This window comes from Candidatus Mycobacterium methanotrophicum (genome assembly GCF_023515995.1).
In the GTDB taxonomy this organism is placed as follows: Bacteria; Actinomycetota; Actinomycetes; order Mycobacteriales; family Mycobacteriaceae; genus Mycobacterium; species Mycobacterium methanotrophicum.
This window is the reverse complement of the sequence record NZ_CP097320.1, coordinates 1,927,737-2,158,422: the sequence shown is the minus strand read 5'-3', so window position 1 is coordinate 2,158,422 and position 230,686 is coordinate 1,927,737. Positions and strand designations below refer to the sequence as shown.

The 230,686-nt window shown below is 65.4% G+C and carries 171 protein-coding genes, 5 tRNA genes and 42 pseudogenes (2 of these 218 only partly in view); 79 read left to right on the top strand and 139 right to left on the bottom strand.

Annotation, left to right across the window (positions count from 1 at the left end; genetic code table 11):
* Positions 1-9,830 carry the 5' portion of a type I polyketide synthase gene (locus tag M5I08_RS11355; RefSeq protein ID WP_219068046.1) on the bottom strand. The gene continues 1,225 nt to the left of window position 1, outside the view, so the window shows 9,830 of its 11,055 coding nt (coding positions 1-9,830); the start codon lies at positions 9,828-9,830; its stop codon lies beyond the left edge, outside the window.
* Between the two features lie 299 nt (positions 9,831-10,129).
* Here M5I08_RS11355 and M5I08_RS11350 point away from each other — a divergent pair, with 299 nt between their 5' ends.
* The 7 genes and pseudogenes from M5I08_RS11350 (at position 10,130) to M5I08_RS11320 (ending at position 21,650) form a co-directional block, all read left to right on the top strand.
* Entirely contained in the window at positions 10,130-11,551 is a 1,422-nt protein-coding gene (locus M5I08_RS11350) for a condensation domain-containing protein (RefSeq protein ID WP_219068045.1), read from the top strand.
* 66 nt (positions 11,552-11,617) lie between these two features.
* On the top strand, positions 11,618-14,626 hold the full coding sequence (locus M5I08_RS11345; RefSeq protein WP_219068054.1) for an MMPL/RND family transporter: 3,009 nt from the start codon (positions 11,618-11,620) through the stop codon (positions 14,624-14,626).
* Positions 14,627-14,686: 60 nt separating this feature from the next.
* The gene (gene pe / locus M5I08_RS11340; RefSeq protein ID WP_219068044.1) at positions 14,687-15,814 is read left to right on the top strand and encodes an acyltransferase PE; all 1,128 of its coding nucleotides are present in this window, start codon (positions 14,687-14,689) and stop codon (positions 15,812-15,814) included.
* Positions 15,815-15,895: 81 nt separating this feature from the next.
* Positions 15,896-17,611, top strand: coding sequence for an AMP-binding protein (locus tag M5I08_RS11335; protein WP_249763345.1), 1,716 nt, complete (start codon positions 15,896-15,898; stop codon positions 17,609-17,611).
* Positions 17,612-17,650: 39 nt separating this feature from the next.
* A pseudogene (locus M5I08_RS11330) lies at positions 17,651-18,084 on the top strand (hypothetical protein).
* Between the two features lie 240 nt (positions 18,085-18,324).
* Positions 18,325-18,744 (top strand): MmpS family transport accessory protein, encoded by a 420-nt coding sequence (locus M5I08_RS11325; protein WP_370328638.1) that lies wholly within the window; start codon positions 18,325-18,327, stop codon positions 18,742-18,744.
* On the top strand, positions 18,741-21,650 hold the full coding sequence (locus M5I08_RS11320; RefSeq protein ID WP_219068042.1) for an MMPL/RND family transporter: 2,910 nt from the start codon (positions 18,741-18,743) through the stop codon (positions 21,648-21,650). The genes M5I08_RS11325 and M5I08_RS11320 overlap by 4 nt, the downstream gene beginning before the upstream one ends.
* 7 nt (positions 21,651-21,657) lie before the next feature.
* On the opposite strand, the gene M5I08_RS11315 is transcribed toward M5I08_RS11320, so the two are convergent.
* The 9 genes and pseudogenes from M5I08_RS11315 to M5I08_RS11275 form a co-directional block, all read right to left on the bottom strand.
* Positions 21,658-22,491 carry a DegV family protein gene (locus tag M5I08_RS11315; protein WP_219068041.1) on the bottom strand — a complete coding sequence of 278 codons (834 nt, stop codon included), beginning with the start codon at positions 22,489-22,491 and terminating at the stop codon, positions 21,658-21,660.
* On the bottom strand, positions 22,479-23,216 hold the full coding sequence (gene octT, locus M5I08_RS11310; RefSeq protein WP_219068040.1) for a diglucosylglycerate octanoyltransferase: 738 nt from the start codon (positions 23,214-23,216) through the stop codon (positions 22,479-22,481). The genes M5I08_RS11315 and octT overlap by 13 nt, the downstream gene beginning before the upstream one ends.
* On the bottom strand, positions 23,206-23,889 hold the full coding sequence (gene gpgP, locus M5I08_RS11305; RefSeq protein ID WP_219068039.1) for a glucosyl-3-phosphoglycerate phosphatase: 684 nt from the start codon (positions 23,887-23,889) through the stop codon (positions 23,206-23,208). Before gpgP ends, octT begins: the two co-directional genes overlap by 11 nt.
* A complete protein-coding gene (rsfS, locus tag M5I08_RS11300) occupies positions 23,886-24,257 on the bottom strand; it encodes a ribosome silencing factor (RefSeq protein WP_219068038.1) in 372 nt (123 codons plus the stop codon). Before rsfS ends, gpgP begins: the two co-directional genes overlap by 4 nt.
* Positions 24,254-24,850, bottom strand: a complete 597-nt coding sequence (gene nadD, locus M5I08_RS11295) for a nicotinate-nucleotide adenylyltransferase (RefSeq protein ID WP_249763344.1) — start codon at positions 24,848-24,850, stop codon at positions 24,254-24,256. Before nadD ends, rsfS begins: the two co-directional genes overlap by 4 nt.
* A gap of 173 nt (positions 24,851-25,023) precedes the next feature.
* A complete protein-coding gene (locus M5I08_RS11290) occupies positions 25,024-26,466 on the bottom strand; it encodes a vWA domain-containing protein (RefSeq protein WP_219068036.1) in 1,443 nt (480 codons plus the stop codon).
* Between the two features lie 8 nt (positions 26,467-26,474).
* Positions 26,475-27,350 (bottom strand): AAA family ATPase, encoded by an 876-nt coding sequence (locus M5I08_RS11285; RefSeq protein WP_219068035.1) that lies wholly within the window; start codon positions 27,348-27,350, stop codon positions 26,475-26,477.
* A 21-nt stretch (positions 27,351-27,371) separates the two neighbouring features.
* Entirely contained in the window at positions 27,372-28,610 is a 1,239-nt protein-coding gene (locus M5I08_RS11280; protein WP_219068034.1) for a glutamate-5-semialdehyde dehydrogenase, read from the bottom strand.
* Positions 28,611-28,816: 206 nt separating this feature from the next.
* Positions 28,817-29,638 (bottom strand): annotated as a pseudogene (locus M5I08_RS11275) (hypothetical protein); the annotation flags it as partial.
* Between the two features lie 139 nt (positions 29,639-29,777).
* On the opposite strand from M5I08_RS11275, the gene M5I08_RS11270 reads away from it, so the two are divergent.
* Complete coding sequence (locus M5I08_RS11270) at positions 29,778-30,635, top strand: ribokinase (protein ID WP_304502947.1); 858 nt, start codon at positions 29,778-29,780, stop codon at positions 30,633-30,635.
* 282 nt (positions 30,636-30,917) lie between these two features.
* Here M5I08_RS11270 and M5I08_RS11260 read toward each other — a convergent pair whose 3' ends face one another.
* Positions 30,918-32,102, bottom strand: coding sequence for an Rv2628 protein family (locus M5I08_RS11260; RefSeq protein ID WP_219068032.1), 1,185 nt, complete (start codon positions 32,100-32,102; stop codon positions 30,918-30,920).
* A gap of 466 nt (positions 32,103-32,568) precedes the next feature.
* Here M5I08_RS11260 and M5I08_RS11255 point away from each other — a divergent pair.
* Positions 32,569-32,793 (top strand): annotated as a pseudogene (locus M5I08_RS11255) (integrase core domain-containing protein); the annotation flags it as partial.
* Between the two features lie 141 nt (positions 32,794-32,934).
* On the opposite strand, the gene M5I08_RS11250 reads toward M5I08_RS11255, so the two are convergent.
* Both M5I08_RS11250 and M5I08_RS11245 read right to left on the bottom strand, forming a co-directional pair.
* Positions 32,935-34,977, bottom strand: coding sequence for an NAD(+) synthase (locus M5I08_RS11250; RefSeq protein ID WP_219068031.1), 2,043 nt, complete (start codon positions 34,975-34,977; stop codon positions 32,935-32,937).
* A gap of 373 nt (positions 34,978-35,350) precedes the next feature.
* Positions 35,351-35,650, bottom strand: a complete 300-nt coding sequence (locus tag M5I08_RS11245) for a PE family protein (RefSeq protein ID WP_219068030.1) — start codon at positions 35,648-35,650, stop codon at positions 35,351-35,353.
* 820 nt (positions 35,651-36,470) lie between these two features.
* Here M5I08_RS11245 and M5I08_RS11240 point away from each other — a divergent pair.
* The 3 genes from M5I08_RS11240 to M5I08_RS11230 are packed head-to-tail and all read left to right on the top strand — an operon-like array spanning position 36,471 to position 39,628.
* A complete protein-coding gene (locus tag M5I08_RS11240; RefSeq protein ID WP_219068052.1) occupies positions 36,471-37,787 on the top strand; it encodes a PPE family protein in 1,317 nt (438 codons plus the stop codon).
* Positions 37,788-37,811: 24 nt separating this feature from the next.
* Positions 37,812-39,206, top strand: coding sequence for a PPE family protein (locus M5I08_RS11235; RefSeq protein ID WP_219068029.1), 1,395 nt, complete (start codon positions 37,812-37,814; stop codon positions 39,204-39,206).
* Positions 39,207-39,256: 50 nt separating this feature from the next.
* Positions 39,257-39,628 (top strand): DUF732 domain-containing protein, encoded by a 372-nt coding sequence (locus M5I08_RS11230; protein WP_219068028.1) that lies wholly within the window; start codon positions 39,257-39,259, stop codon positions 39,626-39,628.
* Between the two features lie 136 nt (positions 39,629-39,764).
* Here M5I08_RS11230 and M5I08_RS11225 read toward each other — a convergent pair.
* A pseudogene (locus M5I08_RS11225) lies at positions 39,765-40,402 on the bottom strand (ISAs1 family transposase); the annotation flags it as partial.
* A gap of 512 nt (positions 40,403-40,914) precedes the next feature.
* Between M5I08_RS11225 and M5I08_RS11220 the strand changes: the two are divergent.
* Positions 40,915-41,455 (top strand): annotated as a pseudogene (locus M5I08_RS11220) (cysteine hydrolase family protein).
* Between the two features lie 336 nt (positions 41,456-41,791).
* Positions 41,792-42,487 (top strand): annotated as a pseudogene (locus M5I08_RS11215) (Sir2 family NAD-dependent protein deacetylase).
* A 23-nt stretch (positions 42,488-42,510) separates the two neighbouring features.
* Here the strand turns inward: M5I08_RS11215 and M5I08_RS11210 are convergent.
* A pseudogene (locus M5I08_RS11210) lies at positions 42,511-42,687 on the bottom strand (cytochrome P450); the annotation flags it as partial.
* Between M5I08_RS11210 and M5I08_RS11205 the strand changes: the two are divergent.
* A pseudogene (locus M5I08_RS11205) lies at positions 42,661-43,065 on the top strand (TetR/AcrR family transcriptional regulator); the annotation flags it as partial. The pseudogenes M5I08_RS11210 and M5I08_RS11205 sit on opposite strands and share 27 nt — an antisense overlap.
* A 19-nt stretch (positions 43,066-43,084) precedes the next feature.
* Here the strand turns inward: M5I08_RS11205 and proB are convergent.
* The 12 genes and pseudogenes from proB to M5I08_RS11145 all read right to left on the bottom strand — a co-directional run bounded on the left by proB (position 43,085) and on the right by M5I08_RS11145 (position 57,084).
* The gene (gene proB / locus M5I08_RS11200) at positions 43,085-44,188 is read right to left on the bottom strand and encodes a glutamate 5-kinase (RefSeq protein ID WP_219068025.1); all 1,104 of its coding nucleotides are present in this window, start codon (positions 44,186-44,188) and stop codon (positions 43,085-43,087) included.
* Positions 44,185-45,711 (bottom strand): GTPase ObgE, encoded by a 1,527-nt coding sequence (gene obgE / locus M5I08_RS11195; RefSeq protein ID WP_219068024.1) that lies wholly within the window; start codon positions 45,709-45,711, stop codon positions 44,185-44,187. Before obgE ends, proB begins: the two co-directional genes overlap by 4 nt.
* Before the next feature lie 121 nt (positions 45,712-45,832).
* Positions 45,833-46,093, bottom strand: coding sequence for a 50S ribosomal protein L27 (gene rpmA / locus M5I08_RS11190; protein WP_219068023.1), 261 nt, complete (start codon positions 46,091-46,093; stop codon positions 45,833-45,835).
* Positions 46,094-46,106: 13 nt separating this feature from the next.
* Positions 46,107-46,418: a 50S ribosomal protein L21 gene (rplU, locus tag M5I08_RS11185; protein WP_219068051.1), complete on the bottom strand. Its 312-nt coding sequence runs from the start codon at positions 46,416-46,418 to the stop codon at positions 46,107-46,109.
* A gap of 149 nt (positions 46,419-46,567) precedes the next feature.
* Entirely contained in the window at positions 46,568-49,450 is a 2,883-nt protein-coding gene (rne, locus tag M5I08_RS11180) for a ribonuclease E (protein WP_219068022.1), read from the bottom strand.
* Positions 49,451-49,762: 312 nt separating this feature from the next.
* Positions 49,763-50,173 (bottom strand): nucleoside-diphosphate kinase, encoded by a 411-nt coding sequence (gene ndk / locus M5I08_RS11175; RefSeq protein WP_219068021.1) that lies wholly within the window; start codon positions 50,171-50,173, stop codon positions 49,763-49,765.
* A 105-nt stretch (positions 50,174-50,278) separates the two neighbouring features.
* Positions 50,279-50,617 (bottom strand): DUF4233 domain-containing protein, encoded by a 339-nt coding sequence (locus M5I08_RS11170; protein WP_219068050.1) that lies wholly within the window; start codon positions 50,615-50,617, stop codon positions 50,279-50,281.
* A gap of 35 nt (positions 50,618-50,652) precedes the next feature.
* Positions 50,653-52,104 carry a bifunctional tetrahydrofolate synthase/dihydrofolate synthase gene (gene folC, locus M5I08_RS11165; protein ID WP_219068020.1) on the bottom strand — a complete coding sequence of 484 codons (1,452 nt, stop codon included), beginning with the start codon at positions 52,102-52,104 and terminating at the stop codon, positions 50,653-50,655.
* Positions 52,101-54,773 (bottom strand): valine--tRNA ligase, encoded by a 2,673-nt coding sequence (locus M5I08_RS11160; protein WP_219068019.1) that lies wholly within the window; start codon positions 54,771-54,773, stop codon positions 52,101-52,103. Before M5I08_RS11160 ends, folC begins: the two co-directional genes overlap by 4 nt.
* Positions 54,774-54,839: 66 nt before the next feature.
* A pseudogene (locus M5I08_RS11155) lies at positions 54,840-55,306 on the bottom strand (DUF937 domain-containing protein).
* A 78-nt stretch (positions 55,307-55,384) separates the two neighbouring features.
* Entirely contained in the window at positions 55,385-56,644 is a 1,260-nt protein-coding gene (locus M5I08_RS11150; RefSeq protein WP_219068018.1) for a saccharopine dehydrogenase family protein, read from the bottom strand.
* Entirely contained in the window at positions 56,641-57,084 is a 444-nt protein-coding gene (locus M5I08_RS11145; RefSeq protein ID WP_249763261.1) for an alpha/beta hydrolase family protein, read from the bottom strand. The genes M5I08_RS11150 and M5I08_RS11145 overlap by 4 nt, the downstream gene beginning before the upstream one ends.
* A gap of 1,077 nt (positions 57,085-58,161) precedes the next feature.
* Between M5I08_RS11145 and M5I08_RS11140 the strand changes: the two genes are divergently transcribed.
* Positions 58,162-58,962, top strand: coding sequence for a transposase family protein (locus M5I08_RS11140; RefSeq protein WP_249762759.1), 801 nt, complete (start codon positions 58,162-58,164; stop codon positions 58,960-58,962).
* A 126-nt stretch (positions 58,963-59,088) separates the two neighbouring features.
* On the opposite strand, the gene mobA is transcribed toward M5I08_RS11140, so the two are convergent.
* The 5 genes and pseudogenes from mobA to clpX all read right to left on the bottom strand — a co-directional run bounded on the left by mobA (position 59,089) and on the right by clpX (position 65,592).
* Positions 59,089-59,721 (bottom strand): molybdenum cofactor guanylyltransferase, encoded by a 633-nt coding sequence (mobA, locus tag M5I08_RS11135; RefSeq protein WP_249763260.1) that lies wholly within the window; start codon positions 59,719-59,721, stop codon positions 59,089-59,091.
* Between the two features lies 1 nt (position 59,722).
* A complete protein-coding gene (locus M5I08_RS11130; RefSeq protein WP_219066654.1) occupies positions 59,723-60,802 on the bottom strand; it encodes a 2-oxoacid:ferredoxin oxidoreductase subunit beta in 1,080 nt (359 codons plus the stop codon).
* Entirely contained in the window at positions 60,802-62,790 is a 1,989-nt protein-coding gene (locus M5I08_RS11125; protein ID WP_370328607.1) for a 2-oxoacid:acceptor oxidoreductase subunit alpha, read from the bottom strand. Before M5I08_RS11125 ends, M5I08_RS11130 begins: the two co-directional genes overlap by 1 nt.
* A gap of 312 nt (positions 62,791-63,102) precedes the next feature.
* Positions 63,103-64,288: pseudogene (locus M5I08_RS11120) on the bottom strand (MFS transporter); the annotation flags it as partial.
* 20 nt (positions 64,289-64,308) lie between these two features.
* A complete protein-coding gene (gene clpX / locus M5I08_RS11115; RefSeq protein WP_219066652.1) occupies positions 64,309-65,592 on the bottom strand; it encodes an ATP-dependent Clp protease ATP-binding subunit ClpX in 1,284 nt (427 codons plus the stop codon).
* Between the two features lie 266 nt (positions 65,593-65,858).
* On the opposite strand from clpX, the gene mmuM reads away from it, so the two are divergent.
* Positions 65,859-66,728 (top strand): homocysteine S-methyltransferase, encoded by an 870-nt coding sequence (mmuM, locus tag M5I08_RS11110; RefSeq protein ID WP_370328637.1) that lies wholly within the window; start codon positions 65,859-65,861, stop codon positions 66,726-66,728.
* On the opposite strand, the gene clpP2 is transcribed toward mmuM, so the two are convergent.
* The 4 genes from clpP2 to M5I08_RS11090 form a co-directional block, all read right to left on the bottom strand.
* Positions 66,729-67,364: an ATP-dependent CLP protease proteolytic subunit ClpP2 gene (clpP2, locus tag M5I08_RS11105; protein WP_219066650.1), complete on the bottom strand. Its 636-nt coding sequence runs from the start codon at positions 67,362-67,364 to the stop codon at positions 66,729-66,731. It abuts the gene before it with no gap.
* A complete protein-coding gene (locus tag M5I08_RS11100; protein WP_219066649.1) occupies positions 67,361-67,966 on the bottom strand; it encodes an ATP-dependent Clp protease proteolytic subunit in 606 nt (201 codons plus the stop codon). The genes clpP2 and M5I08_RS11100 overlap by 4 nt, the downstream gene beginning before the upstream one ends.
* Positions 67,967-68,061: 95 nt before the next feature.
* Positions 68,062-69,471 carry a trigger factor gene (gene tig / locus M5I08_RS11095; RefSeq protein WP_219066648.1) on the bottom strand — a complete coding sequence of 470 codons (1,410 nt, stop codon included), beginning with the start codon at positions 69,469-69,471 and terminating at the stop codon, positions 68,062-68,064.
* 77 nt (positions 69,472-69,548) lie between these two features.
* A tRNA-Pro gene (locus tag M5I08_RS11090) sits at positions 69,549-69,622 on the bottom strand.
* A gap of 130 nt (positions 69,623-69,752) precedes the next feature.
* Between M5I08_RS11090 and M5I08_RS11085 the strand changes: the two genes are divergently transcribed.
* Together M5I08_RS11085 and M5I08_RS11080 are read left to right on the top strand one after the other, a co-directional pair.
* A tRNA-Gly gene (locus M5I08_RS11085) sits at positions 69,753-69,823 on the top strand.
* A gap of 129 nt (positions 69,824-69,952) precedes the next feature.
* Positions 69,953-71,155 carry a serine hydrolase domain-containing protein gene (locus M5I08_RS11080; RefSeq protein WP_219066664.1) on the top strand — a complete coding sequence of 401 codons (1,203 nt, stop codon included), beginning with the start codon at positions 69,953-69,955 and terminating at the stop codon, positions 71,153-71,155.
* 5 nt (positions 71,156-71,160) lie between these two features.
* On the opposite strand, the gene M5I08_RS11075 is transcribed toward M5I08_RS11080, so the two are convergent.
* The 3 genes from M5I08_RS11075 to M5I08_RS11065 form a co-directional block, all read right to left on the bottom strand.
* The gene (locus M5I08_RS11075; protein WP_219066647.1) at positions 71,161-71,967 is read right to left on the bottom strand and encodes an Fpg/Nei family DNA glycosylase; all 807 of its coding nucleotides are present in this window, start codon (positions 71,965-71,967) and stop codon (positions 71,161-71,163) included.
* 8 nt (positions 71,968-71,975) lie between these two features.
* Positions 71,976-72,455, bottom strand: a complete 480-nt coding sequence (locus M5I08_RS11070) for a ribose-5-phosphate isomerase (RefSeq protein WP_219066646.1) — start codon at positions 72,453-72,455, stop codon at positions 71,976-71,978.
* A gap of 98 nt (positions 72,456-72,553) precedes the next feature.
* On the bottom strand, positions 72,554-73,165 hold the full coding sequence (locus M5I08_RS11065; RefSeq protein WP_219066645.1) for a mycothiol-dependent nitroreductase Rv2466c family protein: 612 nt from the start codon (positions 73,163-73,165) through the stop codon (positions 72,554-72,556).
* A gap of 87 nt (positions 73,166-73,252) precedes the next feature.
* Here M5I08_RS11065 and pepN point away from each other — a divergent pair, with 87 nt between their 5' ends.
* Positions 73,253-75,811 carry an aminopeptidase N gene (gene pepN / locus M5I08_RS11060; protein ID WP_219066644.1) on the top strand — a complete coding sequence of 853 codons (2,559 nt, stop codon included), beginning with the start codon at positions 73,253-73,255 and terminating at the stop codon, positions 75,809-75,811.
* 98 nt (positions 75,812-75,909) lie between these two features.
* On the opposite strand, the gene M5I08_RS11055 is transcribed toward pepN, so the two are convergent.
* The 3 genes from M5I08_RS11055 to M5I08_RS11045 are packed head-to-tail and all read right to left on the bottom strand — an operon-like array spanning position 75,910 to position 77,289.
* On the bottom strand, positions 75,910-76,377 hold the full coding sequence (locus M5I08_RS11055; RefSeq protein ID WP_219066643.1) for a DUF5130 domain-containing protein: 468 nt from the start codon (positions 76,375-76,377) through the stop codon (positions 75,910-75,912).
* Positions 76,364-76,594, bottom strand: a complete 231-nt coding sequence (gene ctaJ, locus M5I08_RS11050; RefSeq protein ID WP_219066663.1) for an aa3-type cytochrome oxidase subunit CtaJ — start codon at positions 76,592-76,594, stop codon at positions 76,364-76,366. The genes M5I08_RS11055 and ctaJ overlap by 14 nt, the downstream gene beginning before the upstream one ends.
* A 47-nt stretch (positions 76,595-76,641) precedes the next feature.
* Complete coding sequence (locus M5I08_RS11045) at positions 76,642-77,289, bottom strand: HNH endonuclease (RefSeq protein ID WP_219066642.1); 648 nt, start codon at positions 77,287-77,289, stop codon at positions 76,642-76,644.
* 134 nt (positions 77,290-77,423) lie between these two features.
* On the opposite strand from M5I08_RS11045, the gene M5I08_RS11040 reads away from it, so the two are divergent.
* Both M5I08_RS11040 and M5I08_RS11035 read left to right on the top strand, forming a co-directional pair.
* Positions 77,424-77,819 carry a globin gene (locus tag M5I08_RS11040; RefSeq protein ID WP_219066641.1) on the top strand — a complete coding sequence of 132 codons (396 nt, stop codon included), beginning with the start codon at positions 77,424-77,426 and terminating at the stop codon, positions 77,817-77,819.
* The gene (locus M5I08_RS11035; RefSeq protein WP_219066640.1) at positions 77,819-79,393 is read left to right on the top strand and encodes a glycoside hydrolase family 13 protein; all 1,575 of its coding nucleotides are present in this window, start codon (positions 77,819-77,821) and stop codon (positions 79,391-79,393) included. Before M5I08_RS11040 ends, M5I08_RS11035 begins: the two co-directional genes overlap by 1 nt.
* A 102-nt stretch (positions 79,394-79,495) precedes the next feature.
* On the opposite strand, the gene M5I08_RS11030 is transcribed toward M5I08_RS11035, so the two are convergent.
* The 10 genes and pseudogenes from M5I08_RS11030 to lipQ all read right to left on the bottom strand — a co-directional run bounded on the left by M5I08_RS11030 (position 79,496) and on the right by lipQ (position 97,407).
* Positions 79,496-80,167 (bottom strand): DUF8185 domain-containing protein, encoded by a 672-nt coding sequence (locus M5I08_RS11030; protein WP_219066639.1) that lies wholly within the window; start codon positions 80,165-80,167, stop codon positions 79,496-79,498.
* Positions 80,155-80,517, bottom strand: a complete 363-nt coding sequence (locus M5I08_RS11025) for an acyl-CoA thioesterase (RefSeq protein WP_219066662.1) — start codon at positions 80,515-80,517, stop codon at positions 80,155-80,157. The genes M5I08_RS11030 and M5I08_RS11025 overlap by 13 nt, the downstream gene beginning before the upstream one ends.
* A 98-nt stretch (positions 80,518-80,615) precedes the next feature.
* Positions 80,616-85,454, bottom strand: a complete 4,839-nt coding sequence (locus tag M5I08_RS11020; RefSeq protein WP_219066638.1) for an NAD-glutamate dehydrogenase — start codon at positions 85,452-85,454, stop codon at positions 80,616-80,618.
* Between the two features lie 49 nt (positions 85,455-85,503).
* Positions 85,504-87,180 carry an energy-dependent translational throttle protein EttA gene (gene ettA / locus M5I08_RS11015; protein ID WP_219066637.1) on the bottom strand — a complete coding sequence of 559 codons (1,677 nt, stop codon included), beginning with the start codon at positions 87,178-87,180 and terminating at the stop codon, positions 85,504-85,506.
* A 138-nt stretch (positions 87,181-87,318) separates the two neighbouring features.
* On the bottom strand, positions 87,319-87,798 hold the full coding sequence (ssb, locus tag M5I08_RS11010; protein ID WP_219066636.1) for a single-stranded DNA-binding protein: 480 nt from the start codon (positions 87,796-87,798) through the stop codon (positions 87,319-87,321).
* Between the two features lie 593 nt (positions 87,799-88,391).
* Complete coding sequence (locus tag M5I08_RS11005) at positions 88,392-90,386, bottom strand: bifunctional copper resistance protein CopD/cytochrome c oxidase assembly protein (RefSeq protein ID WP_219066635.1); 1,995 nt, start codon at positions 90,384-90,386, stop codon at positions 88,392-88,394.
* A gap of 30 nt (positions 90,387-90,416) precedes the next feature.
* Positions 90,417-92,765: a glycerol-3-phosphate 1-O-acyltransferase gene (locus tag M5I08_RS11000; protein WP_219066634.1), complete on the bottom strand. Its 2,349-nt coding sequence runs from the start codon at positions 92,763-92,765 to the stop codon at positions 90,417-90,419.
* Positions 92,762-94,399 carry an HAD-IB family hydrolase/lysophospholipid acyltransferase family protein gene (locus M5I08_RS10995; protein ID WP_219066633.1) on the bottom strand — a complete coding sequence of 546 codons (1,638 nt, stop codon included), beginning with the start codon at positions 94,397-94,399 and terminating at the stop codon, positions 92,762-92,764. The genes M5I08_RS11000 and M5I08_RS10995 overlap by 4 nt, the downstream gene beginning before the upstream one ends.
* Positions 94,400-94,446: 47 nt before the next feature.
* A complete protein-coding gene (locus M5I08_RS10990; protein ID WP_219066632.1) occupies positions 94,447-95,922 on the bottom strand; it encodes a wax ester/triacylglycerol synthase family O-acyltransferase in 1,476 nt (491 codons plus the stop codon).
* 226 nt (positions 95,923-96,148) lie between these two features.
* Positions 96,149-97,407, bottom strand: a pseudogene (lipQ, locus tag M5I08_RS10985) (esterase LipQ).
* A gap of 176 nt (positions 97,408-97,583) precedes the next feature.
* Here lipQ and M5I08_RS10980 point away from each other — a divergent pair.
* From M5I08_RS10980 to M5I08_RS10965, 4 genes and pseudogenes are all read left to right on the top strand, one after another.
* Positions 97,584-97,657 (top strand) — tRNA-Arg (locus M5I08_RS10980).
* A 131-nt stretch (positions 97,658-97,788) separates the two neighbouring features.
* Positions 97,789-98,088, top strand: a pseudogene (locus M5I08_RS10975) (type II toxin-antitoxin system TacA family antitoxin); the annotation flags it as partial.
* Between the two features lie 163 nt (positions 98,089-98,251).
* Positions 98,252-99,010 (top strand): enoyl-CoA hydratase, encoded by a 759-nt coding sequence (locus tag M5I08_RS10970; RefSeq protein ID WP_249763258.1) that lies wholly within the window; start codon positions 98,252-98,254, stop codon positions 99,008-99,010.
* A gap of 80 nt (positions 99,011-99,090) precedes the next feature.
* A complete protein-coding gene (locus M5I08_RS10965; protein ID WP_249763257.1) occupies positions 99,091-99,342 on the top strand; it encodes an aldo-keto reductase family protein in 252 nt (83 codons plus the stop codon).
* A gap of 241 nt (positions 99,343-99,583) precedes the next feature.
* Here the strand turns inward: M5I08_RS10965 and M5I08_RS10960 are convergent, their stop codons facing one another.
* The 8 genes from M5I08_RS10960 to M5I08_RS10925 all read right to left on the bottom strand — a co-directional run bounded on the left by M5I08_RS10960 (position 99,584) and on the right by M5I08_RS10925 (position 108,923).
* Positions 99,584-100,726: a dihydrolipoamide acetyltransferase family protein gene (locus tag M5I08_RS10960; RefSeq protein WP_219066630.1), complete on the bottom strand. Its 1,143-nt coding sequence runs from the start codon at positions 100,724-100,726 to the stop codon at positions 99,584-99,586.
* On the bottom strand, positions 100,723-101,754 hold the full coding sequence (gene bkdB, locus M5I08_RS10955; protein WP_219066629.1) for a 3-methyl-2-oxobutanoate dehydrogenase subunit beta: 1,032 nt from the start codon (positions 101,752-101,754) through the stop codon (positions 100,723-100,725). Before bkdB ends, M5I08_RS10960 begins: the two co-directional genes overlap by 4 nt.
* Positions 101,751-102,845, bottom strand: coding sequence for a pyruvate dehydrogenase (acetyl-transferring) E1 component subunit alpha (gene pdhA / locus M5I08_RS10950; protein ID WP_219066628.1), 1,095 nt, complete (start codon positions 102,843-102,845; stop codon positions 101,751-101,753). Before pdhA ends, bkdB begins: the two co-directional genes overlap by 4 nt.
* A 67-nt stretch (positions 102,846-102,912) precedes the next feature.
* Positions 102,913-103,731 carry an HpcH/HpaI aldolase/citrate lyase family protein gene (locus M5I08_RS10945; RefSeq protein ID WP_219066627.1) on the bottom strand — a complete coding sequence of 273 codons (819 nt, stop codon included), beginning with the start codon at positions 103,729-103,731 and terminating at the stop codon, positions 102,913-102,915.
* On the bottom strand, positions 103,731-104,225 hold the full coding sequence (locus tag M5I08_RS10940) for a MaoC family dehydratase (RefSeq protein WP_219066626.1): 495 nt from the start codon (positions 104,223-104,225) through the stop codon (positions 103,731-103,733). Before M5I08_RS10940 ends, M5I08_RS10945 begins: the two co-directional genes overlap by 1 nt.
* Positions 104,222-105,382: an acyl-CoA dehydrogenase family protein gene (locus tag M5I08_RS10935; protein ID WP_219066625.1), complete on the bottom strand. Its 1,161-nt coding sequence runs from the start codon at positions 105,380-105,382 to the stop codon at positions 104,222-104,224. Before M5I08_RS10935 ends, M5I08_RS10940 begins: the two co-directional genes overlap by 4 nt.
* Entirely contained in the window at positions 105,379-107,367 is a 1,989-nt protein-coding gene (locus M5I08_RS10930; RefSeq protein ID WP_219066661.1) for an acetyl-CoA carboxylase biotin carboxylase subunit, read from the bottom strand. The genes M5I08_RS10935 and M5I08_RS10930 overlap by 4 nt, the downstream gene beginning before the upstream one ends.
* A 5-nt stretch (positions 107,368-107,372) precedes the next feature.
* On the bottom strand, positions 107,373-108,923 hold the full coding sequence (locus tag M5I08_RS10925; RefSeq protein WP_219066624.1) for a carboxyl transferase domain-containing protein: 1,551 nt from the start codon (positions 108,921-108,923) through the stop codon (positions 107,373-107,375).
* A 97-nt stretch (positions 108,924-109,020) separates the two neighbouring features.
* Between M5I08_RS10925 and M5I08_RS10920 the strand changes: the two genes are divergently transcribed.
* Together M5I08_RS10920 and M5I08_RS10915 are read left to right on the top strand one after the other, a co-directional pair.
* Positions 109,021-109,641, top strand: coding sequence for an SACE_7040 family transcriptional regulator (locus tag M5I08_RS10920; RefSeq protein WP_219066623.1), 621 nt, complete (start codon positions 109,021-109,023; stop codon positions 109,639-109,641).
* A gap of 68 nt (positions 109,642-109,709) precedes the next feature.
* Positions 109,710-110,456 (top strand): MmpS family transport accessory protein, encoded by a 747-nt coding sequence (locus M5I08_RS10915; RefSeq protein ID WP_219066622.1) that lies wholly within the window; start codon positions 109,710-109,712, stop codon positions 110,454-110,456.
* 14 nt (positions 110,457-110,470) lie between these two features.
* Here the strand turns inward: M5I08_RS10915 and M5I08_RS10910 are convergent, their stop codons facing one another.
* Positions 110,471-111,799, bottom strand: coding sequence for an MFS transporter (locus tag M5I08_RS10910; protein WP_219066621.1), 1,329 nt, complete (start codon positions 111,797-111,799; stop codon positions 110,471-110,473).
* An 89-nt stretch (positions 111,800-111,888) separates the two neighbouring features.
* Here M5I08_RS10910 and cmrA point away from each other — a divergent pair, with 89 nt between their 5' ends.
* Positions 111,889-112,692 carry a mycolate reductase gene (gene cmrA, locus M5I08_RS10905; protein WP_219066620.1) on the top strand — a complete coding sequence of 268 codons (804 nt, stop codon included), beginning with the start codon at positions 111,889-111,891 and terminating at the stop codon, positions 112,690-112,692.
* Between the two features lies 1 nt (position 112,693).
* Here cmrA and M5I08_RS10900 read toward each other — a convergent pair.
* A pseudogene (locus tag M5I08_RS10900) lies at positions 112,694-113,155 on the bottom strand (helicase HerA-like domain-containing protein); the annotation flags it as partial.
* A gap of 35 nt (positions 113,156-113,190) precedes the next feature.
* Here M5I08_RS10900 and orn point away from each other — a divergent pair.
* Positions 113,191-113,838, top strand: a complete 648-nt coding sequence (gene orn, locus M5I08_RS10895; RefSeq protein WP_219066618.1) for an oligoribonuclease — start codon at positions 113,191-113,193, stop codon at positions 113,836-113,838.
* Positions 113,839-113,885: 47 nt separating this feature from the next.
* Positions 113,886-113,961: transfer RNA gene (locus tag M5I08_RS10890), tRNA-His, on the top strand.
* A gap of 8 nt (positions 113,962-113,969) precedes the next feature.
* Here the strand turns inward: M5I08_RS10890 and M5I08_RS10885 are convergent.
* A complete protein-coding gene (locus M5I08_RS10885; RefSeq protein ID WP_219066660.1) occupies positions 113,970-115,169 on the bottom strand; it encodes a L,D-transpeptidase in 1,200 nt (399 codons plus the stop codon).
* 186 nt (positions 115,170-115,355) lie between these two features.
* Here M5I08_RS10885 and M5I08_RS10880 point away from each other — a divergent pair.
* Positions 115,356-115,431: transfer RNA gene (locus M5I08_RS10880), tRNA-Lys, on the top strand.
* A gap of 24 nt (positions 115,432-115,455) precedes the next feature.
* On the opposite strand, the gene M5I08_RS10875 is transcribed toward M5I08_RS10880, so the two are convergent.
* The 3 genes from M5I08_RS10875 to M5I08_RS10865 form a co-directional block, all read right to left on the bottom strand.
* A complete protein-coding gene (locus M5I08_RS10875; RefSeq protein ID WP_249763342.1) occupies positions 115,456-116,607 on the bottom strand; it encodes a serine hydrolase domain-containing protein in 1,152 nt (383 codons plus the stop codon).
* A 38-nt stretch (positions 116,608-116,645) separates the two neighbouring features.
* Positions 116,646-118,124, bottom strand: coding sequence for a biotin carboxylase (locus tag M5I08_RS10870; protein ID WP_370328636.1), 1,479 nt, complete (start codon positions 118,122-118,124; stop codon positions 116,646-116,648).
* Positions 118,125-118,298: 174 nt separating this feature from the next.
* Positions 118,299-118,526 carry a DUF3618 domain-containing protein gene (locus M5I08_RS10865; protein ID WP_219066616.1) on the bottom strand — a complete coding sequence of 76 codons (228 nt, stop codon included), beginning with the start codon at positions 118,524-118,526 and terminating at the stop codon, positions 118,299-118,301.
* Between the two features lie 119 nt (positions 118,527-118,645).
* Between M5I08_RS10865 and bcp the strand changes: the two genes are divergently transcribed.
* Positions 118,646-119,119, top strand: a complete 474-nt coding sequence (gene bcp / locus M5I08_RS10860; protein WP_219066615.1) for a thioredoxin-dependent thiol peroxidase — start codon at positions 118,646-118,648, stop codon at positions 119,117-119,119.
* A 259-nt stretch (positions 119,120-119,378) separates the two neighbouring features.
* Here the strand turns inward: bcp and M5I08_RS10855 are convergent, their stop codons facing one another.
* Both M5I08_RS10855 and M5I08_RS10850 read right to left on the bottom strand, forming a co-directional pair.
* Complete coding sequence (locus M5I08_RS10855) at positions 119,379-119,597, bottom strand: hypothetical protein (protein ID WP_219066614.1); 219 nt, start codon at positions 119,595-119,597, stop codon at positions 119,379-119,381.
* Between the two features lie 272 nt (positions 119,598-119,869).
* Positions 119,870-120,202, bottom strand: a pseudogene (locus M5I08_RS10850) (DoxX family protein); the annotation flags it as partial.
* Positions 120,203-120,269: 67 nt separating this feature from the next.
* Between M5I08_RS10850 and M5I08_RS10845 the strand changes: the two are divergent.
* The gene (locus tag M5I08_RS10845) at positions 120,270-121,526 is read left to right on the top strand and encodes an APC family permease (protein ID WP_219066613.1); all 1,257 of its coding nucleotides are present in this window, start codon (positions 120,270-120,272) and stop codon (positions 121,524-121,526) included.
* A 23-nt stretch (positions 121,527-121,549) separates the two neighbouring features.
* On the opposite strand, the gene M5I08_RS10840 is transcribed toward M5I08_RS10845, so the two are convergent.
* Positions 121,550-121,852: an Rv3488 family transcriptional regulator gene (locus tag M5I08_RS10840; protein WP_219066657.1), complete on the bottom strand. Its 303-nt coding sequence runs from the start codon at positions 121,850-121,852 to the stop codon at positions 121,550-121,552.
* Positions 121,853-121,966: 114 nt separating this feature from the next.
* On the opposite strand from M5I08_RS10840, the gene M5I08_RS10835 reads away from it, so the two are divergent.
* Together M5I08_RS10835 and M5I08_RS26750 are read left to right on the top strand one after the other, a co-directional pair.
* A complete protein-coding gene (locus tag M5I08_RS10835; RefSeq protein ID WP_219066612.1) occupies positions 121,967-122,137 on the top strand; it encodes a hypothetical protein in 171 nt (56 codons plus the stop codon).
* Between the two features lie 217 nt (positions 122,138-122,354).
* Positions 122,355-123,464, top strand: a pseudogene (locus tag M5I08_RS26750) (multicopper oxidase domain-containing protein); the annotation flags it as partial.
* Between the two features lie 17 nt (positions 123,465-123,481).
* Here the strand turns inward: M5I08_RS26750 and M5I08_RS10815 are convergent.
* The 5 genes and pseudogenes from M5I08_RS10815 to M5I08_RS10795 all read right to left on the bottom strand — a co-directional run.
* Positions 123,482-124,807, bottom strand: a complete 1,326-nt coding sequence (locus M5I08_RS10815; protein ID WP_219066611.1) for a dipeptidase — start codon at positions 124,805-124,807, stop codon at positions 123,482-123,484.
* A 95-nt stretch (positions 124,808-124,902) separates the two neighbouring features.
* The gene (acpS, locus tag M5I08_RS10810; protein WP_219066610.1) at positions 124,903-125,295 is read right to left on the bottom strand and encodes a holo-ACP synthase AcpS; all 393 of its coding nucleotides are present in this window, start codon (positions 125,293-125,295) and stop codon (positions 124,903-124,905) included.
* 101 nt (positions 125,296-125,396) lie between these two features.
* Positions 125,397-134,666: a type I polyketide synthase gene (locus tag M5I08_RS10805; protein WP_219066609.1), complete on the bottom strand. Its 9,270-nt coding sequence runs from the start codon at positions 134,664-134,666 to the stop codon at positions 125,397-125,399.
* A gap of 642 nt (positions 134,667-135,308) precedes the next feature.
* A complete protein-coding gene (locus tag M5I08_RS10800) occupies positions 135,309-136,031 on the bottom strand; it encodes a DUF1906 domain-containing protein (protein ID WP_219066608.1) in 723 nt (240 codons plus the stop codon).
* Positions 136,032-136,129: 98 nt separating this feature from the next.
* A pseudogene (locus tag M5I08_RS10795) lies at positions 136,130-136,599 on the bottom strand (low temperature requirement protein A); the annotation flags it as partial.
* A gap of 137 nt (positions 136,600-136,736) precedes the next feature.
* Between M5I08_RS10795 and M5I08_RS10790 the strand changes: the two are divergent.
* Together M5I08_RS10790 and M5I08_RS10785 are read left to right on the top strand one after the other, a co-directional pair.
* The gene (locus M5I08_RS10790) at positions 136,737-138,338 is read left to right on the top strand and encodes a serine/threonine-protein kinase (protein ID WP_219066607.1); all 1,602 of its coding nucleotides are present in this window, start codon (positions 136,737-136,739) and stop codon (positions 138,336-138,338) included.
* Positions 138,339-138,426: 88 nt separating this feature from the next.
* Positions 138,427-139,313 (top strand): annotated as a pseudogene (locus M5I08_RS10785) (aromatic ring-hydroxylating oxygenase subunit alpha).
* On the opposite strand, the pseudogene M5I08_RS10780 reads toward M5I08_RS10785, so the two are convergent.
* A pseudogene (locus M5I08_RS10780) lies at positions 139,296-140,515 on the bottom strand (lipocalin-like domain-containing protein). The pseudogenes M5I08_RS10785 and M5I08_RS10780 sit on opposite strands and share 18 nt — an antisense overlap.
* 28 nt (positions 140,516-140,543) lie before the next feature.
* A complete protein-coding gene (locus M5I08_RS10775; RefSeq protein WP_219066606.1) occupies positions 140,544-140,741 on the bottom strand; it encodes an enoyl-CoA hydratase/isomerase family protein in 198 nt (65 codons plus the stop codon).
* A 117-nt stretch (positions 140,742-140,858) separates the two neighbouring features.
* Between M5I08_RS10775 and M5I08_RS10770 the strand changes: the two genes are divergently transcribed.
* On the top strand, positions 140,859-142,331 hold the full coding sequence (locus M5I08_RS10770) for an aldehyde dehydrogenase (RefSeq protein ID WP_219066605.1): 1,473 nt from the start codon (positions 140,859-140,861) through the stop codon (positions 142,329-142,331).
* Positions 142,332-142,421: 90 nt separating this feature from the next.
* On the opposite strand, the gene M5I08_RS10765 is transcribed toward M5I08_RS10770, so the two are convergent.
* The 6 genes and pseudogenes from M5I08_RS10765 to M5I08_RS10730 all read right to left on the bottom strand — a co-directional run bounded on the left by M5I08_RS10765 (position 142,422) and on the right by M5I08_RS10730 (position 147,615).
* Entirely contained in the window at positions 142,422-142,676 is a 255-nt protein-coding gene (locus M5I08_RS10765; protein ID WP_219066604.1) for a hypothetical protein, read from the bottom strand.
* Positions 142,677-142,732: 56 nt separating this feature from the next.
* Positions 142,733-143,097 (bottom strand): annotated as a pseudogene (locus M5I08_RS10760) (nuclear transport factor 2 family protein).
* Positions 143,098-143,113: 16 nt separating this feature from the next.
* Positions 143,114-144,706: pseudogene (locus M5I08_RS10755) on the bottom strand (AMP-binding protein).
* Between the two features lie 11 nt (positions 144,707-144,717).
* Positions 144,718-145,866, bottom strand: a pseudogene (locus M5I08_RS10750) (Rieske 2Fe-2S domain-containing protein).
* Positions 145,867-146,145: 279 nt separating this feature from the next.
* A pseudogene (locus M5I08_RS10735) lies at positions 146,146-146,413 on the bottom strand (CoA transferase); the annotation flags it as partial.
* Between the two features lie 242 nt (positions 146,414-146,655).
* Positions 146,656-147,615 carry an RNA-guided endonuclease InsQ/TnpB family protein gene (locus M5I08_RS10730; protein WP_249763251.1) on the bottom strand — a complete coding sequence of 320 codons (960 nt, stop codon included), beginning with the start codon at positions 147,613-147,615 and terminating at the stop codon, positions 146,656-146,658.
* A gap of 140 nt (positions 147,616-147,755) precedes the next feature.
* On the opposite strand from M5I08_RS10730, the gene M5I08_RS10725 reads away from it, so the two are divergent.
* Entirely contained in the window at positions 147,756-148,571 is an 816-nt protein-coding gene (locus tag M5I08_RS10725) for a FadR/GntR family transcriptional regulator (RefSeq protein ID WP_219066602.1), read from the top strand.
* The gene (locus M5I08_RS10720) at positions 148,568-149,293 is read left to right on the top strand and encodes an SDR family oxidoreductase (protein ID WP_219066601.1); all 726 of its coding nucleotides are present in this window, start codon (positions 148,568-148,570) and stop codon (positions 149,291-149,293) included. Before M5I08_RS10725 ends, M5I08_RS10720 begins: the two co-directional genes overlap by 4 nt.
* Before the next feature lie 9 nt (positions 149,294-149,302).
* On the opposite strand, the gene M5I08_RS26745 is transcribed toward M5I08_RS10720, so the two are convergent.
* The 4 genes and pseudogenes from M5I08_RS26745 to M5I08_RS10705 all read right to left on the bottom strand — a co-directional run.
* Entirely contained in the window at positions 149,303-149,539 is a 237-nt protein-coding gene (locus tag M5I08_RS26745) for a hypothetical protein (RefSeq protein ID WP_370328606.1), read from the bottom strand.
* A gap of 9 nt (positions 149,540-149,548) precedes the next feature.
* Positions 149,549-149,695: pseudogene (locus M5I08_RS26740) on the bottom strand (LLM class flavin-dependent oxidoreductase); the annotation flags it as partial.
* A 57-nt stretch (positions 149,696-149,752) separates the two neighbouring features.
* Positions 149,753-150,001 carry a transposase family protein gene (locus M5I08_RS10710; RefSeq protein ID WP_219066600.1) on the bottom strand — a complete coding sequence of 83 codons (249 nt, stop codon included), beginning with the start codon at positions 149,999-150,001 and terminating at the stop codon, positions 149,753-149,755.
* A gap of 5 nt (positions 150,002-150,006) precedes the next feature.
* Positions 150,007-150,401 (bottom strand): annotated as a pseudogene (locus M5I08_RS10705) (LLM class flavin-dependent oxidoreductase); the annotation flags it as partial.
* A gap of 394 nt (positions 150,402-150,795) precedes the next feature.
* On the opposite strand from M5I08_RS10705, the pseudogene M5I08_RS10700 reads away from it, so the two are divergent.
* Both M5I08_RS10700 and M5I08_RS10695 read left to right on the top strand, forming a co-directional pair.
* A pseudogene (locus tag M5I08_RS10700) lies at positions 150,796-151,886 on the top strand (hotdog fold thioesterase).
* 98 nt (positions 151,887-151,984) lie between these two features.
* A pseudogene (locus M5I08_RS10695) lies at positions 151,985-153,054 on the top strand (amidohydrolase family protein).
* Positions 153,055-153,126: 72 nt separating this feature from the next.
* Here the strand turns inward: M5I08_RS10695 and M5I08_RS10690 are convergent.
* The 3 genes from M5I08_RS10690 to M5I08_RS10680 all read right to left on the bottom strand — a co-directional run bounded on the left by M5I08_RS10690 (position 153,127) and on the right by M5I08_RS10680 (position 155,059).
* Positions 153,127-153,405, bottom strand: coding sequence for a thiocyanate hydrolase (locus M5I08_RS10690; protein ID WP_249763341.1), 279 nt, complete (start codon positions 153,403-153,405; stop codon positions 153,127-153,129).
* Positions 153,406-153,506: 101 nt separating this feature from the next.
* Complete coding sequence (scnC, locus tag M5I08_RS10685; RefSeq protein WP_219066598.1) at positions 153,507-154,211, bottom strand: thiocyanate hydrolase subunit gamma; 705 nt, start codon at positions 154,209-154,211, stop codon at positions 153,507-153,509.
* Positions 154,208-155,059, bottom strand: coding sequence for an SH3-like domain-containing protein (locus M5I08_RS10680; protein WP_219066597.1), 852 nt, complete (start codon positions 155,057-155,059; stop codon positions 154,208-154,210). The genes scnC and M5I08_RS10680 overlap by 4 nt, the downstream gene beginning before the upstream one ends.
* A gap of 157 nt (positions 155,060-155,216) precedes the next feature.
* Between M5I08_RS10680 and M5I08_RS10675 the strand changes: the two are divergent.
* Positions 155,217-155,619: pseudogene (locus M5I08_RS10675) on the top strand (enoyl-CoA hydratase/isomerase family protein); the annotation flags it as partial.
* 5 nt (positions 155,620-155,624) lie between these two features.
* On the opposite strand, the pseudogene M5I08_RS10670 reads toward M5I08_RS10675, so the two are convergent.
* The 4 genes and pseudogenes from M5I08_RS10670 to M5I08_RS26735 all read right to left on the bottom strand — a co-directional run.
* Positions 155,625-156,026: pseudogene (locus M5I08_RS10670) on the bottom strand (thiamine pyrophosphate-dependent enzyme); the annotation flags it as partial.
* Positions 156,023-156,313, bottom strand: a complete 291-nt coding sequence (locus M5I08_RS10665) for a hypothetical protein (protein ID WP_219066596.1) — start codon at positions 156,311-156,313, stop codon at positions 156,023-156,025. The gene M5I08_RS10665 and the pseudogene M5I08_RS10670, both read right to left, overlap by 4 nt.
* 76 nt (positions 156,314-156,389) lie before the next feature.
* Positions 156,390-157,227 (bottom strand): annotated as a pseudogene (locus M5I08_RS10660) (mycofactocin-coupled SDR family oxidoreductase).
* A 6-nt stretch (positions 157,228-157,233) separates the two neighbouring features.
* A pseudogene (locus M5I08_RS26735) lies at positions 157,234-157,377 on the bottom strand (CoA transferase); the annotation flags it as partial.
* 198 nt (positions 157,378-157,575) lie between these two features.
* On the opposite strand from M5I08_RS26735, the pseudogene M5I08_RS10655 reads away from it, so the two are divergent.
* Together M5I08_RS10655 and htpG are read left to right on the top strand one after the other, a co-directional pair.
* Positions 157,576-158,270 (top strand): annotated as a pseudogene (locus tag M5I08_RS10655) (CoA transferase); the annotation flags it as partial.
* A gap of 46 nt (positions 158,271-158,316) precedes the next feature.
* Positions 158,317-160,257: a molecular chaperone HtpG gene (htpG, locus tag M5I08_RS10650; protein ID WP_219066595.1), complete on the top strand. Its 1,941-nt coding sequence runs from the start codon at positions 158,317-158,319 to the stop codon at positions 160,255-160,257.
* Between the two features lie 5 nt (positions 160,258-160,262).
* On the opposite strand, the gene M5I08_RS10645 is transcribed toward htpG, so the two are convergent.
* The 5 genes and pseudogenes from M5I08_RS10645 to M5I08_RS10625 all read right to left on the bottom strand — a co-directional run bounded on the left by M5I08_RS10645 (position 160,263) and on the right by M5I08_RS10625 (position 163,277).
* Positions 160,263-161,528, bottom strand: a complete 1,266-nt coding sequence (locus M5I08_RS10645) for an acyl-CoA dehydrogenase family protein (RefSeq protein WP_249763250.1) — start codon at positions 161,526-161,528, stop codon at positions 160,263-160,265.
* A pseudogene (locus M5I08_RS10640) lies at positions 161,528-161,788 on the bottom strand (acyl-CoA dehydrogenase family protein); the annotation flags it as partial. The pseudogene M5I08_RS10640 and the gene M5I08_RS10645, both read right to left, overlap by 1 nt.
* Positions 161,789-162,276: 488 nt before the next feature.
* Positions 162,277-162,669 (bottom strand): ATP-dependent endonuclease, encoded by a 393-nt coding sequence (locus M5I08_RS10635; RefSeq protein WP_219066594.1) that lies wholly within the window; start codon positions 162,667-162,669, stop codon positions 162,277-162,279.
* Entirely contained in the window at positions 162,654-162,917 is a 264-nt protein-coding gene (locus M5I08_RS10630) for an AAA family ATPase (RefSeq protein WP_219066593.1), read from the bottom strand. Before M5I08_RS10630 ends, M5I08_RS10635 begins: the two co-directional genes overlap by 16 nt.
* Positions 162,918-162,923: 6 nt before the next feature.
* Complete coding sequence (locus tag M5I08_RS10625) at positions 162,924-163,277, bottom strand: hypothetical protein (protein ID WP_219066592.1); 354 nt, start codon at positions 163,275-163,277, stop codon at positions 162,924-162,926.
* Between the two features lie 92 nt (positions 163,278-163,369).
* Here M5I08_RS10625 and M5I08_RS10620 point away from each other — a divergent pair, with 92 nt between their 5' ends.
* Positions 163,370-164,917, top strand: a complete 1,548-nt coding sequence (locus tag M5I08_RS10620) for a transposase (RefSeq protein WP_249763249.1) — start codon at positions 163,370-163,372, stop codon at positions 164,915-164,917.
* 177 nt (positions 164,918-165,094) lie between these two features.
* On the opposite strand, the gene M5I08_RS10615 is transcribed toward M5I08_RS10620, so the two are convergent.
* Positions 165,095-165,436 (bottom strand): AAA family ATPase, encoded by a 342-nt coding sequence (locus M5I08_RS10615; RefSeq protein WP_219070912.1) that lies wholly within the window; start codon positions 165,434-165,436, stop codon positions 165,095-165,097.
* A gap of 373 nt (positions 165,437-165,809) precedes the next feature.
* The gene (locus M5I08_RS10610) at positions 165,810-165,962 is read right to left on the bottom strand and encodes a hypothetical protein (protein ID WP_219070913.1); all 153 of its coding nucleotides are present in this window, start codon (positions 165,960-165,962) and stop codon (positions 165,810-165,812) included.
* A gap of 301 nt (positions 165,963-166,263) precedes the next feature.
* Between M5I08_RS10610 and M5I08_RS26325 the strand changes: the two genes are divergently transcribed.
* Positions 166,264-166,563, top strand: coding sequence for a hypothetical protein (locus tag M5I08_RS26325; protein ID WP_219069505.1), 300 nt, complete (start codon positions 166,264-166,266; stop codon positions 166,561-166,563).
* A 195-nt stretch (positions 166,564-166,758) separates the two neighbouring features.
* On the opposite strand, the gene M5I08_RS10600 is transcribed toward M5I08_RS26325, so the two are convergent.
* The 4 genes from M5I08_RS10600 to M5I08_RS10585 form a co-directional block, all read right to left on the bottom strand.
* A complete protein-coding gene (locus tag M5I08_RS10600; protein WP_219069504.1) occupies positions 166,759-168,003 on the bottom strand; it encodes a fatty acid desaturase in 1,245 nt (414 codons plus the stop codon).
* Positions 168,004-168,126: 123 nt separating this feature from the next.
* Positions 168,127-168,372: an ATP-binding protein gene (locus M5I08_RS10595; protein WP_249763248.1), complete on the bottom strand. Its 246-nt coding sequence runs from the start codon at positions 168,370-168,372 to the stop codon at positions 168,127-168,129.
* 413 nt (positions 168,373-168,785) lie between these two features.
* The gene (locus M5I08_RS10590) at positions 168,786-169,040 is read right to left on the bottom strand and encodes a cytochrome P450 family protein (protein ID WP_219069500.1); all 255 of its coding nucleotides are present in this window, start codon (positions 169,038-169,040) and stop codon (positions 168,786-168,788) included.
* Positions 169,037-169,522, bottom strand: coding sequence for a cytochrome P450 family protein (locus tag M5I08_RS10585; protein ID WP_219069498.1), 486 nt, complete (start codon positions 169,520-169,522; stop codon positions 169,037-169,039). Before M5I08_RS10585 ends, M5I08_RS10590 begins: the two co-directional genes overlap by 4 nt.
* Positions 169,523-169,790: 268 nt before the next feature.
* On the opposite strand from M5I08_RS10585, the gene M5I08_RS10580 reads away from it, so the two are divergent.
* Positions 169,791-170,327, top strand: coding sequence for a hypothetical protein (locus M5I08_RS10580; RefSeq protein WP_219069496.1), 537 nt, complete (start codon positions 169,791-169,793; stop codon positions 170,325-170,327).
* Between the two features lie 543 nt (positions 170,328-170,870).
* Here M5I08_RS10580 and M5I08_RS10575 read toward each other — a convergent pair.
* Positions 170,871-172,475: a hypothetical protein gene (locus tag M5I08_RS10575; protein ID WP_249763247.1), complete on the bottom strand. Its 1,605-nt coding sequence runs from the start codon at positions 172,473-172,475 to the stop codon at positions 170,871-170,873.
* A 205-nt stretch (positions 172,476-172,680) separates the two neighbouring features.
* Between M5I08_RS10575 and M5I08_RS10570 the strand changes: the two genes are divergently transcribed.
* On the top strand, positions 172,681-173,037 hold the full coding sequence (locus M5I08_RS10570; protein WP_219069492.1) for a hypothetical protein: 357 nt from the start codon (positions 172,681-172,683) through the stop codon (positions 173,035-173,037).
* Positions 173,038-173,055: 18 nt separating this feature from the next.
* Here M5I08_RS10570 and M5I08_RS10565 read toward each other — a convergent pair whose 3' ends face one another.
* Complete coding sequence (locus M5I08_RS10565) at positions 173,056-173,265, bottom strand: hypothetical protein (RefSeq protein WP_219069490.1); 210 nt, start codon at positions 173,263-173,265, stop codon at positions 173,056-173,058.
* 219 nt (positions 173,266-173,484) lie between these two features.
* Here M5I08_RS10565 and M5I08_RS10560 point away from each other — a divergent pair, with 219 nt between their 5' ends.
* A complete protein-coding gene (locus M5I08_RS10560) occupies positions 173,485-174,648 on the top strand; it encodes a DNA methyltransferase family protein (protein ID WP_219069488.1) in 1,164 nt (387 codons plus the stop codon).
* 131 nt (positions 174,649-174,779) lie between these two features.
* On the opposite strand, the gene M5I08_RS10555 is transcribed toward M5I08_RS10560, so the two are convergent.
* Positions 174,780-175,319, bottom strand: coding sequence for a DUF222 domain-containing protein (locus M5I08_RS10555; protein WP_219069486.1), 540 nt, complete (start codon positions 175,317-175,319; stop codon positions 174,780-174,782).
* A gap of 97 nt (positions 175,320-175,416) precedes the next feature.
* Here M5I08_RS10555 and M5I08_RS10550 point away from each other — a divergent pair, with 97 nt between their 5' ends.
* A complete protein-coding gene (locus M5I08_RS10550) occupies positions 175,417-176,133 on the top strand; it encodes a 2OG-Fe(II) oxygenase (protein ID WP_219069484.1) in 717 nt (238 codons plus the stop codon).
* A gap of 18 nt (positions 176,134-176,151) precedes the next feature.
* Here M5I08_RS10550 and M5I08_RS10545 read toward each other — a convergent pair whose 3' ends face one another.
* The 4 genes from M5I08_RS10545 to cobC are packed head-to-tail and all read right to left on the bottom strand — an operon-like array spanning position 176,152 to position 180,129.
* Entirely contained in the window at positions 176,152-177,225 is a 1,074-nt protein-coding gene (locus M5I08_RS10545; protein ID WP_219069482.1) for a bifunctional RNase H/acid phosphatase, read from the bottom strand.
* The gene (locus tag M5I08_RS10540; RefSeq protein WP_219069480.1) at positions 177,222-177,956 is read right to left on the bottom strand and encodes a zinc ribbon domain-containing protein; all 735 of its coding nucleotides are present in this window, start codon (positions 177,954-177,956) and stop codon (positions 177,222-177,224) included. The genes M5I08_RS10545 and M5I08_RS10540 overlap by 4 nt, the downstream gene beginning before the upstream one ends.
* Positions 177,956-179,092, bottom strand: coding sequence for a Nif3-like dinuclear metal center hexameric protein (locus M5I08_RS10535; RefSeq protein ID WP_219069478.1), 1,137 nt, complete (start codon positions 179,090-179,092; stop codon positions 177,956-177,958). The genes M5I08_RS10540 and M5I08_RS10535 overlap by 1 nt, the downstream gene beginning before the upstream one ends.
* On the bottom strand, positions 179,089-180,129 hold the full coding sequence (gene cobC, locus M5I08_RS10530) for an Rv2231c family histidinol phosphate aminotransferase CobC (RefSeq protein WP_219069476.1): 1,041 nt from the start codon (positions 180,127-180,129) through the stop codon (positions 179,089-179,091). Before cobC ends, M5I08_RS10535 begins: the two co-directional genes overlap by 4 nt.
* An 84-nt stretch (positions 180,130-180,213) precedes the next feature.
* Here cobC and M5I08_RS10525 point away from each other — a divergent pair, with 84 nt between their 5' ends.
* The 3 genes from M5I08_RS10525 to M5I08_RS10515 are packed head-to-tail and all read left to right on the top strand — an operon-like array spanning position 180,214 to position 182,241.
* On the top strand, positions 180,214-180,942 hold the full coding sequence (locus M5I08_RS10525; RefSeq protein WP_219069474.1) for an HAD-IA family hydrolase: 729 nt from the start codon (positions 180,214-180,216) through the stop codon (positions 180,940-180,942).
* Complete coding sequence (locus M5I08_RS10520) at positions 180,935-181,429, top strand: low molecular weight protein-tyrosine-phosphatase (protein WP_219069472.1); 495 nt, start codon at positions 180,935-180,937, stop codon at positions 181,427-181,429. The genes M5I08_RS10525 and M5I08_RS10520 overlap by 8 nt, the downstream gene beginning before the upstream one ends.
* Complete coding sequence (locus M5I08_RS10515; RefSeq protein WP_219069470.1) at positions 181,429-182,241, top strand: SURF1 family cytochrome oxidase biogenesis protein; 813 nt, start codon at positions 181,429-181,431, stop codon at positions 182,239-182,241. Before M5I08_RS10520 ends, M5I08_RS10515 begins: the two co-directional genes overlap by 1 nt.
* On the opposite strand, the gene M5I08_RS10510 is transcribed toward M5I08_RS10515, so the two are convergent.
* Positions 182,213-183,133, bottom strand: a complete 921-nt coding sequence (locus tag M5I08_RS10510) for a cobalamin biosynthesis protein (protein WP_370328634.1) — start codon at positions 183,131-183,133, stop codon at positions 182,213-182,215. The two genes, M5I08_RS10515 and M5I08_RS10510, sit on opposite strands and share 29 nt — an antisense overlap.
* Positions 183,134-183,203: 70 nt before the next feature.
* Between M5I08_RS10510 and M5I08_RS27280 the strand changes: the two are divergent.
* The 4 genes and pseudogenes from M5I08_RS27280 to M5I08_RS10495 form a co-directional block, all read left to right on the top strand.
* A pseudogene (locus tag M5I08_RS27280) lies at positions 183,204-183,296 on the top strand (oxygenase MpaB family protein); the annotation flags it as partial.
* Between the two features lie 62 nt (positions 183,297-183,358).
* On the top strand, positions 183,359-183,490 hold the full coding sequence (locus tag M5I08_RS10505; protein WP_219069467.1) for a transposase: 132 nt from the start codon (positions 183,359-183,361) through the stop codon (positions 183,488-183,490).
* Positions 183,483-183,671, top strand: a complete 189-nt coding sequence (locus M5I08_RS10500) for a transposase (protein WP_219069465.1) — start codon at positions 183,483-183,485, stop codon at positions 183,669-183,671. Before M5I08_RS10505 ends, M5I08_RS10500 begins: the two co-directional genes overlap by 8 nt.
* The gene (locus M5I08_RS10495; protein ID WP_219069463.1) at positions 183,668-183,853 is read left to right on the top strand and encodes a helix-turn-helix domain-containing protein; all 186 of its coding nucleotides are present in this window, start codon (positions 183,668-183,670) and stop codon (positions 183,851-183,853) included. The genes M5I08_RS10500 and M5I08_RS10495 overlap by 4 nt, the downstream gene beginning before the upstream one ends.
* 104 nt (positions 183,854-183,957) lie before the next feature.
* On the opposite strand, the gene M5I08_RS10490 is transcribed toward M5I08_RS10495, so the two are convergent.
* The 6 genes and pseudogenes from M5I08_RS10490 to M5I08_RS10465 form a co-directional block, all read right to left on the bottom strand.
* A complete protein-coding gene (locus M5I08_RS10490; RefSeq protein WP_249763246.1) occupies positions 183,958-184,545 on the bottom strand; it encodes a tyrosine-type recombinase/integrase in 588 nt (195 codons plus the stop codon).
* A 77-nt stretch (positions 184,546-184,622) separates the two neighbouring features.
* Positions 184,623-184,993: pseudogene (locus tag M5I08_RS10485) on the bottom strand (transposase); the annotation flags it as partial.
* 30 nt (positions 184,994-185,023) lie between these two features.
* Positions 185,024-186,151 carry a site-specific integrase gene (locus M5I08_RS10480; protein WP_249763245.1) on the bottom strand — a complete coding sequence of 376 codons (1,128 nt, stop codon included), beginning with the start codon at positions 186,149-186,151 and terminating at the stop codon, positions 185,024-185,026.
* Between the two features lie 485 nt (positions 186,152-186,636).
* The gene (locus M5I08_RS10475) at positions 186,637-186,954 is read right to left on the bottom strand and encodes a helix-turn-helix domain-containing protein (protein WP_219069460.1); all 318 of its coding nucleotides are present in this window, start codon (positions 186,952-186,954) and stop codon (positions 186,637-186,639) included.
* 2 nt (positions 186,955-186,956) lie between these two features.
* Positions 186,957-188,009 (bottom strand): tyrosine-type recombinase/integrase, encoded by a 1,053-nt coding sequence (locus tag M5I08_RS10470; RefSeq protein ID WP_219069459.1) that lies wholly within the window; start codon positions 188,007-188,009, stop codon positions 186,957-186,959.
* A 133-nt stretch (positions 188,010-188,142) separates the two neighbouring features.
* Positions 188,143-188,814, bottom strand: a pseudogene (locus M5I08_RS10465) (IS256 family transposase); the annotation flags it as partial.
* A 287-nt stretch (positions 188,815-189,101) separates the two neighbouring features.
* On the opposite strand from M5I08_RS10465, the gene M5I08_RS26170 reads away from it, so the two are divergent.
* From M5I08_RS26170 to M5I08_RS10450, 4 genes are all read left to right on the top strand, one after another.
* A complete protein-coding gene (locus M5I08_RS26170; RefSeq protein ID WP_256469581.1) occupies positions 189,102-189,230 on the top strand; it encodes a hypothetical protein in 129 nt (42 codons plus the stop codon).
* Between the two features lie 228 nt (positions 189,231-189,458).
* Positions 189,459-190,145, top strand: a complete 687-nt coding sequence (locus M5I08_RS10460; RefSeq protein ID WP_249763244.1) for a type 1 glutamine amidotransferase — start codon at positions 189,459-189,461, stop codon at positions 190,143-190,145.
* 2 nt (positions 190,146-190,147) lie between these two features.
* Positions 190,148-190,447: a hypothetical protein gene (locus tag M5I08_RS10455; RefSeq protein WP_370328557.1), complete on the top strand. Its 300-nt coding sequence runs from the start codon at positions 190,148-190,150 to the stop codon at positions 190,445-190,447.
* A gap of 99 nt (positions 190,448-190,546) precedes the next feature.
* Positions 190,547-191,776 (top strand): phosphatidylserine decarboxylase family protein, encoded by a 1,230-nt coding sequence (locus M5I08_RS10450; protein WP_249763243.1) that lies wholly within the window; start codon positions 190,547-190,549, stop codon positions 191,774-191,776.
* 390 nt (positions 191,777-192,166) lie between these two features.
* Here the strand turns inward: M5I08_RS10450 and M5I08_RS10445 are convergent, their stop codons facing one another.
* The 4 genes and pseudogenes from M5I08_RS10445 to M5I08_RS10430 all read right to left on the bottom strand — a co-directional run bounded on the left by M5I08_RS10445 (position 192,167) and on the right by M5I08_RS10430 (position 195,226).
* A complete protein-coding gene (locus tag M5I08_RS10445; RefSeq protein ID WP_219070875.1) occupies positions 192,167-193,378 on the bottom strand; it encodes an ATP-grasp domain-containing protein in 1,212 nt (403 codons plus the stop codon).
* Between the two features lie 243 nt (positions 193,379-193,621).
* Positions 193,622-194,059 (bottom strand): annotated as a pseudogene (locus tag M5I08_RS10440) (phosphoketolase family protein); the annotation flags it as partial.
* 79 nt (positions 194,060-194,138) lie between these two features.
* Positions 194,139-194,375, bottom strand: coding sequence for a hypothetical protein (locus tag M5I08_RS10435; RefSeq protein WP_219070096.1), 237 nt, complete (start codon positions 194,373-194,375; stop codon positions 194,139-194,141).
* The gene (locus M5I08_RS10430; RefSeq protein ID WP_249763235.1) at positions 194,372-195,226 is read right to left on the bottom strand and encodes a slipin family protein; all 855 of its coding nucleotides are present in this window, start codon (positions 195,224-195,226) and stop codon (positions 194,372-194,374) included. Before M5I08_RS10430 ends, M5I08_RS10435 begins: the two co-directional genes overlap by 4 nt.
* Before the next feature lie 500 nt (positions 195,227-195,726).
* On the opposite strand from M5I08_RS10430, the gene M5I08_RS10425 reads away from it, so the two are divergent.
* Positions 195,727-196,275 carry a hypothetical protein gene (locus M5I08_RS10425; protein ID WP_219069651.1) on the top strand — a complete coding sequence of 183 codons (549 nt, stop codon included), beginning with the start codon at positions 195,727-195,729 and terminating at the stop codon, positions 196,273-196,275.
* Positions 196,276-196,745: 470 nt separating this feature from the next.
* On the opposite strand, the gene M5I08_RS10415 is transcribed toward M5I08_RS10425, so the two are convergent.
* The 4 genes from M5I08_RS10415 to M5I08_RS10400 all read right to left on the bottom strand — a co-directional run bounded on the left by M5I08_RS10415 (position 196,746) and on the right by M5I08_RS10400 (position 200,163).
* Positions 196,746-197,249: an STAS domain-containing protein gene (locus M5I08_RS10415; RefSeq protein WP_219069649.1), complete on the bottom strand. Its 504-nt coding sequence runs from the start codon at positions 197,247-197,249 to the stop codon at positions 196,746-196,748.
* Positions 197,250-197,357: 108 nt separating this feature from the next.
* The gene (locus M5I08_RS10410) at positions 197,358-198,155 is read right to left on the bottom strand and encodes an alpha/beta fold hydrolase (RefSeq protein WP_370328605.1); all 798 of its coding nucleotides are present in this window, start codon (positions 198,153-198,155) and stop codon (positions 197,358-197,360) included.
* A 392-nt stretch (positions 198,156-198,547) separates the two neighbouring features.
* On the bottom strand, positions 198,548-199,165 hold the full coding sequence (locus tag M5I08_RS10405) for a hypothetical protein (RefSeq protein ID WP_219069647.1): 618 nt from the start codon (positions 199,163-199,165) through the stop codon (positions 198,548-198,550).
* Positions 199,166-199,359: 194 nt separating this feature from the next.
* Complete coding sequence (locus M5I08_RS10400; RefSeq protein ID WP_219069645.1) at positions 199,360-200,163, bottom strand: GAF and ANTAR domain-containing protein; 804 nt, start codon at positions 200,161-200,163, stop codon at positions 199,360-199,362.
* 911 nt (positions 200,164-201,074) lie between these two features.
* Between M5I08_RS10400 and M5I08_RS10395 the strand changes: the two genes are divergently transcribed.
* Complete coding sequence (locus M5I08_RS10395; RefSeq protein ID WP_249763242.1) at positions 201,075-202,145, top strand: GAF domain-containing sensor histidine kinase; 1,071 nt, start codon at positions 201,075-201,077, stop codon at positions 202,143-202,145.
* Between the two features lie 205 nt (positions 202,146-202,350).
* Here M5I08_RS10395 and M5I08_RS10390 read toward each other — a convergent pair.
* Positions 202,351-202,512 (bottom strand): annotated as a pseudogene (locus tag M5I08_RS10390) (glyceraldehyde 3-phosphate dehydrogenase NAD-binding domain-containing protein); the annotation flags it as partial.
* A 539-nt stretch (positions 202,513-203,051) separates the two neighbouring features.
* Here M5I08_RS10390 and ppsA point away from each other — a divergent pair.
* From ppsA to M5I08_RS10365, 5 genes and pseudogenes are all read left to right on the top strand, one after another.
* Positions 203,052-205,448 (top strand): phosphoenolpyruvate synthase, encoded by a 2,397-nt coding sequence (gene ppsA, locus M5I08_RS10385; protein ID WP_219069642.1) that lies wholly within the window; start codon positions 203,052-203,054, stop codon positions 205,446-205,448.
* A 58-nt stretch (positions 205,449-205,506) separates the two neighbouring features.
* A pseudogene (gene otsB / locus M5I08_RS10380) lies at positions 205,507-209,194 on the top strand (trehalose-phosphatase).
* Positions 209,195-209,325: 131 nt separating this feature from the next.
* Complete coding sequence (locus M5I08_RS10375; protein WP_219069653.1) at positions 209,326-211,002, top strand: NAD(P)-binding protein; 1,677 nt, start codon at positions 209,326-209,328, stop codon at positions 211,000-211,002.
* Positions 210,999-214,583, top strand: coding sequence for a pyruvate:ferredoxin (flavodoxin) oxidoreductase (nifJ, locus tag M5I08_RS10370; RefSeq protein WP_219069640.1), 3,585 nt, complete (start codon positions 210,999-211,001; stop codon positions 214,581-214,583). Before M5I08_RS10375 ends, nifJ begins: the two co-directional genes overlap by 4 nt.
* Positions 214,583-215,593 carry a dihydroorotate dehydrogenase-like protein gene (locus M5I08_RS10365; protein ID WP_219069638.1) on the top strand — a complete coding sequence of 337 codons (1,011 nt, stop codon included), beginning with the start codon at positions 214,583-214,585 and terminating at the stop codon, positions 215,591-215,593. Before nifJ ends, M5I08_RS10365 begins: the two co-directional genes overlap by 1 nt.
* A gap of 138 nt (positions 215,594-215,731) precedes the next feature.
* On the opposite strand, the pseudogene M5I08_RS10360 reads toward M5I08_RS10365, so the two are convergent.
* A pseudogene (locus M5I08_RS10360) lies at positions 215,732-216,520 on the bottom strand (IS3 family transposase); the annotation flags it as partial.
* Entirely contained in the window at positions 216,517-216,783 is a 267-nt protein-coding gene (locus M5I08_RS10355; RefSeq protein ID WP_219069636.1) for a transposase, read from the bottom strand. The gene M5I08_RS10355 and the pseudogene M5I08_RS10360, both read right to left, overlap by 4 nt.
* Before the next feature lie 1,214 nt (positions 216,784-217,997).
* Between M5I08_RS10355 and M5I08_RS10350 the strand changes: the two genes are divergently transcribed.
* The 5 genes and pseudogenes from M5I08_RS10350 (at position 217,998) to M5I08_RS10330 (ending at position 222,190) form a co-directional block, all read left to right on the top strand.
* The gene (locus M5I08_RS10350) at positions 217,998-218,903 is read left to right on the top strand and encodes a reverse transcriptase domain-containing protein (RefSeq protein WP_249763241.1); all 906 of its coding nucleotides are present in this window, start codon (positions 217,998-218,000) and stop codon (positions 218,901-218,903) included.
* Positions 218,903-219,253 carry a group II intron maturase-specific domain-containing protein gene (locus M5I08_RS10345; protein WP_249763240.1) on the top strand — a complete coding sequence of 117 codons (351 nt, stop codon included), beginning with the start codon at positions 218,903-218,905 and terminating at the stop codon, positions 219,251-219,253. Before M5I08_RS10350 ends, M5I08_RS10345 begins: the two co-directional genes overlap by 1 nt.
* Positions 219,254-219,382: 129 nt before the next feature.
* Entirely contained in the window at positions 219,383-221,017 is a 1,635-nt protein-coding gene (locus tag M5I08_RS10340) for a Mu transposase domain-containing protein (protein WP_249763239.1), read from the top strand.
* Between the two features lie 6 nt (positions 221,018-221,023).
* Positions 221,024-221,843 (top strand): annotated as a pseudogene (locus tag M5I08_RS10335) (ATP-binding protein).
* Between the two features lie 35 nt (positions 221,844-221,878).
* Positions 221,879-222,190 carry a group II intron maturase-specific domain-containing protein gene (locus M5I08_RS10330; protein WP_219070071.1) on the top strand — a complete coding sequence of 104 codons (312 nt, stop codon included), beginning with the start codon at positions 221,879-221,881 and terminating at the stop codon, positions 222,188-222,190.
* A 117-nt stretch (positions 222,191-222,307) separates the two neighbouring features.
* Here the strand turns inward: M5I08_RS10330 and M5I08_RS26730 are convergent, their stop codons facing one another.
* The 7 genes from M5I08_RS26730 to M5I08_RS10300 form a co-directional block, all read right to left on the bottom strand.
* Positions 222,308-222,511: a polyphosphate kinase 2 family protein gene (locus M5I08_RS26730; RefSeq protein ID WP_370328633.1), complete on the bottom strand. Its 204-nt coding sequence runs from the start codon at positions 222,509-222,511 to the stop codon at positions 222,308-222,310.
* Positions 222,465-222,932: a polyphosphate kinase 2 family protein gene (locus M5I08_RS10325; RefSeq protein ID WP_219070074.1), complete on the bottom strand. Its 468-nt coding sequence runs from the start codon at positions 222,930-222,932 to the stop codon at positions 222,465-222,467. The genes M5I08_RS26730 and M5I08_RS10325 overlap by 47 nt, the downstream gene beginning before the upstream one ends.
* Before the next feature lie 180 nt (positions 222,933-223,112).
* Entirely contained in the window at positions 223,113-223,397 is a 285-nt protein-coding gene (locus M5I08_RS10320; protein WP_219070076.1) for a hypothetical protein, read from the bottom strand.
* 20 nt (positions 223,398-223,417) lie between these two features.
* Complete coding sequence (locus tag M5I08_RS10315) at positions 223,418-223,633, bottom strand: hypothetical protein (protein WP_219070078.1); 216 nt, start codon at positions 223,631-223,633, stop codon at positions 223,418-223,420.
* 6 nt (positions 223,634-223,639) lie between these two features.
* Positions 223,640-223,879: a hypothetical protein gene (locus M5I08_RS10310; RefSeq protein ID WP_219070080.1), complete on the bottom strand. Its 240-nt coding sequence runs from the start codon at positions 223,877-223,879 to the stop codon at positions 223,640-223,642.
* Complete coding sequence (locus M5I08_RS10305) at positions 223,873-224,289, bottom strand: amino acid permease (RefSeq protein WP_219070082.1); 417 nt, start codon at positions 224,287-224,289, stop codon at positions 223,873-223,875. The genes M5I08_RS10310 and M5I08_RS10305 overlap by 7 nt, the downstream gene beginning before the upstream one ends.
* Positions 224,290-224,533: 244 nt before the next feature.
* Positions 224,534-225,091, bottom strand: a complete 558-nt coding sequence (locus M5I08_RS10300) for a universal stress protein (RefSeq protein WP_249763238.1) — start codon at positions 225,089-225,091, stop codon at positions 224,534-224,536.
* A 342-nt stretch (positions 225,092-225,433) separates the two neighbouring features.
* Between M5I08_RS10300 and M5I08_RS10295 the strand changes: the two genes are divergently transcribed.
* The 3 genes from M5I08_RS10295 (at position 225,434) to M5I08_RS10285 (ending at position 228,651) form a co-directional block, all read left to right on the top strand.
* On the top strand, positions 225,434-225,835 hold the full coding sequence (locus M5I08_RS10295; protein WP_219070102.1) for a hypothetical protein: 402 nt from the start codon (positions 225,434-225,436) through the stop codon (positions 225,833-225,835).
* A complete protein-coding gene (locus tag M5I08_RS10290) occupies positions 225,832-228,180 on the top strand; it encodes a glycoside hydrolase family 65 protein (protein ID WP_219070086.1) in 2,349 nt (782 codons plus the stop codon). Before M5I08_RS10295 ends, M5I08_RS10290 begins: the two co-directional genes overlap by 4 nt.
* 111 nt (positions 228,181-228,291) lie before the next feature.
* Entirely contained in the window at positions 228,292-228,651 is a 360-nt protein-coding gene (locus M5I08_RS10285; protein WP_249763237.1) for an HPF/RaiA family ribosome-associated protein, read from the top strand.
* Positions 228,652-228,740: 89 nt separating this feature from the next.
* Here M5I08_RS10285 and M5I08_RS26725 read toward each other — a convergent pair.
* Both M5I08_RS26725 and M5I08_RS26720 read right to left on the bottom strand, forming a co-directional pair.
* Positions 228,741-228,833, bottom strand: a pseudogene (locus tag M5I08_RS26725) (polyphosphate kinase 2 family protein); the annotation flags it as partial.
* Positions 228,834-228,912: 79 nt separating this feature from the next.
* Positions 228,913-230,052: a hypothetical protein gene (locus M5I08_RS26720; RefSeq protein WP_307728264.1), complete on the bottom strand. Its 1,140-nt coding sequence runs from the start codon at positions 230,050-230,052 to the stop codon at positions 228,913-228,915.
* Positions 230,053-230,291: 239 nt separating this feature from the next.
* On the opposite strand from M5I08_RS26720, the gene M5I08_RS26715 reads away from it, so the two are divergent.
* A complete protein-coding gene (locus tag M5I08_RS26715; protein WP_307728265.1) occupies positions 230,292-230,453 on the top strand; it encodes a hypothetical protein in 162 nt (53 codons plus the stop codon).
* A gap of 77 nt (positions 230,454-230,530) precedes the next feature.
* Here M5I08_RS26715 and M5I08_RS26710 read toward each other — a convergent pair.
* Positions 230,531-230,686, bottom strand: a pseudogene (locus tag M5I08_RS26710) (hypothetical protein) (its annotated part continues 48 nt past the right edge of the window); the annotation flags it as partial.

Sequence of the window (230,686 nt, the reverse complement as noted above, 5' to 3'; positions counted from 1 at the left end):
GCCGTCTTCGCCTCGGTCAGGGGGTAGATCTCGGCGGGTAGTGGCGCCCACTCCCCTTGAGCCAACCCGTCCGACACCTCGCCCAGCAAGCCACGAATACGCTCGGGCTCATCGAAGGTAACCGTATCCAGCGCAACGATCTCGTAGGCGATATCGGGACGGGCCGCCGCCATCTGTTCGCGAGTCCAGATGTCTCGCTTGGCGATTTCGGCGAACCGGCCGTTTTGGGCCGTCGCCCGTACGGTCGCTTCGACAAACCCCTCATTGGTCAGGCTGTTGAGTACCACATCGACGCCGGCACCGTCAGTATCAACGAGGATTTGATCGGCGAAATCGGTACTGCGCGAGTCGTAGACGTATTTCACACCCAGCTTGCGCAGCGTCGCGCGTTTGTAGGTGCTTGCGGTGGCGAAGACGACCGCCCCGTGCTGCTGGGCCATCTGGATGGCGGCCAGTCCGACACCACCGCTGGCGGCGTGGATGAGCACACGGTCACCCGGCTTCAGCTGCGCCCAGTCGAATGCGAGTCGGGCCGTGAGTGCCGCAGCGGGAATGGTCGCCGCGGCTACCGCGCTCAGGCGGTCGGGAATCGGCGCCAGCAACTGGGCCGGCACGTTGAACCTGCTGGCGAACGCGCCCTGCATGAATCCGTAGACGCGCATGCCCACCTCGAGTCCGCTGACGCCGCCACCCACCTGGGTGACGGCGCCAGCGAAGTCGCCGCCGATCGGGCCCGGATCGCCGGGGTAGAGGCCCAGCACATTGAGCACATCCCGGAAGTTCAAACCAGCGGCTTCAACTCGGACCTGCACATAGCCGTCGTCCGGCGGCGGCACTTCCGCCTCGGTCAGGCGCAGGTTGTCGATCGCGCCGCGTTCCGTGGGCGCCAGCGCATAATCAGTTGCTCGCGGTAACGCGAGATGACCGCTGCGCGACCATTGCAGTAACCGGGACGCCAGGAACTTGCCTTGCCGTAACGCGAGTTCGGGTTCGTTGAGGGCTTGGCTCGGTGCGCCGAGAAGGTCTGCCAGCGAGTGCACGGCGTCCTCTGAGCCGTCGCAGTCGATGAGCCGGCATCGCAAACCCGGTTCCTCATTGACGACGGTGCGCCCGAGTCCCCACAACGCCGCCTGCACCGGGTCGACCGGCTCGCCGGATTCGGTCGCCACAGCTCGTTCGGTGATGATCCACAGTCCACCGGGAAGTTTGATCGCCGGATCGCCCTGCACGGTGTGCACGGCACTGAGCAAGTGGCCGACCTCGGTCTCCAGCCGTGCAGCGGACTCAGCGCTCGACTCTTCTACGCCCGGTCCGGTGCTACGCCAGACGACGCCGCAGAACGGCATACCGCGCCCGTGAGCCTGTGCCAGCAGCTGCCCCAATTGCTCCGGATCTGTTCTCCGGTCAAAGGAGATGCAGCCGGGCAGCTTGGCCGCCAGTTCGTCGAATCCGGCAATCAGCCAAGTGCCGATCGTGTTCGGCGGGTCGTCGCTCGATGCCGGCGGCGGCACCTCGTGCCAGCCGAGGGTATACAGCAGCCGGGTGGCATCGCCGCCGAGCCCGCGCAACAACGCTTCGCGGGGAGCGCGTTTGACTGTGAACTCACGAATCCCGCCGAGGCGGCGGCCATCCCGGTCCACGAAATCCAGGTCGAAGACTTGGGTTTCAACGTCCAGGCCGCTGGTGTGCCACTTGGCGCGGCAGTAGAACCGCCGAGGCATTTTCTCGCGCAGCTCTACTCGTCCGTAGCGCAACGGCAAGAACAGGTCGGAAACCCCTTGTTCGGCCGCAAGTAGGGCTGGGAATGCCGGAAAGGCAACTCCGGTGCACAGGTCGAGCAGCACCGGGTGAATCGGTTCGGTTCCGAGATGTTCGGTGAGTTCTGCGCCGACGATGACATCACCGATCGCCTCACCCTCGCCGACCCACAGCGATTTCAGGGAATTTGACCAGGCGGGCCCCCATGCCAGCTCCATGTCGGCGAAGGTCTCGAACAGTTGCTGCGGGCGCGTACGCTCCATTGACTCGATGACCGCGTCGATGGGCTCCGCTGATTCGGCTACCGGCTCGTCCTCGATACCGGTGACGACAGTGCCGTCGGCGTTAAACGCCCATTCGGTGTCACGGACGCCGTATGGGCGGCTGTGCACCCGAAAGCTCCAGCCGCCGCCGTCCTCAAGCGGATGCAACGTCAGCTGCACCTCGCGGGAAGTCTTCTCCGGCAAGATGATCGGCTCATAGAAAAAGACGTCTTGCACCCGGGCCGGTGGCCCGACGGCGGCCAAGGCCATCGCCGCGTACGTCGCCCCGGGCACCACAACGGTGCCGTAGATGACGTGATCGGAAAGCCACGGTTGCGATTTGACCGACAGCCTGCTGGTGTAGACAGAGTCCCCGGAGGCGAGATCTTTTGCACCGCCAACGATTCCGGATGCGCCCGCGCCCTGTCCGTCGAAGCCGGCGGTGCCGGAAGTCTTGGGCCAGAAGCGACGGCGTTGGAACGGATAAGTCGGCAGTTCGAGCCTGCGGCGAGGTTGGTGATGCAGCGCAGCGAAGTTGGGCCGATGACCGCTGACATAGGCCGCGGCCAGCGCTTCAGCGATCTGGCGCTGGTCGCCGACGCCCTTGCGCAGAGAAGCGATCGCGCGCGGCGCGGCCAAATGCTCCGGCCAGACTTGGACCGCAGCCCCGGTCAGAACCGGTTGCGGACCAATCTCCATCAAGACCGAGCATCCCAGTGCCGCCACAGTGCGCACGCTTTCGGCGAACTGCACCGGCTGGCGGGAATGCCGCCGCCAGTATGGAGCGTCCAGCGGGGTTTCCGCGGTGAGGACGGTGCCGGTGCGGTTGCAGACCAGCGGCAACGTCGGCATGGCGTACTGCAATTGCCTAGCGTATGACTCGAATTCGCCGAGCACCGGCTCCAGCAACTCCGAATGGAAGGCATGACTGGTTTCCAGCCAGCTGCAGCGGATCCCGTCGTTGCCACATTTGGTGGCTATCTGCTGCAGATCCTCACCCGGACCCGACAGCACCGAGTTGGGGCCGTTGTAGGCGGCGAGAGAAATCCGAGAAAATTCGCTGGCGATTTCCTCGACGTGCTTGGCGTCGGCGAACACCGCGACCATCCGGCCGCCCTCGGGCAGACTGCCGAACAGCCGGCCACGCTCGGCCATTAGCCGTGCACCGTCCTCGAGGCTGAACACCCCGGCCACACACGCTGCCGCGTACTGGCCCACGCTGTGCCCCAGCACCACATCGGGCTCCACGCCCCAGGACTGCCACAGCCGGGCCAGACCCATCTCGACGGCGAAAAGCGCCGGCTGGGCGAACGACGTGTGCTTCAGCGTCTCTCCGGCCTCACCGCCGGTCTCGCGGTCGGTGGCGAACAGCACCTCCAGCAGCGGGCGGGCCAGTATGCCCTTGACCGCGTCCGCGCAACGTGTCACTGTCTCTGCGAAAACCGGCTCAGCGTCGAACAATTCGCGGGCCATCCCCGGATGCTGGCTGCCCTGCCCGGTGAACAGCCACGCCGTCGTCGGCCGGTCAGTGCACTCGCCACGTATCATGCCGGGTCGCAGCTTGTTCTCGGCCAGCTCGGCCAGGCTGTCGCGGGCGCTTACAACCGAATCCACCACTAGCGCGGCTCGGTGCTCGAAATGCGAACGCCCCGCCCCGGCCGTGAGGCACACATCGGCGATGTCGACCGCTGGATGCTCGTCCAGCCAGGCTCCATAGCGCCGCGCCAACGCCGCCAGTGCCTCCGGTGACCGTGCAGACAGCGGCAGCACGTTGACCGATTCATCGATGTTGGCCGGTTCCGGTGCGGCTGCGACTGGGGATTGCGGCGGGGCCTCCTCGATCAGCACGTGCGCGTTCGTGCCGGTGAATCCGAAGGAACTCACGCCTGCGCGCCGCGGCCTACCGCTCGCCTGCCAAGGAGTCGGCTCGTCCACGACCCGCACCAGCAAGGAGTCCCACGGGATATGCGGCGAGGGTGTGTCAAAGTGCAGGCTCTGCGGCAGCATTCCGTGCTGCAAAGACAACACAACCTTGATCAGTCCGGCGGCCCCAGACGCCGACTCGAGGTGGCCGATGTTGGTCTTCACCGAACCCATCAGCAATGGCCGGTCCGCGTCGCGGGCGGCACCGTAAACAGCCCCGGCCGCCTGCACCTCGATTGGATCACCGAGCGGGGTGCCTGTTCCGTGCGCCTCGAGATAGTCGACGTCCCCGCCGGTCAGACCGGCACGAGCCAGCGCTGTTCCGATGAGCCGTTGCTGTGCACCACCATTGGGCACCGTCAAACCGCTGGAAGCGCCGTCTTGGTTGACCGCACTGCTCGGGATGACCGCGCAAACCCGGTCGCCGTCGCGCACCGCATCGCTTAACCGCTTGAGCACCAGAATCCCGCAGCCTTCGCCGCGCACATAGCCGTCGGCGGAGGCGTCGAAGGTCTTGCATCGCCCGACGGGGGAAAGCATTCTGGCGCGTGAGGCGGCGATGTTGGTTACCGGACTCAGCAAGACGTTCACCCCGCCGGCCAGCGCCAAATCGCAGTCGCCGGAGTGCAATGCCTGGCAGGCCTGATGCACGGCCACCAACGACGAGCTGCACGCGGTATCGAGCGCCACCGCCGGTCCTTCCAGCCCGAGCGCGAAGGCAACCCGACCCGAAATTGCATTGAGCGCGTTGCCGGTGATGAAGTGCGGCTCGATTTTGTCAACCGCCTCGGCGGATAGCAGATGCGCATACTCGTTGGCAGCCACGCCGACGAAAATGCCGGTTCGGCTGCCGCGCAACGTCGCCGGGGAATACCCAGCCCTTTCGAGGCCTTCCCACGCGGTTTCGAGCATCAGCCGCTGCTGCGGCTCGATCCACACAGCCTCGCGCGGGGAGATGCCGAAGAATTCGGGATCGAATCCGTCGATGCCGTCGAGGTATCCCCCGAAGCGGCTGTAGATCTTGCCCGCGGTCTCTGGATCCGGGTCGTAAAACTCGTCGATGTCGAATCGGTCCTCCGGGACTTCCCGGATCGCATTGACACCGCCGGACAGCACCTCCCAGAAAGCTTCCGGGTCGGGTGCGCCGGGGAAACGGCACGATACCGCGACGATCGCGATCGGCTCATCGGTGCGCGTCGTCACGGCCGAGGCCAGCGCAGGCCCTGACTTGGCGGGCGCCTGCTCGCTGAATCCGAGCACGTCGCCGAGCAGGTAATCCACCACATCGGACAGACGCGGGTAATCCATCGCCAGCGTCGCCGGTATTTCCCTACCCACTCCTTGCTCGATGCGGCGCCGCAACTCGACGGCCATCAGCGAATCCATGCCGAGATCAAAGAATCCCGCATCCTCGCGGATCTCCGCGGCGTCGACGCGCGTCACCTCGGCCACGGCGTCGCGCAAGTAATCCGCGAGAAGTTTCTTGCGGTGCTGCACCGGTGCGTTCGTGAGCCGCTCGACAAGCTGGGTCTTCCCAGACAGAGTTGGCGTCGGCGCCGTATCGGGCACCTCACGTTCCAGCTCCGCCAGGAACGCTCGCCGGCCCGCCTGCTGGTACAGCGGCAGAAAGCGGGCCCAGTCGATGCGGGCCACAGTCCCATTGGCTGCCCCCTGCGCGGACGAAGCCGCCATGAGATCGGCCATACCCGCCAGTGCGTCCGCAGGTGACAACGTCTTGATCCCGCGCTTACCCAGTTGGGCACGGGCCTGCTGGTCGGCCATGCCCACCGACCACGGACCGAAATTAACGCTGATCCCGCGGACACCGTGCTCACGCAGCCGCCAGGCCAGCCCGTCGAGAAAGGCGTTAGCCGCGCCGTAGGCAGTCTGACCGAATCCACCCCATACCGAGGCGATCGATGAGGTGCTCAGGAAGAAGTCCAGTTGCAGGTCAGCGGCCGCTTCGCTCAAATGCCAAGCGCCCCAGACCTTGCCGGCGAACACCCGATCTACTTCGGAATCGTCCTGGACGCTCAGCGGGGTGGTACCGATCTCACCTGCGGCATGGACGATGCCGGCCAACGGCGGCAATTCGGCCTGCATGGTGGCTAACAGGCGTGCGACGTCGTGCGCGTCGGCGACATCTGCTGCGACAACCCGGACTTCGCAGCCGTGCTGTTCGCAGAGCGCATCGATGCGCTGCTGCGCGGCATCGCTGGGTGAGCGTCGGCCGGTCAGCGCCAGATGCCGGGCGCCGTGGACGGCCAGGTATCCGGCGATTTCCAGTCCGATCGCACCTAGTCCACCGGTCACCAAATACGTTGCGTCGTCGCGCAGTGCCAGCGGTGTCGCGCCCGCCGGCCCAACCCGTCGAACCAGCCGGGCAACGTAAACCGCTTCATCGCGCAAGGCCAGTTGGTCTTCGGTGACCGAGTCGGGCGATGCCGCCAGCACCTGGTTGATGAACAGCGACCATTCGTCGGCGCTGGCGCCGGCCAGATCCGCCAGTCCACCCCACACTTGCGGAAACTCCAGCGAGGCGGCACGACCAAATCCCCATAGGCAACTCTGATCTGGTGACACGGTGTCGGTGTCGATGACTCGTTGTGCGCCGCGAGTCACCATCCAGATGGGCCTGCGCAATTCTGCGGCAACCGCCGCGCGGAAGATCCGCCGTGTTCCCCCAAGGACTCGGTGTTGCATCCGCAGCAGCGAGCGCATTGATGGTGCGCTGCCGGTGTCGAGGGCCGCGACATCGACGATTCGTAGCGTCGGATCCTCTGCTACCGCAGCGCGCAACCCAACCTCGAGTTGTTCCTCGTCCGCGTCGGACACCGGCAACCTGAGAATCCGATGCTGGTGCCCATGGGCGGTCAACGCGTCGACCAAGGGCTGGGTGACATTGCCGTCATCGCCGATGATCAGCCAGGTAGACCCCTGACCGGCTTGCGCAGATGGGACCGCGGCAGCATATTTCTCCCAACGGACCTCGTAGCGGCCGTCCGCGATCGACCGGGTTTGACGCTGCTGATTGTGTTGTGCGGCAAGCTTCGTCAGCACGTCGACAGTCTGCTGATTGCCGCTCGCACCGTCGAGCAGCGCGGCGAGTTCCTCGATCCGATCGTCCTCGAGAAGCCGGACGGCTTCAGTACGCGCAGCAATGTTCTGTTCTTGGTGGGGGCGCTCCCGATTGTCTCGGTACCAGTACTGGCGATGCTGGAACGGATACGTCGGCAGGTCGAGCTTTCGCGCCGACCCTTGTCGCAGCGCGCCGAAGTCGGGCAGATGGCCCAGGACGTACGCGTCGGCAAGGGCTTCGGTGATTTGGCGGTGGTCGACGGTATTTCGACGCAATGACGCGATCGCGCGCGGTGTAGTGGCCGGGTCAGGCCAGGCCCGCAACGCTGCAGCGGTGAGCACCGGTTGAGGGCCCACCTCCAGCAACACTTTGCAACCCAAATCGGCAAGTGTGCGCACGCTTTTGGCGAATTCCACCGGTTGGCGCGCGTGGCGGCGCCAATAGGCGCCATCGAGCGTCACGCTCCTGCCAAGCGCGGCGCCGGTGCGGTTACACACTAAAAGCCGTTGTGGCGAACTGAAATTGAACCGGTTCGCATATGACTCGAACTCGTCGAGGATCGGTTCCAGCAGCGCCGAGTGGAACGCGTGGCTGGTCTCCAGCCAGTCACACCGGACACCGTCAGCCATCAACCGGGCGACCGCCTTGTCCAGATCTTGCGCGGGCCCGGACAACACGGTGTTAACACCGTTGTAGGCGGCCACCGATAGGCTCGGGAACTCGTCGGTGAGGCTCTCGACCCGCTCGGCGGCGGTAAAGGCCGCGACCATCCGGCCACCGGCAGGCAAACTGCCGAAAAGGCGGCCGCGCTCCGCCATCAGCAGCGCGCCATCCTCGAGACTGAACACGCCCGCGACGCAGGCCGCCGAATACTGGCCGACGCTGTGCCCCAGCACCACGTCGGGTTCGAAGCCCCATGACTGCCAGAGGCTGGCCAGGCCCATCTCCACCGCGAACAAAGCGGGCTGCGCGTACGAGGTCTGCCGCAGCGTCTCTTCGCTGTTCGGCGCATCCGCATCGAAAATCACGTCCAGCAATGGTTTTTCGAGAACGTCGGCGACCACTGCGGCACAGCGGGTCAGTGTCTCGGCGAACACCGGCGCGGTGTCGAACAGCTCTTTTGCCATGCCGGGGTACTGGCTGCCCTGCCCGGTGAACAACCACGCCGTCTTCGGTTTGTCGTCGGATACCCCGCGCACCAGGCCAGGCGCCGGGCGGTCGTCGGCGAGCGCACCGAGCAACTCGCCGGCAATTTCCTTGGAATCGACTACCAACGCGGCACGGTGTTCGAAGTGTGCTCGGCCCACCCCGGCGGTAAAGCACACGTCCGCCAAGCTGGCCTCCGGGTGGGCGCTGAGCCAGGAGCGATATTGATCGGCAAGCTGAACCAATGCGGCGGGCGTGCGCGCCGATAGCGGAAGTACGCCGAATCGTCGATGCCCGGACTGGTCGATCCGACTCGGTGCGACCGCGACCTCACTGACCTGTTGCGGCGCTTCCTCGAGGACGACGTGCGCGTTGGTTCCGGCGAATCCGAATGAGCTGATTCCCGCGATACGCGGCCGGCCGTCGCGTTCCCACGGAGTGGCCTCTTGCACAACCTGCAGCGCAAGCCGGTCCCACGGAATGTGCGGCGACGGATTGCGAAAGTGCAGGTGCGGCGGCAGCAACTCGTGCTCGAGCGACAGGATCACCTTGATCACGCCCGCGATTCCCGCGGCAGCTTCCAGGTGGCCGATATTCGTCTTTGCCGAGCCGATCAACAGCGGCCGGCTCGCGTCGCGCCCCACGCCGAACACCGCACCTGCTGCCTGAGCCTCGATCGGGTCGCCCAGCGATGTCCCGGTGCCATGGGCCTCCAGGTATCCGACGTCGCCGGGTGCGACCCCGGCACGCTTCAGCGCCTCGACGATAACGCGTTGCTGGGCAACGCCATTGGGCACCGTCAAACCACCCGAAGCGCCGTCCTGATTGATCGCGCTGCCCCGGATCACGGCCCGGATCCGGTCACCGTCGCGCATCGCGTCCTCCAGCCGCTTGACGACGATGACGCCACAACCCTCACCCCGCACGTAGCCGTCTGCGGCCGCGTCGAAGGTCTTGCACCGGCCGTCGGGCGCGAGCATGTGCGCGCGGGAAAAAGTGATCATGGTCGCAGGAGTGAGCAGGACGTTGGCACCGCCGGCCAGCGCGAGGTCACATTCCCCCGAGCGGAGCGCTTGGCATGCCTGATGAATTGCCACCAACGACGAGCTGCACGCCGTGTCGACGGCCATCGAAGGGCCCTGCAGCCCCAACCGGTAGCTGATCCGGCCAGCTGCTGCGGCATTCGACGTCCCGATTGCCATATACGCTTCGATTTCGGGGAAAGTCAGCTCGGCCGACGCCATTCCCAGGTAATCGTGGGTGGCCAACCCGACGAACACACCGGTGTTGGTATTCGCCAAAGCCGTCGGCGCGGTGCCTGAATGCTCCACCGCCCGCCACGCCGTCTCCAGCAGCAGCCGATGCTGCGGGTCCAGCAGCCTGACCTCGCGTGTCGACATACCGAAAAACGGCGCGTCGAACCCCGTCACGTCATCGACAAAACCTGCGCGACGGGTCGCAATCTTCCCGGGCGTGTCGGGATCAGGGTCGAAGAATTCGTCGACATCCCATCGGTCTTGGGGCACGTCCGATACCGCGTCCCGGCCGTGCCGCAGCACCTGCCAGAACTCGTTTGCATCAGCGGCACCCGGGAAACGCGCCGCGTAGCCAACGATCGCGAAGGCCGCTGCCGGCCCCTGATGACCTGCGACGGATGCCATGCGGTTGTCCTTCCTGCTTGAGCCCTGCTCGGCCGTGAAGATGAGATCACTGCGGGCGGCACTGGGCCGCGCTACAGAATCACTCCCGCAGCCCGTATCGTAAATGCGGCGTCGCCACGGGGTACCCTACGCGAAATATGGCTGGCAGCTTGGTCTCACGCCGCGTGGCTTTATGTCAACTTACTGAGAGTGTCCCCGGCGCGTCCGGTGCTGAGCCCCGGCCGCAGCGGAGAAGGTTATCTTGGTCTCGCCGCCAGCGTGGCCGGACCGCGGCGGTTCGCATCGAGGAGGACGTAGTTTTGCGCATAGGGAAAATTACCGTCGGCTCACTCGAAGAGTGGACGCTGACGCCAGGATCAGTCACCTCCTGGCACCCGACGGCCGCGGCTGCCGAAAAGGTCCGGCAAGCGCCGGTCAGTTCGGTGCCGGTCAGCTACATGCAGGGCCAACACCTTCGTAACTACCATGAACGAAGCACCGCGGGGCTGACCTTTTCCCGGCAAATCATCGCCAGCTGCGACGTGGCCGGGCAATGCGATATTTCCGCCATGGACCGGGCCCTTAACGCATACTTGCGTCGGCACGACACCTTCCGCAGTTGGTTCGAGCACACCGGTGACGGACAGTTCGTACGGCATGCCCTAACCGATCCGGCTGATATTGAATTCGCGCCGATCGATCACGGCGACATGACGGTTGACGAAATACGCGCTCACGTCGTGGGCATACCGAATCCGTTGGAGTGGGGCTGCTTCGTTTTCGGAATAATCCAGTGCGAGAACCACTTTGCGTTCTTTGCTGCCATGGACCACGTCCACGGAGACGCGACACTGATTGGCACGACGATGCTGGAAGCCAACGGAATGTATTCGGCGTTGAGTGGCGGCGGTAAGCCCCTTACGCTGCCCGATGCCGGCAGCTTTGACGATTTCTGTTCCCGCGAGCGCGAATACACGTCAACTTTGACCGTCGATTCGCCTCAAGTACGCGCGTGGATCGACTTCGCCGAGAACAACGATGGTGGATTTCCTGAATTCCCACTGCCGCTGGGCAACCCGTCGGAGTCGACTAGCAGCGACATGGCCTCCGAACTGCTGATGGACACCGGACAGACGCAGCGATTCGAATCAGCCTGCATGGCGACCGGCGCGCGCTTCGTTGGCGGCTTGTTCGCCTGCCTCGCCTTGGTGGAGCATGAGTTTACGGGTGCGCTGACCTATTACGGGCTCACTCCCAGGGATTCTCGGGCGGCCTCGGACAATTTCATGACGCAGGGTTGGTTTACCGGCTTGATCCCGGTCACCGTGCCGATAGCTGCGACCTCTTTCAGCAATGCGGCATGGGCAGCCCAGGCTTCGTTCGATTCAGGTCTGGAGATGGCGAAGGTCCCTTATTACCGCGTGTTGGAGTTAGCGCCGTGGTTGAGCTGGCCACGGCCTAACTTCCCAGTGTCGAACTTCTTGCACGGCGGAGCTGCTCCGCTCAACGCCATTCTCGCGGCAGCTGACTTGGGCCTTGCGAACAATATCGGGATCTACCCTGACGGGCGATACTCCTATCAACTCACCATCTACGTCTTCCGGTACGGCGAGGGCACGGTGATGGCGATCATGCATCCCGACAACCCGGTCGCTCAGAAATCCGTCACCCGTTACATGGAGGCGATGAAGTCCGTCTGCGGACGAGTCGCCGGCAGCGGGCATTGGGGACGCGTCGCATAGCGTGGGGCAATTCGTTGGCTTGGGCATTTGCCGAAAATGCATGACTTCACCGGCGGTGAGCGCGATATGCAACGGCTAGCCAGTCTCGTGGTGCGGTGGCCCTGGGTAGTGATCGGGATCTGGGTCGCGATCGCCGTCGCGCTACCGCTGACTTTCCCATCCCTGGGCGACATGGCTCAGAAGCATCCGCTCACCATCCTGCCCGCTGATGCGCCGTCGAGCGTCGCCGCTCGAAAAATGACCAAAGCGTTTCACGAATCGGGCTCCGAAGATCTGCTGTTGGTCGTCCTGACCGACGACAAGGGGCTGCGCCCTGCCGACGAAGCCACGTACCGCAAACTGGTGGACGCGCTGCGCCGGGACACCCGAGACGTCGTGATGTTGCAGGATTTCGTCAGCATGCCGCCCCTGCGTTCGATTGTGACCAGTCAGGACCACAAGGCTTGGGTGCTGCCGGTCGGCGTTGCGGGCGAGTTGGGCACCCCGGGGTCTTATGCCGCTTACAACCGGATCGGCGACATCGTCAAACACGCCTTAGAACAAGCCCCAGAACAAGCCCGAGCACAGGCCCCGGCCGGAACATCCCTGACGGCAAACCTCACCGGACCTGCGGGCACCGTCGCCGACCTTACGGTCGCGGGACAACGGGATCGAATGCCGATAGAGCTGACGATCGCCGTTCTGGTTCTCATCGTTCTGCTGGTCGTTTACCGCAGCGTGGTCACCATGCTGCTGCCGTTGGCGACGATCGGGACATCCCTGGTGATCGCGCAGGCGGTGGTCGCTGGCTACTCCTATCTGACTGGCTCGGGCGTTTCGAACCAGTCCATCGTATTCCTGAGCGCGATAATGGCCGGCGCCGGAACGGATTACGCGGTCTTTCTGATCAGCCGTTATCACGACTATTTGCGGATCGACGCAGATTGTGATCAAGCGGTAAAGAAGGCATTGATCTCGACCGGGAAAGTGATCGCGGCATCCGCGGTCACCGTGGGAATCACTTTTCTGCTCATCAGCTTCGCCCGAATGGGCGTGTTCAAGACGGTCGGAGCCGCATCGGCGATCGGGATCGGCGTGGCATTCCTCGCCGCGGTGACGTTGCTGCCGGCGATTCTGGTGCTCGCCGGACCGCGCGGTTGGGTCAAGCCACGGCGCGAACTGACCGCTCGGTTCTGGCGAAGGTCCGGCATCCGCATTGTGCGCCGGCCGAAGGTCCACCTGGTTGCCAGTCTGCTGGTGTTGGTCATCCTGGCCAGCTGCGCCGGCTTGGTGCGCTACAACTACGACGATCGCAAAGCCTTAGCATCGTCTGCCCCGAGCTCCATCGGATACACCGCGCTGGATCGCCATTTCCCGGTGAATCAGTCCATCCCGGAATACATCCTCGTCCAATCACCGCATGACCTGCGCACACCGCAGGCCCTTGCAGACTTGGAACAAATGGCGGACCGGGTGAGCCAGCTGCCGAACATCGCTGCAATCAGCGGCATCACCCGCCCCACCGGAAACGTGCCGGAACAATTCAGAGCCACCTATCAGGCGGGCGCTATCGGCACCTTTCTGGCCGGCGGGTCTACCCTGATCAACGACCACACCAATGACCTCAACCGGCTGGCCGCAGGGGCCGACACGCTGGCCGGCAACCTCAGCGACGTACGCGGCCAAGTCAGCCAGCTCTCTGTCAGCATCCAGAACTTGATCGACTCCCTGTCATCGATGAAAAACCAGAACAGCGGCGACACCTTGGTCAAGGAGGTCGACACCGCAGCCAAGCTCGTCGACCACGTCAACTCCCTCAGCAACGCCATGGGTTGGAACTTCTCAGCCGGCAAGAACATGTTCGCCTGGATAGGCCCGGTGCTGACGGCGCTGCAGGGGAACCCGGTCTGCGATATCGATGAATCCTGCAGCGCCACCCGCGGGGAGTTCGAACGGCTGACCGGCGGGCGAGATCAGGAAGACCTCGATGCGATCAATGATCTTGCGGGGCAACTGCAGTCGTTCCCGGACAAACAGAGCCTGAATGCGTCGGTAGACCGAGTGCGTGGTTCGTTGACGACCCTCACCAGGGTGATGCAGTCCATGGGAATGGATCGGCCCGGTGGCCTGCAGGCCAACCTGAGCAGCCTGCAAGATGGCGCAGACCAATTCGCCGGTGGAAGCCGCCAAGTGGCTGACGCGGTGACACAACTCGTCGACCAAGTCAAACAGCTGGGCGCCGGCCTCGACGAGGCCGCGACGTTTCTGTTGTCGCTGAAACATGATGCAGCACAACCGGCGATGGCCGGGTTCAATATCCCGGCCCAGCTGCTTCATTTAGAGGAGTTCCAGAAGGCAGCCAAGGTATTCATTTCGCCCGACGGCCACTCGGTGCGGTACTTGGTGCAAACCAAACTAAATCCGTTCAGCACCCAAGCCATGGATCAGGTCAACGCGATCACCGCGACCGCTCGGGGCGCCCAACCCAATACAAAATTGGCCGACGCCACGATATCGATGGCGGGATACACCGTTGGCCTGAAGGACACGCGCGACTACTACCAACACGACATCCGGTTCATCGTCACGGTAACGCTGTTGGTTGTGCTACTGACCTTGATAGCGCTGCTGCGTGCGGTCGTCGCGCCGCTCTATCTCGTTGCATCGGTGATCGTTTCGTATTTGTCGGCACTTGGCGTCGGCGCGCTGGTATTTCAATTCATCCTCGGCCAGCAATTGCACTGGAGCGTGCCCCCGCTAGCGTTCGTGGTCTTGGTCGCGGTCGGAGCCGACTACAACATGCTGCTGGTCTCGCGAATGCGCGGAGAATCTCCACACAGCATGCGTTACGGCATTATTCGCACCCTAAGCTCGACAGGCGGCGTTATCACCGCGGCAGGTCTGATCTTCGCTGCCTCGATGTGCGGTCTGTTGTTCTCCAGCATCGGCACCGTGGCCCAAGGCGGTTTCGTGATCGGTGTGGGAATCTTGCTGGATACCTTCCTGGTACGCACCATCACAGTGCCCGCCATCGCCGCGCTGGTCGGGCGCGCGAACTGGTGGCCGTCACGACTCACCGCCCGACCCGCCGAGTAGTGACCGGCAAGGACGCGACATGTATGTGAAACTAGAGAAGCCGAGCGGTCAGAGGTAGGGATGAAGAAACTACTTGCAGGAGTTGCGGCGCTGGTAACTGTCGGTGCCACAGGCTATTTCGGGGTCCGCACAGCGTCGGCCGACGACACGCCGATCGGCGGTCCACCGACTCCCGGTGTGCCGAGCGACCAGACAGCGTTTGCCCTCGGGGGCGCTGACGTTCTGGGCATCCCCTACGACGAGTACATCCGCCAGGAAGGGGCCCAATGGTTCCCGGGCCAGAAGCGCGAAACCGTCCGTTATCCGGCAGGCCAAGTTCAGGGGCACGTGCTGGAGCGACTCTTCCCGGGCATCGGCAAGATCGATGAGCTGTTCCCCGGCCTGGGTGTCGACGGCCCCAGCGTCGGCGAGTCGGTCGACGTGGGAATAGACAACCTCGATGCGGCGATCAAAAGCGGTCGCCCCGGTACAGCGATCGGCTTGTCCGAGGGCGGGTTCGTCGTCGATGGCGCACAGGCGCGGCTGGCAAATGACCCGGCTGCTCCCCCACCGGACAGACTGAATTTCGCCACCTTCGGCGACCCGATCGGGCATCACGCCTTCGGTCAGAGTTTCCTGACTTCCATGTTCCCGGTCGGCAGCGTTGTTCCCGCACTCGACTACCGCATGCCACCCCCGTACGAGAGTCAGTACGACACCAATAGGTTCGTGGCTGCTTACGACTCCATCGCGGACTTCCCCGATCGGCCGGATAACCTGTTCGCTCTCGCCAACACGCTCATGGGCCTGTTCACCGGTCACACCGCGGTGGCGTTCACGAACCCGAGCATGGCGCCGCCTCAGAACATCAGAACCACGATCAACTCCAGGGGGGCGAAAGACACGACGATCATGGTCCCGCAGAAGCACCTTCCTCTTGTCATGCCGCTGAAATACATCGGGATTGACGAGGGCACGCTCAACAAGCTCGACGCAATCCTGATCCCCCGGGTGAATACGGGCTATTCGCGAAACGACGACCCTTCGACCGCCCCGGTTCAGGTGGACCCGGTGCACGGCTTCGACCCAGCGGAAGTCACTGCGCCGGCCAACCAGGCCACATTCGGCGGCGGCGCTGACCCGTTTTCGCAGATCCTTGCCGGTGCCATGTCCGTGTTGTCGCACGGCGCAGGCGAAGCCGACCACTGACCCCGATCGACCGACTCGACCAACTAGTACGGACGTAATGTGACGCCGACAACGCTGAACCCCCAGTCATCCGTTCTCTCGATGCTGCACGGCCGTGCCAGCCTGCGGCCCCATGACGTGGCGTTCACTTTCACCAATTACGAAGACGACTGGGCGGGTGTTCCCGAGACCCGCACGTGGTCGCAGTTATCCCGCCGAACACTCAATCTCGCAAGCGAACTCCGCCCTTATGGATCGGCCGGGGACAGGGCAGTAATACTGGCTCCCCAGGGCCTTGATTACGTTGCGGCATTCCTGGGCTCCATCCAGGCCGGGCTCATCGCAGTTCCGCTTCCGTTGCCGCACCGCGGCTCGAGTCATGAGCGCGTCAGTGCGATCCTCGCCGACACGTCGCCTTCGGTGATTCTCACCACCTACGCGGTCGCGGACGATATCGCCGAATACGTTGACCAATCAGGTATGGACACTGTTCCAAAGATCGTCGAGATCGATTCGATGAATCTGGACGTCGCCGGCGAAATCGGCTTTACCGCAGCTGATTTGCCCCGCATCGCGTATTTGCAGTACAGCTCGGGTTCGACCCGACTGCCGACCGGCGTTATGATCTCGCACCGCAACCTGCAGGTGAATCTCGAGCAGCTGATGCGCGGCTTCTTCGCGGACGCCGGCCTGGTAGCCCCATCGGATACCACGATGGTGTCGTGGTTGCCCTTCTACCACGACATGGGTTTGATGCTCGGAATCTGCGCGCCCATCCTGAACGGCCATCGCGTCGATCTGACCAGCCCGATTTCGTTCTTGGAAAGGCCGGCCAGATGGGTGCGATCGCTGGCCGAGAATCCTCATGCGTGGTCGGCCGCGCCCAACTTCGCCTTTGACTTGGCCGCCCGCAAAACAAGTGACAGTGACCTGGCCGGGCTGGATCTCGGCGGGGTGCTGGGCATCATCAGCGGTGCCGAACGTGTCGAGCCGGCCACCTTGCGACGTTTCGCTGATCGGTTTGCTCACTTCAATTTTCAGGACCGTATGATGCGTCCTTCATACGGTTTGGCGGAGGCAACCGTCTTCGTAGCGACCGGCCTCTGGAGTGATTCAGCGGGGGCCGTTCACTTCGATCTCGGAGAGCTGTCCGCGGGCCGCGCTCAGCGGTGCACGGCCGGTACCGGCACAGCGCTGGTCAAATACCAAGTGCCACAATCCCCTACGATCCGCATCGTCGACTGCGACACAAATCGCGAGTGCCCGCAGGGCCTGGTCGGCGAGGTCTGGATACATGGCGCCAATGTCGCCGACGGTTATTGGCACAAACCGCCCGAGGAGCAGCGCTGCTTCGGCGCAACGCTGGTGGATCCTTCGCCGGGCACGCCTGACGGACCCTGGTTAAGAACCGGCGACCTGGGTTTCATCTTCTCCGATGAGCTGTTCATCGTCGGCCGCGTCAAGGATTTGCTGATCATCCGTGGGCGTAATCACTATCCCGAGGACATCGAGGCGACGGTCCAAGAGATCACAGGTGGTCGGGTCGCGGCGATATCGATTCCGGTCGACAGTACCGAGGAGCTGGTCACCGTCATCGAGCTCAAGAAGCGCGGCGACGCCGACGAGGCGACGATGCGCTGGCTCGCCTGCGTCAAAAGCGAGGTCATCTCAGCGATATCCAATGCGCACGGTTTAAATGTCGGGGACCTCGTGCTGGTATTGCCCGGGTCAATCCCCACCACGACCAGCGGCAAGATCCGGCGCGCCGCCTGTGTCGAGCAGTACCGCCAGGATCAATTCACCCGGCTGGACGCCTGAAAAACTAGGCTCCACTCGCCACCGGCGAAGGAGCTCCCGATGAGCACGCGCAGCGCTGATCGTCCGTTTCGGGTGATCCAGTGGACGACCGGCAACATCGCGCGGCGTTCGCTGCACGCGATCATCGGCAGACCGGATATGGAACTGGTCGGTGTCTACGCCCACGGACAGGACAAAGTCGATGTCGACGCCGCCGAGCTGTCCGGCTGGCCAGAGCCGACCGGCGTCACGTGGTGCCGCCGAAACCGCTGGAGCACGGCCACGTCATCCAAGTGTTCGGCCTGCCCAATATGCGCACGGTGATTCATTGCCTGCCGCCGAAGGATTGGACCGAGCCAGGATTCATGGGTCTGGGCATGATCTACACCGCGATGCCGGTGACCAACGCGGTGCCGGCGGTCGTCGCGGCCAGGCCCGGGATCGTGACGCTGGCCGACCTGCCGCCGATCACCGGGCGCGCGGCCCTACCGTAATGACGCTGGACACATCGAGGGACCTAGCGGAACGCCATCGTGCCCTCCCGTCTAGCATAGTTAGCCGAGCGAAGGTTCCATCGGCGTCGGCAGTGATGACCAGCGGGCATGAGCTCATTCGACAGCGTTGGGACGCCAATGGCGGCGGACGGAATGGATCTGCGGCTTGGTCTCTTCCCGAGAAAACTGCGGATGGGCCGGCGGGAGGAGACCCGAGTGAGGACGATTTCGATTGGCGGTTTGCTCAGGCGCTGGTGGATACCGTTGCTTCTCGTGATCGTCCTCGCGATTTCCGGACTCGTGGTGACGCGGCTGCACAAAGTGTTCGCCTCGCAGGACCTCAACGCCAACGCGGGGGCCGGGATCAAGATCGTCCAGTTCAACCCCAAAGTCGTGAGGTACGAGATCGACGGCCCGTCCGGTAGCACCGCCAACATCAACTACTGGGACGCCGACGCCAACACGCACCAGGTCAACGGGGCGCCGCTGCCGTGGTCGTACACCATTTCCACCACGCTGCCCGCGGTGAGCGCCAACATCATGGCCCAAACCGACGCCGACCACATCGGCTGCCGCATCACCGTCGACGGCGTCCTTCGCGAACATCACAGCGTGAACGGCCACAACGCCCAGACCTTCTGCCTGGTGAAGTCCGCATGAGCGGCACCCGGGCAATGGCCGCCACCACGGAACCCAGGCCATCTCACCGACCGTTCATCCCGCACTTCGTCCGCATCTTCGCGATTCCCGTCATCTTGGGCTGGGTCGCGCTGACCGTCCTGGTCAACGTCGCCGTCCCGACCCTGGAAGTCGTCGGCGAAAACCATTCCGCCCCGATGGCGCCCATGGACGCACCATCGATGCAGGCGATGATGCGGATGGGGCACAACTTCCGCGAGTTCGACTCGAACAGCACGGTGATGGTCGTGCTGGAGAGCAAGCAGCCACTCGGCGCCGCCGCGCACCGCTACTACGACGACATCGTCGGGAAGCTGCGCCGCGACCCCGAACACGTCCAGCACATCCAGGACTTCTGGGGGGACAGATTCACCGCGGCGGGTGCGCAGAGCGCCGATGCCAAAGGCGCCTACGTCCAGGTGAACCTCGCCGGTGACCAGGGCACCACGCAGGCGAACGAATCCGTCGAAGCGGTTCGCAAGGTGGTCGACGACGAACCCGCGCCACCCGGGGTCAAGGCCTATGTCACCGGCCCGGCGGCGCTGTCCGACGACATGCACGTCATCGGCAACGACAGCCTGGCCAAAATCACGTTGTTCACCCTGAGCGCGATCGCGATCATGCTGCTGCTGGTGTACCGCTCGATCGTCACGACACTGATCCAGCTGTTCATGACCTTCGTCGCACTGGCCTGTGCGCGCGGAATCGTCGCGGTGCTCGGCTATAACAACGCGTTCGGGCTCACCACGTTCGCCGCGAACATCCTGACGATGCTGGCGATCGCCGCCGGGACGGACTACGGGATCTTCCTCATCGGGCGCTACCAGGAAGCGCGGGCGGCCGGCGAAGACCGGGAGACCGCCTACTACACGACATTTCGTAGCGTCGCCCCCGTTGTGCTGGGATCTGGCCTGACGATCGCCGGCGCGACGTACTGCCTGAGCTTCGCGCGGCTGCCCTGGTTTCACACCATGGGCGCACCGGTGGCCATCGGCATGATCGTCGTGGTCGCGGCCGGGGTGACCCTGGGTCCGGCGGTCGTTTTCGTCGGCAGCCGTTTCGGCCTGTTCGAAAAGAAAGGCCAGAGCCGCGGCCGGCTGTGGCGGCGGGTCGGCACCGCCGTCGTGCGTTGGCCGGCGCCGATTTTCGCGATCAGCGGCGCGGTCGTGCTGGTCGGCATGGTGGCGTTGCCCGGCTTCAAGCCGAGTTACAACGACCGCCACTACCTGCCTGGATCGGCGCCGTCCAACCTCGGGTATGCCGCGGCCGACCGGCACTTCTCCGAAGCCCGGATGAACCCGGACCTGTTGATGATCGAGTCGGACCACGACATGCGCAACACCGCCGACATGCTGGTGCTGGACAAGATCGCCAAGAACGAGATACGCACCGTGGGTATCGCGATGATCCAGGACATCACCCGGCCGTTGGGAATTCCCATCCAGCACAGCTCCATTCCATTCCAGAACAGCGTCCAGGGCCAGACGACCATGCAGAACATGGACTTTCTGAAAGAGAGAATGAATGACATTTTGAAGATGGCCGAAGAGCAGCAGATCACGATAAATTATTTGGAGCAGATGTATAACATCACGAAACAGATGGCAGACAATGCTCACGACATGGCCAATCTCACCGAAGAAATGACGACCATCACTGATGAACTGCGGGATCGCTTGGCGAATTTCGACGACTTCTGGCGACCCATCCGCAGCTATTTCTACTGGGATAAGCACTGCTTCGACATTCCGATGTGCTGGTCGCTCCGGTCCCTGTTTGACGCGTTGGATGACACCGACAAGCTTGCCGAAAACCTGCATCATCTATCAAAAGACACCAGGACTCTGGACATACTCACGCACCAATTGGCCGTGATCTTGCCGCCGCAGATAGCGAGCATGAAAACCACCCGTGCGCTGACGCTGACCATGCACAGCACCTTCCAGGCCATGCTCAACCAGATGGAGGCCATGGACAACACCGCCATCGTGATGGGCCAAAGCTTCGACACGTCACAGAACGACGACTTCTTCTATCTGCCGCCCGAGGCGTTCGACAATCCCGAATTCATTCGCGGCGTGAAGATGTTCTTCTCCCCCGACGGAAAGTCGGTGCGGTTCTTCATCACTCACCAGGGCGATCCGATGACGCCGGAAGGCATCGCCCGGGTGTCCGCGGAGCGAACCGCCGCCCAGGAGGCGCTTAAGCTGTCCTCGCTCTCAGACGCCAAGGTGTACCTCGGCGGAACCGCGGCGACCTTCCGCGATATGGCCGACGGCGCGAAGTACGACTTGATGATCGCCGTGGTGTCGGCGTTGACGCTGATCTTCATGATCATGCTGATCTTGACCCGCAGTGTGGTGGCGGCACTGGTGATCGTTGGAACCGCGAGCAGTTCGATCGCCGCGTCGTTCGGACTGTCGGTGCTGATCTGGCAAGACCTGTTCGGCGTTCACCTGCACTGGATCGTCGCCGCACTGTCGGTGATCATCCTGTTGGCCGTCGGCTCGGACTACAATCTGCTGCTGGTTTCGAGGTTCAAAGAAGAGATCCACGCCGGGCTCAAGACCGGATACATCCGGTCCATGGCCGGCACCGGCGCGGTGGTGACGTCGGCGGGCCTGGTGTTCGCCTTCACCATGGCGGCGATGTTGGGCAGCGACTTGACGGTGCTGGGCCAGTTCGGCTCGACGGTCTGCATCGGTCTGCTGCTCGACACCCTGGTGGTGCGCACGCTGTTCATGCCGTCGCTGGCCACCATGCTGGGCCGCTGGTTCTGGTGGCCCCTAGTTGTCCGCCCGCGCGGTCACCACGGCGCGCCGAAGCCGCCGCCGGCGCGTGCCGAGGACGACAACACCGCGCCACTGGCGGTGTCGAGGCGGCGCTGATAGCCCCCTACTCGGCCACCTCGACACACACCGCGAGCGCGCCGGCACCGACGTGCAACGCCAGCACCGGGCCAAGGTCGGTGACGATCGCCGGCTCACACGCCGGCAACCGCTCGGCCAGTACGCCGGCCAGGTCGGCGGCTCCGTCGAGGTTGGCGACATGATGCACCGCGATCGCCGCCGAATGCTCTCCGACGACCTCACACACCCGGTCGATCATCGTCGCGACCGCCTTGCTGGCGGTGCGGACCCGTTGCGCCAGAACAAGTTTGCCGTCATCGATGCGCAACAGCGGCTTGAGCGACAGCTCGGTGCCCAGCCAAGCACCGGCACCACCGATGCGCCCGCTGCGCCGCAGGTTGTCCAGCTGGTGTACGACGATGAACCCGTGATTGCGACCCACCGCCGCGGCCGCCGATTCTGCAACTGTGTCCAAATCGGCCCCGCCGGCCGCTGCCCGCGCGGCGGCTAACGCCACGAAACCGGTATTCATCGCGGTTGACTTCGAGTCGATCACCCGGATCATTGGACCGATCTCGGCTGCAGTGGTTTCGGCGGCGCCAAAAGTCCCCGACAGCGCGGCCGAAAGGTGCACTGCCACCATCCCGTCGCCCCCACTATCGATCAGCGCCTGCCGGTATACCTCGCTCAGTTCCGCCGTCGTGGCTGCCGCGGTGGTGGCCTGGCCGTAGTCGTGGATGTCGTCGGGAACATCGTCCACGCCGTCACGCAGATCAGTGTCGTCGAGCAGGATGTGCAGCGGCACTTGGCGAATCGACCATTGCCGGCGCAGATCTTCGGGAAGGCGCGCCGACGAGTCGGTGACCACTACGACTGGCATGTATCCACGCCGGCTTCGGCCAGCGCCTTGAGCATTAACTCCGCGACCGCCTGGTGGGCTTCGAAGTTCCAGTGGATGCCGTCGGGGTTGCCACGTCCACTGATAACATGCTCGGCAACTGCGGATTTCAGGTCGACGAGCGGAATATCGCGCTGGTCGGCCCATCGGGCGATGGCCCCGACCGTGCTGGCGCGGCCATGATGGGCCTTTCCATAGGTCTCGGCGATGTGCACCGACGGCAGCGACGCCACGATCGGGATGCCAGGCCGATTGAAATCGATTGCGCCGCGCGTCAGCTCGAGGTATTCCGCCGACAAGTGCGGTGGCAGCGCAGTTCTGGCGACCGGAGAAAGCCGCGGCTGCACCCAACCGTAGCCGTCGCGGACCCATCGCCGCAGCCACGGCGGCCGCACGTAGCGGATGAGTTCGCGCAACGCCGTCGGCAAGGGCGACGGCAGCGAATCCATCCCGCCCGTTGCGAAGATCACCGCCCCGGCGCGGGGCAGCGCCGCCCAGGCCCGTGGATCCTGGGTGGCTGCCCACCACACATCCCGACACGTCCAGCCGATGCGGCCGATCAGTTCTAGATCCCAATCAAGCTGCGCCGCAACAATGTTAGGCCAGATGCGCGGGTCGTTTGCGGGTAGGCCGCCGGTCGGTCCATAGTAGGCCAACGAATCGGCGAAGACCAATAGCGCCGGACGCGGCAGTTGGTCAGAGCACATCGCCGGCGACCCGTGTTGAAGCGTTCCACACGCCCAGGCGCCACCGAATCTCGTCGAAGGTCTCGGCGCTGGCGTTCGTATCGGCGGAACGCCCGCCCAGCTGCGTCCAACTGGCGTTGCCCATGCCACCCAGCGCGGGCCAGTCGGCAATGGGCAGCCGCAGCAGCGCCGCGGTCATGGCCGCGATCAATCCGCCGTGGGCGACCAGCACCACCGGCCGCGCCGGCCCCTCCTCGGAGCCCCATTCGGGCTCGACGGCGACCAGCTCGGCGATCAACGGCAGGCTGCGCGCCGCCACGTCGACCCTGCTCTCGCCGCCGTGCGGTGCCCAGGTGGCGTCCTCGCGCCAGGCCAGCCGGGCACCCGGTGCGATGGCGTCGATCTCCGCGTGCGTCATGCCCTGCCAGTCGCCCAGGTGCGTCTCGCGTAACCGGTCATCGATCTGAACCTGCAGGCCCGTACGCTCTCCCAGCACGACCGCGGTGTCCAAGGCGCGTCGCAGATCCGACGACACGATGCGCAGCGGCTGCGTTTTGGCCAGCGCCTCGGCCGCGGCCACCGCCTGTACTCGACCCAACTCACTCAGCTCGGTGTCCAGCTGGCCCTGCATCCTGTTGCCAAGATTGAATTCGGTTTGCCCGTGGCGCAGCATCACCAGGCGGCGCATCGTCATGACCGGCTCGCAGACAAGTCAACCGCCACCACCGGGCAGTCGCCCCAGAGCCGGTCCAGCGCATAGAAATCGCGTTCGTTTTGATGCTGGATGTGCACCACGATGTCGACGTAGTCCAGCAAGGTCCAGCGGCCTTCGCGGGCACCCTCGCGGCGTGCGGGCTTGTAGCCAGCTTTGCGCATCTTTTCCTCGACCTCGTCCACAATGGCGTTGACCTGCCGTTCGTTGGACGCCGAGGCGATGACGAAGCAGTCGGTGATGACGAGTTGACCGGAGACGTCGATGACGACGACATCCTCGGCAAGTTTCGACGCCGCCGCGGACGCAGCGACACCTGCCATCTCGATGGCCTCTTGGCTGGCTGTCACTGTTGATCCCCCGGTTTGCGGTAGAGCTCGCGCTTGGAGATGTACTGGACCACGCCGTCGGGCATCAAGTACCACAACGGCCGCGACTCTTGCGCACGCCGGCGACAGTCGGTAGACGAAATGGCCAGCGCCGGAATTTCGACCAGTGTCAACGCGTCGTCGGGCAGGCCGTCGAGGATGTCGGTGAGATGGTCGCGGCCCAGTTCGTAGCCGGGCCGACTAACCCCGACGAACCGGGCCATCGCAAACATCTGCTCCAAGTCCTGCCACGACAGGATCGACGCCAACGCGTCAGCGCCAGTGATGAAGTACAGCTCCGCGTCGGGATTGAGGGCGTGCAAATCCCGCAACGTGTCCTTGGTGTAGGTGAGCCCGCCGCGGTCGATGTCGACCCGGCTCACCGAAAAACGGGGGTTGGCCGCAGTGGCGATGACGGTCATCAGGTAGCGGTCTTCACCGGCGCTGACCTGGCGCCCCTTCAGCCGCGGCTGACCGGTGGGCACGAAGACCACTTCGTCAAGATCGAACAAGTAAGCGGCCTCGCTGGCGGCGACCAGGTGGCCGTTGTGGATGGGGTCGAACGTCCCACCCATCACTCCCAGCCGCCGCTTTCGCATGGCTTGCCAGCTTACTTGAGCTGAATCAAGCATCTTGGGCTGCACTCTGCCGAGGTCGAGGTCACCGCCGAACGTGCGCAGTTGTACGACGGCTACGGCGTGTCGGCGCGCAAACACGCACGTTCACGCCAGAAGGACGGCGCGCGACCTTACACCGGGAGCAGCTGGTCGACCACCGCTGCCAGCTGCTTGGCAGAGCGGCATTCGTGCATGGTGATCACCTCTTGGTAGCGCGCCACCGCCGAGTCGCCGCTGTTCCACAGGTGCATGGGCTCGGGGTTGAGCCAGTGTGCGTGTCGGCTGGCATTCACCATGTGCGCCAAGACCTTGGTGGCCGGGTCGCGGTAGTTTGTGCGGCCGTCACCGAGTACCAGCAGCGAGCTGCGTGGCGAGAGCACGTTGTGGAACTGCTCGGTGAACGAAATGAACGCATTGCCGTAATCACTGTGTCCGTCGCGGGTGTAGACATCGGCTTCGCGGGTGATCCGCTGGATCGCCACCGCCAGGTCGGCATCCGGACCGAACAGGTGGGTCACCTCGTCGGCGGTGTCGATGAAGGCGAACACCCGAACACGGGAAAACTGTTGACGCAGCGCATGCACTAACAACAGGGTGAAGTGGCTGAAACCGGCGACGGACCCCGACACGTCGCACAACACCACCAGTTCGGGACGCGCCGGGCGCGGTTTGCGCAGCACCAGGTCGATCGGCACACCTCCGGTGGACATCGACTTGCGCAACGTCTTGCGCAGGTCGATCGCCCCGGCCCGGGCACGACGCCGACGGACGGCCAACCGGGTGGCCAGGGTGCGCGCCAGTGGTTGCACCACCTTGCGCATCGCGCGCAGCTGCTCGCCCGAGGCTCGGAGGAATTCGACGTTCTCGGCCAGCTGCGGGATTCCATACATCTGGACGTGGTCGCGGCCAAGTTGCTCGGCGGCGCGCCGCTTGGTCTCGGCGTCGACCATCTTCCGCAGCTGCGTGACCCGCTGTGCGGCAAGAGCTTTGGCAACCTGCCCCTGGGCCGGAGTGGGTTCGTCGCCGTAGGGAACGAGCAGGCCGGCCAACAGCTTGCCTTCCAGCTCGTCGAGCGCCATCGCCGTGAGCGCCTGATACGACGAGAACGAGGGTCCGCGGCTGGAGTTGTATTTGCCGTAGGCGTCGACGATTTGCGCGATCATCGCGACCAACCGCTCGTCCATGTCGGCGAGGTCGGCATTGGCGGTGAGCAAATCCAGCAGCATCTGCCGCATCGCCTCGACGTCGTCGGGCGGCAGCTGCATCTCGGGTTCGGCCTCGGCTTCTTCAGTGACGACCGCACGTGCACCCAGCGCTGCGGGCCACCACAGGTCGAACATGGCGTCGTAGGTTTCGCGGTGCTCGGGCCTGCGCAACACCGCGCATGCGAGGCCCTCGCGCAGCACCTTCCGGTCGCTAAGCCCCAGGACTGCCATCACTTTGCCGGCGTCCACCGTCTCCGAGGGGCCAACCGAAATCCCTTGTCCGCGGAGCGCTTCGACGAAGCCCACTAGGTGACCCGGCAAGCCGTGTGGGGCCAGCGGGTGGCTGGGACGAACGCGGCGGGCGGCCATCAGTGTCCCTAATTCAGCCGAAGTTCGCCGGTGGCGCGCTGCTGATCGGATTGATGTTTGAGCACCACGCCCAGCGTGGCGGCGATGGTCGCGTCGTCGATGGTGTCCAGGCCAAGGGCGAGCACCGTGCGTCCCCAGTCGATGGTTTCGGCCACCGACGGCAGCTTTTTGAGCTGCATTCCACGTAGCACCGCGACAATGCGCACCAATTCGTCGGCGATGTGGCCGGGCAGTTCGGGCACGCGGGACAGCAGGATGCGGCGTTCCAAATCGGGGCTAGGGAAGTCGATGTGCAAAAACAGGCAACGCCGTTTGAGCGCCTCCGAGAGCTCGCGGGTCGCGTTGGAAGTCAGCACCACGAACGGCGCCCGCTCGGCGGTGATGGTGCCCAATTCGGGCACCTTCACAGCGAAGTCGGAGAGCACTTCCAGCAGCAGGCCCTCGATTTCGATGTCGGCTTTGTCGGTTTCGTCGATCAGCAACACGGTGGGCTCGGTGCGCCGGATCGCGGTCAGCAGGGGCCGCGACAGCAGGAATTCCTCGGTGAATACATCGGTCTTGGTCTGGTCCCAGTCTGCGGAACCGGACTGGATGCGCAGAATCTGCTTGGCGTGGTTCCACTCGTAGAGCGCGCGGGCCTCGTCGACGCCTTCGTAGCACTGCAGGCGGACCAGACCGCACCCGGTGGCCTGCGCGACGGCACGGGCCAGTTCGGTCTTGCCGACCCCGGCGGGTCCTTCCACCAGCAGCGGCTTGCCCAGCCGGTCGGCGAGGAAAACAGCGGTCGCGGTCGCGGTATCAGGCAGGTAGCCGGTTTCGGCCAGCCGTCGGCCGACATCTTCGATATCGGCGAATAGCGGAACGGGCCGCGCGGGCACACTCACTTCTGCGTACTCCTAAGCAATTCAGGCCGGCCGGGTCTGACCCTCTCCCCACACGATCCACTTGGTCGAGGTCAATTCCGGCAGTCCCATCGGGCCGCGGGCGTGCAGCTTTTGGGTGGAGATGCCGATCTCGGCGCCGAACCCAAACTGTTCGCCGTCGGTAAAGCTTGTCGACGCGTTGACCATCACCGCGGCCGCATCCACCGCTTCGGTAAACCGTTGGGCGGCAGCCATATTGGTGGTTACGATAGCTTCAGTGTGGCCGGTGCCGTATTCGTTGATGTGCGTAATCGCCTCGTCGACACCGTCGACGACCGCGACCGCGATCTCCATTGCCAAGTATTCGCGGCGCAAGTGGGCGTCGTCGGGGTCGAGATGCACCGTCACGCCGGCGTCTTGGAGTGCTGAGATCAGTCGCGGCAGGGCCTGTCCGGCGATCCCGGCGTCGACCAGCAGCGTCTCAGCGGCGTTGCAGACGCTGGGGCGACGGGTCTTGGAGTTGAGCAGGATCCGTTCAGCCACGTCGAGGTCGGCGGCATCGTGCACATAGACGTGGCAATTGCCGACACCGGTCTCGATGGTCGGCACTTGCGCGTCACGGACCACCGCGTCGATCAGGCCCGCTCCCCCGCGCGGGATCACCACGTCGACCAAGCCCCGCGCCTGGATCAGGTGGGTGACGGTAGAGCGGTCGGCGGCCGAGACCAGCTGGACGGCATCGGCGGGCAAATCTTCGCTGACCAGCGCCGAGCGCAGCACCGAGACCAGCGCCTCGTTGCAATGGGCTGCGGATGCGCTACCGCGCAGCAGCGCCGCGTTGCCGGACTTGAGCGTCAAACCGAACGCATCGACGGTGACATTGGGCCGGCCCTCATAAACCATCCCGACCACGCCCAGCGGCACCCGTTGCTGGCGCAGCGCAAGCCCATTGGGCAGGGTGTAGCCGCGCAGCACCTCGCCGACCGGATCGGGCAGTCCTGCGACCTGCCGCAGCCCGGCGGCGATTCCGTTGATGCGCTTCGGGTCCAGCGCCAATCGGTCGATCATCGCGGTCGGCGCCTCGGCAGCCCGCGCCGCCGCCAAATCTTCGGCGTTAGCCGCCAGGATCCGGTCGGTGTCGGCGACGATGGCCTCCGCGGTGGCACACAGTGCCTGGTCCTTGGCGACCGTCGGCAATGAGGCCAGCACGCGGGCGGCGACCCGTGCCCGGCGCGCGGCCTGATGTACCTGTAGGCGCAAGTCGGGAGCATGCACACTCATCGACCCAGGGTATCGAGCTTGCAACGGACCGGTTGACACGGCCCTATTCCACCCTCAAATGAACGCCCGGCAGCCAGGGATTCGCTCGGCTCGCAGGCCACCGGATTCGCTACAGCGCGGCTGAAACCTCTTTGAGCGTCGCTGTTCCGGCGTTGGCGGCAACGATGCGCGGCTGGCCTTTCATCCAATAGGTGTTGGCCAGCACCAGCGTAAGCCACCAGTTCCCGCTCTCCCAGGTATCCGGTATCGATCATGGTTCCGCTCTGGCCGCGCTCGGAAGCGCGGCCAGCTGCTGTCTCGACGGGCTGGACCAGTGTCGTGCCGTGCCACCTGATCGCTTGGTCGACGATGTCGGGCGGGATTCCTGCCGCTTCGGCCCCGCGCTGGTATTTTTTGGGGTCCTCCAGGAACAATCGCGAGTCAGAACGCATTAACTTGTCCGGACCGGCCAGGATATTGGTGCCCAGCGCGGGGCCCTTTTTCACGCTGTAGACCAGGTCGCCCCGAGTGTCGAGCAGCATGGCGTCCCGATATTCGAAGCGGGTTGCGATCTCTCGAAAGTAGTTGTCAAAGCGCGCATTCGCGGCCGACCATGCGCTGCCGTCACCGGCGTCGTCGGGCGGGGCTGAGGCGCCGAACGACGGAACGGTGTAGTGGAGTTGAAGATACGCATCCGCCAGTTGGTCGAAGCCGGCGGTGAACGCCTGCACGGCCTCGATGGCGGCTGACCCCCTGCTGTACACGATCAGAGAATTCGTCAGATCGGCGAACAACATCTCCAATGCACGCTTCTGTCCCTCACGCAGCTCGACCATCCGTTCGGAGACGGCAGGCAACAGGGCGCGACGACCGGATATGTACTCGATGACGCAGATCACCGCCAACGACGCGAGGCTGGAAACCAGCAGCATCACCATGATCTTGGACTGAATGCTGAACCGCGCCAGCGCCCGCTGGTGTCGGCTACCGTTGCCGGCCGAGACCGCTTGGTCTTGCCCTACCGGATCAGTTGAGCGCCGCGGCGTCAATCGGATTCCCTTCCGCTGTCTGGGAAAGGCCCAGATCTCGCAGCAGCGTAACGCGAAGAATCTGCTGAAACCGGATTTGCCGAAAACCGTTACCAACGCAAAGTTGTCAAACCGGGCGGAACTCCATACCGTCGGCGGAATGGCACGCGTATGCGTGGTGGGCAGCGTGAATATGGACGTCGGGTTCGAGGTCGACACATTGCCGCACCCGGGCGAGACGGTGCTGGCGGCATCGGTCCGATCGACACCCGGCGGCAAGGGCGCCAATCAGGCGGTGGCCGCTGCACGTGCCGGTGCGCGCGTGCAGTTCGTCGGAGCCGTCGGTGACGACCCGGCGGCGGCAGCGCTGCGCGAGCACCTGAGCGCGAACGGCGTGGGCACCGAGGGGCTCATCACCGTGCCCGGTCCCAGCGGCAGTGCCGTCGTCGTGGTCGACTCTGCCGGCGAGAACCTCATCGTCGTCGCGCCGGGCGCCAATGGCCGCCTGACGCTGGACTCCGCCGCCTCACGCGGGCTCATCGCCGACTGCGACGTGCTGCTGCTGCAGTTGGAGATCCCGGTTGCCGCGGCGATAGCCGCTGCCCGCCAGGCGCATTCGGCCGGCGCCACCGTGATCGTCAACGCCTCACCGTCTGGCGGCGATCCAGCCGAGTTGGCCAAGCTGGCCGAGGCGACGGATGTCGTGGTGGTCAACAAAGCCGAAGCGGCGCAATGGGTTTGGCCGGTCGCGCATCGGGTGATCACCCGCGGGAGCCGCGGTGCCGGTTATGCCGGCAACGATCAGGAGCTCACCATTACGCCGCCGGCCGTGCAGCCCGTCGACACTTCCGGCACCGGTGACGTGTTCGCCGGGGTGTTGGCTGCGAGTTGGGCCGACGGCTACGACCGCGCGTTGCGCCGGGCCTGCGCCGCCGGTGCACTGGCGACGCTGGTGCCCGGCGCCGGGGACTGCGCGCCGTATGCCGAGGCGATCGACGACGCGACTCTGCCGGACTGATCAAATACCAGAACCGGATGGATCGCGCCGCAAAGGAGAGACGCAATGCCGCCAACAGACAATGGCAGCCCACGCCCGCCCGAGGGTGACTGGCTGGGAACGCCTTTTCTGACGTTTCGGCGCGACGGGCCATTCGCGATCGTGACGCTGGGCCGCCCGGAAGCCCGTAACGCGATGACACCGGCGATAACGGGTTGTGCCGCCGAGGATATCGGCGCGGTACTGGTACGACCCGCGTTGATAGGCGTCCCAATCGTCCACCAGCGGACTGCCATTCCGTTGTTATTCGGGCGCGACGACTTCCACGGAGACCGCCAAGGAGTCGGCAGTGCGATAAGCGGCGGACCAATCGGCATTCGTGACGGCCCTGGCGAGATCCTCCACTAGCGGGCTGTGCGCCCCTAGTTCGGCCAGCCACGCGGACACCGTGGTGGCGATCTGATCTCCTGGCACGCAGACTGTTCGCCCATCATGCAGGCGATCAGTCACCCGGTAGATAGTCTGTCCCCGTCTGTGCGCGACTTCGTCGCGGCGCGTTGCTCGCGCGGCCACCAGGTGCTTCAACCATTGACCGTGGGCCGCGGATTCGGGGACGCTGTGCCTCGCCGGCCGGATCGGTGCGCGCGCCGGCCGGATCAGGAACACCGTCCCCCCGTCGGCTCCGGCCACCGACTTGGCCTCGACGCAGACCGGCTCCCCGCTGGAAAGCTCGATGTCCACCATGCGGACCTGCCCCGGCCGCAGGTCGGCCGCGATCTGTCGCAGCTTCGCGTGATCGCTCGGGTCCAGCAGATCGACCGCGAGTTGGTTGCTCAGCAACGTGTCCGCACCCACTGCGGCGACCGCGACCTCAGGCTGGGGCGGGATGTCCTCGAAGGCGTTCACCAACCGCTCCTGGGAGGCTCGGGAACCAACGACCAGCCGATGTTCGACGTCGTGGACGGCCCGATTGATGAAGGGCACAACCAGCGGGTTCACCTCGGGCGCCTCGACGGTCAGGTCAAGTATTCCTTCGAATCGCCCCGTGGCCGGGTGGAAGATCGGATGCCCGTAACAGCTCAGGCTCTTGAACTGCTCAGCGTAGTGTTCGGCACCGTTCACCATGATGGACTGCCGCACTTCGGCGGGTGTGCCTAATCCGCTGGTGCCTACGACGTCTTCGCTGAATTGCGAGCCGTCGAGGAAACCCAACCGGTCCATTCGCCGTCGAACCTGGGAGCCGTCGACGACCCGCCGCACTAACCGGCAGTCACGGTCAGTGAGGAGAACGCTCACGCCCGTTCCGGCGATCTCGTCGGCCATTTCGTCGAGGACCGGACGGGCGGACCGCAGCAGCGGGGAGTCGTTTTCGAAGTCGGCTGGTTCTGGATTTAACGGCGCGTCCGGTTTGAGGCCGCTGAGCATCGACCGTCGCCACGACAGCGCAATCTCGGGGCGCATACCCTCGGGTTTCGAAGGCCCGGTCATCGCAAATCGCCGCCCTTCCCGTCGGGGGATCGAAACTTTGAGTTTACCGCTACTTGACTCCGAAATCCGCTTGCCGGCGATCCCAGGGGCGGCCTCCCACCGGGTCACGGTTGCGGGTGGTGTGAGGAGTTGATGGGCGGTGTTGGCTGAATCCCATGACGGGGAGCAGATCGTTGCCAGGGTCGCTACCCGGGATATCGGCAAGGCCGAAGTGGTGCGCTGCGACACAGGTGGGCGAGACACTGGTTCTGTTCACAGACCTGCTTGGTGACGACGAAAAGCCCAGACGAACCGGCGAACAGCTCTGGACGGAACTACCGTCGGACCCGCGAAATTCCGGACAGGCGGCCGCCACTTGCGACTCGCGCCGCGACTAGCGGACTGCACGAAGGCTAGGCGGCAGATTGAGACCGATTTCGCCGAAACAACATCCGCGGTCCCCCGACCGCGCTGCTGGTCGAAGTGGGTCGGATCATGTTTCGACAATGCCGCCGCGGAGGCGTTCTTCTCCTCGCTGGAATGGGAAGTGCTGTCCCGCAATAGTTTCCGTGCTACTATACATGCGCAGGCTGTGGTCATCGACTGTTGCTACACCTTCTACAATCACCAACGCCGGCACAGTGCCGCCGACGGGCTATCGCCGGTCAACTACGAGATCCGGGAATCCAAGACCAAGCCGGAAGCGGCATAGGAAACCCTCCACGCTTTCGGGGGAACCACACTCGATGACTTTGATCGACTGCGTGCGGCGGCCGCGGCGGGCGACATCGAGGTTGCCGCCGATCCCGCCTGATGCGGTCGGTGAACCGGGCCTCGGGCGTTTTACCAGCGACTAGTCTTCGGGAACCTCGCGCTCGATCTCGTCGAGCCAGGCCTGCGCCGACATGTCCGACGGGGCGCGCCAGTCCCCGCGCGGCGACAGCGCGCCGCCGTGCGACACCTTGGGCCCGTTGGGCAGCGCTGAGCGCTTGAACTGGCTGAACGAGTAGAACCGCTGCACGAAGACTCCCGACCAGTGCCGAATCTCCTTGAGCGAGTAGGACGGTCGCTTGTTCTCCGGAAACCCGGGCGGCCAATTGCCGCGGTCGGGATCACTCCAGGCGTGCCACGCCAAGAACGCGATCTTCGACGGACGGAAACCGTAACGCAGTACCTGAAACAGTGAAAAATCTTGCAGCGCAAAAGGTCCGACCTTGGCCTCGCTGCTCTGCAGCTCTTCCTCTTCGCCGCTGGGCACCAATTCAGGAGTGATTTCGGTGTCGAGCACCGACTGCAGCACCTCGCCTACCTCCGATTCGAACTGGCCGGAGGAGATGACCCAGCGAACCAGGTGCTGTATCAGGGTTTTCGGCACGCCGGCATTGACGTTGTAGTGCGACATCTGGTCGCCGACACCGTAGGTCGACCAGCCCAGACCCAGCTCGGAAAGATCGCCCGTGCCTAGCACGATTCCACCGCGCTGGTTGGCCAGCCGGAACAGATAGTCGGTGCGCAGGCCGGCCTGAACGTTTTCGAAAGTGACGTCGTAGACCTTTTCGCCGCGGGAGAACGGGTGATCGATCTCGTTGAGCATCAGCTTCGCGGTCTCGGTGATGTCGATTTCGGAGAAGGTGACACCGAGTGCCCGGCACAGCTCGACCGCATTGCGTTTGGTGCGCTCTCCGGTCGCGAAGCCTGGCAGTGTGAACGCCAGAATGTCGCTGCGCGGCCGTTCTTCTCGGTCCATCGCGCGCGCGGCGACGATCAACGCGTGGGTCGAGTCCAAGCCGCCGGAAATGCCTATCACGATCTTGGGATAGTCCAATGCCCGCATCCGCTGTTCGAGCCCGGCGACCTGAATGTTGTAAGCCTCGTAGCAGTCTTGCTGCAGCCGACTCGGATCGGCCGGCACGAACGGAAACCGTTCGATCTCGCGCCGCAGTCCGATGTCGCCGGACGGTGGATCGAGGCGAAACTCGATGCGCCGGAACGACTCCGCCAGTGCGCGGTGGTGGCGCCGGTTGTCGTCGAAGGTCCCCATCCGCAGCCGCTCGGAGCGGATCAGCTCGGTGTCGACGTCGGCGATGCTGCGCCGTTCTCCTTTGGGGAAGCGCTCGGATTGGGCCAGCAGTGCACCGTTCTCCCAGATCATCGTCTGGCCGTCCCAAGCCAGGTCGGTCGTCGATTCGCCCGGCCCCGCAGCGGCGTAGACGTAGGCCGCCAGGCAACGCGACGATGCCGAGCGGGCTAGCAAGCAGCGATCTTCGGCGCGACCGATCGTGATCGGGCTGCCGGACAGGTTAGCCAGCACCGTCGCGCCCGCCAGCGCCGCTTCAGCGCTGGGCGGGACCGGAACGAACATGTCCTCGCAGATTTCGGCGTGCAGCACGAAGTTGGGCCGGTCGGATGCGGCGAACAACAGGTCCGGGCCAAACGGCGCTTGCATGCCGGCGATTCGGATCGTGCCGTGTTCGTCGTCGCCCGGCGCGATTTGGCGGCGCTCATAGAACTCCCGGTACGTGGGCAAGTAGGACTTGGGCGCCACGCCTAGCACAACACCACGATGGATGACCACCGCCGTGTTGTAGATGCGGTGCCCATAGCGCAGCGGGGCACCGATTACCAGCAGCGGCAGCAGGTCGCTAGAAGCCGTGACGACATCCAGGACGGCATCCTCGACCGCGTCGAGCAACACGTCTTGCAGCAGGATGTCCTCGATGGAATACCCGGACAGCGTCAGTTCCGGGAAAACGGCGAGAGCTACGCCGTCGTCGTGGCACTGGCGAGCCAGCCGCAGAACCGACGCGGCATTGGCCGCCGGGTCGCCGATCGCGGAATGGTGGGTGCACGCCGCGACACGGACAAATCCCTGGTGGTAGGCGTTATAAAAGTCCATTGCCTTCCATTGTCGCCCAGCCGGTGTCACTACCCGATTATCGGGGTCGCCGTCCGCCGTCTACCCGCCAACGGCAAGTCGCGGCATTCGAGCGGGTCTTTCATGCGGAATACCGCGTTGCCGCCGCGACGCCCGGCGACATCGGTCGCCTGCCTAATGGTCGGCATGCCTGCCGAGGCGTTCGGCGGTAGGTTCGACGCCCATGGCAGAGCTCGCAAAACCATCTCGGCCGAGCCCGACAACTACGGCTGCGTATCGACGCCACTGGCGCTGGGCAAAAGCGATAGCCACCGCCTGACAGGCCATCCGCGCCGCGCTCACCTAACCGCAAAACAGGGCGCGACTGCTTCAGACATGGCGTGAAGCCCTGAGGTCAGCCGGCCGCGGCGGCGTTGGCAGCTTCGGTAGCCGCATACGATCCGGCGCTGGTCGCCAACGTGTTCACGAACTGCTCGTGGATCACCGCAGCCTGCGCGGCCACCGCCTGGTAGCGCTGCGCGTGGGCGGCAAACTGCGCCGCGGTCAACGCCGACACCTCGTCGGCTGCGGCGGGAACCACCCCGGTGGTCGGGGCCGCCGCGGCGGCGTTTTGAGCGCTGAACCCCGCGCCGATTCCGCCCAGGGTATTGGCCGCCGCGCTCAGGAATTCAGGCTGCGTGGTCACGAATGACATGCGCGTGTCTCCTCTAAATAACGGTGTGCCAACATCTTCGAGCAGCGCCGCCACCCGGGCAATCGTGGGTGGGTTATCTGGCAGTTGCTTGGGAGAGGACTCTAAGCCGGCCGCGCCGGGACGGGCGTATGCCGTCGCGATCGCGCCGGCCCGCTCTCCGTATGACGGGGCTGCCGCTTGGTGGCCGGGTAAATCGCGAAAACCGGCTGCGGCGTGCCGAAACACCCGGAAATCGGATCCCGTGCCAGCCGTCGGCCCAGACACGAACATCCCGTTCCCGGGTAAGAATCTCACCGCGAATAAACGCCGGAGCCCTTCACCATGAGCACCGGCCATGCGCCGTGGGCGCCCTTCTGCCAAGTCGCGCTGCGATCGTTCGTCGGCGGTGTTGTCGGGCAGGCATTTGAGGTCGGGCTTTGGTGACACGTGGCGAGAGCGCAAAGATTTTTCATGGCGCGATTTTTATTCGCCGACACCGGTCGTTCGCCGGCCGTCTCCGGTCTGCCGGCAGGTCCAGGTTTTGGACTTTCGCGAGGTAACCGGGCTGATTCGGCGCCGTACTTGCCGAACCGCCAGAGGTCAGCCGCCGTCCGTGGCGAGCGATAACGGCGCAGAACCCGACGATGCCGACCGCCGCGTGTTGCGGCAAAGCTGGCTAATCTTCTGACTGCAAGCGGATCCAGGCAGCTGCCAGCCAACTCGTACTCAATTGCCAGCAGCTGCCGGACAGGGCTGAATGTCGTCGAAGTTCAGCGCTGTCGGTGACGCCAAGCGCGGGCGGGCGGTGTGGACCACATAGCTGGAGCGAGGGAAGCCGATGTTGGATTTCGGGGCATTACCGCCGGAGATCAATTCCGGCAGAATTTACTCCGGACCCGGGTCGGCGCCACTGCTGGCCGCGGCAACTGCCTGGGATGGGTTGGCCAGCGAGTTGCATTCCACGGCGGCATCTTACGGGTCCACAATCTCCGAGCTGGCGAGCTCAGGATGGCAGGGCCCCTCGTCAGCGTCGATGACGGCCGCGGCGGCACCCTACACAGAGTGGCTGAGCGGCACCGCCGCTCAAGCCGAGCAGACGGCATCCCACGCCCAGGCGGCTGCGGGCGCCTATGAGGCCGCCTTCGCTGCCAGCGTGCCGCCGCCGCTGATCGCGGCCAATCGGGCGCAACTGGCGGCGCTCGTCGCGACCAACCTGCTGGGCCAGAACACTCCAGCGATTGCAGCCAACGAGGCAACGTACTCCGAGTTTTGGGCACAGGATGCTGCCGCGATGTACGGCTACGCCGGCTCGTCGGCCACCGCATCTCAGCTGACCTCGTTCACCACACCGCCGACGACCACCAACGACAGCGGGCAGGCCACCCAGTCGGCCGCCGCCGCAAACTCGGCCGCGGATTCGACCGGCTCCCATCTGGAATCGTTCCTGACCGAGCTGAACACCGAGCTCACGCAGTGGGGCACCCAGATCACGAACGGTTCGACCCAGCTGTCCACCCTCGAGACACAGCTCGTCAACCAGCTGGGGACGACCGTCACGCTGCCAACATCGCTCTCGTCGGGGATCAAGGACATCGAGCAGGCCATGACGAGCTTGACCGGCACCATCAACGCCTACGCCGCCGGGCCGTGGACCCCTATCGGAATCGCGGGCTTGTTCAAGAGCTGGTGGCAGGCCAGCATCAGTATTCCGAACCTGGGCGTCGGCATCCAAGGCATCGGGCCCTTGATCAACCCCAAACCCATCGTCGGGGCGTTGTCCCCACTACTGCACAGCGGGCTGCTGGGCGGCTCGTACGCTGCCGGGGCGAATCAGGCGACGGCGTCGGCCGCGGCGGGCCGTGCCGGCACGATCGGGTCGCTGTCGGTACCGGCGAACTGGGCGTCGGCCGTCCCTGCGGTCCGGACGGTTGCGACCGAGATGAACGCGAGCGCGGTAGACGCTGCTCCGGAGATGACTGCGATCGCTCAGAACGGGACGTTCGGCGAGACGGCCCTGTCGAGTCTGGCCGGACGCGCCATTGGCGGGACCGCCACCCGCGCCGTCGCCCGGCAGGCCTACCGCGTGCCCGGCGCTGTGGCGGCCGACGAAATCGCCGCCACCGCCACCATCATCGTGATACCGCCGAGCTCGGAATAACTCGGAATAACGAGGGTCGCGGCAATGGTTTTCGATTTCGCAGCGCAGCCACCGGAGGTCATCTCCGGCAAAATCTACTCGGGCCCAGGCGCGGAGGCGTTGCAGGCCGCTGCGACGGCCTGGGACGGGCTCGCCGGCGAGTTGCAGTCCGCTGCGTCCTCGTACCAATCGGTGATCTCTGGGCTGACCAGCGGCTCGTGGGAGGGTCCGTCATCGGCGTCCATGGCGGCTGCAGCGGCACCGTATGTGACGTGGATATCGACCACGGCTGCCCAGGCCGAGCAGACCGCCGGCCAGGCCCGGGCCGCAGCCAGCGCCTACGAGGCCGCGCTCGCGGCCACCGTGCCGCCGGCGGAGATCGCGGCAAACCGCAGCCAGCTGGCATCGTTGTCGCAGACCAACATCTTTGGGCAAAACACTTCGGCGATCGCGGCCACCGAAGCCGAGTACGGTCAGATGTGGGCCCAAGATGCCGCCACGATGTTCGGTTACGCCGCCTCGTCGGCGGCTGCCACGCAGCTGACCAAGTTCTGCGAACCGCCGAGGACCACCAACGGCAGTGGCGAGACCACTCAGTCGGCCGCGGTGGCGGCCGCAAGCACGACGTCGACATCCTCCGATGCGGAAACGATCGCCCAACAGTTACAGGCCGGCTTCAGCACGTTTTCGACCGACATCATTGGACTCGACACGCACTCCTTTGCCGGCGTGACAAACACGCTCCCGACGGGTTCGGATCTGTCGACGCTGTGGTCGGATTTGTACTCGTTGATGTCGGGAGTCGGCGGTCAGGCCACCTGGACCAATGTTGTCAATAGCACTGCCAGCCTGGGCATTTCGCAGTGGAAGAACTTTTCTGTTTATCAGCCGTGGAGCCACGGGATACCGTTAGGGGCGCTCAACGGCGGGCTGGCGTCGCCGGGGCATGTCGCCCCTGGCCTCGGCGCCAGGGCGGCGTCGGCGGTTCTGGGCAGCGCGCAGACGGTGGGCACGTTGTCGGCGCCACCCAGCTGGGCCGGCGCGACCCCGGCGATCAAACTTGCCTCCACCGCGTTGCCGGGCACCAGTTTCGCTGCGGCTCCTGCGACTGATATCCCGTTGGGCGTGCTCAACCAGGGAACGCTGGGCAGTTTGACGGGAGGCGCCCTGGGCAGCCCGGCCGCCCGCGTCGTCAGCTCAACTGGCGTCCGGGCCCGAATAACCCGAGGCCAGCGCAGCAAAGCGCCGGTCAAGCTTGACAAGGTCATCGCGCAACTACAGCAGCAGCCTGAAGCCGTGCAGCACTGGACCGTCGATCAGGCCGGGCTCGACGATCTGGTCGCGAGGCTGTCGACAAAACCCGGCATCCACGCGGTACACGTATGCGCCGACGAGAAAGCCCCGGCCACCGCGGCAAAGCGCGAATCCCAGCTGGGGTAGTGCATCAACCAAACGTCAGGACGAACACCCTGCAAGAAAGGCAAGGATTGATGAAACTGCTGTTAGCCCTGCTCGGCGTATCGACGGGGATCATCCTCGCGGTGCCGGCGCACGCCGGCCCCGGCACCGATGAGCCGCCCGGCAGTGACAATAATGGCGTTTTCCTGGCCGACCTGCAGAAAGTAGGGATCAGCTACGGCGACCCGAACCAGGCCATCAGTGCTGGCCAAGCGGTATGCGGACTAGTCAACCGCGGCATGTCCGGACTTCACCTTCTCAAGCACCTCCGAGAAAGCAACCCCGCACTCACCGAAAGCGGCGCTGCTCAGTTCGCGACGATCTCGGCGAAATCGTACTGCCCGCGACAACTCGAGGAGGCCGAAGAACCTGGCGGCAAAGGCGGCGACACAGCTGGCGAGTGAGCCGCCAAATAGCTGGACGCAGCAAAGACATACATGCGGAATACCGCGTTTCGCCCTGCAGCCCCAAAATCACCGCGGTGTAACCACACGCGACCGAGTCCAGTCTGGCTGGCTATCGGGGTTCCGGCGTTGTTGACTAGCACGCTTGTGACCAGGTGATTTGATGGTCGGTGAGCAGGTCGAGGCCGCGGTCGCTGCTGAAGGCGGTGACGCGGCAGGCTTCGGCGACGTTTGTGGGCTCCGCGCAGTCGGCGCAAGTTAGGGCAGTGTTTCTGAGGCTGCCCATGACCTGGGGCGCGGTGCCGGCGCGTACGGTCGAGCGGTCCTCGTCCCAGGTCACCCCTCGCACCCAGCGCGCCTGCACCTCGATGCCCCAGTGCTGCCTGAGCCAGCGCGCGACCATGGCCGGCCGGGCATGCTCGAACGGCAGGCTGCAGATGGCGTACACGACCTCGGCGCTGCGCTGCCCGGTCGCGGTGAGCAGCCGTTCGCGGGTGATGCGGATGACCTGTTCGGCGTAGGGGAATCCGATTCCGCGGGCGGCGGTGAGTGTTTGCAGTGTTCTGGTCTCGACGCGCCCGCGGCCGCGGCTTCGTCGGTGGCGGTGGGCGGGACGTCGGTCCAGGGCAGCGCGGTGATGCGGGCCGGCAGGCCGGGTTGGTTGGCCTTCACGATCATCAGACAGCGCGACTTCAGCGTCGAGCAGACCAGCTTGGCGGCGGTTTGGGTGTGCATCGCATCCACGGTGGGCAACAGCCGCACAGTGCGGGGCAGGAACCCTGGGCTGGCTATCGCCTTGCGGCGAGCCACCCGGTGCAATCTGCAAACCGACCAACGTCAAGAGCTCGGCGCCGCAGTCCGGGCCGGCCTTCGGCAGGCGCGAGAACAGATAGAGAAGTTAGTTAGTGGCGGCGATCGTGCACACCGCTATTCGGATCAGTCACCGGCAGGCATGCCCGGCACGCCAATTCTGTTAAGCATCAAGAAGAACTATGAAGCCCCCAATTTCGCGCGGCCGACCTTACTCTCCCGAACAAACGCGGTAGCTTACGTGCCCGTCGGATGGCGACATTGCGCAGCTCAGCATACCGCTTGATGCGTTTGCTGGGCGTGCAGCGATCGGGGTGTGAAATACTAGTGAGTCTCCTGCGGTGAACGCGAGATAGCTCGTCGGTAAGGAGTATGGGCCCAAGCTGGGATGTCTTGTGATCACTATCGCCACCAAACTGGACGTTCGCCGAATGACCTTATGGTGTCGACGCGGAGCCAGCGGGTATCCCACCGTCATGACCGAAACCGCGGTTCTTGTGATCGACATGCTCAGCAGCTACGAGCATCCCGATGCCTGCCAATTAGCTCGGAATGTCCTGCGAATTATCGGACCGCTTGCCGACCTCGTCGAGCGCGCACGTCAATCCGACGACGTCGACTTGGTGTATGTCAACGACAACTATGGCAATTTCACCGCGGAGTTCTCCGACCTTGTCCGCTCGGCCCGTGGCGGCGCACGCCCCGATTTGGTGGATCCGAATCTTGCCGACCATGGGAAGCCGAGTGCTGACCAAGGTCCGCCACAGCACGTTCTATTCGACACCGCTGGCCTACCTTCTCAATCGTCTCGGGACCAAGCGGCTAATCCTGACCGGCCAGGTCACCGAGCAGTGCATCCTCTATACCGCGCTGGACGCCTACGTCCGCCACATTCCGGTCGTGATCCCGACCGACGCCGTAGCCCACATCGACGCCGAATTGAGCGACGCGGCGCTCACGATGATGAAGCAGAACATGTCCGCCGAATTGACGTCGGCGGCGGACTGTCTTGGCTAGATCCACTCGCCAAAGGAAGTGGAGCCTGGGCCGCGACGAGTGCAGGATGCACTCGCCAAGCACGGCAGCCGGAACGGCACCGGTGCCGTTCGGTGCGATAGACAACGACCGCGTGCACTTACCTGCACTGCGCCTTCAGGCCTGATTCAGTCAGGCATTCGGTGTCGCAGTGCTTGGCAGTGGCCTGCTCTTCGTTGCAGACGTCGCGGTGGCGCCGCTCGCGCGGATCAGCCGGCGCAAACCGGCCTTCGTCGTCTCGATTATCGGGTGCTTGGCGCAAGTCGCCCTGACGCCCAACACCAGGGGCCGGCTCCGGTTGCCCGTATTGTCGAATGGGTGACGGCCTCCGCGGAATCTCCGGAGCTAGTTGCGCTATTGGCCGGTCGCCGTGTCGCGGTGTTGACCGGCGCGGGGGTTTCCACCGACTCCGGTATCCCGGATTACCGAGGCCCCGATTCGCCGCCGAGCAATCCGATGACGATCCGGCAGCTCACCTCCGACCCGCTGTTTCGCCAGCGGTATTGGGCGCGCAATCACGTCGGCTGGCGACACATGGATGAAACGCTGCCCAACGCGGGGATCGGGCGGTGGCGACACTGGAGCGCGCGGGCATAGTGACCGGTGTCATCACCCAAAACGTTGACCTGTTGCACACCAAGGCCGGCAGCCGCAACGTCATCATCTGCGCGGCGCCTATGCGCAGGTGATCTGCCTGAACTGCGCTGAGTCGATGAGCCGCGCGGCGCTGGGCGAAAGACTCGACGCGCTCAACCCGGGATTCATCGAACGCGTCGGAGCTGCCGGTGGGCTGGCCGTTGCTCCGGACGCTCGCTGCTGGTGGCCGGATCGTCGTTGACGGTGTTCTCGGGCTACCGATTTGCGCGCCATGCCGCGGCGCGCGGCATTCCGGTCGCCATCGTCAACCGTGGACCCACCCGCGGCGACGAGTGGGCCACCGTCACGGTCGACGGCGGCTGCTCGGAATTTCTGACGCTGCTGGCCGAGGAGCTCGCCGCGGCGTCGGTTCGTTAGTCGAGTGTGGGCTCAGAAGATGCGTGCGGGTTGGGGCTTCGGCCCAAATCCAAGCGCTCCGGATGCTCGAAGACCTCGGTGTCCCAGTCGCCGGCGGGATAGAACATCACCACCTTCTCCGCCGCCCGAATGGCTTGGCCGCCGATTTCGAAATCCGTTGCCGCCGTGCAGCGCAAGGTCATCACCGGCGAAGCCCAGCGTTCGCCGATGTCGCCGACCGCGCCGAGCGGTGGTGGAGCGTGGCTTGGCGACACGATCCCGAGGGCGTCCGCGCCGAGATGACCGCCATCATCGCCAGCTACCGGCGTCATCAACCAGTGCTCGTCGCGCTCAACGAGATGGCCACCTACGACCCCTTGGTCGGAGCAACCGCAATCACCGGGCGATTGACCCGTGTCATCGAGGACGGCCAGACCGAAGGCTCAATTCGCGGCGCACTGCCGCCGGTGACCGCGGCCGCCGCGCTGACCTGGACGGTCGAGCGGGTCTGTCAACAGAACCTGCCGACCAATCCGCCCACATACGATGCCGAACTGGCCGACGCGATAACTCAAATCATCTGGGGTGCTTGTATCTGAAGTCGTGCGAGCAGACGGCCTAAACGGCGACCAGGTCGTCGGCGTGCACCGCGGGCCGGCGCAGCTCCGCGGGCAGCTCCGAGGTCGACTGGCCAATCATGGTGGCCAGCAAGGCGGCGTCGTAGGCGACCACTCCGCGGGCCACCAGGGCGGCGTCTGGCCCCTGCAACTCGACGACGTCACCGCCATGAAAACTGCCGGACAGCCCCGTAATACCCGCGGGCAAAAGTGAGCGACGTTGGCCCAACACGGCCCGCACCGCGCCGGCATCCAGGCTCAATGCACCCACGGCCTCCGCGGCATAACGCACCCAAAACCGCCGCGCCGACATTCGGTTTGGCCGAGCGGCGAACACCGTCCCGACCGAGGCGTCCGCCAGCGCGATCGCGGCATCACCGGCCGCGGCAAGCAGCACCGGCACCCCGGCGTCGGTGGCCAACAGCGCCGCGGACACTTTTGATGCCATCCCGCCGGTGCCCAAGTGACTACTCCGTCCGGCGACCACTTGATCCAGGTCCGCGGGCCTTAAAACCTCAGGAATGAAACGTGATTCGCGGACTTTGCGCGGGTCGGAATCGTACAACCCGTCGATGTCGCTCAGCAGCACCAGCGCGTCGGCGCCGACGAGGTGTGCCACCAGCGCCGAGAGCCGGTCATTATCGCCGAACCGAATTTCGTTGGTGGCAACCGTGTCGTTCTCGTTGACGATTGCCACCGCGTGCAGCGCCCGCAGCCGGTCCAGGGTGCGCTGGGCGTTGGTGTGCTGAACCCGCATCGAAATGTCATGCGCGCTCAGCAAGACCTGCCCAACGCTACGCTGGTAACGAGCGAATGCCGCACTCCACGCGTTCACCAGCGCAACCTGTCCGACGCTGGCCGCCGCCTGTTTGGTGGCCAGGTCGGCGGGCCGCTTGGTCAGCCCGAGCGGCTCGATACCGGCAGCAATCGCTCCCGAGGAAACGATGACGACGTCGGAACCCGCTTTCATCCGCGCCTCGATGGCGTCGACCAGCCGCGCCAGCCGACCGGCGTCGAACCTGCCGGTTGGCGTGGTCAACGCCGTGGTGCCGACCTTGACCACGAGGCTTCGCGCGGTGCGAATAGCCTGCCGTGCGGTGGTCATTTCTGGTTACCGCTCCTCCGGCTTTGGCGCCGCCCCTCCTCACCGCTGCGTCCCCCTCGCCGCTGCGCGGCTGGGGGCACCCCCACTGCGTCGTCGTCGGCGCGGCGCTGGCGGCGCGCCGCCTTGCGTTCGGCAGCGCCGACGCGGTCGCTGCTGTCGAGCCGGGCGTCGGTGCCGCGCCTCGACATCGTGGTGTCGATGCCCGACGGCGTCTGCGGCTCCCAGTCGAAGGTGACCTCACCGATGGTGACCGCGCATCCCGGCCGTGCGCCGAGCCGGACAAGTTCGTCCTCGACGCCCAGACGGGCCAACCGGTCACCGAGGTAGCCGACCGCCTCGTCGTTGTCGAAGGCGGTCTGGGCGATCCAGCGTTCGGGCCGTCGGCCGCGGACAACGAACCCGCCGTGGGCGTCGGATTCCACCGTGAAACCAGACTCATCGACCGGGACAGGGCGGATCACCGGCCGTCGCGGCACTGCCACCGGCTGTGCAGCGTAATACTCGAACACCAGGTCGGCGAGTGCAAATATCAACGGCTGCAACCCTTCCCTGCTGACCGTCGACACCAGAAACACCGGCCAGCCGCGCGCCGCGATTTCGTCGTGAACGAATTCGGCCAGCTCGCGGGCCTCCGGCACGTCGATCTTGTTGAGCACCACGGCCCGTGGCCGCTCGATGAGGTCGCCGAGAGTGGAATCCCCTTGCAGCGTAGGCGTATAGGAGGCCAGCTCGGCTTCCAGCGCATCAATGTCGGACACCGGGTCGCGGCCCGGCTCGGCGGTGGCACAGTCGACCACGTGCACCAACACCGCGCAACGCTCGATGTGCCGCAAGAAATCCAGCCCCAGGCCGCGGCCCTGTGACGCACCCGGGATCAGGCCCGGCACGTCGGCCACAGTGAACGTGCGCTCTCCTGCCGAGACCACACCAAGGTTGGGAGCCAGTGTGGTGAACGGATAGTCGGCAATCTTCGGCTTGGCCGCCGAGATCGTCGACACCAAGGAGGATTTGCCGGACGAGGGAAACCCGATCAACCCGGCGTCGGCGACGGTCTTGAGTTCGAGCGTGAGATCACGGGATTCGGCCTTCTCCCCGAGCAGTGCGAAACCCGGCGCCTTGCGTGCCCGCGAGGCCAGCGCGGCATTGCCCAGCCCGCCGCGCCCTCCGGCCGCGGCTTCGAACCGGGTGCCCGCACCGACCAGATCGGCGAGCAACCGGCCGTTCTCGTCGAGCACGACGGTCCCGTCGGGAACCTTGACTTCCAGATCGGCACCGGCGGCGCCATCCCGGTGACCGCCCATGCCCGGCTTGCCCGAGGCCGCGACGATGTGCGGCCGAAAGTGAAAGTCGAGCAGGGTGTGCACCTGCGGGTCGACGACCAACACGACGCTGCCGCCGCGGCCGCCGTTGCCGCCGTCGGGACCGCCGAGCGGCTTGAATTTCTCGCGATGGACCGAGGCGCAGCCATTACCGCCGGAGCCTGCCCGGCTATGGATGACGACGCGGTCGACAAACCGAGGCATCGGAGTTCCTCTTAGCCAATCGGCGGCCCTCTGCGTCGAAATCCACGTTTTGCCGGAAAACTGCGAGTGGGCGTAGGCAAAACGTCGATCTCGCGTGAAGGCCGAATGGGAAGGCTGGGCCTCAGCCCTGCCCGGCCGGCACGATAGTGACCGTCTTGCGTCCCCGCTTGACGCCGAACTGGACGGCCCCGGCCGCCTTCGCGAACAACGTGTCGTCGCCGCCGCGGCCGACGTTGAACCCCGGGTGGAAATGTGTGCCGCGCTGGCGAACGATGATTTCGCCGGCCTTGACGATCTGGCCACCGAACCGCTTCACGCCCAGCCGTTGCGCGGCCGAATCCCGGCCGTTGCGCGAGCTGGAAGCGCCTTTTTTGTGTGCCATGCTGTCGCCTCCGCTAGTTGATCCCGGTCACCTTCAGGACCGTCAGCTGCTGACGGTGCCCCTGACGCTTGTGGTAACCGGTCTTGTTCTTGAACTTGTGGATACGAATCTTGGGACCCTTGGTGTGCTCGAGCACCTCACCGGTCACCGCAACCTTGGCCAGCGCCGCGGCGTCGGTGGTGACGGTGGCGCCATCGACAACCAGGGCGACCGGCAGCGACACCTTCGCACCCGGCTCAGAGTCGAGTTTTTCGACCTTGACGACGTCTCCGACGGCGACTTTGTACTGCTTGCCGCCGGTCTTGACGATTGCGTAGGTCGCCATGGTCACGTCTACCTCTTCTGTGTCTTCTGGCGCGCGCGACCAAAGGTGCGCGGGCCGGTCTGGGAGTGCCGGCCAAAGCCCTCCTCAGCGGGCCTGGTGACAACTGGTCAAGGGTACGTGACCAGCGGCAAAAGGGTCAAACCGGCCAGTTAGTCCTCATGGGTCGGTGGGCCGGCCGGCCGGTCGGGCCGCGGCGCGACGTCGGCGGGGATGCGCGACGGCGGTAACGGCGGATTCGCGATCGGAATCTTCGTCGTCGGCGTCGGAGTCGTCGGTGTCATCACCGTCGAGGTCAACGGCTCCTCCTCGTCGTCCTCGAGGTCGTCCTCGTCCTCGTCGTCGTCTTCGTCCTCCTCGTCTTCGTCCTCCTCGTCCTCGTCCTCCTCGTCTTCGTCCTCGTCGTCTTCGTCGTCCTCGTCTTCGTCCTCGTCGTCGAGGTCGACCTCATCGTCGTCGCCGGTGTCGTCGAAGTCGGGATCCTCCAAGTACTCTTGAGCGGCCTCAGGCGCGACCGGCTTTGGCGGCTGGCCGCCGGCTTCAGCGTCTTGCCCGTCGTGCCCGTCGATTGCTTCGTCAAAATCCTCAATGTGCGCAGACTCGTCGGCTTCGTCGTCATGGCGACCGTTGACCGCGGCCATTGCCTTGAACATCGGGTGCTCGCCGGGAGTGTGCTCCGGCACTTTGGCCACCGCAGGCTCGTCGGTCTTGCTCTTCTTGGAGCGCCGGCCCCGCTTACCGCCCGACTCCGATTTGCGAACGATCGCCGACACTGAGTCGACGGGATCAGCGTGCAACGTGATTCCCCGGCCGGCGCAGTGCGGGCAGGCCGTCGAAAATGCCTCGATCAGACCGGTTCCCAGCCGCTTGCGGGTGAGCTGCACCAGCCCCAACGAGGTGACTTCGGACACCTGATGACGAGTGCGGTCACGTACCAGCGCCTCGGTCAACCGCCGCAGCACCAGGTCGCGGTTCGACTCGAGCACCATGTCGATGAAGTCGATGACGACCATGCCGCCGATATCACGCAACCGCAGCTGGCGCACGATCTCCTCGGCGGCTTCGAGGTTGTTCTTGGTAACGGTCTGTTCGAGGTTGCCACCGGAGCCGGTGAACTTGCCGGTGTTGACGTCGACCACCGTCATCGCCTCGGTCCGGTCGATCACCAGCGTCCCGCCCGAGGGCAGCCAGACCTTGCGGTCCATCGCCTTGGCCAGTTGCTCCTCGATGCGGTGCACCGCAAAGACGTCTGGACCTGTCCCCTCGCCGGAAAGGTCTGCGGCCTCGTATTTGTTTAGCTTCGGCACAAGTTCGGGCGCAACCGAATTCACGTACTCGTTGATAGTGGTCCAGGCTTCCTCCCCGGACACGATCAGCTGGGTGAAGTCCTCGTTGAACAGATCCCGAATCACCTTGACCAGGACGTCGGGCTCTTCGTAGAGCGCCACAGCGGCGCCGGCCGCCTTCTGCTTGGTCGCCTCCGCCTCGGCGGCGATCTGCGCCCACCGATCCTGCAGCCGGGTCACGTCGGCGCGGATGTCCTCTTCCTTGACGCCCTCGGAGGCGGTGCGGATGATCACGCCGGCGCCCGACGGCACCACCCCGCGCAGGATCTCTTTGAGGCGCTGGCGTTCGGTGTCGGGAAGCTTGCGGCTGATGCCGGTCGACGATGCACCCGGCACATACACCAGGTAGCGACCGGCCAGCGACACTTGGGTGGTCAGCCGGGCCCCCTTGTGCCCGACCGGGTCCTTGCTGACTTGGACCACGACATAGTCGCCGGGCTTGAGTGCCTGCTCGATTTTGCGATTGGACCCACCCAGGCCGGCGGCTTCCCAGTTCACCTCGCCGGCGTAGAGCACACCGTTGCGGCCGCGGCCGATGTCGACGAACGCCGCCTCCATCGACGGCAGCACGTTCTGCACGATGCCCAGGTAGATGTTGCCGACCAGGGAAGCAGAAGCCGCCGAGGTCACGAAGTGCTCGACGACGATCCCGTCCTCGAGCACCGCAATCTGGGTGTACCGCGACCCCGGGTGCGGTGGTTCGGTGCGGACCTTGTCACGAACGATCATCACCCGCTGGACCGCCTCGCGGCGGGCCAGGAATTCGGCTTCGGTCAGGACGGGCGGGCGCCGCCGTCCGGCATCGCGCCCGTCGCGGCGGCGCTGCCGCTTGGCCTCCAACCGGGTCGAGCCGTCGATGCCCTGGATCTCGCTCCTGGCGGAGTCGCTGGCAGCTTTGTCAGCTGCCCGGGGGGTCCGCTCATGCACCACGGTGTTCGGCGGATCGTCGGGCGACGGGCTTTCATCGGAGTCGTCCCCGGAACCCGACTTGCGGCGACGACGGCGTCGGCGACGACGGGTGGCGCCGTCACCGGCACCATTGTCGCCGTCGCCGTCACCGTCGTCGGAGTCCTCGCCATCGCCGTCGGCGTCCTCGGCGTCGTCCGTTTCGGCGTCGCTGCCGTCATCGTTGGTGTCGTCGCCACCGCGGCCGTCGGATCCGCCCTGTTCGCCGCGGCCCCGGCCACGTCCCCGGCGGCCACGGCGGCGCCGATGGCTGGCCGGGCGTTCGCCCTGGTCGTCGTCGGTATCGTCGTCTTCGTCGGAATCCGACGAGTCTTCGGGGTCGTCGGCGTCCTGGGCATCCTCGTTGACCCTGATCGGCTGTGGAGCGACGAACAGCGGCATGTATTCGGGACGGTCGACGGGGTTCTCTGGGGTCTCCAACATCAGCCGGGACTCGGGTTCATCCGCCGCTGCGGCCGGCGCCGGTTCGGTCGCGACGACCGCCGCGGCGGCGCCGGTGTCCGGTGCGCTGCCCAACAGATCGCGCACGCGGACCGCGTCGACGCGATCCACCGTGGAATGGGCGCTACGAACCCGGCCGTCGAGTTCGGCCAGTGCGTCGAGCACCTGTTTGCTGGTCGTCCCGAGCGCTCTGGCCAGCGAATGGACTCTCAGCCGGTCACGCAGGTCCTCGTGCTGCGTCGCGTCTGCTGGAAGCTCTGAGAATGGGCCACCGTCTATCACGTATTCTCCTCAAGCCCCCGGGCGCGTCCAATGCGACGCGGCCACGCGAGGGCTTCGCTATTGTGTCCGGGTCACTTCTCCCGAACTTGTGATGGTCTCGCCCCGAGCGGCTCTTTTTCGAACACACTCGGCGCCGGTTGTGAATGATGGCTGGACAGTCGGCGCCCGAATCGCGGTTCGCGGTGGTCGCGCTTGTCGAAGTCTTCATTCGGGCGTCTGTCAGCGTTCCTGAGCCGGTCCGGCGACGTTCACCCGCCACTCAGTATCCCATACCGTTAGAGCGACTCGGACCAAGTGCACCGATCTTCGTGGTTAGGTCTTGGAGAACCACAGCGCGATCTCGCGCTGAGCCGACTCGGGTGAATCCGAGCCGTGCACCAGGTTGAACTGCGTTTCGAGGCCGAAGTCGCCGCGGATGGTGCCGGGAGCGGCGTTTTGCACCGGGTCGGTTGCGCCGGCCAGTTGCCGCACCGCCGCGACCGCCCGCGGGCCCTCCACGATCGCCGCCACCAGCGGCCCTGAGGTGATGAACTCCAGCAGCGAGCCGAAAAACGGCTTGCCGTCATGCTCGGCGTAGTGCCGGCGGGCCAGCTCATCGTCGATGATGCGCAGTTCCAGCGCGGTGACGGTGAGCCCTTTGCGCTCGATGCGGCCGATGATCTCGCCCACCAAGCGCCGCTCGACGCCGTCGGGCTTGATCAACAAGAGGGTCCGCTCAGTCATCGGCGCCACTCCTCCTCATCGCTTCGTCCCCCTCGCCGCTGCGCGGCTGGGGGTGCCCCACGGCATCGTCGCCGGCGCAGTCACGGCGGACAGCGTACCTGGAGATCAGTCCTGGGGCGGCTGCTGTCCGGGCAACACGCCGCGTCGCTGGCGACGCAGAACCTCGGCGCGTAAGTAAGCGATCAGCCCCCATACGCCGGCGAAAAGCAGCCCAATCAGTCCCACGCCCGGGTACACCAGGAAACCGGCAATCACGACGAGCTGCACTGTAAGGTTCAGCCAGACCGCCCATGACCGGCCCTGCAGCCCGGTGAGCAGGACCAGGACCACCGCCAAGCCGATCAAATATGCCAGTGCGACCGGGGTCAGCCCGCCGCCGACCGCGCCGACCACCGGCAACGCCAGCAGCACCACGATCGCCTCCAGGAGCAGCGTGCCGGCCATCACGCCGCGGAAGCTCTTCCACGGGTCAGGCTGTGTCACGCCGGATCCCGACCGAACAACGTACGTGCAGCCCCGGCGGTGACGACCGAGCCGGTGATCACAATGGCGGTCCCGGAGAACGCGTCTTCGCCGACTTGCCCACCCGCCCCGCCCGACAAGGCGTCGTCAACCAGTACGGTCGCGGCTTCGATTGCGGCAGGCAGGTTTTCGCACGCGATCACCCTGTCTGTTCCGTAGCGCTGCTGCGCGGCCAGCGCCAGCGACTCGACGTCGAGAGCGCGCGGTGATCCATTGTGGGTGACCACGATTCGATCCAGGACCGGTTCCAACGCGGCAAGGATGCCGCCGACGTCCTTGTCGGCCAGCACGCTGACCACCCCGACCAGGAACCGGAAATCGAACTCGTCGGCCAGCGTCTGCGCCAGCGCCGCCGCGCCCGCCGGGTTGTGCGCGGCGTCGATGAACACCGTCGGGGCGCTGCGCATGCGCTCCAACCGGCCCGGGCTGGCGGCGGCGGCGAATCCGGCCCGGACGGCATCGACGTCGAGTTGACGCTGGGCACCCGCGCCGAAGAACGCCTCGACGGCGGCCAGCGCCAGTGCCGCGTTGTGGGCCTGATGTTCGCCGTGCAGCGGCAGATACACGTCGGAGTACACACCGCCGAGGCCCTGCAGCTGCATCACTTGGCCACCGATGGCGACCTGACGGCCCAGCACCGCGAACTCGGACTCTTCGCGGGCGACCGCGGCGTCGGCGCGCACAGTCTGCGCCAGCACGACCTCCATCGCCTCGGGCACTTGGCGGCCGATCACCGCGACGGTGTCGGGTGCGCCCTCGGCGGCCTTCGCGATGATGCCGGCCTTTTCGCCGGCGATTCCGGCGAGATCGCTGCCCAGGTACTCGATGTGGTCGATGCTGATCGGGGTGATGACGGCGACCGGCGCGTTGACCACATTGGTGGCGTCCCAACGGCCGCCCAGGCCCACCTCGACGACCGCGACCTCGATCGGCGCATCAGCGAACGCCGCGAACGCCATTGCGGTGAGCACCTCGAACTTGCTCATCCGCGGGCCACCGCCCTCCTGCGACTGCTGGTCGACCATCTGCACAAACGGCTCGATTTCGGAGTAGGTGGAAACGTACTGGGCGGGGCTGATCGGGTGTCCGTCGATCGCGATCCGCTCGACCGCCGACTGCAGGTGCGGGCTGGTGGCCCGGCCGGTGCGCCGGTCCAGCGTGGTCAGCAGCGCATCGACCATCCGCGCCACCGAGGTCTTGCCGTTGGTGCCGGCGATATGAATCGACGGGTAGCCGCGTTGGGGTGAGCCGAGCAGATCCATCAGCGCGGTGATACGAGTCAGGCTCGGCTCGATTTTAGTTTCCGGCCAGCGCTGGTCAAGCAAATGCTCGACCTGTAGTAAGGCCGCGATCTCATCTGGGGTCGCAACCAGGCCGGTGGATGCGGGGTCGGGCGGCGCAGGAGTCAATGCAGCCCGGCCAACCTGGCCGTTATCCGGTCGGTTTCCTCGCGGGCCACCCGTTGGCGTTCTCGTTGTTTGTCGACGACCGCGGTCGGCGCCTTGGCTATGAAGTCGGCATTGCCCAATTTGGCTGTGGTGGAAGCCAATTCCTTTTGTGCGGCGACCAAGTCCTTTTCAAGACGTCGACGCTCGGCCGCCACGTCGATAGTGCTCGAGGTGTCGAGTTCGACGACGACGACGTCTTTGGCGTCGGAGCCCAGGCCAACCTCGAGCGACGCCGACGGGCTGAATTCCGGGCCCGCATCGGTCAGCCACGCCAGCGAGGTGACCGAACCGACCTGGGTGCTCAAGTCGGCGGCGTCGATACCCGATAGCCGGGCCGGCACTTTCTGCCGGTCCGCCAGGCCCTGGTCGCTGCGGAAGCGCCGGATCTCGGTGACCAGCTTCTGCATGTCCGTGATCCGTTGCGTAGCAACATTATCCATGCTGATGCCGGACGGCTTCGGCCATTCGGCTATCACCAGCGACTCTTGACCGGTTAAGGCCTGCCACAGCGTCTCGGTGATGAACGGGATCACCGGATGTAGCAGGCGCAGCAGGGTGTCCAGCACGGCGGCCAGCACCGCGGTGGTGGGGGTGAGACCATCGGCCAGTTGCGTCTTGGCCAGTTCGACGTACCAGTCGCAGAATTCATCCCAGGTGAAGTGGTAGAGGGCCTCGCAGGCGCGGCTGAACTCATATCCTTCGAGAGCCGAATCAACTTCGGCCCTAACTTCTTCCAGCCGTCCCAGGATCCAGCGGTCAGCGTCGGTCAATTCGGCGGGATCAGGCAGCGAGGCCAGACGGGCACCGTTGAGCAAGGCGAACCGGGTGGCGTTGAACAGCTTGGTGCCGAAATTGCGTGACGCCCGGACGTGATCCTCGCCGACCGCGAGATCGCCGCCGGGACTGGCGCCGCGGGCCAGCGTGAACCGCAGGGCGTCGGCGCCGTAGATGTCCAGCCAGTCCAGCGGATCAACGACGTTGCCCTTGGACTTGCTCATCTTTCGGCCAGACTCGTCCCGGATCAGCCCGTGCAGGAAGACGTCGGTGAACGGCACCTGCGGGCCGCGCTTGCCGTCCTGGGTGATGGCGTCGTCTCCGCCGACGAAGGTGCCAAACATCATCATCCTGGCCACCCAGAAGAACAGGATGTCGTAGCCCGTCACCAAAAGGCTTGTCGGATAGAACTTTTCCAGTTCCTGGGTTTTCGACGGCCAGCCCAAAGTGGAGAACGGCCACAGCGCCGAGGAGAACCAGGTGTCCAGGACGTCGGGATCTTGCTCCCAACCGTCGGGCGGTGTCTCGTCCGGACCGACGCAGATCTGCTCACCGTCAGGGCCGTACCAGATCGGGATTCGGTGGCCCCACCAAAGTTGCCGCGAAATGCACCAGTCGTGCATGTCGTCTACCCAGGCGAACCAGCGCGGCTCCAGGCTCGCCGGGTGAATCACGGTGTCGCCGTTGCGAACTGCGTCGCCAGCGGCCTTGGCCAGCGATTCCACCCGGACCCACCACTGCAGCGACAGCCGCGGCTCGATCGGCTCGCCGCTGCGTTCGGAGTGTCCGACACTGTGCAGGTAGGGGCGCTTCTCCTCGACCATTCTGCCCTGCGCTACCAGCGCTTCGCGCACTGCCACGCGTGCGTCGAAGCGATCCAGCCCGTCGAATTGTGTTCCGGTTTCCGTGATCCGGCCCTTGGTGTCCATGATCGAAGGCATCGGCAACTGGTGTCGTATTCCGATTTCGAAGTCATTCGGGTCGTGGGCAGGTGTGACTTTGACTGCGCCGGTTCCAAATTCAGGGTCGACATGATCGTCGGCGACGATAATGAGCTGCCGGTCGAGGAATGGGTGCGCCAGCGTGGTGCCGACCAGCTTTCGGTAGCGTTCGTCGTCGGGATGAACCGCGATCGCGGTGTCGCCCAGCATGGTCTCCACCCGGGTGGTGGCCACCACGATATGCGGCTCGGAATCGTCGAGCGAGCCGTACCGGAACGACACCAGTTCGCCTTCGACGTCCTCGTATCGGACCTCGAGATCCGAGATCGCCGTTTCGAGCACCGGCGACCAGTTCACCAGCCGCTCGGCTTGATAGATCAGACCGGCGTCATAGAGCCGCTTGAAGATGGTGCGCACAGCTCGCGACAGTCCGTCGTCCATGGTGAAGCGCTCGCGGCCCCAGTCCACACCGTCGCCCAGCCGGCGCATCTGGCCGCCGATGGCACCGCCAGACTCGCGCTTCCAATCCCAGACCTTCTCGATGAACAGTTCGCGGCCGAAGTCCTCTTTGGTCTTTCCGTCGAGCGCGAGCTGCTTTTCCACGACACTCTGAGTGGCGATACCCGCGTGATCCGTACCCGGCTGCCACAGCACTTCATAGCCCTGCATGCGCCTGCGACGGGTCAGAGCATCCATCATGGTGTGCTCAAGCGCATGCCCCATGTGCAAGCTGCCGGTCACGTTCGGAGGTGGCAGCACGATCGAATACGCGGGTTTTGGGCTGGTCGGGTCCGCCGCGAAGTAGCCCGCGTCGAGCCAACGTTGGTAGATCGCGCTTTCGGCCGCGCCCGGATCCCAAGCCTTGGGCAGGGCGTCAGCCCGCTCGTTAGCGACGGGTCGGGCGCTGGCGGTCACCCGTCAATTCTAGAAAGCACGAGGTCGGCAACGAACACCGCCCGCGGTGAAGTGCGTTTTCGGTGGTTACTTCTTACCTCCGAGCAATCCGCCGAGGATGTCGCCGGCCTTGGAACCAACGCATTGCCCAACACGGTGCCCAGTGACTTGTTGCCGCCCATGCCGCCAAGGATGCTGCCCAACACGTCGTTGAGCGCCGCTGAAGAAGCGGCCTCCTTCGCGGGAGTTCCACTCTTTCCGCTGAGTTGCTTTCCGACATAGGCCAGCACGATCGGCGCCAAGATCGGCAGAAGTTGCTTGAGCAGAGCGCTGTTGGCTCCACCGCCGCCGGGCAGGCCGCTGGCGGCATGGCTGTCGGCCGCGGACTCGATCTTGCTGGCGTGCTCGGGGTCCTGGGCATTCTCGTGCAAACCGCCGACTAGTGCCGGCACCAACAGCTGAACCGCTTTGTGGACCTCCGCTTCGTCGACGCCGATTTTGTTTGCGATGTCACTTGTGGGGATCTGAGCGAAAAGATCCTCAAGGCCAGACATAACACGACAGTAGCGCGCCGAAGCCTGCCGATAGCGGTTCTTGCACGGGGATTCAATTGCCCGCGTCGTCAGCGAGCGTCACCGAGGCGCCAGCCGGGCGGTGTCCAGCGACACGCCCGCGGCCGGCAGCCGGGTCATCAGCACGTCACCCATCGCGGCCGCCGGTGTCAGCACGCCACGCAGCTCCGAGAGCTCATCGCGGTCCATCGCCAGTGCCAGACCGCTTTCCCCCAACAACACCGAGGTGGCGTGGTATCCCGGGTCGCCCTGCTGAGCGATAGTGGCGACATAACGGGCGCCGGTGGTTGTGGTGGTGTAGGTCTCTGCCTTGTAATAGCCGCGCTGCCGAACGGCGGCGCTGGGCCCGCTGCCGGGTTTGGGCAGCACCCGCTGCACCAGTCGGTCTGGCAGCAGCCGGAAATAGCGGTTGCCCAGCGCCGAAACGGTGTTGCCGACCCCGTTGACGACGGCCGACGTGATCGGCGCCACCGCCGACGATCCCAGACTCATGTGCTCGCTGTAACGGAACTGCCTGCCGTACGCCCACTGCTGTAATGCGTTGCTGCGCCGCACGATTCGGGTGTTGATGGGGGCCATCGCGAATCCGGCCGTCCACAAACCGGCCAATTCCGGCGCGATCTGACGGCCCCGCCGCCACCGCAGGTCGGGTTGCGCGCCGAGTTCAGGTTCTGCGCCGCGGTCGGGACTCAGCGTGTAGGGGTCGGCGAACTGACGACGCGCGTTGGGATCACTGGAGACGGTGCGCAGCACTTCCACCGCCGAGGCGATGGTGCCGCCGGACAGTCCGCCGGAGAACGAGCGAACCACGAAGTTGGTCTCGTCAAGCTCGCCGGCGCCGTCTTCGCTCGCCCTCCGGTAAAGCGCGTACACGGTGAGATCCGAAGGGATCGAATCAAATCCGCACGCGTGCACGATGCGCGCGCCGGTGTCGAGCGCCTGCTTGTGGTACAGGTCGATGCTGTCGCGAACGAACGGCGGCTCGCCGGTCAGGTCGGCGTAGTCGGTGCCCGCCGCCGCGCATGCGGCGACCAACGGCAGGCCGTAGCGGCTGTAGGGCCCGACGGTGGTGACGACCACTCTGGTCTGCGCGGCCATCGCATCCAGGGTTGACGGCGACGAGGCGTCGGCCATCAAAACCGGCCAGAACTGTGCCGGGGATCCCAGCGTGTCACGGACCGCGCGCAGGCGGTCAGTCGACCGGCCGGCCAGCGCGATCCGCGCGCCCCCGCCGGCCCGGGCCAGGTATTCGGCGGTCAGCTTGCCCACGAAGCCGGTGGCCCCGTACAAGACGATGTCGTATTCACGCGCCTCGGTCACAGGCGCGACGGTACTCCGAGCATCTCGGGCAACTCGGCGCTCTCCCCCAGCGCATGCTCGGACAGAAAGACGATCACCACCTGATACCAGACCTTGGTGTGCTGTGGCGTCATTACCCAGTGGTTCTCGGACTGGGAAGTACAGGAACCGGTGCGGACTGCTGCCATCCTCGTCGGCCGGCAGCGCCGATGCGCCCAGCAGCCCGTACCACGCCGCAGGCCTTCACCGATCGGCACGCGATAGCCCGAGGCGGCATGGACGACCAGCGTCGGCGTGGCAATCCGGCCGACGAACCGGTGTGGTGAGTTGGCGGCGGTCATCTCCGGCGTCATCTCGCGGCGCCAGCAATAGGCGTGATCGGTTGTCGGGCTGAATTGGTCCAGCGCCCAAAGACTGGCGTGGGTCACGATCGCAGCGAATCGGTCGGTGTGGCCGGCCATCGTTCGACCGGCTCAGGGAGGCCGGCCGACGATCCCATGCGCCGGCCACTGGCCGGGGGGGCAGCCACCGGTCGGGCGCTGCTGCCCGACGGCGATACGGCGGGGTCGCCGTCCGCAGCCCCCGCTCACACGCGGGTCCGTGGATTCGATTTTTGGCCTTTTTCTGGCCGACACGACACGGACCGTGCGAGACCGGATTGGATTCGTCATCTCGGGACACGCCACTATCTCGAACCAATGACAAATTTATTAAGACCGGCTGAACTAATTGTCTGCGCAGGTCACGTCGGCGTGTTCCGCTCACGGGCAGCCGTCGACGCTGAAGTGCCGCAGTGCGCCAAATCACGCACTTTTCGTGAACTGTGTCACGCGTTTTGCCGCGGTTGAACCGATCGGTCTCGGGCCTGGCTCGGGCATCGCCCGTGCTGAGCGGGACACCCCGACTACGGGGTTAGCTAGACGCGTCGCAGGCGGGTTTGGCGCGTCCGTCTTCGTCACGGCCCGCTACCCTGGCTGGCGGCATCAATATCCCGTCCATACCAACCCTTTTCGTCGTCCGCCTAGAGTCGACGACATGATCGACGTCAGCGGCGCGGCTAACACGATCACGAAAATAGGCCTCTCGTTAATATCGCTGTGCAGCAACAGATTCGATCCGTGTTTCGTCAATGGCCACCGTAGATACCTCCCGGCGAGGCAGTCGATCGGCGCTGTGCGTGACTCGCCAACGATGCTCACGGACCATTTGCCAGACTCGGTCCGGCTATCCAGTTTTTCCAATGGACCTTGCTATTGCCGGCGAATCGGTTCCCGATCGCTTGGCGATCCAGACAGCCGTCGCCCCCAACACGATACGGGCACGACCGCAAATTCGAATGGCATATCGGTTCTCGCCAATCATGCATTAAATACTTCGGATCCGGCCGGTAATAATCACAAACAATGAGGTTTTCTCACTTGGGGCTCGTGAGTCTGGTGTGACTGGAGTTTTCGGCGTGTCGTAGTGGCTGGGCGTGGGGTCCTTGCTCAAGGATTCGGTTTCGACGAGGAAACCCGCTCCGCTGCAAAGGACCCCACGTGTTCACCTACTCTGCCATCTGCGACGTGCCGGAGGAAACCCTGCTGCATGTGACCGCGCTGCTGCACGTTCACCGGCGCGAGATCAGAACGCGGGCCGGGCGGCGGTCGGGTACGGTGCGCACGCAGGCCAAGCTGGTGCTGCGGTGGTTCCGCGACGACGCCCCGATCCGGTTGTTGGCGATGGAGGCTGGGCTGCCGATCTCCACCAGCTACCGCTATCTGCACGAGGCGATCGACGTGATCGCCGAACAAGCTCCTGACCTGCACGAAGTGCTCGACCGGGCCAAGGCCGAACAGTGGTCGCACGTGACGCTGGACGGGACGCTGATCGCCATCGACCGGGTGGACGAGCGCAACGAGGCCGGCCATCACCGGTGGTATTCGGGCAAGCACAAAACCCAGGGCGGCAATGTGCAGATACTGGCCGACCCGGGCGGGTTCCCGGTGTGGTCGAGCGAGGTCGAGCCGGGCAGCGTGCACGACATCACCGCCGCCCGCGCGCACTGCCTGGGCGCGCTGTACAAGTCCGCGGCCGACGGGGTGCCGACGCTGGCCGACAAGGGCTACGAAGGAGCGGGGATCGGGGTGCACACTCCGGTCAAGGGCCGCGGCCTGGCCGTGGAGAATCAGAGCTACAACATGCTGCTCACCGCGGCGCGTGCCATCGGTGAACGCGCCAACGCCGAACTCAAACAGCGTTGGCGCTGCCTCCGTCGAATCCGCCTGTGTCCAACCAGGATTGGCGCAGTTGTTGCCGCCGCGATCGTACTATCGACTCTCCAACGCGGAAATTACTGAGAAAACGTCAATGTTGGGCAAGACGCAGTTTGCCATTCAAGTTTTCGGGCGCGTGAGTTCAGCAACTAATTGCGCGGAAAAGTTGCTCGAACAAATCGAAGCCGGGTAAAAGCGAGCCAGACTTCGTTAGCGCCCGGCCCGCAGCAGCCTGCGCATGTCGGCCACCGAGTTGACGTTGGCCAGCGACCGCGACTCGGGTAGCACGATTCGTTGCGCGTCGACCCGATCGACCAACGAACGCATGTTGCGCTCGCCGTCCGCGATCAGCGCATCGACTTGCGCAGCCAGCTCGGTCCGGTACACCGCAGCCAAGTAGTGATCGCGACCATCCCACGGCAACACCACGTCGGCGTTCAGTTCGACCGCCCGCTCGTCGAGCAGGTCAATCAAATCGGCGCTGAGCCACGGCATGTCGGCGGCGCACAGGAAAGCCCGCTTGGCCCCGGCCTCCGCGGCGGTGCGTAATCCGCGTCCGGCGGCAAGCAGCGGACCGAGCCCACGGACGTCGTCACGCACCACGCGGGCCGGCAGTGAAGGCAGGCGTTGTCCGGGCGCGGCGACGACGAATACCGGCTGACACCGCTCCCCGACAACACTGACTACCCGCTCAACCATCGTGATGGGCGGTTCGGCGCCATCTTGGGAGCCAAGAAGTTCGGCGGGAACCGGCATGATGGCCTTGTCCCGGCCCGTCCGTAACGACGCTCCCCCCGCCAGTACCACACCGGCCAACGAAGCCGGCTCAGCCGTGGGCGTCACCTTAGTGCACGGTCCAGGTGTCGCGCCCGTGCAACAGCGATTGCAACGCGACACGGTCGGCCGGCTTGGACTCCTGTGCGGCACTGACCTGCGCCCGGGCCGCGTCGTCATAAGTGGGCCGATTGACCTCACGCAAGATGCCCATCACGGTGTGCTCGAGATTCTGCTCGGATAGCCGCGAGAGCGCGAACGCGTAGGCGGAATCGACGGCATGCGCGTCGTGCACCACGATCTCGTCGGCGCCGACGTCGGCGGTCTTGGCCACCTCGAGTCCATACCCGCACCGCACCGCACAGTATTCGCCGTTGGCGCCGAAGATGACCGGTTCGCCGTGGCGGACGTTGATCACCCGTTCATCTGCTCCTTCTTTGCGCAGCGCGTCGAACGATCCGTCGTTGAAGATCGGGCAGTCCTGCAGTATTTCGACCAAGGCGGACCCGCGGTGCTGGGCTGCGGCACGTAAAACCTCAGACAGGCCGTTGCGGTCGGAGTCCAGCGCCCGGCCGACGAAAGTCGCCTCAGCGCCGAGCGCCAGTGATACCGGGTTGAACGGTTGGTCAAGCGATCCCATCGGCGTCGACTTGGTGATCTTGCCCACCTCGGACGTCGGCGAATACTGACCCTTGGTCAGGCCGTAGATCCGGTTGTTGAAAAGCAAGACGGTGATGTTGACGTTGCGCCGCAACGCGTGAATCAGGTGGTTGCCGCCGATCGACAGCGCATCCCCGTCGCCAGTGACCACCCAGACCGAAAGATCCTCACGCGCCAGCGCCAGACCTGTCGCGATCGCCGGTGCGCGGCCGTGAATCGAGTGCAGCCCGTAGGTTTCCAGGTAGTACGGGAAGCGGCTCGAGCAACCGATGCCGCTGACGAAGACGATGTTTTCGCGGCGCAGCCCGAGCTCGGGCAAAAAGTTGCGGATGGTGTTGAGGATGACGTAGTCACCGCAACCGGGGCACCAGCGGACCTCCTGGTCACTGGTGAAGTCCTTGGCCGTCTGCGGCTGGTCGGTGGTGGGCACGCCGTGGTTTTTGGTCAGCAGATCCGGCAGCCCGAGATCCACGCCGATCAGGTCAGTCATCAGCTTCCCGCTCCCGCTCCGACCGTGGCCGCCGCCAATCTCGCGACCAACGTCTTGTCTTGCTCGATTTCGGCCAGTGTCCCGCCCAGCGCGGCGCGGATGACGCGCCCCACCTCGTCGGCCAGGAATGAGACACCTTGAACCTTGGTGGCGGATTGCACGTCGACCAGGTACTTGCCCCGAAGGAGCAGCGCCAGCTGACCCAGGTTCATCTCCGGTGCCACAACCTGTGGGTAACGATGCAACACCTCGCCCAGGTTGGCGGGGAATGGCCGCAGGTGTCGCAGATGAGCATGCGCAACCTTGATGCCGTTGCGGCGCGCGCGCCGGCAGGCTTCACCAATCGGGCCGTAGGAACTGCCCCAGCCGATCAGCAGCAGTTCGGCGTCCCCGGTCGGATCGTCGACTTCGAGATCGGGAACAGCGATCCCGTCGATCTTGGCCTGGCGCAACCGCACCATCAGGTCGTGATTGGCCGGCTCGTAGGAGATGTCGCCGGAACCGTTCGCGGCCTCCAAGCCACCGATGCGGTGTTCGAGACCGGGAGTACCCGGTACGGCGAATTGCCGAGCGAGGGTTTCCGGATCGCGAGCATACGGCTGGAACGGCTCGTCCGGCTTGGCGAAGACGTGCTTGATGGGTGGCAACTCGTCGACATCTGGGATCCGCCACGGCTCCGAGCCGTTGGCGATTGCCCCGTCCGACAACAGAATTACCGGCGTATGGTACGAGACCGCGATGCGCACCGCCTCCAGGGCGGTGTCGAAGCAGTCCGACGGCGACCGCGGCGCCAGCACCGCCACCGGTGATTCGCCATTGCGGCCGTACATCGCCTGCAGCAGGTCAGCCTGCTCAGTTTTGGTCGGAAGCCCGGTCGACGGCCCACCCCGCTGCACGTCGACGACGAGCAACGGCAGCTCGGTCATCACCGCCAGTCCAAGCGCTTCGGCCTTCAGCGACAGGCCGGGTCCCGATGTGCTGGTGACCCCGAGCGCGCCGCCGTAGCTGGCGCCCAGCGCAGCGCAGATCCCGCCGATCTCGTCTTCGGCCTGGAAGGTGACCACGTTGAAGTTCTTGTGTTTGGAGAGCTCGTGCAGAATGTCCGACGCCGGTGTGATCGGGTAACTGCCGAGGACGACCTGAATGTCGGCCAGCTGGCCGGCCGCGACGATGCCGTAAGCCAGCGCGGTGTTCCCGGAAATCTGCCGGTATTCCCCTGCGGGCAGCTTCGCCGGCGAGACCTCGTAGGTGACGGCGAAGGCCTCGGTGGTTTCGCCGTAGTTCCACCCAGCCTTCAGCGCCAACACATTGGCCTCGGCGACATCGGGCTTACGGGCGAACTTCTCCCTGATGAATGTTTCGCTGGTCTCGATCGGGCGCCCGTACATCCATGACAACAGGCCCAGCGCAAACATGTTCTTGGCGCGCTGGCCGTCTTTCTTCGACGCCCCGATGACCTCGACGGCACCCAGCGTCAGCGTGGTCATGGGAACGGCCTCAACCTTGTAGTCGGACAGTTCGCCGGTTTCCAGCGGGTTGTCCTGGTAGCCGACTTTGGCCAGGTTGCGCTTGGTGAACTCATCGGAGTTGGCGATCACCAGCCCGCCAATGGGCAGGTCGGTGATGTTGGCTTTCAGCGCGGCCGGGTTCATCGCGACCAGCACGTCGGGTCGGTCACCGGCGGTGAAAATGTCGTAGTCAGCGATTTGGATCTGGAACGACGAGACGCCCGGCAGCGTGCCCTGTGGCGCGCGGATCTCGGCCGGATAGTTCGGTTGGGTCGCCAGGTCGTTGCCGAAAAGCGCTGCCTCGGACGTGAACCGGTCGCCGGTGAGCTGCATGCCATCACCGGAGTCGCCGGCGAAACGGATGACAACCTTCTCTAGCTTCTCTAGCTTCTCCGATTTTCTCCGTTCGGGCAGCACCGCACCGGCCCGGTGTGAATCTGGCTGAGATTCCGACCTGGCTCCGTTGTCTTTCGGACCCACGTCCCCGCCTTCCGTCGCTATTGACCGCACGGGCACGTCGCAGCTACCGGTGCGCATGGTCTTCAGTGATCCCCAGGCTGGCTTTTTATGTCGCTGGCGGTACCGATTATTGCACTGTTCTTAGGGATTTAGTTACGCCGATACACACCGTCACGTTACCGCCACTCGGCCAAAATGCGAGGTCAGACACACGCAATTGGGGAACCTTGCGACGAACTGTGGCGTTCGTCACTTTTGCGGACACACCAAGTCTAAGAATCGAAGCTACGTGCCGGTAGCATTGGCTAGCGGCTTCTCTCACCCCGGCCTCCCCTATTTGGGGGAGGCCGGGGTGGCGGGATTTTCCGGACGCGCCGCGGCATTAGGCTCGGTTTCGGGCATGGCAACCAAATACAGCACCAAGCCCACACCGGCGAGCGCACCCAGCGAGCTGAACGCCACGTCGTAGCTGGCGGTCGCCATCAGCCACCCGGCGAGGATGTTCGAAACCGCCGCGCCGACGCCCCACGCTGTGGTCACTGCACCCAGACTGACGTTGAACCGCCCCGTCCCGTGCGTCAGGTCTTGCACGACGAGCGGAAACAGCGCGCCAAAAATCCCGGCGCCGACGCCGTCGAGGACCTGCACGCCGACCAGCCAGTACGAGTTGTCGGAAAACGTGTAGAGGAAGCCGCGAACCATCAGGACCGCGAAGCCCACCAGAAAGATCGGCTTTCGCCCCCAGCCGTCGGCCTTGGCCCCGGCAAGGTATGCCATGGGCGCCATCACGACCTGCGCGGCGACAATGCAGGTGGCCATCAATGCGGTGCCGGCGTCGGCGTTCTGCAATGCCAGCACCTGTCCGACCAGAGGCAGCATGGCGGCGTTGGCGAGATGGAAGGCGACCATGGCCGCGGTGAAGATCAGCAATCTGCGGTCGTGCAGCAGCACCGTGAACCCGGGCGGCTGCGGATGGGGCTCTCCGGGCGCGTGGTCCATCCCGCGCGCCACGTCAAAGTCGATCGCATCGGGCCGGTATCCGTAACGTCGCTAGCACGCTGAGTCCGGCCATCGCGGCCAGCACCCAGAACACCACTGTCGGGACGAAGTAATAAGCCAGTCCACCCGTGACGGCGCCGGCCGTCGCATTGCCGGCGTGGTTGAACGATTCGTTGCGCCCAACCCGTCGGGCGAAGAATTTGGCGCCAACCAGACCCAGCGTGATCGCGGCCAACGCAGGCGCGACGACCGAGCCGGCGACTCCGGTGAGGCCCTGCAAAATCGAGATCGCGACGAAGTGCGGAAACAGCGGCATCGCCAGTGCCCCGACGGTCACCGCGACCGCGCCGGCGATGACCAGCGCCCGCTTGGCGGTGGTCCGATCGACCAAGGCGCCCACCGGTGTCTGCGCGACGATCGCCGCAATTCCACCGACCCCCATCACGAAGCCGATCGACGCCTGGTCCCAATGATGGGTCAGCAGAAGATAAATCGAGAGGTATGGGCCCAACCCGGGCGTTCCGCCCGCATCGTCGCCGGCTAGGCGGTCTTGTCGCGACGCTCGGTGCGGGCCGGCTTGCGCGGCACGATCGTCGGCAGCACATTGTCCTGCACGGTCTCCTTGGTCACCACGACCTTCGCGACGTCGTCACGGCTGGGGATGTCGTACATCACCGGCAGCAGAACTTCCTCCATGATTGCGCGCAATCCGCGAGCACCGGTACCGCGGTGGATCGCCTGCTCGGCGATCGCTTCCAACGCGTCCTGCGTGAACTCCAGCTCCACGTTGTCCATTTCGAACAGCCGGGTGTACTGCTTGACCAAGGCGTTCTTAGGCTGCGACAGGATCTTGACCAGGGAGTCCATGTCCAGGTTCGTCACCGACGCAACCACCGGCAGCCGGCCGATGAACTCGGGAATCAGCCCGAATTTGATCAAGTCCTCCGGCATGACCTCAGCGAAGTGGTCGGTGGTGTCGATCTCGGCCTTGGAACGCACCTCGGCACCGAAACCCAAACCACGCTTGCCGACTCGGTCGGAGACGATCTTCTCCAAGCCGGCGAACGCACCGGCGACGATGAACAACACATTGGTGGTGTCGATCTGGATGAACTCCTGGTGCGGGTGCTTGCGGCCGCCTTGCGGCGGCACCGACGCCTGGGTGCCCTCCAGGATTTTCAGCAGCGCCTGCTGCACGCCCTCCCCGGAAACGTCGCGGGTGATCGACGGGTTCTCGCTCTTGCGCGCGATCTTGTCGACCTCATCGATGTAGATGATGCCCGTCTCGGCCCGCTTGACGTCATAGTCGGCGGCCTGAATCAGTTTGAGCAGAATGTTTTCCACGTCTTCACCGACGTAACCGGCTTCAGTCAGCGCGGTGGCATCGGCAATGGCGAACGGCACGTTGAGCATCTTGGCCAGCGTCTGGGCCAGGTAGGTCTTGCCGCAACCGGTGGGTCCCAACATCAGGATGTTGGACTTGGTCAGCTCGACGGGTTCGCCTGACCGGGAATCGCGTCCCTTTTCACCGGCCTGAATGCGCTTGTAGTGGTTGTAGACCGCTACGGCCAGCATCCGTTTGGCAGTGTCTTGGCCGACGACATAGCCCTCCAGGAAATCGCGGATCTCGGCGGGCTTTGGCAGCTCGTCAAGCTTGACGTCGTCGGCGTCGGCGAGTTCCTCTTCGATGATCTCGTTACATAGATCGATGCACTCATCGCAGATGTATACGCCGGGCCCTGCAATGAGCTTTTTGACCTGCTTTTGGCTCTTTCCGCAGAACGAGCACTTTAGGAGGTCGCCGCCGTCTCCGATGCGCGCCATGGTGCTGGGGGCCTACTTCCTGTTCAAAATATTGATCGTGTTATGCCGCGTGTATTTTCACGACGCTACCCGCTTGCTCTGTAGCGATGCGACCGTTAGAGGCGAATCGCGTCGGTGATATTTGTGGACGTCTGCTGCGAACATATCGTCTGGGGCGGCCCCACGCTTGCCGTAACGCGCCACCGTGTCCTTGGCGTGTCGCGGCCGTTATGCGGCCGAGAGGCGAACTTGCTCAGCGACCCTACATTAAACCTGTGGGATTCACCGTGGCCGAGCATACGGCGTTAATCGCCGATGGTGGCCTGGCGACCGAACTCGAGGCACGCGGTCACGATCTTTCGGACGCGTTGTGGTCGGCTCGTCTGCTGGCAGACGCCCCGGACGCCATCACCGCGGCGCATTTGGCCTTCTATCGCGCCGGGGCGATGATCGCGACGACGGCGAGCTATCAGGCGTCTTTCGACGCCTTCTCTGCCGCCGGAATCAGCCGCGGCGACACCGCCCGGTTGCTTCGGCGCAGCGTCAAGCTCGCCAAGACTGCGCGCGACGCAGCGGGCGGCGGCGACCGTCGAGTGGCCGCGTCGGTAGGCCCCTACGGCGCCGCCCTCGCCGACGGTTCGGAATACCGCGGGCGCTACGGACTTAGCGTTAGGCAGCTGGAGAACTGGCACCGGCCTCGGTTGGAGGTGTTGGCGGACGCCGGCGCCGACATGCTGGCGCTGGAAACCATCCCCGACGTCGACGAGGCCCAGGCCCTGGTGAATCTGGTGGGCTCGCTTGGCGTGCCGGGATGGCTTAGCTACACCATCGAGGGCACACACACCCGCGCCGGTCAGCCGCTGGCCGACGCCTTCGCCGTGGCGACCGGGGTACCCGAGGTTGTGGCGGTCGGAGTCAATTGCTGCGCACCCGATGATGTGCTGCCGGCGATCGAGCCGGCCCGGGAAATCGGCAAACCGGTGATCGTCTACCCCAACAGCGGCGAGCGCTGGGACGGAGGGGCTTGGACCGGGCCGTCCCGGTTCTCGCCGCAACTCGCTGCACAGTGGGTTTCAGCGGGCGCGCGCATCGTCGGGGGATGCTGCCGGGTGCGCCCCGCCGACATCGCCGAACTGACGCGCGTCCTACGCCGATGATCAGGCCGTCTGCGCCGACAGCTTCCGGTACTCCAGCACGGTGTCGATGATCCCGTAGTCCTTAGCCTCTTGGGCGGTCAGGATCTTGTCCCGGTCGGTGTCCTTGCGGATCACCGCGGGGTCCTTGTTGGTGTGACGCGCCAAGGTGGTTTCCATCAGCGTGCGCATCCGCTCGATCTCGGCGGCCTGGATCTCCAAGTCCGAGAACTGGCCCTGGATCACCCCGGACAGCGACGGCTGGTGGATCAGCACCCGCGCGTTCGGGAGGGCCATCCGCTTGCCCGGGGTGCCGGCGGCCAACAGCACCGCCGCCGCCGAGGCGGCCTGACCCAGGCACACCGTCTGGATGTCGGCCCGCACATACTGCATGGTGTCGTAGATCGCCATCAGCGAGGTGAATCCACCGCCCGGCGAATTGATGTACATGGTGATATCGCGGTCGGGATCCAGCGACTCCAGCACCAGCAGCTGCGCCATGATGTCGTTGGCCGACGCGTCGTCGACCTGCACCCCGAGGAAGATGATGCGTTCCTCGAACAGCTTGTTGTACGGGTTGGACTCCTTGACGCCGAAGCTCGAATGCTCGATGAACGACGGCAGGATGTAGCGCGCTTCGGGCTGGCGGTCGGGGTTCATAGCGATGTGGCTCCGTTGGTCTCGGCGCGGGTAATTATGTGGTCGACGAACCCGTACTCCAGGGCTTCGGCGGCGGTGAACCAGCGGTCGCGATCCGAATCCGCCACGATGCGCTCGATCGGCTGGCCGGTGAATTCGGCGTTCAGCCGGAACATCTCCTGCTTGATGACAGCGAACTGCTCGGCCTGGATGGCGATGTCGGCAGCGCTGCCGGTCACCCCGCCCAAGGGCTGGTGCATCAGGACGCGGGCATGCGGCAATGCATAACGCTTGCCCTTGGTGCCGGCGGCGAGGAGGAACTGGCCCATCGACGCGGCCATTCCCATCCCATACGTGGCGATGTCACACGGCGCCAGCACCATCGTGTCGTAGATCGCCATGCCGGCGCTGATCGATCCGCCCGGCGAATTGATGTATAGCGAGATGTCCTTGTTGGCGTCTTCGGCGGCGAGCAGCAGGATCTGCGCGCACAGCCGGTTTGCGATGTCGTCATCGACCTGCGACCCCAGAAAAATGATGCGCTCGGAGAGCAAGCGCTCATAGACCGAGTCGACGAGGTTCAGACCCTGCGCGTTCGCGCGCATTTCAGTCCCACGGCTCACGGTGGGTTACCTGCTTTCTTTCAGTTCCGTATTCACGACACTAACCAACTCCGGCCGCCGCGCACTGCCTGAAGCCCCCGCGTTCGCTCACAGCGTCACTTCGTGTCGCCCGACGGCTCCTCGGACGAAGCCGCAGCCCTCACGTCGTCGGCGTCAATGTCATCCTCCTCGGCCGCCGACTCGGGAGGCTTGCCGAAGAACTCGGCGGTGTCGACGAGGTTTCCGTCACTGTCGGTGACGGTGGCCGCCCCGACCGCCGCGGCGATGCTCAGCCCGCGGCGCACGTCGGCGAACACCGCCGGCAGCTGGTTGTTCTGTTGCAGGTAGGTCAGCAACTGCTGGGGCTCGATGCCGTATTGCCGCGAGATCAGCACCAGCCGTTCGGTGATGTCTTGCTGGGCGATCTGGATATCGAGGTCGTCGCCCAGCGCGTCCAGCAACAACTGCGTCTTGACGGCCTTCTCGGCGTTCGTTCGGGTTTCGGCGTCGAACTCTTCCCGCGTCTTGCCTTGTTTTTCAAGCACTTCGGCGAACTTGGCCTGATCGTGGTTGAGACTGTGCAGCGCGTTGTGCAAGGTGTTGTCCACGTGAGCCTGGACGATCGCTTCGGGCAACGGCATGTCGACCTGCTCGAGCAGGGCGTCCACTGTGGCGGTGCGGATCTCCTCGGCCTGCTGGACACGCTTGGCCTGGCGCAATTGATCGGCCAGATTAGCCCGTAACTCGCCGATGGTGTCGAATTCGCTTGCTAATTGGGCAAATTCGTCATCGGGCTCAGGCACCTCACGTTCCTTGACCGCGGCGACAGTCACCGTGACCTCGGCCTCTTTCCCGGCGTGCGGGCCGGCTGCCAGCTTGGTGGTAAAGGTCCGGCTTTCCCCCGCTGTAAGGCCGACGATCGCGTCGTCGAGACCGTCGACGAGCTGGCCGGAGCCGACCTCGCGCGACAGTCCCTTCGCCGCCGCCTCGGGCACGTCCTCGCCGTCGATGTGGGCCGACAGGTCGATCGAGACGAAGTCGCCGGTGGCGGCGGGTCGTTCGACTCCTTTCAGCGTGCCGAACCGGGCGCGCAAGAACTGCAGTGCGGCGTCGACGTCCTCGTCGCTGACTTGGATCGCATCCACGGTGATCTTCAGCGCACTCAGGTCGGGCAGCTCGATCTCAGGTCGGACGTCGACTTCAGCGGTGAAAACGAGCTCCTGGCCGTACTCTTTTTTGGTGACCTCGATGTCGGGCTGGCCTAGTGGCCGCACGTCGGATTCGCTCACGGCTTGGCCGTAGCGGCTGGGCAACGCCTCGTTGATGACCTGGTCGAGCATCGTCTCGCGGCCGAAGCGCGCCTCCAGGAGCTTGGCCGGCGCCTTGCCGGGTCGGAAACCCGGCAGTCGCACCTGCTTGGCCAGCTCTTTGTAGGCCTTGTCGAAATCGGGCTCCAGCTCCGTGAAAGGCACCTCAACGTTGATGCGAACCCGGGTGGGGCTCAACTGCTCGACGGTGCTCTTCACGGGTTTGCTCCTCGGTAGTACTGGTGGATGTTCTTTTGGTCTTCCAACGGGTAAGGCCGTCGGCGGCGGCGCGCCGGTCGGGGTGACAGGATTTGAACCTGCGGCCTTCCGCTCCCAAAGCGGATGCGCTACCAAGCTGCGCTACACCCCGCGGTGACCTCGACGATCCTACGACCAAGCCACCCGCAGCCCGTAGCGGCCTCACCATGAAGTAACGGCACGGCATCATTATTTGGATAGGATGTCGGCCGCGACGTACAGTCGCGCTCGACCAAATACACGCGGGCGTAGCTCAATGGTAGAGCCCTAGTCTTCCAAACTAGCTACGCGGGTTCGATTCCCGTCGCCCGCTCAAGCCGCGCACTTGGCGCGATGGCGGGCTACGCTAAGGGGGCTGAACAGGTCGCCGAAGCCCAGGAGGCCGACGAGTGCAGCCAACGGTGAATTGGGCCGAATCCGGCGTAGCTGAGGAGGCCGACGAATTCAGCACACAGGCGCCGTAGCCGGCGTCGACGTCCAAGGCTCATGCGCACCGCGCTTCGAGCGAGTACGCGCCGCGTTCGAGCAGAACTTCGTGCTGCGCAACGAAGTTGGCGCAGCAGTCGCAGCGTGGGCGGATGGCGAGCTGGTCGTCAACCTGTGGGCCGGTACGGCCGACGCCGCGGGCACCAGGCCATGGCGAGTGGACACGCTGGCCACCGTGCTGTCCGGCACCAAAGGTCTGACCAGCACGTGTGTACATCAACTGGTCGAGCAGGGCGAGTTGGATCTGGACGCGCCGGTGGCCCGCTACTGGCCCGAGTTCGGGCAGGCCGGCAAGGAAGCCATCACCATCGCCATGGTGATGAGCCACCGGTCAGGGGTGATCGGGCCGCGCAAGCGAATGCCGTGGCAGCAGGTCACTGACTGGGATTTGGTCTGTGAACGGCTGGCCGCCGCCGAGCCGTGGTGGGAGCCGGGCGCCGCGCAGGGCTACCACATGACCACGTTCGGCTTCATCCTCGGCGAGGTGTTTCGTCGCGTCACCGGTGACACGGTCGGCCACTACCTGCGCACCGAGATCGCCGAGCCGCTGGGCGCGCAGGTGCACATCGGCTTATCGCGCGCCGAACAACGCCGCTGTGCCGATCTGGTGGAAAAGCCGCACATCCGCCAGATGCTGGCCGACGTCAACGCGCCTGGCTATCCCACCACGCTGGCCGAACACCCCAAGGCCGGCCTGGCGGTATCGATGGGGTTTGCACCCGATGACGAGGTGGGCTCCAACGATCTCGAGCTGTGGCGCGAGGTCGAATTTCCGGGCACTAACGGACAGGTTTCAGCGCTGGGACTGGCGACCTTCTACAACGCGTTGGCGCAGGAGCAACTGCTCAGCCGCCGGCACATGGATCTGATCCGGGTGTCGCAGGGCGGGCTTGACACCGATCTGGTCCTCGGCCCGCGCGTCGCCGACCACGGGTGGGGCCTGGGCTACATGCTCAACCAGCGCTGCGTCAACGGCCCCAACCCGTGGATCTTCGGCCACGGCGGCCTGGGCGGTTCGTTCGGTTTCGTCGACCTCGAGCACCGAATCGGTTACGCATACGTGATGAACCGCTTCGACGCCACCAAGGCAAACGCCGACCCGCGCAGCGTGGCCCTCAGCGATGAGATCTACGCCGCGCTGGGGATAAAGAAGGGCTGAGCCGTCTACTTCTGGCAGGTCGGGCACCAGAAGACATTTCGGCCCTCCAGCTCGGCGGTGCGGATGGTGGTCCCGCATACCCGGCACGCCTCCCCGGCACGCCGGTACACGTAAGTGCGCGGCCGGCCCGGGCCGTACGACGGCGCACCGTGGTCATGCTCGGGCCGTGTCGCGATGATCTTGCCGCGGCGCAAACCGACCTTCATCAGGTCAACCAGATCGATCCATGCCGCATCAAACTCTGCCTCGCCGATGGCCCGGCCGGCCCGATACGGGTCGATGCCGTGACGGAAAAGCAGCTCATTGCGATACACGTTGCCCACACCGGCGATAACCGTCTGGTCCATTAGCAGGGCGCCGATCGGCCTGCGCGACTTGGTAATCCGGGCCCACGGCCGTGCCGGATCGGCGTCGCGACGAAGCGGATCAGGTCCGAGCCGAGACACCACATCGGCAACCTGCGCCTCGTCGATCAGTTCGCAGACCGTCGGCCCACGCAAATCGGTGCCGTATTCGGCCCCGACCATCCGCATCCGCACCTGCCCAACCGGAGCCGGCATCGCGATGTCAGGCGACCGGATCCATTCGGTGAACGTCCCGTACAGGCCGAGGTGAACGTGCACGATGGAGCCGCCGTCATAGTGGTGGAACAGGTGCTTGCCCCACGCCGTGGCACGTTGCAGCACCCGATTGTCGACAGCGGTCGACGCCGCTGCGAACCGACCCTGCGGACTAGAGACCGCAACTGGCGCACCGGCATATCGGCGCTGGTGCAGCCGGGCCAGCCGATGCAGGGCATGCCCTTCAGGCACGCCTGGTCTTAACCCAGCGCGCCGGGCACCGGCGGCGCCTGGTGAGTGCGTTCGTATTCGGTCAGGATGTCGATACGCCGTTGGTGGCGCTGCGCGTTCGACCACGGTGTGGTCAGGAAGGCATCGACGAAGGACAGCGCCTCCTCGACGGTGTGCATGCGGCCACCGATTCCGATCAGCTGGGCGTTGTTGTGCTGGCGGGCCAACGTCGCCGTCTCGACGCTCCAGGCCAGCGCACAGCGGGCCCCCGGCACCTTGTTTGCTGCCATCTGCTCACCGTTGCCCGACCCGCCGAGCACGATACCCAGGCTGTCGGCGTCGGCCACTGTGCGCGTGGCGGCGTCAATGCAAAACGCAGGGTAGTCGTCCTCGGCGTCGTAGCTGAAGGCCCCGCAGTCGATCGGCTCGTGCCCGGTTTTCTTGAGGTGATCGATGATCTGCTGCTTGAGCTCGAAGCCGGCATGGTCAGAGCCGAGGTAGACGCGCATGCCCGCAATCCTTACCCACGGGCGCTCATCGGCGCAATGCGGGCGCGGCGATCGCAAGCGCGGCGAAGCCCGGCGCAGCGAGTCGCCGCCGGACTGATCTAGTCGAATTCCGGCTTCTCGGTGCGGGTCCGCTTGAGCTCCCAGAAGTGCGGGTTGGCCGCGAAGGTCACCGAGGCGTCCCACAGCTTGCCGGCCTCCTCGCCACGCGGAATCTTCGACAGCACAGGGCCGAAGAACGCCACCCCGTTGACGTGGATGGTGGGTGTGCCGACGTCTTCGCCGACGGGATCCATCCCGGCGTGATGGCTCTTGCGCAGGGCGTCGTCATAGGCGTCGGTGTTCGCGGCGTCGGCCAGCTCGGGCGGCAAACCCACCTCCGCCAGCGACTGCTTGATGACGTCATCGAGGTCTTTGTTGTCCTCGTTGTGAATGCGGGTGCCCATCGCGGTGTACAGCGGCGCGAGCACCTCGGCGCCGTGGGCCTGCTCGGCGGCAATCGCCACGCGCACCGGTCCGAAGGCCTTCGCCAACCGTTCGCGGTATTCGTCGGGCAGACCTTCGCGGTTCTCGTTGAGCACCGCCAGGCTCATCACCCGGAAATTGACCTCGATGTCACGGACCTTCTCCACCTCCAAGATCCACCGCGACGTGATCCAGGCCCACGGGCACAGCGGATCAAACCAGAAACCGGCAACGGACTTCTCAGGCATGCGGAGTCCTCTCTTCGGTGGTTCGGTTAAACGTCCAACACAACCCTAGCCGCGGCGGTCCTGTTCCCTTCCGCTTAAGTTGGACACGTGGCACTTCCGAACCTCACCCGTGACCAAGCCGTCGAACGCGCCTCGCTGATCACCGTCGAGGACTACCGAATCGATCTGGATCTCACCAACGGCAACGGCGGACCGGGCGACCGTACCTTTCGCTCGATCACCACCGTGACGTTTGACGCCCTCCCCGGCGCCGACACCGTCATCGACATCGCCGCCGACAAAGTTCACCGGGCCACCCTCAACGGCCGCGACCTCGACGTGTCCGGGTACGACGAGTCGATTGGTATTGCGCTGTCCGGTCTGGCCAAAAACAACGTCGTGGTGGTCGACGCCGACTGTCTGTACTCCAACACCGGCGAGGGCCTGCACCGCTTCGTCGACCCGGTCGACGGCGAGGTGTATTTGTACTCACAGTTCGAAACCGCCGATGCCAAGCGGATGTTCGCCTGCTTCGACCAACCCGATCTCAAAGCGACGTTCGGCCTGTCGGTGACCGCACCACGGCATTGGCAGGTGGTGTCCAACGGCGCCACGGTAAGCGTGGCGGACGGCACGCACACGTTTGCCGCCACGCCGCGGATGAGCACCTACCTGGTGGCGCTGATCGCGGGCCCGTACGCACGTTGGGATGACAGCTACAGCGATGAGCACGGCGAGATACCCTTGGGCATCTTCTGCCGAGCCACGCTCGCGGAGTTCATGGACGCCGAGCGGCTGTTCACTCAGACCAAGCAGGGATTCAGCTTCTACCACAAGAACTTTGGCGTGCCATACGCATTCGGCAAATACGACCAATTGTTCGTCCCGGAGTTCAACGCGGGCGCGATGGAGAACGCCGGAGCGGTGACGTTCCTGGAGGACTACGTTTTCCGCAGCAGGGTCACCCGCGCGTCCTATGAGCGTCGCGCCGAGACGGTGCTCCATGAGATGGCGCATATGTGGTTCGGTGATCTGGTCACCATGCGATGGTGGGACGACCTGTGGCTCAACGAGTCGTTCGCCACCTTCGCCTCGGTGTTATGTCAAAGCGAGGCAACCGAATTCAGCCACGCGTGGACGACGTTCGCCAACGCCGAAAAGTCGTGGGCCTACCGGCAGGATCAACTGCCGTCGACGCATCCGGTGGCCGCCGACATCCCTGACCTGGCCGCGGTAGAGGTCAACTTCGACGGCATCACCTACGCCAAAGGCGCCAGCGTGCTCAAACAACTGGTGGCCTATGTCGGCCTGGAGCACTTCCTGGCCGGTCTGCGCGACTACTTCCGCGCCCACGCGTTCGACAACGCCACCTTCGACGACCTGCTGACCGCCCTCGAAAAGGCTTCCGGCCGTGACTTGTCCGGCTGGGGCCGGCAGTGGCTGAAGACCACCGGCCTGAACACGCTGCGGGCGGATTTCGACGTCGACGCCGCTGGCCGGTTCACCCGGTTCGCCGTCACCCAGAGCGGCGCGGCGCCCGGCGCGGGCGAGACCCGGGTGCACCGGCTCGCGGTGGGCGTCTACGACGACGATGGCAGCGGCAAGCTGGTCAGGACGCATCGCGAAGAGCTCGACGTCAGTGGTGAAAGTACGGAAGTGCCCGCGCTGACCGGTGTTTCGCGCGGCAGCCTGGTCCTGGTGAACGACGACGACCTGACCTATTGCTCTCTTCGGTTGGATCCCGGATCCTTGCAGACCGCGCTGGGCCGCATCGCCGACGTCGCCGAGCCGCTGCCGCGCACGCTGGTGTGGTCGGCGGCCTGGGAGATGACCCGCGACGCCGAGCTGCGTGCCCGCGACTTCGTGGCGCTGGTCTCGGCCGGCGTTGCGGCCGAGACCGAAGTGGGGGTGGCGCAGCGGCTGCTGCTGCAGGCGCAGACCGCGCTGGGTTCTTACGCCGACCCCGACTGGGTGCGTTCAGAGGGCTGGCCGGCGTTCGCCGACCGGTTGCTGGAGCTGGCCCGCGGCGCACAGCCGGGTTCGGATCATCAGCTGGCCTTCGTCAACGCGCTGTGTTCCTCGGTGCTCTCGGAGCGCCATACCGCGGTGCTGTCGACGCTGCTCGACGGCGACCTGGCCGGGCAGGGGCTGGCTGGGCTGGTAGTGGACACGGATCTGCGCTGGCGCATCGTCACGGCGCTGGCCACTGCCGGCGTGATCGACACCGGCGTAATCGACGCCGAGGTGCAACGTGACCCGACGGCGGCAGGCAAGCGGCACGGCGCGCAAGCCTCGGCGGCGCGGCCGCAGCTGGCCGTCAAGGAAGGGGCCTGGCAGCAAGTGATCGAGGACGACGCACTGCCCAACGTCGTCGGGCGCTCGATCATCGCCGGCATTGTCGCGCCGGGTCAGGCGGAGCTGCTGAAGCCGTTCACCGAGCGCTATTTCGCGGCGATACGTGGGGTTTGGCAACGCCGGTCGAGTGAGGTCGCCCAGACGGTGGTGATCGGTCTGTATCCGTCGTGGGACATCGGCGACGGCGGCATCGCCGCCGCTGACCGGTTCCTCGCCGACCCCGAGCTGCCTGCCGCACTGCGCCGGCTGGTACTCGAGGGCCGGGCCGGTGTGGAACGGTCGCTACGGGCGCGTCAGTTCGACGGTGGCTGACCACAAGGTCTCCCTCCGCCGCCTCGGCGAGCGTGCGCAGTTGTCCGGCGTTCACGGCGTGTGGCGTACAAACACGCACGCTCGGCGGGAAAAAGCGACTAACTCGGCGAGATGCCGGCGCTGATCACCCGGATCGCGCTGATCAGGCCGTCGATCAACTCGCCGTCGGCGAACGCCGACGCGGCGGCGGCGACGCCAAGCGGCGCGGACGACTCGACGCCCCGGCCGCGCACCTGCGAGCCGTAGGCGACCTCGATCGCGTGCTGGTCGGGTGACACGGCGATCAGCACCGCGTTGTTCGGCGTCTGCACCTTGCCCAGGATCTCGCGGGCCCGCGCCGCGGTGTCGCCGCCCAGGTCGCCGATGTACACGGCGAACCGCGCGCCCGCGGCCCGCGACCCGTAGGTCAGCGCGTCGTCGAGGGTGGCCAGGTCTTTGATCGGGAACGGGTAGTGCACCGACAGCTCGCCCGGCTCGGTGACCCCGGAGATCCGCCCGCTGGTGGTGATCACCCAGCCGGTGGGCAGCTCGGCGGGACTGATGGTTGCGACCTCACCACTTGCCACTGGCGCCACCCCCCGCGCTGAACTCCTCTGCCCCGTGACCGGCGTGCGCCCCGTGCCCGAAATTCTCGTCGGTGGCCGCCCACAAGATCGGGGGATGCGCCCATGGCTCCGACAGCTTGTAGGTCGCCGGGTGTGGGCCCTTATGCGACCAGATCCGCGCGGCAAGCACGATCACCAGCAACAACGGGATTCCCACGACGTAAAGGTGGATTTCCATTCCGCTCACGACGAAAACCGTATCCCACCGACGATCGGTACGTCGGGCTAGGCCGCGCCTTCGCCGAGGTATCGCGCCCAGGACGGGTCAAGTTCTTTGACCGTGGACAGCAGCCGCCAATGCTGGCCTTTGGGCGAGGTCGGCGCCAGCCGCAACGACCAGCCGAGCTCGGTGAGCAATTTGTCACCTTTTCGGTGGTTGCAGGTCGAGCAGCAGGCCACGCAGTTCTCCCAGGAGTGATCGCCGCCGCGGCTGCGCGGCACCACATGGTCGACGGTGTCGGCCTTGCCTCCGCAGTACGCACAACAGAACCGGTCGCGGTGCATCAGCGCCGCCCGTGTCATGGGGACGCGGGCCCGATAGGGCACCCGAACGTAAGACCGAAGCCGGATCACCGACGGCAAGGCGATCGACCTGGTCGCCGAGTGAATGACGGGTCCGGATGGATCCTCGTGCACCATGTCGGCCTTGCCGCAGATCAGCATCACGATCGCGCGACGAACGGGCAATGCGGTCAGCGGCTCGAAGGTGGAGTTCAGCAGCAGCACACGCCGGCGATTCCAGATCGATCCGCTGTCATGCGAGTGGGTGTCGACGCTGGGAACGCTGTGCAGACATGGGCCGATCGCGGGCTCGGTCAAACCTGCCGCGGCACCGGAACTGCGGTGGCTGCGGCGTCTGTTGCGCTGCGCCATACATCCTCCGCCGAACAGTCCACCACGATTTGCCGGCGATCGCACGCCAAATTGGCCAGTGGCGCGCTGGTCAATCCGGTGAACAGCGGGTGCACGTGCCCGGCCGTCGGCGCCGATGCTCCACAATGGAGGCGATGGAACAAACACAACAATCCTTTTACGACGCTGTCGGCGGCGCCGACACATTCCACGCGATCGTGTCGCGCTTCTACCAGCTGGTCGCCGAAGACGACATTTTGCGCCGGGTCTACCCGCTGGACGACTTGGCGGGCGCCGAGGAACGGCTGCGGATGTTCCTGGAGCAGTACTGGGGCGGCCCGCGGACCTACTCCGAGCGCCGAGGCCATCCGCGGTTGCGGATGCGGCACGTGCCGTTTCAGATCGGCCCGTTCGAGCGCGACGCGTGGCTGCGGTGCATGCAGACTGCGATCGCGTCCATCGACTCCGACACCCTCGACGACGCACATCGCAAGGAGCTGGTCGAGTATCTGGAGATGGCCGCACACTCCCTGGTCAATTCCGCGTTCTGATGAGCTCCCAACAACCTGAGCCGTGGTGGTCGCGTGCGGTGTTCTACCAGATCTATCCGCGGTCATTCGCCGACAGCAACGGCGACGGTGTCGGCGATCTCGACGGGGCGGCGTCTCGGCTGGAGTATCTGGACGGACTGGGCGTCGACGCGCTTTGGTTCAGCCCGATCACCGTGTCCCCGATGGCCGATCACGGCTATGACGTCTCCGATCCGCGGGACATCGATCCGTTGTTCGGCGATCTGGCCGCTTTTGAGCGACTGATCGCGGCAGCCCATGAGCGCGGGATCAAGATCACGATGGATTTGGTGCCGAACCACACCAGCTCGCAGCACCCGTGGTTTCAAGACGCGCTGGCGGCGGGCCCGAGGAGCCCCGCGCGCGACCGTTACATCTTCCGCGACGGTCGCGGACCCGGTGGGCGCAAGCCGCCGAATAACTGGCAGTCCGTGTTCGGCGGGCCGTCCTGGACCCGGGTCGTCGAACCCGACGGCAATCCGGGCCAGTGGTATCTCCACCTCTTCGATGTCGAACAGCCGGACCTCAACTGGGACAACCCGGAGGTATCCGACGATCTCGAGAAAACGTTGCGGTTCTGGCTGGAGCGCGGCGTCGACGGCTTCCGCATCGACGTCGCACACGGGATGGCCAAACCGCCGGGCCTTCCGGACACCGATGTCGAAATGCGGCCACGGATGCTCAACGACGGCGATCCCCGCTTCAACCATGCGGGCGTGCACGAGATTCACCGCAACATCCGCCGGGTCATGAACGACTATCCCGGCGCGGTGACCATAGGGGAGGTCTGGGTTTTCGACAACGCCAGCTGGGCCCAGTACTTGCGAGCCGACGAACTGCATCTTGGTTTCAACTTCCGCCTGGTGCGAGCCGAATTCGACGCCGCCGAGATCCACGACGCGATTGACAACACCCTGGCCGCGGCGGCGATTGAAAACGCCGCTCCGACATGGACACTGGAGAACCACGACGTCCCACGTGCCCCCAGCCGCTACGGCGGGGGCGCCGCCGGACTCGATCGAGCCCGGGCGATGGCGATGGCGACGCTCGCCCTGCCGGGCGCGGTGTTCCTCTACAACGGGCAGGAACTCGGCCTGCCCACCGTCGAGTTGCCCGACGAATCACTGCGGGACCCGACCTGGGAACGCTCGGGGCACACCGTACGTGGCCGCGACGGCTGCCGAATCCCCATACCGTGGCGCGGCGATACTCCCCCGTTCGGGTTCTCCACGTCGTCGGAAACCTGGCTGCCGATGCCGCCGCAATGGGCTGCTCTGACCGTCGAAAAGCAGCTCAACCAACCCGACTCCACGTTCGCATTCTTCCGCCGGGCACTCGAATTACGCCGTAGCCATGCAGAATTCACCGGCATGCGGGTCGAGTGGCTACGATCACCGCGCGGCACGTTGATGTTTGAACGCGGTGATCATGGGCTGCGCTGCGCGCTGAACGCCAGCAAGTGGGCGCTGCCGCTGCCGGACGGCGAGGTAATTCTGACGAGCACGCCGTTGGTTGACCGGAAGTTGCCGCCGAATGGCGCCGCCTGGCTGGTGTAGGCAATCCCGACCGACTGGAACGGTGCTGGGTTTCCGTGAGCTCGACGCTGTCCTGCCATTGTGGTTGCGCTACGCCCCATGATCAAGGCTCGGTGCTGCGGATTAGCGCAGCACCAGCGCCGGGTCACCCCGACGTCGGTACACCGAGCCGAACCGTGCGTCGATGCGCAGCCAGGCCGGCAGCGTACGGACCCGGACGATCTCGTCGGCGTCGACGGCCTCGGCTGACTGCGGCAGGAAACCCATTGCGGTTAACGCGAACACGCATCGCATCGGGATGCCGACGCTGACGTCGCCGGAACTGACCCGGATCACCTCCTGGTCGAGCAGCGATACCGGTGGGCCCTGCGCACTGCTGTGCTGTTTGGCCAGCTGGGCGCCGCGCTGCGCCAAATCGAGCATGAGGCGTGCCGGTACGTCGTCAAGGTGGGTGAAACCTGAGTCGGGCGGCAACGCACCCCGCCACGCGGAATCCATCGGGAAGCCCGGATCGACGTAGCCGGAGCTGTCAACCGCGGCCAGTCCATGTGCCAATTCGTCTGCGCCGACGGATAAGTCGTCGGGCCGCAGGCTGCCGGCCACCGCCCGGCTGGCCAGCACGTCGAAGCCGGTGAGCGCCCACGCCGTGAACAGCCCGGGCGAACGAGTACGCAGCCGGATGACCGCGGCGGGGTCGAGTCGCGCCGCCCGCTGGGCGAACGCGGACAAGTCCGCGCGGTGGGCGGCCGTGGATTCTGTGCCCAGCCACAGTCCCCGCTCGGCTACCGGAGCCACTGCTGCAGGTATTCCCGGTGGTGTGGCGACAAGCGCACCAGCCGCTGCTCGTCGATGTGGAACGCGGCCAGTTGCGACTCGGCGATCACGGCGGGCTTCGACTCCGGGTCGGCGTTGACCGAACGCACTTCGTAGCCGAGCGTGAAATCGACCGCCCGCAAGCGTTTCACCCGCATGGTGACCTGCAGCGGCGAATCAGCCAGCCGCAGCTGGCCCTTGTAGATGACGCGCACATCGGCGATCAGCAGACCGATGCTGGTGATATCGGCGCCGAACGCGTGCGAAAGGAACGGCACCCGAGCCTCTTCCAGGATCGTCACCATCGTCGCGTGGTTGACGTGCTGGTACATGTCGATGTCCGACCAGCGGACCGGAACCGCTGCGACGAATCCTGCGGCGCCTATGCGCCGCTCCTCCTCATCGCTCCGCTCTGCATCGTCGCCGGCGGTCACCCGGACGATCCCCGTCCACTGGTGCGAGTCATGCGGCGAATTTGACGTGCCGCCACCGACACGGTGGCCAAATCCTTCTGGCCGCTCTCGTAAATCTCGGTCAGCGTCCGGCGCGCCCGCTCCACCCGCGAAGCACTGGTGTGCTCCCATTCGGCGATCTTCTCTTCGCCACTTTCGTCGGGCTCGCCGACGGCGAGCACGTCGAAGCACAACGCCCGCAGCGACGCATAGATGTCGTCACGAATCGCCAAGCGCGCCAACGAGTGCCAGCGATCATGGCGCGGCAGATCGGACACCGCGGTCAGCAGGCCGTCGGCGCCGAGGCGGTCCATCAACGCAAAATACATTTCGGCCACCTCAGCGGGGTCGCGGTCGTCGATGTCAGCGATATCGATGATGTCGAGCAAGCTGTACCGGTACAAACCGGCGGCCACCATGTAGCCGAGATCTTCCGCGGCGCCCTGGGCGACGAATTCACCGGCTACCTTTTCCACGATCGCCTTGTCGTCACCGCGCAGCCACTCCGACATCCGCGGTGTCAGTGTTTCCACCTTCTTGGCGAATCTGTTGATTTCAGCGCCCACCGCCAACGGCTGCGGCCGGTAGTTGAGCAACCAGCGTCCGGCACGATCGATTAACCGACGCGTATCCAATGCCATTCGATCAGACACCGCGATCGGCACATCAGCCGCGCAAATCCTGTGCCACAGTCGTCCGACTCCGAAGATGGCGTCGGTGGCCGCATAGGTGCGCACGGCATCGGGCGGACTGACACCGACATCCTCGGCGATCCGGTAGTCGTAGCTGATGCCGGCGGTGTTCACCAGATCGTTGACCAGCATCGTGGTGACGATCTCCCGCCGCAGCTGGTGGTAGCGGATCGCCGGGCCGAACCGGTCGCGCAGCGGCGACGGGAAGTATCGCGGCAACCTGCTGGCGAACACTTCCTGATCCGGCAGATCAGTACCCAACAGTTCGTCTTTGAGGGTCAGCTTCACGTGTGCCATCAGCGTCGCAAGTTCCGGCGACGTGAGTCCCAGGCCAGCCTCGAGTCGGCGCGCCATCTCCTTGTCCGACGGCAGCGCCTCGAGTTCACGGTTTAGCCCCCGCTCGGCTACCAGGTATCTGATCTGCTCGGCGTGCACCGGCAGCAGAATGGGCGCATTGGCGCGGCTGGTGCCCATCAGGTCGTTCTGATCGGCGTTGTCGGCGAGCACCAATTCCGCGACCTCGTCGGTCATCGACTCGAGCAGTTGGGTGCGTTCACCGGGGTCAATCTTGCCCGCAGTGATCAGCGAATCGACCAGGATCTTGATGTTGACCTCATGGTCAGAACAGTCCACGCCCGCCGAATTGTCCAGGGCGTCGGTGTTGATCCGGCCGCCGCACAGGTCGAACTCGACCCGACCGCGCGCTGTGACGCCGAGATTACCGCCCTCGCCAATGACCTTGGCGCGCACCTCGTTCGCATTGACCCGCACGGGATCGTTGGCACGGTCACCGACGTCGACGTCGGACTCCGCTTCCGCCTTGATATAGGTTCCGATGCCGCCGTTGAACAGCAGATCGACCGGCGCTCGCAGGATCGCGCGCATCAGATTAGGGGGAGACATCTCGGTGACGTCGTCCTCGATTACCAGGGCTGCGCGAACCTGGTCGGTGATCGGGATCGTCTTGTGTTCGCGGCTGTACACCCCGCCGCCCTCGCTGATCAACGACTTGTCGTAGTCGTCCCAGCTGGAGCGGGGCAGCTCAAACATCCGCCGCCGTTCTTCCCATGATGCGGCCGGATCGGGATCGGGGTCGAGGAAGATGTGGCGGTGGTCGAAGGCCGCCAGTAGACGAATGTGCTTGGACAGCAACATGCCATTGCCAAACACGTCACCGCTCATGTCGCCGATGCCGATCACCGCGAAGTCCTCGGTCTGGGTGTCGACCCCCATCTCGCGGAAATGCCGTTTGACCGCTTCCCAGGCGCCTTTGGCGGTGATCCCCATCGCTTTGTGGTCATAGCCAACCGATCCGCCGGATGCGAACGCGTCTCCCAGCCAGTACCCATAGGACTTCGCGACGTCGTTGGCGATGTCGGAAAACGTCGCGGTGCCTTTGTCCGCGGCCACTACCAGGTAGGCGTCGTCACCATCGCGCCGCACCACCTGGGCGGGTGTGCTGACCTTGCCGGTGGTGTGATCGACGTTGTCGGTGACGTCGAGCAATCCCGAGATGAACAGCTTGTAGCAGGCTATGCCTTCGTTTCGAGTCGCCTCGCGGTCAGCACCGGGGTCACCGCCGGACAGCGGCGGCTGTTTGACGACGAAGCCCCCTTTGGCGCCGACCGGCACGATGACGGCGTTCTTGACCGCCTGGGCCTTGACCAGCCCGAGGATCTCGGTGCGGAAATCTTCCCGGCGGTCCGACCAACGCAAACCACCGCGCGCCACGAAGCCGAATCGCAGATGCACACCTTCAACGCGGGGCGAGTACACGAAGATCTCGAACTTGGGCCGTGGCAGCGGAAGCTCGTCGATCAGCTGCGCATCCAGCTTCAGCGACAGCACGTTTTGGCTGCGGGCGGAACCTTCGCGTGTGACAAAGTAATTGGTGCGCAGAGTGGCCTGGATCAGCGACGCGAATGCCCGCAGGACGCGGTCCGTATCCAGGCTGACCACCGCATCGATGTCTGCGGCGACCGCTGCAGCGGCAGCTTGCGCGTCGCGGCTCTTCGACGAACCGGAAGGGGCCGGGTCGAACAATGCCTCGAACAGATTGACCAACGCGCGCGCAGTGTTCGGGTTTTCGTTGACCACTGATTCGATATGCGACTGGCTGTACGGAAAGCTCGCCTGCCGCAAGTATTTCGCGTAGCTGCGCAGCACCATGACCTGCTGCCAGGTCAAGCCGGCACGCATGACCAGTTCGTTGAACCGGTCGGTCTCCACTCGGCCTTCCCAGATTGCGGTGACCGCGTCGGCGAAACGTTTCGCGGTCGCGTCGCGTTCAGGACCCGGCGGCGCCAGCGTGATCGTCGGAAGCGGGTTGATCTTGAACTGGTAGATCCACACCGGTAATCCATCGGGGCGGGTGACGGTGAACGGTCGCTCCTCGAGCACCACCACACCCATGGACTGCAGCATCGGCAGCAACTGACTCAAAGAGGCCGTTCGTCCGCCCAAATACCAAGTCAGCCGGGCAGTTTCGTCATAGTCGTGATCGGCGAGCACCAGCTTGACCGAATCGTCGGTCAGCTCTTCGACGATCACGATGTCGTTGATCGCGTCGGTCGGGGTGACGGCCTGTCTGTACGCCTCGGAGAATGCCGCCGCGTAGTGCTCGGCCTCGAAGGGTCCGACAGCGCCGCCGGTTGCCTCGCTGATCAACCGATCAGACCAGGTGAGCGAGGCTTCGGTCAGCATCGCCTGGATGCGGGCCCGGTTGGTTTCGGAGGTATCGATTCGTGCGGCAGCGTCGGCCCGCAGCCGGACCATGAAATGCAGTAAGGCCCAAGGCGCTTCGGTCACGCGAGCGGTGAATTCGAGGCTGGTGCCGCCAAACTCACGGACCAAGATGTCCTCGATCTGCAGACGCACGGCGGTGGTGTAACGGTCGCGGGGCAGGTAGACCAAGCACGATACGAAGTACTCGAGTCGGTCAGCACGCAAGAACAGCAGTGCTCGCCGCGCCGATCCGAGGTCCACCACAGCTTTGGCCATCGCCAACAGCTGCTCGCCGGACAGCGCGAAAAGCTCCGAGCGGGGCACCGTCTGGATGACGTCGAGCACCAGTTGTCCCGGATGGCCGGCGTCGAGGTCGGCCAACGCGAGCGCCTTGCGCACCCTGCGCGAAACGATGGGAATCTGCAGGACGTCGGCGTTCATGGCGGCGGCCGTGAACAGGCCGATGAGCCGGTGCTCGAAGACGCTGCCGTCCGCTTTTTCGCGAACCGCAAGAACATACGGGTAGGCGCCGAAGCGCAGGTAGCTGGCAACATCGGTCTGCGCCAACGCCAGAAGTTCGGTGTCGTCGGTCAGGCGAGGCCGGGAACTCTTGCGCCGACGCAGCACACCGAGGCTGGTCGTCGCTTCATCGCCCGACACGCGTCCGTCGCGCACCGGGCAGCGTTGGTAGCCCAGCAGCGTGAAATGTCCGTCAACCAGCCAGCGCAACAGCGTGGCCACATCGCCGCGGTCGGGCCCTGGATAGCGCTCGCCCGCGTTGGTTTCCACATCGCTGGCCAGGTCGTCGAGGATGGCCAGCATCGCCGCCGAATCCGCTGCCACCCGGCGCGCGTCGGCGAGTACGCCCGGCAACAGGCGTTCGGCTTCCCGCAGAGCCGTGGGCTCAACCGCGGGCGAAAGCGCTACGTGCATCCAGGTCTCGTCGACAGCACCACTGTCCGAAGCGCTCGGCTCCACACTGAGCAGATCGCCGTCTGCGTCGCGGCGGACCTGAAATACCGGGTTCAAGATCGCCGTATATGCGACCCCCAGCCGGTGGAGCAGCACGGTGACCGAATCCATCAGCGTCGCGCCGTTATCGGTGACCACTTGCAGGGCGGGACCGAACCCGGCTGGATCATCCAGCGGGTACACGGCGACTCGGCTTTCGCCCGCCGCCCGGTGCCCGCCAAGCCGGTAGTGGGCGGCGAGCAACGCCGGCGTCACCGGCACCGCCGCGATAGGGGCGTCGACCGGCTGTGGGACGGCTGCGAACTCGTCGTGCGGGGCGCGGTAGGTGTCGGCATAGGCCTTCGAGATCCACTCAGGAACGTCGTCAGGCTTAGCGAACTTGGTCCAGTCCAGCGCGCCCTGAACGCCGGATCCGCGTTGACCCGTCATGCCGACCACTCCTGCCTCAGCGCGCATCCCAGCGCTGGTAGGCACGACACTAGTCGCGCGTCAGCCTTCGGTGAGTCACCCTGTGCGGACGTGCCGCTTCGGCGCCGAGCCGCTCGACCTTGTTCTCCTCGTACGCGCCGAAGTTGCCCTCGAACCAAAACCACTTCGCCTCGTTGTCGTCGTCGCCCTCCCACGCCAGGATGTGGGTGCAGCTCCGGTCGAGGAACCAACGGTCGTGCGAAATCACCACGGCGCAGCCGGGAAATTTCTCCAACGCGTTCTCCAGTGAGCCCAGCGTCTCGACATCCAGGTCGTTGGTCGGCTCGTCGAGCAGGATCAGGTTGCCGCCCTCTTTCAGGGTGAGCGCCAGGTTAAGCCGGTTGCGCTCGCCACCGGACAAAACACCGGCCGGCTTCTGCTGATCGGGCCCCTTGAAGCCGAACGCCGAGACATACGCCCGCGACGGAATCTCGTTCTGACCGACCTGGATATGGTCCAGCCCATCGGAGACGACTTGCCACACCGTCTTCTTCGGGTCGATGCCGGCCCGCGACTGGTCGACGTAGCTCAGCTTCACGGTTTCGCCGACCTTGACGGTTCCGCTGTCGGGCTGCTCGAGCCCCACGATGGCCTTGAACAATGTGGTCTTGCCGACGCCGTTGGGGCCGATGACTCCGACGATGCCGTTGCGGGGCAGCGTGAACGACAGGTCCTTGATCAGCGTCCGTCCCTCGAACCCCTTGTCGAGGTGGTCGACCTCGACCACCAGGGTGCCCAGCCGGGGGCCGGTGGGGATTTGAATCTCCTCGAAGTCCAGCTTGCGGGTCTTCTCCGCCTCGGTCGCCATCTCCTCATAGCGCTGCAGCCGGGCCTTGCCCTTGGCCTGGCGGGCCTTGGCGCCGGAGCGCACCCAGGCCAGCTCGTCGGCCAACCGTTTCGCCAGCTTGGCGTCCTTGCGACCCTGCACCGCCAGCCGCTCGGCCTTCTTCTCCAGGTAGGTCGAGTAGTTGCCCTCGTACGGGTAGGCCCGGCCGCGGTCGAGCTCCAGGATCCATTGCGCGACGTTGTCCAGGAAGTATCGGTCGTGGGTCACCGCCAGAACCGCCCCCGAGTACGCGGCCAGGTGCTGCTCGAGCCACTGCACACTCTCGGCGTCCAGGTGGTTGGTCGGCTCGTCGAGCAGCAACAAGTCCGGTTTGGTCAGCAACAGCTTGCACAGCGCCACCCGACGGCGTTCACCGCCGGACAGATGCGTCACGGGCTCGTCTGGCGGCGGGCAGCGCAATGCGTCCATCGCCTGTTCGAGCTGCGAGTCGAGATCCCACGCGTTGGCGTGGTCGAGCACCTCCTGCAGGCGGCCCATCTCCTCCATCAGCTCGTCGGAATAGTCGGTGGCCATCTGTTCGGCGACTTCATTGAAGCGGTCGAGCTTGACTTTGATGTCCCCGAGCCCTTCTTCGACGTTGCCCCGAACGGTCTTCTCCTCGTTCAGCGGCGGCTCCTGTTGCAAAATGCCAACGGTGGCATCGGTGGCCAGGAAGGCTTCGCCGTTGTTCGGCTTGTCCAGCCCGGCCATGATCCGCAAGACGCTCGACTTACCTGCTCCGTTGGGGCCGACGACGCCGATCTTGGCGCCCGGATAGAAGCTCAGCGTGACGTCGTCGAGGACGATTTTGTCGCCGTGCGCCTTGCGGACCTTTTTCATCGTGTAGATGAACTCAGCCATGCGGCAGTTTTGCCTTTCTGGTGTTGCGAGGTTGCTCGCGACCCATCCTAGGCAACAGTCCGGCTCGCCCCCTCGCCCCCTCGCCCCCTCGCCCCCTCGCCGCCGCGCGGCTGGGAGGTGTACCCCCACCTCCCGCCGCTACGCGGCAGGCATCGTCACCGGACGGGCAGCCGCGGTATCTGCGCTGTTAGCCCGGTTCGTATCGCCGGTGTCGGCCGTCTCGACCGTCGGTCCAGGCTCCGGCGTCGCTCCGGTACCGGACGAGACAATCTTCTCCACCCGAGCGATGCAGCGAGACAGATCGGGGCCCACCGAGCTGGCGCGCATCTCCAGAGTCGAGCGCCGAATCCCCTCGCGGTCCTCGTACTCGCTGGTGTGCGCGTGTCCCACCACGATGACGGGCGAGCCCTTACGCAGCGACGCCCCTACGCCGGACACCAGCCGGCCCCAGCAGTTGACGGTGACGAACAGCGAGTTTCCGGCCTCCCATGTGCCGTCGGCACCTCGGCGCCGCGAATTGCTGGCCACCCGGAACTTCATCACTTCCTGGTCGCCAACTGCGCGGCGGATCGGGTCGTTGACGATGTTGCCGACCACGGTCAGCGGTGTTTCGAACATTGTCGGTTCCTTTCGATATGCGGCCGTGGCTCAGTGGCGACCCGGGCTATCCCGATGCCGCACCACGGCCGGTGCTCCCAGCCATTCAGCGCGGTGTCGCCGACAACTCGAGGCTTGATCCCTGCAAATAGCGCCTAGGTTCGCTGACCCTGTGGAGAAGGCTGTGGCTGTGGATAATGAACGACGGCTGCCGTGGGTTGTCACATCCGCCACAACAGTCCCGGGCGGCGGATGCCTTCGTCACGCGCACCAGTGAGCGACAACAACCTGTTCGCTTGGTTCTGTCGAGCATCTGTCGCTGTGAGCGTTTATGGGGGTGCGCCCCGGTGTGGGCAGAAGGAAATGCGGCGAGTGTGCGATGGTGTACACCACACGCCGCGGGCGGCGTACATAACCGCACACTCGATTAATAGCTCTGTCCGGCGCGTGCGCCGACTGGGGCGTTGGCCTTTTTCCGAGTGAGCCGGGCAGACTTGGTGCCGGACTACTTAGTGCCGGACTCTTGTGAAGCTGGGCTGCTTGATGTGATTGCCATGGGTTGATCAAACCTACGGTGTTTCAGAAACCGCCGGCCCGCCGATCCGCTAAGGCCGCTATGTGTCGCGGCGAGCCAGTTTGGCCAGCATCGCGTTGTAGGCCGCGAGCTCGGCGTCGTCGTCGCGTTCGGCCGCGCGATCTAGCCGCCTGGCGGTTCGCTGGTCGCTACGCGTCCATTGCACCAGCAACGCGATCATCACGAGGACCAGCGGTATTTCCCCTGCCGCCCAAGCGATTCCGCCGCCCAGCCGCTGATCGCCCAACAGGTCGGTGTGCCAGCTCAGGTGCAAAGACCGGTAGAAGCTTTCGCCGAGCACTTTCTGCATGCCCATCAGGACGACACCGAAGAATGCGTGCAGCGGCAGCGACGCGAAGACCACCCCCACCTTGGCCAGCGGCGGAATGGGCCGCGGCGTCGGGTCGACACCGATGACCACCCAGTAGAACAAGTAGCCGCTGACCAAAAAATGCACGTTCATCGCGACATGTCCCATGTGGCTGCCAACCGCGGCGTCGAAAAGACCGCCCAGATAAAGGCCGTAAAACCCGGCGGTAAACAACACCGTGGCGACCACCGGATTGGTGAAGAACCTCGACAGCCTGCTGTGCAGGGCGGCCAGCAGCCATTCCCGCATAGCCGGCGGGTCGTCGGGGCCGGCTGCGGGCAGCGCCCGCAACGCCAGGGTTACCGGACCCCCCAGTACCAGCAGGATTGGGACCAGCATCGACAGCAGCATGTGACCGGCCATATGCATGCTGAACATGGCCGGCATGTAGCGCCCCAGCCCCGACGAGGTGATGAACAGCAACGCCACGCAGCCCAGCAGCCAGGACACCGTCCGGCCGGTTGGCCAACCGTCGCCCCGGCGCCGCAGCCGCCGCACTCCGGTCAGGTACAGCGCGGCCAACACCATCGCGGCCGTGCCGAAAATCAGGTCAAAGCGCCAGTCGAACAGCACCCGCGCCGGGGTGGGCGGTCCGGCGAAGTCGTAGCCGATCGCCACGTCGGGAATCGAAGGGATGCCGATCGGCGGCGGCGGCGGTGTGCGGCCCAGGCCGACCGCGATGCCGAACGTGACGCCGAAGATCAGCGCCTCGATCAGCGCCAGTCGCAGCAGAGCGGCACGCGAAGACGGATCCGCTTGCAGTGCAGCGACCCCGCTGCGCCGCTGCCGCCATCCGGCGACACCGAGCAGACACAGCGCGACGAACTTCGCGAGCACGAGGCGCCCGTAGTCGGTAGTCAGCAGGTCCGACGGCAAAACCCGCACCAGCGCGTTGACGATGCCGCTGAGTGCCATCGCGACAAAGCACCACAACGCGATGGTGGAGAACCGCCGGGCGGCCAGGTCGGCGTGCTGCCCGCCGCGGATGACGTGGGCCAGCAGCGCCAGCAGACCGCCGGCCCACAGGCTCGCCGCCACCAGGTGGATCAGCAGGCTGTTGGTGGCCAGATCATGGGAACCGCCCGCCGAGGAGTGGCCGGTCAGCCCCAGCGGTATCAGGGTCACCAACGCGCCGACCAGCAGCAGCGGTGTCCGCGACCAGCGCAGCACCGGCAGGCTGGCCAACATCACCACCGCAGCCAGCAACGCCGTCAACCGCCAGGCGGTCGCGATGTTGATCAGGCTGGCCAGCGACCAGATCGTCGCCGGGTTGAGGTGGGCGCTGATCGGTTGACCGGAGACGTCGGAAATCGTCAGTGGGACCAGCAGTGCGGCGCATACCGCCCACGCCCCGGTCGCCACCGTTGCGATCCGGACCGCACGGTAGCCGTCGACGTCGAGGACGCCGCTGTTCTGTGGGGGAACCAAGAACGCGGCGAAAAGAAACGCTCCCACGGCCACTACGGCCGCGACCTCCCCGGCTGCCCGGATAAACGGCAGGCCGAGCGTGGTCACCGGACCAGGATCGGGTAACCCGGTTGCCGTCAGCGCAGCAGCGATCGACAGCGCCCCGATGCCGGCTGCGGTGCAGCCGGCCAGCGCTGCCACGCCGGCAAACAGCGGCCACACCACTGCACCACGCTTCGTGACCGGAGCACCCGTCATCCGTCCAGACTATTGCCAGGTGCGTGCAGGCTATCGACGATCTGGCCGTCCGCCCCGCGCCGCTGCCTCGCGGGCGACGAACTGGTTGCGCGCGATCCGTGCGACGTGGTCGAAATCATGCAGAATTGACCGCAATTCTCGGCGAAATGCGATCCGGCGCTCGGCCAAGTCCGGCGTGGGCTTGAGCAGGTCCTGGTCGGCGGCAACCTGGCGTGCGGTCGCAAACAGCAGCGTGGATACCGGCTCGCCGCTGCGCACCCGGCCCTGCGCGACGTACTGGCGGCCGACACCGAGCGCCAACTTGGTGAGTTCCTTCTCCCCGATATCAGTCGGCGCGTCGCGCAGCACGTCAGCCACGAGCTCGTAGGCCTCGAAGAAAACCCGCAACATCGCGTCCGACATCAATGGTCGCTTCGCGAACAGCATCGCGTCGGTCTCGGCGCCGCCGGCGGCAACGTGCGCTTGCCAATCCTCGTACCACGCCATCTCTTCGGCGATGTTTTGCCGGAAGGCGGCCGACTCGGCAAAGTAGAAGTCAAATTTCAGAAGGTCGCGCAGCCGCATGACCTGATTCCAGAAGGCCTGCAGCCGGTCCCCATCGGTGTGACCGGCGTGAGCCAGTGCCAGTTCAGCGATGGCGGTCTCCAGAAATGCGTGTATCACCGAGTTGCGGTAAAACGCTGCGGTGTGCTCATCCTCTGGGGCGATGCGCCACACGGGTTCCCGGCCGCCGTCCACGCGGGTGACCGGATGGCCGTTGGACAGCGCGTCTACCGCCGCGCGCACACCTTCCCGGGTACGCAGCCGCAGCGCACTGGTGGACACCGGAACATGTTTGCGTTCCAGGTAATCCAGCGAATCCTGCAGGGTGTGGTGCAGTTGCCCGACCGTCAACGCTAACCCGTGGGTGGCCAGCAGCAGCGCCGACACCAGACCTGTGGCATTCACTGGCGTCGCACACAGAATTCGCCACGCAACTTCGAACGACGTCTTCTGCAGGGCAAGACGTTTGGTATCTTGGTCGTGAGCTATCGGACCGTGCGGGGGGCCGAGATGTTCGCGCATCGAGACGGCTTGGGGAAAACGCACGTAGATCTTGCCGTAGTTGCGTTCACCCTGCGCCTTGATGAAGTTGTACAGCCAGCCGAAGCCCTCCGGCCGCTTTTCCCCGCCGCGGGCGTAGGCCGCGTACTCGGCGGTTTCGTGCAGTTGGTCGAAGCTGATCGAAACCCCTTGCAGCAGAATGTCGTCGCTGCGGCCGTCCAGATAGGCCTCGGCCACGTAACTCATCAGTCCAAGCTTTGGCGGCAACATCTTGCCGGTGCGCGAGCGGGTGCCCTCGATGGACCAGCTCAAGTTGAAGCGCTTTTCCACCAGGTAGCCCACGTATTCCTTGAGCACGTACTTGTACAGCGCATCGTCGGCGATGTTGCGCCGGATGAAGATGACCCCGGCGCGACGCATCAGCGGGCCCATCACTCCGAATGCCAGGTTGATGCCGGCGAAGACATGCACCGGCGGCAGCCGGTTTTCCTGCATCGCCACCGGCATCACCGCGCCGTCGATGTAGGACCGGTGCGAGAACAACAGGACCGCCGGATGGGTTTCCAGCGCGGTGCGCATCGCCGCGATCTGATACTCGTCGTAGTCGATCTTCCGATCGAATCCCCGGCTGAGCATCCGGCCCAGGACGGAGACCAGGTCCACGGAAACCCGGCTCCACCCGGTGGCGAGCTCGTCGAGCATGTTGCCGGCTTCCTCGGCGGTGGCGCCCGGAATCTTTTCCAGGCCGGCGCGAAATCGGGCGGACGCCAGAATTTCGTGCCGCACCAGCCGCGGGGATTTGTATTGCGGTCCGAGGATTCGGTATTCGGCGCGTTCCATCGCCAGCAGCGCTCGACGGGTGACGAAATGTGCGAAGTCACGCTGGTTCTCGCCAACGGTGATGTCCCGCCATTGCTGACGAAGTTCGGACACCTTGGCCGATTCGCCGGCCACCACCTGCGCGCGTGTGCGATCAGTGCGCAGGATGTGACGCTGCTGACGTTCGCTGGGCTGGTACGGATTTCGTCCGGGCAGCAGTGCCGCCACCCGGCTTAATGCCGACGCGTCGGCGCGCGGCATCCAAAAGACCCGCACCGGCACAATCGATCGGTCCTCGTCCGATTCGAGCTGTTCGACCAGCTGTGCGAGCGCCGCAGGCGCCGAATCGCTTGCCGGCAAAGGCAGCACCTCGATCTTGGTCTCCGGGTGCCGGGCACGTTGCTGGTCCAACCACGACTTGAGCAGCTCCGATTCCACCGGCGACGACGATGACGCCAACACCAAGGTGTCGTCGGCGGTGGTGAACGTGCAGGTATCGGCGGCCGGTCCGGTCACGATCGCCCTTTCGGCCGAGGCGTGCCCGGTGGTGCCTTTCGCACGGCTTTCGCCGCAGTGGCCTTGGTTGGCTTGCTGGCACCTTTCCGCGGCGTCTTTTTCGGTGTCGCCTTCTTTTCTCGGCGATACAGGCTGGCTTCGGGCAGCTCGTCGACCGGCCAGTCGGCCAACGTGTCCAGATAGAGTTGGCGGACCTCGGCGATCCGCTCCGGCAAGGTGTCAAGTGTCCAGTCGCGGACCGAAATCGGCGGGAACACCGCGACATCCACCGTCCCCGGATTCATCGTCATCGAGTCCCGCGCGGCGACCATCTCGGCATTGCGGATGACGATGGGCACGATCGGGATGCCGACCGTCATCGCGATCCGGAACGGTCCCTTCTTGAACGGCCCGACGGTGGTGGTGTCCAGTCGGGTGCCTTCGGGGGCCATCACGATCGACAGCCCCTTTTTGGCGCGCTGTTCGACCTCGTGCAGCGTTTCTACCGCGGCGGCCGGATCGTCGCGGTCGATGAATGCGGTGTCCAACAGCTTGCCCAGCGTGCCCATGATCGGGTCGCTGGCCAACTCCTTCTTGCCCACGCCAACCCAGTTGTCGCGGACCAGCGCACCGGTGATCACCGGGTCGGCCTGATTGCGGTGATTGAAGATGAACACTGCGGGCCGTTCGGCGTTCAGATTCTCGGCGCCGATCACATCGAGACGGACCCCGCTGGCAGTCAACAACAGCTGTGACCAGGTGGAAGTGAAGAAGTTCACCCCGCGCCGACGGCTGCGGGTCAACAGGCCAATACCCACTGCGCCAGCAGCCACTGGGACTATCGAGCCGAAGCCGGCCAATGTCCGCAGCTGCGAACCGATCCCGCCGCCGCCGCGGCTGGTAAACCGCAGGATCGGCCAGCCACGCCGGCGGGCGACCGCGGCCATCTTGCCTTCCGGATTGGTCGGCCGCGGATTGCCGACCAGGTACATCAACGCGACGTCTTCGTCACCGTCGGCGTAGAAGTAGCTGTCCTTGAGGTCGATGTCGTTCTCGGCGGCGAACTTTTGCACCGCGGCCGCTTTGCCGGGTCCCCATAGGATCGGCTTCAGCACATCTCCGGTGAGGGTGCCGTCCTCGCTGGTCTCCAACTTGTTGGTGAGCGTGTTGTTGATGCCCAGGAAGCGGGCCACCGGACCGACCTGGATGGTCAGCGCCGACGAACTGAGCACCACGGTGTGCCCGCGAGCCAGATGAGCGCGGACCAGTTGGCGCATCTCCGGGTAGATCCGGGATTCGATCTTCTGGTTGAACAGCCGCTCGCCGATCTCTTCGAGGTCGCTCAACGCGCGCCCGGCCAGCGCGGCGGCGGCCTTTCCGATCAGTTCTTCGAACTCGATGCGTCCGAGCTGGTGGTTGAGGCCCGCTGTGACCATGCTGAACAGCTCGCCGATACCGATGTCGCGCCGACGCAGCCGCTCCTGAGTGAGGATGACCGCGGTGAAACCGGCCACCAGGGTTCCGTCTAGATCGAAGAATGCGCCGATCTTCGGTCCGGGCGGGCTGGCCATGATCTCGGCGACCGAGCCCGGCAACCGAAGATGCCGCGTCGACTTCCGCGACTGCCCTTCCTGTCCATCGCGGTCGGAGGTCATGCGCCGCTCCTCCTCTTCGCTTCGCTCTGCATCGTCGCCGGCGCGGGTCATGAACCCGACACCGATCGTTGCGGCGAGTCGAGCAGCTCAGGAGCGAAGGATGCGGGCACCGCATGCAGGTCGGGTTCACCGGCCAGTGCGAGGATCTCGTCAAAACCCTCTAGCAGGCACCGGGCGAACAACGCCTCATCCCGCACCGCGGCGCGGTCGTAACGCGTAGTAATCGTGCAGTAGCCGCCCCGCGATATCAGCACGACCATCATCGCCACGCCCGGCAATGGGCCAATCCCATACTGCCGCAGTACTTTTGCACCGGCCAGGTAGGTGTCGCCGGGGAAGACGGGGACATTGCTGGCCTGCACGTCGGAGCCGACGATCGAGCCGGTCATCGATTCCAACAACGGCGCGGGAAGGACGGTCAACAACGGGGCGATGGACCCGATGATGTCCATCGCGGGCTCGTCGCGGCGCTGGGTCATTTGCGTACGGATCTTCTTCATACGAGCTATCGGATCGGCGGTACCGATTGGGGCGGCCAGGTTGACGCCGGTAAATCGGTTGCCGCCGGCCGGATCGGATTCCGCGCGCAGGTTGACCGGCACCGCCATCGGCAGGGTGGCGATCGGCACGCCCAGTGCCTCGTGGTAGCGCCCGAGCGCACCGCACAAGCCAGCCAGGTAGGCATCGTTGATCGAACCACCACCGGCCTTTGCCGCCCTGTGTAAGTCCGCCAGTGGGATGTCGAGGGCTTCGCTGCGGGTGGCCAGGCTGCGGCGACTCAGCAGCGGCGACGGTTCGGCAGCGCGGCTCACCACCCGCATTCCCGAGCGTGCGTAACCGACCGCACCCGCCACTGCGGCAACGGGATTGAGCACCGCCCGCCCGACGATCGAGGCGGCTCCCGATAGGGCGCCCAGCACCCCACCGACGACATTGGCGGGCAAATGGTTGAGCCCTTCGCGCATCAAGTCATTGGCCGAGAGATCTTGCGGAATCGGTTGTGCGGGCGTCGGCTGCGGCGGTGGATCCCGCTCGAGGTCGTAGATGTGCGCGAACATCTCCACACTGCCGACACCGTCGGTGACGGCGTGGGACAAGTGCAGTAGAGCCGCGGCCTTCCCGTCGGCGAGGCCCCCGATCAGAGTGGTCGTCCACAGCGGCCGAGCGATGTCGAGCGGCGACTGCAGCATCACCTCGGCCACATCGAACACCTGCCTCAGCGAGCCCGGTTCCGCGACACTCAGCCGTCGCACGTGGAAGTCCAGATTGAAGTCGGGATCGACTACCCAGCGTGGCGCGGCCGTCGGCAAGGTTGGCACGACGACCTTCTGCCGCAGCCGCAACACCCGCCGGGATGCATTCTCAAAACGGGTTCGGAAGCGGTTCCAATCCGGTGTCGTGTCGAGGACTTCTACAGCCATGATGCCCGAGCGGGTACGCGGGTTAGCTTCCCCGCGGTGTAAGAGGTAATCGACCGGCCCCAGCGCCGCGGGCAATCCGGCCGCGTCGACCGTCTCAGCCACCAGCACCCTCCGTCCTGTCACCGCGTCCGCTGCGCGGCGCTGCCAATCCGCATTGCCCAAGGCCCCGCATTGCGCCGTAGCTCACTCCAACGCTAGCCCGGTTGGCGCGGTGGCGGTAGCCGATTGTCTGGATCAGAACACCTGGCTAAACAGGATCGCAATTTCCGACGAATTACCCTGGCAGCCTGACGAATTGAAAATATGCAGCCGTTGCCTGCCGAACAATTCAACTAGCCGGTGTTGCTTCTCGGCGCAAAGCCGTCGATTGCGAACGCAGATATCGTCCGTAAACAACGCCAAGAAAGGCAGCGACGGCGTCGGCCGCCAGCTGAGACCGGACCGTGGCGAACACGTCGAAGGCGTGACGGGCGTTGGGAAGCTCGGCGTAGCAAACGGTAGGGGCCCCGGCGTCGCGGAGCGCGCCGCAAAAGTCCTGCGCCTGCACGCTGGGAATCACCGAATCGCTGTCGCCGTGCAGCACAAAGAACGGCGGCGCCCCTGAATGCACATGCGTGATCGGCGACGCCGATTCGAACAGCTCCGGCTGCTCGGCGTAGCGCGCTTGCATCACGAAATGCTCGAGAAAAGGCGGCATCATTTCGTGCATTTGTCCGACATCGGTCAGGTCGTAGACGCCGTAAAGGGCGCGGCCGCTTGAACGGCCGTGTCGGCATCCTCGAAGCCGGGCTGTAGGAGCTTGTCGTTGGCGGTAAGCGCGGCCAAGGAAGCCAAGTGCCCGCCTGCGGAGCCACCCGTGACCGCGATGAAGTCAGGATCGCCGCCGTACTCGGCAATGTTGTCGCGGGCCCACGCCAGCGCCCGCTTGACGTCGATGATGTGCGCCGGCCATGCCTTGCCCGGGCTCTTGCTGTGATCGATGGGGACGCAGATCCAGCCGAGCTCGGCCAACCGGCCCAGCAGCGGATATGCCTGGGGCCGTTTGCCGTTGACCGTCCACGCGCCGCCCGGGATCTGCACCAACACCGGCGCTCGGTCGCCCGGCTTGATGGCCGGATGCCGCCAGACGTCCAGCAGGTGATTGCGAACGTCTGGGCCATAGGCGATATCCGAGGTCTGCGCAGCATAACGGCGGCGATCCCCCGTCGATTGCAAGAGCCCGCCGCGGCGGGCACATGCCGGGGAATCGCTGATCGGATGACGGGCGTCTTCGCTGTATCGCGGGCCGAAGGACTGCTCAAGGGCGGCGACGAGGATGTGGTCGGCCCGCTGCGCTGCCCAGCTCGTGGCCAGCCGGCCAACCGAGGCCGGCGTCATCCGCGACAGCGCGTGCCCGGTGACGACCTGCGGGGGAAATTCGGCCGATAGCCATTCGGCTAGAAAGCGGACCACCCATGGCGAGCCGCGCAGCAGCAGCGCGCCGGTGCGACATGCGCCAATCGGCGCCGCTGCGAGCTGAAGTCCCTGGCGCAGCACTTCGGCGCGCGCATGTGAGTACCGCCCCTTGACATCTATGGCTACGGTCATGCCCGCCGCTCCTCGCCGTTGAGCACACGCCGCCGGTAGCGTACGTAGGTGGCGAGCCTCACATGAGCGAATCACTGTCTCTGCCAACGACATTTCTCTCGGCGTTGCGCGCTGGGAGTCGGCTGGCGGGCCGTTGGATACACTGACCTGGGCTTAGTGGTCTCCGGGTCCCCGTAGCCCCCGTAGCTCAGCTGGATAGAGCACATGACTTCTAATCTTGTGGTCGCAGGTTCGAGTCCTGCCGGGGGCACCTGCGTCGGGCACCAGCGAGCGGCGCCGATGTCAGAGGCCCAATCACGGGCCATTTTGACGCCGCCGAGTGAGTAGTCGCTGATGATGGAAACGGTCGCGGATAGGGCGACGGTTGATTTGTACGCTTACAGGCGCACACTGGGAGGCATGGCTACTGAGCGCAAGACTGAGCGTCTCGCGGCACGCCTGACACCCGAGCAGGACGCGCTGATTCGCCGTGCGGCTGAAGTTGAGGGGACCGACCTCACCAACTTCACGATCACCGCGACATTGGCGCACGCCCGCGACGTGCTGGCCGACCGCCGGCTATTCATCATCGACGATGCCGCGTGGACACAGTTCGCGGCGATGCTGGACCGGCCAGTCGCACCCAAGCCCCGGTTGGAAAAGCTATTCTCCGAACCGACTATCTTTCACGCTGACGAGTGAGCGCTGGGGCTTTTGCGCGCTGTTCTCTATATGCGATCGCCGATGCGAGGCTCCGATAGTCGTCCGACTAACCTGACTTCGCCTAGCTGTCCGCTCAAGTCAATCCGACTCGCGCGGTCTGTTGCGGGCGTCGAGCGCAAACAGGAAGTCGCGGAGGTGGCACATGGCCCGGCCGGGTCTGGTTCTCTACAGCGTTGACAATCACGTCGCGCTGATCACCGTCAACGACCCGGACCGACGCAACGCAGTCACGGCCGAGATGTCGGCGCAACTGCGGGCGGCGGTGGAGCGAGCCGAGGCAGATTCCGACGTGCATGCCATCGTCGTCACCGGCGCGGGCAAGGCGTTCTGCGCGGGCGCCGACCTGAGCGCGCTGGGTGACGCGACCGAGGAGGGGTTGCTGCAGCTCTACGACGGGTTCATGGCCGTCGGCAAGTGCACGCTGCCCACGGTCGCTGCCGTCAACGGCGTGGCCGTCGGCGCCGGCCTGAACCTGGCGCTGGCCGCCGACGTGCGCATCGTCGGGCCGAACGCGTTGTTCGACGCGCGTTTCCAGAAGCTGGGACTGCATCCTGGTGGCGGCGCGACCTGGATGCTGCAACGTGCGGTGGGGCCGCAAGTCGCCCGCGCCGCCTTGCTGTTCGGCATGCGGTTTGACGCCGAATCCGCTGTGCGCCACGGGCTAGCGCTCACCGTTGCCGACGATCCGGTCGCCGCGGCGGCAGAACTGGCGGCGGCGCCCGCCGCGGCTCCGCGGGAGGTGGTGCTGGCGACCAAGGCCACGATGCGCGCTACAGCCAACCCGGGATCGTTGATGTTGAGCAGCACGAGCTCGCCAAGCGCGTCGAGCTGCGGCCCGCAGGCCGCCTCGATCCAGTCACCGGAATTTGCCGCGCGGCTGGCCGCGGCGCGGCGTAAGTAGCTCGCGGCGGCTAAACCTGTTGTCGGCCAGCGTGTTCGACCGGCGTCAGACTGGAAGACTGAAACGTCCGCGCGTAACAATTGCAGGACCACCGAAGACAAAGCCTAGCCCAAGCGTGCTGTCCTCCAACGCCACGCTTCTCAGGCGAGAACCTGGACCGCAACCTCGCCCTGGTCGACAAGCTGCGCGGCGTCGCCGACGAACTGCGGGTGTCAGTGGCGCAGGCAGCGATCGCCTGGGTGGCCTCCCGCGGGGCCGACATCGTGCCGCCGGTCGGTGCACGTACCCGCAGCCGGTTGGCCGAGGCCTCGGCGCGGCCGATCTGGCCCTGACCGATGACCAGTTGGCTCGAATCGAGGCGGCTGCACCGGCGGACCAAGTCGCCGGCGATCGCTGTCCCGCAGAGCATCTGGCTGCACTTGACTCGGAGGGCTGAGCCGGCGACGGCTACGCCGAGCAGTGGCGATCAGTGAGAGCGTTGTGGTCACGAAGTTGCGCTGGTGGCGTCGAGACTGCGTACAGGCCCGGTGTCGAGCGTTCCCGGGCGCCGTAGCCGCAGTTTCGAAGCGGCTACTACAGGTCCAGTAGTGCTGTTTCGGGCGACTCAATGAGCCGGCGCAGCTCACCGAGGAACGCCGCGACCTGCGCGCCGTCGGCGATCCGGTGGTCGAACGCACAGGTCAGCGTCATCTGCGGCCGAACGACGACCGCATCATCGACGACCACCGCGCGCGGCTTGAGCGATCCCATACCCAGGATCGCAGCTTCCGGATAGTTGATCACGGGCACGCCGTCGTCGAGTCCGAGAGCCCCGAAGTTTGACACGGTGAACGTCGAACCTTGCATCTCGGTGGGTTTGAGACTCCCCGCCCGGGCTTGCTCGGTCAGCCGCGCCACCCATTCGGCGATTTCGCGCGTGGTCTTGTCCTGCGCGTCGGCGATCACCGGCACCAACAGACCACGCGGCGCCGCGACCGCGAAGCCCAGATGAATCGCGTGCTGCGAATGCACCTGCGGGCCATCCGCGCCGTCAACCCACGTGGAGTTGAGGAGCTTGTGGTGCGTCAGCGCGACGATCAGTAACCGCAACGTGAGCGCGAAGGGCGACACCTGCAATCGATCATGCAGTTCCAGCAGACGGGAGCAGTCGACTTGGACGCTCGCATGTGCGTCTGGAATCTCTTTGCGCGACAGCGTCATTCGTGCAGCCATCTCAGCGTGCACGCCATGCACCGGCAACACGTCGCGCTCGCTGGTCCCCTCGGCCGCCGCCTCTACGACCTCGCGGGTGATCAGGCCGTCCGGCCCGGGCGGCACGTCGCGCAGGTCGACGCGCAGATCGGCCGCCAGTTTGCGTACCGGCGGTTTGGCTTTGGGGCGCGACGACGCCCGCCTGCTGGCGTCGAGCGAATCGTCGGCGCCGTATCCGACGAGTACCGGGCGGCGCGTGGATGACGCGCCGTTGGACGCACCCTGCGCGGTGTCGATCCGCACCAGAAGCGCGCCGACCGGGAGCACATCGCCTTCGGCGCCGCAGATTTCGACGATCCGGCCGGCGTACGGGCTGGGGATTTCCACTTCGGCCTTCGCGGTCTCCACCGAGCACAGCGTTTGGTTGAGTTCGACGTCGTCGCCGACGGCGACGTTCCAGCACGTCAACGTCACCTCTTCCAGGCCCTCGCCGAGGTCCGGGACGATGAACGGCTTGACGGTCACGGCTGGCTCAGCGTGCGCTCGACGCAATCCAACAGTCGGTCCGGTCCGGGTAGCCACAGCTTCTCCAGTCGCGCCGGCGGGTAGGGAGTGTCAAACCCACAGGCGCGCAACACCGGTGCTTCGAGCTCGTAGAACATCGCTTCTTGGATGCGAGCGGCCAGCTCGGCCCCGTAGCCCAGGCTTCGCGGCCCCTCGTGCAGCACGACGCACCGCCCGGTGTGGCGAATCGACGCTGCCACGGTGTCGAAATCCAGTGGCACCAGCGATCTCAGGTCGAGGACCTCGAGGCTCCAATCATGTTGCTGCGCAGCTACTTCAGCGGCCGACAAGGCGGTGCCTACCAGGCCGCCATAGGTCAGCACAGTGACGTCGGTGCCGGCGCGGCGCACTGCCGCCTGCCCGATCGGCGGTCCGGGCTGCTGGGTGTTGACGACTTCGCGGGCCCAGTACCGGCGCTTGGGCTCTAGGAACATCACCGGGTCGGGGCACGCAATGGCGTGGCGCAGCAGCCAATAGGCGTCCGACGGCGACGACGGGACCACGACCTTGAGGCCCGCGGTGTGCGCCCAGTACGACTCGGTGGATTCGGAATGATGTTCGACCGCGCCGATACCGCCGAACGACGGGATGCGGACGGTGACCGGCATATCGATTTCACCCCGGGTGCGGGTGCGGTACTTGGCCAGGTGGCTGACCACCTGATCGAAGGCGGGGTAGGCGAATCCGTCGAACTGGATCTCCGGCACCGGCACGAAGCCGCGCAGCGCCAAACCGACCGCGATTCCGATCACCGCGGACTCGGCCAGCGGCGTGTCGAAGCAGCGGTCCTCCCCGAACGTCGCGGTCAGCCCCTCGGTGACCCGGAACACGCCGCCTTGGGTCGCCACATCCTCGCCGAACACCAGCACCCGATCGTCGGTGGCCATCGCGTCGTGCAGGGCACGGTTGAGCGCCTGCACCATGGTCAAGGTCTGCTCGGTGGGAGGCAGCACCGCCGGACGAGTGGGTGGTTCGACGATCTGGGTCATCGTGACGCCTCGCCCAGTTCGGCCCGCAGCTGCCGGCGTTGTGCTTCCAGTGCGGGCGTCATGTCCGCGTAGACGGTGGTGAAGACCTCGTCGATGTCCATCTCGGGCGCGTCGAACACCGCGCCGCGCAGCTCAGCGCGCAGCCGCTTGGACCGGGCGCCCACCCGGTCCTCGAGTCGCTGCGTCCATAGCCCCCGGCCTTGCAGGTACGCGCGGTACCGCGGTATCGGATCCAGGGCTGCCCACAAGTCCAGCTCCTCCTGGCTGCGGTAGCGGGTGGGGTCGTCGGAGGTGGTATGCGGGCCGAGCCGGTAGGTGACCGCCTCGATCAGCGTCGGCCCGCCGCCGGCCCGGGCCCGGGCGGCCGCCTCGGCCATCACCGCATAGCAGGCCAGCACGTCATTACCGTCTATCCGGACACCGGGCATCCCGTAGCCGATCGCCTTGTGCGCGATCGACGGTGCGGCGGTCTGCCTGCGTACCGGCACTGAGATCGCCCACTGGTTGTTCTGCACGTAGAACACGCAGGGCGCGGTGAAGACTGCCGCCAGGTTCAGCGCCTCATGCACGTCGCCCTCGCTGGTGGCGCCATCGCCCAAAAACGCTACGGTCATGGAATTTTCGCCGAGACGCTGCGCGGCCATCGCCGCCCCGACGGCATGCAAAGCGTGGGTGCCGACTGGAATCGAGATCGGCGCGCAGCACTTCTTGGTGAATTGCAATCCGCCGTGCCAGGTTCCGCGCCACATGGCCGCGACGTGGGCTGATGGAATACCGCGCACGACGAAGGCGCCCAGCTCGCGATATTGCGGAAACAGCCAGTCCGATTTGCGGAGACACGCCGCCCCGCCGACCTGCGCCGCCTCTTGACCGCGACACGACGCGAATAGCGCCAATTCGCCTTGCCGCTGCAAGTTGATGAACTCGGCGTCCAGATCACGGGTGACCACCATCGTCTCGTAGAGCCAGCACAGCGTTTCCGTGGGCAGCGCGCGGCTGTAACGAGCTTCTGCCGTGGGTGTCCCATCGGGCGCGACCAGTCGTACCGGCTCGAGATCGACACTCACCGGCGTCAAAGCAGCTTCAGCCATCCTGCCTCCAACCAACAGCCGGCGCAGGTGTGCGGCGGGTCAGAGCAAACCCGAAGAGCGCGGATGCCTACGAGCTGACGTCAGCCGCCAACCGCACAATTCGCTCGGCTCGCCGTAACACGGGCGCATCAACCATTATGCCCTCAAATGCGAAGACACCTCGTTCACCGGCGGCTGCAGCAAGAACGTGTCGTGCCCATTGCACCTGGTCGGCCGAGGGCGCATAGCCAGCCCGGATAACCGGTAGCTGGGTTGGGTGGATAGCAACTTTGGCGTCGAAGCCCACGGCAACCGCGTCGTCGACTTCGGCGCGCAGTCCGTCGAGATCTTTGATGTCGAGATAGACCGAATCCAGGGCGAGCCGACCGTGCGCCTTAGCAGCCAACAGCGATTGCGAGCGGACGTGATGGGCCACCTCACGGTACGTCCCGTCCGGGTAGCGGTTGGCAGTGCCGCCGAGCACCGCGAACAAATCCTCAGCGCCCCACATCACCGCGACGGCGTTGTCCACCGATACCATCCCGGTGACGGCGAGGGCGCCCATCGGGGATTCGACCAGTACGATGACGCGCAACGGCACCAACGCTGTGACATGTTCTGGCGCTTCGCATTTGGGAACCATCACGGTGTCATAACCAGTGCGCTTGAGGGCCTCCAGGTCAAGTTGCTGGTCGGCGGTGCCGAACTGGTTGACCCGCACCACCGTGCGGGCCGGGTCGAGTTGAACGTCGACGAGCGCTTTGCGGGCAGCAGGCCGGTCGGCGGCGGCGCATCCGTCCTCGAGGTCGAGGATCACGATATCGGCTGCGGCCGCGGCTTTTTCGTAGCGCTCAGGACGGTCAGCCGGACAGAAGAGCCATGCGGGCCCGGGATTTTGCACCCCCATCAGTCGTTGGCCTCGGCCGGCCGCATCCGCACCATGGTCTTGCGGCTCGCAGTGGCGACAACGTCGCCGTGCTGATTTCGACCGGTATGGGCGAAGGTCACGATGCCCTCCCCCGGACGGCTCTTGGATGCCCGCTTGTCGGTGATCACAGTCTCGGCGTACAGCGTGTCGCCATGGAACAGCGGCTTGGGAAACGCGATCTCAGAGAAGCCGAGGTTGCCCACGATGGTGCCTTGGGTCAGCTGGGCGACCGATAATCCGACCAGGGTGGACAGGGTGAACATCGAGTTCACCAACCGCTGATTGAACGGCGGCAGCGCATCGGAGAACGCGGCATCAAGGTGCAGTGCTTGGGTATTCATGGTCAAAGTCGTGAACAACACATTATCTGCTTCGGTGACGGTCCGTCCGGGGCGATGCAGGTACCGCACACCGGTATCGAATTCTTCGAACCATAACCCGCGCTGGAGGATTGCGCGCTCCTCGTCACTCACAGCCCCACCTCTCGAGCGATCACCATCAACTGCACTTCGGTGGTGCCCTCACCGATCTCGAGGATCTTGCTGTCCCGGTAGTGACGGGCGACCGTGAACTCGTTCATGAACCCGTAGCCGCCGTGGATTTGGGTGGCATCACGCGCGTTGTCCATCGCCGCCTCACTGGCCACCAACTTGGCGATCGCCGCCTGCTTCTTGAACGGCTTGCCGGCCAACATCAGCGCCGCGGCGTCGTAGTAGGCGGTGCGAGCGGTGTGAGCACGAGCCTCCATCCGCGCGATGGTGAATGCGATGGACTGATACCGGCCGATCGGTTGACCAAACGCTTCGCGTTCTGTTGCGTACTTGACACTTTCGTCGACGCAACCCTGCGCGGCTCCGCATGCCAATGCGGCGATCGCGATGCGGCCCTCGTCGAGGATGCGCAGGAAGTTGGCATAGCCGCGACCCCGTTCGCCGAGGAGGTTCTCCTGGGGCACGCGCACGTCGTCTAAGCTCAGCGGATGGGTATCGGAGGCGTTCCAGCCGACCTTGCTGTAGGCCGGCTCCACGGTGAACCCCGGCGTGGGTACCGGCACCAGGATCGACGAGATCTCCTTTTTGCCCTCCCGCTGGCCGGTGACCGCGGTGACCGTCACCAGCTTGGTGATGTCGGTACCGGAGTTGGTGATGAACTGCTTGGAACCGTTGATCACCCAATGACCGTCGTGGAGATGCGCGGTGGTCTTGGTGGCGCCGGCGTCGGTGCCGCCGTCGGGCTCGGTCAGCCCAAACGAGCCTAAGGCGCGACCACTTGCCAACTGCGGCAGCCATTCTCGCTTCTGCGCGTCGGTGCCGAACCGGTATACGGGCATGGCGCCCAGCGAAACACCGGCTTCCAAGGTGATCGCGACGCTCTGGTCGACCTTGCCCAGTTCCTCCAGGGCCAGGCATAGGGCGAAGTAGTCGCCGCCCATCCCGCCGAACTCTTCGGGGAAGGGAAGGCCGAATAAGCCCATCTCGGCCATCCCGGCGACCACCTCGTATGGGAACGAGTGCTCGGCGTCGTGCTGCGCGGCCACCGGCGCGACGACGCTCCGGGCGAAGTCGCGAACCGTCTTGGTCAATTGTTGGTACTCGTCGGGAAGCATCCCGGTCGCCACAAAATTAGTCATGCCTGTTCGACTTTCGTTTTCACGGTGATTCGGGCCAGCGTCTGGCCGACCTTGACCTGGTCGCCGACAGCGACCAGAAGTTCAACCACGCCGTCGACGGACGCTGCCAGCGCGTGCTCCATCTTCATCGCCTCGACGGTGACCACGACGGCGCCCGCCGCTATGTCGGCCCCATCCTCGATGTCCACCGCTACGACTGTCCCAGGCATCGGGCTGGTCAATTCGGCGTCGCCGCTGCGCTCGGCGTCCGGGCGCAGCGGCGCCTCGCGAACCTCGTCGAGCACCGCGGTGACGCCCGCGGCGGCCAACCAGATCTTGCCGCCGGCCGTGGCAACGGTGTAGTCGGTGCGCAGCCCATCCAGCGTCACCGTTAGCCGGTTACCGGTTAGATAGGCCTGCAGCGAATGGGGTTCGCCCTCCTCGATGCGAACTTCGGCAGATCCCTGGGCACCGGTGATGTGTACGTGATCGGTGCGCTCGCCCGCCCGCAGCCGGATACTCACCGGCGCGTTGGTCCCGACGCGCCAGCCGGACGGCACCTCCCACAGGTCGGCGCCGGGCGCCGGACGCAGCTGTGACCAACGGAATGCCGCCGCAGCGATGAATTGTGCATCAGTAGCCGCCGCGGCGACGAAATCGCGTGCCCGTCGGTCCAAGAGCCCGGTGTCGAGCCGACCGGCGATCACGTCGGGATCGGCCAGCAGGAACCGGGCGAACCCGACATTGGTGACCACGCCGAGCACCGCTGTTTCGGCCAGCGCCCGATCGAGGGTGCGCAGCGCGGCCGCCCGATCCGCGCCGTGCGCGATCACCTTGGCCAGCATCGGGTCGTAGTCGCTGCCGACGACCATCCCGGTGGACAGCCCTGAGTCGACCCGCACGCCCGGCGCACCCGGCTCCATCAATGCCAGCACATCGCCGCCGGTGGGCAGGAAGCCGTGCGCTGGATCCTCGGCGTAGACCCGCGCTTCGATCGCGTGCCCCTGCAACGCGATATCAGCCTGACCGATGGTCAGCTTCTCCCCCGCGGCGATCCGGATTTGCCATTCGACCAGATCCCAGCCTGTCACCATCTCGGTGACCGGATGCTCGACCTGTAGCCGGGTGTTCATTTCCATGAAGAAGAACTCGTCGGGCCGGTCAGCCGAGACGATGAACTCCACCGTGCCGGCCCCGGTGTAATCGACGCTGCGGGCGGTATCGCACGCGGCTGCACCGATTCGGGCCCGGGTCGCATCGTCCAACAGCGGTGACGGCGCCTCTTCGACCACCTTCTGGTGCCGCCGCTGCAGGCTGCACTCCCGCTCGCCCAGGTGCACTACATCGCCATACGCGTCGGCCAGCACCTGAACTTCGATATGTCTGGGACGCGACACGAATCGCTCGAGAAACAGCGCATCGTCACCGAACGCAGCCGCCGATTCCCGGCGAGCACTGACCAGGGCGGCGCGCAGGTCAGCCGCCCGATCGACCATCCGCATGCCCTTGCCGCCGCCACCGGCGGAGGGTTTGACCACAACCGGGTAGCCGATCTCCTCGGCCGCCGCAATCAGTTCGTCGTCGGTGAGCCCCGGCCGCGCGATACCCGGAACGACCGGCACGCCGAATGCCGATACCGTGGCCTTGGCGGCAATCTTGTCGCCCATGGTGCGAATTGCGCCCACCGGCGGACCGATGAATGTTATTCCCGCCGATACCAGCGCAGCTGCGAAATCGGCGTTCTCCGAGAGGAATCCGTAGCCCGGGTGAACGGCCTGAGCACCGGTGCGCACCGCCGCGTCGAGGACCGCCGGAGCGTTGAGGTAACTGTCGCGCGCGGGCGCCGGGCCGATTGCGACGGCGAGGTCGGCCTCGGCGACATGGCGTGCGTTGGCGTCAGCGTCGCTGTAGACGGCAACCGACCGGATGCCCATCGCCTGCAGCGTGCGCATCACCCGGACGGCGATCTCACCGCGGTTGGCGATCAGAACGGTATCGAAGACCATCTCATTCACATCCGGAAGACGCCGTAGGAGACTGGCTCGACAGGCGCGTTCGCCACAACCGAAAGCGCAAGACCTACAACAGTTCTGGTGTCAGCTGGGTCGATCACCCCGTCGTCCCAGAGCCGGGCGGTCGAATAGTACGGTTTGCCCTGCTGCTCGTACTGAGCGCGGATCGGCGCCTTGAACGCCTCTTCCTCCTCAGCGCTCATCTCCCCGCGCACGGTCGCCAACACCGATGCGGCTTGCTCGCCACCCATCACCGAGATCCGCGCGTTTGGCCACATCCATAGGAAGCGTGGTGAATACGCCCGTCCGCACATCGAGTAGTTCCCCGCACCGTAGGACCCGCCGATGACCACGGTGAGCTTGGGTACCCGCGCGCAGGCGACCGCGGTCACCATCTTGGCACCGTGTTTTGCGATTCCGCCGGCCTCATAGTCGCGGCCCACCATGAACCCGGATATGTTCTGCAAGAACAACAGCGGCACCAACCGCTTGTCGCACAATTCGATGAAATGCGCTCCCTTGAGCGCGGATTCGCTGAACAGCACGCCATTGTTGGCGACAATCCCGACCGGGTGGCCGTGAATTCGTGCGAAGCCGGTGACCAGCGTGCTGCCGTACTCGGCCTTGAACTCGCCGAATTCGCCCCCGTCGACGAGTCGTGTGATGACGTCGTGCACGTCGTAGGGAATGCGCGAATCCACGGGGACGGCGTCGTACATCTCGCTTTGGTCGGCAATCGGATCCACGCTTGGGCGCACATCCCAAATGGGCGGTTGGCGTGGGCCCAGGGTGGCGACGATGCGCCGGATGATGCGCAACGCGTCTCGGTCGTCATGAGCGAGGTGATCAGTGACACCCGAGGTCTTGGAGTGCAGATCGCCGCCGCCCAGCTCCTCGGCGGTGACCACTTCGCCGGTGGCGGCTTTCACCAGCGGCGGTCCGCCGAGGAAGATGGTGCCCTGGTTGCGGACGATCACCGCCTCGTCGCTCATGGCCGGCACGTAAGCGCCGCCGGCGGTGCAGGATCCGAGCACGGCAGCGATCTGCGGAATGCCTTCGGAGCTGAGTTTGGCCTGGTTGTAGAAGATCCGGCCGAAGTGCTCGCGGTCGGGAAAGACCTCGTCTTGGCGTGGCAGGAAGGCGCCGCCGGAGTCGACGAGGTAGATGCAGGGCAGCCGGTTCTGGCCGGCGATCTCTTGGGCCCGCAGGTGTTTTTTTACCGTAATCGGGTAGTAGGTACCGCCTTTGACCGTTGCGTCGTTGGCCACGATCATGCACTCGCGCCCGGAAATTCGGCCGATGCCGGTGATGATGCTTGCGCCGGGGCACTCGTCGTCGTACATGCCGTCGGCGGCCAACGGCGCAATTTCGAGCAACGGACTGCCGGGATCGAGCAGGGCGTCGACTCGGTCGCGGGGCAGCAGTTTGCCGCGGTCGACGTGGCGCGTGCGGGCACGTTCCGGGCCGCCTAGGGCGGCCGCAGCCAGCTTGTCGCGCAGCTGGGCGACAAGTGCCAGGTGCGCTTCGCGGTTTTCCCCGGGAGAAGCCATCGGTTGCACGCCAATTTCGGTTAATGATCACTAACTCGTGATACGTTAGTGGCGATTAACCGAAGTGTCCAGCATGCGTTGTCGCGGGAGGGCCGTCATGGCAGCGTCTGCCCCGGCCGAGGCGCTCAGCCGCCGCAGTCGACGCAAATCGGACCGCCGCTTGCGGCTCCTGTCGGCGGCTGAGCGGCTGTTCGCCGAACGTGGATTCCTGGCGGTGCGACTAGAAGACATCGGCGCCGCAGCCGGGGTCAGCGGCCCAGCGATCTACCGGCACTTCCCGAACAAGGAGTCGATGCTGGTCGAGTTGTTGGTCGGGATCAGCACCCGTTTGCTCGCCGGTGCACGAGAGGTCATCTCGCGCGAGGCCGACGCCGCCGCGGCACTGGACGGCTTGATCGACTTCCACCTCGACTTCGCTCTGGGTGAACCGGATCTCATCCGTATCCAGGACCGTGACCTGACACATTTACCGGCCGCGGCGCAGCGTCAGGTACGTCGGGCGCAGCGCCAGTACGTGGAGGGCTGGGTGGGCGTGCTGCGCGAGCTCGAGCCGACGCTCGCCGAGACCGACGCGCGGTTGATGGCCCACGCGGTATTCGGGCTGCTCAACTCGACTCAACACAGCCTCAAGCCCGCCGATGGTAAAGCGGCGAGGTCACGGGCCGTGATGCGGGCGATGACGGTCGCCGCCTTGACCGTTGGCGCTGCGCGCCAGTGAGGCCGCTCCGCCGATGTCTCGGCGGCGAGCGCCATCAGCTGCAGGTACCCTGCCAGCATGAGGTGGGCATGAGCGATCCGCGTCGGTCCGAGCACACACGTTCAGCTCAGCAGGGGACCGAGCAAACCGAACGAATACGCCAGGCTTACCCGCCGTACTCCGACCCGGCTTACAGCGGGCAGTCGGTCTATCCGCCCTCGTACTACCCCGGTTCAGCGCCCAATTCGAATGCAACCAATCCGACCGACAAGTTCCCGCGGTACTGGGTGCACGGTCAGACTCCACCAGATCAGCCATCGGGAGAACCCCCGTCGCGGCGGCCGAAAGCACCGCGCTGGCTGTGGATCGCAGCTGCCCTGGCGGTGCTGCTGGTTGCCGCATTGGTCGTCGCCCTGGTGATCGCCAACGGCGCGGCGAGGAAGCAAACCGAGGTGCCCTCGCTGCCCAGTTCACCAACCGCGGCGTCGACCACCTCGACGCCGCCCTCGTCATCCCCCAGCACCTCGGCGCCGAGCAGCACCGCGTCCACGTCGCCCACCAACGCGGGCGCGATGCAGGCCGTGGGCTACAGCGTCACCGGCGAAGGTCACGCAATCAGCATCACCTATGTGGACAACGACGGGATGATGCACACCGAATTCAACGTCGTGTTGCCGTGGAGCAAGGAAGTCAGCCTGCCGGCGTCGAGCAGCGCGAAGGCCAATATCACGATCATCAATATCGGCCACGATGTCACCTGCTCACTGACCGTAGACGGGGTCGAGGTCAGCGAGCGCACCGGCGTTGGCTTGACCGTCTGCAACGGCTCGAGCTGATCTGATTCTCGGGCTCAAACGCCCGTCGAGGTGAGGCTTCGGTGCGGTGCGTGCACCCTCAGCAAGCCCACCAGCCCGACGCCCATGACCAGACACAACCCAGCGATGCCGGCGCGAACCGCGCCGAACACGTCGACGAACACCGAAAACAGCCAGGGCGCCAGGAAAGACACCGCACGTCCGGTCATCGTGTAAAGGCCGAAGGCCACCCCCTCCTTGCCGTCTCGCGACATCCTCAGCAGCAGCGTGCGCGCCGACGACTGCGCCGGCCCGATAAACAGGCACAGCAGCAGCCCGCACAGCCAGAACGCGCGGGGACCCGACAACGTCATCATGGTCAGACACAACGCGATGATGCTGCCAAGTGATGCGGTGATCACCCGCTTCGATCCGATCCGGTCATCGACAAGCCCGCCGACCACCGCGCCAAGCGCCGCCACCACGCTCGCGGCCACGCCGAAAATCAGCACGTCGGCCGGTGAAATCCCGTACACGTTCACCCCGAGGACGCCGCCGAAGGTGAACACGCCGGCCAGCCCATCCCTGAAGACCGCGCTGGCCACCACGAAATACACCAGGTTGCGATCCCGGCGCCATTCGGCGGACAGTTCGGTCCATAACTTGCGGTAACCGCCCAGCAAGCCTCCCGTCGGAGGCGCGACCTCGCCAACCGAAGGCAGCAGGCGCGCCCTCAGCAGCAGCGGCAGCGCGAACACCGCTAACCACCCGCCGGCAACCAGCATCGCCGTCCGGACGTTCATGCCGTCGCTAGGGGACAGATGCAGCAACCCGCGGGTGGACCCGCTACCAGAGATGAAGCCGAAGTAGACCACCAGCAGCAAACCGACGCTGCCCATGAATCCCGCAGCCAAGCCGAAACCGGAGATCCGGCCGGAGGTTCGCGGCGTCGAGAGCTGTCGCAGCATCGCGTTGTAGGGAACGCTGGCCAGATCACCGCACGCCGCTGTCGCGGCAAGGAGCGCCAACCCCGGCCACAAATACCCCGGCCTCTCGCGGATCAAGCTCATCGCGCACGTTAATGCCACGGCCAGGCCGGTCAGCACGGTCAGGGCCACGCGTCGCCGGTGCGGGTCCTCGACCCACACGCCGATCAGCGGCGCCAGCAGTGCGATGGTCATTCCCGCGACGGCGAGCGCGCGACCCAGCCAACTCGCCGGCGGAGCACCACCGGGCAGCCCCTGACCGACGCTGCCGGTCAGATAAACGGAGAACACGAACGTCACCACGATCGCGCTCAGTCCGGCAGCACCGGTGTCCCACAGTGCCCATGTCAACACCCGGGATCGCTCGGATCTGCGCGAACCCGACCCCGGGTTGCCCATGCTCCGACTCTAACGACGGGTCGCCGACCCGGTGCGCCCGGCTTCGCCGCGCTTCCGACCGGCTTCTGGCGCCTGTCTACGATTGGCCCATGCCACTACCCGCGCCCAGCCCCGACGCTCGCGCCGTTGTCACCGGAGCCTCGCAAAACATCGGCGAAGCACTGGCCACCGAACTGGCCGCGCGCGGCCACAGCCTGATCGTCACCGCGCGGCGCGAGGACGTTCTCAGCACCCTGGCCGACCGTCTGACCGACAGTTACGGGGTGGCCGTCGAGGTACGCCCGGCCGACCTCGCCGATCCGGCGGAACGCGCGAAACTGGTCGACGAGTTGGCAACTCGCAACGTCTCGGTCCTGTGCGCCAACGCAGGCACTGCGACCTTCGGTCCGGTCTCGACACTCGACGTAGCGGTGGAAAGAGCACAGGTACAGCTAAACGCGATCGCCGTGCACGATCTCGTGCTCGCGGTGCTGCCCGGGATGATCGAGCGAAAGGCCGGCGGTATCTTGATTTCCGGTTCGGCAGCAGGCAATTCACCCATCCCCTACAACGCGACGTATGCGGCCAGCAAAGCGTTCGTCAACACGTTCAGCGAGTCCTTGCGCGGGGAACTGCGTAAAACCGGTGTGCACGTCACACTGCTGGCACCCGGGCCGGTACGCACCGAGCTACCCGACCCGGCCGAGGCGTCGATCGTCGAGAAGCTGGTGCCCGACTTTCTCTGGATCTCCACTGAGCACACAGCCCGCGCCTCGCTAGATGCGTTGGCGCGCAATAAAATGCGCGTCGTGCCCGGCTTAACGTCCAAGGCCCTGTCGGTGGCGAGCGGGTACGCGCCGCGCGCTATCGTCGCGCCAATCGTCGGAAGCTTCTACAAAAAGCTCGGCGGCTGACTTAGCGGCGGCGGCGACCGCCGCCACCGAGCATGCTGCGGACGATCTCCGTACCGAGCGCTCTGAGAAATGTCTGGAAGCCACGGCTATTCACGAAGCGCTTGAACCATCCTGGTTTCTTCGCGGGCGCGGGCGCCGACTTCGACGCCGCCTCGGCAGGTCGATCAGCCGAGGCGGCCTGCGCTTTCCTGGCTTGGATCTTCTCGTATGCGGATTCCCGGTCGACGGTTTGACCGTACGTCGCCTGCAGCGGGCCGGACTTGGCGGCGGCGGCGATCGCGTCGTCGCCAATGGTGGCCATCAGCGACCGCGGCGAGCGCAAGCGGGTCCACGCTACCGGGGTCGGAGCGCCCCGCTCCGACAACACGGTGACCACCGCTTCACCGATACCCAGCGACGTCAACGCCGAAGCCAAGTCGTAGACATCGGTTTTCGGGTAGGTACGAACGGTCGGGGTGGCTGCAGGCCTGGTAGCTCACTTTGCCTAGGGTGAACGCTGTGCGGGACGAACTGGTGTGGATCGACTGCGAGATGACCGGGCTGGATCTGCGCACGGACAAGCTGATCGAGATCGCCGTGCTGGTCACCGATGCGGACTTGAATGTTCTCGGTGACGGCATCGACGTGGTGATCCACGCCGACGATGCGGCGTTGTCATCGATGATCGACGTGGTTACCGAAATGCACACCCGATCCGGCCTCATCGAGGAGGTGCGGGCGTCCACTGTGGATGTGACGACCGCGGAGACGATGGTGCTCGACTACGTCCGCGAGCACGTCAAACAAGCCAAAACGGCACCGCTGGCCGGTAACTCGATCGCCACCGACCGCGGATTCATCGCCCGCGACATGCCTGTGCTGGACTCGTATCTGCATTACCGGATGATCGATGTGAGCTCGATCAAGGAACTGTGCCGGCGCTGGTACCCCCGCATCTACTACGGCCAGCCGGCCAAGGGCTTGGCGCATCGCGCGCTGGCCGACATTCACGAATCCATCCGCGAATTGCAGTACTACCGGCGCACCGCGTTCGTGCCGCCGCCAGGGCCTGCCACCAGCGACATTGCCGCGATAGCTGTCGAGCTGGGGGGCGAACCGGCCGCGCTGGAGGAAATCGATTCGGTTGTCGAGCGCCCTAACGGCTAGTATCGACGTCGCCGCTCGTCCCCTTCTGGGTCCGGCTGGCGGCGATGGTGAGTGTAGTTCAGTTGGTAGAGCGTCAGGTTGTGATCCTGGATGTCGCGGGTTCGAGTCCCGTCACTCACCCCAAACAGGCGTTACGTCTTGGCGTTGCCGGCGTGCCACTGGTCCCACGGCATGTTCCAGTCGCCGAGACCTTCGGTGCCTGACAGCGGCGGCCCCAAGGTGTTGAGCACTTCCACGATGTCGCCGCGCTTGGTGTGTTCGAAGAACCATTGCGCGTTGCTGGGACTGACATTCAGACAGCCGTGGCTGGTGTCGGTGTGGCCCTGAGCGCCCACCGACCATGGCGCGGAATGCACGAAGACACCGCTGTAGGACATCTGGGTGGCGTAATCCACCTCGGTGCGATAGCCGTTGGGTGAGTTGACCGGTACGCCGTAGGTCGACGAGTCCATGATCATGTGCGCGAACCGCTCCCCGAGTATGTAGATGCCGCTGGCGGTCGGAGTGCTGTCCTTGCCCATCGAGGTCGGCATGGTCGTGACCACCTCACCGTTGACCCGCACGGTCACCATCTTGGTGTCATCGTCGGCTGTTGCGATGACCTCGTCGCCGATGGTGAAGTGGGTGTGCAAGTTGTCTTCACCGAAGACTCCGTCACCCAGGTCGACGCCGTAGGTGTTGACCGCGACGTTGACGACGGTGCCTGGCTTCCAGAAATGCTCTGGGCGCCAACGCACCTCGCGGTTGTTCAGCCAGTAGAACGCGCCATCGACGGGCGGATCCGTGGTCACCACGATGACCTTCTCGGCGGCAGCGCGGTTGGCGATGTTCTCGTCGAACCGGATCGCCACCGGCTCACCGACGCCCACCACCTCGCCGTCGTGCGGCATGGCATACGGCATGGCCAGGTTCTGCGGCGACTGGGTCTGAAACGCCATCTGGCGGGTTGCCTCGCCGCCCAACCCACGCGCCTTGGCGGTCAGCGTGTAGCTCCTGTTGAAGCCCAGCGGCTCGGCGGTCGACCAGCGCACACCGTCGGGACTGAGCTCGCCGCTCAGCGACCGCCCGTTCTCGTTGACGATCTCGACGGAGGCCAGCACGCCGTCATCGGCAGTCACTGATACCGGGCTGTCCACCGCGACGCCCACGGCACCGTCGGTCACCGAAGCGCTGATCTTGGGGACGAGCAGGTCCCCGTACGGCGTGGCCTTGTCCATGATGGCTTTCGGCGGCGGGTTGCCGCCGTTGCCGGTGCAGGCCCCCACGCCCAAAACAGCAGCCGGGACCATCAGCACAGCCAACCATTGGCGGCACCAGTGCGCACGCGTCATCAAGCGACCTACCACGTATGTTGCTCCCCCTCGGAACCGCAATCCGGTGTGACTGGCGAGTATTCTAGGAGGTAGACGACTGTTTACAGTGATCAGCGGACAATCTCAGGCTAGACGTGGGCTCGGCGATTTCACTCGCCGACGGGAGGGCTGTTATTGTCGCAAACGCAGTCCAGCTGGATCCAGGCGCCGTTAGCTCAGTTGGTAGAGCAGCTGACTCTTAATCAGCGGGTCCGGGGTTCGAAACCCTGACGGCGCACCATCTTTGTAACCTCGCCTACTCGGGCTAGCCGGCGGTTCCAGCCAGTTCATGTGCGATCGCGTCGAATGCGCGCAGCGTGTCTGCCATGTGGGGTTCGTGAGAGTGCGGCTGGCTGGATAACTTGGCGGCGACCACCCCCGCAGCGCGGTTGATGTAGACCATCTGACCGAACATGCCCAGGCACAACACGACGTTGCTGCCCGGATACGGGAACCACATGTGGTTGCGATACATCCCGCCGGACAATTCAGTGTCGTCGGGGCTGGCGGCGAACGCCTGCCGTGAATCGGGCCCGCCGTCGAGCGTGTCGGCGATCCACGCCGCGGGCACCACTTGCTGGCCGGTCAGCGAGACGCCGTCGCGCAAGAACAGCGACCCGAACCGGATCATGTCGGTTAAGCAGGCGTTGATGCCGCCGTCGAAGAATCCGGTGCCGACGGCATCGACGCCGATGGTGGCGTCGCATTGGGCGCCGATGCGGCTCCACAGCAGCTCCGACATCAGTGTGGGCATCCGCTGACCGCCGGCGGCCTCGCAGATCCAGCCGAGTACATCGGTTTCGCATGAGCGATATTCGAACGGACCGCCGTGGGGCGACTTCTGCCGCAAGGTCAGCAGGAAATCACGCAGCGTGGAAGGGACGTCGGGACCGCTCCTGGGCGCCCACCCCATCGCCTGATCGAGGATGTGTACCTCCGCGGCCGGGTCACCATGGTTTTCCGAGAACGCGATACCCGACCTCATGTCCAGCAGGTGGCGCACCGTCGCACCGGCGTAGCCGCAGTTCGCCAAGCCGGGGACGAAGGCCGTGACCGGCGCGCCAAGGTCGATCGCACCCGTCCCGTGCAGCGCGCCGACGACGGCTGCTACGAGCGGCTTGCTCACGGAGAACAGCAGGTGCCGGGTCTCGGCTGTTAGGCCGTCGAGGTACTCCTCGGCCACGATCGACCCGCCGTAGGCGACGGCCCACCCGTCGGTAGCGGTGGCCGCCATCACCGCGCCAACGGTGGTGGCCGCGCTGTCAGTGCGGGTGACCGGGACGTCGGCCATCTCAGCATTGCCTGGGGGCAACGGGGCGACCGGCCCGTTCTCGCGCGAGATTACCGCGGTCGGCACCATCTCTTCGACGTGCTGGAACGACCACTGCGAATATGGCGGCGACAGCCAATTCTCCAGCGAGATGCCGACCGGAATATCAGCGGGTGCGGCGCTGCTCACGCTCGTGCGACAAACCGCGAAACGACCGGGGTGGCAGGCCCCAAGGGTATTGATTCGAACTTCGCCTTGATGCCCTTGACCCAGCGCTTGCAGCGCTCGGTGAGCTGGTAGTCCTCGGTCTGCAAGTGCCCCCGGGTGACGAGGATGCCGAGTTGGGCGCCCTCGCAGCGTAAGTCGCCGGGCGCCGCGACCCGCATGTAGAAGGCCTCGGACTCGTCAATCACCGAGGCCCAGGCGTGGGCGGGCCGCGCAAAGGTGACGCGTCCGTCCTCTTCGATGCGCCACACACCGGTGCGTGGCGTCGCGCTGAAAAGCTCGACATCCGACGAGGTCTCCGTGAGTACCACCTGGCCCCAGACCTCGTCCTCGCCATAGCCCCGCTCCCAGCGGCAATTGATCTCCTCGATGTCGAGTTCGTATTCCACGTCCATGTACTCGAGCAGGTGGAAGAGGAACAGCGGCATGTCGGCGTAGGCCTCGGTGGTCAAGTTCGTCATCGGGCTGGCGCCGGACAGGCGCGGGTTCACCTCGCCGAGGTAGAGCTCGTCGGAGTCCAGGTCATGCAAGAGGTCCACCTCGAAGTAGCCGAGATACCCTTCGCGGCGAAGGATGTCGCCCAGCTTTCGCACCATTTCTCGGGCGGCGTGCGTCTGTGCGGGCGGCAGCACATCGCGCCAGATGTCGTTGCCGCACCAGGCGCCCTTGCGCGACGTCAGCTCCGGGTAGCCCACGAGACTGGTCATCGCGGGACCGACCGCGATGCCGTGACGGGTCACCGTGCCCTCGATGCATACCTCGACATTGCGGATGCGCTTCATGACTTTAAGTTCCTGTTGGGCCAGGTCCCCGGCATGATCGTCCCAATCGCGCTGACCGCGCACAAAGAACGTCGCGCTGCCGGCGTCGCCATAAGCGGCCTCTACGACCACGTCGTCTCCCAGTTCGGCGCTTTGCGCGAGCGCCGTCAGCTCGTCGTAGGTGCCGGCCCGGCCGATCGCGTGAGGCACGCTGGGAACGCCCGCCTCATCGGCCAGTCGCGTCATGACGATCTTGGAGCCTAGGCGATGGCGCAGCTCCGCCGGGGGGTGCATGACGTCCAGACCCGCCTGGTGCGCGAGGGCCTGGGTCTGCTCGTCGAGCATCACAAAGCAGGCCTTGCCACCGGGCCCTCGTTGCGCGATCAACTCAAGCGTCTCGGCATCGCGCAGGAGATGCTTGCACACATCCCCCATGGAATCGAAATCGATGCGGTCGCGCCGCCGGGGTACGAACACGCGCGGGTGTGCACCCTCGAATGAGTCGTAGTAGGTCAAGTAGGAGAAGTTCCGTACCCAGCCGTCGATGCCTAGCAGGTTGAACGGGGTCGGCGAGATGAAGTAAAGCGGCACTGCATTGGTATGAAAAAACGCGCGTACGTCCGACAGGCCGTTCAGCGCGCGGCGCGGCTCGGGTTCAGGCCCGCCGAGGGGCACCATCACGCCGGCCGCGGTGACGTCGACGCCCGATATTGCGGGGCTGGCGGGGCGGCTGCGGTCAGCGCGGCGGCGGTGAAATCACGCATCGTCATTCCACAAGTGTGGCCTGTTTACGGCCGTGCGGAAAGACTAGTGACGCTTATGCGCCGCGAAGAACGGCGCATCAAGTGCCGATCACCTGTTGCGAATCCGCCGGACCACCACAACGATGGTCAGCGCGCCGATCCCGGCCAGAAAGACCGCCACGGCGGGCTTCTTGACGAACCCGATCACCCGGGCTTTGGCGTCGTCGGCGAGTCGGCGGGGATTGGCCCGCTCAGCCAGTGAGTCGACGGTTGACGCGAGCTGGTCGCGGGCCTGGTCGATCTCCTGCTTAATGGTGTCAGGATCCCGCTCCGCCACTCTCGTCCTTCCTGTCGTCGGCGCACCACGACCGGCCTCGGTCTAGGTTGGTGCCTGCCGACCTACCCTAAAGCAGTCGGAGCCGGTACAACGTGCCGGTGAACAGAAAGGGGCCTTCCTTGACCGATGCCGCACGCCTCGCGCCGGGCGACAAAGCGCCCGCCTTCAGCCTGCCTGACGCCGATGGGAACAAGGTATCGCTGGCCGATTACACGGGCCGTCGGGTCATCGTGTACTTCTACCCGGCGGCGTCAACTCCGGGCTGCACCAAACAGGCCTGCGACTTTCGCGACAGTCTGACCGAGCTCAACGGCGCCGGACTAGACGTCGTCGGCATCTCCCCCGATAGACCGGAAAAGCTGGCCAAATTCCGTGACGCCGAAGGCCTGACATTTCCGCTGCTGTCCGATCCCGACCGCAAAGTGCTGACCGCCTGGGGCGCCTACGGCGAAAAACAGATGTACGGCAAGACCGTGCAGGGCGTGATCCGCTCCACGTTTGTGGTCGACGAAAAGGGCAAGATCGCCGTCGCGCAATACAACGTCAAGGCCACCGGCCATGTGGCCAAACTGCGCCGCGACCTGTCGGTCTAAACCAGGTTCGCCCCACCTGCTGCCGCGGCTGATCGCGGGTCGCGACCGCGGCCGCTGTCCGAACACCAGCCCGGCCCGCACCGGCGAGCAACCACCGACCCCGAAGACAGTACCGCGCTACGTCAAACCCGAACCCGCCGCCATACACCAGGCCACCGAGAGGCTCTCCAGCCCCCGCCGACACGGCTGAACCACAGGTCAGCGGCCAACTGGATCGCTACTTTGCGCTTTCTGACAGCTTCGGGATTCCTGGACCGGCTTAGCCGGTCCAGGCTTTTTCTTTGTGTTCGCCGTAGTGACTGAACGCGGTACGTAGGCCGGTGAGTACTTCTGCGGCGGTCTCGAACAGCGCCTGTGCTCGCGGTTCGCTGACTTTGTCGATATCGCCGCGCAGATGCCCGACAAGCTCGCCGAGCTTGTCGGCGATCGCGGTGGTGTGCACTACGGGGTCCGGCGAATCATGATCGTCAATAATCATCGCAAAAACTACCTTTCAGGATGTGCTGTGCTGGCGCTTGCCTTTACGCCAGGTGTGAGTTGTGTGAATCCCCGGCCCACCCGCAAGACCCGGGCGGCATCTCCGCTCAGCCCCGCGGGCGACAGCGAAGGCCGACCAGCTCTTAGTCGGGAAGATCGGTTAAACCAAATCTACCACTCGATATCGGATAACGATAGTGTAATCCGATATCGGTCATCGATAGCTGAAAACATGAGCGAGCCACGGCCCACCTAGCGAGTCTGATGCACAAGTGCGTGGGCCATCCCCCAGAAGCCCTCCACACCTCTGAACCCGCCGGGACGCAACTCGCGCAGCTTGGTGAGCACGATCGCCCCGCTGATGTCGATCAGCAACAGCACCGACGCCAGCCGGGTCAGCAACCCGATGACGATCAATGCACCGCAGGCGATTTCGACGACGCCGTCAAAGTCGGCGAAAAACGTCGCCGCCGGCATCCCAATCGTGTCGAACCGGCCCGGTCCCAGCTTGTCCGGGTAGAGGAACTTCTGGATCCCCTCGCTGGCGAATACCAGCCCCACAGCCACCCGCACACAGATCACCGCCGCCGGCCCGTCCGCGCCCAGGACGCGCGCCCACACACGCCGTGCCGTTCCCGCCATCGACACTCGCCTTCCGATATCGCTGACCGATATGATGCGAGCCTACCGGCGGCTCGGCGTCACCGACGCGGTGGTGATCGGGCTGGGATCGATGATCGGCGCGGGAATCTTCGCCGCGCTCGCTCCAGCTGCGGCGGTGGCCGGATCCGGGTTGTTGATCGGGCTGGCGGTCGCGGCGGTGGTCGCCTACAGCAATGCCATCTGCTCGGCGCGGCTGGCCGCCCGATACCCCGCCTCCGGCGGCAGCTATGTCTACGGGCGTGAACGACTCGGCGAGTTCTGGGGGTATCTGGCCGGGTGGGGATTCGTCGTCGGCAAGACCGCCTCGTGTGCGGCGATGGCGTTGACCGTCGGGCTTTACATTCGGCCCGGGCAGGCGCACGTGGTCGCGGTCGCGGCGGTGCTGGCGTTGACCGCGGTGAACTACCGCGGTGTGCAGAAATCGGCGTTGCTCACCCGGATCATCGTGGCGGTCGTGCTTGCGGTGCTGGCTGCCGTCGTCTTGGCAGCACTGAGCTGGGCTGCCGGGCAATGGTCGCGGCTGGACGTCGGCGCTGACGCCACGGCGTGGGGTGTGTTGCAGGCGGCGGGTCTGCTGTTTTTCGCCTTCGCTGGCTATGCCCGCATTGCCACCCTCGGTGAGGAAGTCCGCGACCCGGCCCGCACCATCCCCCGCGCTATTCCGATCGCGCTGGCAATCGCGCTCGCCGTTTACGCTGCAGTCGCCGTCGCGTCGCTGATGGTGCTCGGACCACACGGATTAGCTACCGCCACAGCACCGTTGGCCGAGGTGGTGCGCGCCGCTGGAGCAGCTGCGCTGGTGCCCTTGGTCCGTGCCGGGGCGGCAGCCGCCGCATTGGAATCACTGCTGGCGCTGATCCTCGGTGTTTCCCGCACCACATTCGCCATGGCCCGCGACCGGCACCTACCGCGGATGCTGGCGGCGGTGCACCCTTGCTTCGACGTGCCGCATCGCGTCGAGCTGGCCGTCGGCGTCGTCGTCGCGGTCCTTGCCGCGTTCGTCGATGTGCGCGGCGCGATCGGGTTCTCCTCCTTCGGAGTGCTGGCCTACTACGCCATCGCCATCGCCATCGCCAACGCCTCGGCCTGGACCCTCACCCTAAGCGAAGGCCCCCCGCCACGCCTGATCCCGGTCCTCGGCACCACCGGATGCCTGATCCTGGCCTTCGCCCTTCCCATCACCTCAGTCTTGTCCGGCGCCGCAGTCCTCGCCATCGGTGCCCTGGCCTACCTCACCCGCCGACGACTGACCCCAACGCATCCGTGAGACTTGTTGCCAGACAGCGCAGCTTAGGTGTGACCGCCGAGCACCTCGCGCGCCAATTCCGCCAGCGCTTTGCGGTCGGCATCCAATGCCTTGCGCCCGGCGCGCGTCGCCTGATAGACCCTACGCACACGTCCGTCCACAACCTGTTGCTCCGAGGTCAACAACCCATCGGCTTCCAGCCGATGCAACGTCGGATACAAGGTGCCCGGGCTGATGTCGTACCCGTGCCGCGCCAGCTCCGTGGTCAGCCACGCACCATGCACGCCATCGTGGGCCGCATGGTGCAGAATGTGCAGCCGCACCGCCCCACGCAGAAACTCCCGCACCCACACCACCACCAAAATGACGAATCCGATATCGGCAACCGATTCTACCTGCACCGGGCACATGGGCGGGCCAACCATCCCGGGGCCACCGCAGCCCTATTTGAGACTGCTCCGATGAGCCAGCTCGACCAGGACGCCCGCCGATCTTTATTGCGGCGCGGATTTGCCCTCGAATACGCCCCACTGGCCTGGAACGTGGTCGGCATCGTCATCCTCGCGGCGGACGGCCCTCCAGGCCAGATCGGTGGCGCTTGCCGGCTTCGGGTTGGACTCGCTGATCGATGACGACCACATCCACCGAAATGGCTAGCGTGCGACACCTCGTCGATGATGTCGACAGTGCGATCGATTTCTACGCCACGCACCTCGGCTTCGCTTTGGACCTCAACGCCGCACCGGCCTTCGCCGAAGTAATTCGCGGGCCATTGCGGTTGTTGCTGTCCGGGCCCACTAGAGCGGCACGTCCGATGGCAGACGGCGCCAAACCGGCGCCAGGCGGCTGGAACCGCCCGGTCCGGCGGGGTTCCGTTTCTATCAGACTCACGTGGTTGCGCGCGACGATCTCTCCCGAGGCCAGTACAGCGGCTTGGTCGGCCCGGTGTACATCGAACCCAAGCAAAATCCGGGCCGCTACGACCAGGAGATTTTCCTGACGCTCAAGGAGTTTCGCCGCGGCCTGTGAGCCCACCTTCAGCCGCGGTGGCGACACGGCCAGCGATTTCCTGGCCGGCAAAGAGGATCCCGACCTCAAGGACAAAGGCGAATCAGCTATGAAAGCGTGGCTGGCCCACGGTAACCCGCGTGGGTACGAGGTCGGCTACAGCGCGTTTCCCATCAACGGGCGGATGCTCGGCCACGGCGATCCGATCCGCGTGCAAACCGGCCAACGGGTGCTGCTGCACGTCCTCAACGGCAGCGCCACCGAAACCCGCAGCCTTGCCTTGCCCGGCCATACGTTCACCGTGATCGCCCTCGACGGTAACCCGGTGCCCCACCCCGCACCGGTGCCGGTGCTGTGGCTCGTTGCGGCCGAGCGGCCTCGGCGATTGTCCCCATGACCACCCCGGGGGTATGGGTGCTCGGCGATCTTTCCGACGACGACCGCGGACACGGCATGGGCATCGTTGTGGAATACGCGGGCAACACCGGGAATCCGCGATGGGCGCCACCCCCGCCGTTCAACTGGGATTACCGCCGGTTTGCGGCACCCAACCCAGCAGGCGCAATCCCGCCCGATCACACTATCGAAATGCTGATCGAGAAGCACAACGCCGCCGACAATGGCTTCAACGTCTGGACTATCAACGCCAGACCGTTTTCCATGGACACCAACAAACCGGTGCTCGACCTGCAATTGAACAAGCGATACCGGCTGCGCTTTCGCAACGCCCCCGACGACTTGCACCCACTGCACCTGCACCGGCACGCATTCGAAATCACCTGCGTCGCCGGCACACCCACGGCCGGCGTGCGCAAGGACGTCGCAATGCTCGGCGGCTACCAAAGCATGGAGATCGACTTCGTCGCCGATCAACCCGGCCTGTCGCTGCTGCATTGCCATCGGCAGATCCACATGGACTACGGGCTCATGACGCTGCTGAACACAACATGACCACTGGCTGCCGGCCTTCAGGCCAGGTTGGCCAGTAGCAGCGCCTCGGTGGCCGCGGCCCGTTCCAGCACACCCAAATGCAAGCTTTCATTGATGCTGTGCGCCTGCGTCGCTGGGTCCTCCACGCCGGTAACCAGAATGGCCGCATGCGGGAACGCGGCGGCGAACTCGGCGATGAACGGGATCGACCCGCCCATCCCCATCTCGACCGGCTCGGTTCCCCAGGCTTGTCGCAACGCCGCCCGTGCCGCGTCGTAGACCGGGCCGCCGGCGTCGATGGCGTAGGGCTGGCCGATGTCGCCGGGCGCCACGGTGACGTGCGCGCCCCACGGCGCGTGTTGTTCCAGATGAACGCGCAACGCATCCAGATGTGCGGCCGCGTCGCCCCCAGGAGCGACGCGCATGCTGACCTTGGCGCGAGCACGCGGGATCAACGTATTCGACGATGCGGCAATGGATGTGGTGTCGATGCCGATCACCGTGATTGCCGGCTTGGCCCACAGTCGCTGCGGCACCGAGCCAGAGCCGATTTCGGTTACCCCACCCAGCAGGCCCGACTCGGCTCGCACCCGCTCGGCAGGGTAATAGACTGCGGCGGCGGTACTTTCGCGCAGACCGGCGACCGCGACGTTGCCGTCGTCATCGTGCAGGCTGGCCAACAGGCGCACCAGTACGGACAGCGCGTCAGGAACTACACCGCCCCACAGACCGGAGTGCAGGCCGTGGTCCAGGGTGGCGACCTCGACCACGCAGTCGGCCAGCCCGCGTAGCGACACGGTCAGCGCGGGAACGTCGGTGCTCCAGTTGTCCGAATCGGCGATGACAATCACGTCGGCGGCCAACGCGTCGCGATGCGCAGCCAGCAGCCGGCCCAGCGAGGGCGAGCCGATCTCCTCCTCGCCCTCGACGAACACCGTCACCCCCACCGGAGGCTGGCCGCCGTGAGCCCGAAACGCCGCTAAATGCGTTGCGATACCAGCTTTGTCGTCGGCGCTGCCGCGTCCGTAGAGTCTACCGTCGCGTTCGGCCGGCTCGAACGGCGGTGAGGTCCACTGTGCGGGATCGCCTTCGGGTTGCACGTCGTGGTGGGCGTATAGCAGCGCCGTTGGCGCTCCCGGCGGCGCCGGATACCGGGCGATGACGGCGGGCGCACCGCCCTCGCTGACTATCTGTACATCGTCAAAACCAGCCTGCGACAACAGGTCCGCCGTGGCTTGGGCGCTGCGATGCACCTGGTCACGACGAGCCGGGTCGGCCCCGACTGATTGGATGCGTACCAGTGCCTCCAGATCACGGCGCACTGATGGCAATACCTCGCGGACGCGTTCGACGAGATCGCTCATGATCTTTTTAGGCTAGCGGTTCGCCAAATACGGCGCGAGCGTGCACACAGTGCCGGCGATCGCGGCGTGTCGCGAACAAACACGCACGCTCCCGCTTAGTCGGTCTCCAGGATGGCAACCGCGGCCGCGGTATCCCCTTCGTGAGTCAGCGATACATGGATCGTCACATCGGCCAAATGCTTGGCGATGGCACCGGTCAGCCGGACCCGCGGTCGGCCCCACATGTCGGTCACCACCTCGATGTCGCGGTGGATGTCTTCGCGAAGCACGGGCCGCTGGGAGAACCGCGACCCGGACCACGCCTTGATCACCGCTTCCTTGGCCGCCCAGCGCGCCGCCAGGTGGCGTGCCGCCGACGAACTCTTGTCGGAGGCGTCTCGCCGTTCACCCGGGGTGAATGTTTCGGCGAAGACGGTTCCCGGCTGATCGACCTGCTCGGCGAATTCAGTGATGGAGACAAGGTCGATCCCCACTCCGACAATGCTCATGGCGCCGCTCCTCCTCATCGCCGCGCGGCTGGGAGGTGCCACTGCATCGTCGCCAGCGCGGCTCATGGGTTGCGACCCTATCGGACGGTCACAGAGGGTGTTTACACACGGTAGAGGTCCCCGTCGCCCAATCGCGCTTCCGCATCGAGCAACATCGCCGCCTCCTGCCGCTTCTCGGACACCTCGTGGTCGAAACGACGGTCCGCGGGCCGCTCGTACATCGGGCGCCCGCCGGCTATCGCCGAAACCAGCCTGCGCTGACCAGCCAGCAGCCGCGCGTCGGCCCGTCGCTGATAGTCGGCACGCTGCCCGGCGTCCAGCGTGGCCAGGAAGGCCTGCGGGTGCACCAGCGCAACCAACCCGGAGACGTGGCCGAACCCGAGGCTGGTCACCAGCCCAGCCTTCAGCGGGATCTTGCCGCCCAGCCGCAACGTGTCGCGGATCCAGACGAAGTGCGCGGAGCCGGCCAGTTCCTCGTCGACGCAGTCCAAGCTGCGGTTGGGCGGAATGACCCCGTCGCGCAGCACCTGGCACAGCCCCATCATCTGGAAGACCGCCGCGCCGCCCTTGGGGTGTCCGGTCAGGCTCTTTTGCGACACGATGAACAGCGGTGCGCCGGGCGAGCGGCCGAGCGAATCGGCCAGCCGCTCGTGCAGTTCGGTCTCGTTGGTGTCGTTGGCCAACGTCGAGGTGTCGTGTTTGGAGATCACCGCGACGTCGTCGGCCTCGACACCCAACTTCGCCAGCGACCGGGCCAACGGAGAATCCTTGCCGCCACGCCCGGCGCCCAGAGCGCCAAGACCTGGAGCCGGAATCGAGGTCTGCACACCATCGCCGAACGACTGCGCAAAGGCCACCACCGCCAACACCGGCAACCCCATCTTGACCGCGAGATCGCCGCGGGCCAGCAGGATGGTTCCACCGCCCTGGGCCTCGACGAAGCCCAGCCGACGCCGGTCGTTGGGCCGGGAGAACTTCGAGTCCGCGATGCCACGGCCGCGCATCATGGCCGTGTCGGCGGTGGCCGCCATGTCACCGAAGCCGATGACGCCTTCCAGCGTCAGGTCGTCGATGCCGCCGGTGACCACCAACTCGGCCTTGCCCAACCGGATCTTGTCGACGCCCTCCTCGACAGAGACCGCGGCCGTCGCGCACGCGGCGACCGGATGGATCATCGCGCCGTAGCTGCCGACATAGGACTGAACCACATGCGCTGCAACGATATTCGGCAGCACCTCCTGGAAGATGTCGTTGGGCTTGTTACGGCCCAGCAGGTTGCCGTGGTACATCGTCTGCATCGAGGTGCCACCGCCCATGCCGGTGCCCATGGTGTTGGCCACCAGGCTTGGGTGCACGTAGCGCATCACTTCGGCCGGGGTGAAGCCGGCGGTCAGGAACGCATCGACAGTCGTCACGATGTACCACACCGCCAGCCGATCGATCGAGGTCGCCATGTCCGGGCTGACGCCCCACACCGTGGGGTCGAAGCCGGTCGGAATCTGCCCACCGACGTTTCGCGACAGCTTGATGTTGCGCGGCACCCGAATCTCGGTGCCCGCCTTGCGGATCACCTCCCAGTCGGTGGAACCGGGCACCGGGCGCACGACGGTGTGCTCAGGATCGAACTGCGCGAACGCGCGGGCGTCGGCCTCGCCGGACACCACGAAGCTGAAGTCCTTGTCCAGGAACACGCTTACCAACAGCGGCGCGGAGTGGTCCGGGCCAATCGCGCCGTCGTCGACAAACTCACGGATGCCGACGCGCTCCACCACAGCGTCGTGGTAGCGCTCGACCAGCTCCGCCTCGTCGACCAGATCGCCGGATTCGGTGTCATACCAACCAGGTTGAGGGTCATCCTCCCAGCGGATCAGCCCGGTGGTCCAGGCCAGCTCGAGGACACCGGCGGCTGACAATTCGTTGTCGACCTCCATCTCGAAGCGGGTGCGCGAGGAGCCGTACGGGCCGAGTTCAGCGCCGCCGACGATGACCACCAAATCAGCCGGGTCGACGTCGAGGTCGTCCCATTGCGGCGGCGGGGCCGGGGCGTAGCCACGCGGCGGCGACGGCAGCGCGGCGATCGTGCCCTCGGCGTCAGAGTCGTCGTCCTTCGCGGCCTTGGCGGACTGGTCCCCGCGCGCCTTGGCGGCCAACTCGGCCATGTCCAGGTCGACATCGCCGAGCCCGCCGGTCAGGTCGACCTTCAGCGGCGCGCAGGCGGCGGCCGCCTTGGACTCGATGTCGCAGAGTCCGAGCAGCATGCCGGCCATCTCATCGGTGGAATACGTTGTCACACCAGCTTGTTCGACGGCGGTGACGATCGCGTCATTGTGTCCCATCAGCCCAGTGCCGCGGGTCCAGCCGATCAGCGGGTGCGCAAGGCTGACGCGCTGCGCCCACGATGACTCGGCTTTCCATCGGGTCACCACGGCGTCCAGCGCCGACTTGGCTTCACCGTAGGCGCCGTCGCCGCCGAACATTCCGCGGTTGGGCGACCCGGGCAGCACCACGTGCAGCCGCGCGGCGATGTCGCGCTCGGCGCCGATTCGCGACAACCCGCCGATCAGTCGCTGCACCGCCCACAGCAACACCTTCATTTCCATCTCCGAGCGCGAGCCGGCCTCGGTCAGGTCGCCGGCGACACGGGGTGCCGCGAACGGGAACAGCAGCGTCGGGATCTGCGCGTCCTTGATGTGAATCGATTGCGGGCCAAGGCTTTCGGTTTGCTCGGTGCCGATCCATTCGGCCAGCGCATCGATATCCGAGTAGGACGCCATGTTGGCCGCCACCACCCACAGGGCGGCGCCGTAGCGGGCGTGATCGCGGTACAGCGCCCGGTAGAAAGCTAGCCGCTCGTCGTCGAGCTTGGATGTCGTCGCGATGACGGTGGCACCGCCGTCGAGTAGCCGCCCGACCACCGACGCCGCGATCGAGCCTTTGGACGCGCCGGTGACCACCGCGACTTCGTCGCTGTAGCGGCCGTTGTCCGGGTTCTCCGCGCCGGCTGCGATCCGGCCGTAGAGCGAAGCGTGGATCTGGCGCCCGGCCGCAAGTGCCTTGCCATGCCACCAGGTCGCCTGGGTCGCCACCACGTGGCCTGCACCCTCGAACCGCTCGGACAGTCGGGCCCAGTCGGCGTTGACCTCGTCGTCGTCGATCAGCCAGAGCTTGACCAGGTCTTCGCGGGCACTGGCCCAACGGTCGTCGAACAGCACGGCCTTCTTGCCGTCGAACACCGGTGCCACCAAGCGTGGCCAGTCCGCGCCCAATTCGGCGCTAACCAGGTCGATCAGCTCTGCGTCGGTCGCAGCCGGCGGCACGGTGACCGCGTCGTCCAACCCCAGTTGACCCAGCACCAGGCGGGCCGCCGAGGCCAGCACGCCGTCGCGGCCGGTGATCTGCTCAGTGAATTCGCCGAGCGCGGCGGCATCGACGGTCGCACCGCCGGTGGCGCCGGACGACGGCAGCGTTACCGCAATTCCGCGGCGGGCGGCCACCGCCGCCACCGCGGCGTCGATGACCTTGTCGACGGAAGCGGCGTCGGGCAGGGCACCCTCGTGCAGGTTGCCCATTGCGCCGCCGCGAACGCTGGCGGCTTCGCGGGTCCCGAGCGCGACCTCGACCGTGACATGCTTCGCCCAGCCGTCGCCGAGCTCCCAGGTCTTCTTCACCCGCTCGGCGATGGCGCCGGACCGCTTGCCGGACGGGCCCAGCACCGTCCGCAGCTGGTCGTTGATCGCGTCGGAAAGTACTGGCCCATAAGGCTTATAGGTGCGCGCCAGCTTGGTGACTTGCGAACGCAAACCGGCCAGGTCTGCTTCGGCGGCGCCGTCGATGGCACCGAGGTTAAGCTCGGAACCCAAGTCGACCAGCAACTGGTTGCGCCGCGACGATGCGCCATCGGTGATCGACTCGATGGAGTCCAGCTCCTCGATCTGGTCGATGCGCATCTTGGCCGAGAGCGCGATCAGCGCCAGGGTGGCGTCGGCGGCGTCGAACGGAATGTCGTCGGGTCGTGGAGTACCTGGCGGAGCTCCGGCGCTAGCCGGAGCGACGGCGGCGACGACATTAGGGTTGAGTGCGCCCTCCGGCGAGGCAGCGGCCTCGCCGGAAGGTGCGAACTCCTCGTCGTCGCCCGGCTCCGGGTCGGCGTCGGTGGCGAACAGCACCGCGGCGTCGCGCTCGGCGTTGAGCACTTCCACTGTGCTGTGGGCATATTCGGGCAGCTTGAGGGTGTTGGTGGCCAGTCCGCTGACCGTCGGCGCCGACTTCACGCCGATCTCGACGAACCGCTCCACACCCAAACCGCCTGCAGCTTCTTCGGTGAACAGCAGGTCCTGAGTTTCGATCCAGCGCACGGGGCTGGCAAACTGCCAGGCCAGTAGCTCGATGAAGACCGTCCGGGCCATCTCCCGGGGCCGCTCGCGACGCCAGGTGTCGTAGTCGGCGAGAATCTCGTCGAGCGGCTCCGCCGGTACCAGATCGCGAATCTCCTGGATGAAGTCGCGGTCGAGGCTGAACACACGGGGCACCAGGTTGGGGATGTAGCGCCCGACGATCAGGTCGGGATCCTTATCGCGTGGCATGACCCGCTCCAGCGAACGGCGGAACTCTGCCACACCGACCCGCAGCACCTCGGAGTGGAACGGCACGTCGATGCCCGGCACCAGAATGAACGAGCGTCGACCGCCGGCGAGTTCACGGCGCCGCTCCACCTCGGCCTCCAGCTCCTCCAGACCGCGGACCGTGCCGGCGATCGCGTACTGCGAGCCGCGCAGGTTGAAGTTCACGATCTGCAGGAACTCCCCAGTGCGCTGCGAGATCTCGTCGACAAACGCCGGCACGTCGGCGTCGTCGAGATTGATCTGCGACGGGCGGATTGCCGCCAGCCGGTAGTTGGAACGGCCCAGCTCGTCGCGCGGCACGATGTCGTGCATATTGGTTCCACGCTGAAACACCGTCTCCAGCAAGGCTTCCAACCCGTAGATGTCGCTGACGCAGGCCAGCGCCGTGTACTCGCCAACCGAGTGGCCGCAGGCGATCGCGTCCTCGACGAATGCCCCCTGCTCGCGCATCTCGGCGACTTGCGCCGCGGCCACCGTCGCCATGCCCACCTGGGTGAACTGAGTCAGGTACAGCACGCCCTCGGGGTGCTGGTAGTGCACGCCGAGGGCGATCAGGCTGGTCGGGTTGTCGCGCACCACATGCAGGATCGAGAAGCCCAACGTTTCGCGGGTGAACTTGTCGGCGTCGTCCCATACCTTGCGGGCAGCCTTGGAGCGGGCCCGGACTTCCATGCCCATGCCTTTGTGCTGAATGCCCTGGCCGGGGAACGCGTAGACCGTCTTGGGGGCGGCCAGCCGTGCCGTCGCCGACATCACCAGATCCGAGCCGACCCGGGCAGCGACTTCCAAAACCTCTGCACCCTGGTCGATTCCGACCCGATCGACCCGGAAATCCACCTCATCGCCGGGACGCACCATGCCCAAAAATCGGGCTGTCCATCCGATTAGCCGAGCCGGCGGGCGGGCTTGACCGTCGGTGGCCGTCGCCACATGTTGCGCCGCTGCCGATAACCACATCCCGTGCACGATCGGCGATTCGAGACCGGCCAACAGTGCGGCGGACCGATCGGTGTGAACCGGATTGTGGTCGCCGGACACCACCGCGAACGGGCGCATGTCGACCGGTGCGGGCAGCATCACATCCCGTCGGCGCCGCCGCGGGGTGTCGGTGGCGTTTTCGGAGACCGCGCCACCGGCGCGCAACGGGTCGGTGAGTTCGGCGGGACCGGTGCGGCCGCGGATCGCGAACCGCTCCTCAAAGGTGGCGAGGATCGTGCGGTCCGCGGCGGCGACCGTCACCGAAATCGGGACCACTCGACCGACTTCTGTATCGGTGGCCACCGAAGCCGTTGCGGTGACAGTCAATTGGGCCGGCACCTTGGGCAGGGCGCTGCGCAAGTGTGCGGCGTGGTCCAGGTGCAGCAAACTCAGCAAGCCTTCCACAACCGGCACACCCGTAGCAGTGACCGCGGAGCCGATGGCCGCGAAAACCGCAGGCCAGCAGCGCCCGACCAGCGCGTCGGGCACGGTGGTCAGGGTGGGTGCCAGCGGCTCGCCGAAGGTGGCGGTCACTCCGGTGTGGTCGGCTACCCGCTCAGGGTCCCACTGCACGGTCACGGTGGCCGTCCCGTTGTGCACCCGCGGCAGCGCGTCCGGACCGTCGGCGCCCGCGGCGATGGCCAACACCGAGCGCATGGCCTCGATGGCGTCCTTCGGACGGACAACCGGAATGCCGCCGTCAATGGTGCTGGCGGGCAAGCTGAATCGGATGTCGATCCAGGCGCCCGCGATCGGCACGCTCAACACCGCCTGGTCGCCGTCGGTGCGCAGCCGCGCACCGGTGGATAAATGGGTGGCTCGTGGCTCGCGTGGATCCTCGGATCCGCTGATATCACTGTGCACCTGCCATTCGGCAGGATCGGCGATACGGTGCACCGGGTTAGTGGCGACGCGGCCGGCCCACAGCACGTCCGGCGCGTCCAGCACTACGGCCAGCGGCCCGTGCACATCGGTGCGGCCCTGCCGGCGTGCGGTCACCGGCGTGGCCTGCGCCCCGGCTAAGAGCACCTCGTCGATCGCGGCTTGCTCGAAGCGGTCCAGCAATTCGCCGACCGGTTCGTCCATGCGGGTGATACCGGCGACCGCGGCGGTGCCGGGAATGATGCACACCTGGTCGGCGTCGTAGCGGGCGTCGTGGGCTTGCCACAGCGAGTCGCTGCGCCACCAGCGCCGGACGTCTTTGTCGATGACCGGCACGAAGTTGACCGGCTTGCCCGGCGTCTTGCACAGCGTGACGAAGGACGGCACATCGGCCGGGTGCAGCAGCACGGTCTCAGCGTCGGGATAGCGCGCCAGCAGGGCGGCAACGGCCTCACGGGGGTTCTCCAGCAGCGCCTCGTCGTCAAACAAAGTTTCGATCGGACCGTGGTCCTGGGGGTGCAGCCGCGCTTCGGCTCGCTTAAGCATCTGCTCGAACCGGTCGCGCCAGGTGTCGGCCAGCCACAGGCTGCCCGGTGCGGCGGTGTCGGCCGTGCTGTTCCCGTCGCCGATGGTCAGCTCGACATAACGCTGCAGCCACTGCAGGTAGGTCATCTCACCGACGTCGCCGAAGTATGGCTTGGCGGTGGCGGCCATCGCCGCGATGATCTCGTCGCGGCGCTCCGCGACCGCCTCCGCGTCTCCGGCGACCTCGTCGAGCAGCCGCCCGCAGCGCGAAGCGGAGTTGTCGATCTCGTGGATGTCGGCGCCGAGCTGACTGCGGCTGGAAGCCATGCCGCCCTGAGCTTTTCCGGCGCTGACCCAATGCTCGGTGCCCTGCGTCTCGACCAGCATTCGCTTGACCGACGGCGACGTGGTGGATTCCAGCGTGGCCATCGCGGCGGTGCCGACCAGAATGCCGTCGACGGGCATCAGCGGGAAACCGTAGGACTCGGACCAGCGGCCGGACAGATACTCGGCTGCCCGCTCGGGGATGCCGATGCCGCCGCCGACGCAGACGGTGATGTTGGGCCGCGACCGCAATTCCGAGTAGGTGGCCAGCAGCAGATCGTCGAGGTCTTCCCAGGAGTGGTGACCGCCGGCGCGGCCACCCTCGATGTGCACGATGACCGGCTTGGTCGGCACCTCGGTGGCGATGCGGATAACTGACCGGATCTGCTCGATGGTGCCCGGTTTGAACGCCACATGGCTGATCCCGACCTCGTTGAGTTCGCCGATCAGCTCGACGGCCTCTTCCAGCTCGGGGATGCCGGCACTGACGATCAGGCCGTCGATTGGCGCACCGGATTGGCGGGCCTTCTGGACCAACCGTTTCCCGCCGACCTGCAGCTTCCACAGATACGGATCGAGAAACAGCGCGTTGAATTGGTAGGTCCGACCCGGGTCAAGCAGCCCGGACAGCTCTTCGATGCGGTCGTTGAAGATCGGTTCGGTGACCTGCCCGCCGCCGGCGAGCTCGGCCCAGTGTCCGGCGTTGGCCGCGGCGGCGACGATCTTGGCGTCGACAGTAGTGGGGGTCATGCCCGCCAGCAAGATCGGCGACCGGCCGGTCAGCCGGGTGAACTTCGTCGAGAGCTTGATCCTGCCGTCGGGCAAGCTGATTACCGACGGGGCGTAGCTCGACCAGGGACGGGCCACCTCGGGGACGGCGCCGATCGTGAACAGGTTGCGTTGACCGCCGCGGGTCGCCGCGGGCACGATGCCGATGCCGAGGCCGCGGATCACCGGCGCGGTGAGCCGGGTGAGGATGTCGCTTGGCCCCAAATCGAGAATCCAGCGCGCGCCCGCCTCGTGGACCTTCACGACCTCGTCCACCCAGTCGACCGGCTGCACCAAGATGTACTCGGCCAACGCGCGGGCCAATTCGACATCGAGGCCGACCTTCTCGGCCCAGTCGCCGACAATGTCGACACCGTCGGACAACCGTGGCGTGTGGAAACCGACCTCGACCTGCACCGAATCGAAGACCGGCGAGAAGACGTCGCCGCCCCGGATTTTGTTCTTGCGGTCGGCTTCCTCCTTCTCCGAGATCTGCTTGCAGTACAGCTCGAAGCGGGACAGCTGCTCAGGGGTTCCGGTGATGACGACCGAGCGCCGGCCGTTGCGGATCGACAAGACGGGCGGGAGCACAGTCCGGACGTCTTGGGAGAACTCTTCGAGCAGCCGGTAGATGCGTTCGGGGTCGGCGTTGCTGACCGACACCATCGGTGAGCGGTCACCGAGGACGGAGATTCCGCGCCGGCGGGCCACCAGCGTCCCGGCCGCGCCGATCAGCTGTGCCATGGCCAACAGCTCAATGTCGCGATTTCCCGCGGCCTTGAGCGCCTCGACGCCCAAGATGCCTTGCGAGTGGCCGATGACGGCCACCGGCGGGGTGGCGTGCAAGTCCATGCCTTGCCGCGCGAGGGTGCGTATCGCGGCGATCTGGGCCAGCAGCACGCCAGGCAACGACACCGCGGCCGACGTGAGTTGCCTGGCCGACGGCACCGGGTCCTGCGCCGCCAGCGCGCGTACCCAACGCAGCGGCTCGAAGCCGATGGGACGCACCACGACGAGCTCCTTGGCGACCGGTTCGAGCAGCATGTCCGCTTCGCCGACCAGCGTTGCCAGCTCGGATTCGATGCCTGCCGAGGACACCAGCTCTTCCAGCGTCTCCAGCCACGCGCCGCCTTGCCCACCGAACGCCGCGGCATAGGCCTCGCCGGCATTGAGACGGTCGACCAGAGCATGGGTGCCCTGCGTGGCCGCTGGAGCATCCGAGGCCGCCCCGTCGTGGTCCGCCGACACTGGGTGGTGTTCGTAGATCGTCAAGTGAGTATCTCCTATAGCGCTTTTTGCCTTGCGTGTCAGAGCCGCGCTGCTCTGCGGATGTCGTCGAAATCCCGACTGAGCCCCCGTCCAACGACCGCATCTCGACCGACCCGGCAGGCCGACCGAGGGTGTCATCGGCTGCCATAAGCGTGTCATAAGCACCGGTGGGAGTTCCTGCGTGAATCGGTTACTGGTGAGTTCTACGCGCGGGTAATGGTGCGCTGGGTAACAGTCCGCTCAACCGCAGCCGACGGCCTGCGGACCAAACCTGCTGCGTGCAGGTGGTTACGCTCGAGTAACAACAACAGCGCAGCTCAAGGCAGTATTGTTATGCAATCGTTATCTAGAAAATCTGCGCTCCGCCGGGCACCTCGGTCCAAACGTGCCCGCGCGCTGCGGGATTCCATAACCAGCCCGCCGGACGGCGCGGAAGAAGTTTGCTAGAAACTTACCCGCGGGTCAGCGTACTTAGCGGTGTCGCCGGTAAGTTCGTCGGGGGTTGTTACCAGACGCCGCTGGTGCCGAGTCTGCGCTGGTGGCGTCGAGCCTGCGCTCAGCGCTAGCTTTTTCGCCTCGGCGTCGCCGCCACCGCAGTCTCGGCACCTCAGCGAACAGGCCCGACGAACTTTCGAGCGAGACCACTTAGGTCCACTGGCCGAATTGGGGCTTGCAGATGTTGTCGATGTCGACCCCGACGCCGCCCACATTGCGTTTGTCGATCTCGACTTGGTGGAGATTTGCGGCGGGATGAGTGTATCCGCGCGGTGACCCCCAGTTGTGCTGCCAGTAGTAGGAGCCCAGGCCGTCCTGCAGCGCCCAGTCGATGGTTTTGGAGTTGGCGTACACGCCGACCCGATCGCGGCCCAGGACTTCCTCCCAGCCACACAGGTAAGGCGCTACCTGCTGCTTGTACTGCTCGTAGGGCGGGTCGTCATCGATCGAGGCGTAGATGGGGGCTGCGGCCGGGCCACCTGCCGCGGCGTGCAGCTGCCACCCGCGCTGGGCATGGGTGACGCCCGCGCTTTGACCGCCAAGCCAGTCGGCGGAGCTCTGCTTGCCGTACTGGTAGCACGAAACGATCTTCAGGCCGTTCTGGTTGAGGTCGCGAGCTTCGGACAATTGGATGGGCTTGCCGAGCATCCAGGACCCGCCGGGCCGACGATCGGATACGTACCGGATGGACCCTACTGCGCCAGCCGCCCTGATCTGGTCGGCGGGGATCACCCCGGCCGCATAGTCCAGCAAGATACCCAGCCCATCCGCCGAGGCCGACGGGGGGCACAGCGATTCCACTACAACAGCAAGACCCATCAGGGCAGGTGCCGCCGCCGCCAATTTCAGCACCTCGCGCCGCGACATTGACACAGGCCACAGGATAGGACAAGTGCACCGATTACCACATCAACGCCGCAGTCACATCTATATCGACTTCGGGTATATCGACTTCGGGCCAGCTTGATGCCCACCGAGTGGTCGGCGATCGAAACGGCAACCCACCCGACCTGCGCCACCGCGGTCGCCGACGCGTAGGTCAGGCAGGCCGATCGCCGGTCGGGGTCCTGCTTCGCGGCGCGTGACCGCTGGATCACCACGGCAACGCGCATCACAACGTAGCCGGCGACCAGGACCCGGTCGTTGACGTATCGGCCGTCGGCAATCGACGAGAAGAGCTCCGGAATCCCCAACGTCAGCACCAGGACACCCACCATTTGCAGCGTCGTCGTCAGGCGAAACACCCAGTCGTCGGTGTCGTAGGCCGAAGCGAACCAACTGAAGTTGATCCTGGCCCAGCTCACCGCGAACGTGGCGAACAAGAATCCGGCCAGCCCGGCTCCGACGTGGCCGGCGGCCAGCAGGTGTGCAAATTGTGCAGCCGCTCCCCGAAGGCGATCACGAACGTCGGGTCAAACAGCAGCTCCAACGGCGTAGCCACCCGATGCGGCTGCTAGGGATCGCGGCCCGACATCCGGCGGAGTGGGTGCGCTAAGGGCGCACTAATCTGGCGGCGTCCATGTTCGCTCACCCGGACATTCTCGCCGGATGCACGCGCCGGTATGTACGATCCTCCCCATGCCGCTGGTCAGTGGTGCGACAGCTGCCGGATTTCACATTGTTCGGCTGCTCGGGGGCGGAGAGCTCGGTGAGCTCTACGTAGCGCAACGTCTGAATCTGCCGCGTCAGTACGCGCTCAAGTTCCTACCGCCCGAGCTGTCGGCCGACCCGGAATATCGCTTCCGGTTCCACCAAGAGTCCGATCAGGCAGCCGCTCTGTCGCATCCGAGCATTGTCGGTCTTCACGATCGGGGCGAGTTCGAGGATCAGCTGTGGCTTGCGATGGACTACGTCGAGGGCACCGACGCCGCCCAGCTGCTAACTGATGCTTATCCCGAAGGCATGCCGCCGGACATGGTGATCGAGGTCATCTGGGCGATCGCCGAGGCCCTCGACTACGCCCACGAGCAGGGGCTAGTGCACGGCTACGTGAACCCGAGCAACATCCTTGTCGGCGATTCGGCCCCCGGCCGGCGACGAATCCTCTTAGCCGGCTTTGGTGTCGCCCGGCCGCCCGATGAGACCAACAGTTTGACTCGGGCGAACCTTGCCATCGGCACTGTGAGCTATGCGGCCCCCGAGCAGCTGCTGGATGACGCGATCGATGGCCAAGCTGACCAATATGCCTTGGCATGCACAGCGTTTCATTTACTGACCGGGTGGCCAGCGTTTGCACACATGAAGCCGGCCGTGGTGATCAGTAAGCACCTCAACGAAGCGTCGCCGCGGCCAAGTGATGTCAAACCCGAGTTGATCTACTTCGACGCGCCCTTCGCCCGCGCACTCATGAAGGCACCCGCGGAGAGGTTCACGCAATGTCGAGAATTCGCCAAAGCGCTTGAGGCGAGAGGCAGCCTGAAGTCTTTCATCCCGGGCGCTAAAGCTGCTTTGCTCGCCACCGCGCCGGAGACGACCGACGCGTGGGCGACCGAGCCCGCGGCTGCAGCGGTATCCGCCCCCCCGGCTGCCGACGTCGGCGGTACTCCCGCGCCGCCAGATATGTTGCCAACGGCCGAAGTTGACGATCCCGTCGCGCCGCCGGATGTCTTACCAAAGTCAGACGTCGATGATGCCGTCACGCTGACAGAACCTGATGCCTCGAGTGCCGCCCCTGACGACGCGTCGATCTCGGCGCGCCGTCGTCGGCGGCGGCTGCACACGACAGCGCTCGGCCTCACCATTGTCGCGGTGGCGATAGGAGGGATCTTGGGCGTTATGGCGTTGCGCTCGGCCCCGCGGTCCGATGACACGCCCGCAAATGTCGACACGTTTTCCCCGGTGCCTACTACCACTGCCACGCCCCCGGCGCCAGCGGCGGCCATCCCGCCGCCAATCGTCAAGGCTCCAGCTCCCGCAACCACCACACCGGCCGTCACAGTGTCGCGAGCAGCACCGGTCGCTCCGACGACGACGTCACCCTCAGCGGCGTATACGACTGTGCCGCAGACCACCCGGGCCCATGCGCAGTCGCCGACGACTACCCCGTCCGGTCTGGATCCTCGGCCTGCCATTGGCATTCCCTGCGGCGCCCCGGGCGCGACGGCCACCTCAAACGCGGGCATACCCGTTATTTGCGCGAGCACGCCTGGCGGAGCCGCGTGGGAACCTCCCGGCGGCTGACCGGCACGCGAATAGGCCATCGCCGCCGATTACTCCTTGTACTTGCTAAGTTTATAAAGTTAGCGTCAAGGATAATGGCAGCCCGATTGTGAAGGACCGCGAGGACCGCGACAAGCTCATCGACTTGACCCGACAAGCCGTCAAGCTGGCACGCGATAAAGCGACCGACCTTGCGCCCGCTGAACAGAGGGTCCACGCAGGCGAGTACACGTCAATCGAGCGCCACGAATGCGACGTCGCGATGCGGTCAAGGCGTTCAACAACGTGTGCTCGCATCGGCAGTCGCAGGTTGTCACAGGTTGCGGTAAGGCGAAGCGATTCACCTGCCCCTATCACGCTTGGACATATGACGATAGCGGGCGGCTAGTCGGCTTGCCCGGCCGGGAAGGCTTCCCCGGCGTCGAGGTGAAGTCCGACGGCCTGACCGAGCTGTCGGCTACCGAATTCGCTGGGTTCCTCTGGGCGGCACTCGATCCCGCCGCCCCGTTGGATATTGCCGCCCATCTGGGTCCGCTCGCCGAGGAACTCGACTCGTGGGGCATCGGCCGGTGGTCTCCATTGGGCGAGAAGGTCCTGGACACGCCGATCACCTGGAAACTGGCCGTCGACACCTTCTCGGAGAATTACCACTTCGCCACCGTCCACATCGTGCCGTCGGTAAGCATCGCCAACGGTGAGCTGTTCCGTATCTATCCGGGCGAGATGCCAGGCAGATCCGTTACTGTCCACCAGAATTCGACGCCGCTGGACATTTCCGAGGAATCCGTGGCAGCTGGCGCACAGGCTGTCTTCGACTATGCCCATGCCGCCGTGCGCGACGAGGACTACCGGCTCGTGCAGGGCCTACAAGCCAACCTTGAATCCGGGGCCCGCGATCACCTGTTGTTCGGCCGCAACGAGCCGGGGCTGCAGCATCGCCACAATTCCTGGGCGTCCTGGACCCGGGCGAGCAGGTCGTCAGCTATCCAGCGATAGCGCTGCGATCAGTGCGTCCACCACATCGCGGCAATCCGACTGATCGTTGGCCGGAAACACCTTTCGTGCCTCTGCGCGCCGGCCAGAGATTCTCAACGCCCGGACCTGACCGACCAGGCTCGGCTCCTCGACAGTGCCCAGCACGTCGATCAGCTCCCAATCCCGGTAGAGCGCCAGCGAGCGTTCGTAGAATGCGAAGCCACTGACCGGTTCTCCGCGCAGCGTTCCGCTATACCGGTACGGCCCTTCCATGTATTCGATCGGCAGGCGGTGCGCTGGGGCGGCCACCAGAGGCTCTCCGGTGAGATCCAGTTGCAGTGTCGGACAGCGCGGCCGGTGGCGGTCGGGCATGAACCGGGCCGGCGCCAGCGGCGGCAGCAGCGGCTGAATCGCATCCGGCCATCGGACGTAGCGGCTGACTACCACGTCGACGTCCTGCGCGCACTCCGGCGCCGCTGCGGGATCGGGATAACTGGCCGTGACGCCCGAGAATGGTTGCAGTGCATTACCGTCCGTTCGCTCGAACTGGCGCCAGACGCTCAGATCGACGCCGTTGTCCAGGTTGATCGTGCGCCACTCATCGGAAAAGGCCCGCGGATCTCCCCCCGCTCCCGCCGCCGCCGGCGTACTTGAGAAACCACTGCCGGTCGACGTGGCCTGCGCTGCCGGTGATCTGTTCGTTCAGCTCGCCCCAGCGCAGCGGTCCGGTCACCGCCATCGCGGTCTGGAAATACGAGTAGGTGTCGTGCTGAGTGCTGGCCGAAGCAGGTGATCTTCCCGTTGTGTGCGTCCGCGCCGACGGGCACCGGGGCTCGGGTGGGCGTGACGGTCAAGTCCAGTTCCATCGATTGGCCCGCCTGATCCACACCCAGCAGGCTGACACGGTAGGTGTAGGGCCGCAGTTCGCCGTCGTCGTCGCGGCACGTCGTCCACGCCACCGGCCCGGCGCTGCTTTGATACCGGCGCCTTTGTCGCAGTCGATAACGCCATGGTGTAGAAGTCGGCGATGATTGTTCCGCCCGGACGGTTTTGTCGAAGCCGGTCAGGAATGCGAACGATCGACCTGTTGTGCCGGTGAGCTCGCCGGCGGTGAACCAGGTGTCGGATTCCTGGTCGGGGTGTTCGCCTTCGGCGGCGGGGAAATCCAGCGCGCGGTCGTCGGCGACGAGCCGAAACGGATAGCGGTGCCACTCGTTGGTCATGTCACCCCTCGGGAACGGTGCCGGGCCTTCAAGAATGCGAAATCACCTCCGGCGCGAATGTTTTACCGGCGCCGGTGAGCACGACGCAGCCGTCACGTTCCAAGTCACGCCACACGTCGAGCAGCTTGTGGTGCAGCGCCGCGTTGATGACATTGTGAGCATGTGGGCGATTGATCGTGACGATCCATACGGCGCCGTCCGTTGTCCCCCGAAGTTCGTCGCTCACAGTCGCTCAAATAGGCCTTCACTGTTGGCCGCGCGGCTCATGGCGGGCCAGCTGGCTTTTTACCTATGTTAGCGTCAATAGCAAAGTTGACTTCGCCTTTTCAGAGGTGGTGCCCCAGTGCCGAAAACCCATGACCACCGTTGCTACGACCAGCTTTTCATCGGAGGGCACTGGCGCGAGCCGTCCACCCGGCAACGGATAACAGTCATCTCCCCGCATTCCGAAGAGCCGGTCGGTTACGCTCCCGCCGCGTCCCCGGCCGACGTCGAAGCCGCCGTCGTCGCCGCGCGAGACGCTTTCGACCATGGACCGTGGCCCAGGCTGGACCCGGGCGAGCGGATGCGCAAGGTGGAACAGCTCGCGACGATCTACTCCGGCCACCTCGACGAGATGGCCGACCTGATCACCGACGAGATGGGTTCCCCACGCAGTTTCAGCAGGCTCGGGCAAGCGGCGGCAGCGGCGTCGCTGATCCACCTCGCGCTGGCAGTAGCCCGTGACTTTCCTTGGGCCGAACGCCGCCAAGGGGTGCTCGGCGAAGTGCACCTGCGCCGGGCTCCGGTCGGTGTGGTCGGGGCGATCGTGCCGTGGAACGTGCCGCAATTTCTGATCATGCCCAAGCTGATTCCCGCCCTGATCGCGGGCTGCACCGTCATCGTCAAGCCCGCACCCGAAACACCGTTGGACGCTTTGTGGTTGGCCGAGATGATCGAGCAGCTGGACCTGCCCGACGGGGTGGTGTCCGTGCTCCCCGGGGGAACAGATGTCGGCGAGGCGCTGGTCCGCCATCCTGGCGTGGACAAGATCGCGTTCACCGGGTCGAGCGCCGTCGGCCGCCGGATCGGCGCGCTGTGCGGCGAGCAGCTCAAGCGCGTCAGCCTGGAACTCGGCGGCAAGTCAGCGGCGATCATTCTCGATGATGCCGACATTGACAAGACGGTCAAAGGCCTCAAGAGCGCGAGCCTGATGAACAACGGGCAGGCCTGCGTCGCGCAGACCCGCATCCTGGTCAGCGAACAGCGTCGTGACGAGGTCATCGACGCGCTGGCCGACATGATGTCGGGTCTGCAGGTAGGCGATCCATCCGACGAGGCGACCGACGTCGGGCCGCTGGTGGCGCAACGGCAACAGGCTCGGGTACAGGACTACATCCGGTCCGGGGTGAAAGAGGGTGCCCGGATCGTCCTGGGCGGCGAGGATGCTCCGAGCCAACCAGGCTGGTATGTGCGACCGACTCTGTTCACCGACACCACCAATGACATGCGGATTGCGCGCGAGGAGATCTTCGGCCCGGTGCTGAGCGTGCTGACCTACCGGGATGAAGACGATGCGATCCGCATCGCCAACGACAGCGACTATGGTCTTGCCGGATCGGTCTGGACCGCGGATACCGCGCACGGCCTCGAGGTGGCCGCGGGTGTGCGTGCCGGCACCTATGGCATCAACATGTACGCGCTCGACATCGGCAGCCCGTTCGGTGGTTTCAAGCAATCGGGCATCGGCCGCGAGTTCGGCCCGGAGGGCCTGCACGAGTATGTCGAGCTGCAGTCGGTGGTCAGCAAAGGACCGATGCCGCCGCTGTCTGGTTAAGGCCCTAAGGACACGCGAGTCTTTGGGGTTTGGGGTGCTCGATGCGCCCGGCTCGCAGCGACAAATTCGTCGGGCACCTAAAGGTTGTCGCTACCAGGCGGGCACATCGTCGCATCCTTCTCCGCCGAGGCTGGTGTACCAGTTGGGGTTGCGGCCCAGCCGCGCAAGACGTTTCGACTGCACGTCCGCCTGGTCGCCCACAGCGACGGGCGCGCCGAACATCGCGGCAACGCTCAGCGCCAGTGGGTCGCTCGGCAGGGCCGCGTAGCCCGTCATGCCGACCATTCGCAGGGCGTCGTCGTAGGTACCGAATGCCAGCTGATAGCTGATGGGTGCTGTCATCACAGCGTGAGCGAATGCCCGCTCGGCACCGAATCCAATTGTAGCTCACGGGAAGTGAACTACGAGCCGCCGCGTTCGTAGATGAGTTGATCCCGATAGGTTCCGGTGGCGCGCAGAGTGATTGCGCCGTCACCGGTTCCCGCGAAAAGTAATGCGACGCAACGCTGGGCTGCATTGATACCGTCGACAGTGATGTCGTGATCGACGGTGACCAGCCGTCCCGTGCCGCCGTCGAAGGCAGCGCTCAGGTCGGTGAATTCTTCACCGTCGCGGGTGAATCGGGCCCAGAGTGGCGGAATGTCGCGATCCAGCCGTCGCTGTCGCCCTCGGAATAGCATCGCTTGTGCTGCACGGTCAGATTCAGGATGGCGTCGCGTCCCGCCGCACCATCGAGGACGTACTGCTGCTGATAAGTCATGGCCACCTGTTCTCTCCCTGTTTCACCGGCTGACGATGTATCCGTGGCGTTGTCGGTCCCACGCCCCGGGCCCGGCTCCTCGCGCGCGAAGGATGTCCTTGCGGACCCGCCCGATGATGGTCTTGGGAAGCGCGCTGACGATCTCGACATATCGCGGCACACAGAAGTACGGCGTCCGGGCGCTGCAGAAGTCCAGCAGCTCAGCGTAATCCAGCGCGCAGTCCGGTCGCAGCACAATGACAAGCAGGATGTCGTCCTCGCCGAGGTCGCTGCGCACGCCGACCGCCGCCGCTTCGAGCACCGCCGGATGACGGAGCACAACGGTCTCCACTTCGACCGACGAGATGTTCTCGCCGCGGCGGCGCAGCGAGTCCTTCACCCGGTCAACGTAAGCCAGATTTGTGATCGCTGTCCAGCACGCCGAGGTCGCCGGTGCGAAACCACTCCGAATGGCGGTCGATGCCACCTTCACCGTTCACATACCCTTCGCTCATGACATATGGGTAGCGCGGCCGGCACGCGATCTCCCCCACCGACCCGTCCGCAAGCGGCTCACCGCCCGGGTCGACGATCCGCACGTCGAAACTGGGATTGGGCCGGCCCGAGGTTCCTGGCACGCCCTCCTCGGCAATGCCTTTCACCGCGATCGGGAAGGCCTCGGTCATCCCGTACATGGTGACGATCCCGCAGCCGTAGCGTTTTTCGATGTCGCGATACACCGACGCGTCAATGGGTGCGGCGGAGATGAACCGCAGCGGCACCTGCGCATCGCGGGGATCGGGCGGTTGACGCAGCAGCATCGACACCATGGCGCCGGCACCGGCGAATCCGATGGCACCGCACGCGCGTATCTCGTCCCACACCGTCGCAGGGTGCAACGCCGGCGCCAGCACCGTTGTCCCGCCGACGAGCATCGGCGCCAGCACTGACGGCGCCGCACTCAAGTGAAACAACGGCATCGCCGTCCACAGCACCTCGCCCGCCCTGAACCCCCAGGACGACGCGACCGTTGCGGCCGCAGTGAACAAGTAATGCCACGTGGTGGCAACTGCTTTCGACGCGCCGGTGGTGCCCGAAGTGAAGAACAGCGACCCGATATCCCCGACATCGCCGACGTGATCGGCCGTCGTCTCCGCGACGCAATCCCAATCACCCCGCACCACATGCTTGCCAGGCCAGGCAGTTGCTCAGTCGCCTCAGCGACCCGCAGCTGTCGTACGGTGTCGGTGATGACCGCGTTCGCCCGCGACAATCGAAGAGCGTGTAACAGGAACTCGCCCTTGTTGGCGGCGTTGACCGCCGCGGTCACCGCGCCGATACGCGCCGCACCCAACCAGAAATAGATCCACTCCGGACACGTCGCGGTGAACAATGCGACGCAATCATCCGGTCCGATACCAAAGTCCCGCAATGCATTTGCCGCTGCACAGGACCGCCCTCGCATCTGCTCAAAGGTCACGTCAGTTCCCGCAATCGACATCATCACCCGGTCGGGAAACTGCTCGGCGGGACGATCGAGCACCGCCGCGACGCTGAACCGCTCGACACCGAAATCAGCTGGGCCAATCGACTTTCCGTCGCAGGAAGGTTCCGCACCAGTCGGCGCGCGGGACATCGGGCTCCTTATCAGGCCTGGGCCGCCGCCGGGTCGGGCTCACCGTCGGGGGCGTAGCCGAAGTCGTCGGGCGAAACCTGTTCGCCTGGGTAGAAGCGATGCGCCCAGCGGCGAAGGGCCGCGTAATCGTGGGCCTCTTCCGGCGCAAGGTTCGGCTTCTCCAGGTACTTCATGTTCTCCCAAGTGAAGAAGTCCTGTTTGAAGACTTCGTGCTGCAGGGCAAGGAAGCGCGCAGCCCGGCCGGTGGGCTTGTCACCGGTGTCTCCCGGCTCGCGGATGGAGGCCTGCGTATAGAAGTAGTCGGTGTAGTCCTCGTCGACCGGAGTCTGCCCGGTGACCTGGACGGTGGCCACCAACTCACTGGGAAAGCGGACCACGCCCAAGCCGAGCGAGTAGTTGTCGTAGACGATCTTGGCGTCGACGGGCCCATTCGTCGTAGACGATCTTGGCGTCGACGGGCCCATTCGGGGTCAGCCAGGTCTGCGCCCGGCCGCCACCGAAATGGGCGTTGACCGTCGCGTGTAGGCGTAACCGGACACCTCGAACGACGCAGTGGTGGCGGGGTTGGCGACCTTGTGCACGTATCGCACATGATACGGGTCAGCAGCGTTCTCGACGATCATCTGCACATGCACTTTGACGCGGTTGACCATCCGGGTGTGCGGATGCAACGGGTAGTACTCGTCGGTCTCCAACTCAGCCAGCACCGGCGGTTGGCAGTACGGCGCGCGGCCGTGCCGCTCATGCCAAACCAGCATGAAGCCATATCACTCCGTGCTGTGGTAGGTGCGGACGCGGACGTTGTCCTTGCAGCCGATCTTGCTGTACGGGATCAGCGCGTTGCTGCCGTCGCCGCGCCAACGCCATCCGTGCCAAGGGCAGACGATGTTCTCCCCCTCGACGGTGCCGCCGACGCCCAAGTTGGCGCCCAGGTGTTGGCATTATGCGTCCAGCACGTTCAACTGGCCGGACTCGGTGCGAAACAGCACCAGCTCCTGGCCGAAGTAGTGCGCTCGCTTGACCTCGCCGGCCGGCGGGTCCGAGGCGAAACCGACGATGAACCAGCCGGTCGGGAGTCGGTACGGCGACAGGCTGATGCCGCTCGTCCCGAACTCGCGCTCCGATGGGTCGACGGAGGAGTCCGAAACCGTGTCCGTCACTAGCTGCTCCTTTTGAGTCCATTTCTCGTGGCAGCCAGGTGGCGCACGGCCGCGCTTTGCACTCGCCGCGCTTGGAAGACTCCCGTCTATTTTTACTATTTTAAGCACTGAACGTCAGCGCACCGGCCCGGCCGGCGGTAATGTTGGGCCTGGCGTCCGAAAGTGAATCGAGGTTGGCCGATGACGTCTACGAGAGTCGATCTGTCCGATTTCTCATCGTGGCGCAACAGCTTTCCCGATGATCTGTTCACTGGGCTACGGCAAACGTCCGTCGGACCCGGACCCGGACCCGGACCCGGACCAGGTCAGGCCGCGTTTGCCGGCGTTGAGGTAGCCGAACGGCGGTGAGTCCGCGCCGTCGGGTATCGGGGAGCAGCTGGCGCTGAACCGCCGCAACGGATCCCCCTTGCGGCGGTTCGATTTTCATGACGTCAGCACCGGCATCGGCCAACAGCTTTCCGCAGTAACTGCCGGCGATCCGGTCACTGATCTCGACAACACGGACGTCGTCCAGCGGTGTCGCTCGGCGGTCGTGGCGCTGGCTCAACCTGTATCCGTCTACCTCGTCGGGTTTGTTGTCTCTGCCGTCGTAGAAACTTTGCCGGACCACGCGTAGTTTCCCGCTGACCAGGGCGGTTGACCAGCGCGGCTATTATGCCATTACTGCTAAGATTGCAGTAAATTGAGTTCGCGGGTGCGGTGGCCGCGGCTCTGTACGGGTCATTCCGCTGCTGGAATCGTTTGACGTCCTCCACCGGCTTAAGCCGGTGGACGTCAACCCGGTCGCACCTATGCAGCAGGAGGACAGAGTTGAGGTTCACGGTTCGCAGACCGGCAAGCGCCGAAGTCTCCCCGTGCTGTCACCGCCCGTCCGGCGGCAATATTGCGTGCGGCGTTCACGTCGGCATTGCACGGCCCCGCGCCGCAGGCGACGCACTGGAAAACCGCTTGGCTCTTACGGTTTTCCGGCGCGACATGCCTGCAGGCAGAGCATCGTTGCGACGTGTAGATGGTGTCGAAGCGGCGCGCCACATCGGTGGTGGTCTTTTCCACCCAGTCACGGCGGCGATCCGTTTCCCGGGCGCGCAACCGGGCAATAGCCCGCTTCGTTCGTGCCCGCCGGTGCGATCCACGTTGCGCCCGGGCCAGACGCTGCTGCAATCGGCGCAGTCGGTTAGTTTCACCAGCACGAAGGCCAGGAACACACAGCAGCTCCCCGCTGGACAGCGCCGCCGACACGGTCAGGCCGCGATCAATACCTACCGCGCTGCCGTCACTGGGTCCCGGGACAGGTTCGGGGATGGCGGCAAAAGCGATGTGCCAGCGCCCCGATCGATCCAGTGTGGCGCGGTAGGACTTCACCGTGTCCGGGATGTCGCGGGTCCATCGGAATCGCACCCAGCCAACTTTGGGGATCCAGACTTGTCCGTGGCGGCGGCTGAGCCGCTTGAGGTGGCGTGGTTTGACGCCGACCCGCCGGAAGCCTTCGTGCGTGCCGGCCTTGCGCCACGTCGGGCGGCGGTGGGCGCCGTGGAAGAAGTTACGCATCGCTTGGGCGAAGTCCCGCAGCGCTTGCTGTTGGACGGTTTGCGATCCGGCTGCCAGCCAGTCGTATTCGGCGCGGGCCGCGGTCAACTGGGCACATTGCTCGTTGTAACCGGCCGCCTGGCGGCCCGGCTGCCAATGCGCCTGCTGCTTTACGGCCAGATTCCACACAAAACGAGCGTGCCGACACTGTTCGACCAACACTGCCGCCTGCTCAACGCTAGGAAGCAACCGAAACCTGCACACACCCGCGGCATAGACACGAGCACCGACAACACCTCGAAAGGAGGAGCGCGGCGTTTCCTCCCCGGGCTACAGCCAAGGGTCTCGACGCCGCAAGTCCGATGACTGCACTGGGAATTGGCCCCGATTCTCGACGCCGTTTGTCCGCGCCCAGGATCGCCGAGATCGTCGCCGACGAATTGCGCCGCCAGATCATCGACGGCGAATTAGCCGACGGCGCTTTGCTGCCGCGCCAGGAAGTGCTTGTCGAGCAGTTCAACGTCAGCCTGGTTTCGCTGCGGGAGGCGCTGCGGATCCTGGAGACCGAAGGACTGGTGTCGGTTCGGCGTGGCAACCGGGGCGGTGCGGTGGTGCACGCTCCGGCGAAGACCAGCGCCGCCTACATGTTGGGTCTGCTGTTGCAGAGCGAGTCGGTCGTGGTCACCGACCTGGGAACGGCGTTGCTGGAACTCGAACCCGCCTGCGCGGCGTTGGCCGCGGGGCGGCCGGACCGCGCCGACACCATCGTGCCCGAGCTCAAAGAGGGCAACGACGCGATGGCCGCGCATCTGGAGGACGGGCCCGAATTCACCGAAATTGGCCGCAAATTCCACGATCTCATCGTGCGTGGGTGCGGCAACCGGACGATCATCGCGGTCGTCGGCACCGTGGAGACGCTGTGGACGAACCATGAACAGCACTGGGCCGATGAGAGCGCGGCCAAGGGCACCTACCCATCGCTGGCCAAGCGTCGCGCTGTGCTCAATACACATGTCAAGCTGACCGAAATGATCGAAGCGGGAGACGCCGATCGGGCCCGTCGCATCGCTGCCCGGCATCTTTCCGACACCCAGAGTCACGTGCTGGCCGCAGGCCCCGACCAACGGATCTATGCGGTGTCGCCGCAGGCGCTGGGACGCCCGCGCTATAAGTCGTGAACTCCCGAACCGCGCTGGTAACAGGCGGCAGCGGCGGGATCGGTAAGGCCTGTGCGGCCAAACTGTGCGAATTGGGTTACGACGTCGTGCTGTCGGCGCGACGAGAAGGCCCGCTACGCGCGGCCGCAGAGGAAATCGGGGCGCGCTATATCGCCGCCGACGCGTCTGACGCCGTCGGCTTTGCGCAAGCGATCAGCCCAATGCAGACAGTCGATTTGGTGGTGCACGCCGCCGGAACGCTTGGCGGAACCTATGCGCGCAAGCAAACCTTCGAGCAATGGCAGTCGATCATCTCCGCCAACCTGGACTCCTGCTTTGTGGTGACCGCAGCCGTGCTGCCGCGAATGCGCGCCGGCTCGCGGCTGGTGTTCATCTCGTCCTCAGCGGCGCACCAACCAATGATGGCACGCACCGCCTACTCGGCGTCCAAGGCGGGGATGAACGCGTTCGCCCGTGCGCTGGCTCTTGAGGTCGACCGTGACGGCATCGCGGTCCATATCGTGACGCCGGGGCCGGTGGAAACCGATATGCTGCAGGATGTTCCGTTCGAGGTCGACGCGATCCAGGTTTCTGACGTCGCCGAGGCCGTGGCGTGGCTCGACACCGTGGACCCGTCGGTGGATCTGCCGGAGATCCGGCTGAACGCCGTGCGGCGTGGGCCGTTCGCGCGCGAACCCGTTATGCCGTCCGAGGCTCGCCGGCGGGCCGCACAGCAGCGATGACCGAGCCTGTTATCCCGCGAACGCTTTGATCACCGTTTCGCCGAATTCGTGCAACGAGTCTGGGGCGGCGAAATCAGCGAACCAGACGTGGAACCGCTCGACGCCCTGGGCGGCCAGGCCGGCGAAATGTCCGGACAATTCGTCGGCGTCACCGCAGACCAGGCCCGAACCGAGGTGGCCGAACCGCCGGATGCTCAGTTCGCGAGCGGTGGTGGGGTCGCTCCCCTTGCGAACGAAGCCGACCATCTGCTGAACCGATACCCGAGCAGACCCGGTGGCCGGCATCAAACTTGCCAGCCGATCGAGGTGATTGGCCGGTATGCTCCACCAATCCGCATATCTGCGAACAAGTTCCATCATCCGGCACCCGGTGCCGCCGAGGATCAGCGGTATCCGATGCTCGGGAAGCGGGAATTGTCTGCGCTCCGGCGCGCCATTCCGCGCCCAAGTGAGGTGTTCTCAGTAGTTTCCGCGTTGGAGAGTCGGTAGTACGATCGCGGCGCCGACGATTGCTCCGATTCTGGTTGGGCACCAGCGGATTCGGCGAAGACAGCGCCAGCGTTGTTTGAGTTCGGCGTTGGCGCGTTCCCCGATGGCCCGTGTCGCTGTGAGCAGCGCGTTGTAGCTCTGGTTCTCGATGTCGAGGCTGCGGCCCTTGACCGGGGTGTGCACTCCGGTACCGGTTCCTTCATAGCCCTTGTCGGCCAAGGTCCCAGATGCCGCTCGAGTTGCTCGACGCGCGCTACCGGATCGTCTTGGCCAACATCAAATCTCGTGAATTCAGCGGGCCATGAACCGGATCCGAGGCCTAACTCGAACCGGCCGTCCGACGCCTCGGACAACGTAACGGCCTGTTTGGCCAGCGCCGCCGGATGCCGGAATGCGTCGCAGCGCATCGGATGGCCGATCCGCAGCCGGTCGGTCTTCGCGGCCACCCAGGTCGCCACACCCATTGCCTCCCAGATCGTTTCGTCACTCAGGCCGGGCGCGTCGAGGTGGTCGATGAACGCCACCCCGGAAAATCCACTAGCCTCCGCCTGGCGCGAGCGCTGCACAATGTCGGCAACCGGCAGTCTGACTGCGGTAGGAACAGGTACCACTGGGCCATGGCTGACCACAATACGGAGCTGTCCAGCACGCCGCGGCAGCATTGACGTCTGTCGCGCTAGTTTACTATTTTTATTATGTTAACGGCCTTATGGATGTCGGATTGAATTCGGGTCAGCTGGCGCTGCGGTGACAGCAGGCACGACGTCCTGCGCACCGAGTGCCCTCCCGGAGTTGCCCGGCAGGCGATGACGGACCCAGCCTGGTTCGACATCACGACCGCCGGCCCGAGCCAACTTCGGCTGTCGCTGCTGACGGCCGTGCTCGGCAATCCGCGGCTCGCGATGACCGTGATCCCTCGTCGTTTCCAGAGACCACCACCGTTCTCGCCGTCCTCGTCTAAGCGCGGTAACCTCGTTCTCACGGCGCTCTCAGCGCGCAACAGAGGAGGCGGGGTGCCCCCGGACGACGAAGCCGAACCGACGACGCGCTGCCCGCTTCATCAAGACCGCGGTCGAGATCCTGGGCGAGACCGGGCGCACAGACTTCACCGTGCAAGAGGTGGTCGCCCGCTCAAAAACGTCTTTTGCGGATCGCCGCGTCGTCGCGAAACCACCGCAACACCAGCTTCGCCTGGGCGCGGGCCGTGCGGGCGTTCTACCGGCACTTCAGCAGCAAGGACGAATTGCTGATTGCCCTGCTGGAGCGGACCATGGCGCAGTCGGCGCGGGCGTGGCGCGCCGACACCGCCGGGCTGGACAGCACCGCTGCGATCAAGCTGATCATCGACCGGATCAGCGCGGAGCCGGAGTCGAGCACCCAGGACAGCCTGAATCGGGCGATGAACCTCTACAACCAGCACTTGGCCGAAACGCGGCCCCAGGACGATGCGCGGGTGCTCGTCCCGCTGCACCAGCTGATTCGCGACGTCGTGCAGCGGGGCATCACCGAAGGCGTTTTCCGGCCTAACCTCGATGCCGCGCCCGCAGCTGCGATCGTCATGCAGACCATCCTGGGTGCCCTCCGATTACATTGGCTGGGAGCCGAATTAACCGGTGCGCCAATCGATTCAGCCCACTTATTCGACTTCTGCATTCGCGCCCTTGGCGCCGACGACGACGGTCAACCGGCGCCGCCGACGCTCGGCGAGTTGTTCAGCCGGATCGGGATGCGGCCGGGCGCACACAACGGCGAGTTCGCGATGACGATGCCGGTGAGCCCGGAGGTGGTCAATACCTCCGGTGCCCTGCAGGGCGGACTGACCGCCACGCTCGTCGACGTCGCCGGTGGGCAGTTCGGGCTGGACTATCTGCGGGATGGCACCACGATGACGACGGCCGACCTCTTCATCCGCTACCTGCGACCGATCCGTCAAGGCTCGGCGTTCGCGGTGCCGCGAATGCTGCGCAACGGCGGGCGCGCGATGGTGATGCAAGTCGACGTCTACGGCGACGCGGGCGGCAGTGACGCCGGGGAGGTGCTGCTCGCGACGGCGACGGTGAACTTCGCCGTCATCAACGGGGCGACCCCGAAGCTTCCCGACTGACCCCGTGGCCGACGGACTCCAGACCGGTACAGCTTGCCGCCCAGAAGTGGTAACGCCGTTACCACCCACTGAGCCCATACTTCTGCAAGGAGATCGCCATGCCGTCTCGCGAACTTTCCTTCCCCGTGTTCGACGCCGACAACCACATGTACGATCCGCAGGAAGCGCTGACCAAGTTCTTGCCGGACAAGCGCAAGAACGTGATCGACTACGTGCAGGTAAAGACCTACCGCGAAATCCTGGGTGAGCCGATGAAGGCGATCCCCGCCTTCCGCGAGCCCGGCCCGCGGCTGGAGGTCATGGACGAACTGGGCATCGACTACGCGCTGATGTTCCCCACCCTGGCCAGCCTGGTCGAAGAGCGCATGAAGGACGACCCCGAGATGACCCATGACGTCATCCATGCGCTCAACCAGTGGATGCATGAAACCTGGACGTTCAACTACTCCGACCGCATCTTCGCCACGCCCGTGATCACCCTGCCGATCGTCGAGCGGGCGCTCGAAGAACTCGAGTGGCGCCTGGCGCGGGGCGCACGCACGGTACTAGTTCGCCCGGCGCCGGTGCCCGGCTACCGCCGCGGCCGCTCCTTCGGTTTCGAGGAGTTTGACCCGTTCTGGCAGGCCTGCATCAAAGCCGGGATCCCGGTCTCGATGCATGCCTCGGACAGCGGCTACTCCGAGTTCGCGTCTGGGAGCCCGGCGACGAATTCCTGCCGTTCAAGCCGACCGCCTTCCGCAGCTTCGCGATGGGCCATCGGCCGATCATGGACGCGATGGGTGCGCTGGTGTGCCATGGCGCGCTGTCGCGCAACCCTGAACTGCGGATCCTGTCAATTGAAAACGGTGCCGACTGGGTACCGGACCTGTTCAAGGGCCTCAAGGGCGTCTACAAGAAGATGCCGAACTCGTTCAGCGAGGGTCCGGTCGAGGCTTTCAAGCGCTGCGTCTATATCACCCCGTTCTGGGAGGACCGGTTCTACGAGATCGTCAAGATGGTGGCCACCGACCGGGTGCTGTTTGGATCCGACTGGCCGCACCCCGAGGGCCTGAAGGACCCGATCTCCTTCGTCGACGAGCTCACCGACTTCGACGAAGATGACGTCGCCAAGATCATGGGCGGCAACCTGATGAAGCTGATGAAGGTGTCCGCGCCGGCCAACGCGTAACCCGGTGAGCAGACGCAGAATCGCACGTTTTGTGCTGAAACAGTGCGACTCTGCGTCTATTCGCCAATGCGGTCAGGCTTCCAGCCTGGCCCGCACAGCGGTCAGCCGTCGCTCCAGCTCGGCCTCATCGATGAGCCCGCGTCGTACAAGCGAGTGCGCCAGCGCAACCAATCGGTTTTCCGGGTAGGGCAGACCGGAGTAGACCGTTGCCGACAGCACGTCCTCTTCGTTACGCCGGTCGACGCTGAGCAACGCTGTGCCGCCGCCGCTTTGGTCGAGTGCGTCACAGATCCCGTCGAGGCTTGTTTTCCACGGCGGCACAGGATTGTCGACGCCGTACTTTGCCGCCATGCGGACCCAGACCTGGTTCCTCTCAACAATTTTCGCCAACGCAGCGATTGGGGGACTTTCGGCCGGATCAAGTTGCCCCGAGTTGCTCACCGGTACCCTGCCTACTGCTTCGCAGGATGGATAGCCGGGCGGGTCTGAGTCACCGCGTTTGTGGTCACACCAACCTTCGGCAACGCGACACCGATCAGACAGTCGCGCGTGATGATCCCGACCAGTTTGTCCTCGGTCCAGTCATCGGTTCCCTCGGGACGCACCGGCATCACCATGAAACGGTGCTTCTGGTTCGAGTCCTCCACCCGGATTGCGACATCTTCCGGCAGGTATAGGCCGAACTCCCCGAGCACTTGGCGCGGCCAGCGCGCGATGCGACGGCGGAAGTTGGGCGTGCGGTACCACTCCGGGGAGTTGCCCAGGATCGGACGCGGATAGCAGGAGCACAGCGTGCACACAATGACGTGATGCAGGGTTGGCGTGTCTTCGAGCACATGGAACGCGGTGAAATCACTCGGTGTCCCAAAACCGGTGGGTTGCAGCCAGTCGACGCCAACCTCCTTACTGGCGGCCAGCGGATCCGCGATGACCAGTTTTTTGAACTCAGGATCAATCCAAGCCCGCGCCACCAGATGCGCGGCAGGGGTTGGGCCGATCTGTTCAGCGAACTCGGTGAAGTGGCGGTGCTCCTCAGCGGTGAAAATCCCTTTTTCGATGCATAATTCGCGCAGCGCGATCTCCAAGACTTCGAAGTCGGTGATCTCGTCGACCATCGGCGCGGCGGTGCGTTCGTGGTCGTGATCATGAGCCGTCATGCTGAGGTCCTTTCCGCTGCCGCGAGCCAGCGCTCCGGAATCTCGGTCTGCAGGGTGTCATTGCCGGGGCCGGTATAGCCGTGCCACAACTGAGAAAGGTTGAACCGCACGATGTAGAACCACTCGGGTTTCTGGTCGCGGCCATCCCAGGTCTCGTCCTCGGCGGCAGGGCTTTCATAGGAGACGACCGCGATCTCCCCCGCGGCACCACGAACATACTCTTGAGTGCGGGTGTAGAGCAGCACAGGAAGCTCTCGCACCACGACCTTGTCGCCGACTTTGAACTTCGGCTCACCGGCCTGTCCGGCAAACACTTGCGGGTCGCCCTTACCGACCGCATGCGTGTGGTGCCGGTTGCGTCTAACTGTGGACGGGTCACCTTCGAATTTGGGCTTGGCCTCCAAGGGCTTTCCTCGCAAGCCGCCCGCATACCGTGCCTCGACCTCGGTCATGCGTTCGGCCAACTCGGTCAGGCCGATGTGGTGTTTTTCGGTGAGTACACGTGCGACGGCCAACAGCCACCGCCCGTAGTAAGGCAGGCCGAGGTAGATCGTGCGGCCGATGTCGACATTGCCCATCCGGCGTCGTTCCTCGGACAACCAAATCCCACGCCAGCCGAGAACCTCACACATGACGTAGGTGTTTTCTTCCCAATGCTCGTACTGCTTATTCTCGAATTCCATCGGAGCGTCCGGCTCACCGCCGACATCGTGCGGGGTCTTGGTGTAGGCGGTGAACCGATCGTGATCAATCAGATCGGGCGTGGGTGCATCCGGGAGTTCCGGGTAGGAAGACTTAAGGCGCGCGACAAGTTCCAGACGTGCCGCTCGATCCAACGAGGTCGTCATAGAAGTTCCAATCGTTATCGGGATCTGGGCTGTGGCCGTCCTAGTGGATTGCCCAATAGCATCGCCGACGCCCCTGAATAACACTTCACTCCTCCTGCGAACACCGCGCAACCGTTGAGCCAATCCAATACAGCCATGTCCCAGTAATGTCATCGGGATGGAGCGGCGCGTCCTGGAGGCGGTCATTTATGAACGCGAACCGCCGATCGCCCGGATCATCCTCAACCGCGTCGACAAGGCCAACACCAAAGACGCAACGCTGGTGCGGGAAGTCGACGACTGCCTGCACGAGGCCGGCCGCGGCCGCGAGATCAAGGTGGTGATTCTCAAGGCCAACGGCAACGGCTTCTGCGGCGGGCACGTCGCGCGCTGGGGTCCGGATGAAAATCCGTATCCCGACTTCGGGGACACCTTCGAGGACCATACAACGGCACCGACGACCTTTTCTTGTGGCCCACCCTGTACCTGTGGGAGTTCCCGAAGCCGACGATCTCCCAGATTCACGGCTATTGCATGGGTGGTGGGATCTGATCTATCTGGGCCTGCTGACCGACTTTTGCGCGCCGCCCGTGCGGTCCCGCCGCAGCGCTTGGTCGAGTGTGGCCGCGACGGCGAGCGGATCGTTGCCGTCGACACGCAGAGCCGGCATGGCGTAGCCGGCCGCCCGGTCCGCGACGTGTTCGAGCTTCATGGTGTCGGCTGTCGGCGTCAGTTCGGCGCCGACCATCCCAGTCGAAAGCATCACTCCCTTATCGGGTTTGGCGATATGCATCAGCTGGTCGTCGGATCGCAGCGACACACCCATCGCCGCAGCGAACGCCTCCTGGCCGCGTGACGGCCAGTACACGCACATGAATTCTCCAGTGCCGATGCCTTTGGAGAGCCGGTCATCGGCCGTCTTCATCAGCACCATCAGCGCATAGATGCGCTTTTGGTTTTCCGTCGAAAACTCTGTTGTGGGAGTCACTTTGTGTAGCAGCCGATCTGCCGATAGCGCTTGGGAATTGGCGGCGTCTGCATGTTGAGCAGCTCCAGCGACGACATCTTGCCGCTGGCCCCGAGTTCGCCCAGCCGTTGGACCACCGAGTCGAAGTCGTCACAGTCAAGCTCATAGATCGCGATGAATAGGCCGTTTCCGTCGGTAGGCGCGAACCGGCGCGCGGAGACCACACCGTCCACCGAGCAGATTTCTGCCAGGTGATTGTCGTTGTACCACTTGTGGTATTCGGCGTCGCGGTCCGGCGACACCGGCATTGTCTCCAGCTAGATGATCCCTTTAGGCGTGCTTACCTCTCCAATTCGATCCGGGTGCAGTTTGACTCACGCAACCTCACGCGCCCGGCCACGGCTTGACCTTGAGAAAACCTCCGGCGTCGGCCCGGAGCTGCTGACCGGTGATGTAGCGGGCGGCGTCGGAGGCCAGAAACAGCACGGCCTCGCTGATGTCCTCGGGTTCGACGTAGGGCACGGGCATCGCCTGTACGAGCGGGAAAACCGGCTCGGCGTCTTCGCGAGTCGGGTTCTTCAGGTCGGGCCGAAATGCGCGGTACATCGGCGCACTGTGCAGCATGTCGGTGTTGACGTTCGTCGGGTGTACCGCATTCATCCGAATCGAGAACGGAGCTAGCGCCAGCGCAAAGTCGTTGACGTAGTGCGCCGCAGCTATTTTCGCGAAGGCATATCCCGCTCCCCCGGGTCCGCCGTCGATACCGGTGGTGTTCATCGACGACATGAATGCCGCGTTGGATCCGACCACAATGATCGAGGCGCCGGCCTGCAAATGTTTGAGGCTGGAATGCGCCAGATTGAGCACGCCGATCAGATCGACGTCCACGGCCGTCGGCGAATGCCTGCGGCGGCAAGCCCGCGGCCAGCGGACAGATGCCTGCGTTGGCGACCACGACGTCGAGATGACCGAACTCCGCGACGCCCCGGTCGATCGCCGCGGACAAGGCGGCACGGTCGCGGACGTCGGCCATCTCGGCGAAGGCGCGCTGGCCCTCTTTTGCGACGAGCCGGGCGGTTTCGTCAAGATCCTCGGGCCGGGCCAGCGGGTATTCGTTGGTTTCGATGTCTGAACAAAGGTCCACCGCGATGATGTTGGCCCCCTCGGCCGCAAGCAATCGGGCGTGCGAGCGGCCCTGCCCGCGCGCTGCCCCGCTGATCACCGCTACCCCGAAGAATTCCCGACCGGTCTCGCTCTTGAGATCTAATGCGATGCTTCGTTTTCCGCGGTTGCTCAGCTCGAGGATGAAGTCGGCGTCGGCGCGTGCGGCTTGCCGGGTGAACCCTTCCACGACAAGCGCCCGGCCGGGGCCTCGCACTCCCAGCCCGGTTCCGCGCGCGACGATGATGTTCGGGTTGAACGCAAGGCCGGGCCTTGCACCGCGGGGTTTTCCGTGCCGAACGGCATGAGCGTGTACGCGACGCCGCCGCGAGCCAGACGCGGACCTCGTCGACGGTCAGCCGTGCCCGCTCCAAAGCCGCCGGAAGCCAGTTGGTGAGCAGCACGTCGCGGTGACCTACAGGCGGGGATCACCCTGGCCGGGGCGTCTGCGCGGCGCTGTTTCACCGCGAACGCACCGGCGAGCCGGCCGTCGTGGATTCGTCGCTACTGGCTCAGGCGATGTGGAGCATTGCGCCGTCGATCTGTGTCGCCGACCTGTTCGGAATCGATGGCATCCCCGGAGCGCCGCCCGGGTTGGCGATGAATCCGCTGGTCAACCGCTACAAAACGAAGGACGAGCGGTGGATCCAGATGGTCTTTCTGCAGCCGGACAAATTCTGGGCCGGATTCTGCCAACGCATCGGGTTACCTGAGCTGGCCACCGACGCGCGCTTCGTACCGTCGTCGAACCTTGTCGCCAACGCCGCCGAAGCGACAGCCCTGATCGGGGCCAGGTTCGCCGAGCACGACCTGGAGCACTGGCGCCGAGCGCTGGCCGATGAGCCCGGGGTTTGGGCACCGCTGGCCACACCGCGCGAGACGCTCAACGACCCGCAGAGCAAACCCAACGGCTACCTGATCACCAATGTCGATGACCAGGGCGTCGAGTACGAAATAGTAGCCGCGCCAGTTCAGTTCGACGAGGCACCACCTGGGCCGGCCCGGGCGCCTGAACACGGCCAGCACACCGAGGAAATCCTGCTCGAACTCGGCTTCGACTGGGACGACATCGCCAAGGCCAAGGACAGCGGCGCAATCCTGTAGCCTGCCCCTCGAACGGGATCTCATGGAGGGGCTGGAGGGTGAAGTCATGACTTCGGGCGTCGAGCAGTTGGAGTTTCAAGCCGAGGCGCGACAGCTGCTGGACCTGATGGTCCACTCGGTCTACTCGGACAAGGATGCGTTTCTGCGGGAGCTGATCTCGAACGCCTCCGACGCACTGGACAAGCTGCGGATCGAAGCGTTCCGGAACAAGGACCTAGACCCAGATAACACTCTCACGTCCGATCTGCGTATCGAGATCGAGGCGGACAAGGACGCGCGCACCCTCACCGTTCGCGACAACGGCATTGGCATGACACGCGCCGAGGTCATCGATTTGATCGGCACCCTGGCCAAGTCGGGCACCGCCGAGCTGCGAGCGCAGTTGCGCGAAGCCAAGACCACCCACGTGTCCGAGGAACTGATCGGTCAGTTCGGTATCGGCTTCTACTCCACGTTCATGGTGGCCGACAAGGTCGAGCTGCTCAGTCGTAAGGCCGGCGAAAGCGAGGGCACCAAGTGGGAGTCCAGCGGCGACGGCACCTACACCATCGCCGCGGTCGAGGGTGCTCCACAGGGAACGTCGGTCACTCTGCATCTCAAGCCCGAAGACGCCGAGGACGCACTGCACGACTACACCTCGGAGTGGAAGATCAGGACGCTGGTCAAGAAGTACTCGGACTTCATCGCCTGGCCCATCCGGATGGAGGTCGAGGCAAGGACCCCGGCCTCCGAGGAGGGCGGCAAAGAGACCGTCACCGTGGAGACCCAGACCCTCAACTCGATGAAGGCGCTGTGGGCCAGGCCCAAAGATGAGGTCTCCGACGAGGAATACAAGGAGTTCTACAAGCACATCGCGCATGCCTGGGACGAGCCGCTCGAGGTGATCTCGATGAAGGCCGAGGGCACCTTTGAGTATCAGGCGCTGCTGTTCATCCCGTCGCGCGCGCCATTCGACTTATACGAACCGGGCGCGAACGTCGGTGTCCAACTCTACGTCAAGCGCGTCTTCATCATGAGCGATTGCGCCGAGCTGATGCCCCGGTATCTGCGCTTCATCAAGGGCGTCGTCGACGCACAGGATCTGTCGCTCAACGTTTCCCGCGAGGTCCTGCAACAGGATCGACAGGTCAACGCGATCCGGCGTCGGTTGACCAAGAAGGTGCTCTCGACCGTCAAGGATCTGCAGTCTGAGCGGCCGGAGGACTACCGCACATTCTGGGGCCAGTTCGGCACGGTCTTAAAAGAAGGCCTGATGCGGGACTTCGACAACCAAGAGACATTGCTGCAAATCTCCTCATTCGCCTCGACGCACAGCGACGACGAACTCACCACGCTCGCCGACTATGTGGGACGGATGAAAGACGGCCAGCATCAGATCTTCTACGCCACCGGAGAGTCACGGCAGCAGATCCTGAACTCACCGCACCTGGAAGCATTCAAGGCCAAGGGTTATGAGGTGCTGCTGCTCACCGACGCTGTCGACGAGATCTGGCTGGGATCGGTCACCGAGTTCGACGGCAAGCCACTGCAGTCGGTGGCCAAGGGCGAGGTGGACCTCGACACCGAGGATGAGAAGACCGCCCACGAGGCCGAGCGCAAGGCGCGGGAAAAGGATTTCGCCGATCTGCTGACCTGGCTGAAGGAAACCCTGAGCGAACACGTCAAGGAAGTGCGGCTCTCCACCCGGCTGACCGAGTCACCGGCCTGCCTGATCACCGACGCCTTCGGCATCACCCCGACGCTCGCCCGTATGTACCGGGCTTCGGGCCAAGACGTCCCGGTGGAGAAGCGGACGTTGGAACTCAACCCGAACCATCCGCTGATCACCGGCCTGCAGCAGGCGCACAAAGACCGCGGCGACGACCAGTCAGTTGCTGAAACTGCCGAATTGCTCTATGGCACAGCGCTTCTCGCTGAAGGCGCTACACCCGAGGATCCGGCTCGGTTCGCTGAGTTGCTGGCGCATCGGCTGGCCCGCACGGTGTAGGCGCTTTAGTTGCCGTGTCGCACCTGGCTGAACGGCACACCACGGTCGGCGGCGTACTTGCGAGGCAAGTTCAGCACGCGCTCCCCGATGACGTTGCGGGCCAGCTCGCTGGTACCACCGCCAATGAGACCGCTTGCCGGGACAAGTAGCGCAGGCCGGTCTCCAAGGCCCTCCCCGTCCGCGCCGACGACACCGGCCGTTCCGGTGATTGCCAGCCCGGTGTCCATCTCATGGGTGACGGTCTCGGCGTGGAAAAGCCTGAGCAGGGTTCCCGCGGCAGGCGGCAGGGTGCCGTCGCGGACGCCGCGGAAGACATGGTCGCCCAGTTGGTCGCTGACCGCCCGGTGCACCAATGCCCGCCCGGACATCTGCTGTACCCGCTCGTTGTCGGCCTGCCCGCTCTTACGGGCCAACGCCGCATAATTCACCGGCGTCGTTCGGCCGCCCTCGCTGCCGCTGCCTCTGGCGAATTCCGAACTCCCGCCCACGGCGCGACGCTCGTGGTAGAGCTGGCGGGAGGCGACCGTCCATCCGTCGTTCACTTCGCCGACGACGACGGCGTCGTCGCCGACGTCGACACCGTCGAGGAACTCCTCGCAGAACTCCGTCGACCCGTTCAGCTGAGTGATGCGCCGCAACGTGATCCCGGGCTGCTTGACCGGAACCAAGAACATGGTCAGGCCATCGTGCTTGGGCACATCCCAATTGGTGCGGGCCAAGCATAGCCCGTAGTCGGCGGCGAATGCGCTTGTGCTCCAAGTCTTTGCGCCGTTGATCACCCAGCGGTCACCATCGCGCTCGGCGCGGGATATCACGCCGGCCAGATCCGATCCGCCGCTGGGCTCGGACAACAGCTGAACCAGCACCTCTTCCCGCCGCAATGCTGCGGCGATGTGCTGCCGCTTCTGTTCTTCACTACCCGTGTCGAGCGGCGTCGCACAGCAGATGGTGAACGTCGGCGTGTTGAGGATCAGCGGCATCTCATAGCTGAAGCTCTCCTCGTCGAAAGCCCGCTGGTATTCGTAGTCCAGGCCCAGCCCGCCGCAGTCGCGAGGAAAGCAGATTCCGGCGAATCCGCCTTCATACAACCGCTTTTGCAGTTCGCGAGCCCGCTGCCAACAGCGTTCCTCGTCCCTATGGGTGGCCGGCGGATGAGCAGGGTCGATCGGCGCCATGTTGTCAGCCAGCCAGGCTCTCGCCCGGGCTCGGAACTCATCGATGGTTTCGACGCCGCTTGATGCCGCGTTGTCGGTCCGCGAAGCCTTCGTCATCACGCAGACCTCGTGTCTCGGTTTTGCGCTTCCTGCCATTGGTACACCCGCAGGTTGTGCTCTTCGGGCATGCCGAACATGGACCGGTAGAGGACAACTCGCCGCAAGTACACGTGCAGATCGTGTTCCCAGGTGACGCCTATTCCACCATCCATCTGCACACAGCCTTGGACGATTTCCGGTGACACTTCTCCGACATATGACTTGGCGACACTGGCCGACAGAGCTGCGTCGGGCGAACGGGCGGATATGGCGGCCAGATCCCGTTGCCGGCCGCATTGATCTGTACCGCCAGCTCCGGCAGGTGCCGATGCCTGACCTCACCGTGCTCGTTGACGTAGCGCGACCAGATCCCCACGCCGGTATACGTCTGAGGTGGGCTGTCGAAGTCGAATCCCTCAACGCGCCGGCCGGGAAACATCAGCGACAAGAAGGGATGCACGAAATTCTGCAGCAGGAATGAGAACCACGCGCCCACCTCGATGTGCGGGTGGTCACCGGCCAGCCGGCGCAACCTGGTGGACAGTTCAGCCTGGTTGGTACTGGTGTAGGTCAGGACCAGGACGCGTTCACACGGATCAGCTTCTTTGCAGGAGTCCATCAGCCTCTGGGTTTTGCGGGATCCGGCGACGGCCAGTGTGAGCCGGTTACTGGGCTGAGTTATCAACGAAGACAATTGCTTCCGTAATGTAGCTCGGCGCATTGAGCGTGATGTCGCTCTTCCAGCATCCGCAGTGCCCCCCCGGTCTTATTGTTGCCCATCCAGGTCGCCAGAAACCGCTCTGGCGGTGATCTCCAGCACCGCGCGCACCGTATCTTCGTCATTGGCGTGCACGATCTCGGGCTCTAACGAGTTGCCCTGACCGGCCGCTCCGATGAAGACTCCGTGGTCGTCGTCGAGGTAGGCGGCCAGGCCCGCGAGCGTCTCGGCCGGATCGTGGCCGTCGTTGTCGCGCAGTACCGCGCAGCGCGTCCCGAGTGCCTGCACCAGCTGCAGGCAGTGCTTCAACGACAGCGCACGCATGCTGATCACGTCGATGCCGTCATCGATGGGGCTTCGACCGTCATGGGTATCCATGTAGAAGGGTTCGACGACAATCTCATCCGACGGCCCCTCCGCCAGGATCAGCCGCCCGGCCAAGCTATTCGCAGTGTGTCGTATCCGGGCAGCTTCTTGAAGTAGGCCACCGTGTCCTGCGGCAGTCCGGCCAGCGCGGTGATGCCTCGTGCTCCCACCAATTGCAGCCCATCGACACCGATCCGGTTGAGGACATAGGAGCTGTGTGCCGTGATGAATAATTGCTCGTCGCGGCTGGCGAGATCGGCGACGCGGGCCAGCAGTCTCCTCAGATTCGTGTGGGAGAGATGGTTTTCGGGCTCTTCGATCATCACCACCTACGCTGCGGAGGTTGTCCGGCCAAGTTCTCGTTCACCGCCTGCAGGGTGCGGGGAGGCCAGTGTGTCGCGGTTGGCCCGCACAGCCAGAGATAGCTTCGCTTTATCCGGCGCATCGAGGTGATCGTTGAGGATCTGTTTGAGATGGACGTCCATGCCGCTGTTGGATCTGGTGCGCGAATCGATCACCGCAGTCGTCAGCTCTTTGGGACGCGCGGTGAGAACCTTGTTGGAAAACGTGCGCCAGTCAACCCGGTAGTACTCCACAGGCAGCGACGCCGGTCCATACTGATCTTGCCCCAGCTCGGACAGATAGGCCTCGATCTCATCACCGTAATCGGGGTCTGGCTCCACCCGCAGACGGATACCCGCACACGCCCTAGGTGGCTGGTGTTTTTCGCGTGGCGTTGACCGGGTAACTGGGCGCGGTCAGCGAGAATGGTTGGGTGAGTTTGGGTTTGACGCCGAAGCAGGCGGATTTGTGGCGGACGACGGTGGACTTCTGCGAGGGCCGGGTGGCGCCGGACTCGATTTACGGCGTGCTGCATCGGGAGTGCTTGAGCTTGTTCGGCGATGAGATGTTCGCTGACATGTTCACTGATGTGGGCCGGCGCAGTGTGCCGCCGACGATTGTGGCGGTGGTGATGGTGCTGCAGCGCATCGAGGGCCTCTCGGATCGGGAGGCGGTGCAGCGGTTCGCCTTCGACGCGCGCTGGAAGTATGCCGCCGGCGGGCTGGACTTCGATTATCCGGGGTTTGTGCACACGGTGCTGGTGGACATGCGCGCCCGGCTGGCCCGCTCGGATCGGCCGGACCGGATCTTCGAGGTGACGTTGCAGGCCGCCAAGGCCGCCGGGCTGGCCGGACGCAAGCGGGCGCTGGATTCGACCCCGCTGTATGACGCGGTGGCCACGATGGACACGGTCACGCTGATCCGCTCGGCGATCCGGGGGCTGTTGGCGGTGGCCGGCGCGGAGCTGCGCGCGCGGCTGCGCGCGCGGCTGTCCCGCGACGACGATTACGCGCGGGCGGGAAAACCGGTGTGTGACTACGACGATGCGGAGGCGCGCGAGGAGCTGGTGGACGCGCTGGCCCGCCACGGGCACAAGACCTCCGCGCGGGGTTTCGACGGATACAAGGGCCACATCGCGATCGACCCCGGCGCCGAGATCATCACCGCCGCCGAAGTCACCGCGGGCAGCGCCGGCGACGCCGAACCCGCCACCGACCTGCTGGCCGGCGACCTGCCCGCCCCGCCAACCGGCGACACCAACACCGCCGACGGCGATTGCGTTGATTCCCAGGACGACTCAAGCCTCGGTAGAAGTGCTGGCACGACGACCGCGGCCGGCGCGGCCGGACACGCTCACGGCGACGGTGACGGTGACGGGAGCGCCCCCAGCGTGCGCGGCGCCCAAGACCAGCCCGGGCCGGCGGTCTACGGCGACGCCGCCTACGGTGCGGGCAAGCTGCTGGCCGTGCTGGAAACCGCGGGCGCCGACATCGTCGCCAAGGTGCAGCCACCGACCGCGCCGGGCGGCCGCTACGCCAAGGACCGCTTCGCCATCGACCTGGCCGCGGGCACGGTCACCTGCCCGGGCGCGGTGGCCGTGCCGATCCGCCCGGCCACCGCCGGTGGCGGGACCGCGGTGTTCGGCCCGGCTTGCGCCTCCTGCCCACTGGCGGCCCAGTGCACCAGCTCGACCGCCGGGCGCACCATCGCGATCAGCCGCTACGAGGCCGAACTCACCCGCGCCCGCACCGCCCAAGCAGATCCGGCCTGGGTCGCCAACTACAAGGCCACCCGCCCGAAAGTGGAACGCAAGATCGGCCACCTGATGCGCCGCCGCCACGGCGGCCGCCGTGCGCGCATGCGCGGCACCACCAAGGCCGCCGCCGACTTCTCCCTACTGGCCGCCGCGATCAACCTCGCACGCCTGGGTGTGCTCGGAATACACCGGGAAGGCGCAAACTGGGCCGCAGCCGCGACCTGAGGCCGGCGGCGATGCCAACCGGCCCACCAGGACCGCCTCTAGACCGGCCAAGCAACGGAATCACCAATCCCGACAACCGAATTCACCCGAGCTAGGCCACTCACGATCACGCGAGCACTACCCGATAGCCCGACCGGTCAACCAGCGCCCCCACAATGGCCGTTCGACACCAACCACCTAGACGGGCAGCTCGGAGTTGTTGGCACCGAACAGATTGCGCTGGAATTCGTCGCGGTCGTAGAGAAACACCTCGATCTCGATCGCCGGTGGCACCGGTGTCTCACCTGCGGACCGCGCGGTGAAGAACTCCTTGACCATCTGGGCGTTGAACCAGAACGGGTTCACCTCGTCGCTCGCTGTGCGCCCGTTGATGCGCCCCGTCAAAGCCAACGTGATCGCCTCGAGCAGTGTCGACTTCCCCGCATCGTTGTCGCCGACAAGGATGTTGAGCCGCTGGTACGGCGCGAAAGTCAGTTCACGAAATTTGCGGTACCCCTGAATGCGGACCCGCTCGATCACCGATCGCTCCCACCGTTTTGGTCACCGCGCCACGACATCCGGCCGAGGTGTCATCGCCACGCCGCCAAGCGACGGCACCCTCCATCGAGTATGGAGGTCACCGCCGACAGGACCCGCAGGCGCGCGGCGCCTCCGTGTTTCACCAAAAGCTGCGCCAACAGCGCCCGTAGACCACCCTGCGGGTCCGGCGTTGCGCCTCGACGATGCGCGGGCCTGCCCCTCACGTCGATCCGACGTACGGCGCGCCGGTACCGACTGGTGTTTGCAGATCGGCGGCCCGAAGCTCTCGCGCTGCGATGCGTATGGCCAGCGCGGTGGGCGGTGGCCACACAGTGATAGCCGAGCAGCTGACACCGTTCGTGCCAACGGGGTGTCACATCCCGGGCTGTTCGGCCGGCGCCTCGCGGTGTGCAGCCCAGGCGTCCGCCGCCACCGCTGAGGGCACGCGACCCAGCAACGCTTCGACGGTGTCGAGCTCGTAGGCCTTCCTCAATGCCAGCACCGTCTTGAGGGTGGGATTGGGCAACTGCTGCTTCTCCAACCGCGCCAGGGCGTTGCGGGTAATGCCGGCTAGTCCGCAGCCCGCTCCTGGCTGAGACCCGCCGCATCGCGGTGATCGCGCAGCACCTGTCCTACATGAACAGTTAAGTGGTCACTAGTGACCAATCGAAGTGCTGGTTTTTTGCGGACCATCCGGCATGCCTATCTGGATTAGACGAGGGGAAATCCGATGATAGCGCCGATGACCACGCGACGTGATGCCCATTCAGATGTGCACAGTCAAGTATGCACACTTCAGTGCGTGTCGCGGCGCTCAGCAGGCCGCGATGAACGGTCCAGGCGGTGCTCATGACTTCGGGTGGTCGGCGGCCTGTGGCGGACGGATCGGTTCGTGTGGCGGCCACCCGGGGATTGGCCAGCCAGCAATGCTGGCGCCGCTGGTAACGGCAGTGCCGGCACCGGCGGTGATGGCGGGGCCGGTGGGAATTCCGACCCGCACCTTTTCAAGGGTGGTGACGGCGGTCATGGCGGTGACGGCGGTCATGGCGGTGACGGCGCCGCCGTCAACGGCGCGGCCGGCAAGGGCGGTGTTCGCGGAGACGGTGGCGCCGGCGGCACTGGCTTGACCGCTGGCGCCACCGGGACGCCCGGATTGCCCGGAATTGCTGGTGTCGATGGCAAACCCGGCGGCAGTTAAGATCTACTCGATTTTTCAGGCGGGTGAGTCTTTGGGTTGCGTTGTGGGGGCGAGCGTGAATTCGATTCGCCGTGGAAGTTGTAGCCACACAACGCCAACCGTGAAAGCCGGGTTCAGGAGGCCCTTACTTTCCGATTTTCCGGCTGGCGTTGAGCCGTTTACCCTTTCCAAACTCATCCGGCGTTAGCAGACGACCAAAAGCGCTGATCAGCGGCACTTGGCTGCGCAGATAGATCTTTTCGTTCTCCCGCCACGTCGGCAAGTACCGGTACCACGGCACCCACGGGTGCAGGTGATGCACCAGGTGGTAGTTCTGCGACAGCAGCAGCGGAGTCAACAGCCACTCCATGCCGGCGCGGGCCCAGGTCGTGCGGTAACGGTTGGTATCCGGGGTGTCGCGCAGCCTATGATGTGGCAACCAGTCAAACGCCCACGCCAGCACGAAGATGGCGACGCGCTGCGGGATGACGACCACCACCGCCAGCATCCACAAGTTCCCGGACACACCCGCACCGGCCACCACCGCCGCGCACAGGCTGAACATCACCGCCGTCTCGGCCAGTTCGCGCGCTGGCCGGCTCGGCAAGCGACGGGTGTAATACATCACATAGAAAGCATCGACCAGCGCCCAGCGAAACGGCAGCTGCCACCACTTGACGTGCGTCGCGGACGCATCTGGATCCATCGTGCGGTCGTTGGTGTAGCGGTGATGCGCCATATGGATAGACGCCAACGACGGAAAAGAAGACATCGGTGAGACGAACACCCATGCCAGCCGGCCAAACAGCGCGTTCACCCAACCCGCGGTGCTTATCGAATGATGAACCGCCTCATGCACCACGGTGAACATCACATAGCTCACACCAGCGTTGGCGGCGATCGTGACCCACACCGGCGCCCACCCAGCCACCACCGCCATCGTCGAAACAGCGAACACAACCAGGCCGCTGAAATAGATCCCAACAGTGGGAAACGCAAACAACGGCCGCATCGTACGCGGACGGGGGATACGGCTGCAAGTAGCCGGCTCGTCGTCCTCGCTCACCGCCACCCCTTCACCCCACCGTCTGCCCCCGCCTTGTTTGAAGCCGTGGCCCGCCTGCTGCACCTCTGTGCCGCCGAACGTGTGCTTGCTCATGGTGTCGGCGATGTCGCGATCGGACCGGTCATACCCTCGCGCCGCGGTGGACACGTTCTGGGCGTGTTCGGCTACCTCGTGCTTGATGGCGGCCAGCGCGGCGTCGGTTTTGGCGGCTTGGGCCGCGATGGCTTGGCTGACCGGATCGCTTCCGGTCAGCGCGGGCGACGCCGACAGTGTGGGTATCGGCTCGGCCAGGCTGGCGGTGTCGACCTGCAACGGCTCACCCACGACCTTCTCCTTCCTGGTTGGGCACACGATTTAGGGCCGGAATTTACACTCGGCCGGTGGCCTGTCATTTGCCATGAGGATGGGGCCACCGGTTGGCCAGCAACTATAGACCACCTGTTTGGCTCATTGGTGATGATCGGCGGTCGTGGGGCTGGTGTCAACTGAGGGCTTTTGGCGGCGCCGGTAGGACTGGCCCTCGATGATCGGTTCGTGTGCTGTTGAGGTAATCCTGTCGATGGCCGCGAGCAGCGGGTCAGTCATGACGGCCAGCCATTTATCGGGGCTGCGGTTGGAGGTCAGCACGGTCGAGGCCCGTTGGTGGCGGGCCACGACAAGCTCGTAGAAGTCGGCGGCCGCGGTGGCGTCCATGGGCTGCAGTGCGAAGTCGTCGATTAATCCCGATATCGGGATTAATCGACTTATCCCGACCCCGCAATTATCCCGATGGGGCAACCAGCACTGGCTGACCCATCTGCAGCGCCACCATAAGACCACCGGCCACCACGCTGCGGCGCTGGTGCTCGGCCGACGCGGACTCGGGCACCGGGCCAGGCGTCGCGTGACAGGGAACCAAATCGCCCCAGCGGAGGCGACACGGTCAACCCAGACGCGACCCCGGACCACCCCGCCGTCCCAACCGCACCCAGGAAACCCGCCACCACGACAGGCCACCGGCAGCCACACGGCATCAAGACCAGACGACCTCGACAAGGACCGGCAGGCAACCAGGCAACCCAAGACCGTTCGGGGACGCCGCATAACCAGGACTCGCTCCTGCTATGTCACCAGGAACGGTTCGTGCACAGCGCGGCCAGTTGACCGGGATGACGGACACGTGCGACGACGGCCTTGCCTAACACGTGACTCGTGGTGACGAATCCCGCGCCAAGGAGCAGACCCGCAAGCATCCTGATCTCGACTTCGCTCAAGTCGCTGTTGTGGAGGACTTCGGACAGGATGGTGTTGTCGGCGTCGTCTTCCCTTAGCCGCCCGATATGCCCCGCCAGGTACCGGTCGAACCCGCGCAGAGCCTTCATCGCGGACCAAAGTCGCGCCAAGATGCGGTGGTGCCGCCGATCAATCTTGTTGTGGTCTCAGCGGCTTCCTGCAGATAGCCCGCCTCATCGGGTGGCATTGGCAGCATCTCGGCGATCACCGCGATGGGAATCCGCGAGGTGTACTCGGCGACCAAATCGCACGGTGCGCTGCCGTCCAGAGCGCGGAGCAGCCCCTCGGCGATGTCGTGTATACGTGTGCGAAGTCCATCAAGCGCTCGCGGCGTGAATGACCGCGAGACCGGGCGACGTAAGCGGGTGTGCTCAGGTGAATCGGTGACCAACATCGAGGGTGGTTCGATTGGGCTCAGCACACCGGGGTCGGTCTGCGCCAGGATCCACTGGACCATACGAAACGGTGAACGATCCCGAGGTTTGATAGTCCTGAACCGGCCGTCGCGCACCACCTCACGCACAATCTGCGCATCAGCGCTGACCCAGCCGGCTTTGGCTACCCGAGACATGGGGCCGCGCCGGCGAACTTGGTCGATGAGCGGATAAATATCGTCAACCCGGGGTCGGTGTCGATTGTCAGGAGCCGCGCCAGCGGATCGCCTCGCCGAGCTAACAGGTTTCAGCGACGCCCGCGGGAGTCCATAGCACTTTCATACGCCCACGCTCCCAGGCAATCGGCTGCACATGAGTCTAATGGCCGCAAGCCCGCCTCCGATGGAAATGCTCCGCGTCAACCGCCTGGGTTTACCCTCGAAGAGGCGCAAAGAAAGGTACGCAATGTTCACAGCGTTCGGATTCGAAGCCCTCGGTGTAGTGATCGGCGACATGTACTTTGTCGACCCGGCCCCGCTCACCGGTCAGGAGACCCCGGAGCGCGGAGTCAGATTGGAACTGCGCCTCATCGACCGGGCCGAGCCTGCGGGGTCCATCTACGCCGGCATTCCGATCGCATTCAACCGCCCGGTGTGGCGGGTGGACCTTTTCGGATCAACCCAGAGTCCGCCGGGGACGCTGGACCGGGCCCATCACCATCCTCGATTCGACGGTTGGGAGCCCGGACGCCGACACTTCGTCCCCGAGCTGTCGGCCGACCCGCTGTCCTGGCTGGCCGATCAGTTGGCCGACCCGGTCGCCGTGCTGACCCGAGCAGGCGTCGATGCCGGTGAGTTCACCGAAGCCGATATGACGGGGCTGGCTGCGGCAGGACCGGAAATTATCGCCACGGTGAAACGGATGCTCGAGGGCGTGCGCGACGGAGAATTGGCCCCGGCACCCGCCGAGGCCGTTGCCGCCGCCCGCACCGGCTGGCTCTAATCGATTCGCTCAATGATGGTGGCGTTGGTGAGAAGTCAGAAATCTACCCTCTACTGCGGGTGGTTTCGGGTCAAGTGTGCGTCCCGTGCATCGAGTGTGAATCCTGGGCTTCGACCGTGAATCGTGGGCGAGAAAATCGCGAAACTTCCGCCCTCCGTTCACACTCGAAGCCGTCAGTGCACACTCGACGCCAGTAGGGGCAGACGGAAAGCGGCAAGCGGACGGCCAGCCGACAGACCCATCTCAGATTGCTGACGAGTCGCTAATATGCCCGGTGCGTCCGGCCTGTCGCAAGCATCGATTGGTTCAATCCCAGTACCGCGCACCAATGTTTGTGCAGGCTAGAGGTGGTTTTCCTGACGTTTTGTGGCCCGCATGGGCCAAGCGTGGGTCGGACGGTCGGTGAGCTAGCAACCTAAACGAAAGGTTGCTGCACACTGTGACCACCACCAAACAAGCCAGGCCCACCAACATCCCATTACCCGCCGGCGCCGTGCTCGTCGACGCTTGGGCCGACCTGGACACCGCGACACCGTTCCGCTATCAGAACGGGCCGGCCAACAGGTTCAGCGCCGCGTCGAGGTGGGGGAAAACATCGGCGAACGCGCCGCTGTCGAGCGCTGCCGACGGGTCAAGACTGCTAAGGAGGTCAGCGGCGGCCGTCGATGCTCCAGGGTCGGCGAAGTTCGTGGACGAATCAGCGGCGAAAGCTGCGGCCGCGACATAGGTGTCGGGAATTTGGAAGTCTCCGAACGGGGTCACGAAGGTATCGGTGATCGTGTTCGAGCCGGTCGTCGAGGGGATGTCGGAGTAGATGCTCTCGTAGCCGTCACCGTAGTTGTCCATCTCGAACACCGAGCCGACCGCCGGAGCGTCGCCTGATGAGGAGGTGACGACGAGTTGTTCCTGGGGGATGGTGTTGAAGAAGATGATCGTGCTCTGCGCCACATCGGCGTCGAAGGTCCCGGTCTGACCGGTAGCCAGGTCCGTATAGCCGAATTCCTGAGTTCCCTGAACGTCGATGTCCGCAGGCTGAATCCCGTCTATTCCGACGATCGTTCCCGAGCCTTCAGGAGTGATGTCGTAGTCGTTGGGGAGGTCGATTGCCGTTCCGACGGGCGAGGTGCCGTCGAGTTCATCGGCGAGACCTGCGGCCGCGTCAAAATCGATGGGAATGGCGGAGTTCCCCAACGGGGTCACAACGGTATCCGTGATCGTGTCCGCGCCGCCGGTGGTCGAGGGGATGTCGGAGTAGACGTTATAGACGCTGTCATGACTACCGAGCAAGAAGAAATAGTCGATCACCGAGCCGACCGCCGGAGCGTCGCCCGATGAGGAGGTGACGAGGACGTCCTGGGTGCTATTACCCGCGAAATCCGAGCTGTTGGCCACGTCGACACTGAAGGACCCGATCTGAGTACCGCTCGCATTGTCAACGTCGAATGTCTGGGTTCCCAGAAGGTCGTAGTCCACAGGCGGAAGCCCGTTAACTCCGTCGACCGTTTCCGTCCCGGACAGAACGAATGTGGCGCCGGTGAGGCTGTCCCCTGTCGCGTCGGTCCCTGCCCCGGCGATGCTCACTGGGACGACAGTGGTGATCGCGTCATAACTGGTGGGGATGTCGAAGTCCCCGAAGGGGGTGTCCCAGGTAAACGAGATCTGGTCGCCGGTCGCCGTAGGGATGTCGGAGTAGACGACCGAGCTGTCGCTACTGTAGGTGTAGGTGTCGAATACCGAGCCGACCGGCGGAACGTTCCCGGCGGCGGTGCCTACGTTGGTGTATCCGTCGTCGGAGGTGATGAGGATTTCCTGGTTGGTACCACCGACGATAACGGTGGTGTTAGCCACGTCGGCAACGACGGTCCCGACCTGAGTGTTGCTCGGGTCGTCGACGTCGAATTCCTGAGTTCCCTGAACGCTTCCGATCAGAGCCGGCGGAAGCTCGATTAAGAAGTTGGGTACTCCGCCGTCCTCTACCGTCTCCACGGCCCCTGCCGTGTCCACGGAGCTGGGAACGAGGTCGTAGTTACCGTAGTCGTCAGCGAAGGCGGCAGCCGCTGGGAGCAATGCCACACCCAACAGCCCGCCGGCAACCGCGCCCAGGGTGCGGGGGATACGACGGCGCGGCGTCGGGGCGACTCCATTCAATGCGAAAGTGGGCTGGCATGAGGTTAATCCCCGTCTCAATCCAAGATGTGAAGAACCTGAAGACACCTCGTGGATCGAGCCCATCGTGCCCCCTACATCTCGACGCGTGCGTCATGAGCGTAGGCGTCGGCGACGGTCACGACTGACAGTTCACGGTGCGCGCGTGTCGCGCGGTGCTGTCCTACCGCGGGGCTACCCTGCCGCCGTGGCAGACAAGAGTGTTCAGGCGTTCTCAGCGGGCACGATCGAGGCCGTCGCGAAGGTGATCGGTGACCTGTATAGCGGATCGGAACTGACCCGGGTCATCGTGGAGGCGAAGTTCCTCGACCCGCTTGGAGAAGGCGACCCGCTTGGAGAAGGGCAGACGAAGTGGAAGCGCCTGGCCGCAGCGATGCACGCAACACAGGCCCGGCAAGGTGACGGGCAGCCGATCCTCGTGCTCGTCCGCGTTGCTTTGGCGTCGGACCGGATCTGGTCCCGACAGTCTGAGGCCGCAGTCGCCCGCGACGACCTCACTCAGATCTTGTCGCTGTCTGGCTACGCCGTCGGGGCGGGCGGGTGATCAGGGCCGCGCGTACGACTACCGCCTCCGAGGCGTCGGCCCGCAGCGAGCGGCTGCACAAATGAACTCGTGCGCGGCTGCGACGATGTCGCCGGTAGCTTGCCGCTGCGGGGCGCGGTAAGCGTCGAGGATACGCCGCCGTTCACGAACCCACGTCAGCGCGTACGTCAGCGCAGCACCAAGAACGCCCCCGCCGACGTACGGCAGAGCAGCCGACAGCCATGTCATGAGCTGCGAGCATATCCGTCCTGCTGCGTTTCAAGGTCAGCCTCCCACTGACGGTCTCAGCTCTCTGCGGAGCCAGGGTTTAGCAGAAACCGCGGAGACCGGGAATCGAGATATGAGCTTTGAGTCAAGCGACTCCGTGATTGCCGACAGCAGCGAGTCGGACTTGATTGCAACACGCCGAAACCATGTACGGAACCTCCGTATAACGGTCGGCGAAAGATGATTGATGATTTCGGCGCTGACTACGTTGCTCGATTAGACGAGAAGTACCCCAGCCCTGGCGTAAGCGACTTCGTCACATACTGGTTCCCTTTGGCGCACAAGCTACTTCCAGATAGCGGTCGAGCGGGATTCGTTGCTACACAGGCCATTCGCGATGGCGACTCGCGCAAAGCGTCTTTCGACTACGTGGTCGAGAACGATGGCGTGATTTTCGATGCGGTGTCGTCGCAGCCATGGTCGGGCGATGCCGTCGTCACTGTGTCAATCGTCAACTGGGTCAAAGGTAAGAACCACGCCCCCGACACGAAAAATCTCTGGCTGGACGACGGCCAGCTGCGACTGCCTGTCGATGAAATTCCCCCCACGTTGCGAGCTACCACCGACGTGCGCAAAGCAGCATCGCTGCCCCAGAACAAGAAGCCGAAGGTCATTTTCCAGGGTCAAACGGCTGGCGCCATAAAAGGATTTCGCCTGAGTTCTGCTGAGGTGCAAGAGCTTCTGACAAAGGACCCGAAGTCCGCGCCCTACGTTCACCCCGTTCTCAGCGGGAGGGTGCTGCTGCACTCAGTGGCACCGACCCACCTCATCATCGACCTTCCGCACGACGACGCAGTGAAGGTCTCCGTCGACGCCCCTGGCGCACTGGCGCGGCTGAAGGAACACATCCTGCCAGACCGTCAAAAGGCGGCGGATGAAGAGGCAGCCGCGAACGCCGAGGTGATCAAGCGCAATTCCAAAGCAAAGGTCAACTGGCACAACAAGAATTTCCTGGCGAAGTGGTGGCAGCACTCATATCGCCGCGCGGACATGTTGGAAGCGGTGAGTGGACTCACTAGGTACATCGGTACTTCAAGGGTGGCAGCCGAGAAGCGTATGTCGGTGTTTCAATTCATCGACCCAGCAATACATCCCGACGACTCAATGACCGTCATTGCGCTGGACGATGACTACTCTCTTGGCGTGGTTTCCTCGGCGCTGCACCGAGCTTGGTTGGACGAACGGTTACGGGCACGACCTTGGCGCCGCCGTGGATCAGCTCAGCCAGCAGCGGCGTGGGCACCGCACCGCCGCTCACAAGCCGGCCGGTACGCGGTTTGGTCCCCTCGAAGGGTGGATCGGGTTCGGGGTCAGGCGGCCGCACCAGCGATTGGCCGGCTGTAGTCGCAGGCGGCGCCGGTTCGCCTGACATGTGCGGACCAGGGGCGGCCGTCAATGCGGATTCCTCGGCGACGACATTGATGACGACACTGGTCGCCCGCTTATCGACATCGACTCCTGCTGCGCAGGCGGCGTTACCGCAGCCACATGGCCAGCCGGTCGGCCCCGCCGGCCAGCGCGCCCAGGGCATCGGCGCGGCGCTGGGCGATGGTGCGCGGGTCGTCGTCGCACACCCCATGAGCCATCTGCGTCAACCGGCGATCCAGCACCGCCGCGTCGGCCAAGGCCAGCGCTGCCTCGTCCGTGATCAAATCAGTGCGCCACACGATCGCAGCGACCAACCGCGCGCTCAGCATCTCCTCGGCGAACAACGCCGCCACCTTGGGCAACCGGTCACGTAACGCGACACCGAGACACATCTGGCCCGACGCCACGCCATGGCTGACATGCAAGGCGGCCGCGACCTCGGCGGCCATTGAACCCCAGTTGTCGCACGACCACTGCGCGCAGTCAGTTGGACCGTCAGCGCGGCGGCGCACTAACTCCGCAATCGCCGCCAGCCGCCGCGCGGAAGCGGCTGCCTCGACACATTCCCACCCGGCGATGGCGGCAACCACCATGCTGTCGTCGGCAGTGGCCAAATCCGCCAGGCCGGGTAGACGTACATCGAACATACGTTCGACGATACACCAGTCCGCCGACACGAATTGATCCTCACGTCGCAGGCATCCTTATCGTCTACCTATCAAGGGCGAAAGGAGGACGAGTCCGATGCCGTCGACCCGATGGGAAAAGCGCGTCGCCGCCGGTGACTGGAACGCGATCGCCGCTGCCGTCGACGACTACGGCGGAGCCCTGCTCCCCCGGCTCCTGACAGCCACCGAAACCCAACGGTTGCGACAGCTCTACACCAAGGATCAACTGTTTCGCGCCACCATCGACATGGGGCCACGTCGCTACGGCTCGGGGCAGTACCGGTATTTCCGCGCTCCCTATCCCGAACCTATCGAGCACCTCAAGCAGGCGCTGTATCCGCGGTTGTTGCCGATCGCCCGCGATTGGTGGGCCAAGCTGCGCCGGGACGCCCCGTGGCCGGACAGCCTCGACGAATGGCTGGCAATGTGTCATGCGGCCGGCCAGACAAGGTCCACTGCGCTGGTCCTGCGGTACGCGGCCAACGATTGGAATGCTCTTCACCGAGACCTGTACGGGGACTTGGTGTTTCCCCTTCAAGTGGTCATCAACCTGTCCGACTCGGACACTGAATACACCGGCGGGGAGTTCATGCTCGTCGAACAGCGGTCGCGAGCCCAATCACGCGGCACCGCAACGCAATTACTGCAAGGCCACGGCTACCTGTTCACCACCCGCGACCGGCCGGTGCAGTCGGCTCGCGGTTGGTCGGCCGCGCCGGTGCGCCATGGCTTGTCGGTCGTGCGATCGGGCGAGCGCTACGCGCTGGGACTGATCTTTCACGACGCCGCCTGAAACTCAGCCGGCCGGCACTCACAGATATCCGGTCTGGTTCACCAGCCGCACCGACGAGGCGCCGTCCGGGTAGAACTCGGCGATGCTCAACGACGCCAGGTCCAGGTGTAACCGGTAGAGGATGCCCGGGCCTGCGTCGAGTGCTTGGCGCAGCAGCATTTTGATCGGTGTCACGTGAGACACCACCAGCACGGTGGTGCCGCCGTGCTCCGCCACGATCCGATCCCGCGCCCGGCGGACGCGCCGGCTCACATGGTCAAAGCTCTCACCGCCCGGCGGCTCTGTGCTGGTGTCGCGCCGCCACTTTCGATGCAATTCGGGATCCCGCTCGGCGGCCTCAGCGAACGTGAGGCCTTCCCATGCGCCGAAATCCGTCTCGATCAGGTCGTCGTCGACGGCCAGATCCAGGCCCAGCGCTTTGCCGGCGATCGCCGCGGTGTCATGACAGCGTTGCAGCGGCGAGCTGACCACCGCCGAAACCCCGCCACGTCGCACGAGATACCGGGTGGCCGCGTCGGCCTGCTGCCACCCGAGCTCGGTCAGCGACGGGTTACCGCGTCCCGAGTAGCGCCGCTGCACCGACAACTCGGTCTGGCCGTGACGCAGCAACAACAGCCGGGTGGCGCTGCCACGCGCACCGGTCCAGCCTGGCGGCAAAGGAGTTTCGCTCTGCGCCGGTCCTTCGGCCTCGGCGGCGGCGTCCATGGCCTCGTTGGCCAGCCTGTCGGCGTACGAATTCTGCGCTCGCGGAACCCAGCTGTAGCTGACCCGCTCGAACCCCGATGCCAGGGCCCGCGCCCGGGCATTGAGCTCCTTGAGGTCGGGATGCTTGACCTGCCAACGCCCGCACATCTGCTCGACCACCAACTTGGAATCCATCGACACCGCGACCTCGCTGGCCTTCACTTTGGCGGCTTCCTCCAAAGCCGCTATCAGACCGCGATATTCGGCGACATTGTTGGTGGCATGACCGATCGCCTGTTTGCTTTCAGCCAATACCGTCGTCCGGTCAGCCGTCCAGACCACCGCGCCGTAGCCTGCCGGCCCGGGGTTGCCGCGTGACCCGCCGTCGGCTTCGGCGATGACTTTCACTGGCTTACGCCTTTGACTCGCAACAAAATCGCGCCGCACTCCGGACACCGCAGCACATCGTCTTCGGCCGCCGCCGAGATCCTGGCCAGCTCGCCGCGATCGATCTCGATCCGGCAGGCCCCGCACCGACGGCCCTGCAGTGCTCCCGCCCCGGGGCCACCGCCGGCGCGCTGTCGTTCGTAAAGCGCTATCAGCTCGGGATCTAACGTCGCGGTGAGCTCGTCGCGTCGTGTCGCGTGAGCACGGCGGGCTTGGTCGATCTCTTCGAGTGCGCCGTCAAGAGCCTGCTGCGCTGCGGCCAAATCAGCTTGCAGCGCCTGGCTCTTGGCAAGCTCAGCGGTCTGTTGGGCTTGCAGCTGCTCGCGGTGTTCCATCACCTCCAACAGCGAATCCTCCAGGCTGAATTGTCGACGTTGCAGGGTATCGAGCTCGTGCTGCAATTCCGACAATTGCTTGGCGTCTGCCACCGATTGCAGAAGCGTTCGGTCGCGGTCCTCACGTTGGCGCACCAAGTCGATCTCCAATTCGAAGCGTGATATCTCAGCGTCCACGTCCTCTAACGCGATTCCCAGAGCGCCGAGCCGGTCATCGACGGCGACCTGATCGGTTTGCAGTCGCTGGTAATCCTGGCGTTCGGGCAAATGGCCGGCGCGGTGCGCGATCCTGGACAATTCAGCGTCCAGCTCCGCAACTTCGAGCAGCGACCGTTGCTGCGCGACTGCGGCTTTCATCAGCCCTCACTTCCGCTGGCGTTGTCGACGTTCCATGGATCGGTGCGGATCGGGCACACGCGTACCGACAGGTCGGCGCCGAAGGCCGACCGCACGACATCGGCCGCCTGTTCGCACCACGGATATTCGCTGGCCCAGTGCGCGACATCGATCAACGCCACATCGGAAACGCGGCAATGCTCGTCGGCGGGATGATGGCGCAGGTCGGCTGTGACGTAGGCCTGCACTCCGGTGGCCGCCGCGGCGTCTAGCATCGAGTCGCCGGCGCCTCCGCAGACCGCGACGCGAGACACGGTCATGTCCGGGTCGCCTGCGGCACGGAGCCCCCACGACGTTTGCGGAAGCACTTGCCTCACGCGAGAGACGAACGCGCTCAATGGCTCTGGCTGGTTCAGCGCGCCGATTCGCCCCAGCCCGACATCACCGGGCGGCGGGGCCAACGCGACGATGTCGAATGCCGGTTCCTCGTATGGATGGGCGGCCCGCATCGCCGAGAGCACCTCGCGCCGTGCCCCCGCGGGTGCGACCACCTCGATCCGATCCTCGACGACTTTCGCAGGAACGCCGACGCTGCCGATAGCCGGTGTAGCTCCATCGCCCGGCAGGAACTGGCCGGTGCCGGTGACGCTCCAGCCGCATTGGGAATAGTCGCCGATTCTGCCGGCGCCGGCCGCAAAGATGGCTGCGCGCACCGCGTCTGCGTTCTCCGGCGGTACGAAGATCACCCACTTGTCCAAACCAACCGTCGCATGCGAGGGCGCCAGCACCGCCTCGACGGTCAGCCCGAGCGCGTGCGCCAACGCGTCCGAAACCCCCGGCGATGCCGAGTCGGCGTTGGTGTGGGCGGTGAACAGCGAACGGCCGGAACGGATCAGCCGATGCACCAGCGCACCCTTGGCGGTACTGGCCGCCACCGTGTCCACGCCGCGCAGCAGCAGCGGATGGTGCGCCAGCAGCAGACCACCGTCGGGAACCTCGTCGACCACCGCCGCGGTCGCATCGACGGCGATGGTCACCGAACTCAGCACGTCGTCAGGGTCGCCGCACACCAGGCCGACCGAATCCCACGGTTCGGCCAGCACCGGCGGGTAGGCCTCGTCCAGCACGTCGATGACATCGGCCAGCCGCACGCTCACGGCAGCACCTCCCGCAACGCCTCAACGAGCAGCGGCCACTCCGGTCGGACCGCGGCCCGCAGATATCGTCCGTCCAGGCCGATGAACGTGTCACATCGCCGCACCGCAATCCCACGGGCGTGCAAGTGCTTTCGCACCAACTGAGCGTCGCCGACGGTGAACAAGACAAAAGGCGCACAGCCGTCGACTGGCTCGACCCCCGCCGCCCGCAGTCCGGCGACCATCTCGGTGCGTAACACCGCCAACCGCCGAGCTTCCGCCGCGGCTTCGGCCACGGCGTCGGGCGCGCAACAGGCCGCGATCGCCATCAGTTGCAGCGTGCCCACCGGCCAGTGCGGCCGCCCCGCCGTCAGCCGAGCCAACACGTCGGGCGCCCCCAGCGCGTAGCCCACCCGCAGGCCGGCCAACGACCACGTCTTGGTCAGGCTGCGCAACACCAGCACGTCGGGCAGCGGTTCATCGGCCAGCGATTCCGGCTCGCCGGGAACTGAATCGGCAAACGCCTCGTCGAGCACCACGATCCGCCCGGGTCGGCGCAACGCGAGGATCTGCTCGCGGGTATGCAACACCGATGTGGGGTTGGTGGGGTTGCCCACCACGACGAGATCAGCGTCGTCGGGCACGCGCGCGTCGGCCAAGCTGAACGGCCGGTCAACCACGACGTGCTGCAGGATGAGACCGGCCGCCCGCAGCGCGATAGCCGGCTCGGTGAACGATGGCGCGACCACCGCCGCCAGCCTCGGGCGCAGGTTGGGGAGCAACGCGAATCCTTCGGCGGCGCCGGCCAACGGTGCGACCTCGTCGCGAGCGCGGCCGTGACGGGCCGCGACGGCGTCTATCGCCGCACGCTCGTCGGCAGCGCCGGGGTAACGCGCCAGATCCGGCAGCTCTGTGGCCAGCCGCTGAACGAGCCAGGCCGGCGGCGCAGCATGACGGACGTTGACCGCGAAATCGAGCATGCCCGGTTCGGCGGCCTCATCACCGTGGTAGCGCGCGATCCCGAGCGGAATCGACGCGCTCGGATCCAGGTTCGCCACGTCTGAAACCCTAACGACCCCGCGGCGGTACCAGTTATCGGGACACGGTAAACGGCAGGTCGCGCCATCTTGGAGAATGGGGAGGTGACAAGCACCGTCTCCGCCGCTGATCCGAATTGGCCGGCTCCTCCTCCCGCCGCTTCGCGGCGCGCATCGTCGCCGACCGCCCCGCAACTGGTCATCTTCGACCTCGACGGCACCCTCACCGACTCCGCTGACGGCATCGTGTCCAGCTTTCGGCACGCGCTCGGCCAAATCGGCGCTGCCGTACCAGACGGCGACCTGACCAGCCGAATCGTCGGCCCGCCGATGCACCACACGCTCGCCACGATGGGGCTAGGCGAGCACACCGACGCCGCGATCGCCGCCTACCGCGCCGACTACACCACCCGCGGCTGGGCGATGAACAGCCTCTTCGACGGAATCAGCCACTTGCTGGCGGACCTGCGGGCGGCCGGCGTCCGACTCGCCGTGGCCACCTCCAAGGCGGAGCCGACCGCGCGTCGCATCCTGGCGTATTTCGGGCTCGACCAGCATTTCGAGGTGGTGGCCGGAGCCAGCGTCGACGGCACCCGCGCCAGCAAGACAGCTGTGCTGGCCCACGCCTTGGCACAGCTTCAGCCGCTGCCGGACCGCGTGCTCATGGTCGGCGACCGCCGCCACGATGTCGAAGGAGCGGCCGCGCACGGCATCGACGCGGTGGTGGTCGGCTGGGGGTACGGCCAAGCCGACTTCGCCGACGCCACCGAAGCGGCGGCCGGGCTGGTGCATGTCGCGACGGTCGCAGAGCTGCGGAGGATCTTAGGTGTCTGAACCACGGCTCCACATCACGCTCGTGTGCACCGGCAACATCTGCCGCTCGCCGATGGCCGAGAAAATCTTCGCCCACCAGATCTGCCAACGCGGTCTGGATGACGTCGCGCGGGTGACCAGTGCCGGGCCCGCGGGCTGGCACGTCGGAAAGCGCGCAGACGAGCGGGCCAACCGGGTGCTGCGCGCGCACGGCTACCCCACCGATCACAGCGCCGCGCCGATCGGCATCGACCACATCGAGGCCGACCTGGTGGTCGCGCTGGCCCGCAACCACGTGTGGCTGCTTCAAGAGCCCGGGGTCGACGCCGACCGCATCCGGACGCTGCGGTCCTTCGACCCGCGCTCAGGTGCTTATGTCCTCGACGTCGACGACCCGTATTACGGCGACCATGACGACTTCGAGGCGGTCTTCGCCGCCATTGAGGCGTCGTTGCCGGGTCTGCACGCACGGGTCGACGAGCGACTCACCCAGGACGGGCACCTCTGATGCGTCGCCTGACCTTCCTGCTGCGACCGGGCTGGGTGGCGCTGGCCGTGGTGGTCGTCGCGTTCACCTACTTGTGTTTCAGCGTGCTCGCGCCGTGGCAGCTGGGCAAGAACACCAAGACGTCGCGGGAGAACAACCAGATCCAGCAATCGCTGACGACCGCGCCCGTCCCGCTGAAAACCTTCTTGCCACAGCAAGGTTCGTCGGCTCCCGATGCGCAGTGGCGCAGGGTGACGGCGACCGGCCACTATCTGGCGGACAAACAGCTGCTGGTCCGGTTGCGGGTGGCCGACGGGGACCCGGCGATGGAGGTGCTGGTCCCATTCGTCGTCGACGGCGGCCCCAACGTTTTGGTCGACCGTGGTTACGTGCGACCCGAGCAGGGCTCGCGGGTGCCGTCGATCCCCCCGCCTCCGCGCGAGACGGTGACCATCACCGCGCGCCTGCGCGATTCCGAGCAGCCCGTGTCGGACAAGCAGTCATTCATCAGTGACGGTGTGCGGCAGGTGTATTCGATCGACGTCAGCCAAATAGCGACGCTGACCGGGGTGCCGCTGGCCGGGTCATATCTGCAGTTGGTCGACAACCAGCCAGGCGGGCTGGGCGTGATCGGGATTCCCCACCTGGATGCCGGGCCGTTTCTGTCCTACGGCATCCAGTGGATCACGTTCGGCGTCGTCGCACCGATTCTGTTGGGCTACTTCGTATACGCCGAGCTCCGTGCCCGCCGCGCCGAGAACAACCAGACATCGCCGACAAAGCCGCCGACGGTGGAGGACAAACTCACCGACCGGTACGGGCGGCGGCGCTGACCGCGACGCACAGCACCGTCGCCGCCGCCTGAACCGCCCGGGACAGGCGCACCGCACGCCGCAGGTCGGCCACCGACGGCGGCACTCCGTCGCCGAGGGTAGGGCGGATCTGCAGTTCGTACTGGTAGGCGGTGGGCCCACCCAGGCGCACGCCCAGCGCCCCCGCGAATGCCGCTTCGACGACGCCGGCGTTGGGGCTGGGATGGCGGGCGGCGTCGCGACGCCAGGCGCGTACCGCACCCGACGGCGATCCGCCGGCGATCGGCGCACATACCACCACCAGCGCCGCCGTCACCCGTGCGGCGGCATAGTTTGCCGCGTCATCCAGACGTGCGGCGGCCCAACCGAATCGGGCATAGCGCGGCGAGCGGTGGCCGATCATCGCGTCGAGCGTGTTGACGGCGCGGTAGCCGAGCACCATGGGCACACCGCCGGCCGTCGCCCACAGCAGCGGCGCGACGTGGGCGTCAGAGGTGTTCTCGGCAACGGATTCAACGGCCGCACGGGTGAGTCCCGCGGCGTCGAGCCGGGCCGGGTCACGCCCGCACAGCGAAGGCAGCAACCGTCTGGCGCCCTCGAGGTCGTCGCGGCTCAACAAGTCGCCCACCGCCCGGCCAGTGCGCGCCAGGGACGTTCCGCCGAGCGCTATCCAGGTGGCCACCGCGGTCGCAGTGACGGACCACAGCGGGCCACGCCGCCGAGCGTGCCGGTGCAGGAGGGCACCGGACACGCTCACCGCGCCGACCAGCACACCGACGTGGGCGGCGCCGCCGATGCGGGTGTCACGGTAGGTGAGCCGCTCCATTGCCGCTGCCGCGGCGCCGAATCCGGCAACCGGATGACCGACCTGCGGATCGGTCAGCACCCGGTCGGCCAGGTAGCCGGCCAGCATACCGACGGCCCGGGCATGCCGCGTCGTCCCAAACACTCTGGCAGCGTCTCACACGTGGTCTACTCGGGTAATGAAGCGGCACGCCACCCGGATCGCCGACCTGTTGAACCCAGCCGCGGTATTGCTGCCCGCCGCGAACGTGATCATGCAATGTGCTTCCCCCGCTTTTTCGGAGACTTCCGAACCAGGTTTGATCATGTGAGCCTGGAGGAAGGAAGTGTTGCAGTGGCAGCGAACAGGAAGTATCCGGCCGGGCTGCGTGAACGCGCGGTGCGGCTGTATCGGGAGTCTGAGCCGAAGCCGGTGATCGCGCAGCTGGCTCGGCAGCTGAGCGTGCATCCGGAGGGCCTTGCGTAACTGGATCCGCCAGGACGAGGCCGGCCGTGGCGAGCGAGACGACCGGCCGACGACGGCGATGATCGAGGAGAACCGGCGACTGCGCGCGCAGGTCAAGGATCTTCGGGCCGTCAACGACGTGTTGAGGGCGGCGAGCGCCTATTTCGCCCAGGAGATCGGCCCGACCCGGAGGCGGTCATGAATTTCATTGACACCCATGACTTCTCGGTCGGTCTCGTATTACGGGTCCTAAGTGTGGCGGTATCGACTTACTACGGGTGGCGGGCCCGGCGGGTCAACCCGAGCCCCCGTGCCCGCCAGGACGCCGAGCTGCTTGTGGCAATCGATGAGATCCGCGGCCAAAGCGAGTTCGCGGCCACCTAGGCTCGCCGCGGGTGTGGCTGCAGCTGCGTAAGCGCGGCGTCAGGGTCGGTCGTAAGCGGGTGGAGCGGATCATGCGCGTCAACGGCACCATTCCCGCACCTTGTTTAGCTGGCGACCTGCGGGAATGCGCCCATCTGATGCAATTCCCGAGCTTTGGCATAAAACGCTGCTGTGGTGGAAGCGTTTTCATGGCCGAGGAGGCGCATGATGATCGGCAGCGGGATGCCCTGCTGGTAGAGATCCATCGCCTTGGTTTTGCGCAGCAAGTGGCAGTGGATGTTCGCCGGGATCGAAAGGCGTTGAGCACGTGCGGATTCGGTGGCTTGCTTGAGCACGGCGGCGACGGTGTCAGCGGACAGTTCGGCCGCTCGCCCGCGGTGCAGACCGTAGAACAACGGCCGGGTCGCAGGAAGTTTGGTGATATTCGGGTGGAACTCATCGAGGTAGACGTGCAGGTGCTCGACGGTCTTCTCGGTGAGCGGTACGACGCGGGGCCTGTTGCCCTCGCCGGTAAGCAGGACCTGCCCGGGCTCGGTCAGGCACAGATCCTGCAGGGTCAGGCCGGTGATCTCGCCCACGCGGGCCGCGGTGTCGTACAGCAGGATCAGCAGCATCCGGTTTCTCCGAGATTTCGCTGTCTGCCCGGTGAACGCGGCGAGGATCGCACGCGTTTGAGCTTCGGAGCGGAACATGTCAAGGCCGGTGAGACAGTTTCTTACGCGGATTTGATGAGTGCTTCGGGGGTTGGCAGCCGCGAGGGACTCCCCGGCTCGAAGGCCAGGAGTGGGACGAACTCGGCCCACGCGTTCTCCCACAGTTTGATGATCGCGGGATAGCGCTGTTCCCATTTCTCGCTGAACGCGACGAACGCGTCCAGTGCCGCAGCCTCGCTGGCCGCGGTGTATACCGGCTTGAGATCTTTGGCGATCGCCGCCCAGTCTCTCTTCGACGCGTAGCGAAAGCTGTTGCGCAGCAGGTGAATGACGCAGGTTTGGGTGATCGCGGCCGGCCACACGTTGGCGATGGCGTCGGGCAGCCCTTTGAGGCCGTCGCAGACCACGATGCACACGTCACCCGCGCCTCTGTTTTGATCTCCGACAGAACGCGCAGCCAATACTTGGCGAAAGCGCACGGGTTCGCGCGAACCTGTGCGAGGTGGCGCCTGAATTGTCACGGGTTGGGCAGGCGGGCGTCATCGACATGTTCGGCGAGGTAGGCGATGACGGCCTCGTTGGTCATGCCGTAGATGTCGGCGACGAGTTTGGGGTCGACGGTGCCGACGAGGTCGACCAGGCGGGTGGAGCGCAGGATGCGGGGTTGAATGCCGACCGCGCGCAGGGTGTTCTTGAGGTAGCTGTCGGAGGCCGCTGCTCGGGTGGCTTTGGTCTGCATGGTGATCAGAACGTGGGAGTTGTTGCTGCCGAGTCTCTTACGATGGTCAAGGCAGCGTTGCAATGTGGTCCAGGTCCATGGGTCCAGCGGTGTCGGTTGTGGTCGACGACCGAGCCGGATGCGGCGTGACTCGTGGTCGATGTCGTCGTCGGTGAGGTGCTTCAGTTCTTGGGTGGTGGCGCCGTGCAGCAGGGCGGCCAGTCCGACGAGCGCCTCGTGCGGGTGCACGTCGGGGCCGGTGCTCCACCGCCGGAACAGTTCGCGTTGCCGGTCGGCGGGCAGGGTCGGTCCGCGAAATGCCATCGTTTGCGGGGCGTTCAGGCCGGCGGTGGGGTCGATGAGGATAAGCCGGCGCCGCCGGGCGTAGCGGCAGAACTGGCGCAGCCCGGTCAGATAGGAGGCGCGTCGGCCGGGATGGGCGTGCAGGAATGCTTCGACGTCGCCGACATCGACGGTGGCCCAGTCGGTTTTGCGGCGGCGGGTGGTCAAGAACTGGGTGAAGTCGCGCAGTGCGGTGAGTCGGGCCTCGAGTGCAGCGTGCCCGCGCGGGTGGGTGCCCGCGCGGCGGGCGCGGTCACGACTCGTGACGAGGTGCTCGGCGAATCCGGTCACTGCCGGCCGTAGCGGTGCGGGCACCGCGTCGATGCGGGACTGGCGTCGGGTCGCGGCGCGGCGTTCTGCCCGGTCGGGCGGCAGCGCCAGCTTGTTCGCGGTGAGGAAGTCTTCCAGGGCCCGCGCGAGCGGCTCGTCGGCGTCAACCGATTCCAGCAGTGTCTGCGGATGCGCCGGGTGGTTGTCGGCCAGGTGCTTGCCGAGTCGGGTGAGCATGGCGCAGGCACGGTCGCGGTGATGGCGGCCGACCAGGTAGACGGCGAAGTCGCTCAGCCAGTCGGGTGGATCATCCAATGTCGCAGCGACATTGGCGGCACGGACCGGGATCCGGTGCGGCGAGCGGCTCCAGCAGTTTCGGCACCGTCCCGCACCGTAGAGTCGGGTGAGCTGCCCGCAGTCGACACACGCCGCGTCGGGATTTGGTGGCCGGCCGGATCGCGAACACGACCCGCACCAACCAGTCGCCGGCCGCAGGACCCTGCGTTTCCCGCAGCGCGGGCACTCGATTCGGTTGGCGTCGCGGCGTTGTCGTCGGACACATTGGGTGCAGAGGTCGCGGTCGACGAACAGCACCGGTCCGCCGCAGATCCGGCAGGTGCGCGAGCAGCGCACGCAGTGGCCGGTGTCCGGCTGCAAGACCCGGTCAACCCCGCAGCGCGGGCAGGGATGCTTGACCGGCGCATGAGAGGCTGCCCAGTGGCATCGAGCACACAGGTCACGGTCGGGCTTGCCGACCGCGCGGCCACACCGTCGACAATCCCCGACCCGTCGGGTCATCGTCAGATCGGAGGCATCGACCGGCCACGCCGCGACCTCCGCGCGTCGTTGACCGCGACAGGGGCCGGCTTCGGTGAAATCGGTTGTGCGACAGGGGTGGTATCGACGTCGAACAGGTCGTCGGGTGTGCATTCCAGAGCGGTGCACAACGCGATCAGGGTAGACAGCTTGATCTGGCTGGGCTGTTTGGTGAACAACGCCGACACCGACGCCGAGGACAGCTGCAATCCGGCCTTCTCCGCGAGCAGCCGTTGCAGCTGGGCGCCGGTCCACACCTCGCGTTGGGCGGCGGGCATCCGAAGTTTCCACCTAATCTGCATACTCACCCCTGTCCGGTCAGTTCGCTCAGTGTCGCCGAGATCGCGCGCTGGTAGGCGTCTTCGATGAAGGTTTCCGACGGGCGCACGTACCACATGGTTGACGCCACCGTCCAATGACCTAAAAGCTGTTGAATGGCAACAAGATCCACGCCACGCTCATAGTTGTGGGTCGCGCAAGCCCGGCGCATCGCGTGCGGGCTGAACCACTCAGCGTCGGGTCGTCCTTCCACGCTCATCAAATGCCGCAACCGGTTGCGGATCGTGGCCGCGGCCATCCGTCCACCGGACTCGTCACACAACAACACCGGGCTATCCGGGAACCGGCCGCGCACATCGTCGAGATACCAGCGCAACACCAGATCCAGCCCGTCGAGCATCGGCGCCCAGCGCGGTCGCGGCCCGGATCCCTTGGCGCCCTTGCCGAACCGCACGTGCAACTTACCGAACGGGCCGCGCCCGAAATGCACATCCGAGCGGTCCAGCATCACCACCTCCTCCGAACGCAGCCCGGCGTGATACAGCGTGCGGAACAGCGCATAATCCCGCGCGGCCGGCGCGTACTTGCGAGCGGTCGCGATCCGACCCTTCAGGAACTCGAAGAACCCGGCTACCCGCTCCGGCGTCGGCGGCGCCTCCGCAGCGGGCGTGTCGTCGCCAACGTGGCGGGCGGCGTTGAACTCATCCAGCGGACAGCCCAGCCGCACCCCGAACGCCGCCTCGATCTCGGCCGCCTTGCGGACCTCAAGGAACCGGTGAAAGCCCTTGAACACCTGCAGATAGTTGCGCCGCGTCGACACCGCCCGACCCGAGCTGGCCAGCTCGCCCACCACCCGGTCCACATCGTCGGCGGTCACCTCCCACACCGGGCGCCCCAGCGCCGCCAGCATCCGCTCCAACACCCCAACGTCGTTGGCGATCGTCGACTCGGCGAACCCTCGCGCGGTCCACGACGCGACGAACGCCTCCACGCACTCGGCCTGAAACCGCTGCGGATCCCGCGTCTCGACGACCGGCGCGACCTCGCCCGTGATCACCCGCAGCCGCCCGTCGCCCACCCCGCACACCTTCCTCGCACCTGGTGTTTCGAGGCGACACCTTAACTCACTGGCCTACACCTGGAAGATCAGCGACACGCCAATCGGCGGGAAAAGCTCAGGCAGCAGCCCGAATCTGGCCAAACGAGCCTGTGCTCGTTCCATATCCCTCCCCGTCGCCGTGCTCGCCGGCCCGCAGCCCCAGCACGTCGCGGGCGCCGTCCACGGTGACACCCAGCGCGACGTGGATCGGCCTGTTCGCGACGTTGCCCTCTCGGATCTTGACGTTGATGGCGTCGATGAACACCACCGGATACACCGCATCCAGCGGCCGGTTCTGCCACTCGCTCATGCCCTCGATCACCCGGTCGGTGATCGTGGAGATCATCTGCTTGGACACCTGCGCGCCGTACACCTCGGCCAGGTGCGCGCAGATCTCGCCATGGGTCAATCCCTTGGCCGACAACGAGATCACCAGTCCATCGATCCCGGACAGCCGGCGTTGCCGCTTGCGCACGATCTGCGGCTCGAACGTGCCGTCGCGGTCGCGTGGCATCGCGACCTCTACCGGCCCAATGTCGGTGAGCACCGTTTTGGCGCGCGCTCCGTTGCGGGAGTTGCCGCCGTCGCGGCCGGCCGGGTCGTGCTTGGCGTAGCCCAGGTGGACGTCCATCTCGCCCTCGGCGGCGGACTCGATGATCCGCTTGGTCAACTGAGCCAGCAGGCCGTCCTCGCCGGTCAGCCGCAGCCCTTCCGAGCGGGCCCGATCCACCAGCTGCCCGATCAGCTGCTCGTCGAGGTCGTCCAGCCGGACCGCGCCCTGCATGTCGGGCCGCTCGACGATCTTCTCATCCATAATCACACTTCTCATCCATAATCACATCAGTCACAGTGTTCTCCTTCTTCCTCAGGAGTTACACCGTTTAACTTACAGACCCACCTGTGTCGTTATGCGGGCGTGTCGCTACTACGTGTCCGAGCCGCGTCCGGCTGGCGGGGCTGTGGTTGGACGAGGACCGCAGTGAAAAGCCAGCAGCGCGAAGCGATTCTTCAGGAGGTGGTTGGCGTAGGTTGAGCGTGAACAGCAGGTGCTCGACGCATTTTCGTCGCGTCGTGTCAACGTCGGCCGACACCCTGGCGGACGACTACGACGTCGCCGATCTGCTGCACACCTTGGTGGCGCAGTGTCGAGTTGCTCGACGTCGCCGCGGCTGGCCCGACGCTGGCCGATCAGCGGGGTAGCCGGCAGGTGCTGGCGTCTTCGGAAAGGAAAGTCCATAATTTTGCCTGGGCAATCAACTGGCCCGCCTGGAAATCCGGGTGATGTTCGAGACGCTGCCGCCACGAATCAAGCACATCGGGCTAGCGGGAGACGTCGCAGGGTGCGCAGCGACTTCGCGAACGGGATCCAGCGGTACCGATCCGCGTCACCACTCACCGAGGGGAGTAACCGCGCGTGCGCTGTGTGTTTTGCACGACGCCGTGTCGTCCACCGGCCTGATCGGCGATGCGCTGTCCGATCGACGCTGGAAGGTGGATGAATTCCTGGTGGTGCCTGCGGATCGACACGACTCACCGAACATCGAGGTGTCCTTTCCGGACAATTCGGACTACGACCTACTGGTGGTGCTAGGCGCGCCGTGGGCCGCCTATGACGACGTGGGCATAGGCCGATGGCTAACGCCCGAGCTACGGTGGCTGTCCGGGGCGGTCGCGGCCGGCGGTGCCGTGCTCGGCATCTGTTTCGGCGCCCAGGTACTGGCACGGGCGCTGGGCGGTTCGGTCGCCCGGTCGAAGGACCCGGAAGTCGGTTGGGTGCGTATCGACTCCGACGTGCCCGCGCTGATCCCGGCCGGCCCGTGGTTCCAATGGCACTACGACAGTTTTACCCCGCCACCGGGCGCGATCGAACTGGCCAGGAACGCCGCTGCCGTGCAGGCATACCGGGTCGGCCGCAGCCTGGGCGTGCAGTTTCATCCGGAGGTAACCACGGCCGGAATCAAGCGCTGGTTGGACAACGGGGAAGAGACGCGGGCCCACCCCCACGTCGTAGATCCAGCCGAACTGCTCGCAGAGGCTGATCGGCAGGCCGTCGCGGCACGCGGCCGCGCGGACGCGCTCGTCGCGGGCTACTTGGACCGGGTATTTCGTTTGTAACGATGGGAAATCTTGGGCTGGCGGCTGTTGGCCACGTCGAAGTAGCGATAGCTGCTAGCCGGCGTGCCGTGGCGGCCATCATGGCCGCGCTGGCCGAAGTCGAACTCGAACTTGGCCGCGAGCGTGATGTCGTGTCCCGGCAATCCCGCCGCGCGCGGGATTGCCGGCCACCAAACCCCCAACTCAGCGCTGAGCGCCAAGAGCAGTTGCTCCGTCTTGCCGCGACCGGTGAACTTGTGCGCGGTCTGGCCGAAGCATTCGGGATGGGACGGGCGACCGCGTGCCGCTATCTGAAGAGTTGATCCTAAGGGGGCCCCGAGTTGCGGTTGGCGACAAGGAGCAGAACTGTCTGAGGGAAACCGTTTCCGTTAGGTTTGGGGGTATGGCGTAGGTTTGGGGGTATGGCGGCTGGTCCCGATGGTGGGGATGTGCGGCGGCGGGCCGGCTGGTTGCCGCTGGATCAGGATGATTTGGAGTCCTGGCTTGAGGGGCACCGAGAGCGGGTGGAAGCAAAGGGTGAGCACGTAGCGCTCCATCCGGTGCTTACCGAGCTCCAAGAGTTGATCGACACCGACCCGGTGGTGCGGTTGTACGTCAACGAGATGATCTCCCAAGTGCCGCGAATCAAGCGGTACCGCAAACGGCACCTGGAGAGTGTGCCGCAGCTGGTGCGCCTGATCAATGAGGTGTTGACGATGGCGCCCGAGTTCGGTGAGAACGTGGTAACTATCCCGCTAGGCGCGATCTTGGACTGGGCGACGGGAACCCCGGCGGGGTTGGCCGCTTTCCGCGACCCACGCATCAACGCGATGCTGAAGAAGATCCTGACCGCGTGGTGTGAGTTCCTCAGCGGCCCCGATTCGCTGTACGTGCTCAACGATTCGCCCACGGGCTGGAAGTGTGCTGCGGCCCAACGGGCGGTGGGGATCGAGCAATATGAGCACGACCCGCACGACGAGCACTGGGGCTTTGTCTCCTGGAACGACTTTTTCACCCGACGCTTCACCGACGGTGCACGTCCGGTCGCCTCACCGCAGGACGACACGGTGATCGTCAGTGCCTGTGAGTCCACGCCGCACCGGATCAGCACCGACGTTCAGCGCCAGGACCGGTTCTGGATCAAGAGCCGACCCTATTCGCTGCAGGACATGCTGGCCAACGACGACTCGGTCGAACAGTTCGTCGGCGGAACCGTCTACCAGGGCTTTCTGAGCGCCACCAATTACCACCGGTGGCACAGTCCGGTCGCCGGGACGATCGTGCGGGCGTTCCTGAAGGAGGGCACCTACTACTCCGAAACCGACTCGCAGTCCTACCTGGCCCATGTCGCCGCGCGGGCGATCTTCCTCATCCAAGCCGATGATCCGGTCATCGGCCTGCTGGCCTTCGTGCCGGTCGGCATGGTGGAGGTCTCCTCCTGCAACATCCACCCGAACATCACGGCGGGCTACCACATCGCCAAGGGCGAAGAACTCGGTTACTTCCAATTCGGCGGCTCCACGCACTGCCTGGTCTTTCGCCCCGGCGCGATCGCCGACTTCACCCTCGCGGCCATCCCACAGCCACAGAACCCCCACGCGCCGCTAGTACGCGTCCGATCACAGCTCGCCACCGCCAACACCACTGCGTGAGGCCGGGCAGACGGGGATCTGAGCAGGCGCCTGATCCCAGACAGCTCCTGGCCGGCGGATCGCCGGAGTGCAAAAGTACACCCCGAACGACCAACCGTCGAGGGGTCGCCGTGGCTGTCCAGCCAGGTTCGCCCCTAACTGGCAGGCGGTTCCCCGCGACTAGTACACGTTCAAGGCCGGCGTCCTGCAAACATCGCCTGTAGCTTCACGAGGCATATTTCCGGCACGAATCTGTCTGCGCAAGCAACGCCAACGTCCGGCGTGGCGCGCATTCTCTCTGGCCAGTTCCCCACCATCGAAGGGATGCACGTTTACTGCGGTAAGTATGCAGGTAGCCCGCATATCTCGGGCTGCACAATGGAGATTTCTACCGATAAACGGCGCAGCGTCCTACGATTCGCCGCGCTGGAGGCCCAGACGGGTGAGTAGCATCGCGTCGTCCTGCGACATTCCGTCGATGTACTCGCCGTCCCAGGCCATGTCGCCGGCAATGGCCACTACCTTGCCCATGTGCTCGCGGAAGCTCTGACCGACGGAATGGCAGATCGCCAGCGTCGAGTACAGCGTGGGCAGCGGATCGTGCCAACCACTGCCTGCGTCTCGCACCTGTGCGAGGTCACCGATCGTCTCGGGCAGACGGTCCAGACGATCAGCGAAGCCATCGGCCAGCACGGCGAAAGCGAGCTGCACTCGGCCCCCAGGCTGGAGCACGAACGTCTCGGGCCGCGGGGCGAGCAGCCCCGCCGCCAGCTCTTCTCGCGGCATCAGCAGCAGGCCGTCGGTGGCGCGTGGATTGCACTCCACGAAGGTCAGGCCGTCATCGGTCATCAGGAAGTCAAAGGAGATCTGGCCCGTATAGTCCAGCTCGGCCACGATCGGCTCGATCAGCTTCAGCGACTCCGTTGCGTCGACAGCCTCGAACTGGATGCCCGTGCTGTGCTTCCGCTGCCGAGGGATTCGGTACATCAGATGCGCACTGACACGGCCCTGGTGAGCGGTGCTGTAGGTGCAGACCGTCTCACCGTCCACGAACGGCTGCACCAGCCAGGGCGACGCCGGCGTGGGTTGGACCTCGGATATCTCCAGCGCGCCGGCCAGCGGACCAGTGTTAGTCAGACAGCCGGCCCCGCCGCGCGAAAAGGCGGCGCGCGCAAAGTACCTTTCGAGGTGATCGATAGCCTCACGCAGCTCGCCGTCGGAGGCCACTAGGACGGTCTCGGCGATCGGAAGCCCGAGGTGCTTGACCAGCCGCGCGAACGCCCCCTTGTGATGCAGACGGGCCAGCGTGGCAAACGGCGAGGCAAAGATCTTCGTGACCCGACTGAGCCGCTCGATCTGAGTGGAAATGTAGAAGACCTCTTCGAAAGTCGGGATGATCACGTCGATCTCGTACTCGCCGACGATCCGTTCGAGCTCGGCGAGGAAGCCCACCGTGTCGCTGCGCGCCGGCGGATAGACGAAATGACCCGCCAAATACTTCGAATGGTTCCCCGCCGACAGCATGTGGTCGTCGCCGGCATAGACCTCGCAGCCCTCAGCCGCCAGCATGCGCACCATCCCCAGCGCGAACGGCATCCGCGAGCTAGTGACCAATACCTTCATGGGTCCATCTTGGGTCAAACCCCAACGCAAGGAACACGCGCGAGCAAGAGCCGCCGAGGTCACCGAGTCACTGGGCACTGCATATCGACCTACATCGCACGAGCACTTCGGCCCCGACTGGAACCGATTTCCGATCGCTCTCCTCCACTACGCCAGGGTTCCAGCGTCTGAGATCAAGTTCGAATACGGGACTTTCTCATGCCAGCATGAAATCCGTGGCACAAGCCCGCATCGGCGTCGTCGGTCCCCGCCTTCGTGGATCGATCCCGGAGTCGTCGGTGCCACATGGCTGGAAATACCGCCGGGGAAAGAGAATTGGGTGAACAGCTTCTTCAGTCCGGACTCGTCGCGGCTGACGTCGGGATAGATCTCCGAATACGAACCCTCGAGGTAGGTGTTGGCGACCAGCGCCGGACCCCCATGGCCGGGGCCGGCGACATAGAACATGTCCAGGTCGTACTTCGTGATGACCCGGTTGAGGTGCACGTAAATGAAGTTCTGCCCCGGCGTGGTGCCCCAATGCCCCACCACCAGCGGTTTCACATCCGAAAGCGCCAGCGGCCGCTTCAACAACGGATTGCCGTACAGATAAATCTGGCCCACCGACAGGTAATTCGCCGCCCGCCAATACGCGTCCATCTTGTGCAGCAGTTCCGGTTCCAACGTTGGGGTGCTCGTCATCGTTTGGGTGCTCGTGATGGGTGTCCTTTGCTCGACACGTCGGGGGTGCTCTGGCGGTTGAGTTCGTGGCTTGTCGGTGTCATGGCGCGGAGTCGGTGAGCAGCCGGACGAGCTGGCGCTCGTCCAGTGCGGTCCAGGAGCCGCGGGCGGCGGGCCACTGATCGGGTTCGTCCTCAAGGCCACGCACCGCAGCCGCGCGGGGTCCGCGCTGATCCGGCGCGGCAACCGGCGTCCTCACCCGGGGGGATCGCATGTCGCGGCAGATCAGCCAGTAACTCCACCCGATCCACGACATGACGATCAGCGCGGCGATCACGGCCGGCTTTCCGCGGCGGGGGTTCCGTTGGGCACCGCTGCCGGGACGGGAATCGGTGGCTGTGGCTCTGGTCGGACTGCTGCGCGGCTTTCCTGGGCCAGGAAGTTTCCGAGTTCGGCGATGGTCGACATCAACGGTGCCGGGAACACGACGGTGCTGTTTTTGTCGACGCCGAGCTCGACCAGGGTCTGCAGATTGCGTAACTGCAGCGCCAGCGGGTGGCCCATCATGGTGTCCGAGGCGTCGCCCAAGGCGGCAGCGGCCAGCGATTCACCTTCGGCGGCAATGATTTTCGCGCGCTTCTCCCGCTCCGCTTCGGCTTGGCGGGCCATCGCCCGCTTCATGCTGTCGGGCAGTTGGATGTCTTTGAGCTCCACCAGGGTGACCTGCACACCCCATTCGATGGTGATGCCGTCGAGGATCGCGCGGATGTCGAGGTTGATCTTGTCGGTCTCCGAGAGCGTCTCGTCCAGACTGTGCTGGCCGACCACCTTGCGCAACGTGGTTTGGGCGATCTGATCGATCGCGGCGTAGATGTTCTCGATCGCCACCACCGACTTCACCGCGTCGACGACCTTGAAGTAGGCCACCGCCGAGACGTCGACGCTGACGTTGTCGCGGGTGATGATCCCCTGGGACTGGATCGGCATCGTCACGATCCGCAGCGAAATCCGGTGCAGCACATCGATGAACGGAATGATCAGCCGCAACCCGGGTTGGCGTTCTCCGACCACCCGGCCCAGCCGGAACAGCACGCCGTTCTCGTATTGCTTGACGATCCGCACCGCCAGCACCAGCACCAGCAGTGACAGGACGATCACAACAACGACGACGACGCCCAGCGCGTTCATCGCCGTGCACCCGTCGGCGAGCCGTGCTGGGGGGTGCCCGCGGCCACGCCATAGCCAACCGTCGTTGTTCGCAGGCGCGGTAAGGGGGCGAATCGAGTGGAAAAACTCTGTGGGACAGTCATGGTGATCCTGATCTGCAGACGATCACCGGCGCGTACGGGCCTCGGAGCCAACGCTCCTCAAAGTTCTGCGGCGGACAGCCGAACCCATCCCAAACCAGCTGAGATTCCCAGCACCTCCCAGGCTACACCCTGGGACCAACCCGCCGAATCCCGTTTGGGGCGCCCCATTGCAAGGATCGCCAGCGTTGCTGGTGGCCGGTCGGATACAGGCGTGAGGTCGCGTTCCTCGGACCGGCGGTACCGGCGCGCGGTCCACAACTGCTCGCGACGGTACTCTTGGTGCGAGAAGCATCTCGCGGCGGTTGCGGCGCGGGTAGGCCGCACTTCCGTTGAGGGATGTCGGGCTTCGGGCTGGACTATTGAGCGCAGGTAACAGAGTTGACGGAGTTCACTCAGGACGCCGACGGGTTACCGCCGGGGTCGCTGAGCGCGCAGCAGGCTAGCGTTGACGCCGCCGACTTGCGGGCCGGGATCGACGAGCTGGCGGGCTTGGTGGCCGGCAGCCTGGGGTTACCTGAGTTGCTGGCTGAGGTGTCGACGTTCGCGGTGCACGCGATACCGGGCGCCGACGGTGCCGGGGTGACCTTGTTGCGGGTCGACCGGGTGGACAACATGGTGGAGGCGTTGGCGGCCAGCGCCTCGTTTGTCGCCGAGATCGACGAGATTCAGTACGTGACCCTCAAGGAGGGACCGCCAGCGCAAGCACCCCGGCCAACGAGTAGCGCACCCCGCGCCGGTCGCGTGGATCGGGCACTGTCTGCAACGCCGCCAACAGTCGCTCGCGGCGCGTCGTGTTCGTCTCGGCAGGCAATGTCGGGGAGAATGGCACGCGGATGTGACCTCGGGTTCGGATGGTTGGCTTTGCAAGCCCATCCAAACCCGTTGGTCACATCCGTGACAGCCGCCACGCCGGTCACACGACGATAACTCCCGAGGTCACAGGCCCGCGCACCAACCTTTCCGGGACTCTGGGTGTGGACCGCAGCCGCAGGCGCCCGCACGTGTCCAACGACAATCCCTACTCGGAGGCCAATTTCAAGACCCTCAAGTACTGCCCGGCGTTCCCGGGCCGTTCGGCTCCATCCAAGACACCCGCGCCTTCTGCGCGGTGTTCTTCGATTACTACAACCACGTACATCGTCACAGCGGCGTCGCGCTACACACCGCGGCCTCGGTGCACTACGGCACCGCCACCGAGATCCAGACCCAACGCGCCGCCACCCTGGATTGCCGCCTACGCCGCCAACCCCGCCAGATTCCGGCACCGCCGGCCCACCCCACCGAAACTGCCCACCATCGCCTGGATCAACCGACCAACCCCCGAAGCACTCATCAAATCCGCGTAAGAAACTGTCTCACCGGCCTTGACATATTCCGCACCGCTGTTCCTGCCGGACCTATCGTGTACCGCCGCAGACCATACACACCGTGCGATCGCATCTCCAGGACTGTCCGGGGTCGCTGCGGCTGGCGATGAGCTGTGGCGGACGGTGAGGCTGGTTTTGGACGGTTGCCACCGCTGCCTCGAAGGTGCTCGCGGCCGGTAGCACGCCCTGTGGATCACCGATGCGCAGCATCCGGGAGACTGCCTCACCGGGTACTAGCGCCCAGGCCCTGCCGGCGCGCAACCAGCAGACGGATACCCTGTGCAGCGCCGAGACGCCCAGGCTGCCAAAGAAATCCACGTCACGCAGATCAAGGATCAGCCCGCGACAACGCATCAGATGCCCTAGCGTGTACTCGGTCAGAATGTCAGCGTTGGATGCGTCGATGTCGCCGTGGGCCCTGATGACGGCTACCGACGACCTCAGCCGATGACTAACTAACCGTGCGGTGTGACCCCTCCCATGGTTGGGAAAGAAAGCCGCACTCTGGCGGCGCGGAGAGGGTGGGTGAAGCATTCATGGTGATCCCCGGATATGAGGTTGTCACCGGTGTGTTCGGCGCGAGCTACTGCTCTGAGAGGACAACAGCGGACGGCTGACCTCGTCCCAAACTGGTTGAGAGTCTCAACGTGGTTTACCTTCCGCCCCTCGGGGGCAATTGTCAAGCCGTGTGGATCGGATCTTGCCAGTCGACATTTTGCCGCATCTTGGTTCTGACCAGGCTTTTCGATTCGTCAGATCGGCATCTCGCCCGGTGGTGGCGATGAAGTCGTCAAGGATGTCCACCACCGCTGCCGGGGACTCGACATGCGGGAAGTGCCCGACACCGGCGAGCACCTCCAGTCGACTACCCGGCACGGCGTCGTGAGCGGCGTAGCCGTGGGCAACAGGAATGATCCGGTCCTGCTCACCCCAAATCAGCACGGTGGGTAATCCATAACTTAGATGCATCTTGCCGAACGCACTGACCGCCTGGCCGCGGTAATCCACCACCGAGCGCAACGTACGCAGGAACGCCCGCCGTGTCTGCCGATCCGACAGCGACGAATAGGCGTTCCACATCTCGCCGGCGCGCGGCGAATGTATTCCGGCCGACATGAGCCATGACCCCAGCTTGTTGTCGACGTTGAGCACCGGCTGCGGCGCGACCACTGGCAGCACCAGCTCGGTTCCGGGCGCCGACAGGATCCGCAATATCCAGCTCACGTCCGGCCCGAGCCCACCGCTGCTGATGAGAACCAGTCGCTGGCAGTAGTCGCGATGTTGATAGCTGAACTGCATGGCCACCCCGCCACCGAGTGACTGACCGACCACGGTTGCCCGGGTGACTCCGTCAACCTTCGCTGGCATGAGCATTTCGTTAGTGCGCCTACACGACTTGTCGAAGGAATCTCCGTCGATCACCTCGGTGGCTATGCACACAGCGCAGCGGTAGTCGTACAGCCGGTAGCTCGGAGTTAATGAACGATCCGCAGATGCGTGCCGTCCTGGCTGGAATGGTGGCTCACCCACTCCGGGATCCTGCACCACGTTTCCCCGCGGGTCCAGCGATTGACCTCGTCGATGAGCCGACGGGTGCGCGCGAGGGGGTTCACGGGTCGGCGAGATCCACGACGAGCACGGCTTGCAGAGGGATATGCCGGAAGCCCAAGTCAGCGTCCGCCGAACCAAGCGTAAAGAGGGGGCCGCGGTCGGCACGGGGGCTAGGCGAGGACAGCGGCGGACAGCTGATCTCGTCCCGGACTGGCCGGAATCTCAACATCCCTGACACCACATGGCGCGGGCGCAGCAGCCCGCCGCGCCGTTTAACACACTCAACCGATGTTGGGCTCCCGCTCGGCCCGCCCGGCGTCGGCCGGGTCCTCGCCGGTGAGCGTGTCGAGGATGAACTGGGCGGAGGTGTGTCGATCGATGCCCGCGCTATCCGCCTGGGTGTTCAGTTCTCGATCAGCTTGCCCCGGGGTGTAGCCGCGGCCGATGAGGACACCGATCGCCTGATTGACGACCGACGCCGTGCGCAGATATGTCCCCGTGTCCAACCCGGCGGGGACACTGAGATGCTGATCGAGCGCGAAATCGCTGGGCGGGCGGCCGGTTAGCCACGCCAGGTCTGCGGCGAAGTCCACAAAGGTTCCCGGCGTGCTCGCGTAGAGGATGAGGGCAACCGACGGCGCTGCCCGGCCCTCACCGACGCCGGGCAGCGTCAGCCGAAGCGAGGTGTGAAGATCGTCGGCCGCGCCGTCCTCAAGGGTGGTGAACGCGAATGGCGGGTCACTGCCGTCGACGGTCACGCTCAGCCCGAGATAGCTGGGCACGGCCGCTTGGGCGTCGACACCCAATTGGTGCAGACTGTGCAGCACATCGGTGCCGGGCTCATCCAGGGCGGCGGTGAGGATGCCCAAATCGGCGGCGAGGGCCGCACCGATCTCCATGGAAGGATTGCTCCGCTGGGCGCTCCCGAGCGCGGATCGAGCCTGCCGGTGCCGAACAGACGAGTCGCCCTGCTCGGTGGGGAACGCGCGACGCGAGCCAGGACTCATCGCGCTTACTGTTCCCCGCCCTCCAACCTACGCGCGTCACACCGCGCAGCGACCAGTTAGGCCGTGTATCGAATGGCGGTTCGGGCTCAGGTCGGGTCGCGTCGGGCGCGGGCGCGGCGCGCGGCTTCATCGACCATGCGTTGGGCCACGTCGGCCAATTTGCGGTGTTCCGCTTGGCTGATCGCCCGCAACTGAGTGAACGCCTCCTCGGCGCTGCGCCCGCTGCGTCCCCGGATCAGGCCGATCGCCTGATCGATCATCGGGCGCGTCGACAGCGCCGTCTGCAACTGGGCGGTCAGCGCCAACGCATGCGCGAGGATCTGGGCGTTGTGCACCGCCACCGCCGCAGGCTTGGCGAAAAGCTCCCCCAGTTCGGCGGCGTACTCATCGAAGACGTCTTTGCCGTGGGCGTAGACATTGATCGCCCCGATCGCCCGACCCGACAGCAGCAGCGGCAACGACAGCGCACTGTGCACGCCCAGGCGGCCCACCCGGGGGCCGAATCGCGGCCACATCTTCTCCCCGCCCAACGACCCGGACCGCACCGTGCGCCGCTCCAGCGCCGCGGTGATGCAGGGTCCCTCCTTGAGAGTCACGTACTGCATCTCGTCGATCTCGGAGACAAAAGGCGCACTGGCGGCCAACGCCTCCACCATGTTGTCCACCCGGTCGACCCGCAACAAGGTCACCCCGGCGCCCTCGGCGCCGGGTATCGCGTGCACCGCAAACTTCGACACCTCAGCCAGCAACTCAGGTAACCCCAGGCTGCCGGCCACCAAGCCCGCCAGCTCGTCGATCCCGGCCCGCAAGTCAGCTACATCAGCACTGGTTTGCTGCGGGCTCAGCGATCCCAACGGTAACCCGTCGGCGTCCTCGGTCAGCTCCGTCATACCTGCGCTCAATAGTCTTGGATAGTCTTGGCGGAGCTGGGAATCGCCACCGAACTCCAGCCCCTACCTGTGGCGCAACCGTCACGAGATGGTTGTCAGAACAATAATATAGCGTCGCCAGCACCGAGACCCACACTATCGCGGATCAGAAACCGGCGAGGCCAGCAGCCGGACCAAACAAGCCAAACCCCGATAGCCGGTCGGCCTTGTCAGCGTCGTCATTGTTTCGATCTGTGCTTGTGCGAACGCGCACCGCCTCGTGCGCTCAACAGTTCGTCTCAACAGTCGCCGTGCCTGGTTCAGTCACGCCACGCGGCGCGAAGTTGATTCGGTAGGTCGATACGAGCAGTCCACCGGGTGTAGCGTGGAGGGCGTTGAGAATCAGCTGGTGGGATGAGTTGAGCCGTCCGCCGCTTAATTCAAGGAGCATTAGCTCCGAACCCTCACACACTCCGATGATCCACTGGACGTCAGGTCACCATGACCACTTCACTTGCGTTGTGTTCCAACACCGGCGTTTCCCCGCTAGATCTGCCCCGGACCGAACCCATTCATGATCCACACGCAGCCTTACAGGCCGCCGTGCGGTGGCACTGCGGCCCCGACACCGGGTCGCGGTCCTGGGTCACCCGAGCGAAGTCGCCCGGGTTCGACCCACTGACCGATGTCAAAGCGTCCGAGGACCTGCTCGACGACCCCGTGAACGAGCCGCCGGTGACCAATATGTGCAGCGGCCATCACCCACCTACCTTCCGCTTCCGCCGACCAAAGTCTGCGCACCCGCCACTTCGTCAACGTTGTGGTCGCCGTGAACCGCGCGGTGCGCATGGACGAAGCGGTGGTCCATGCACCGAGGGCCTCGGATCTGGGACTGAATGACCATGTCTGCCGTTAAACCGGCGGAGCGACGCGTGACGTCGGAACCGAACGACTCTGCAGCGCCGATGCCCGCAACGGTATATCGGCCCATCGCCCAACAAGCGCTGAGGCTCACGGGCGCAGAACTCACACTGGTCGCCGTCGCAAACAACCACGACATACCCACGTCGGAGGTGGCCAATCTGATGATCGTGGAAACCGCCGGTGCTGCAGTGACCTCGACGCCGGCCCATGCCATCCCCATCGCCGGTACCTCGATCGGACAGGCCTTCGTGGAGCGGACCCCTCGACGACTCAACAACTTCGACGTAGCGATCGACGGCGTCCAACATACCGGTCCAGCGCTGGTGCTTCCGCTGCACACCACCGATACCGTGACCGGGGTGTTGGTCGCGCTGCGGCGTGGCGGCGCCCGGACGTTCAGCGAAGAGCAGCTCGACATGATGGCCGCATTCACCGACCAGGCGGCGCTCGCCTGGCAGCTGGGGTCCACACAGCGCCGGCTGCGTGAAGTAGACATTCTCGCTGAGCGCGACAGGATCGCCCGCCACCTGGACCACCACGCGATCCGGCGGATCTTCGCGATCGAACTGGCTCTGCATGGGACCATTCCGCGGGCGCGATCAACCGAGGTGCAGCAGAGACTGTCCCGCAGCATTTACGATCTTGAAGGCGTCATTCAGGAGATCCGCGTCGCTATTTTTGACGTGCACGGTGCGCTGCCTGGCATAACCCGGCTGCGAGAGCGGCTTGACGACGTAGTCGTGCAGTTCTGCGGATCCGATCTGGAGACCACGGTTCAATTCGTGGGCCCCTTGTCGATTGTCGGCGCTGCACTCGCCGATCACGCCGAAGCCGTTGTGCGCGAAGCGGTCAGCAACGCTGTCCGGCATGCCGGGGCGACCAGACTTGCGGTGACGGTAAAGGTCGGGGACGACGTCTGCATCGAGGTTATCGGCAACGGTCGAGGCCTCCCCGGCGACATCACCGGCAGTGGCTTGAGCAGCTTGCATCACCGCACGCAGCAAGCAGGCGGCGTGCTCACCATCGCGGATGCTCCCGGCGGAGGCACCTTGCTGCGCTGGTCAGCACCGCTGCTCTGAACATCGCCCCACAGCGACTACGAGCGGCTCAGAGGGTCGATGCGACCAGGCCGGGAGGCTCGATGCGACCAGGCCGGTCACGATGTCGGAGAAGATGATGGGATCCTCGGTGTAGGCCAGGAAGCCCTTCAGCTCGCTGCCTCGCTGCCAGCGGCGTCCGCGAATGCGGAGTTGACGACCTCGACCGTCGCCGGCTCGCGGACGATGACGGTGAGTTGAGCAGGTGCGCCAGAGTCCTATTGTCGGTGAGGTCATTGACCGCCACGATCGCGATGTCGGTGGTGCCTGCCGCGCGTTGCGCGTCGACCGCACGGAAGAAGTTTCGGCCGACACGCCCAAAACCGTTCACGCCCACCCGGATAACCATCGTGATCTCCTCGCCAGTTTTGCCGTCTGGCTAGCGCATCAACTGCGCGCCACCTCGAGTCTGACCACGCTTGAGACCGAGCAAGCAGAGGACAAGGTCCTCGCATCCCTGCCCGCTCTTTTCGCCGTTCATGATCTGGAGCCTCGCGCTCGCCGCCGGTCCGGCCGAAGGGATGGGCGATCCCGGCGCCGCGATGGGCGGCTGGGCATGCATCCGCCACTGCTGACACCACCTCCCGTCGGGCCGTACCCCATTCGATTACCTTCGGCCCTGGCTCCGTAGGTGCCCCTGTGGGAGTTTGGCACCACTGGAGTGCTCGATCGACCCGGCATGAATTTGTGCGTTCCCCAGCCGGCGCGCACGCGACGGTCGCTGTGGCCGCGACCCGACACCGAATTGGGGCCCGGATGAGCTGACGGCGCGGGAATCGCCTCGAGGGCGGGATCCGCGCAACGACACCGGGCGATCGGGGCTCCATATGACGTGCGGGCCTGGCTCGATGTTGCCCCCATGTTCGACGCGCTATGAGAGGACAGGTCATGAATACATCCAACTACGTCCGCTTTTTTGAGGAGTTCGGCATCGAGGACGTGCCGCTGGTCGGCGGAAAGAACGCGTCGCTGGGCGAAATGTTCCAGAAGCTGTCCGGGCAAGGTGTCCGGGTCCCGCACGGATTCGCCATCACCGCCCAGGCCTATCGCTACGTGTTGGACCGGGCCGGCACGTGGGACCGTCTGCATGCCGAGCTCGACGAGCTGGACCCCGCCGACGTCGCCGCGCTGGCGCACAAAGGCAAGCGCGCCCGTGAGATCGTCTATGGCGCCGGGCTGCCCGACGATCTTTCCGCCGAGATTCTGGATGCCTACCGCAGGCTTCAGCGGGAGTACGGCGAGGACGTGAGTCTGGCCGTGCGCAGCTCGGCGACCGCCGAGGACCTGCCGACGGCGAGCTTTGCCGGCCAGCAGGATTCGTATCTCAACATCAAGGGCGCCGAGAGTCTACTCGACACGTGCCGGCGTTGTTATGCCAGCCTGTTCACCGATCGCGCCATCCATTACCGCGTCGATCAGGGCTTCGACCACTTCAAGGTCTCGCTTTCGATCGGCGTGATGAAGATGGTGCGCTCCGACCTCGCCGCGTCGGGGGTGATGTTCTCCCTGGACACCGAGTCGGGCTTTCGCGACGCCGTGCTCGTGACCGGCGCCTACGGCCTGGGCGAAAACGTGGTTCAGGGTGCGGTCGACCCCGACGAGTTCTACGTCCACAAGCCGACCTTTCTCGCCGGCCACCGCACCGTGTTACGCCGCCTGATCGGCGACAAGGCGGTGAAGATGATCTTCGTCGAGGGCCAGACGAAGTACACGACCCGAAACATCCCCACACCCAAGGCCGACCGCGCTCGGTTCTGCCTCACCGACCAGGACGTCTTGGAGCTAACCGGCTACGCGTGCACGATCGAGGCGCACTACGGCCGCCCGATGGACATGGAGTGGGCCAAGGACGGTCTGGACGGAAAGCTCTACATCGTGCAGGCCCGCCCCGAGACGGTGGCCTCCCAGCGCAGCGCGACGGCGCTGGAAACCTATGTGCTCGAAGGCCGGGGCGAGATACTCGCCGAGGGCCGCTCGGTCGGCGAGCGGATCGCCTCGGGCGTGGCGAGACGGATCGAGAACCCCAATCACCTGTCCGAGTTCAAGCCCGGCGAGGTACTGGTCGCCGACACCACCACGCCCGACTGGGAGCCTGTCATGAAGACCGCCGCCGCGATCATCACCAACCGCGGCGGTCGCACCTGCCACGCGTCGATCATCGCCCGCGAGCTCGGCATCCCCGCGGTGGTCGGCACCGGCGACGCAACCACCTGCGTGCCCGATGGCGCAGTCGTGACGGTGTCGTGCACCGAGGGTGAATCCGGGCGGGTGTACCGCGACGAGCTGGCCTTCCACGTAGAGCGCACCGAGGTCGGGGACATGAAGCGGCCGCGCACCCAGATCATGATCAACCTCGGGAATCCCGACCTCGCCTTCAAGACGTCGTTCCTGCCGAACGACGGCGTGGGACTCGCTCGGATGGAGTTCATCATCAGCGAATACATCCGGGTCCACCCGCTGGCACTGCTGCACCCCGAGAAGGTCGACGACCTCGAGGCGCGCCGGACGATCGATCGGCTCACGCAGGGCTATCCCGACGGAAGCACCTTCTTCGTGGAACGCCTCTCCGAAGGAATCGGCACGATCGCCGCCGCCTTCTGGCCCAAGCCCGTCGTAGTACGGATGTCGGACTTCAAGACCAACGAGTACGCCAGCCTGATCGGCGGAGCTGCCTTCGAACCATCCGAGAACAACCCGATGCTCGGCTTTCGCGGCGCCTCCCGCTACGCGCATCCCGCCTACGCCGAGGGCTTCGCGCTCGAATGCCGCGCGATGCGGCGCGTGCGCGAAGAGATGGGCCTGACGAACGTCATTCTCATGCTCCCGTTCGTGCGCCGGATCGCCGAGGCGGACCTCGTCCTGCAGACGATGGCCGATCTCGGTCTGCGGCGCGGCGAGAACGATCTGAAGGTGTACGCGATGTGCGAGATTCCGAACAACGTGATCCTGATCGATGAATTCGCCAAACGCTTCGACGGCTTCTCCATAGGCTCCAACGACCTGACCCAGCTCACCCTCGGCGTCGATCGTGACAGCGAGATCGTGGCTTTCGACTACGACGAACGCGACGAGGGTGTCAAGGAAATGATTCGTCTGGCCGTGGAAGGCTGCCGCCGCAACGGAATCCACTCGGGACTGTGTGGACAAGCGCCTTCGGATTACCCGGACATGGCCGAGTTTCTGGTCCGGGTCGGCATCGCGTCGATGAGCCTCAATCCCGACACGGTGATCAAGACCACCCGCCAAATCCTCGAGGTGGAGAAACAGTTCGCACCGTCCCAATGAACGCCGATGCGTTCCATCGGCCCGCAGACCGCACACGCTTCCAGCAGAAAGTCGCGCCATGAAGCTGCCGGTTACCATCGACCCGCGCTACCACGACGCGGCGCTCTTCAACTTCGACGTTGCGCTGACCAACGACGTGCTTTTCGGGGCGACGGTCGACCTTGCCCGAAAGCTGCAGGGCGTCGACATCGCTGCGGCGGCGTATTCGTCGAGCCCGAAGTGTCGGCAGGCATTGAAAGCCGCCGGCATCGATGACCTGTTCGGCATCTGCATCGACGGAGTCGCCGGCGAGCGCGGGACAGTCGAACCACCTGATCCCGCAGTGCTTCTGGAGGCCACCCGCCGACTTTCCCGCCGACTCGGTGTGCGGCCGCAACGGTGTGTCGTCGTCGAGAACTCCCACGCCGGAGTGGCGGCGGGCCGCGGCGGCGGTTTCGCGCTCGTCATCGGCATCGACCCGACCGGTAGCGCCGACGACTTGGCGCGCAACGGCGCCGACGTCGTGGTCGCCGACTTGGCCGACGTCGCCGTTCGCACGGGTGACAAGCGGATCTCGGAACTCCCGAATGCGCTGATGTCCTACGGTCAGCTGATCGGTATCACCAGTGCACGAGAGTCGATGTTGTTCCTGGACTACGACGGAACGCTATCCCCCCTCGTTGCCGATCCCGGTGCGGCCACGCTGGTCGACGGAGCAGCCGAGGCACTTGATCTCGTGGCGGCGGCGTGCCCCGTGGCAGTCCTGAGCGGTCGCGACCTTGCCGATATCCGCACCCGGGTAGGCACACCCGGGCTCTGGTACGCCGGCAGCCACGGGTTTGAGCTGGCAGGACCCGACGGCACCTATCACCAGAATGAAGCGGCCGCCGCCTATATGCCTGTCCTCGAGCAAGCGGCCGCCGAGTTGTGCGACACCCTGGCGCAGATACCGGGAGTACGGGTCGAGCACAGGCGCTTTGCCGTGGCGGTGCACTACCGCGAGGTTGCACCGGGGCGTGCCGGTGAGATCGTCGCTGCGACACATCGGCTGGGACAGCGAGCTGGCCTCCGGGTGACGAGCGGGCGCATGCTCGTCGAGCTGCGGCCTGACATCGACTGGGACAAGGGGACCGCCCTGACCTGGATTCGTGATCGCGTCGAGGCTACGGGATCCTTAATGCCGATCTACATCGGCGATGACCTCACCGACGAAGACGCATTCGACACCGTCCGATTCGACGGCGTCGGGATTGTTGTGCGGCACGACGAGGATGGCGACCGCAAGACGGCTGCCAGCTTTACCCTGCAGACTCCCGATCAGGTGCGGGAATGCCTCCAACGAGGGTCGCGGTGGCTTGCCTACAAGCACCAGATGGCTTCCCCGGCTTGGGATTTCACCTTCGATGGGTACGACCCGCACAGCGAGAAGCTTCGTGAGTCGTTGTGCACAGTGGGAAATGGCTACTTCGCCACCCGGGGCGCTGCGCCCGAATCGAAGGCCGGCCAGGTGCATTATCCGGGCACGTATGCCGCCGGTGTTTACAACCGTCTCGTCGACAACATATCGGGTGCTCCAATCGACAACGAGAGCTTGGTCAACCTGCCTAACTGGCTTGCCCTCACGTTCAGGGTCGAGGGCGGCAGCTGGTTCGACATCGACGCCGTCAGGGTGCTGTCCTACCGGCAGACTCTCGACCTTCGCGGCGCGATACTGATGAGGAAGGTTCGTTTCTGTGACGACGCGGGCCGCACCACTTCGCTGACACAACAACGATTCGTCGCGATGCACATGCCCCACGTTGGCGCTCTTGAGACGACGATCGTCGCCGAGGATTGGTCAGGGACAATCGAGATTCGCTCGACGCTGGACGGCAACGTCACCAACTCACTGGTCGAGCGCTACCGGGACTTGGCCGACGATCATCTCGGGTTAGTGGAAAAGCGGGAGATCTCTGACAACTCCGTGCTGCTGACAGTTCAGACGACCCAATCGCGCGTTCCTATTGCCATGGCGGCGCGAAGCATCGTGTGGCGTGACGGCACTCCCGTCCCGGCTACCTACCGCCTTGTCGAGCAGGCAGCCGAGATCGGTCACGATATCGCCGTCGAAGTGTCAGTCGGTGACACGTTGACAGTAGAGAAGATCGTGACCGATCTTCACCGGCCGCGATGTCGCGACGTCCGAACCTGCCGCCGATGCCGAGCGCTGGCTCAGCCGACTCGGCCGGTTCGCCGAGTTGCGCGACGGGCATCTGAATGACTGGGTACATCTGTGGGAGCGCCTGTCCATCGAATTCGACGACTTCACCGACGAATTGCGTATCCTGCGACTGCATCTCCTGCATCTGCCGCAGACGGTTTCACCCAACAGTTCCGACCTCGATGTCGGGGTGCCGGCTCGCGGATTGCACGGTGAGGCATACCGCGGGCACATCTTCTGGGACGAGCTGTTCATCTACCCGGTGCTCAACTTACGGCTGCCCATAATCACCCGGTCGCTGCTTGGATACCGCTACCGGCGCCTGCCCCAGGCACGTCACGCCGCCAAGGCGGCCGGCTACTCCGGTGCGATGTTCCCGTGGCAATCCGGCAGTGATGGACGCGAGGAAAGCCAACGCCTGCACCTCAATCCGCGCAGCGGCCGGTGGAATCCCGACTCGAGCGCTCGTGCGCACCACATCGGCATCGCCGTCGCCTATAGTGCTTGGAACTTTTATCAGGTCACCGGGGATCTCGCCTACCTGATCGACTATGGCGCGGAGACGCTGGCCGAGATCGCACGCTTCTGGGTAAGCAGGGCCACCTACGAGCAGGAACGTGATCGCTACAGCATCCGAGGCGTCATCGGGCCCGATGAATTCCACTCGGGCTACCCCGACGCACCTTACGACGGCATCGACAACAACGCGTACACCAACGTGATGGCGGTCTGGGTGATCATGCGGGCCTTCGACGCACTGAACCTGCTACCGCTGCCGAACCGACTTGACTTAATGGAAACGCTCGGACTGCACACTGACGAACTGGCGCACTGGGATGAGGTGAGTCGACGGATGCACGTCCCGTTCCGCGACGGTGTCATCAGCCAGTTCGAGGGATACGGCGAGTTAGAGGAACTGGACTGGGACCGCTACCGCCGGCAGTACGGAAACATCCAACGCCTCGACCGCATCCTCGAGGCCGAGAACGACGACGTGAACCGGTACAAGGCATCCAAGCAGGCCGACGCCCTCATGCTGCTCTACCTGATGTCGGCAAGGGAATTGGGTGAACTACTCGAACGGCTCGGCTACCGCTTCACGTCCGAACAGGTCACAAAAATGGTTGACCACTACGTGGCCCGCACCTCGCACGGATCGACGCTCAGCGGTGTGGTGCATACCTGGGTGCTCGCCCGGGCCAACCGCGATCGTGCAATGGAGTTCTTCCAACAGGCGCTCAAGTCTGACGTCTCCGACATCCAGGGCGGCACCACATCCGAAGGCATTCACCTGGCGGCCATGGCCGGCAGCGTCGACCTCATACAGCGGTGCTTCACCGGGCTGGAGACCCGGTCTGACCGCATCATCCTCTCCCCTCATTGGCCGGAAACACTTGGCGTGCTGGCATTACCGATCCACTACCGCGGTCTGCACCTGCATCTGCGGGTCAGCGGAAGGGGAGTGATCATCAGTGTGGATCCACGCGACGCTCCCGGAATCAAAGTGGAATGCCGCGGTAAAGTCGTTCAACTGATGCCCGGCACCATTGTCCGATTTCCCGGATGACTATGCCGTTGAGTGCCGACAGCCCGCGCCCCGCCCGCACAGCTTTCGAGGCAGGCGACCCTGACGAACTTTCCATCCAGCGCGGTGATCGCAGCCACCCCGAATTCACCGGCGCACCGTATCCTGACGAAATGGCTGGTGACGAACACACCGGCAGGGACGTCGGTCCAGGCGCAGCCGGACCGTCGGGGGATGTCACGCCCCTTGCGGACCTGTTGCATGGGCGGTCCCGGGCGGGGCCGGTGCGCGAGCGCCGGCCCGTTTACGTCGATTTGCTGCCGCCCTGTAATGCCGGTTGCCCGGCCGGGGAGAACATCCAGGCCTGGCTTGCCCACGCGACCGCCGGCCGGCACGAGCAGGCCTGGCGCCAGCTTGTTGCCGACAATCCTTTTGCCGCGATCCACGGACGGGTGTGCTATCACCCGTGTGAAACCGTCTGCAACCGTGCCCATCTCGACAGCTCGGTGTCGATTCATTCGGTGGAGCGGTTCCTCGGCGACCTTGCTGGCGAGCGGGGCTGGGGGTTCGAACCGCCGGCTACCCGCACCGGCAAGCGGGTCCTGGTCGTCGGCGCGGGGCCGAGCGGACTCTCGGCGGCCTACCATTTGGCAGTCCTCGGACACGAGGTCGAGATCCGCGACGCGGGCGCGATGCCCGGCGGGATGATGCGTTACGGCATCCCGAGCTACCGGCTGCCCCGTGACGTGCTGGATGTCGAGCTGAACCGCATTGCCGCGCTGGGCGTGGAGTTGACTTGCGATCATCGGGTCGATGACCTCGCGGCCGAGCGCGACGAGGGCGGGTTTGATGCGGTGTTCGTCGCGGTCGGTGCGCATCTGGCCAAACGAGTCGACATCCCCGCCCGCGACGCCGGCACGATGGTGGACGCGGTGTCTTTTCTGCACGACGTCGCCTCCGGCGAAAGGCCGGCGATCGGGCGCCATGTCGCCGTTTACGGCGGCGGCAACACCGCGATGGACGCCGCCCGGGTGGCCCGCCGCCTCGGCGCCGAGGACGCGGTCATCGTCTACCGGCGCACTCGCGAGCAGATGCCCGCCCACCAGGAGGAAGCGCAGGATGCCGAACGTGAGGGTGTGCGGATCAACTGGCTGCGCACGATCAGCGCCTTCGACGGCCCCGAATTGCGGGTCGAGGTCATGGAACTCGACGACGCAGGTCACCCACGACCGACCGGACGTTTTGAGACGCTGGCCACCGACACCCTGATCATGGCACTCGGTCAGGAAACGGAATCGGCGTTCATGCGGACGCTGCCGGGAGTCGAGTTCGATGACGACGGCAGCGTGCGCGTCTCGGAATCACTGATGACGGGCTGTCCGGGCATCTTCGCCGGCGGTGACATGGTGCCATGTGAGCGCACCGTCACCGTCGGCGTCGGGCACGGGAAAAAGGCGGCCCACCACATCGACGCCTGGTTGCGCGGCGCGCCGGGCGCACGCCCGGTCAAACACCCGACGGCGATGTTCGCCTCGCTGCACCTGTGGTTTTTCGGTGACGCAACGCGACGTCAGCAGCCTGAACTGGAGCCGGCACAACGGGTCGAGAGTTTCGAGGAGGTCGTCGGCGGTTTGTCCGCCGACGAGGCGACCTACGAGGCGGGGCGTTGCCTCTCGTGCGGGAACTGCTTCGAATGCGACGGCTGCCTCGGCGCGTGCCCGGAGGACGCGGTGATAAAACTCGGGGTCGGGCACCGATACAAGTTCGACTACGACAGGTGCACGGGGTGCGCCGTCTGCTTCGATCAGTGCCCGGTACACGCCATCGATATGTTTCCGGAGCCGAAATGACACGCGCCACGGTGGACGGCAATGAGGCCGCCGTTTCGGTCGCCTACCGGCTCAACGAGGTGTGCTGCATCTACCCGATCACACCGTCGTCGCCGATGGCCGAGTTGGCCGACGTATGGTCCAGCGCGCAGCGGCCCAATGTGTGGGGCACCGTCCCGACGGTGGTGGAGATGCAAAGCGAGGGCGGAGCGGCGGGCGCTTTGCACGGCGCCCTGCAGGGCGGCGCTTTGACCACGACCTTCACCTCGTCGCAGGGTCTGCTGCTGATGATCCCGAATATGTACAAGATCGCCGGCGAACTGACGTCGGCCGTCATCAACGTGGCAGCCCGGTCAGTGGCAGCGCAGGCGTTGTCGATCTTCGGAGACCACTCGGACGTGATGGCCGTGCGGCAAACGGGATTCGCGATGCTCGCGTCGGCCTCGGTGCAGGAGGCGCAGGACCTGGCGCTCGTGGCGCAGGCGGCCACGCTGGCGACCCGGGTACCGTTCGTGCACTTCTTCGACGGATTCCGAACCTCGCACGAACTCAACACGATCGAGACGCTGTCGGACGACGACCTGCGGGCGCTGGTGCCCGAAGAGTTGGTGTGGGCGCATCGCGGACGGGCGCTGTCTCCCGAGCGCCCCTTCATTCGCGGCACCGCGCAGAACCCGGACGTCTTCTTCCAGGCGCGTGAAACGGTGAACCCGTTCTACGCGCGGGTTCCCGGTGTGGTCGAGGACCTGATGGCCCGCCTGGGCGAGCGCACCGGCCGCAAGATGAGCATCGTCGACTACACCGGCGACCCGCAGGCGCAGCGAGTGCTGGTGCTGATGGGCTCGGGCGCCGAGACCGTGGTGCAGACCGTCGCCGCTCTCGCCGAGCGGGGCGAGCGGGTCGGCGTGGTGCAGGTGCGGTTGTACCGCCCATTTCCCACCAGAGCGCTCCTCGAGGCGCTGCCGGCGACGGTGCGCACGGTCGGCGTTCTGGACCGCACCAAGGAGCCGGGGTCGATCGGCGAACCGTTGTTTCTGGACGTTGTCGCAGCACTCGCCGAGACCTTTTCTGACGGGGAAGCCGACGGAGAACGACCGGTCATGCCGCGAATCACCGGCGGACGCTACGGACTGTCTTCGAAGGAGTTCACGCCCGCCATGGTCGCCGGGGTGTTCGCCGAACTCGCTCGCGAGCAACCACGGCGCCGTTTCACTGTCGGTATCGACGACGACGTCTCTGGTACGAGTGTCGACTACGACCCGTCGTTCGACATCGAGGCGCCCGACGCGTTCCGGGCGGTCTTCTTCGGGCTGGGGTCGGACGGCACCGTCAGCGCGAACAAGAACACCATCAAGATCCTGGGGTCCGAAGAAGGGCTGCACGCCCAGGGATACTTCGTCTACGACTCGAAGAAATCGGGTTCGCAGACCGAGTCGCACCTGCGTTTCGGGCCGAATCCCATCCGCGCCCCCTACCTCGTCAATGGAGCAAACTTCGTTGGCTGCCACCAGTTCCGGTTTCTCGACAAAGTGGACGTGCTGGGTCGGGCTGCCCCGGACGCGACGCTGCTGCTGAACTGTCGGCAGCCTGCCGCGAAGGTCTGGGACGCGCTGCCCCGGCCGGTTCAGGAACAGATCCTGGCCAAGCGGATCAGGCTCTACACCGTCGACGCCGACCGGATCGCACGTGAGGCCGGGCTGGCCGGGCGGATCAACATCGTGTTGCAGACATGCTTCTTCGCGATCTCGGACGTGCTGCCTCGTGAGCGGGCAATCGCCCGCATCAAGGAATCGGTGGAAAAGATGTACGGAAACCGCGGCGCCGAGGTGCTGCGGAAGGAACTGGCCGCGGTCGACGGCGCCGTGGCCGGGTTACACCGGATCGAGGTGCCCGAACTGGTCACCTCCACGCGCACACCGGCACCGACAGTGCCCGAGGATGCGCCGCAATTCGTGCGCACCGTGACCGCGGAGATGATGGCCGGGCGCGGAGACGCCTTGCCGGTCAGCGCACTTCCGGTGGACGGCACCTACCCGAGCGGCACGACCGCATACGAGAAGCGCAACGTTTCTGAGCTGGTCGCAGTCTGGGACTCCGACAGCTGCATTCAGTGCGGCAACTGCGGCTTCGTCTGCCCGCACAGCGTGATCCGCTCCAAGTTCTACGACCAATCCCAGCTGGCCGGGGCGCCAAAACAGTTCGACTCCGCGCCCCTGGACGCCGTCGGCCTCCCGAACGCCCGGTTCTCGCTGCAGGTGTACGTCGAGGACTGCACCGGGTGCGGCCTGTGCGTCGAGGCCTGCCCGGTTGTCATACCCGGCACAACCGTCACCAAGGCGATCAATCTCGGTCCCGGCGAGCCCCGGTTGGCCGCCGAGCGAGAGAACATCGCCTTCTTCGAGACCCTGCCGGTCGGTGATCGGTCCCGGGTGGACTTCGGCACCGTCCGCGGCACCCAGTTCCTGCAGCCGCTGTTCGAGTTCTCCGGCGCCTGCGCGGGTTGCGGAGAGACGCCGTACCTCAAGCTTCTCTCACAGCTTTTCGGCGACCGGCTGATGATCGCCAACGCGACCGGCTGCTCGTCCATCTACGGCGGCAACCTGCCCACCACCCCGTGGACCACCGACGCCGGCGGGCGGGGCCCGGCCTGGTCGAACTCGCTGTTCGAGGACAACGCGGAGTTCGGGCTCGGCATACGGTTGGCCAGCGACGGACACGCCCAACTGGCACGGCGACGCCTCGCCGAATTACGCGACGCCCTCGGCAACGAGTTCGTCGACGCCATTCTGGGGGCACCGCAGCTGCGGGAGTCGGAGTTGGCGGCCCAGCGTGAGCGAGTGGCCGAGCTCAAGAACCGCCTCGAGGGCCTCGATCCCGCCCTGACCGCTGACCTGCGCAGCGTGGTGGACAGCCTGGTCCGGCGCAGCGTGTGGATCGTCGGCGGTGACGGCTGGGCCTACGACATCGGGTCCGGCGGGCTCGACCACGTCCTGGCCAGCGGGCGCAATGTCAACGTGCTGGTGCTCGACACCGAGGTCTACTCGAACACCGGCGGTCAGATGTCGAAGGCGACCCCACTGGGCGCGGTCGCCAAGTTCGCCGCCGCCGGCAAGACGGAGCCGTTGAAGGATCTCGCTCTTCAAGCGATCGCCTACGGAAACGTCTACGTCGCCAAGGTCGCCATGGGTGCCGACCCGCAACAATCTCTGCAGGCATTCCGCGAAGCGGAGGCTTACGACGGCCCTTCGTTGGTGATCGCTTACAGCCAATGCATCGCGCACGGCATCGATATGCGCCTCGGGATGGATCAGCAGTACCGCGCGGTCGCCAGCGGGCACTGGCCGCTGATCCGCTACGACCCGGTGTTGCGGGCGGGCGGGGAGAACCCGTTCCTGCTCGATTCGCATCGGCCGCGGATCCCGCTCGACGCCTACCGCAACCGGGAACTGCGGTACCGCACATTGGCCAATTCCGATCCGGCCGAGTACGACCGGCTGCTCGGCCTCGCCGAACAGGCCATCGCTCAGCGCTGGAAGGTGTACGAGGAGATGGCGTCTCGCGATCGGCAACGCTTCACCGCCGATGCCCGCAGGGAGCACTGATGGAACTGTCGACCCGCTATCTGGGCCTCACATTGCGCAACCCGCTGGTCGCGGCCGCCTCCCCGCTGTCCCAGACCGTCGACGGCGTCCGGCGCCTCGCCGACGCCGGCGTCGGCGCGGTGGTGCTGTACTCGCTGTTCGAAGAGCAGCTGCACCGCGAGCAGCTACAGAACGCACGAATGGCCGATGCAGGCACCGAGAGCTTCGCCGAAGCCCTGTCCTACTTTCCGGCCGGAGCCGACGCCGACCACGGCCCACGCCGGTACCTGAGCCTGCTCGAACGCGCGGCCGGCGCGGTCTCGGTTCCCGTGATCGGCAGCCTCAACGGCAGCACGCCCGGAAGTTGGGCCCGCTACGCGCGGTCGATGCAGGACGCCGGCGCGGCCGCAATCGAATTGAATATCTACTACCTGCCCGGCGATCCGCACATCTGCGGCCGCGACGTCGAGCAGCGTCATCTCGACATCCTGGCGCGGGTCAAGGACGCGGTGACCGTACCGGTGGCCGTGAAGCTCAGCCCATACTTCAGCGCGACCGCCGAGATGGCGCAGCACCTCGACGAGGCCGGTGCTGACGGGCTTGTTCTGTTCAACCGATTCCTGCAGCCCGACATCGACCCCGAGAGCCTCACCGTGGTGCGCGAGGTGTCGTTGTCCACGCCCGCGGAGATTCGGTTGCCGCTGACATGGATTGCGTTGCTGCGCAGATGGGTCGGCGCGTCACTCGCGGCGACGACCGGTGTCGAGAGCTCCACTGAGCTGATCAAGTACCTGCTGGCAGGCGCGGATGTGGTGATGACCGCGTCAGCACTGCTGCGCCACGGCCCCGAACACGCCGCCGTACTGCTCGACGGCCTGTGTGAATGGATGGGGCGCAAGGCATACGCCACGGTCGAGGAACTGCGTGGGCTGCTCGCCACACCCGTCGGCGCCGACGAAACCGCACGCGAACGCGAGGATTACGTCAGCGCACTCCGGCAAGCCAACAGCACCGACTACGGCGCCTGGTAACCGGGGCGGCTCGCACACGTTCGACGGCGATTCACAGCTGCTCAAGGTCGTTCGGCCCTTACCGCGGCGCCGCCGCAGGTCGGGGGAGAGTCCGCCCAGCCCGGCCTGGATGCGGCGCGGGTTGTACCAGCCGTCGATGTAGCGAAACAGCGCCGATTCTGCTTCTGCTCTGGTAGCGAAAGGTGTTGCAGGCCAGTAGATCGACTCGATTTTTAGGGTTGACCACAGGTTCTCGGCCAGTGCATTGTCGAAGCTGCCCCCGGCGCTTCCGGTGGACGGGGCGATGCCGGCGTCACACAACCGCTGGGTGAAGCGCACCGCGGTGTATTGACAGCCCTTGTCCGAGTGGTGGATCAGCTGCCCGTCGCGGATTGCGCGTGAGAAGATGGCGTAGTCCAGGGCGGAGATCACCAGGTCGGTGCCGGCGCGAGGACCGCTGCGCCAGCCGACGACCTTGTTGGAGAACGCGTCGCGCACGCTGGCCAGCCACAACACGCCTTCCCCAGTCAGGATCCGGGTCAGGTCGGCCACCCACTTGGTGTTGGGCGCGGTAGCGGTGAAGTCGCGGCCGAGCGGGTCTGGCGCGGCGGTGTGGCGGGGGTTTTGCCGGGTAGAACCGGTCTTCCAGCCTTCGCGCAGGTAGGCGCCGCGACGACCGTTGACGCGCATGATCCGCTCCACCCGCTTGCGCCAGACGAGCACACCACGGCGACACAGCTGCAACCACACCCGCGGTGAGCCGTACGTCGCGGCGAACTCGCTCTGGCCGCGGATCTCATCGATGAGCATCAGCAGACCGGCATCGGTGCGAGCCCGCTGACACGGCAGGTGGCGCGCTTTGCGCCACCCGTAATAGGCCGACGAGGCGATACCCAGAACCCGTAGTACGAGACCGACCGAGAAGTCATGTGCGTCGATGAATTTCATGACCGCCTCCGGGTCTGGTCGATCTCCGATGCGAAATACGCGCTGGCTGCCCGCAGCACTTCGTTGACGCGGCGCAGCTCGGCGTTCTCCTTCGCCAGCCGCTTGTTCTCCTCGACCATCGCCGTCGTCGGCCGATCATCGCGCTCACCGCGGTCGGCCTCGTCCTGGCGGATCCAGTTCCGCAGGGCTTCGGGGTGCACGTTGAGCTGGCGGCCCAGCTGGGCGATCACCGGCTTGGGATCAGACTCCCGATACAGCCGCACCGCGCGTTCACGCAGCTCGTCCGGGCACTTACCTGTTCGCTGCCACCGAGACTTCCTTCCTCCAGGCTTAAAACAGCAAACCTGGTATGGAAGTCTCCGAAAAGCGGGGAACCTCAGTGCCCTGTCGAGCGGGCAACGTGATGCTGCGGCAGAAGGTCGGCCTGGTGGCCGCTGGCCAGGCGGTCCGATCCGATCTCGACGACATGGTCGCCTGGGGTGGGATCGTGGCTACGTGCTGGCGATCCGCGGCTACGAATGGGAACTCCAGCAGGGACTGACCAGCCCCGCGCAACACAACCTCAGCCACTCACTGGAGTTCTTGTCGACATCGCGGTAGCGCTGGCGGCAAACCAACGGTCGAATTTCAGGCACTGACGTTGCCGTATCGAGTTGCGCGCCAGACAGATCACGACACGGTCCGCTCCGGCACCATTTCGCCCCCCTGGGAGCAACCGACATCGCGACGGCCATGATCGGTCAGGTGTCAAGCCGATAATTGCCCCGCCGCCAACGCAGTTCGTCTCACCGGGCAGCCGGCAAGAACCAACGCCACATTGCGCAGTCGCTGGAACGGGTTGAACGCCGGTCAAGTGCGCCACGAGGCGCTGGATGGATCGAGAGGTGGTGAGAGACCGTCTCCGTCGGGCCGTCGCAGCGGCTCGGGAGAAGCTGGGGGCAGTCCGGTCCGGGGAACGCCGGTGAGGGTGGCAAGCGGCCCCGACAAAGGCGAGGCGTGCCGGCACTGCCAGACGGCGCGGGCTCGCCGAGCGAGGTCAGAAGGTACAGCGTAAGCGAACCAGTGGTTGACGCCCCGTAACCTCTCTGCGGGCTCAAATCTGGTGGATATGGGCCGGGATGCAGTGCACAGCCTCCACCGCGACGCCCGCGAGGGCATTTGTGGTGGTGGTTGACTCCGAAGCCGTCTTTGACCGGCGGTGGGGAGGCCGCGTCGAAGGTCTGCGGCGTAGGCGCGCCGATGCTGCCGGGGTAGAGCTGGGTGCCTCCCTGACCGATCGATCGTTCGGTGAACGTGGGAACCACCCCGCGCTCCGCCCACCCGGTCCGGGCAGCCGGTCCGGTTCGGGTGGAAGGCCCGTGTCCGGCCGAGGAGCGCTGGGGTGGGGCGGAGGTCCTGATAGTAGTCGCGGGCGTGACGACCCGTCGTGGAGGTCGCGAGAGGCGGCCGCAGGGCAAAGGGGACCAGCAAGACAGCAGTGGAAGTTCTGGAATATCAGGAGGAGTGGTCGCCGGTGAATACCGACGAATTCGAGCACGCCGTATGTGAGGCGCGCCGACGGGTACTGAAGATCCAGACCAAGCTGCACCGTTGGGCTCGCGATGCTCCTCATCGCCGGTTCGACGACCTGTTCAACCTCGTTGCCGACCCCGCGTTCTTGTTGGTGGCGTGGGATCGGGTGAGCGGGAACAAGGGTGCCGCAACGGCCGGGGTGGACGGGCGTACCGCTCGTTCGGTCGCGGCGTTGCAGGGTGTCGAGGAGTTCCTCGACGAGCTGCGGAACAGTTTGAAGGACCGTAGTTTCCGCCCGTTGCCGGTGCGTGGGCGGATGATTCCGAAGGCGAATGGAAAGTTGCGTCGTCTAGGGATTCCCACCGTGGCGGATCGGGTGGTCCAGGCATCGTTGAAGCTGGTGTTGGAGCCGATTTCCGAGGCTGAGTTTCTGCCGTGTTCCTACGGTTTCCGCCCGAAACGCCGGACTCATGACGCGGTGGCCGAGGTTCGCTTCTTCACGACCCGCCCTCGTTGCTACGAGTGGATCGTGGAAGGCGGCATCAAAGCCTGTTTCGACGAAATCTCGCATCCGGCCCTCATGGACCGGGTGCGGCGACGAGTCGGAGACAAACGCGTTCTGGCTCTGGTGAAGGCGTTCCTGAAGGCGGGCATCCTCACCGAGGAACGCCAGCTGGAAGACACCACCGCCGGCACCCCGCAGGGCGGAATCTTGTCGCCGTTGTTGGCGAACGTGGCATTGTCGGTGCTGGACGAGTACACGCCCAGGCTCCTGGCGGGCCGAGCACCGGCAAGGTGGAGCGGGCTAAGCGGCTTCGCCACGGACTTCCGAATTTTCGGCTGGTCCGCTATGCCGACGACTGGTGTCTGATGGTCAAGGGCACCAGGGCCGACGCCGAGGCACTGCGCGAGCAGATCGCCATCGTGTTGGCGGCAATGGGGTTGCGTCTGTCACCAGACAAGACCCTGATCACCCAGATCGACGAGGGGCTGGACTTCCTCGGGTGGCACATCCAGCGTCACCGCAAACGGGGAACCAGCCGGTACTACGTCTACACCTATCCGTCAAAGAAAGCCGTTCAGGCCGCCATGCGGAAGGTCAAGATGATTTCACGACAGGTCTCGACCAGCCAGCCAATCGATGAACTGCTGCGCCGCTTGAACGTGACGTTGCGGGGATGGGCTGGGCTGTCGACCGCCACGATGATGGGACCACCTTGATCAGGGTTTAGCCAGCCTCATTGGACCACCCGTTTGCCAGTTATGGGACCGCCGGCGTGTCGCGCCGGCGGCCGCTCGATTACTGGGTCGGATCGCTTCGTGTCGATCGATGTGGGGGAGGTCCGCTGAATGTATCGGGAGGTTTCGGTGATCGAGGTACGTGAGCTGTTGCGGGTGTGGATGTCAGGGGCCGGCTTGCGCCGGGTGGGTGCGTTGGCCGGGGTGGACCGCAAGACCGCACGCGACTATACGAACGCGGCGGTGTTGGCGGGGCTGGACCGGGGCGGTGATCTGGATCAGCTCACCGACGAGTTGATCGGCGCGGTGATCGAGGCGGTGCGTCCGGGCCGGCCGGATGGCCACGGGCAGGCGTGGGAAGTGTTGCGCGCCAACCATGATCAGATCGTCAAGTGGGTGGAAGAAGATCTGACGGTGGTCAAGATCTGCGACTTGTTAGCCCGTCGCGGCATCGTGGTGCCGCAGCGGACCCTGCACCGGTGCTGCACACAGTGCACCGGCTATCGGGGCCGTCGGGCTGCTGGCACGGTGCCGGTGATCGACGGTGAGCCCGGCGTGGAGTGCCAGATCGACTTCGGGAAGATGGGCAAGATCTTCGACGCCGAATCGGGGCGTAACCGGGTGGTGCACGCGCTGATCTTCACCGCGGTCTACTCGCGGCACATGTTCGTGTGGCTGACGTTCAACCAGACGCTAGAAGCGATCATCGCCGGCTGCGAGGCGGCCTGGGCATTCTTCGGTGGCGTCTTCAAGGTGTTGATCCCTGACAACATGACACCTATTGTGCCCAAGGCGGATTCGGCCGATCCGCAGTTCAGTATAGGGTGGACGGAGTACTCGCAGACCCGCGGATTTTTCACCGACCCGGCCAGGGTGGCCCACCCGTGCGACAAGCCGCGAGTGGAACGCATGGTGCAGTATGTGCGCGGCAACTTTTTCGCCGGTGAAGATTTCACCGATCTGGCCGACGCCCAGGCCCGAGCGCAAGCGTGGTGTGCCGATAAGGCCGGCCAGCGTATCCACGGCACCACCTGCGCCCAACCGGCGGTGGTGTTCGCCGAGTGTGAGGCCGCGCTGCTGCTGCCCGCCCCGGTAGCGGTCTACCAGGTGCCGATCTACGCCCAAGCCAAGGTCCACCGCGACTACCACATTCAGGTCGGCCGGGCCTTGTATTCAATCCCTGAGCACCTTCGGGGGCAAACGGTTTCGGTTCGCGCTGACGGGGAGTTGGTCAAGGCGTTCCACCGCGGCAAGCTGGTCAAGACCCATCCCCGCCAGCCCGCCGGCGGACGTTGCACCGACCCGGCTGATCTGCCCGCCGACAAGATCGGCTACGCGATGCGGGATCTGACCCGGCTGATCACCACCGCCGCCGGCCACGGGACCGATATCGGCAGCTACGCCGAACGCCTGCTCGACCACCAACTGCCCTGGACGCGGATGCGGCAGGTGTATCGGCTGTTGGGGCTGGTCAAACGATACGGCCCGGCCCCGGTGAACACCGCCTGCGGGCGCGCTTTGGAACTTGATGTGGTCTCGGTGCCCAAGATCGCCGCCATGCTGGCGAAGGCCACCGAGAACACCCCCGCCGAGGCGCCGCGGGCGACCACCGGGCTCGCGCCGGCCCGGTTCGCCCGCGACCCCAGCGAATACCGCAGCCAAGGCAGACAACGACCCGACTGGCTCAGCGTCATCGACGGCGGCGGCGCCACCCCAACCAGCGGCGACGAGAGCCGGGGGCAGTGATTCATCATGGCGACCAAACCCGTTGTCACCGATCCGATCTCGACTGACCTCAAGCGTGTGATGCGCCAGCTCAAACTCGGGCGCATGCTCGACACCCTGCCCGAGCGGCTCACCCTGGCCCACCAACAGCGCCTATCGCACGCGGCGTTTTTGGAGCTGGTCCTCGCCGATGAGGCTCACCGCCGGCGACAACAGCTCAGCCGCCCGCCGCGCCCGCGAAGCCGGCCTGGATGCGGCCATGCGCCCCGACTCCTGGGACGAGTCCGCCGCGGTGCGCTACGACCGCGCCCTGCGGACCGACCTGACCAGCCTGCGGTTTCTCGACGGCCCGCACGGCGCCCTGCCGCTCGGGCCGGTCAGGGTAGGAAAAACTCACCTGGCCACCACGCTCGGGCACATCGCCGTGCGCCGGCGCATCCCCACCTTGATGCTGCGCGCCGACGCACTGTTCAAGCAGCCCAAAGCATCCCGCCTTGACAACAGCACCGAAGCCCAGATGCGCCGCCTGGCCCAAATCCGGCTGCTGCTCATCGACGACTTCGCCCTGCAGCCCATGGACGCCACCGCGACCGCCGACTTCTACGAGCTCGTCGTAGCCCGCCACCAACGCGGCTCGACCGTGCTCACCTCCAACCGCAGCCCCGATGAATGGCTGGCCGTCATGACTGACCCGCTGCTCGCCCAATCGGCCATCGACAGGATTACCTCGACAGCGCACGAACCGATCATCGAGGGCCAGTCCTACCGGCGCCGCCAAAAGCCCTCAGTTGACACCAGCCCCAACGACCGCCGATCATCCCCAATAAGCCAAACAGGCGGTCCATAGTTGCTGGCCAACCGGTGGTCCCATCCTCATGGCAAATGACAGCAGGGCATTTCCGGGCCGGGGTGTCCTCGGCTGTCTTCTCCTACCTCAACCACTATGTGTGGCACACGGTTTGGCGATGGATACGCCGCAAACACCCGAAATCGACCTGGAAGCAACTCCGCCGGCAGTACTGCGGCGGACGATGGTGGCCAGCCGGGCACGAGATGACACTGATCGATCTGTCCAAGATCGGCACGACCCGATACCGCTACCGCGGATCGGTCATCCCAACGCCCTGGCCGCTCATCGGCAACGAGGAACACCACGACACCGCGACGGGTCTTGTGGAGAGCCCGGTGCATTGAGAGATGCACGCCGGGTTCGGGAAGCGGCCCGGAGAAACGGAACAGCCGCAAGGCTGTCACCGCGCTCCGGGCCGACTTTCACCACAACAGCACCGCAGAAGTCGACACGTGGCTAAATCATTTGTGGTCTGCGGGGATCACATGCCAGGGTGCCCACACGGTGCTGGTGTGGCTGAGCATGTCTTGAAAGGCCCGCTGGTAGTCGTCCCAGAACGCGCGCTCGCGTAGGTCCGCGACGGAGAACTTCCAGTTCTTCTCGGGTTCGTCGATGCGCTCAAGGAACCTCCGCGCCTGTTCGCCCTGGGAGACGTTGAGAAACAGCTTGACGATGACGGGTCCCGTTGTCGGTGAGATAGCGCTCCCAGTCGTTGATGTCGCGATACCGCCGCTGCCAGATGCCCTCAGCGTCAAGCACCGCGGTGCGTGGCCATAACGTCTCAGGATGCACCCGGGTGATCAACACGTTCTCGTAGTGGGACCGGTTGAACACCGCGATGCGGCCCAGTTCCGGCAGCGACCTTTGGTGGCGCCAGAGGTAGTCGTGTGCCCGCTCGGTCTCCGACGGCGCCTTGAAGCTGTACACGTCGGCACCTTCGGGGTTGAGGCCGCTCATGACGTGCTTGATCGTGCCGTCCTTATCGGCCGCGTCGATCTCCTGAAGGATGATCAGCAGCGACCGGTCGGCCTGGGCGAAAAAGCGGTTCTGCAAATTCAGCAGCGTCGCCTTCGCGTCAGCCAGCACCGCGGCGCCTGGTCTTTTCCAAGCTGTTTGTCGTGGCGGCCGGGATCGAAGTCCTTGGCCAGGTCCACCTTCGACCCCGGCTTTACCCGAGTAGCCTCCGCCAGCCTCTTCCACTGCGCCGGCGACGAGCAGGCGCAGGAAGTGGCGAGGGCTGCGCGGGTACACGCAAAGATGCCTCGCCTATGCGTGGACGGGTCGGCCGCTGATTTTTCGGAAGGTCGCCTCGATGCCGAAGGACAATGCGACCATCGCGACCAGGACATTGACGGATAGGAGGCTGCTCTTGGCGATGAGCGCGGCCAATGCCGCGACACACGCCATGGCGGCCACAACCGAGATCCACGGGGTTGATCCCCGCCTTCGGGCCGTGTGAGCCTCGGCGAGGTTGACGGCGGCGAAGATGATGAGGAACCCGGCGCTTCCCATGGTGGAGATGCTGGCCAGGTCCAGCACGTTGGCGAGCACAACGGTTGCCGCCGCGGTGATCAGCAGCCCCGCGCGGATCCGTAGAGGGTGGCGTTGATCGCCGACGCGGTCGACAGCATCGCCGCCGCACCGATCATCGCGAACCCGAAGCCGCCCAGCGCGGGCCGGGCGGCTTCGGCCAGCGCATAGTCACGCGCGTTGATCAGCCTCGACAGCGGCAGCGACCCCACCGAAACGATGGCCACGGCAACGTACAGCACGATCACGAACAGCACCGAGATTTAGTACGCCCTGGTGAGCACCCGGGCAGGGTCGGCGACGTCCTCGGCGGTGTTGGCGATCACGCCCGCGATAACCGACACCGGGGAACTCCACTGCGCGGGCGCCAGCCGCTCGCTGGACACTCCCGCCGCCCCGACGCCCACGAACAACACAAGAATCGCGATCTTGACTGCGACGATCACACGTTCGGCGCGGGCCACCGTGGATGCGCCGGCGATGTTGACCGCGTGGATCACCACAATCGCCGGGTGAGGAACACATGCTTGCCCAGGGTGTGGGCGGACGAGGGCAGAAAACTCGCGGCATAGCTGCGGAACGCCTGGGAATACAGGGCGAGCATCACGATGTAGCTCAGCCACAACAACACGTTGATCCCGCCGGAGAACAGGCCGGCGCCGAACGTACGGTTGATAAAAGTGACGGTTCCGCCGCGACTGGGGTACACCTTCGACAACCGCGCATAGGAGCGCGCGGTCAATAACGCCACCAGCCCCACCAGCAGAAACGCCAGCGGCGCAGCCCCTTTGGTGATCTGCACCGACAACCCGAGAACGGCGAAAATGCCGCCGCCGACCATGCCACCGACGCCGATCGCGACGGCACCCCACAGCCCGACCGGATGCGCGGCCGCTTGCTTGGATGCCGCCATGACCCGAGCTTACGAACACTTACCGGCAGGGTGCGCGCGTTGCACCCGGCAATCGTACTTCTGCGTCGACCCGTATCGCCGCCCGTAGCGACCCGGGCAGCAGCCCCCGATGCGAATCTGCTGATGCGCCGCCGACGAACAGCTGCGTTTCATCAAGTCCCATCGGCGGCTTACTTGGGGACCAGTTTGGGACCACACGTTATGCGCGCCGGTGAACGGGCAGCCCGCCCCAAGGGCAGGTTGCTCAGGCGTTCGGCGCCCGCTGCGGGGCGGGGACGACAACCACGGGGCACCGCGAGTGGGACACGACACGTTGGCTGACCGAGCCGAGCACCGCCCCGAGGAATCCGCCGTGTCCGTGAGAGCCGACCACCAGCATGTCGCCTCCGCTGACGCTGTCGAGCAGCACCTGGGCGGCGTGCCCTTCCACTGCCTCCTGCGTGATTCGGACCGGATCAGTCGCGCTGTCCGGGTCGGATTCGCCTGCCTCGCTGACGGCGGCGTCCAACAGCTTCTCCACCGAAGCAGCCGCCTCAGCGAACGCGTCTTCAGGCGCACCGCCTTCCGGCTGATAGCCCAACGGGAACATGCTGCCCAACCCGGGGTCCACCCAAGGTGGATGGTATTGCCAGGCAAAGACCGCGTGGACCGGGATCTTGCGTGCCCGCGCCTCCCCCAGCGCCCACCGCAGAGCGTTCAACGATCCCTGCGACCCGTCTACGCCGACCACGATCCGCCCGCTCTGCTGCGGTCCGTCGGCAGACGCGAGGGGCTCCGAAGATAATTGTCCAGTACTGGTCATACGGTGATTATGTGCCGCCCGCCTGGTGGTGTGTGGCGTTGCAGCACAGACTACTTTCCAGAGGTCACCGGAGTGCCGATAGTCCGGCTGATGGGTGAACCTGGCTAGCTGCCGGAGCTCAGGCAATTATGCCGGGCGGAATAGCGCAGCAAGTCGGCGTAGCGTGAAGGAGCTGAGACCCTCAGCTAGTGCGGGATGAGCCAGCTGTCCGCTGCTGACTCGCTGGAGCGTCAGCTCTGAGCCGTACATTCGCCGGGACTGGTTACTGACCGGATCGATCCTGATGACTCGTCGGTCTCTCGATCCGAATATTCTTTGCCTACAGGGATATTCGGAGAACTGGTGACTTCACCAGCAGCCCTCCAACTGTGCCGGGTCGGTGAGGTGTCAGCACACGGGGTCGCCGCCGCGCCTGCTGTCGGAGACGCGGGCACCTTCTTCGTGTTCGGGTTTGTGACCCCCGTCGCGCGCTGGTGCTTTCCGGCGCGTCCCGGTGGCCGGGGGGCCGGAGTGTGCCCGACATCGATGGCGACCTGGACTGGTCAGGTGGCGCCGCGGCTGCTCGTCACGGTGGCGACGACTCCACTTGGCACAGAACCGACTTCACGGTGCGGCGAGGTGAGTGCCGTCAGCGGGTTCGGATTCGTGGTCGGGGTCGAGCGCGTCGATCAGGCGGATGCGATGCGCGCGCACGGAGCCGACGCCGTGGTCAGCGACCTGGCCGAGATACTGGACATGCCGTGATCACGCACCCGGCCTACACGGTCGAGCCGTGGGGCCTACGCGAGACCGGCCTCGATCTCGAGGTGATCGCAGAGAGCGAGTCGCTGTTCGCCCTGTCGAACGGTCACATCGGATGGCGGGGAAACCTTGACGAGGGGGAGCCGCACGGGTTGCCCGGCTGCTATCTGAACGGTGTGTACGAATCGCACCCTTTGCCCTACGCCGAAGCCGGTTACGGCTACCCCGGAGCCGGTCAGGCCGTCATCAACGTCACCAACGGCAAGCTGATCCGCCTCCTGGTTGATGATCAGGCCTTCGACGTCCGCTACGGGCGACTGGTCGCCCACGAGCGGGTGCTGGATTTCCGCAGCGGGCAACTGCGCCGTGAGGTCGAGTGGATATCACCAGGCGCCAAGGGTGTGCGGGTGCGTTCGAGCCGGCTGGTGTCGCTGGTGCAACGGTCGGTCGCCGCCATCTGTTATGACGTCGAACCGCTCGAGCAGACGGTGCGGGTGATGCTGCAGTCCGAACTGGTGGCCAACGAACCGTTGCCGAGCAGCAGCGGCGGCGACCCGCGGAAATCGGCGGCGCTGCTGGCACCACTGGTCTCGGAGGAACATGCCTGCGGTGGGACTGGCGCATCGTTGCTGCACCGCACCGCGGTCAGCGGCCTGCGGCTCGGTGTGGCCATGGAGCACCAGATCGATGCTCCGCCGTCGATGCAGGTGTCCAGTGAAAGCTTGCCCGATCTGGGCCGGGTCACGATCACCGCGACGCTGGAACCCGGGCAGCGGCTGCGGGTGATCAAATTCGTGGCCTACGGCTGGTCGGCGGCCCGCACGCAACCAGCGGTCCGCGATCAGGTCGCCGCCGCACTCGCTGCCGCGGTTCAGTCGGGCTGGGACGGGCTGATCGCCGAGCAGCGCACCGATCTCGACGATTTTTGGGCCGGCGCCGACGTCGAAATCGACGGTGACCCCCCTGTGCAGCAGGCGGTGCGTTTCGCGTTGTTTCATCTCCTGCAGGCCGGTGCCCGGGCCGAAGGACGCGCGATCGCGGCGAAGGGGTCGACCGGCCCGGGCTATGACGGGCACGCGTTCTGGGACACCGAAACGTTCGTCCTGCGAGTCCTCACCTACACCGCACCGCGGGCCGCCGCCGACGCGCTGCGCTGGCGGCATTCGATCCTGTCGGCCGCGCTGCATCGGGCCGTCCAGCTCGGCTTGAAGGGTGCAGTGTTTCCGTGGCGCACGATCGCCGGACCGGAGTGTTCGGGATACTGGCCGGCGGGCGCCGCCGCGTTTCACGTCGGCGCGGACATTGCTGACGCGGTCGTCCGCTACGTCGAGGTCACCGCCGATGACGCGTTTGCCCGCGAGGTGGGTCTGGAGCTGTTGGCCCAAACGGCGCGACTGTGGTGCTCGCTGGGGCACTACGACCCGCACCGACGATTCCGCATCGATGGCGTAACCGGCCCCGACGAGTACTCGGCCGTGGCCGACAACAACGTCTACACAAACCTGATGGCCCAGCACAATCTTGTCGCGGCCGCCGACGCCGCCGCGCGTCACCCTGACCGCGCCCACACCCTGGGCATCGACGCGCAAGAGGAACAACGGTGGCGCGACGCGGCCGCCGCGATGGTCATCCCCTACGACCACGCGCTGGGAGTTCACGCCCAGGATGAGGGGTTCACCGGCCACGAGCTCTGGGACTTCGCAGCGACCACCGACGCGCAGTACCCGCTGCTGCTGCACTTCCCCTACTTCGACCTGTACCGCAAACAGGTGGTCAAGCAGGCCGATCTTGTCCTGGCAATGCACCTGCGCGGCGCGGCGTTCACCATCGAGGAGAAGGCCCGCAATTTCGCCTACTACGAGGCCCTCACCGTCAGAGATTCCTCGCTATCGGCCTGCACCCAGGCGGTGCTCGCCGCCGAAACCGGCCATCTGGACCTGGCCTATGACTACCTGACCGAAGCGGCACTGATGGACCTCGATGATCTGGAGCACAACACCGGCGACGGGCTGCACGCGGCGTCGCTGGCCGGGATCTGGATCGCCCTGGTGCAAGGACTCGCCGGACTGCGCGAACACAACGGCAGTGTCACCTTTTCCCCGCAGCTGCCGGCCGGCATCACCGGGCTGGCCGTCACGATCTGCGTGCAGAGCAGGCGACTTCACGTCGAGATCACTCCCGACGCGACGACGTATCGACTCCATGACGGGGAACCGCTGTCGGTGCAACACGACGGGCGACCCCTCACGGTGACCACGGCGGCGCCGATCAGCGCGCCCAACCGACCGACCCCGACCCGCGAGGCGCCCACCCAACCACCGCGCCGGGCACCGCGGCGACACAGATGAGACCAACAGGCAGTGACACCCACAACACCGGTACTGTCCCCAAACACTGCGTTGGAAACAGTCAGATCCCCGGTCGAATCAGTTCCGGATAACCCTCAGGCAGGAATTCTTATGGAGATCCAGGTCAACACCGACCACAACATCGACTTACCCGAGGCACCCATCGCCGACGTCGAGTTCGAAGTCCGCGCCGTCCTCGCCCGGTTCGCCGATCACATTACGCGGGTCGAGGTCCATCTCAGTGACGAGAGCGCAGGCCGATCCAGCGGCGAGGACAAACGCTGCATGCTGGAAGCCCGGCCGGCCGGGCGGGCGCCGGTGGCCGTCACCGTCCACGCCGCCACCGTGGACGAAGCCCTGCGAGGCGCGCTACACAAACTGAAGAGGCTCCTCGAGAGCGAGCCCACCGGCTCCACCGGCCACCACGCGCGCGATTCCATTCGCGGTAAGCAGCGGCGAGGACGACCGTAGGGCTGCCCCGACCGTCCGGCAACACTAGTCACTTTGTCGTCGGCCGGCACGATGTACCAGGGGGCATGATCGTTCCCGGTCGCTCGCAGGCAGTCACGGTACACCCCCATGTAGGTGTTCCTGTAGGACCGTTCGCGGATGTCGGCGAGGCTGAATTTCCAGTTTTTGTCGGGTGCGTCGATGCGCGCACGGAATCGTTGCGCCGGAGGGCCTTCTGGTCGACCAGCTCATCGGGCAGGCCGTTTCCGTGCAGCATCGACGTCACTCTGTTCTCAGCAGCACGAGCAGGCTTCGGGCGCCCAGGCTGTACTCGGAGCCGGCGCGCAGCACAGTCACGCCCGGCGCCGCGGAACCCGTGGCCTGGGTGGTGTCCAGGACCGGTACCCAGGTGGTCCCGCTGCTGGAGGGCGGCATGGTGAAAACCTGTGGGTTCCAGGAGGCGTTGAACAAGATCAGGAACGTGTCGTCGGTGAGCACCGTCCCGTGCGCATCGGTGGCGGTGAGGGCTGCGCCGTTGAGCCACACGGCCACCGCCAGCGATCCCGAGTTCCAATGGTCCTGTGTCATGGGCGTGCCGTCTGTCGATAACCAGACCACATCATCGCCGGCACCCGGCCGGGGCGGCTGGCCGGTGAGAAAGCTGCGGCGCCGCAACACCGGGTGCGCGTTGCGCAGGCCGATGGCCCGGATGGTGAACGTGAGCAGATCGCGGCGCTGCTGGTCCAGGTCCCAGTCGTACCAGCTGACGGCGTTGTCTTGGCAGTACGCGTTGTTGTTGCCCAGCTGGGTGCGGCCGATCTCATCGCCGCCCTGGATCATCGGCACGCCCTGCGACATCAGCAGGGTAGCCAGCAAGTTGCGCCGCTGTTGGGCGCGCAGCGCCACGATGCCCGCATCGGTGGTGGGACCCTCTGCGCCGCAGTTCCAGGACCGGTTGTCGTCGCTGCCGTCGCTATTGTCGTGGCCGTTGGCCTCATTGTGCTTGCTGTTGTAGGAGACCAGGTCGGTCAGCGTGAAGCCGTCGTGGCAAGTGACGAAGTTGACCGACGACGTCGGCGACTGATCCGGGGCCCTGAACACGTCACCGGACCCGGCCACCCGGGTGGCCAGCTGGCCGATGCCGGCTTGGGCGCGCCAGAAGTCACGCACGGTGCTGCGGTAGTGGTCGTTCCACTGCGCCCATCGCGGCGGGAACTGGCCGAGAAGGTAGCCACCGCTGGCATCCCAGGGTTCGGCGATCAGCTTGACGTGGGAGATCACCGGATCCTGGTAGAGCAGGTCCAAAAACGCCGCGGACCTGTCGGTGTTGCCTTCCTGACGGGTCAGGATGGCGGCCAGATCGAAACGGAAGCCGTCCACGTGCATCTCGGTAACCCAATAACGCAGGCTGGAGGTGATCAACCGCAGTACCTCGCGCTGGCCGGCGTCGAGCGTGTTGCCGGTGCCGCTGTAGTCGTAGTAGTGGCTCGGGTCGTTCGTGTCCAGCCAGTAGGTGCACCGGCATCAACTCGACGGCCGTCACGCCCAGCGACTGCAGGTGCGCGATGATCGGGGCGGAGGCCACACCTGCGTACGTGCCCTTCTGGGCGTCGGGCACGTGGGGGTGTCGCTTGGTCACGCCACGTACATGTGTCTCGTAGATGACCGAGTCGGCCATCGCGATGCCCGGCGATGTGTCGTCGCCCCAGTCGAAGGCCGGGTCGACCACCACCGAGCGTGGGACGTGCGGGGCGGAGTCGCGGGGGTCGGGGCTAGTGCGGTCATCGGGCACGTGGCTGATCGCCGAGGGGTTTCCGTCGTAGCAGCCGTCGATGGCCCTAGACCAGGGGTCCAGCAGCAGCTTGGCCTCGTTGGCCCACATGCCCGCAGCTGGGTTCCAGGGCCCGTTGAGTCGGTAGCCATAGCGCTGCCCGGCGCCGATCCCGGGCACATAGGCGTGCCATACGTCGCCAGTGCGGGCCGTCACCGGCAGCCGTGTCTCCGTGCCGTCGTCAGCGAACAGGCACAAGCTGATGGCGCCCTGGGTCGCCGAGGC

Bases quoted from the DNA above. Each gene is read 5' to 3' on its own strand.
- M5I08_RS11345 (WP_219068054.1), top strand. From the start codon at position 11,618: ATGCAACGGCTAGCCAGTCTCGTGGTGCGGTGGCCCTGGGTAGTGATC.
- pe (WP_219068044.1), top strand. From the start codon at position 14,687: ATGAAGAAACTACTTGCAGGAGTTGCGGCGCTGGTAACTGTCGGTGCC.
- M5I08_RS11335 (WP_249763345.1), top strand. From the start codon at position 15,896: ATGCTGCACGGCCGTGCCAGCCTGCGGCCCCATGACGTGGCGTTCACT.
- M5I08_RS11320 (WP_219068042.1), top strand. From the start codon at position 18,741: ATGAGCGGCACCCGGGCAATGGCCGCCACCACGGAACCCAGGCCATCT.
- M5I08_RS11315 (WP_219068041.1), bottom strand. From the start codon at position 22,491: ATGCCAGTCGTAGTGGTCACCGACTCGTCGGCGCGCCTTCCCGAAGAT.
- octT (WP_219068040.1), bottom strand. From the start codon at position 23,216: ATGTGCTCTGACCAACTGCCGCGTCCGGCGCTATTGGTCTTCGCCGAT.
- gpgP (WP_219068039.1), bottom strand. From the start codon at position 23,889: ATGACGATGCGCCGCCTGGTGATGCTGCGCCACGGGCAAACCGAATTC.
- nadD (WP_249763344.1), bottom strand. From the start codon at position 24,850: ATGGGTGGGACGTTCGACCCCATCCACAACGGCCACCTGGTCGCCGCC.
- M5I08_RS11290 (WP_219068036.1), bottom strand. From the start codon at position 26,466: ATGGCCGCCCGCCGCGTTCGTCCCAGCCACCCGCTGGCCCCACACGGC.
- M5I08_RS11280 (WP_219068034.1), bottom strand. From the start codon at position 28,610: ATGAGTGTGCATGCTCCCGACTTGCGCCTACAGGTACATCAGGCCGCG.
- M5I08_RS11270 (WP_304502947.1), top strand. From the start codon at position 29,778: ATGGCACGCGTATGCGTGGTGGGCAGCGTGAATATGGACGTCGGGTTC.
- M5I08_RS11260 (WP_219068032.1), bottom strand. From the start codon at position 32,102: ATGACCGGGCCTTCGAAACCCGAGGGTATGCGCCCCGAGATTGCGCTG.
- M5I08_RS11250 (WP_219068031.1), bottom strand. From the start codon at position 34,977: ATGGACTTTTATAACGCCTACCACCAGGGATTTGTCCGTGTCGCGGCG.
- M5I08_RS11245 (WP_219068030.1), bottom strand. From the start codon at position 35,650: ATGTCATTCGTGACCACGCAGCCTGAATTCCTGAGCGCGGCGGCCAAT.
- M5I08_RS11235 (WP_219068029.1), top strand. From the start codon at position 37,812: ATGGTTTTCGATTTCGCAGCGCAGCCACCGGAGGTCATCTCCGGCAAA.
- M5I08_RS11230 (WP_219068028.1), top strand. From the start codon at position 39,257: ATGAAACTGCTGTTAGCCCTGCTCGGCGTATCGACGGGGATCATCCTC.
- proB (WP_219068025.1), bottom strand. From the start codon at position 44,188: ATGACCACCGCACGGCAGGCTATTCGCACCGCGCGAAGCCTCGTGGTC.
- obgE (WP_219068024.1), bottom strand. From the start codon at position 45,711: ATGCCTCGGTTTGTCGACCGCGTCGTCATCCATAGCCGGGCAGGCTCC.
- rpmA (WP_219068023.1), bottom strand. From the start codon at position 46,093: ATGGCACACAAAAAAGGCGCTTCCAGCTCGCGCAACGGCCGGGATTCG.
- rplU (WP_219068051.1), bottom strand. From the start codon at position 46,418: ATGGCGACCTACGCAATCGTCAAGACCGGCGGCAAGCAGTACAAAGTC.
- ndk (WP_219068021.1), bottom strand. From the start codon at position 50,173: ATGACTGAGCGGACCCTCTTGTTGATCAAGCCCGACGGCGTCGAGCGG.
- M5I08_RS11170 (WP_219068050.1), bottom strand. From the start codon at position 50,617: ATGGCCGGCACGCTGCTCCTGGAGGCGATCGTGGTGCTGCTGGCGTTG.
- M5I08_RS11145 (WP_249763261.1), bottom strand. From the start codon at position 57,084: ATGGCCGGCCACACCGACCGATTCGCTGCGATCGTGACCCACGCCAGT.
- M5I08_RS11130 (WP_219066654.1), bottom strand. From the start codon at position 60,802: ATGACTGACCTGATCGGCGTGGATCTCGGGCTGCCGGATCTGCTGACC.
- clpX (WP_219066652.1), bottom strand. From the start codon at position 65,592: ATGGCGCGCATCGGAGACGGCGGCGACCTCCTAAAGTGCTCGTTCTGC.
- clpP2 (WP_219066650.1), bottom strand. From the start codon at position 67,364: ATGAACCCCGACCGCCAGCCCGAAGCGCGCTACATCCTGCCGTCGTTC.
- M5I08_RS11070 (WP_219066646.1), bottom strand. From the start codon at position 72,455: ATGCGCGTCTACCTCGGCTCTGACCATGCCGGCTTCGAGCTCAAGCAG.
- M5I08_RS11065 (WP_219066645.1), bottom strand. From the start codon at position 73,165: ATGCCTGAGAAGTCCGTTGCCGGTTTCTGGTTTGATCCGCTGTGCCCG.
- ctaJ (WP_219066663.1), bottom strand. From the start codon at position 76,594: ATGGAAATCCACCTTTACGTCGTGGGAATCCCGTTGTTGCTGGTGATC.
- M5I08_RS11045 (WP_219066642.1), bottom strand. From the start codon at position 77,289: ATGGCGCAGCGCAACAGACGCCGCAGCCACCGCAGTTCCGGTGCCGCG.
- M5I08_RS11040 (WP_219066641.1), top strand. From the start codon at position 77,424: ATGGAACAAACACAACAATCCTTTTACGACGCTGTCGGCGGCGCCGAC.
- M5I08_RS11035 (WP_219066640.1), top strand. From the start codon at position 77,819: ATGAGCTCCCAACAACCTGAGCCGTGGTGGTCGCGTGCGGTGTTCTAC.
- M5I08_RS11025 (WP_219066662.1), bottom strand. From the start codon at position 80,517: ATGTACCAGCACGTCAACCACGCGACGATGGTGACGATCCTGGAAGAG.
- M5I08_RS11020 (WP_219066638.1), bottom strand. From the start codon at position 85,454: ATGACGGGTCAACGCGGATCCGGCGTTCAGGGCGCGCTGGACTGGACC.
- ettA (WP_219066637.1), bottom strand. From the start codon at position 87,180: ATGGCTGAGTTCATCTACACGATGAAAAAGGTCCGCAAGGCGCACGGC.
- ssb (WP_219066636.1), bottom strand. From the start codon at position 87,798: ATGTTCGAAACACCGCTGACCGTGGTCGGCAACATCGTCAACGACCCG.
- M5I08_RS11005 (WP_219066635.1), bottom strand. From the start codon at position 90,386: ATGACGGGTGCTCCGGTCACGAAGCGTGGTGCAGTGGTGTGGCCGCTG.
- M5I08_RS10995 (WP_219066633.1), bottom strand. From the start codon at position 94,399: ATGACCTCCGACCGCGATGGACAGGAAGGGCAGTCGCGGAAGTCGACG.
- M5I08_RS10970 (WP_249763258.1), top strand. From the start codon at position 98,252: ATGGCCCGGCCGGGTCTGGTTCTCTACAGCGTTGACAATCACGTCGCG.
- bkdB (WP_219066629.1), bottom strand. From the start codon at position 101,754: ATGACCCAGATCGTCGAACCACCCACTCGTCCGGCGGTGCTGCCTCCC.
- pdhA (WP_219066628.1), bottom strand. From the start codon at position 102,845: ATGGCTGAAGCTGCTTTGACGCCGGTGAGTGTCGATCTCGAGCCGGTA.
- M5I08_RS10945 (WP_219066627.1), bottom strand. From the start codon at position 103,731: ATGGGGGTGCAAAATCCCGGGCCCGCATGGCTCTTCTGTCCGGCTGAC.
- M5I08_RS10935 (WP_219066625.1), bottom strand. From the start codon at position 105,382: ATGACTAATTTTGTGGCGACCGGGATGCTTCCCGACGAGTACCAACAA.
- M5I08_RS10930 (WP_219066661.1), bottom strand. From the start codon at position 107,367: ATGGTCTTCGATACCGTTCTGATCGCCAACCGCGGTGAGATCGCCGTC.
- M5I08_RS10925 (WP_219066624.1), bottom strand. From the start codon at position 108,923: ATGGCTTCTCCCGGGGAAAACCGCGAAGCGCACCTGGCACTTGTCGCC.
- M5I08_RS10920 (WP_219066623.1), top strand. From the start codon at position 109,021: ATGGCAGCGTCTGCCCCGGCCGAGGCGCTCAGCCGCCGCAGTCGACGC.
- M5I08_RS10915 (WP_219066622.1), top strand. From the start codon at position 109,710: ATGAGCGATCCGCGTCGGTCCGAGCACACACGTTCAGCTCAGCAGGGG.
- M5I08_RS10910 (WP_219066621.1), bottom strand. From the start codon at position 111,799: ATGGGCAACCCGGGGTCGGGTTCGCGCAGATCCGAGCGATCCCGGGTG.
- cmrA (WP_219066620.1), top strand. From the start codon at position 111,889: ATGCCACTACCCGCGCCCAGCCCCGACGCTCGCGCCGTTGTCACCGGA.
- M5I08_RS10885 (WP_219066660.1), bottom strand. From the start codon at position 115,169: ATGACGCGTGCGCACTGGTGCCGCCAATGGTTGGCTGTGCTGATGGTC.
- M5I08_RS10870 (WP_370328636.1), bottom strand. From the start codon at position 118,124: ATGGTGCCCCTCGGCGGGCCTGAACCCGAGCCGCGCCGCGCGCTGAAC.
- M5I08_RS10855 (WP_219066614.1), bottom strand. From the start codon at position 119,597: ATGATTATTGACGATCATGATTCGCCGGACCCCGTAGTGCACACCACC.
- M5I08_RS10845 (WP_219066613.1), top strand. From the start codon at position 120,270: ATGATGCGAGCCTACCGGCGGCTCGGCGTCACCGACGCGGTGGTGATC.
- M5I08_RS10835 (WP_219066612.1), top strand. From the start codon at position 121,967: ATGAGCCAGCTCGACCAGGACGCCCGCCGATCTTTATTGCGGCGCGGA.
- M5I08_RS10815 (WP_219066611.1), bottom strand. From the start codon at position 124,807: ATGAGCGATCTCGTCGAACGCGTCCGCGAGGTATTGCCATCAGTGCGC.
- acpS (WP_219066610.1), bottom strand. From the start codon at position 125,295: ATGAGCATTGTCGGAGTGGGGATCGACCTTGTCTCCATCACTGAATTC.
- M5I08_RS10790 (WP_219066607.1), top strand. From the start codon at position 136,737: ATGCCGCTGGTCAGTGGTGCGACAGCTGCCGGATTTCACATTGTTCGG.
- M5I08_RS10725 (WP_219066602.1), top strand. From the start codon at position 147,756: ATGACTGCACTGGGAATTGGCCCCGATTCTCGACGCCGTTTGTCCGCG.
- M5I08_RS26745 (WP_370328606.1), bottom strand. From the start codon at position 149,539: ATGGTCGGCTTCGTTCGCAAGGGGAGCGACCCCACCACCGCTCGCGAA.
- M5I08_RS10690 (WP_249763341.1), bottom strand. From the start codon at position 153,405: ATGGCGGCAAAGTACGGCGTCGACAATCCTGTGCCGCCGTGGAAAACA.
- scnC (WP_219066598.1), bottom strand. From the start codon at position 154,211: ATGACGGCTCATGATCACGACCACGAACGCACCGCCGCGCCGATGGTC.
- M5I08_RS10680 (WP_219066597.1), bottom strand. From the start codon at position 155,059: ATGACGACCTCGTTGGATCGAGCGGCACGTCTGGAACTTGTCGCGCGC.
- M5I08_RS10665 (WP_219066596.1), bottom strand. From the start codon at position 156,313: ATGCCGGTGTCGCCGGACCGCGACGCCGAATACCACAAGTGGTACAAC.
- htpG (WP_219066595.1), top strand. From the start codon at position 158,317: ATGACTTCGGGCGTCGAGCAGTTGGAGTTTCAAGCCGAGGCGCGACAG.
- M5I08_RS10645 (WP_249763250.1), bottom strand. From the start codon at position 161,528: ATGACGAAGGCTTCGCGGACCGACAACGCGGCATCAAGCGGCGTCGAA.
- M5I08_RS10630 (WP_219066593.1), bottom strand. From the start codon at position 162,917: ATGATCGAAGAGCCCGAAAACCATCTCTCCCACACGAATCTGAGGAGA.
- M5I08_RS26325 (WP_219069505.1), top strand. From the start codon at position 166,264: ATGAACGGTCCAGGCGGTGCTCATGACTTCGGGTGGTCGGCGGCCTGT.
- M5I08_RS10595 (WP_249763248.1), bottom strand. From the start codon at position 168,372: ATGGACGCCACCGCGGCCGCCGACTTCTACGAGCTTGTCGTGGCCCGC.
- M5I08_RS10590 (WP_219069500.1), bottom strand. From the start codon at position 169,040: ATGAAGGCTCTGCGCGGGTTCGACCGGTACCTGGCGGGGCATATCGGG.
- M5I08_RS10585 (WP_219069498.1), bottom strand. From the start codon at position 169,522: ATGTCTCGGGTAGCCAAAGCCGGCTGGGTCAGCGCTGATGCGCAGATT.
- M5I08_RS10580 (WP_219069496.1), top strand. From the start codon at position 169,791: ATGTTCACAGCGTTCGGATTCGAAGCCCTCGGTGTAGTGATCGGCGAC.
- M5I08_RS10565 (WP_219069490.1), bottom strand. From the start codon at position 173,265: ATGACATGGCTGTCGGCTGCTCTGCCGTACGTCGGCGGGGGCGTTCTT.
- M5I08_RS10560 (WP_219069488.1), top strand. From the start codon at position 173,485: ATGATTGATGATTTCGGCGCTGACTACGTTGCTCGATTAGACGAGAAG.
- M5I08_RS10555 (WP_219069486.1), bottom strand. From the start codon at position 175,319: ATGTTCGATGTACGTCTACCCGGCCTGGCGGATTTGGCCACTGCCGAC.
- M5I08_RS10550 (WP_219069484.1), top strand. From the start codon at position 175,417: ATGCCGTCGACCCGATGGGAAAAGCGCGTCGCCGCCGGTGACTGGAAC.
- M5I08_RS10540 (WP_219069480.1), bottom strand. From the start codon at position 177,956: ATGAAAGCCGCAGTCGCGCAGCAACGGTCGCTGCTCGAAGTTGCGGAG.
- M5I08_RS10515 (WP_219069470.1), top strand. From the start codon at position 181,429: ATGCGTCGCCTGACCTTCCTGCTGCGACCGGGCTGGGTGGCGCTGGCC.
- M5I08_RS10510 (WP_370328634.1), bottom strand. From the start codon at position 183,133: ATGCTGGCCGGCTACCTGGCCGACCGGGTGCTGACCGATCCGCAGGTC.
- M5I08_RS10495 (WP_219069463.1), top strand. From the start codon at position 183,668: ATGAATTTCATTGACACCCATGACTTCTCGGTCGGTCTCGTATTACGG.
- M5I08_RS10490 (WP_249763246.1), bottom strand. From the start codon at position 184,545: ATGTTCCGCTCCGAAGCTCAAACGCGTGCGATCCTCGCCGCGTTCACC.
- M5I08_RS10475 (WP_219069460.1), bottom strand. From the start codon at position 186,954: ATGCAGATTAGGTGGAAACTTCGGATGCCCGCCGCCCAACGCGAGGTG.
- M5I08_RS10455 (WP_370328557.1), top strand. From the start codon at position 190,148: ATGGGAAATCTTGGGCTGGCGGCTGTTGGCCACGTCGAAGTAGCGATA.
- M5I08_RS10450 (WP_249763243.1), top strand. From the start codon at position 190,547: ATGGCGGCTGGTCCCGATGGTGGGGATGTGCGGCGGCGGGCCGGCTGG.
- M5I08_RS10445 (WP_219070875.1), bottom strand. From the start codon at position 193,378: ATGAAGGTATTGGTCACTAGCTCGCGGATGCCGTTCGCGCTGGGGATG.
- M5I08_RS10430 (WP_249763235.1), bottom strand. From the start codon at position 195,226: ATGAACGCGCTGGGCGTCGTCGTCGTTGTTGTGATCGTCCTGTCACTG.
- M5I08_RS10415 (WP_219069649.1), bottom strand. From the start codon at position 197,249: ATGCTTCACCCACCCTCTCCGCGCCGCCAGAGTGCGGCTTTCTTTCCC.
- M5I08_RS10405 (WP_219069647.1), bottom strand. From the start codon at position 199,165: ATGGAGATCGGTGCGGCCCTCGCCGCCGATTTGGGCATCCTCACCGCC.
- M5I08_RS10400 (WP_219069645.1), bottom strand. From the start codon at position 200,163: ATGACGGAGCTGACCGAGGACGCCGACGGGTTACCGTTGGGATCGCTG.
- ppsA (WP_219069642.1), top strand. From the start codon at position 203,052: ATGAATACATCCAACTACGTCCGCTTTTTTGAGGAGTTCGGCATCGAG.
- M5I08_RS10375 (WP_219069653.1), top strand. From the start codon at position 209,326: ATGGCTGGTGACGAACACACCGGCAGGGACGTCGGTCCAGGCGCAGCC.
- nifJ (WP_219069640.1), top strand. From the start codon at position 210,999: ATGACACGCGCCACGGTGGACGGCAATGAGGCCGCCGTTTCGGTCGCC.
- M5I08_RS10365 (WP_219069638.1), top strand. From the start codon at position 214,583: ATGGAACTGTCGACCCGCTATCTGGGCCTCACATTGCGCAACCCGCTG.
- M5I08_RS10345 (WP_249763240.1), top strand. From the start codon at position 218,903: ATGGTCAAGGGCACCAGGGCCGACGCCGAGGCACTGCGCGAGCAGATC.
- M5I08_RS10340 (WP_249763239.1), top strand. From the start codon at position 219,383: ATGTATCGGGAGGTTTCGGTGATCGAGGTACGTGAGCTGTTGCGGGTG.
- M5I08_RS10330 (WP_219070071.1), top strand. From the start codon at position 221,879: ATGACAGCAGGGCATTTCCGGGCCGGGGTGTCCTCGGCTGTCTTCTCC.
- M5I08_RS10305 (WP_219070082.1), bottom strand. From the start codon at position 224,289: ATGGCGGCATCCAAGCAAGCGGCCGCGCATCCGGTCGGGCTGTGGGGT.
- M5I08_RS10300 (WP_249763238.1), bottom strand. From the start codon at position 225,091: ATGACCAGTACTGGACAATTATCTTCGGAGCCCCTCGCGTCTGCCGAC.
- M5I08_RS10285 (WP_249763237.1), top strand. From the start codon at position 228,292: ATGGAGATCCAGGTCAACACCGACCACAACATCGACTTACCCGAGGCA.
- M5I08_RS26715 (WP_307728265.1), top strand. From the start codon at position 230,292: ATGACCGAGTCGGCCATCGCGATGCCCGGCGATGTGTCGTCGCCCCAG.